Source organism: Agrobacterium sp. rho-8.1 (genome assembly GCF_033957725.1).
Lineage (GTDB): Bacteria > Pseudomonadota > Alphaproteobacteria > Rhizobiales > Rhizobiaceae > Agrobacterium.
Window position 1 is genome coordinate 1,446,829 of the sequence record NZ_CP192789.1, and the last position, 230,686, is coordinate 1,677,514.

216 protein-coding genes and 10 pseudogenes (1 of these 226 cut by a window edge) are annotated in these 230,686 nt (G+C 55.8%); 128 read left to right on the top strand and 98 right to left on the bottom strand.

All coding sequences use genetic code 11. The features are described from left to right. Positions 1-25 precede the first annotated feature (25 nt). From RMR21_RS21490 to uxuA, 3 genes are all read left to right on the top strand, one after another. Positions 26-1,042, top strand: a complete 1,017-nt coding sequence (locus RMR21_RS21490) for an aldo/keto reductase (protein ID WP_498671437.1) — start codon at positions 26-28, stop codon at positions 1,040-1,042. Beyond that, positions 1,039-1,884 (top strand): amidohydrolase family protein, encoded by an 846-nt coding sequence (locus RMR21_RS21495; RefSeq protein WP_498671438.1) that lies wholly within the window; start codon positions 1,039-1,041, stop codon positions 1,882-1,884. Before RMR21_RS21490 ends, RMR21_RS21495 begins: the two co-directional genes overlap by 4 nt. Positions 1,885-2,080: 196 nt before the next feature. Beyond that, entirely contained in the window at positions 2,081-3,277 is a 1,197-nt protein-coding gene (gene uxuA, locus RMR21_RS21500) for a mannonate dehydratase (protein WP_498671439.1), read from the top strand. Positions 3,278-3,398: 121 nt separating this feature from the next. Here the strand turns inward: uxuA and RMR21_RS21505 are convergent, their stop codons facing one another. The 3 genes from RMR21_RS21505 to RMR21_RS21515 are packed head-to-tail and all read right to left on the bottom strand — an operon-like array spanning position 3,399 to position 8,470. Then, a complete protein-coding gene (locus RMR21_RS21505; RefSeq protein ID WP_498671440.1) occupies positions 3,399-4,565 on the bottom strand; it encodes a DMT family transporter in 1,167 nt (388 codons plus the stop codon). A gap of 13 nt (positions 4,566-4,578) precedes the next feature. After that, positions 4,579-5,823, bottom strand: a complete 1,245-nt coding sequence (locus tag RMR21_RS21510; protein WP_498671441.1) for a type III PLP-dependent enzyme — start codon at positions 5,821-5,823, stop codon at positions 4,579-4,581. A 37-nt stretch (positions 5,824-5,860) separates the two neighbouring features. After that, positions 5,861-8,470, bottom strand: coding sequence for a bifunctional diguanylate cyclase/phosphodiesterase (locus RMR21_RS21515; protein WP_498671442.1), 2,610 nt, complete (start codon positions 8,468-8,470; stop codon positions 5,861-5,863). A 344-nt stretch (positions 8,471-8,814) separates the two neighbouring features. Between RMR21_RS21515 and RMR21_RS21520 the strand changes: the two genes are divergently transcribed. Next, positions 8,815-9,204 carry a RidA family protein gene (locus tag RMR21_RS21520; RefSeq protein ID WP_498671868.1) on the top strand — a complete coding sequence of 130 codons (390 nt, stop codon included), beginning with the start codon at positions 8,815-8,817 and terminating at the stop codon, positions 9,202-9,204. A 53-nt stretch (positions 9,205-9,257) separates the two neighbouring features. Here RMR21_RS21520 and RMR21_RS21525 read toward each other — a convergent pair whose 3' ends face one another. The 6 genes from RMR21_RS21525 to RMR21_RS21550 all read right to left on the bottom strand — a co-directional run bounded on the left by RMR21_RS21525 (position 9,258) and on the right by RMR21_RS21550 (position 15,313). Next, a complete protein-coding gene (locus RMR21_RS21525) occupies positions 9,258-9,848 on the bottom strand; it encodes an NAD(P)H-dependent oxidoreductase (protein WP_498671443.1) in 591 nt (196 codons plus the stop codon). After that, on the bottom strand, positions 9,848-11,254 hold the full coding sequence (locus tag RMR21_RS21530; protein WP_498671444.1) for an FAD-binding oxidoreductase: 1,407 nt from the start codon (positions 11,252-11,254) through the stop codon (positions 9,848-9,850). Before RMR21_RS21530 ends, RMR21_RS21525 begins: the two co-directional genes overlap by 1 nt. A gap of 3 nt (positions 11,255-11,257) precedes the next feature. Next, positions 11,258-12,574 (bottom strand): cytosine deaminase, encoded by a 1,317-nt coding sequence (locus RMR21_RS21535; RefSeq protein WP_498671445.1) that lies wholly within the window; start codon positions 12,572-12,574, stop codon positions 11,258-11,260. Then, positions 12,574-13,368, bottom strand: coding sequence for an ABC transporter permease (locus tag RMR21_RS21540; protein ID WP_498671446.1), 795 nt, complete (start codon positions 13,366-13,368; stop codon positions 12,574-12,576). The genes RMR21_RS21535 and RMR21_RS21540 overlap by 1 nt, the downstream gene beginning before the upstream one ends. Further along, a complete protein-coding gene (locus RMR21_RS21545) occupies positions 13,365-14,192 on the bottom strand; it encodes an ABC transporter ATP-binding protein (protein WP_498671447.1) in 828 nt (275 codons plus the stop codon). Before RMR21_RS21545 ends, RMR21_RS21540 begins: the two co-directional genes overlap by 4 nt. A 104-nt stretch (positions 14,193-14,296) precedes the next feature. Next, on the bottom strand, positions 14,297-15,313 hold the full coding sequence (locus RMR21_RS21550) for an ABC transporter substrate-binding protein (protein ID WP_498671448.1): 1,017 nt from the start codon (positions 15,311-15,313) through the stop codon (positions 14,297-14,299). Positions 15,314-15,490: 177 nt separating this feature from the next. On the opposite strand from RMR21_RS21550, the gene RMR21_RS21555 reads away from it, so the two are divergent. Further along, entirely contained in the window at positions 15,491-16,462 is a 972-nt protein-coding gene (locus RMR21_RS21555; protein ID WP_498671449.1) for a LysR family transcriptional regulator, read from the top strand. Here RMR21_RS21555 and RMR21_RS21560 read toward each other — a convergent pair. Continuing rightward, on the bottom strand, positions 16,450-17,247 hold the full coding sequence (locus RMR21_RS21560; RefSeq protein ID WP_498671450.1) for a creatininase family protein: 798 nt from the start codon (positions 17,245-17,247) through the stop codon (positions 16,450-16,452). The two genes, RMR21_RS21555 and RMR21_RS21560, sit on opposite strands and share 13 nt — an antisense overlap. Positions 17,248-17,516: 269 nt before the next feature. Here RMR21_RS21560 and RMR21_RS21565 point away from each other — a divergent pair, with 269 nt between their 5' ends. From RMR21_RS21565 to RMR21_RS21605, 9 genes are all read left to right on the top strand, one after another. Beyond that, complete coding sequence (locus RMR21_RS21565) at positions 17,517-18,332, top strand: FadR/GntR family transcriptional regulator (RefSeq protein ID WP_498671870.1); 816 nt, start codon at positions 17,517-17,519, stop codon at positions 18,330-18,332. Further along, on the top strand, positions 18,329-19,840 hold the full coding sequence (locus tag RMR21_RS21570) for an ABC transporter substrate-binding protein (protein WP_498671451.1): 1,512 nt from the start codon (positions 18,329-18,331) through the stop codon (positions 19,838-19,840). The genes RMR21_RS21565 and RMR21_RS21570 overlap by 4 nt, the downstream gene beginning before the upstream one ends. Before the next feature lie 89 nt (positions 19,841-19,929). Beyond that, positions 19,930-20,877 carry an ABC transporter permease gene (locus tag RMR21_RS21575; protein ID WP_174154714.1) on the top strand — a complete coding sequence of 316 codons (948 nt, stop codon included), beginning with the start codon at positions 19,930-19,932 and terminating at the stop codon, positions 20,875-20,877. Further along, on the top strand, positions 20,874-21,749 hold the full coding sequence (locus tag RMR21_RS21580) for an ABC transporter permease (RefSeq protein ID WP_498671452.1): 876 nt from the start codon (positions 20,874-20,876) through the stop codon (positions 21,747-21,749). The genes RMR21_RS21575 and RMR21_RS21580 overlap by 4 nt, the downstream gene beginning before the upstream one ends. Before the next feature lie 21 nt (positions 21,750-21,770). Next, the gene (locus RMR21_RS21585) at positions 21,771-23,555 is read left to right on the top strand and encodes a gamma-glutamyltransferase family protein (RefSeq protein WP_498671453.1); all 1,785 of its coding nucleotides are present in this window, start codon (positions 21,771-21,773) and stop codon (positions 23,553-23,555) included. A 4-nt stretch (positions 23,556-23,559) separates the two neighbouring features. Beyond that, positions 23,560-25,398 (top strand): ABC transporter ATP-binding protein, encoded by a 1,839-nt coding sequence (locus RMR21_RS21590; protein WP_498671454.1) that lies wholly within the window; start codon positions 23,560-23,562, stop codon positions 25,396-25,398. Further along, positions 25,395-25,580: a hypothetical protein gene (locus RMR21_RS21595; RefSeq protein WP_498671455.1), complete on the top strand. Its 186-nt coding sequence runs from the start codon at positions 25,395-25,397 to the stop codon at positions 25,578-25,580. Before RMR21_RS21590 ends, RMR21_RS21595 begins: the two co-directional genes overlap by 4 nt. Continuing rightward, entirely contained in the window at positions 25,552-27,294 is a 1,743-nt protein-coding gene (locus tag RMR21_RS21600) for a M14 family metallopeptidase (protein WP_498671456.1), read from the top strand. Before RMR21_RS21595 ends, RMR21_RS21600 begins: the two co-directional genes overlap by 29 nt. 161 nt (positions 27,295-27,455) lie before the next feature. Next, on the top strand, positions 27,456-28,436 hold the full coding sequence (locus tag RMR21_RS21605; protein WP_498671457.1) for a YihY/virulence factor BrkB family protein: 981 nt from the start codon (positions 27,456-27,458) through the stop codon (positions 28,434-28,436). A 38-nt stretch (positions 28,437-28,474) separates the two neighbouring features. Here RMR21_RS21605 and RMR21_RS21610 read toward each other — a convergent pair whose 3' ends face one another. Further along, positions 28,475-29,362, bottom strand: coding sequence for a LysR substrate-binding domain-containing protein (locus RMR21_RS21610; RefSeq protein ID WP_498671458.1), 888 nt, complete (start codon positions 29,360-29,362; stop codon positions 28,475-28,477). 106 nt (positions 29,363-29,468) lie between these two features. Here RMR21_RS21610 and RMR21_RS21615 point away from each other — a divergent pair, with 106 nt between their 5' ends. Then, entirely contained in the window at positions 29,469-30,488 is a 1,020-nt protein-coding gene (locus RMR21_RS21615) for a YeiH family protein (RefSeq protein ID WP_498671459.1), read from the top strand. Positions 30,489-30,502: 14 nt separating this feature from the next. On the opposite strand, the gene RMR21_RS21620 is transcribed toward RMR21_RS21615, so the two are convergent. Genes RMR21_RS21620 through RMR21_RS21630 form a run of 3 tightly spaced genes read right to left on the bottom strand, consistent with a single transcriptional unit; the run spans position 30,503 to position 33,077 of the window. Continuing rightward, positions 30,503-31,030, bottom strand: coding sequence for a flavin reductase family protein (locus RMR21_RS21620; RefSeq protein WP_498671460.1), 528 nt, complete (start codon positions 31,028-31,030; stop codon positions 30,503-30,505). Then, complete coding sequence (locus RMR21_RS21625; RefSeq protein WP_498671461.1) at positions 31,030-31,920, bottom strand: aldo/keto reductase; 891 nt, start codon at positions 31,918-31,920, stop codon at positions 31,030-31,032. Before RMR21_RS21625 ends, RMR21_RS21620 begins: the two co-directional genes overlap by 1 nt. Beyond that, on the bottom strand, positions 31,920-33,077 hold the full coding sequence (locus tag RMR21_RS21630) for an LLM class flavin-dependent oxidoreductase (protein WP_498671462.1): 1,158 nt from the start codon (positions 33,075-33,077) through the stop codon (positions 31,920-31,922). Before RMR21_RS21630 ends, RMR21_RS21625 begins: the two co-directional genes overlap by 1 nt. A 101-nt stretch (positions 33,078-33,178) precedes the next feature. Here RMR21_RS21630 and RMR21_RS21635 point away from each other — a divergent pair, with 101 nt between their 5' ends. The 6 genes from RMR21_RS21635 (at position 33,179) to RMR21_RS21660 (ending at position 40,428) form a co-directional block, all read left to right on the top strand. After that, a complete protein-coding gene (locus RMR21_RS21635; protein ID WP_498671463.1) occupies positions 33,179-33,883 on the top strand; it encodes a GntR family transcriptional regulator in 705 nt (234 codons plus the stop codon). A 210-nt stretch (positions 33,884-34,093) separates the two neighbouring features. After that, entirely contained in the window at positions 34,094-35,167 is a 1,074-nt protein-coding gene (locus RMR21_RS21640) for an ABC transporter ATP-binding protein (RefSeq protein ID WP_498671464.1), read from the top strand. 60 nt (positions 35,168-35,227) lie between these two features. Beyond that, on the top strand, positions 35,228-36,463 hold the full coding sequence (locus RMR21_RS21645; RefSeq protein ID WP_498671465.1) for an ABC transporter substrate-binding protein: 1,236 nt from the start codon (positions 35,228-35,230) through the stop codon (positions 36,461-36,463). Positions 36,464-36,589: 126 nt separating this feature from the next. Further along, positions 36,590-37,534: a carbohydrate ABC transporter permease gene (locus RMR21_RS21650; RefSeq protein ID WP_498671466.1), complete on the top strand. Its 945-nt coding sequence runs from the start codon at positions 36,590-36,592 to the stop codon at positions 37,532-37,534. After that, the gene (locus tag RMR21_RS21655; RefSeq protein ID WP_498671467.1) at positions 37,531-38,385 is read left to right on the top strand and encodes a carbohydrate ABC transporter permease; all 855 of its coding nucleotides are present in this window, start codon (positions 37,531-37,533) and stop codon (positions 38,383-38,385) included. The genes RMR21_RS21650 and RMR21_RS21655 overlap by 4 nt, the downstream gene beginning before the upstream one ends. Before the next feature lie 36 nt (positions 38,386-38,421). Next, positions 38,422-40,428 carry an alpha-glucosidase gene (locus tag RMR21_RS21660; RefSeq protein ID WP_498671468.1) on the top strand — a complete coding sequence of 669 codons (2,007 nt, stop codon included), beginning with the start codon at positions 38,422-38,424 and terminating at the stop codon, positions 40,426-40,428. A 205-nt stretch (positions 40,429-40,633) separates the two neighbouring features. Here RMR21_RS21660 and RMR21_RS21665 read toward each other — a convergent pair whose 3' ends face one another. Both RMR21_RS21665 and RMR21_RS21670 read right to left on the bottom strand, forming a co-directional pair. After that, positions 40,634-41,164 carry a cysteine dioxygenase gene (locus tag RMR21_RS21665; protein ID WP_498671469.1) on the bottom strand — a complete coding sequence of 177 codons (531 nt, stop codon included), beginning with the start codon at positions 41,162-41,164 and terminating at the stop codon, positions 40,634-40,636. Between the two features lie 71 nt (positions 41,165-41,235). Then, positions 41,236-41,454 carry a hypothetical protein gene (locus RMR21_RS21670; protein WP_498671470.1) on the bottom strand — a complete coding sequence of 73 codons (219 nt, stop codon included), beginning with the start codon at positions 41,452-41,454 and terminating at the stop codon, positions 41,236-41,238. Positions 41,455-41,487: 33 nt separating this feature from the next. Between RMR21_RS21670 and RMR21_RS21675 the strand changes: the two genes are divergently transcribed. The 7 genes from RMR21_RS21675 (at position 41,488) to RMR21_RS21705 (ending at position 47,962) form a co-directional block, all read left to right on the top strand. Then, a complete protein-coding gene (locus RMR21_RS21675; protein ID WP_498671471.1) occupies positions 41,488-42,462 on the top strand; it encodes a LysR family transcriptional regulator in 975 nt (324 codons plus the stop codon). Next, positions 42,455-43,924 carry an NAD(P)-binding domain-containing protein gene (locus RMR21_RS21680; protein ID WP_498671472.1) on the top strand — a complete coding sequence of 490 codons (1,470 nt, stop codon included), beginning with the start codon at positions 42,455-42,457 and terminating at the stop codon, positions 43,922-43,924. The genes RMR21_RS21675 and RMR21_RS21680 overlap by 8 nt, the downstream gene beginning before the upstream one ends. Then, entirely contained in the window at positions 43,921-44,403 is a 483-nt protein-coding gene (locus RMR21_RS21685; protein ID WP_498671473.1) for a CMD domain-containing protein, read from the top strand. The genes RMR21_RS21680 and RMR21_RS21685 overlap by 4 nt, the downstream gene beginning before the upstream one ends. Then, positions 44,400-44,966: a peroxidase-related enzyme gene (locus RMR21_RS21690; protein WP_498671474.1), complete on the top strand. Its 567-nt coding sequence runs from the start codon at positions 44,400-44,402 to the stop codon at positions 44,964-44,966. Before RMR21_RS21685 ends, RMR21_RS21690 begins: the two co-directional genes overlap by 4 nt. 85 nt (positions 44,967-45,051) lie before the next feature. Next, positions 45,052-46,011, top strand: coding sequence for a tripartite tricarboxylate transporter substrate binding protein (locus RMR21_RS21695; protein ID WP_498671475.1), 960 nt, complete (start codon positions 45,052-45,054; stop codon positions 46,009-46,011). Further along, positions 46,002-46,475, top strand: a complete 474-nt coding sequence (locus RMR21_RS21700; protein ID WP_498671476.1) for a tripartite tricarboxylate transporter TctB family protein — start codon at positions 46,002-46,004, stop codon at positions 46,473-46,475. The genes RMR21_RS21695 and RMR21_RS21700 overlap by 10 nt, the downstream gene beginning before the upstream one ends. Continuing rightward, on the top strand, positions 46,472-47,962 hold the full coding sequence (locus RMR21_RS21705) for a tripartite tricarboxylate transporter permease (RefSeq protein ID WP_498671477.1): 1,491 nt from the start codon (positions 46,472-46,474) through the stop codon (positions 47,960-47,962). Before RMR21_RS21700 ends, RMR21_RS21705 begins: the two co-directional genes overlap by 4 nt. Positions 47,963-48,188: 226 nt before the next feature. On the opposite strand, the pseudogene RMR21_RS21710 reads toward RMR21_RS21705, so the two are convergent. Both RMR21_RS21710 and RMR21_RS21715 read right to left on the bottom strand, forming a co-directional pair. After that, positions 48,189-48,685 (bottom strand): annotated as a pseudogene (locus RMR21_RS21710) (IS6 family transposase). A gap of 57 nt (positions 48,686-48,742) precedes the next feature. Then, a complete protein-coding gene (locus tag RMR21_RS21715) occupies positions 48,743-49,003 on the bottom strand; it encodes a hypothetical protein (protein WP_498671478.1) in 261 nt (86 codons plus the stop codon). Between the two features lie 397 nt (positions 49,004-49,400). On the opposite strand from RMR21_RS21715, the gene RMR21_RS21720 reads away from it, so the two are divergent. After that, positions 49,401-50,411 (top strand): sensor histidine kinase, encoded by a 1,011-nt coding sequence (locus RMR21_RS21720; RefSeq protein ID WP_498671479.1) that lies wholly within the window; start codon positions 49,401-49,403, stop codon positions 50,409-50,411. Between the two features lie 37 nt (positions 50,412-50,448). Here the strand turns inward: RMR21_RS21720 and RMR21_RS21725 are convergent, their stop codons facing one another. The 3 genes from RMR21_RS21725 to RMR21_RS21735 form a co-directional block, all read right to left on the bottom strand. Continuing rightward, a complete protein-coding gene (locus RMR21_RS21725; protein ID WP_498671480.1) occupies positions 50,449-50,775 on the bottom strand; it encodes a hypothetical protein in 327 nt (108 codons plus the stop codon). A gap of 99 nt (positions 50,776-50,874) precedes the next feature. After that, positions 50,875-51,261 (bottom strand): response regulator, encoded by a 387-nt coding sequence (locus tag RMR21_RS21730; RefSeq protein WP_498671481.1) that lies wholly within the window; start codon positions 51,259-51,261, stop codon positions 50,875-50,877. Beyond that, entirely contained in the window at positions 51,258-52,049 is a 792-nt protein-coding gene (locus tag RMR21_RS21735) for a PRC-barrel domain-containing protein (protein ID WP_498671482.1), read from the bottom strand. Before RMR21_RS21735 ends, RMR21_RS21730 begins: the two co-directional genes overlap by 4 nt. A 567-nt stretch (positions 52,050-52,616) precedes the next feature. On the opposite strand from RMR21_RS21735, the gene bcsN reads away from it, so the two are divergent. From bcsN to RMR21_RS21760, 5 genes are all read left to right on the top strand, one after another. Then, entirely contained in the window at positions 52,617-53,495 is an 879-nt protein-coding gene (gene bcsN, locus RMR21_RS21740; protein WP_498671483.1) for a cellulose biosynthesis protein BcsN, read from the top strand. Between the two features lie 111 nt (positions 53,496-53,606). Next, positions 53,607-55,802, top strand: a complete 2,196-nt coding sequence (gene bcsA / locus RMR21_RS21745; protein ID WP_498671484.1) for a UDP-forming cellulose synthase catalytic subunit — start codon at positions 53,607-53,609, stop codon at positions 55,800-55,802. Next, positions 55,799-58,189 carry a cellulose biosynthesis cyclic di-GMP-binding regulatory protein BcsB gene (locus RMR21_RS21750; RefSeq protein WP_498671485.1) on the top strand — a complete coding sequence of 797 codons (2,391 nt, stop codon included), beginning with the start codon at positions 55,799-55,801 and terminating at the stop codon, positions 58,187-58,189. Before bcsA ends, RMR21_RS21750 begins: the two co-directional genes overlap by 4 nt. Continuing rightward, positions 58,186-59,235, top strand: coding sequence for a family 8 glycosyl hydrolase (locus tag RMR21_RS21755; RefSeq protein ID WP_498671486.1), 1,050 nt, complete (start codon positions 58,186-58,188; stop codon positions 59,233-59,235). Before RMR21_RS21750 ends, RMR21_RS21755 begins: the two co-directional genes overlap by 4 nt. Continuing rightward, positions 59,235-61,466: a tetratricopeptide repeat protein gene (locus RMR21_RS21760; RefSeq protein ID WP_498671873.1), complete on the top strand. Its 2,232-nt coding sequence runs from the start codon at positions 59,235-59,237 to the stop codon at positions 61,464-61,466. The genes RMR21_RS21755 and RMR21_RS21760 overlap by 1 nt, the downstream gene beginning before the upstream one ends. 39 nt (positions 61,467-61,505) lie before the next feature. Here RMR21_RS21760 and RMR21_RS21765 read toward each other — a convergent pair whose 3' ends face one another. From RMR21_RS21765 to RMR21_RS21790, 6 genes are all read right to left on the bottom strand, one after another. Then, entirely contained in the window at positions 61,506-62,261 is a 756-nt protein-coding gene (locus tag RMR21_RS21765; RefSeq protein WP_498671487.1) for an SDR family NAD(P)-dependent oxidoreductase, read from the bottom strand. Next, entirely contained in the window at positions 62,254-63,138 is an 885-nt protein-coding gene (locus RMR21_RS21770; RefSeq protein ID WP_498671488.1) for a polysaccharide deacetylase family protein, read from the bottom strand. Before RMR21_RS21770 ends, RMR21_RS21765 begins: the two co-directional genes overlap by 8 nt. Positions 63,139-63,158: 20 nt before the next feature. Continuing rightward, the gene (locus RMR21_RS21775) at positions 63,159-64,886 is read right to left on the bottom strand and encodes a dipeptide ABC transporter ATP-binding protein (protein ID WP_498671489.1); all 1,728 of its coding nucleotides are present in this window, start codon (positions 64,884-64,886) and stop codon (positions 63,159-63,161) included. Then, the gene (locus tag RMR21_RS21780) at positions 64,883-65,758 is read right to left on the bottom strand and encodes an ABC transporter permease (RefSeq protein ID WP_498671490.1); all 876 of its coding nucleotides are present in this window, start codon (positions 65,756-65,758) and stop codon (positions 64,883-64,885) included. The genes RMR21_RS21775 and RMR21_RS21780 overlap by 4 nt, the downstream gene beginning before the upstream one ends. Next, positions 65,758-66,729: an ABC transporter permease gene (locus RMR21_RS21785; protein WP_498671491.1), complete on the bottom strand. Its 972-nt coding sequence runs from the start codon at positions 66,727-66,729 to the stop codon at positions 65,758-65,760. Before RMR21_RS21785 ends, RMR21_RS21780 begins: the two co-directional genes overlap by 1 nt. A 61-nt stretch (positions 66,730-66,790) precedes the next feature. Further along, the gene (locus RMR21_RS21790) at positions 66,791-67,492 is read right to left on the bottom strand and encodes a creatininase family protein (RefSeq protein WP_498671492.1); all 702 of its coding nucleotides are present in this window, start codon (positions 67,490-67,492) and stop codon (positions 66,791-66,793) included. A 205-nt stretch (positions 67,493-67,697) separates the two neighbouring features. On the opposite strand from RMR21_RS21790, the gene RMR21_RS21795 reads away from it, so the two are divergent. The 3 genes from RMR21_RS21795 to RMR21_RS21805 all read left to right on the top strand — a co-directional run bounded on the left by RMR21_RS21795 (position 67,698) and on the right by RMR21_RS21805 (position 70,870). Further along, positions 67,698-68,261, top strand: a complete 564-nt coding sequence (locus RMR21_RS21795) for a MarR family winged helix-turn-helix transcriptional regulator (protein WP_498671493.1) — start codon at positions 67,698-67,700, stop codon at positions 68,259-68,261. Beyond that, entirely contained in the window at positions 68,258-69,850 is a 1,593-nt protein-coding gene (locus tag RMR21_RS21800) for an ABC transporter substrate-binding protein (protein WP_498671494.1), read from the top strand. The genes RMR21_RS21795 and RMR21_RS21800 overlap by 4 nt, the downstream gene beginning before the upstream one ends. A 72-nt stretch (positions 69,851-69,922) precedes the next feature. Then, positions 69,923-70,870, top strand: a complete 948-nt coding sequence (locus RMR21_RS21805) for an isoaspartyl peptidase/L-asparaginase family protein (RefSeq protein WP_498671874.1) — start codon at positions 69,923-69,925, stop codon at positions 70,868-70,870. Positions 70,871-70,968: 98 nt separating this feature from the next. Here the strand turns inward: RMR21_RS21805 and RMR21_RS21810 are convergent, their stop codons facing one another. The 3 genes from RMR21_RS21810 to RMR21_RS21820 form a co-directional block, all read right to left on the bottom strand. Beyond that, positions 70,969-71,889, bottom strand: coding sequence for an ABC transporter permease (locus RMR21_RS21810; protein ID WP_498671495.1), 921 nt, complete (start codon positions 71,887-71,889; stop codon positions 70,969-70,971). Then, on the bottom strand, positions 71,882-72,892 hold the full coding sequence (locus tag RMR21_RS21815; RefSeq protein ID WP_498671496.1) for an ABC transporter permease: 1,011 nt from the start codon (positions 72,890-72,892) through the stop codon (positions 71,882-71,884). The genes RMR21_RS21810 and RMR21_RS21815 overlap by 8 nt, the downstream gene beginning before the upstream one ends. A 78-nt stretch (positions 72,893-72,970) precedes the next feature. Further along, the gene (locus tag RMR21_RS21820) at positions 72,971-74,677 is read right to left on the bottom strand and encodes a peptide ABC transporter substrate-binding protein (RefSeq protein ID WP_498671497.1); all 1,707 of its coding nucleotides are present in this window, start codon (positions 74,675-74,677) and stop codon (positions 72,971-72,973) included. 302 nt (positions 74,678-74,979) lie between these two features. On the opposite strand from RMR21_RS21820, the gene RMR21_RS21825 reads away from it, so the two are divergent. The 20 genes from RMR21_RS21825 (at position 74,980) to RMR21_RS21920 (ending at position 99,678) form a co-directional block, all read left to right on the top strand. Beyond that, a complete protein-coding gene (locus RMR21_RS21825; protein WP_498671498.1) occupies positions 74,980-76,143 on the top strand; it encodes a M20 aminoacylase family protein in 1,164 nt (387 codons plus the stop codon). A 32-nt stretch (positions 76,144-76,175) separates the two neighbouring features. Further along, entirely contained in the window at positions 76,176-78,026 is a 1,851-nt protein-coding gene (locus RMR21_RS21830) for an ABC transporter ATP-binding protein (protein ID WP_498671499.1), read from the top strand. A 296-nt stretch (positions 78,027-78,322) separates the two neighbouring features. Then, entirely contained in the window at positions 78,323-79,096 is a 774-nt protein-coding gene (locus RMR21_RS21835) for an aspartate/glutamate racemase family protein (RefSeq protein ID WP_498671500.1), read from the top strand. Positions 79,097-79,108: 12 nt separating this feature from the next. Continuing rightward, complete coding sequence (locus RMR21_RS21840) at positions 79,109-80,047, top strand: ABC transporter permease (RefSeq protein ID WP_498671501.1); 939 nt, start codon at positions 79,109-79,111, stop codon at positions 80,045-80,047. Then, positions 80,047-80,850 carry an ABC transporter permease gene (locus RMR21_RS21845; RefSeq protein WP_498671502.1) on the top strand — a complete coding sequence of 268 codons (804 nt, stop codon included), beginning with the start codon at positions 80,047-80,049 and terminating at the stop codon, positions 80,848-80,850. The genes RMR21_RS21840 and RMR21_RS21845 overlap by 1 nt, the downstream gene beginning before the upstream one ends. Positions 80,851-80,913: 63 nt before the next feature. Beyond that, positions 80,914-82,017: an ABC transporter substrate-binding protein gene (locus RMR21_RS21850; RefSeq protein WP_498671503.1), complete on the top strand. Its 1,104-nt coding sequence runs from the start codon at positions 80,914-80,916 to the stop codon at positions 82,015-82,017. 73 nt (positions 82,018-82,090) lie between these two features. Continuing rightward, positions 82,091-83,149 carry an ABC transporter ATP-binding protein gene (locus RMR21_RS21855; protein ID WP_498671504.1) on the top strand — a complete coding sequence of 353 codons (1,059 nt, stop codon included), beginning with the start codon at positions 82,091-82,093 and terminating at the stop codon, positions 83,147-83,149. Between the two features lie 103 nt (positions 83,150-83,252). Further along, positions 83,253-84,794 (top strand): hydantoinase/oxoprolinase N-terminal domain-containing protein, encoded by a 1,542-nt coding sequence (locus tag RMR21_RS21860; RefSeq protein WP_498671505.1) that lies wholly within the window; start codon positions 83,253-83,255, stop codon positions 84,792-84,794. Between the two features lie 11 nt (positions 84,795-84,805). Beyond that, entirely contained in the window at positions 84,806-85,894 is a 1,089-nt protein-coding gene (locus RMR21_RS21865) for an S-methyl thiohydantoin desulfurase family protein (protein WP_498671506.1), read from the top strand. 1 nt (position 85,895) lies between these two features. Beyond that, positions 85,896-86,990, top strand: coding sequence for an S-methyl thiohydantoin desulfurase family protein (locus RMR21_RS21870; protein WP_498671507.1), 1,095 nt, complete (start codon positions 85,896-85,898; stop codon positions 86,988-86,990). A gap of 63 nt (positions 86,991-87,053) precedes the next feature. Continuing rightward, positions 87,054-89,780: a LuxR C-terminal-related transcriptional regulator gene (locus RMR21_RS21875; protein WP_498671508.1), complete on the top strand. Its 2,727-nt coding sequence runs from the start codon at positions 87,054-87,056 to the stop codon at positions 89,778-89,780. Between the two features lie 321 nt (positions 89,781-90,101). Further along, on the top strand, positions 90,102-90,857 hold the full coding sequence (locus RMR21_RS21880; protein WP_498671509.1) for a glycosyltransferase family 25 protein: 756 nt from the start codon (positions 90,102-90,104) through the stop codon (positions 90,855-90,857). 32 nt (positions 90,858-90,889) lie between these two features. Further along, entirely contained in the window at positions 90,890-92,227 is a 1,338-nt protein-coding gene (locus tag RMR21_RS21885) for an O-antigen ligase family protein (protein WP_498671510.1), read from the top strand. Continuing rightward, entirely contained in the window at positions 92,224-94,164 is a 1,941-nt protein-coding gene (locus tag RMR21_RS21890; RefSeq protein ID WP_498671511.1) for a polysaccharide biosynthesis protein, read from the top strand. The genes RMR21_RS21885 and RMR21_RS21890 overlap by 4 nt, the downstream gene beginning before the upstream one ends. 21 nt (positions 94,165-94,185) lie before the next feature. Next, on the top strand, positions 94,186-95,097 hold the full coding sequence (locus RMR21_RS21895; RefSeq protein ID WP_498671512.1) for an NAD-dependent epimerase/dehydratase family protein: 912 nt from the start codon (positions 94,186-94,188) through the stop codon (positions 95,095-95,097). Between the two features lie 52 nt (positions 95,098-95,149). Beyond that, complete coding sequence (locus RMR21_RS21900; RefSeq protein ID WP_498671513.1) at positions 95,150-95,728, top strand: sugar transferase; 579 nt, start codon at positions 95,150-95,152, stop codon at positions 95,726-95,728. Between the two features lie 336 nt (positions 95,729-96,064). After that, positions 96,065-97,138, top strand: a complete 1,074-nt coding sequence (gene rfbB / locus RMR21_RS21905; protein WP_498671514.1) for a dTDP-glucose 4,6-dehydratase — start codon at positions 96,065-96,067, stop codon at positions 97,136-97,138. Then, complete coding sequence (gene rfbA / locus RMR21_RS21910; protein ID WP_498671515.1) at positions 97,135-98,019, top strand: glucose-1-phosphate thymidylyltransferase RfbA; 885 nt, start codon at positions 97,135-97,137, stop codon at positions 98,017-98,019. The genes rfbB and rfbA overlap by 4 nt, the downstream gene beginning before the upstream one ends. A 17-nt stretch (positions 98,020-98,036) precedes the next feature. Then, positions 98,037-98,720, top strand: coding sequence for an NAD-dependent epimerase/dehydratase family protein (locus RMR21_RS21915; RefSeq protein ID WP_498671516.1), 684 nt, complete (start codon positions 98,037-98,039; stop codon positions 98,718-98,720). Further along, the gene (locus RMR21_RS21920) at positions 98,710-99,678 is read left to right on the top strand and encodes a glycosyltransferase family 2 protein (protein WP_498671517.1); all 969 of its coding nucleotides are present in this window, start codon (positions 98,710-98,712) and stop codon (positions 99,676-99,678) included. Before RMR21_RS21915 ends, RMR21_RS21920 begins: the two co-directional genes overlap by 11 nt. 37 nt (positions 99,679-99,715) lie before the next feature. On the opposite strand, the gene RMR21_RS21925 is transcribed toward RMR21_RS21920, so the two are convergent. The 12 genes from RMR21_RS21925 to RMR21_RS21980 all read right to left on the bottom strand — a co-directional run bounded on the left by RMR21_RS21925 (position 99,716) and on the right by RMR21_RS21980 (position 114,372). Beyond that, positions 99,716-100,084 carry a GtrA family protein gene (locus tag RMR21_RS21925; protein WP_498671518.1) on the bottom strand — a complete coding sequence of 123 codons (369 nt, stop codon included), beginning with the start codon at positions 100,082-100,084 and terminating at the stop codon, positions 99,716-99,718. A 4-nt stretch (positions 100,085-100,088) separates the two neighbouring features. After that, on the bottom strand, positions 100,089-100,781 hold the full coding sequence (locus RMR21_RS21930; RefSeq protein WP_498671519.1) for a class I SAM-dependent methyltransferase: 693 nt from the start codon (positions 100,779-100,781) through the stop codon (positions 100,089-100,091). Positions 100,782-100,786: 5 nt separating this feature from the next. Beyond that, positions 100,787-102,859: a hypothetical protein gene (locus RMR21_RS21935; protein ID WP_498671520.1), complete on the bottom strand. Its 2,073-nt coding sequence runs from the start codon at positions 102,857-102,859 to the stop codon at positions 100,787-100,789. A 56-nt stretch (positions 102,860-102,915) separates the two neighbouring features. After that, the gene (locus RMR21_RS21940; RefSeq protein ID WP_498671521.1) at positions 102,916-103,695 is read right to left on the bottom strand and encodes a glycosyltransferase family 2 protein; all 780 of its coding nucleotides are present in this window, start codon (positions 103,693-103,695) and stop codon (positions 102,916-102,918) included. After that, positions 103,661-104,599, bottom strand: a complete 939-nt coding sequence (locus tag RMR21_RS21945) for a GDP-L-fucose synthase family protein (RefSeq protein WP_498671522.1) — start codon at positions 104,597-104,599, stop codon at positions 103,661-103,663. The genes RMR21_RS21940 and RMR21_RS21945 overlap by 35 nt, the downstream gene beginning before the upstream one ends. A 3-nt stretch (positions 104,600-104,602) precedes the next feature. Then, positions 104,603-105,685: a GDP-mannose 4,6-dehydratase gene (gmd, locus tag RMR21_RS21950; protein WP_498671523.1), complete on the bottom strand. Its 1,083-nt coding sequence runs from the start codon at positions 105,683-105,685 to the stop codon at positions 104,603-104,605. Between the two features lie 12 nt (positions 105,686-105,697). After that, a complete protein-coding gene (locus tag RMR21_RS21955) occupies positions 105,698-106,708 on the bottom strand; it encodes a GDP-mannose 4,6-dehydratase (RefSeq protein ID WP_498671524.1) in 1,011 nt (336 codons plus the stop codon). 34 nt (positions 106,709-106,742) lie between these two features. Continuing rightward, entirely contained in the window at positions 106,743-109,736 is a 2,994-nt protein-coding gene (locus RMR21_RS21960) for a glycosyltransferase (RefSeq protein ID WP_498671525.1), read from the bottom strand. Between the two features lie 9 nt (positions 109,737-109,745). Further along, positions 109,746-110,612, bottom strand: coding sequence for a class I SAM-dependent methyltransferase (locus RMR21_RS21965; RefSeq protein ID WP_498671526.1), 867 nt, complete (start codon positions 110,610-110,612; stop codon positions 109,746-109,748). Between the two features lie 217 nt (positions 110,613-110,829). After that, on the bottom strand, positions 110,830-112,236 hold the full coding sequence (locus RMR21_RS21970) for an ABC transporter ATP-binding protein (RefSeq protein WP_498671527.1): 1,407 nt from the start codon (positions 112,234-112,236) through the stop codon (positions 110,830-110,832). Continuing rightward, on the bottom strand, positions 112,226-113,044 hold the full coding sequence (locus tag RMR21_RS21975; protein ID WP_498671528.1) for an ABC transporter permease: 819 nt from the start codon (positions 113,042-113,044) through the stop codon (positions 112,226-112,228). Before RMR21_RS21975 ends, RMR21_RS21970 begins: the two co-directional genes overlap by 11 nt. Positions 113,045-113,250: 206 nt before the next feature. After that, positions 113,251-114,372 (bottom strand): glycosyltransferase, encoded by a 1,122-nt coding sequence (locus RMR21_RS21980; RefSeq protein WP_498671529.1) that lies wholly within the window; start codon positions 114,370-114,372, stop codon positions 113,251-113,253. Between the two features lie 445 nt (positions 114,373-114,817). Here RMR21_RS21980 and RMR21_RS21985 point away from each other — a divergent pair, with 445 nt between their 5' ends. The 6 genes and pseudogenes from RMR21_RS21985 to RMR21_RS22010 all read left to right on the top strand — a co-directional run bounded on the left by RMR21_RS21985 (position 114,818) and on the right by RMR21_RS22010 (position 121,555). After that, complete coding sequence (locus RMR21_RS21985) at positions 114,818-115,933, top strand: glycosyltransferase family 2 protein (protein WP_498671530.1); 1,116 nt, start codon at positions 114,818-114,820, stop codon at positions 115,931-115,933. A gap of 1,079 nt (positions 115,934-117,012) precedes the next feature. Further along, positions 117,013-117,768, top strand: a complete 756-nt coding sequence (locus tag RMR21_RS21990; RefSeq protein ID WP_498671531.1) for a hypothetical protein — start codon at positions 117,013-117,015, stop codon at positions 117,766-117,768. A 727-nt stretch (positions 117,769-118,495) separates the two neighbouring features. Continuing rightward, entirely contained in the window at positions 118,496-118,795 is a 300-nt protein-coding gene (locus RMR21_RS21995; protein ID WP_498671532.1) for a mobilization protein, read from the top strand. After that, positions 118,792-120,375, top strand: a complete 1,584-nt coding sequence (locus RMR21_RS22000; protein ID WP_498671533.1) for a type IV secretory system conjugative DNA transfer family protein — start codon at positions 118,792-118,794, stop codon at positions 120,373-120,375. Before RMR21_RS21995 ends, RMR21_RS22000 begins: the two co-directional genes overlap by 4 nt. A gap of 562 nt (positions 120,376-120,937) precedes the next feature. Continuing rightward, a pseudogene (locus RMR21_RS22005) lies at positions 120,938-121,309 on the top strand (HipA domain-containing protein). Between the two features lie 66 nt (positions 121,310-121,375). Beyond that, positions 121,376-121,555 (top strand): hypothetical protein, encoded by a 180-nt coding sequence (locus RMR21_RS22010; RefSeq protein WP_498671534.1) that lies wholly within the window; start codon positions 121,376-121,378, stop codon positions 121,553-121,555. Positions 121,556-121,642: 87 nt separating this feature from the next. On the opposite strand, the gene RMR21_RS22015 is transcribed toward RMR21_RS22010, so the two are convergent. Continuing rightward, complete coding sequence (locus tag RMR21_RS22015) at positions 121,643-122,326, bottom strand: hypothetical protein (RefSeq protein ID WP_498671535.1); 684 nt, start codon at positions 122,324-122,326, stop codon at positions 121,643-121,645. Between the two features lie 168 nt (positions 122,327-122,494). Here RMR21_RS22015 and RMR21_RS22020 point away from each other — a divergent pair, with 168 nt between their 5' ends. Next, positions 122,495-122,713, top strand: a complete 219-nt coding sequence (locus tag RMR21_RS22020) for a helix-turn-helix domain-containing protein (protein WP_498671536.1) — start codon at positions 122,495-122,497, stop codon at positions 122,711-122,713. A gap of 78 nt (positions 122,714-122,791) precedes the next feature. On the opposite strand, the gene RMR21_RS22025 is transcribed toward RMR21_RS22020, so the two are convergent. The 3 genes and pseudogenes from RMR21_RS22025 to RMR21_RS22035 all read right to left on the bottom strand — a co-directional run bounded on the left by RMR21_RS22025 (position 122,792) and on the right by RMR21_RS22035 (position 125,922). Continuing rightward, a protein-coding gene (locus tag RMR21_RS22025) for an IS5 family transposase (RefSeq protein WP_498671537.1) occupies positions 122,792-123,546 on the bottom strand; the annotation gives its coding sequence in 2 pieces (ribosomal slippage) (positions 122,792-123,216 and positions 123,216-123,546; 756 coding nt in all). A 240-nt stretch (positions 123,547-123,786) separates the two neighbouring features. After that, positions 123,787-123,969, bottom strand: a pseudogene (locus RMR21_RS22030) (IS701 family transposase); the annotation flags it as partial. A 45-nt stretch (positions 123,970-124,014) separates the two neighbouring features. Next, entirely contained in the window at positions 124,015-125,922 is a 1,908-nt protein-coding gene (locus RMR21_RS22035; RefSeq protein ID WP_498671538.1) for a HAMP domain-containing methyl-accepting chemotaxis protein, read from the bottom strand. 423 nt (positions 125,923-126,345) lie between these two features. Between RMR21_RS22035 and RMR21_RS22040 the strand changes: the two genes are divergently transcribed. Further along, positions 126,346-126,660, top strand: coding sequence for a hypothetical protein (locus RMR21_RS22040; RefSeq protein ID WP_498671539.1), 315 nt, complete (start codon positions 126,346-126,348; stop codon positions 126,658-126,660). A gap of 24 nt (positions 126,661-126,684) precedes the next feature. Here RMR21_RS22040 and RMR21_RS22045 read toward each other — a convergent pair whose 3' ends face one another. From RMR21_RS22045 to RMR21_RS22055, 3 genes and pseudogenes are all read right to left on the bottom strand, one after another. Further along, positions 126,685-126,924 (bottom strand): BrnA antitoxin family protein, encoded by a 240-nt coding sequence (locus RMR21_RS22045; protein WP_498671540.1) that lies wholly within the window; start codon positions 126,922-126,924, stop codon positions 126,685-126,687. 144 nt (positions 126,925-127,068) lie between these two features. After that, positions 127,069-127,595, bottom strand: a pseudogene (locus RMR21_RS22050) (integrase core domain-containing protein); the annotation flags it as partial. Between the two features lie 212 nt (positions 127,596-127,807). Continuing rightward, complete coding sequence (locus tag RMR21_RS22055) at positions 127,808-128,320, bottom strand: PAS domain-containing protein (RefSeq protein ID WP_498671541.1); 513 nt, start codon at positions 128,318-128,320, stop codon at positions 127,808-127,810. A 248-nt stretch (positions 128,321-128,568) separates the two neighbouring features. Between RMR21_RS22055 and RMR21_RS22060 the strand changes: the two genes are divergently transcribed. Continuing rightward, positions 128,569-128,778, top strand: coding sequence for a cold-shock protein (locus RMR21_RS22060; protein ID WP_077104650.1), 210 nt, complete (start codon positions 128,569-128,571; stop codon positions 128,776-128,778). Positions 128,779-129,230: 452 nt separating this feature from the next. On the opposite strand, the gene RMR21_RS22065 is transcribed toward RMR21_RS22060, so the two are convergent. The 5 genes from RMR21_RS22065 to RMR21_RS22085 form a co-directional block, all read right to left on the bottom strand. Next, the gene (locus tag RMR21_RS22065) at positions 129,231-129,587 is read right to left on the bottom strand and encodes an MmcQ/YjbR family DNA-binding protein (protein WP_498671542.1); all 357 of its coding nucleotides are present in this window, start codon (positions 129,585-129,587) and stop codon (positions 129,231-129,233) included. Positions 129,588-129,641: 54 nt separating this feature from the next. Beyond that, on the bottom strand, positions 129,642-130,427 hold the full coding sequence (locus tag RMR21_RS22070; protein WP_498671543.1) for an NADP-dependent oxidoreductase: 786 nt from the start codon (positions 130,425-130,427) through the stop codon (positions 129,642-129,644). Then, a complete protein-coding gene (locus RMR21_RS22075; protein WP_498671544.1) occupies positions 130,408-130,620 on the bottom strand; it encodes a hypothetical protein in 213 nt (70 codons plus the stop codon). The genes RMR21_RS22070 and RMR21_RS22075 overlap by 20 nt, the downstream gene beginning before the upstream one ends. A gap of 111 nt (positions 130,621-130,731) precedes the next feature. After that, complete coding sequence (locus RMR21_RS22080) at positions 130,732-131,691, bottom strand: SDR family oxidoreductase (RefSeq protein WP_498671545.1); 960 nt, start codon at positions 131,689-131,691, stop codon at positions 130,732-130,734. Between the two features lies 1 nt (position 131,692). Then, on the bottom strand, positions 131,693-132,784 hold the full coding sequence (locus tag RMR21_RS22085) for an alkene reductase (protein ID WP_498671546.1): 1,092 nt from the start codon (positions 132,782-132,784) through the stop codon (positions 131,693-131,695). Positions 132,785-132,882: 98 nt separating this feature from the next. Between RMR21_RS22085 and RMR21_RS22090 the strand changes: the two genes are divergently transcribed. The 16 genes and pseudogenes from RMR21_RS22090 to tnpC all read left to right on the top strand — a co-directional run. Continuing rightward, the gene (locus RMR21_RS22090; RefSeq protein ID WP_498671547.1) at positions 132,883-133,752 is read left to right on the top strand and encodes a LysR family transcriptional regulator; all 870 of its coding nucleotides are present in this window, start codon (positions 132,883-132,885) and stop codon (positions 133,750-133,752) included. Positions 133,753-133,917: 165 nt separating this feature from the next. Then, the gene (locus tag RMR21_RS22095; RefSeq protein WP_498671548.1) at positions 133,918-134,259 is read left to right on the top strand and encodes a hypothetical protein; all 342 of its coding nucleotides are present in this window, start codon (positions 133,918-133,920) and stop codon (positions 134,257-134,259) included. Positions 134,260-134,304: 45 nt separating this feature from the next. Further along, entirely contained in the window at positions 134,305-135,441 is a 1,137-nt protein-coding gene (locus RMR21_RS22100) for a hypothetical protein (RefSeq protein ID WP_498671549.1), read from the top strand. Between the two features lie 216 nt (positions 135,442-135,657). Further along, positions 135,658-136,599: an autotransporter outer membrane beta-barrel domain-containing protein gene (locus RMR21_RS22105; RefSeq protein ID WP_498671550.1), complete on the top strand. Its 942-nt coding sequence runs from the start codon at positions 135,658-135,660 to the stop codon at positions 136,597-136,599. 469 nt (positions 136,600-137,068) lie between these two features. Next, positions 137,069-137,668: a cupin domain-containing protein gene (locus RMR21_RS22110; RefSeq protein WP_498671551.1), complete on the top strand. Its 600-nt coding sequence runs from the start codon at positions 137,069-137,071 to the stop codon at positions 137,666-137,668. A gap of 126 nt (positions 137,669-137,794) precedes the next feature. Further along, positions 137,795-138,736: an ABC transporter substrate-binding protein gene (locus RMR21_RS22115; protein ID WP_498671552.1), complete on the top strand. Its 942-nt coding sequence runs from the start codon at positions 137,795-137,797 to the stop codon at positions 138,734-138,736. Between the two features lie 186 nt (positions 138,737-138,922). Then, positions 138,923-139,720 carry an ATP-binding cassette domain-containing protein gene (locus RMR21_RS22120; protein WP_498671553.1) on the top strand — a complete coding sequence of 266 codons (798 nt, stop codon included), beginning with the start codon at positions 138,923-138,925 and terminating at the stop codon, positions 139,718-139,720. After that, positions 139,717-140,742: an ABC transporter permease gene (locus tag RMR21_RS22125; RefSeq protein WP_498671554.1), complete on the top strand. Its 1,026-nt coding sequence runs from the start codon at positions 139,717-139,719 to the stop codon at positions 140,740-140,742. The genes RMR21_RS22120 and RMR21_RS22125 overlap by 4 nt, the downstream gene beginning before the upstream one ends. Before the next feature lie 2 nt (positions 140,743-140,744). After that, entirely contained in the window at positions 140,745-141,833 is a 1,089-nt protein-coding gene (locus tag RMR21_RS22130) for a phosphotriesterase family protein (RefSeq protein WP_498671555.1), read from the top strand. A gap of 30 nt (positions 141,834-141,863) precedes the next feature. Then, positions 141,864-142,634 carry a glutamine amidotransferase gene (locus RMR21_RS22135; RefSeq protein ID WP_498671556.1) on the top strand — a complete coding sequence of 257 codons (771 nt, stop codon included), beginning with the start codon at positions 141,864-141,866 and terminating at the stop codon, positions 142,632-142,634. 3 nt (positions 142,635-142,637) lie between these two features. Continuing rightward, the gene (locus RMR21_RS22140) at positions 142,638-143,552 is read left to right on the top strand and encodes a ribokinase (protein ID WP_498671557.1); all 915 of its coding nucleotides are present in this window, start codon (positions 142,638-142,640) and stop codon (positions 143,550-143,552) included. Continuing rightward, positions 143,549-144,391 carry a BtpA/SgcQ family protein gene (locus tag RMR21_RS22145; protein WP_498671558.1) on the top strand — a complete coding sequence of 281 codons (843 nt, stop codon included), beginning with the start codon at positions 143,549-143,551 and terminating at the stop codon, positions 144,389-144,391. The genes RMR21_RS22140 and RMR21_RS22145 overlap by 4 nt, the downstream gene beginning before the upstream one ends. Next, positions 144,388-145,659: a Zn-dependent hydrolase gene (locus tag RMR21_RS22150; RefSeq protein ID WP_498671559.1), complete on the top strand. Its 1,272-nt coding sequence runs from the start codon at positions 144,388-144,390 to the stop codon at positions 145,657-145,659. The genes RMR21_RS22145 and RMR21_RS22150 overlap by 4 nt, the downstream gene beginning before the upstream one ends. A gap of 779 nt (positions 145,660-146,438) precedes the next feature. Further along, on the top strand, positions 146,439-147,302 hold the full coding sequence (locus RMR21_RS22155) for a TIGR02587 family membrane protein (protein WP_498671560.1): 864 nt from the start codon (positions 146,439-146,441) through the stop codon (positions 147,300-147,302). Positions 147,303-147,309: 7 nt separating this feature from the next. Next, the gene (locus tag RMR21_RS22160) at positions 147,310-147,717 is read left to right on the top strand and encodes a TIGR02588 family protein (protein WP_498671561.1); all 408 of its coding nucleotides are present in this window, start codon (positions 147,310-147,312) and stop codon (positions 147,715-147,717) included. 355 nt (positions 147,718-148,072) lie between these two features. Then, positions 148,073-148,930: pseudogene (gene tnpC, locus RMR21_RS22165) on the top strand (IS66 family transposase); the annotation flags it as partial. Positions 148,931-148,948: 18 nt separating this feature from the next. On the opposite strand, the gene RMR21_RS22170 reads toward tnpC, so the two are convergent. Then, positions 148,949-149,419 (bottom strand): group II intron maturase-specific domain-containing protein, encoded by a 471-nt coding sequence (locus RMR21_RS22170; protein WP_498671877.1) that lies wholly within the window; start codon positions 149,417-149,419, stop codon positions 148,949-148,951. Here RMR21_RS22170 and RMR21_RS22175 point away from each other — a divergent pair. After that, on the top strand, positions 149,337-149,699 hold the full coding sequence (locus RMR21_RS22175; protein WP_498671562.1) for a hypothetical protein: 363 nt from the start codon (positions 149,337-149,339) through the stop codon (positions 149,697-149,699). The genes RMR21_RS22170 and RMR21_RS22175 overlap by 83 nt on opposite strands. Positions 149,700-149,718: 19 nt before the next feature. Here the strand turns inward: RMR21_RS22175 and RMR21_RS22180 are convergent, their stop codons facing one another. Both RMR21_RS22180 and RMR21_RS22185 read right to left on the bottom strand, forming a co-directional pair. Continuing rightward, positions 149,719-150,018, bottom strand: a complete 300-nt coding sequence (locus RMR21_RS22180; protein WP_498671563.1) for a HigA family addiction module antitoxin — start codon at positions 150,016-150,018, stop codon at positions 149,719-149,721. A gap of 54 nt (positions 150,019-150,072) precedes the next feature. Beyond that, positions 150,073-150,354, bottom strand: coding sequence for a type II toxin-antitoxin system RelE/ParE family toxin (locus RMR21_RS22185; protein ID WP_498671564.1), 282 nt, complete (start codon positions 150,352-150,354; stop codon positions 150,073-150,075). A 111-nt stretch (positions 150,355-150,465) separates the two neighbouring features. Between RMR21_RS22185 and RMR21_RS22190 the strand changes: the two genes are divergently transcribed. The 5 genes from RMR21_RS22190 (at position 150,466) to RMR21_RS22210 (ending at position 153,816) form a co-directional block, all read left to right on the top strand. Continuing rightward, the gene (locus RMR21_RS22190) at positions 150,466-150,687 is read left to right on the top strand and encodes a DUF7940 domain-containing protein (protein ID WP_498671565.1); all 222 of its coding nucleotides are present in this window, start codon (positions 150,466-150,468) and stop codon (positions 150,685-150,687) included. Positions 150,688-150,743: 56 nt separating this feature from the next. Further along, on the top strand, positions 150,744-151,127 hold the full coding sequence (locus RMR21_RS22195; RefSeq protein WP_498671566.1) for a hypothetical protein: 384 nt from the start codon (positions 150,744-150,746) through the stop codon (positions 151,125-151,127). Between the two features lie 237 nt (positions 151,128-151,364). Beyond that, positions 151,365-151,991, top strand: a complete 627-nt coding sequence (locus RMR21_RS22200) for a hypothetical protein (protein WP_498671570.1) — start codon at positions 151,365-151,367, stop codon at positions 151,989-151,991. A gap of 26 nt (positions 151,992-152,017) precedes the next feature. After that, positions 152,018-153,207 (top strand): IS3 family transposase gene (locus RMR21_RS22205; protein ID WP_498671572.1). Its coding sequence is split into 2 segments (ribosomal slippage): positions 152,018-152,270 and positions 152,270-153,207, totalling 1,191 coding nucleotides; the frame shifts between segments, so codons are not numbered across the junction. Between the two features lie 240 nt (positions 153,208-153,447). Further along, a complete protein-coding gene (locus tag RMR21_RS22210; protein ID WP_498671574.1) occupies positions 153,448-153,816 on the top strand; it encodes a YbhB/YbcL family Raf kinase inhibitor-like protein in 369 nt (122 codons plus the stop codon). A 97-nt stretch (positions 153,817-153,913) separates the two neighbouring features. On the opposite strand, the gene RMR21_RS22215 is transcribed toward RMR21_RS22210, so the two are convergent. From RMR21_RS22215 to RMR21_RS22230, 4 genes are all read right to left on the bottom strand, one after another. Beyond that, positions 153,914-154,102, bottom strand: a complete 189-nt coding sequence (locus tag RMR21_RS22215; RefSeq protein ID WP_498671577.1) for a hypothetical protein — start codon at positions 154,100-154,102, stop codon at positions 153,914-153,916. 65 nt (positions 154,103-154,167) lie between these two features. Then, positions 154,168-154,407 carry a hypothetical protein gene (locus RMR21_RS22220; RefSeq protein WP_498671578.1) on the bottom strand — a complete coding sequence of 80 codons (240 nt, stop codon included), beginning with the start codon at positions 154,405-154,407 and terminating at the stop codon, positions 154,168-154,170. 36 nt (positions 154,408-154,443) lie between these two features. After that, a complete protein-coding gene (locus RMR21_RS22225; RefSeq protein WP_498671579.1) occupies positions 154,444-154,608 on the bottom strand; it encodes a hypothetical protein in 165 nt (54 codons plus the stop codon). Positions 154,609-154,685: 77 nt separating this feature from the next. Beyond that, a complete protein-coding gene (locus tag RMR21_RS22230; RefSeq protein ID WP_498671582.1) occupies positions 154,686-154,901 on the bottom strand; it encodes a hypothetical protein in 216 nt (71 codons plus the stop codon). A gap of 505 nt (positions 154,902-155,406) precedes the next feature. Here RMR21_RS22230 and RMR21_RS22235 point away from each other — a divergent pair. The 4 genes from RMR21_RS22235 (at position 155,407) to RMR21_RS22250 (ending at position 160,088) form a co-directional block, all read left to right on the top strand. Continuing rightward, positions 155,407-155,727 carry a hypothetical protein gene (locus tag RMR21_RS22235; protein WP_498671584.1) on the top strand — a complete coding sequence of 107 codons (321 nt, stop codon included), beginning with the start codon at positions 155,407-155,409 and terminating at the stop codon, positions 155,725-155,727. 226 nt (positions 155,728-155,953) lie between these two features. Further along, complete coding sequence (locus RMR21_RS22240) at positions 155,954-157,285, top strand: nSTAND3 domain-containing NTPase (RefSeq protein ID WP_498671587.1); 1,332 nt, start codon at positions 155,954-155,956, stop codon at positions 157,283-157,285. After that, positions 157,251-157,979 (top strand): formylglycine-generating enzyme family protein, encoded by a 729-nt coding sequence (locus tag RMR21_RS22245; protein WP_498671879.1) that lies wholly within the window; start codon positions 157,251-157,253, stop codon positions 157,977-157,979. Before RMR21_RS22240 ends, RMR21_RS22245 begins: the two co-directional genes overlap by 35 nt. Before the next feature lie 525 nt (positions 157,980-158,504). Further along, entirely contained in the window at positions 158,505-160,088 is a 1,584-nt protein-coding gene (locus tag RMR21_RS22250; RefSeq protein WP_498671588.1) for a Na+/H+ antiporter, read from the top strand. A 53-nt stretch (positions 160,089-160,141) separates the two neighbouring features. Here RMR21_RS22250 and ligD read toward each other — a convergent pair whose 3' ends face one another. Further along, a complete protein-coding gene (gene ligD / locus RMR21_RS22255; RefSeq protein WP_498671590.1) occupies positions 160,142-161,194 on the bottom strand; it encodes a non-homologous end-joining DNA ligase in 1,053 nt (350 codons plus the stop codon). A 280-nt stretch (positions 161,195-161,474) separates the two neighbouring features. On the opposite strand from ligD, the gene RMR21_RS22260 reads away from it, so the two are divergent. Further along, the gene (locus RMR21_RS22260; RefSeq protein ID WP_498671592.1) at positions 161,475-161,720 is read left to right on the top strand and encodes a hypothetical protein; all 246 of its coding nucleotides are present in this window, start codon (positions 161,475-161,477) and stop codon (positions 161,718-161,720) included. Continuing rightward, positions 161,693-161,983 (top strand): hypothetical protein, encoded by a 291-nt coding sequence (locus tag RMR21_RS22265; RefSeq protein WP_498671904.1) that lies wholly within the window; start codon positions 161,693-161,695, stop codon positions 161,981-161,983. The genes RMR21_RS22260 and RMR21_RS22265 overlap by 28 nt, the downstream gene beginning before the upstream one ends. A gap of 103 nt (positions 161,984-162,086) precedes the next feature. Here the strand turns inward: RMR21_RS22265 and RMR21_RS22270 are convergent, their stop codons facing one another. Next, positions 162,087-162,473 (bottom strand): hypothetical protein, encoded by a 387-nt coding sequence (locus RMR21_RS22270; RefSeq protein ID WP_498671593.1) that lies wholly within the window; start codon positions 162,471-162,473, stop codon positions 162,087-162,089. A gap of 152 nt (positions 162,474-162,625) precedes the next feature. Further along, entirely contained in the window at positions 162,626-162,952 is a 327-nt protein-coding gene (locus RMR21_RS22275; protein WP_498671595.1) for an aspartate/glutamate racemase family protein, read from the bottom strand. A gap of 193 nt (positions 162,953-163,145) precedes the next feature. Between RMR21_RS22275 and RMR21_RS22280 the strand changes: the two genes are divergently transcribed. The 6 genes from RMR21_RS22280 (at position 163,146) to RMR21_RS22305 (ending at position 166,791) form a co-directional block, all read left to right on the top strand. Continuing rightward, positions 163,146-163,520, top strand: coding sequence for a VOC family protein (locus RMR21_RS22280; protein WP_498671597.1), 375 nt, complete (start codon positions 163,146-163,148; stop codon positions 163,518-163,520). 55 nt (positions 163,521-163,575) lie between these two features. Further along, positions 163,576-163,725 (top strand): DUF2256 domain-containing protein, encoded by a 150-nt coding sequence (locus RMR21_RS22285; protein ID WP_498671598.1) that lies wholly within the window; start codon positions 163,576-163,578, stop codon positions 163,723-163,725. A 305-nt stretch (positions 163,726-164,030) separates the two neighbouring features. After that, a complete protein-coding gene (locus RMR21_RS22290; protein WP_498671600.1) occupies positions 164,031-164,465 on the top strand; it encodes a MarR family winged helix-turn-helix transcriptional regulator in 435 nt (144 codons plus the stop codon). Between the two features lie 55 nt (positions 164,466-164,520). Further along, complete coding sequence (locus RMR21_RS22295) at positions 164,521-165,267, top strand: SDR family oxidoreductase (RefSeq protein WP_498671603.1); 747 nt, start codon at positions 164,521-164,523, stop codon at positions 165,265-165,267. Between the two features lie 192 nt (positions 165,268-165,459). Next, positions 165,460-165,804: an HNH endonuclease gene (locus RMR21_RS22300; protein WP_498671605.1), complete on the top strand. Its 345-nt coding sequence runs from the start codon at positions 165,460-165,462 to the stop codon at positions 165,802-165,804. A gap of 240 nt (positions 165,805-166,044) precedes the next feature. Further along, positions 166,045-166,791, top strand: coding sequence for a histidine phosphatase family protein (locus RMR21_RS22305; RefSeq protein ID WP_498671607.1), 747 nt, complete (start codon positions 166,045-166,047; stop codon positions 166,789-166,791). A 560-nt stretch (positions 166,792-167,351) separates the two neighbouring features. On the opposite strand, the gene RMR21_RS22310 is transcribed toward RMR21_RS22305, so the two are convergent. The 7 genes and pseudogenes from RMR21_RS22310 to RMR21_RS22340 form a co-directional block, all read right to left on the bottom strand. Next, positions 167,352-168,662: an LLM class flavin-dependent oxidoreductase gene (locus RMR21_RS22310; RefSeq protein WP_498671609.1), complete on the bottom strand. Its 1,311-nt coding sequence runs from the start codon at positions 168,660-168,662 to the stop codon at positions 167,352-167,354. 15 nt (positions 168,663-168,677) lie between these two features. Beyond that, the gene (locus tag RMR21_RS22315) at positions 168,678-170,018 is read right to left on the bottom strand and encodes an MmgE/PrpD family protein (RefSeq protein WP_498671611.1); all 1,341 of its coding nucleotides are present in this window, start codon (positions 170,016-170,018) and stop codon (positions 168,678-168,680) included. A 2-nt stretch (positions 170,019-170,020) separates the two neighbouring features. Continuing rightward, positions 170,021-170,809 (bottom strand): amino acid ABC transporter ATP-binding protein, encoded by a 789-nt coding sequence (locus tag RMR21_RS22320; protein WP_498671613.1) that lies wholly within the window; start codon positions 170,807-170,809, stop codon positions 170,021-170,023. 12 nt (positions 170,810-170,821) lie between these two features. Then, positions 170,822-171,535 carry an amino acid ABC transporter permease gene (locus RMR21_RS22325; RefSeq protein WP_498671882.1) on the bottom strand — a complete coding sequence of 238 codons (714 nt, stop codon included), beginning with the start codon at positions 171,533-171,535 and terminating at the stop codon, positions 170,822-170,824. 83 nt (positions 171,536-171,618) lie between these two features. After that, the gene (locus RMR21_RS22330; RefSeq protein ID WP_498671615.1) at positions 171,619-172,365 is read right to left on the bottom strand and encodes an amino acid ABC transporter permease; all 747 of its coding nucleotides are present in this window, start codon (positions 172,363-172,365) and stop codon (positions 171,619-171,621) included. Between the two features lie 22 nt (positions 172,366-172,387). Beyond that, a complete protein-coding gene (locus RMR21_RS22335) occupies positions 172,388-173,221 on the bottom strand; it encodes a transporter substrate-binding domain-containing protein (RefSeq protein WP_498671616.1) in 834 nt (277 codons plus the stop codon). 667 nt (positions 173,222-173,888) lie between these two features. Beyond that, positions 173,889-174,919: pseudogene (locus tag RMR21_RS22340) on the bottom strand (IS110 family RNA-guided transposase). Positions 174,920-175,405: 486 nt separating this feature from the next. Here RMR21_RS22340 and RMR21_RS22345 point away from each other — a divergent pair. The 7 genes from RMR21_RS22345 (at position 175,406) to RMR21_RS22375 (ending at position 183,036) form a co-directional block, all read left to right on the top strand. Beyond that, on the top strand, positions 175,406-176,827 hold the full coding sequence (locus tag RMR21_RS22345) for an LLM class flavin-dependent oxidoreductase (RefSeq protein WP_498671618.1): 1,422 nt from the start codon (positions 175,406-175,408) through the stop codon (positions 176,825-176,827). Beyond that, positions 176,827-177,594: an ABC transporter ATP-binding protein gene (locus tag RMR21_RS22350; protein ID WP_498671620.1), complete on the top strand. Its 768-nt coding sequence runs from the start codon at positions 176,827-176,829 to the stop codon at positions 177,592-177,594. Before RMR21_RS22345 ends, RMR21_RS22350 begins: the two co-directional genes overlap by 1 nt. Before the next feature lie 25 nt (positions 177,595-177,619). Continuing rightward, on the top strand, positions 177,620-178,501 hold the full coding sequence (locus RMR21_RS22355) for a branched-chain amino acid ABC transporter permease (RefSeq protein ID WP_498671622.1): 882 nt from the start codon (positions 177,620-177,622) through the stop codon (positions 178,499-178,501). 26 nt (positions 178,502-178,527) lie between these two features. Next, positions 178,528-179,556 (top strand): branched-chain amino acid ABC transporter permease, encoded by a 1,029-nt coding sequence (locus RMR21_RS22360; RefSeq protein WP_498671883.1) that lies wholly within the window; start codon positions 178,528-178,530, stop codon positions 179,554-179,556. Positions 179,557-179,641: 85 nt separating this feature from the next. Next, positions 179,642-180,976, top strand: a complete 1,335-nt coding sequence (locus RMR21_RS22365) for an ABC transporter substrate-binding protein (RefSeq protein ID WP_498671624.1) — start codon at positions 179,642-179,644, stop codon at positions 180,974-180,976. A 39-nt stretch (positions 180,977-181,015) separates the two neighbouring features. Next, a complete protein-coding gene (locus tag RMR21_RS22370) occupies positions 181,016-181,786 on the top strand; it encodes an ABC transporter ATP-binding protein (protein WP_498671626.1) in 771 nt (256 codons plus the stop codon). 20 nt (positions 181,787-181,806) lie between these two features. Further along, the gene (locus RMR21_RS22375; RefSeq protein WP_498671627.1) at positions 181,807-183,036 is read left to right on the top strand and encodes an acyl-CoA dehydrogenase family protein; all 1,230 of its coding nucleotides are present in this window, start codon (positions 181,807-181,809) and stop codon (positions 183,034-183,036) included. A 187-nt stretch (positions 183,037-183,223) separates the two neighbouring features. On the opposite strand, the gene RMR21_RS22380 is transcribed toward RMR21_RS22375, so the two are convergent. From RMR21_RS22380 to RMR21_RS22395, 4 genes are all read right to left on the bottom strand, one after another. Further along, complete coding sequence (locus RMR21_RS22380; RefSeq protein ID WP_498671628.1) at positions 183,224-183,523, bottom strand: M20/M25/M40 family metallo-hydrolase; 300 nt, start codon at positions 183,521-183,523, stop codon at positions 183,224-183,226. Then, a complete protein-coding gene (locus RMR21_RS22385) occupies positions 183,520-184,620 on the bottom strand; it encodes an amidohydrolase (protein ID WP_498671629.1) in 1,101 nt (366 codons plus the stop codon). The genes RMR21_RS22380 and RMR21_RS22385 overlap by 4 nt, the downstream gene beginning before the upstream one ends. 31 nt (positions 184,621-184,651) lie before the next feature. Beyond that, positions 184,652-186,010 carry a branched-chain amino acid transport system II carrier protein gene (brnQ, locus tag RMR21_RS22390; protein ID WP_498671631.1) on the bottom strand — a complete coding sequence of 453 codons (1,359 nt, stop codon included), beginning with the start codon at positions 186,008-186,010 and terminating at the stop codon, positions 184,652-184,654. Positions 186,011-186,091: 81 nt separating this feature from the next. Next, positions 186,092-186,787, bottom strand: coding sequence for a GntR family transcriptional regulator (locus RMR21_RS22395; RefSeq protein ID WP_498671633.1), 696 nt, complete (start codon positions 186,785-186,787; stop codon positions 186,092-186,094). Between the two features lie 206 nt (positions 186,788-186,993). On the opposite strand from RMR21_RS22395, the gene ocd reads away from it, so the two are divergent. The 4 genes from ocd (at position 186,994) to msrA (ending at position 191,307) form a co-directional block, all read left to right on the top strand. Continuing rightward, positions 186,994-188,061 carry an ornithine cyclodeaminase gene (gene ocd / locus RMR21_RS22400; protein WP_498671885.1) on the top strand — a complete coding sequence of 356 codons (1,068 nt, stop codon included), beginning with the start codon at positions 186,994-186,996 and terminating at the stop codon, positions 188,059-188,061. 5 nt (positions 188,062-188,066) lie between these two features. Continuing rightward, positions 188,067-189,254, top strand: a complete 1,188-nt coding sequence (locus tag RMR21_RS22405) for an amidohydrolase (RefSeq protein ID WP_498671635.1) — start codon at positions 188,067-188,069, stop codon at positions 189,252-189,254. Between the two features lie 783 nt (positions 189,255-190,037). Then, positions 190,038-190,526 carry a peptide-methionine (R)-S-oxide reductase MsrB gene (msrB, locus tag RMR21_RS22410; protein WP_498671637.1) on the top strand — a complete coding sequence of 163 codons (489 nt, stop codon included), beginning with the start codon at positions 190,038-190,040 and terminating at the stop codon, positions 190,524-190,526. Positions 190,527-190,596: 70 nt separating this feature from the next. Further along, positions 190,597-191,307 carry a peptide-methionine (S)-S-oxide reductase MsrA gene (gene msrA, locus RMR21_RS22415; protein ID WP_498671639.1) on the top strand — a complete coding sequence of 237 codons (711 nt, stop codon included), beginning with the start codon at positions 190,597-190,599 and terminating at the stop codon, positions 191,305-191,307. 65 nt (positions 191,308-191,372) lie between these two features. On the opposite strand, the gene RMR21_RS22420 is transcribed toward msrA, so the two are convergent. After that, complete coding sequence (locus tag RMR21_RS22420; RefSeq protein WP_498671640.1) at positions 191,373-191,669, bottom strand: DUF982 domain-containing protein; 297 nt, start codon at positions 191,667-191,669, stop codon at positions 191,373-191,375. Positions 191,670-191,855: 186 nt separating this feature from the next. Here RMR21_RS22420 and RMR21_RS22425 point away from each other — a divergent pair, with 186 nt between their 5' ends. After that, a complete protein-coding gene (locus tag RMR21_RS22425; RefSeq protein WP_498671642.1) occupies positions 191,856-192,848 on the top strand; it encodes a 3'-5' exonuclease in 993 nt (330 codons plus the stop codon). 153 nt (positions 192,849-193,001) lie between these two features. After that, positions 193,002-193,148, top strand: coding sequence for a DUF1127 domain-containing protein (locus RMR21_RS22430; RefSeq protein WP_498671644.1), 147 nt, complete (start codon positions 193,002-193,004; stop codon positions 193,146-193,148). Positions 193,149-193,680: 532 nt separating this feature from the next. On the opposite strand, the pseudogene RMR21_RS22435 reads toward RMR21_RS22430, so the two are convergent. The 3 genes and pseudogenes from RMR21_RS22435 to RMR21_RS22445 form a co-directional block, all read right to left on the bottom strand. Beyond that, positions 193,681-194,721, bottom strand: a pseudogene (locus RMR21_RS22435) (nucleotidyl transferase AbiEii/AbiGii toxin family protein). A gap of 61 nt (positions 194,722-194,782) precedes the next feature. Beyond that, positions 194,783-195,496, bottom strand: a pseudogene (locus RMR21_RS22440) (DUF6088 family protein). Positions 195,497-196,074: 578 nt separating this feature from the next. After that, complete coding sequence (locus RMR21_RS22445) at positions 196,075-196,629, bottom strand: ABC transporter permease (protein WP_498671646.1); 555 nt, start codon at positions 196,627-196,629, stop codon at positions 196,075-196,077. Between RMR21_RS22445 and RMR21_RS22450 the strand changes: the two genes are divergently transcribed. Beyond that, positions 196,615-196,842 carry a glycosyltransferase family 2 protein gene (locus RMR21_RS22450; protein WP_498671648.1) on the top strand — a complete coding sequence of 76 codons (228 nt, stop codon included), beginning with the start codon at positions 196,615-196,617 and terminating at the stop codon, positions 196,840-196,842. The two genes, RMR21_RS22445 and RMR21_RS22450, sit on opposite strands and share 15 nt — an antisense overlap. Positions 196,843-196,851: 9 nt before the next feature. Next, the gene (locus RMR21_RS22455) at positions 196,852-197,286 is read left to right on the top strand and encodes a hypothetical protein (RefSeq protein WP_498671650.1); all 435 of its coding nucleotides are present in this window, start codon (positions 196,852-196,854) and stop codon (positions 197,284-197,286) included. 138 nt (positions 197,287-197,424) lie between these two features. On the opposite strand, the gene RMR21_RS22460 is transcribed toward RMR21_RS22455, so the two are convergent. The 3 genes from RMR21_RS22460 to RMR21_RS22470 are packed head-to-tail and all read right to left on the bottom strand — an operon-like array spanning position 197,425 to position 200,508. Beyond that, positions 197,425-198,969 carry a DHA2 family efflux MFS transporter permease subunit gene (locus tag RMR21_RS22460; RefSeq protein ID WP_498671652.1) on the bottom strand — a complete coding sequence of 515 codons (1,545 nt, stop codon included), beginning with the start codon at positions 198,967-198,969 and terminating at the stop codon, positions 197,425-197,427. Next, positions 198,953-199,459 carry an isoprenylcysteine carboxyl methyltransferase family protein gene (locus RMR21_RS22465; protein ID WP_498671654.1) on the bottom strand — a complete coding sequence of 169 codons (507 nt, stop codon included), beginning with the start codon at positions 199,457-199,459 and terminating at the stop codon, positions 198,953-198,955. Before RMR21_RS22465 ends, RMR21_RS22460 begins: the two co-directional genes overlap by 17 nt. Next, complete coding sequence (locus RMR21_RS22470; protein WP_498671656.1) at positions 199,456-200,508, bottom strand: type III polyketide synthase; 1,053 nt, start codon at positions 200,506-200,508, stop codon at positions 199,456-199,458. Before RMR21_RS22470 ends, RMR21_RS22465 begins: the two co-directional genes overlap by 4 nt. A gap of 305 nt (positions 200,509-200,813) precedes the next feature. On the opposite strand from RMR21_RS22470, the gene RMR21_RS22475 reads away from it, so the two are divergent. From RMR21_RS22475 to RMR21_RS22490, 4 genes are all read left to right on the top strand, one after another. Further along, the gene (locus RMR21_RS22475) at positions 200,814-201,377 is read left to right on the top strand and encodes a hypothetical protein (protein WP_498671658.1); all 564 of its coding nucleotides are present in this window, start codon (positions 200,814-200,816) and stop codon (positions 201,375-201,377) included. A 1,042-nt stretch (positions 201,378-202,419) separates the two neighbouring features. Then, complete coding sequence (locus tag RMR21_RS22480; RefSeq protein WP_498671888.1) at positions 202,420-203,256, top strand: alpha/beta fold hydrolase; 837 nt, start codon at positions 202,420-202,422, stop codon at positions 203,254-203,256. Between the two features lie 103 nt (positions 203,257-203,359). Further along, positions 203,360-203,818, top strand: a complete 459-nt coding sequence (locus RMR21_RS22485; RefSeq protein ID WP_498671660.1) for a Rid family hydrolase — start codon at positions 203,360-203,362, stop codon at positions 203,816-203,818. A gap of 74 nt (positions 203,819-203,892) precedes the next feature. Beyond that, positions 203,893-204,612, top strand: coding sequence for a gamma-glutamylcyclotransferase (locus RMR21_RS22490; protein WP_498671662.1), 720 nt, complete (start codon positions 203,893-203,895; stop codon positions 204,610-204,612). A gap of 20 nt (positions 204,613-204,632) precedes the next feature. Here RMR21_RS22490 and RMR21_RS22495 read toward each other — a convergent pair whose 3' ends face one another. Further along, positions 204,633-205,532 (bottom strand): LysR family transcriptional regulator, encoded by a 900-nt coding sequence (locus RMR21_RS22495; protein ID WP_498671664.1) that lies wholly within the window; start codon positions 205,530-205,532, stop codon positions 204,633-204,635. Positions 205,533-205,679: 147 nt separating this feature from the next. On the opposite strand from RMR21_RS22495, the gene RMR21_RS22500 reads away from it, so the two are divergent. Both RMR21_RS22500 and RMR21_RS22505 read left to right on the top strand, forming a co-directional pair. Next, positions 205,680-205,901 carry a transposase gene (locus tag RMR21_RS22500; RefSeq protein WP_498671665.1) on the top strand — a complete coding sequence of 74 codons (222 nt, stop codon included), beginning with the start codon at positions 205,680-205,682 and terminating at the stop codon, positions 205,899-205,901. A gap of 96 nt (positions 205,902-205,997) precedes the next feature. Further along, positions 205,998-206,273 carry a transposase gene (locus RMR21_RS22505; protein WP_498671890.1) on the top strand — a complete coding sequence of 92 codons (276 nt, stop codon included), beginning with the start codon at positions 205,998-206,000 and terminating at the stop codon, positions 206,271-206,273. A 114-nt stretch (positions 206,274-206,387) separates the two neighbouring features. Here RMR21_RS22505 and RMR21_RS22510 read toward each other — a convergent pair. Beyond that, a pseudogene (locus RMR21_RS22510) lies at positions 206,388-206,741 on the bottom strand (ABC transporter ATP-binding protein); the annotation flags it as partial. Between the two features lie 102 nt (positions 206,742-206,843). Here RMR21_RS22510 and RMR21_RS22515 point away from each other — a divergent pair. Both RMR21_RS22515 and RMR21_RS22520 read left to right on the top strand, forming a co-directional pair. Further along, positions 206,844-209,033: a putative bifunctional diguanylate cyclase/phosphodiesterase gene (locus RMR21_RS22515; protein ID WP_498671667.1), complete on the top strand. Its 2,190-nt coding sequence runs from the start codon at positions 206,844-206,846 to the stop codon at positions 209,031-209,033. A gap of 58 nt (positions 209,034-209,091) precedes the next feature. Continuing rightward, complete coding sequence (locus RMR21_RS22520) at positions 209,092-209,253, top strand: hypothetical protein (RefSeq protein WP_498671669.1); 162 nt, start codon at positions 209,092-209,094, stop codon at positions 209,251-209,253. Positions 209,254-209,672: 419 nt separating this feature from the next. Here RMR21_RS22520 and RMR21_RS22525 read toward each other — a convergent pair whose 3' ends face one another. After that, complete coding sequence (locus tag RMR21_RS22525) at positions 209,673-210,404, bottom strand: SDR family oxidoreductase (RefSeq protein WP_498671671.1); 732 nt, start codon at positions 210,402-210,404, stop codon at positions 209,673-209,675. Positions 210,405-210,567: 163 nt separating this feature from the next. On the opposite strand from RMR21_RS22525, the gene RMR21_RS22530 reads away from it, so the two are divergent. Next, positions 210,568-211,437 carry an AraC family transcriptional regulator gene (locus tag RMR21_RS22530; protein WP_498671673.1) on the top strand — a complete coding sequence of 290 codons (870 nt, stop codon included), beginning with the start codon at positions 210,568-210,570 and terminating at the stop codon, positions 211,435-211,437. Positions 211,438-211,543: 106 nt separating this feature from the next. Here the strand turns inward: RMR21_RS22530 and RMR21_RS22535 are convergent. The 10 genes and pseudogenes from RMR21_RS22535 to RMR21_RS22580 all read right to left on the bottom strand — a co-directional run. Next, a pseudogene (locus RMR21_RS22535) lies at positions 211,544-211,723 on the bottom strand (tyrosine-type recombinase/integrase); the annotation flags it as partial. Between the two features lie 234 nt (positions 211,724-211,957). Continuing rightward, the gene (locus RMR21_RS22540; protein ID WP_498671675.1) at positions 211,958-212,506 is read right to left on the bottom strand and encodes an AAA family ATPase; all 549 of its coding nucleotides are present in this window, start codon (positions 212,504-212,506) and stop codon (positions 211,958-211,960) included. A 266-nt stretch (positions 212,507-212,772) separates the two neighbouring features. Continuing rightward, positions 212,773-213,315: a CbrC family protein gene (locus RMR21_RS22545; protein WP_498671677.1), complete on the bottom strand. Its 543-nt coding sequence runs from the start codon at positions 213,313-213,315 to the stop codon at positions 212,773-212,775. Between the two features lie 507 nt (positions 213,316-213,822). Further along, positions 213,823-214,938, bottom strand: coding sequence for an IS110 family RNA-guided transposase (locus tag RMR21_RS22550; RefSeq protein WP_498671681.1), 1,116 nt, complete (start codon positions 214,936-214,938; stop codon positions 213,823-213,825). Positions 214,939-215,531: 593 nt separating this feature from the next. After that, positions 215,532-217,187 carry a glycoside hydrolase family 43 protein gene (locus RMR21_RS22555; protein ID WP_498671683.1) on the bottom strand — a complete coding sequence of 552 codons (1,656 nt, stop codon included), beginning with the start codon at positions 217,185-217,187 and terminating at the stop codon, positions 215,532-215,534. 59 nt (positions 217,188-217,246) lie between these two features. Beyond that, positions 217,247-218,065, bottom strand: a complete 819-nt coding sequence (locus tag RMR21_RS22560; protein WP_498671685.1) for an ABC transporter ATP-binding protein — start codon at positions 218,063-218,065, stop codon at positions 217,247-217,249. Between the two features lies 1 nt (position 218,066). Next, a complete protein-coding gene (locus RMR21_RS22565) occupies positions 218,067-218,915 on the bottom strand; it encodes an ABC transporter ATP-binding protein (RefSeq protein ID WP_498671687.1) in 849 nt (282 codons plus the stop codon). Next, positions 218,908-219,822 carry an ABC transporter permease gene (locus RMR21_RS22570; RefSeq protein WP_498671690.1) on the bottom strand — a complete coding sequence of 305 codons (915 nt, stop codon included), beginning with the start codon at positions 219,820-219,822 and terminating at the stop codon, positions 218,908-218,910. The genes RMR21_RS22565 and RMR21_RS22570 overlap by 8 nt, the downstream gene beginning before the upstream one ends. Before the next feature lie 4 nt (positions 219,823-219,826). Beyond that, entirely contained in the window at positions 219,827-220,885 is a 1,059-nt protein-coding gene (locus RMR21_RS22575; RefSeq protein WP_498671692.1) for an ABC transporter permease, read from the bottom strand. 22 nt (positions 220,886-220,907) lie between these two features. Beyond that, positions 220,908-222,500, bottom strand: a complete 1,593-nt coding sequence (locus tag RMR21_RS22580; RefSeq protein ID WP_498671694.1) for an ABC transporter substrate-binding protein — start codon at positions 222,498-222,500, stop codon at positions 220,908-220,910. A gap of 114 nt (positions 222,501-222,614) precedes the next feature. Here RMR21_RS22580 and RMR21_RS22585 point away from each other — a divergent pair, with 114 nt between their 5' ends. The 3 genes from RMR21_RS22585 to RMR21_RS22595 are packed head-to-tail and all read left to right on the top strand — an operon-like array spanning position 222,615 to position 225,400. Then, positions 222,615-223,334 (top strand): GntR family transcriptional regulator, encoded by a 720-nt coding sequence (locus RMR21_RS22585; RefSeq protein WP_498671696.1) that lies wholly within the window; start codon positions 222,615-222,617, stop codon positions 223,332-223,334. Continuing rightward, positions 223,318-224,247 carry a dihydrodipicolinate synthase family protein gene (locus RMR21_RS22590; RefSeq protein ID WP_498671892.1) on the top strand — a complete coding sequence of 310 codons (930 nt, stop codon included), beginning with the start codon at positions 223,318-223,320 and terminating at the stop codon, positions 224,245-224,247. The genes RMR21_RS22585 and RMR21_RS22590 overlap by 17 nt, the downstream gene beginning before the upstream one ends. 13 nt (positions 224,248-224,260) lie before the next feature. After that, positions 224,261-225,400, top strand: a complete 1,140-nt coding sequence (locus RMR21_RS22595; RefSeq protein ID WP_498671698.1) for a mandelate racemase/muconate lactonizing enzyme family protein — start codon at positions 224,261-224,263, stop codon at positions 225,398-225,400. Between the two features lie 267 nt (positions 225,401-225,667). On the opposite strand, the gene RMR21_RS22600 is transcribed toward RMR21_RS22595, so the two are convergent. Both RMR21_RS22600 and RMR21_RS22605 read right to left on the bottom strand, forming a co-directional pair. Continuing rightward, entirely contained in the window at positions 225,668-225,802 is a 135-nt protein-coding gene (locus RMR21_RS22600) for a hypothetical protein (protein WP_498671894.1), read from the bottom strand. Further along, positions 225,738-226,139, bottom strand: coding sequence for a hypothetical protein (locus RMR21_RS22605; RefSeq protein WP_498671906.1), 402 nt, complete (start codon positions 226,137-226,139; stop codon positions 225,738-225,740). The genes RMR21_RS22600 and RMR21_RS22605 overlap by 65 nt, the downstream gene beginning before the upstream one ends. A gap of 591 nt (positions 226,140-226,730) precedes the next feature. Here RMR21_RS22605 and RMR21_RS22610 point away from each other — a divergent pair. Beyond that, positions 226,731-227,699, top strand: coding sequence for an ATP-binding protein (locus tag RMR21_RS22610; protein ID WP_498671897.1), 969 nt, complete (start codon positions 226,731-226,733; stop codon positions 227,697-227,699). 1,230 nt (positions 227,700-228,929) lie between these two features. Here RMR21_RS22610 and traA read toward each other — a convergent pair. After that, positions 228,930-230,686 carry the 3' portion of a Ti-type conjugative transfer relaxase TraA gene (gene traA, locus RMR21_RS22615; protein WP_498671901.1) on the bottom strand. Its footprint extends 1,603 nt past the window's final position, so only the last 1,757 of its 3,360 coding nucleotides appear in the window; its start codon lies off the right edge, out of view — the gene reads right to left on this strand; the stop codon is at positions 228,930-228,932.

The window sequence follows — 230,686 nt, forward strand, 5'->3', positions numbered from 1 at the left end:
TCTTCTGGCGTAAAAGAGGCAGGACATGAAGGTATCGGACAGACGTAGACTTCCACGGGTGGAGCTTGATATCCCCGTGTTCGGCCTTGGCTGCGCGCAGATGGGCAACCTATATCGGGTCACACCTTATGATGAAGCAAAAGCCACGTTTGATGCCGCCTGGAATGCCGATGTCCGCTATTTTGACACGGCGCCCTATTACGGATTTACACGGTCAGAACTCCGCCTTGGCACCATGCTCGGCGAGCATGCGAGAGAAGACTATGTAATCAGTACGAAGGTCGGGAGGGTGATGACGCCGGATGCATCCGTTGGCGACCATGAGAACGATTTTGTCGATCCTCTACCATTCAGACCTGTGTTCGACTACACCTATGATGGCATCATGCGGTCATTCGAAGCGAGCCAGTCACGACTGGGAATTTTGTCGCCGGATATTCTCTACGTGCATGATATCGGCGCTGCACAGCATGGCGACGAACACGCCCACTACTGGAACCAGATCACAACGGGTGGCGGTTTTCGTGCGCTCGAATACCTTCGTCGCGAGGGATCTGCCAAAGCCGTGGGGCTGGGTGTCAACGACGCTGAGATCATCAAACAGACCATGGACGTCTTCGATCTGGATATCGCGATGCTTGCCGGTCGTTATACCGCGTTGGAGCAGGAGAGCCTCGTTGTGCTCGACCGTTGCGTTGAACGCGGTGTGGGTGTCGTCATAGCGGGGGTTTTCAATTCCGGTCTTTTGGCCGGAAACCGCAAGTTTAATTACGCGGACGCGCCTGTGCATCTGCTGGAGCGGGTGGATGTGCTTGACGGGATCTGCCGGGACGCCGGTGTATCGCTGCCAGCCGTGGCTCTGCAGTTCGCGGCAGCACACCCTGCGGTCGTCAGTGTTGTTTCGGGAGCGCGCAATGCTGGCCAGATCAAAAGTAATATCGCCTGGTTTGAGGAGGACATTCCGGTTTCCATCTGGAGCGATTTGCAAAGTCGCGGGATTTTCGTAGATCGCACGCCACTCCCCACGGGTGACAGGCCATGATCATCGACGCTCATCAGCACTATTGGTTGATGAGTTCAAGGGAAGGGGCTTGGCCTCCTGCCGAGCTCACTGCGATTTATCGTGATTTCGAGCCGAAGGATTTGCAGCCCTGCCTTGAAGCGAACGGCGTTGACGGAACCGTTGTCGTGCAGTCGCTTGATCGCGCCGAGGATACGGATTTTCTCCTTGAGCTTGCGCAATCGACACCATCCATCCTTGGTGTCGTCGGGTGGGTCGACCTGATCGATCCCGCAGCCGTTGGGCGTCTTGATCACTACGCAACGCATCTAAAGTTCAAGGGCGTTCGCCCGATGCTTCAGGACATTGATGACACCAACTGGATTCTTGATCCGAGGGCTATTCCGGCAATCGAAGCATTGGTGAGACATGATTTGTCATTCGACGCACTGGTCACACCTCGACATTTTGGTCCTCTTCTCGAGTTTGCGCAGCGCCACGCTGATTTGCGTATCGTCATTGACCACGGCGCGAAACCTCTCATAGCGCAAGGCCATTTCGTGGCGTGGCGACGGGCGATGTTGGAATTGGCTATGTTGCCGAATGTCCATTGCAAACTCTCCGGCCTTTTGACGGAGGCGGATGGCGATCGTCGGCTCGCTGCCGTCAGGCCCTACGCCGAAACCATATTCGAGCTTTTCGGGGCCCAAAAAACGATCTGGGGTAGCGATTGGCCAGTTCTGACTCTCGCGTCCGATTACCGATGCTGGTTTGACCAATGCCGAGATATCGTCCCCGATGCCGACAAGGCGGCAGTCTTCGGCAAGAACGCCCAATCCTTTTATCGGCTGTCCGGCATCCAGCCATCTACTTTTGAGCATTAGGCGATGTTCAGCTAGACGTCGCCGGCCATCATACGGCCGGCGCGCTTATTACGACGCTTTTTTCTTTCGATGAGAATGAAACGGCGCTGCCATATTGGAACGAGCACCCGGGTGCGCTGAAAATCATCGTTGAGCGAGAGGCGTGAGGGCCGTCTGTCGCGTTCCATGCAAGGTTTACAGAGGAGGATTTTGACACATGAAACATACATGGCGCTGGTTCGGTCCGGTGGACAAGGTAACGGTGCGCGACGCCGCGCAGGCCGGTGCTGAAGGGATCGTCAGTGCGCTTCATCACATCGAGACCGGTGCCGCCTGGCCTGTCGATGACATCAACAAGCGCCACGAGGCCATCAAGGCTGGTGGTCTTTACTGGGATGTGGTGGAAAGCGTGCCGGTTTCAGAAGACATCAAAACACAGACCGGTAACTGGAAAGCTCACATCGCGAATTGGCAAGAGACCCTGCGGCGCCTGTCTGCCAGCGGTATCCGTACTGTTTGCTACAATTTCATGCCAATTCTGGATTGGACGCGGACCGATTTGCGCTGGGAAACACGTCATGGCGCGAAGGCCATGCGGTTCGACCTGACAGACTTCGCAGCGTTCGACATTCACATCCTGAAGCGTCCCGACGCGAATCACGATTATCCCGCGTGGTTGGTAGAAGAGGCGGCGAAACGCTTTTCCTCCATGCCGGATACGAAGATTGTTGCGCTCGGACAGAACATCGGCGCAGGGTTGCCCGGTTCGGCGGATGGCTACACGCTGGACCAGCTTCTGGAAAAACTGCGGACCTATCAGGGTGTCGATCGGTTGCGGCTGCAATCCAACCTGGTAGATTTTCTGTCTGAGGTCGTGCCGGTCGCACAGGAGGTTGGCATCAACATCTGTGCCCATGGCGATGATCCGCCTTGGCCGCTCCTCGGTCTGCCACGCATTCTTTCTACGCAGGCCGATTATGCGCATATGCTGGACCAGGTGGATAGTCGTTTCAATGGCGTCACGCTGTGCACCGGTTCGCTCGGAGCGCGCGTCGATAATGATCTGCCACTCATCGCAAAAACCTTCGCTGATCGTATCCATTTCGTGCATCTGCGCAATGTCACACGCGAGACCGACGCCATGCCCTGCTCATTTTTCGAGGACGAGCATCTCGAAGGGGCAACTGATATGGTGGCGGTCATTGCAGCGCTGCTAGAGGAGGAAAAGCGCAGGCGCGCGGTGGGTCGTGAAGACCATCGTATCGCCATGCGTCCTGACCACGGACAGGAGATTCTCGATGATGCGACCCGTGGCGCACAACCCGGTTACCCCGCTATTGGTCGCCTGAAAGGTTTGGCCGAACTGCGTGGCATCGAGCGCACGCTTCTTCATCCGCGATTCGGCCGTGTATAGGCCATGATCAGGCTATACTCTGTGCTCATCCACCCTCTGTGTCATATTTGGAGAGTGGAGAGATGAACGACTGCCTCTGGCGCCAAGATGGCCGTGATGAGGACGCGTGCCGCAATTTCCGTCATGCAACCAGTGTGCAGGAGGGGCTTGGCTCTACATTGTCTTTCGTCTCACATTCCAACTCATCCCAGATTTGGACAAGGCAGCCGAGTGCAAGAAGCAGTTCCTTCATTTCGCGATCATGGGCGCGTGGATTACCGTAATCCCGCCCGATCACCACCATTCTGTTCACAACAAGGTTCGTCACATGATGAAGATCGGTTTGCGACGTGATGTTGCTGACAGAGGTGAGCCAGTCCTGGGGTAGGGATGATGGAGGGATCACTGGGGATGTCGCCTGCGATTTTTTCCACAGACCCGCGCTGGCAATCACTGCACCCGTCACAACAAGAAGACCTGACCAGAACAGAGACAAGCTCAGCGCTGCGCCGGTAAACAAGGCCACGAGGACAGCCCCGATAAAGGGTTCGACGTAGGAGAATGCACCGAGCGCCTGAATATCTCCCCGTTTGAGGCCAAAATCCCAAAAGTAGATGGCAAGACCCATCGGGAAAATACCGAGGGCCGCGACCGCAAACCATTCGATTGGCTGCGGCGGAACCCAGGTTTCAAGTAGGAGGTGCGCCGCAAATGTGATCACAGCGGAAGCAGCGTAAAACACACCAAGCGTGGATGACGGCACATTGGGCAAGGTGCGCGCAATCACAGAATAAAGGCCCCACAGGCCCGCCGCGATGCCAATCAACGCGAGATAGAAAAACGATGAACCCGCTGAGGCTCCTTCGCCGCCGGTCTCCACCAGCATCGTGACGCCGACGAAACCCAACAACGCCCCGACGACATGCCACCATCGCAGCCGCTCGCCGGGGAGGAAAGCAGAGCCCAACACAATCATCAAAGGTGTGGTGGATTGCAGCAAGGCGGCGGCGGCGGGTGGCGCCTGCTGTGTGGCATAGTAGATGCAGCTATGATAGCCGACCAGGGAAACCACGGTAAACACCCACACGCGCAAGGGCTGCCGAAACGCTTCGAGAGGATGGCTTCCGGTCAGGAACCACACGGCAGGCGACATCGCCGCCGAAAACATGAACGCCAGGGCGACCGTTTGAAGAGGCGGGATCGATGTCGTCAACGTGACAAGCATCGTTTCGGTCGCCCAGAGAATAACCCCGACGGCGCCGATCAACGAAGCGGTTACACGACCGACGCGCTTTGGGGTGGAGGTCATGAGATGCCTGAGCCTATTCGCCCAGCACGACGATTTTGTCGGTGTGGAATCCGTTAAAGTGGGTTCGCATCGACAGGCTATAGGCACCCATCATGCCGATTTCGATCCAGTCACCTTCCTGAACATCATCCGGTAGCGTCAAGGGCGCGCCGAGCACGTCATTGGAATCGCAGGTCGGACCATACACCTTGAAACTCGCCATGGGAGCAGCGGGGCGGGCATGATGACGGATCAGCCGAATGGGGCGTGTTTCCTTGGGATGGGTCAGTTCCTGCAAAGTCCCGAAGACACCATCATTGATGTAGATCGCCCGGTCGCGGCGAACCACGACCTGAACGATGGTCGTTCCAGCTTCCGCAACAAGAGAGCGTCCCGGCTCGCACAACACGATGCAGCCGTGCGGAAGATCGATGCCGCGACGGGCGTGCACGATTTGTGCAAAATAATGTTCCAGACCCTGAACGCGGTCTCCCGGATAGGCCGCAGGAAAGCCACCACCAACATTGAGCACGCTCAATGGGACACCCGCGGCACGGGATACTTTCGACGCAAGGGTGATGGCCGCGGAAAAGGCCTCCGGAGCAAGGCATTGCGAGCCGACATGGAAGGAAATGCCTGCCTTTGCTCCGCGCTTCTGGATGATCTTGAGCATCCGCGCCGCATCATCGGGCTGTGCGCCGAATTTCGTCGACAGGACATAGCGCGCATCGGCTGGCTTGGTGGCCAAGCGAACGGCAACCATGAGGTCGCTGTCGAAATCTGCCTCCTGGAAGATTTTCTCGATTTCTTCCTCGCAGTCTGCTGTGTAGAAACGGATGCCGTGATTGAAAGAGGCGGTACGGATCGCCGGGCGTGATTTGGCCGGATTATTGAAGAACTGACCAGCAGAGCTGCCGAACAGGCGGTCTATAAGGCGGACTTCCTCGAGCGACGCGACATCGAAATCCGTGATTCCCGATTGGAAGAGGGTCTCCAGAACAAACGGATGAGGGTTGCATTTGACGGCATAAAGCGGACGGCCCGGAAAGACACTGAAGCGCTTGGCCGCCTGTCTGATTTTGGAAGGTTGCAGGCAAAAGACCGGCTCCGTCGGGCGAAGGTCGGAGATAATCGTATCGACGCTTTCGAAAACCTCCAGAGGTGGGCTTGAACGATACGCAGTCTCCGTCTGCGACAGAGCGGTTTCGATGCTTCGTGGGAGCATGTCTGTAGAAATGGCCGGCTCGAGATCGAGGAGGCGTAAGCTCTGCGCGTTCATAGTCTGTCCCTGTTAAAGTGTTGTTTTGTTATTGTTTTTAAGCAGCGACGCTCACGTCGAGGTCCTGGGTGCTTTCGCGTTCGTTCCAGTCGATCATGAAACTCGTCAGTTCGGTCGCTGTGATCGGTCGGCTGAAGAAGTATCCCTGCAATTGATCGCAGCCCTCTTGCGTCAAGAAGGTGGCCTGCTCGGCGGTCTCCACACCCTCTGCCGTCGTCACCATGTTGAGGCTTTGACCCAGGCTGATGACTGACTTCACGATCGCCCCAGATTTATCCTTGTCGCTCATGTCGCCGATGAAGGATTTATCGATCTTGATCTTGTCGAACGGGAACGAGTTCAGGTAGCCGAGTGATGAGTAACCCGTTCCAAAGTCGTCCATGGCGATCTTCACGCCCAAATCCTTAAGGGCATTCAACGTGGCGAGCGCTGAGCTGACATCGTTAATGAGGACACTTTCGGTAATTTCCAGCTCGAGGCGCGATGGGTCGAGACCTGTGCGTCTAAGGACATCTTTCACAACCTCTACCAGTTCGCGATTTCGGAACTGAACAGGCGAAAGGTTTACCGCAACCCGCAGTTCGGGCCAGCTCAATGCCTGTTTACAAGCCGTTTCAAGAACCCATTCCCCGATCGCAACGATCAGGTTTGTCTCTTCCGCCAAGGGAATGAAGTCGATTGGCGGAACGATACCGCGAACGGGGTGGCGCCAGCGAATGAGCGCTTCGACGGTGACGACTTTTTTCGTGCCGATGTCGATCAGCGGCTGATAGTGAAGCTCCAGTTGGTCCTTGAGCATGGCCTGGCGCAAGTCATGCTCCAAGGATTTGCGTTCCTGCAATTCCACATCCATGTGGGCTTCGAAGATGCGATAGGTCGCACGCCCTGCCTGTTTTGCGCGATAAAGCGCAATGTCTGCATTCTTGAGGATGCGTTCAGGATCGTTACCCGATTCCCTGCACAATGCGATCCCAAGGCTCACGCCGACGTGTATCTCGTTTCCGTCGATTTCGAAGGGTGCTTTGACCACCTCAATCAGCCTACGGCAGAGCTGTTCCGATTTTGCAGGTTGGCTGACGCCCGTCTGGATGATGGCAAACTCATCGCCGCCAAGTCGGGCAACGGTGTCAGTAGACCTGACGCATCCCAAAAGGCGCTGGGATAGCTGTCGGAGCAGGATGTCACCCGCGCCGTGGCCCAGCGTATCGTTGACTTCCTTGAAGTGATCGAGATCCAGGCAAATTACCGAAACACGTGAGGATTTGGTGCCGCTGCTGGCCAGTGCAGAGTTGAGACGCTCCCGGAACAGGACGCGGTTGGGAAGACCGGTCAAGGCATCATGGAGGGCCAGGTGACTTGCGCGCGCCTGTGCCTCGACTTCTTCGGTAATATCGGTTGCTGTGCCTCGGAATCCGACAAAATTTCCCGCTGCATTATGGCTGGGCCGACCAGCGAGTCTGCAAACGCGTGTTGTTCCCGAAGCATCCTTGTACAGGCAGCGCAAATCCCGGAAAGCATGCCTTTCGGATGTTTCCTGTAACAGCTTAGTCCATCCGTCGTTGTCGCTGTCGCTCTGGAAGAATTGTGGCAGGGTCTTGCCCAGAACGCTGGCCGCGGCGATGCCGGTGACCTCTGAGAAACGGCTTGACAGAAACATCATCTGAAGTTGCGGATCGCACTCCCAGATCCAGTCAGACGATGCTTCTGCGACGTCCTTAAAGCGGGCCTCGCTTTCCTGTATCGTCTGAGCATAGGCTTCGACTGTTCTGGCAGATTCTTCAAGTGCTGTCGTCGATCTGCGGATATTTCGGACGACGAGGAGAGAGAAGGCGCCAAGAATGATTACGGAAATTGCCAGCGGGGGTGCAAGAACTGGCAACAGCTTATAACCCGGCTTGGCCGGAACCCATGTGATAGCACCCAATGACTTCCCGTCATATGATGTCAGGTGGAGCGCGGCTTCCGCGCCAGCCGGGGCAACGTCGTCATGGCTCAGGCCCGAAAGGAGATAGTCCTGGCCCATTTTTTCAAGGAAAGAATGGTTCAGTTTTTTCGCAAAAACGATGGAGGTTAGGTTTGCCGTATCAACAGATGCGCGATCGACTGATGGCGGGAGGATAGAGGTGGCGGCGACGATTAGGACGTCTTTTCCGGATTGCAGCAAGCCCGTTACGGGCTCGACCTGAGTATGGGAGCTTTTCACCAGATCACGCAGTCCGTCTGGGACGAGCGTAAATGCGTCTATTTTTTCAGGAACGCCCTCGATCACGGCATAGACCGTGTCGCCAGCCGAGTTGATAGCGAATGCTGCCTCGTATCCCAGACCCTCGAAAATGTTTGCGCCGATATTTCCGTCGGTTGCTGCCCATTGAGTGTCTGTTTTGAGATACAGATTGTTATAGACATCCTCCCATACGGCGTAATCCTTGAGGTTGCGCGCGACTTCGCGCGTCTTCACCGCAAGTGCCGTCTGGGCAAGCTTGGTCGAAGATTCGACCTCAAGATTGTTCTGCCGGTCTGCGGCGACAAAAAGAAACCCAATGACAACAACAATAGCGATGATCAGAATACCAGCCATCGGAACAACGATCCGCTGGGTAAATTTCTCACCACTAAAAGAGGGGCTCTTGCCTTGCTGATAAAACATGACTTGCCTTTCGGAGACGACTTGGCGGCAAGTTGATCGTTATTAGGCAATATTGTGTTAACTCGTCATATTTCTGTGATTTTCAGTTAAGACTTCGTAAGTGCTTGTGCGTTGAAATTAAATTAGTTTTTGATGTTGGAAGATTGGTTTTGGAGATATGCGGAGCCGAGTTTTGATGATTGTCCGGACTGGAAATTGCAAATAAAAACTCAGTCCGAACTAACATCTCCAGAAGTGCATTGCCTGTTTATCAGTCAGATTTTTCGTGCCATTCTATCTGTGCCGTGCGTAAAGCAAGGATGATGGAGCGGGCTGATTTTGATGATCAACGAGAGAAGTGCAAGATGAAACGTGTTTTCAACCCACCCTCAGTACGTCAGCCATTCGGCGCCTATAATCACGGAATGCTTGTTGAGCCAGGCGCGAGTTTGCTTGTGACCTCCGGGCAACTGGGGGTTACTCCAGATGATATCATCCCGCCTGATATTTCTGCGCAGGCCGAATTATGTTTCAAGGCGATTGGTGCTGTTTTGGAGGAGGCGGGTATGACCTATGCGGATGTCATTCGCATTTGCGGTTTCGTGACCAGGCGTGAAGACTTCCCAGCCTATATGGCGGTTCGCGATCGTTTCACGCTCGATCCCAAGCCCGTTTCGACCTTGCTTGTCGTCGGCGGATTCACCCGTGCGGAGTTCCTGGTGGAGGTGGAAGTCACCGCGGCCAGGGTTTTTTAGGTTTTTAGATGTCTGTTTAAATCTCTTGGATACCGTGTTTTTCAGCGGCATCTTTAGAGGCGCAGCATCTCTGCGCGGACTTTTTCCAGAAATTTCGTGCGTGTCTCTACTGTGCAGTTGTTCATATCGTAGTGGGCGAGATAGGTGACGCCCCTTTTTGGATTGATCACCGCGCGCAACACCCGCGTCGCCATCTTTCTTGGTGGATCACCGGCAAGGAACGCGCGCCAGCGATTGCCGCCATAGGTCGTCACAACGACAAGCTTCTTGATGCTCGTCAACTTGCGGGTCAGCTTGCCCCTGTCGCCTTCATCCATGTCAAAGGTTACGCCGGGCAACCAGACGCGGTCGAAATATCCTTTCAGGATTGCTGGCCATCCAAAATTCCACACGGGTGTCACGATGACCAGCGCATCCGCTGCCCGCAACCTCTCCACATAGGACCGCACCGGCTCGATATTGGCCGGCACGGCGTGGTAGCCGAGGCGTTCTTCGCGGGTCAGGACAGGGTTGAAGTTTTCTGCGTAGAGATCGCAGTCATCCACCTCGTGTCCAGCCCTGCGAAGCGTTTCGGCTGCCTCCATATGCAAGGCGGAGCCGAAACTGGATTCAACAGGATGGGCGTGAAGGAGCAAAATCTTCATCAGCCACCCGCTGCCGCCAGACCAGGGAAAAGGTAGTTCTCACCGCTTTTGAAATCGAAGTCAGGGTTCTCCCAGGCGATCATCTTGCCAGGATTGAGCAATCCCTGAGGATCGGTCTCTTTTTTGAAGGCGAGTTGAACGGTATCCGTCTGCTTCATGCCGCCTTCCTCCAGAGTGTAGCGATGAGGATTGAAAATCGGGCACCCATTGTCCTGGTGGATTTTTATGATCTCCTCCAGCCGTTCCTCGGTCGTGAAACGCACCAGGGGCAGACCCGAGCACTGGATGTGGCCATCGAATTTGAGAAACTCCAGATGCCCCGGGACCTCGTCACCGAAAATCTCAGTCATTTTTTGGACTTTTGCGACATGATCAGGACCGGGATATTGAACCTGCAGATAGGTGAAGCTTGGATCGACCTTCAGCGCGCGCAGCGTCGTGTGGTTCCAGGCAAGTTCATAGGCGTGCGGTATGCCCTTCATGCTTTCCACTTTGTCGGAGCGAAACAGAATCTCTCCTTTTTGACGTTCGGTGAAAGCTGTAAAGGCATCCATGGATTGGGGTGCCACCATGAAAACGCAGATCGATTGGCCTCTGTGGCGGATGAATGGTTTGTGGCGCGGGAAATAGTCGTATGGGATCGGTGCGGCAATCGGAGCAATTTCCTTGACCAGAATACCGTTCTTGTGGGCGACGGCATCGCCGAGACGAACCGCATCCATGTAGTCGTCGTAACCAACAAGAACATCCACCCACTCATAGGCCGGTGCCAGCGGCATCTCGACCTCGACGATGATGCCGTTGGTACCATAGGCGTGGGTGACTTTTTGCAGGTCCCATGCCGTCAGATCGAGCAACCTTGGTTCTGCTTCCATCGTAACGACCTTCAGGCGCAAGATATTGCCCAGATCCCGCAACCCACCCCAATGGATCGAGCCAACGCCGCCAGAGCCTCCCGCGATGAAGCCACCGATGGTCGCTGACTGAGCGGTCGAGGGGTGGAAGCGTAGTTCCTGGTTGGAATGCGCCTTCGTCTGGCGGTCGAGTTCCGCGATGACAATGCCGGGCTCGGCGATCACGCGACCGGGATGGATTTCCTTGACCTTGTTCATGTTGATGAGGTTCAAGACAATCCCGCCCGATAGGGGCATGGCTTGGCCATAGTTGCCGGTACCGGCGCCGCGTGGCGTGACCGGCACGGAATGGGCATGTGCGACCTTGAGAGTTTGGATAACCTCTTCAACCGATTTCGGAGAAACGATGAGGTCGGCTGTGACGTTATCCAACTGACGTTTCAAAACGGGGGAGTACCAATAGAAGTCGCGGCTTTTCTGGCGCACAAGGGCAGGATTGTCTTCCGTTGCAATGCCTTCGAGCTCTTTCTTGATCTGCGCATAGTCGGCCATGTTTCACTCTTTCATCAGTATGGGATCAAGGTCTCGGTAGTCCGGCAAGCAACGGTCGATGGCCTTGCCATTGCGCACCACGACGCGGTCTGCTTGCGGCCGGGAAAGAAGTTCGCTCCACCGGCGCGCATTGAACAGCACCAGATCGGCTGGAAGACCTGGCCCGATGCGGCCAACATCCGGACGGCCCAGGATGTTTGCAGGCGTCGTTGTGACAATACGCGCAACGTCATCAATCGGGTGGTCCAGATGCAAAATCCGCACAGCTTCTCGCAGCACCTCGACGGCATCGAGATCGCCATAAGCGTAGAATGGATCGCGGGTATTATCGGAGGCAACGGCTGTCGATACACCGGCGGCCGTAAGTTCTTTGAACAGCGTCGTCCCGCGCCAGCGTGGCGTGCGACCCGCATGGCGGTCCTGCAGATACATATTGCACATCGGTAGTGACACGACTGAAATACCAGCTTCCGCTACTTTTTCTATGACCCGTTTTATTGTGTCGTCGTCCTGAAGTGCCAGCGAGCAGCAGTGACCGACGGTAACGGAGCCTTGGAAACCGGAGAGGCGTTTGGCATCGGCGATAGCCTCTAGCGTCAGCACTTCCCGGTCCTCCGTCTCATCGACGTGCAAGTCGATATCGAGGCCGTTGTCGGCAGCGCTGCGAAACAAGGTTTCGAGAATTCTAGCCAAATCCGGCAAAATGCGGGTCGCACCGCCCAAGAGGCCACCATGTCGCTTGGTTGTGGCGACGATGGCGTCGAAAACGGGTCTGTCGAGCACACTCTCAAGCGGGAGAAGGGCGACTGCCTGCAATACGATGCGATCCTTCCACTCTTGCTGGATCTCTGCAAACAGCGGAAAGGAGATATCCGTCTGCGGTGGGACGCTGTCCAGATGCGTCCGGATGAGTTTTGTGCCATGCGCAAAGGCGGCCTTCAGTGAAAACTCCATACGTGCACGAATGTCTTGAGATGACCAGTGAGCGACGCGGTCTGCGCGTACATTGTCCAGAGCGCCCGTAAATGTACCGTCCGGGTTTGCTCTCCGATCCCAAACATGGCCTTTGTCCAGATGGGTGTGCATATCGACAAAACACGGGAAAATCATGCCGTTGCGCAGGTCTGTTCGTGGCACATCTAAAGGAGCGGAACCCGCCGGTAAGATTGCCTCGATCTTGTTCCCTGCGATCACGACGTCCGCAGAAACCAGACCATCCTTTGCCGGTGCTTCAAACCCTTCCACTGTGACCGAGGGCAAAGTGGCATTGGTCAGCGCAAAACGTTCCCATTGCGGCAGTATCGTGAATCCATTTGTCATCAATTTTCTCTCTTCAGGCTGCTCTCATGCCAACGATGCAGGAAGAGCCAGGAAATAAACGAGGTGATGCAGAAGATAACAACCCCGAGCAGCGACAACAGCACCAATGCTGCAAAAAGCCGCGGAATGTTCAGCCGGTACTGTGATTCCAGTAGTCGGAATGCGAGGCCGGAACCGGCCCCGGCCGAGCCAGCCGCGAACTCCGCGACGACTGCTGCGATGAGTGCAAGCCCGCCGCCAATCCGCAGACCGGTCATAAAATAGGGCAGCGCTGATGGAAGTTTGAGATAGATCAGCGTTTGCCAACGGGAAGCGCCATAGAGGTCGAACAGGTTAAGCAGATTGTGGTCGACGCTTTTCAGTCCCTGCGCCATGTTCGACAGGATCGGGAAAAATGCGACGAGGAAGGCGCAGATCAGCAGGGCAATCTGGGTCGTCGGTGTGTAAATGAGGATCAGTGGTGCAATCGCCACGATCGGTGTCACCTGAAGAATGACGGTGATTGGATAGAGCGCAATCTCCAACCATCTGGATTGCACGAGAATGATGGCGATCCCCACGCCCCCCATCAAAGCCAATGCCAGTGCCTGAAGCGTGATCTTTGTGGTCACAAGTAGTGCCGGCGACAGCGTGCCCCAGTCATTATAGAGCGACTTTCCAACCGCGACCGGGCCGGGCAGGATATATTGCGGGATCGCATAGGCGCTGATGATGGCCTGCCACATCAGGATCATACAGATAACCACGGCGATCGGTATCGTGATGCGCAAAGCCATGTCGCGGTTGAAGGTCATTGGTGTTCTCCGCCATCCATGGCTTCGATCAGTACGTTGGATACCCTTTCGCAGGCCCGACGATATTCCTCCGATGTGCGATAGCGTGCATCCCGCTCCAGACTGGTAACAAGAGGAAAATCCGCATGCACGCGGCCCGGTCTTGGCCGCATGATCACGATGCGGTTGGACAGATAGGCGCTTTCGAAAACCGAATGCGTAACGAAGACGACAGCGATGCCGGTCTGTTTCCACAATGTCAGCACGTCGTCATTCAGCTTTTGCCGCGTGATCTCGTCCAACGCCGCGAATGGCTCGTCCATCAACAGCAATTTGGGCTTTGTCACGAGTGCGCGTGCGATTGAGACGCGCATCTTCATGCCACCGGACAATTCTCGCGGATATGCCTTTGCGAAATCGCTGAGGCCAACGGTTTCTAGCGCGCGCGCTACATCATCCCTGGCAGCTGATTTGGACACGCCCCGCAGCTTGAGTGGCAGATAGACGTTTCCAAAGACCGTCTGCCAGGGCATCAGCGTCGGTTCCTGAAAGACGAACGAGATATCGCCTTCCGGCAAGCCTTTCGCGTTGATACGCGAGCTTGGCCAGTCGATCGTGCCCGATGTGGCGTCTCCCAGCCCTGCGATAATCCTTAGCGCCGTCGATTTTCCGCAGCCGGAAGGCCCGAGCAGGCTCACGAACTCACCATTATCGATGCTCAACGATACATCGGAGAGCGCCAGCGTCCCATTTGAAAACTGCTTTGAAACGCCGCTCATGCTGACCAGCGGTCGTTTTCGACCTTCTTTGCCTGCGGGCAATTTCGAAACTGGCGATAGGGTCATTGAATGGCCTTGGCAAACGTCGTGGCGTGGAAAATCTTGATCCGTTGCGCGGTGTGATCATGCGTGACCCGCCAGAGCGAGGCGCATGATCCCGTCCTTTTTTCTTATTTTTTGAGGGCCATGCCCACGCCCTTGCAGACAAACTTCGTCGTGTACGCCTGCTTGTAATCCAGGTCAGCGGGTTCAACCCCAATCGCCACCATATCGTCGAAAAACTTCTTGTATCTCTCGTCGGTCATGCAGCCGATGCCCTTTGTCAGCGCCTCACCCGACTCAAGAATCCCGTATTCTTTCATCTTCGCGATCGAAAAGGCGATTTGACCATCCGTCATTTCCGGATTGTCTTTCTTGATGAGGTCGTTGCCTGCTTTGTTGTCACCGTAAAGATACGTGTACCACCCCTCCAGCGTGGCATCGACAAAGCGCTGAACCATGTCAGGCTTTTCATCCACAGTCTTTTGCATTGCGGTAATCATCGTCGAGTAGGGGGCGTATCCCGCATCGGCCAGCAGGAAGACCTTCGGCTTCCAGCCCGTCTGCTTCTCGATTTCATAGGGTTCCGAGGTCAGATAGCCTTGCTGTGCGGATTGCTTGTCGGCGATGAAGGGTGCGGGGTTGAACGTATAGGGCTTGTATTGCTCTTCCTTGAACCCGGGATAGTTCTTCTTCATCCACTCGAAGTAGGTTGCGAAGCCCTCCTTGCCCATGAATACGGTCGTCAGCTTGCTCATGTCTCCGAACGTCTCGATGCCAGCGTCAGGGTGCGCCATCAGCATCTGCGGATCTTTCTGGAACAGTGAGGCAACGCCGACCACCGGAATTCCCTCCTTGCGCGCATCCATGTCGCCCAACTGACCGCTCATGTAGAAATCGACTTTTCCGGCGAACAAAAGAGACCGGTTGGCAGCATTGGGGCCGCCCTGGACGATGGTCACTTTCAGACCATGGCGCTCATATGTGCCATCGGCCACGGCCTGATAAAAACCGCCATGTTCAGCCTGTGCCAGCCAGTTCGTTCCATAGCTGACCTCATCAAGTGCGGATGCTGGCTGGGCGGATAACGTAGCGGCGCATAAACCCAACGCGGCCACGTAACTCTTTGTCTTGGAATCTCTGAACATTTTGAATCGTTCCCTTTACAAGCATCATAGGCGTGCTCGTTCTCTTTCATTTGAGCGGTTGCATTGATCTTTGAAAAGCATCAAAATTCGTCCACATTGATGCCTTTCAGGCATCGCTTCTCAAACGAACTGCTGAAAATGGCGGCGCGTCTTAAAATTGAGCAAAGGACTTTGCCGGTGCTGCACTCAAGGAAACTTCGATACATCGACGAGATTGCCAGATGCGGCTCGATCCGCAAGGCTGCTGCCAGACTGAACGTGGCATCCTCAGCTATCAACCGTCAAATTCTGGCGCTGGAGGAAGAGTTGGGTGCGCCAATATTCGAGCGCATGCCGCGTGGACTAAGGTTAACCGCAGCAGGGGAGTTGTGCATTGAGCATATCCGCGAAGTTCTCAAAACCTATGAGAGAATGGAAGAGCGCATTCGCGGTTTGAAAATGCCCCAAGCAGGCAAGGTTTCGATGGTCGCGACCGTGGGCCTTGCCGCAGGACCGTTGCCAGAGATTGTCGCCAGCTTTATCGCCAAGTATCACAGAATACACGTCCACCTGCGCAATGATGGTCCGTCGACGACGATTTCACCGGTGCTGGCCGGCGAAGTGGATATCGGCCTTGGATTCAATATTCCAGCCACCCCCGGCATTCGTACGCTCGCCAATTTCGACATACCGATTGGCGTCGTGATGCCTCCCGGGCACCGATTGGCGGGTGATGGGCCAATCGACCTCGCCGATGTTGCGCAGGAACCTTTGGTTCTGGCGCAGTCCGGGACCAGTCTTCGCAACGTCATCAATCTGGCGTTCGCGCCGCTTTCTGTCGCTGTGCAGCCCGTGGTGGAGAGCAACGCGTCCGACATGCTCAAGCAACTGGTCAAGCTTGGAACGGGACTGACACTGCTCAATCCCCTTGACGTTCTAGCGGAATGCCGTCGAGGGGAGCTCGTTTTTCGCCCATTGGCTGGCCCACATCCCCGGCATCAGCCGATGAAGCTCTTTGCGCGTTCCCGTTCTTCACTCGACACGGTGACAAGTCTGTTTGTTGAGTTTCTGCTATCCCGATTGGCAGAGCTTGTGACGGAGTTGGAGACAAACGGCCATGTGCCGTCGCAGCGACAACTGGACAGAGCGGACAGCATTCATTTCACATAGAGATTGTCCAGCGAATAGTCTGACAGGTCGCGCAACAGGTCAATGAAGCCCGCGACCTGATGGCGACATATGGCAGAGCCCTTGGTTGCTGTTGCGGCGGCCGCATTTCCGACGACGCCGTGCGGATTGAGATCATGGGCAATCCAAGCAAGGGAGTGCGGTGGAAGTGGTTGTAAAAACCTGGACTGTTCTTTCATCCATTCGGCCTTGGACGTGAAGTTTTGGGCGTGCTCCATCCGCACGAGGTCGGGACGGAAGTGCAGCATCAGCGATGTCTCGACATCACCGCCATGTATTCCGAATTTCTGCTCATGCTCGGAGATCAAGCCCTCCGGGTTGCCGAAGCGGCCCCATTGCGTGCTGACAACGGCCATATGGTGTTTGACGCGCAACTCGCGGGCAACGATGCTCATGATATCGACATTTCCGCCATGGGAATTGACGATCACCATTTTGCGAACGCCCGCTTCGACAACCTTTGCGCCAATCGCGGTCCAGGCCGGAATGAGGATTTCGGCGCCGAACGACAGCGTCCCCGGTCCGTAGACATGCTCGTTGGCTTTGCCGATTTCCTGTGTCGGCAGGACAAGAAAGTCGAGGTCATCCGGTCGCTGAACTTTGAGTTCCTCCAACATTCCGTTTGCAATTGCAACGTCGGTTGCCACTGGCAGATGCGGGCCATGCTGTTCCGTCGAGGCGATCGGCAAGACAGCGATGGTCCGATCGACGGACAAGCCTGCAAAATCGAGGGTGTTCAGTTCATTCCAGTAAAACGGCTTTCCCATTCGCGTCCCTGCCTTCATCTTTTCGAAGACAGGCGTAAGAGATCGACAGACGCTCGAAAAGCATCAATTTTCGTCTGGCGCGATGCCTTTTTGTGCTCGCGCCCCGTTTGGTCATGATCGCCGGTTGGAATGATTTCCGCGACCGTCGAATATTGAGTGCCTTCTTTTTCCGCGATTTTCATTGTGCATCATAAATAGGCTTGACGGCTGTGGAATTAACGGTTTCATTGGAACCAATTCAAAATTGGTACGAACCATTGGATCAAAAAATACCTCTTAGAGCACCAGAGAACTCCAATTATGCGCTGGAGAGGTTGCGTGAACTGTTGCGGGTGACAACACTGTCCCCTGACGGAAAATTACCGACTGAGAGACTGCTCTCCGAGCGTTTTGGTCTGGGCCGACGGGAGATACGGCGAGCGCTGGAGGTTTTGGAAGCCGAGGGGCTCATCTGGAGAAAGCAGGGCGCGGGTACGTTTCTAGGACAGAAACCAGACAGCTGGAGCGAGCACGCCGCTAGTCTGGTATCCGGAACCAATTTCATGGAAATCATGGAAGTGCGCCTGCGGATAGAACCGCAACTTGCGCAACTGGCCGCCATGCGAGCCAAAGACGCTGACGTCGACCGTATGCGTGAGCTTCGCGACAAAATCTACGAACGCACAGATGCCGACTGGCGCGAGCTTTGGGATGGCTCGTTACACCGACTGATTGCGCAAACGGCTGCCAATCAGCTTTTCCTGTCTCTTTTCGATGTCATCAACCGCGTTCGCCAAGACCCCGTCTGGCAGTCGGTACGCGAGCGTGCGCGAAAGCAGGACAGGACCCTGAAAGAATCCCGTGATCAACACACCGAAATCATCGAGGCGATAGCGTCGCGAGATCCGGCGCGCGCCGGTGAGGCCATGCGCAACCACCTGCTGACGCTTCAGGAGCGCTTGATCCGCCAGACATCGATGGCGACACAGGATGGCCCCGCAGCCGAGCGGGAAACGGTGCAACACAGAGCGTCGACAGAGCAACCCAATCAGAGACCGGAAAACCGGCCGATTTCACCCAAACCACCAAGGGAACAGACAAAATGAAACGATTTGCTAGACTTTCCGGAATGCTTCTCATCGGTACGTTGCTGGCAACACCGGCGCTGTCGGCGGATCTGCGGATCGGCCTCATGGACGATGCCGATGTGCTGGACCCCGCTCAGTCCCGCACGTTCGTGGGTCGCATCGTCTACACGAGCCTTTGCGACAAACTGGTTGATCTCGACAACAATCTCGCTGTCATTCCGCAGCTCGCGACCAAATGGGCGTGGGGCGACAATGGCGGAACGTTGACGATGGATTTGCGTGAAGGCGTGGTCTTCCACGATGGCACGCCATTCAATGCCGAAGCGGTCGTCTACAACATCGATCGCAACATGACGTTGCCGGAATCGCGCCGCAAGAGCGAACTGGCCTCCGTCGCCAAGGTCGAAGCGACGGGGCCGTACCAGGTCAAGTTTACGCTGAAGAGCCCGGATGCCAGCCTGCTTGCACAGCTTTCCGACCGCGCTGGCATGATGATTTCGCCAACGGCTGGTAAAGAACTGGGTGCCAACTTCTCCAAGAAGCCGGTTTGCTCGGGTGCCTTCAAATTCGTCGAGCGCATTCAGCAGGATCGCATCGTTCTGGAGAAGTTTGCCGATTACTGGAACAAGGACAACATCTTCATCGACAAGGTCACGTTCCTGCCCATCCCGGATACGACCGTGCGTCTCGCCAACCTGCAATCGGGCGATCTTGATCTTGCAGAGCGCATTTCGGCGTCCGACGTCGCTGCCGTCAAGGCAGACGACAAGTTGAATTACGGAGAGGTTGTCGGTCCCGGCTACATGGCTCTGTATGTCAACATCGGCAACGGCGCCAAGGCTGACAATCCGTTCGGCAAGGACAAGCGCCTGCGTCAGGCATTCTCACTCTCCATCGACCGCGAAGCCATCAATCAGGTGGTGTTCGAAGGTACCGCGATGGCGGGTAACCAGCCATGGCCGCCAACGAGCCCGTGGTACAACAAGGACATTCCCGTTCCGGCCCGTGACGTCGAAAAGGCGAAAGCGTTGATGAAGGAAGCCGGTTTCGACAAGTACGAAATCGAGCTACAACACGCGAACAACACCACACAGACGCAGGCGATGCAGGTTATCCAGTCCATGGCAGCCGAAGCCGGATTCGATGTGAAGCTGAAGGCCACGGAATTCGCGACGCTTCTGTCCGAGCAGACGGCGGGCAATTACGTGCTGTCGCGCTCCGACTGGTCAGGTCGATCCGACCCTGATGGCAATATCCATCAGTTCGTGACCTGCAAGGGCGGCATCAACGACACCAAATATTGCAATCCGGAAGTCGACAAACTGCTGAACGATGCGCGTGCATCGACGGACAATGCCGTGCGCAAGACAAAATACGATGCGGCGACGAAAATTCTGGATGAGGATTTGCCGCTGATCTATCTCGGCCATCAGGCGTATCTCTATGCCTATTCCAAAAAGATCACCGGTTTTACACCATCCGGTGACGGTATGATCCGTCTGACAGGCGTCAAGAAAGCCGACTAAGTCTGCCTCGTGCACATGGCGAGACGCACCCATTGGCTGCGTCTCGCACTCCCGGTCCAAAAGCCTTGCCCGTATAAGGACTTGCTTTTATGCACATCTACATCGCCAAGCGGTTGCTGGTAGCGATCCCGACGCTGCTGATCATTTCCGTCTTTGTTTTTTCGCTGCAAAAGCTTTTGCCGGGCGACCCCATTCTCGCCATGGCCGGAGAAGAGCGTGATCCCGCGGTCATCGAACTGTTACGAGAGAAATACCGGATGAATGATCCGGTCGTTTACCAGTATTTTTACTGGATCGGGTCGGTCGTCCAGGGCGATTTCGGCGTATCGCTTCGCACCAACCAGCCCGTTCTGGAACTGGTGGCTGAAAAGCTGCCGGTAACGATCCAGCTCGCGCTGATGTCGATGTTCTTCGCCTTTGCCATCGGCGTTCCCATGGGCATCCTGGCCGCCGTCAAGCAGAACACCTGGATCGATTACGTCGCCAATATCGTCGCCCTGTCGGGGCTATCCATCCCGAATTTCTGGCTAGGGATCATGCTTATCCTTTTCGTATCCGTACAGCTTGGCTGGCTTCCGGCCTCCGGTTACGAGTCCATCTTTGTCGACCCCGTCAGGTCGCTGCAAACAATGATCATGCCCTCCTTCGTCTTGGGAACCGGGCTTGCGGCAACACTTATGCGGCACACGCGTTCGTCCATGCTGTCGGTGATGAAGTCGGATTATATTCGCACTGCGCGCGCCAAGGGCCTCTCCACGCGTGAAGTCGTGCTCAGCCATTCCTTCCGCAACGCGCTTCTGCCGGTCATTACGCTGACGGCGCTGTTGTTCGGGGAGCTTCTCGCCGGTGCGGTTCTGACCGAGCAGATTTTCACCATTCCCGGCTTCGGTAAGCTGATCGTCGATGCCGTGTTCAACCGTGATTATGCGGTGGTGCAAGGCGTGGTCCTGTGCACGGCGGTCGGTTTTATTTTCATGAACCTCCTGGCCGATGTCGTGACCGTTCTTCTCAACCCACGCATGAGGGCAACCCTATGAGCCTGACCGTAGAGGCAATGCCTGCCCAAAAGCCCAAGGCTGCGCAAAGCAGGGCCTGGAAAAAGATGAAACGCAATCGCAGCGCGATTGCCGGTCTCATCATCATTGCCTTCTTCACGCTGCTTGCCATTGCCGCACCCGTTTTGCCGCTGGCCGACCCGATCGCAACGAGCTGGGGAGCCATTCGCAAGGCGCCATCGGCCGCGCACTGGCTTGGTACCGATGATATTGGTCGTGACGTTCTGTCGAGAATGATCTGGGGTGCGCAGGCTTCGTTGATGGCCGGTGTGATCTCCGTCGCGATTGCCGTTTTGCTAGGCGTTCCGTTCGGGCTCGTGTCGGGGTATTTCGGCGGCTGGGTCGATCAGGTGATCTCGCGCATTACCGAAGCTTTTCTGGCCATGCCATTTCTGATCATGGCCATTGCGCTTGCCGCGTTCCTCGGACCGAGCCTGACCAATGCCATGATCGCCATCGGTCTGTCAGCGATGCCGATCTTCGTGCGGCTGACACGGTCGCAAGTCATGGCCGTCAAGACCGAAGACTATATCGAAGGCGCGCGCTCGATCGGTCTTGGCCATGGCGATATCATGCTGCGCTACATCCTGCCCAACATCGTGCCGCCCATCATCGTGCAGGCGACGCTGACGGTGGCGACAGCCATCATTGCCGAGGCCAGCCTGTCATTCCTGGGGTTGGGCCAACAGGCACCGGCGCCCAGCTGGGGCTCGATGCTCAACGTCGCCAAGAACTTTCTGACGCAAGCGCCATGGATGGCGATGTGGCCTGGGGCTGCGATCTTCTGTGTCGTGATCGGCTTCAATCTGCTGGGCGACGGTCTGCGTGATGCGCTCGACCCACGCGAAAACTAAGAATTTCTAGAGGAAACTGTCATGAATGCATTCACCACACGGCCTGAAATTCTCGGTACCTTCGGCGTCGTTACCTCAACCCATTGGATCGCCTCTGCTGTCGGTATGAGCATTTTGGAAAAAGGTGGCAACGCGTTTGATGCAGCCGTTGCGACGGGTTTCGTGCTGCAGGTTCTCGAACCGCATCTGAATGGGCCCGGCGGCGATATGCCGGCCATCATCTACTCGAAGAAGAAGGACAAGGTCGAGGTCATCTGTGCGCAGGGCACGGCGCCTGCGGCGGCGACCATAGAGCACTACACTGCCGAGGGCATCGACCTCATTCCCGGTGACGGCTTGCTTGCCACCGTCATTCCCGGTGCGTTCGATGGTTGGATGCTGATGCTGCGCGATTACGGCACCATGACCGTTCGCGATGTACTGGAACCGTCGATCTATTATCTCGAAAACGGCCATCCTGTCTTGCCGCGCGTTGCCGCGACCATTGAAGGACTGGCGGATTTCTTCGAGAAGGAGTGGCCGACATCTTACGAAACCTGGCTACCGGGCGGCGCCGCACCGCAACCATGGTCCAGCTTCAAGAACCCGGTTTTGGCGCAGACATGGAAGCGCATCATCTCAGAATCCGAGGCCAAGCCGGGTCGTGAGGCAGGCATCGATGCAGCCCGTGACGCGTTCTACCGCGGTTTCGTCGCCGAGGCGATCAGCGACTATCTGAAGACGGCAGAGGTCATGGATGCCAGCGGTCACAGGCACAAGGGCGTGCTCACCGCTGACGACATGGCCAACTGGACGGCCACCATAGAAGAGCCGACCACATATGATTATCACGGCTGGACGATTGCCAAGACAGGCCCTTGGGGGCAGGGGCCTGTGCTTCTGCAATCCCTGGCCTTGCTGAAGGGCATCGATATCGCCGCAATGGACCCGGCAGGCGTCGATTTCGTCCACACCGTGGTGGAGGCGATGAAGCTCTCCTACGCTGACCGTGAAGTCTATTACGGCGACCCCGAATTTTCGCAAATCCCGATCCAGACCCTGCTCTCGGATGGCTACAATGACGAGCGCCGCAAGCTCATGACTGGCAAAGCTTCGATGGATCTGCGCCCCGGACGCATTCCCGGCTTCGACGCTCAGCATGATCTCACCATGGGCATGCTGAACACGATGGCCGGTGTCGGTGCCGTCTATGAGCCGACCATGTCGCACCTGACCGAAAAGCGTGGCGATACCGTGCATATCGATGTCATCGACCGGGAAGGCAACATGGTATCGGTCACGCCATCGGGCGGCTGGTTGCAGTCTTCGCCGATCATTCCGGGTCTGGGCTTCTGCCTCAATTCGCGTGCGCAGATGTTCTGGATCAAACCCGGTCTGCCCACGTCGCTTGCGCCGGGAAAGCGTCCACGCACGACGCTGACGCCATCGCTCGGCCTGTTCGAGGGCAAGCCGACACTGGCCTTCGGCACGCCGGGTGGCGACCAGCAGGACCAGTGGCAACTGGCCTTCTTCCTGCGTTACGCGCATTTCGGCATGAATTTGCAGCAGGCAATCGATCTACCGTTATTCCACACCACGCATTTTCCCGGCTCTTTCTACCCACGCACGCGTCAGCCCGGCAATGTCATGATCGAAAGCAGCATTGGCGAGCAAGCTCTGGCCGATCTCAAATCCCGTGGACACGATGTTACCGTAGCCGATCCCTGGACGGTTGGTCGCCTGACGGCAGCAAGGCGGGATGCAGATGGACTGCTCAGAGCCGCCGCAACCCCGCGTCTCATGCAAGCCTACGCAGTGGGGAGGTGAAGTCATGGCCGAAACCGCGAGATTATCTTCGGGTGAAACCGTTCTTTCGGTTCAAAACCTGAGCACCGCCTTTCTGGTCGATGGTGAATGGAAAACCGTCGTTCGCAATCTCTCCTTTGAGGTGAAAGCGGGTGAAACGGTCGCCATCGTCGGGGAAAGCGGCTCCGGCAAAAGCGTTACCTCCCTCTCGGTCATGCGTCTTCTGGAGCCACGAGCCAGCCGCATCGAAGGAAAGGTGTTGCTGGGCGGTCGGGACATTCTTGCCATTTCCGAAAAAGACATGCGGGCCGTGCGCGGCAACGACATGGCGATGATCTTTCAGGAGCCGATGACCTCGCTCAACCCGGTCTTCACCATCGGGCGGCAGATTTCAGAAGTTCTGACCCGTCACAAGGGCATGACCAAGACGCAAGCCCGGGCAGAAACCATCCGGCTTCTGGAAAAGGTGCGTATCCCCAATGCCCAAGGCCGCTTCGACGAGTATCCACACCAGTTTTCAGGCGGGATGCGCCAGCGTGTGATGATCGCCATGGCGCTGGCCTCCAAGCCGAAGCTGCTGATTGCAGACGAACCGACAACCGCGCTCGATGTGACGATACAGGGCCAGATCCTCGACCTTATCAAGCAGTTGCAGGAAGAGGAGGGCATGGCCGTTCTTTTCATCACGCACGATATGGGGGTCGTCGCGGAAATTGCTGACCGCACCATCGTGATGTTTCGGGGCGATCAGGTGGAAACGGGCGAGACAGCCGATATTTTCCATCGCGGGCAGCATCCTTACACGCGCGCCTTGCTCGCGGCCGTTCCGAGGCTCGGCTCCATGGAGGGGCATGACTGGCCTTTGCGCTTCCCGCGCGTTGATACGGCGAGCGGTGTGATCTCCGAGGCCAAAGAGGTGCCAAATACCGTCGAAGGCGGTTTGACACCCGTTCTTTCGGTCAAGAACCTCGTAACGCGTTTCGATATCGGATCGGGCCTCTTCGGTCGAAAGACGGGTGCCGTGCATGCCGTTGAAAATGTGTCTTTCGACCTATTTCAGGGCGAGACGTTATCTCTGGTCGGCGAGTCCGGCTGTGGAAAGTCCACGACGGGGCGCTCGATTGCCCGTCTGGTGGAGCCGCGCAGTGGGAATGTGACGCTGGATGGTTTCGATGTCCTCAAGCTCGATCAGGTCGCACTCCGCAACATGCGCCGCAGCGTTCAGATGATCTTTCAGGATCCGTTTTCCAGCCTCAATCCGCGCATGACGGTGGGTTATGCGGTCGCAGAACCGATGATCAAGCACAAGATCGCAGTGGCTTCGCAGGCAAGACAGATGGCGGCCGATCTTTTGGAGCGCGTCGGCCTGTCGGCATCGATGATGGACCGGTATCCGCATGAGTTTTCCGGTGGCCAGCGTCAGCGCATCGCCATCGCCCGCGCACTGGCACTCAACCCCAAGGTCATCATCGCGGATGAAAGCGTGTCTGCACTGGATGTGTCGATCAAGGCGCAGGTGTGCAACCTGCTGCTCGATTTACAGGAACAGTTCAAGATCGCATTTCTGTTCATCAGTCATGATATGGCCGTGGTGGAAAGGGTCAGCCACAGGGTTGCGGTCATGTATCTCGGTGAGATTGTCGAAATTGGTCCGCGTGCTTCGATTTTCGCCAACCCACAGCACCCCTATACCAAGAAGCTCATGGCCGCCGTGCCGGTGCCGGATCCCGCAAGAAGAGGCCTTCGCCGCAACGCACCGATCGATGAGCTTAAAAGCCCCATCCGTCCGATCGGTTATGTGTCTCCGCAGCGAACCTATCGATCTGTTTCGCCGGGACACCAGGTTTTGCTGGAGAGCAGTTGAGCGCACACAGCGCGGCCTTCGCAAGGCGTGAGCGCCCAGTTGTCCAGTCTGCACGCGCTGTTGGCGTCAAGGACTGGCACATAACTTTTCAGCACCCGTGGCCAAACCCCATCGGCTCGGTCATTCTGGTGGAACCGCAGGGGGCAAAGAACGATGACCGTGATCTTCAGCCAGCGCTTTGAGCGCACGCTCGATGAATTGGTAGAGGTTGCTGTTTCCGGGCAATTCCTGGAGGCCTGGACTTTCGATGATGCGAGCAGCAGGCGGGATACCGAGCGACGGCTGCTGAAAAAAGGCGTCAAGTCTCGCATCCGCTGCGCTTACAAGCCCTTGCTCCATGCCTTTCTCGAAGAGATCGATCTGACAGGTGTGGAAACCATTCAGATCCGATATCCCGTCCACACGCAGGCGCCCCTAAACCGCTTCCGGCTCGAAGCCTACCCTTTGGCGGCGTTGGTCGGAAATGCCAAAATCAAGTTCGTCCCGCGTGAGGATGCGGTATTTTTCTATGATGTGGTTCTGACGCGCGCGGACGGATCCGAAACACTGAAGATAATGGCTCCCAATCGCGTCCATGTCGATATTGTCGGGCAAACCAACGTATCGCCCACAGGCTGGTTGCGGCGTGGCGACGATGAGGTCGGAGAGCGTCTGGAAACGGATTACGAGCGGCTGTTCGGAAGCGCGATCGATGCCGTTATGAAGCATGATTGGGGCAATGAGGAGCCGTATTTCGAAGAGCTGAATCTTCGTGTTCGCTACCCCTCGTATGATGTGCCGCTATCGGTTGGCGATGAGACGGTCAGCGTGCGCGAAGCGCTGCATGAGGATCTCTACTTCTCGCTTCTCGAATTCTTCCAGAAAAAATCGGGACGACCGCTTGGTGATCGTGGCCTCAGGCCCGGCCAGATTGTTCCTGAAGTCATCAAAAGTGACGCGGAGATTTCGGGCCATATCGAAACACGTCCACTCGAAAAAGAGTTTTTGCATGGCGCACATCAGCCCATTGCGACAGCCACCGCGCCACTCGCTGCCGACCAGATTTCAATCTTGCTGAGCGAGTTAGGCGGCGAGGAATTTGTTGCTATGGCAATATCAGGTCGACGGGTTACGGCAGGTTATCGCAGGGGCAGCGACGCCGCGGTGATGATCAGTGGCGGGCAGCACGCCAATGAGACGACAGGCATCGTCGGTGCTCTTCGCGCAGCGCACGTGCTGAATAGCAAAGCTGAGGCCCACTTCACGATATCACCGCTGGAGAATCCTGATGGATATGCCATTCATCAGCGGCTGCGTGTCGATAATCCCCGACATATGCATCACGCTGCGCGTTATACCGCGTTGGGCGATGACCTCGAATATAGGACACGCAAGACCTCAGGAACCCATCTCTACGAGACGGAAATCCGGCCCAAGGCGCAAGAACTGAGTGGTGCGGCATTGCATATCAACCTGCACGGCTACCCTTCGCACGAATGGACCAGGCCACTTTCCGGTTACGTACCCCGTAATTTCGCGATGTGGACGTTGCCGAAGGGATTTTTCCTTATCGTCCGGCATCACGCAGACTGGGCTGAGCAGGCGGAAGCTTTGCTCGCTAAAGTCACGCGGCATCTTGCTGTTATTCCTGGTCTTCTTGATTATAACAATCGCCAGATTGGGCTCTATGAGATCCACGCAGGAGAAACCGGTTTTCAGATCATCAACGGCATCCCGTGCCTGACGTCAATCGATGACCAAAACGCCGTTCCGATGACGTTGATCACCGAATATCCTGACGAAACGATCTACGGAGACCGCTTTATCGCAGGGCATACCGTGCAGATGCAGACAGTGATATCGGCTTACGAGGCGTGGCAAGTAATTGTGACGTCGAAACTGTCGGTCGGCGTCTAAGTCATTCGATCCGACCGAGACCCCCGATGGTAGTGGCTTAGAAGTGCCCCCACCATCGTGGAAGTGAAAAGTCCGTCACATCCACTGGTCGAAGCCATTAAACCTTGAGTCTTCCTGCGGGTTTGATGTACTTGGCTTTTCGGGTGCGACAGGTGGGCTAGGTGAGCGGTGACAACAGCGATCTGAAAGGATCAAATGAAGAACGCGGTCGGTTTGCTGAAAAGCCGAGCCAAATCCCGTTACGTGGCTATCGTGATGTTTTCTGGCGGGTCTTTTTCGAGTTCTTCGAGGACCGCGTTACGCTGATCGCCGCTGGCGCGACCTATTATTTGCTTCTGGCGCTGTTCCCGGCGTTGGCAGCCCTGGTTTCCCTCTATGGGGTCTTCTCCGATCCTGTCACCATCGCAAAACACATCGCGTTTTTGTCCACGGTGCTGCCTCCAGGCGCATTCGATCTCATCGTCGGTCAATTGGACGGTTTGTCTCAACAGAAGAATTCGACCCTGAGCATCGGGGTCATCACCGGCTTTCTCGTCGCGCTCTGGAGTGCAAACAACGGCATCAAGGCGCTTTTCGAAGCCATGAATATTGCCTATGGCGAAAAAGAGAAGCGCGGGATCATCAAGCTCAATCTGAACTCACTGGTGTTTACCTTCGGTGCATTGATCATTGCGATAGCCTTGATCACAGCTGTTGGTATCGTTCCTGCGTTGCTCGCCTATCTGTGGCTTGACCAATGGACCGAATTTCTGGCCAAATTCGCTCGTTGGCCGCTTCTTCTCCTTCTCGTCGGTTGCGGTATCACCATGTTGTATCGGTATGGCCCGAGCCGCGCGCAGGCCAAGTTCCGGTGGTTGACCTGGGGTGCAATCTTTTCGACCACCCTGTGGCTGGCTGCATCTGTTCTTTTTTCCTTCTACCTGGAAAAGTTTGCGGACTACAATGCGACTTACGGGACGCTGGGTGCCGTGATCGGTCTGATGGTGTGGACATGGATATCGGTGATTATTCTGATCCTGGGTGCTGAGATCAACGCCGAGTTGGAACATCAGACAACGGTCGATTCGACGACAGGCCACCCGCTACCGATGGGCAGCCGCGGCGCCCATGTTGCCGATACGGTAGGTGAAGTCAAAGATTAGGTTGGGGCTGACCGGCATTCCGGTTGATGGTCCGACCCTCATTGCGGCGCCGGATGACAAATATCGAGAAGTGTCATGGCAGCCTTGCTGGCATGACGTTCCTTGTGCCTGAGCAGACGGAATTCGCGGGCGCGTGTCTGGAAGCCGACTTCGCATAACTTGCCGCTTTCAATGTATTGCTGCGCGGCGAGGCGCGACACGGCTGCAGCACCGGTGCCTGCGAGCAAGGCGCAGAGGATGGATTCGTTGGATGGCAAGACCAGCACGATGTTCAATGCGGCCGCTTTAATGCCCATGCCGTTCAAGGTTTCCTCGAAGGCGGAACGGGTGCCGGACCCGACTTCGCGCATAACCCACTGACCGCCTCTGATCTCGTCGGCAGCGAGCGCTTTTATGCGCGCCCAGGGATGGGAGGGGCCGACCACGACGACCAGTTCATCATGCGCCATGATCGAAGCCGCGAGCGCGGGTTCATCGAGTTCACCCTCGACAAAGCCGATATCGGCTTCGCCGCTGATGACGGCATCCGCGACAGTGCGCGTATTGCCGATCGTCAACTGCAAAGCGATACCGGGAAACTTTTTGTGAAATTCCATCAGACGCGGAGGCAACCAGTAGCTGGCAATGGTCTGGCTGGCAAAGACGCTGAGAGAACCCCGTTGCATGCCGCCAAGTTCGTTGAGGATGAGTTCGACGGACCGAGACCGTGCGAGGAGCTTACGGGCTTCTTCAAGGAAAATAAGCCCGGTACTCGTCAACTCGATCCGCCGGCCAATCCGGTGAAAGAGCTCGACACCATAATGTTGTTCGAGACTGCGGATCGAGGCGCTCACCGCCGAGGGCGTCAAATGGATGGCGGCCGCCGCCTTGGTCAGATGTTCGCGTTCCGCGACTGCGACAAAAATTGCGAGTTGTTCGAAGGTCATAGGAAATCATTCTGTTTTTCCGAATGAAACGTAGAATATTATTCGATGGAAGTAAATTAAATTAGCTGAAAAAACTGTATCACCGTATCAGTTGAGATTGCCTGCCATGAACTTTTCCAAAGTGCGCCAAATCGTTCCGGGCCTTGTCGTCTGCACCTTGGTGGCGGTCGCAGCCTATGTTCTGGCGTGGGTGCAGCACGCGCTTTTGGGGGCGGGGTTCCTTGAAGCGCTCGTCTTTGCGATCCTCCTCGGTATCGTGACCCGTACCCTCTGTTCGGATCAGAAAACATGGCGCCCCGGCATCAATTTCAGTTCAAAGTTATTGCTGGAAATTGCGATCGTCCTCCTCGGAGCGTCGATCAGTTTTGCGACCATCAGAAGCGCGGGCCTTACTTTGATTATCTCGGTGGTGGCTATTGTGACGCTGTCGATCTACGTGAGTTTTGCTGTCGCCCGGGTTTTCGGTCTGTCGCCCCGGCTTGCAATGCTGATTGCCTGCGGGAACTCAATCTGCGGTAATTCTGCAATCGTCGCGGTTGCGCCTGTCATCGAGGCCACGTCTGATGAGGTCGCCTCGGCGCTCGCCTTTACGGCAGTCCTCGGTGTCGCCTCGGTTCTTCTTTTGCCTCTGCTCTATACGTATGCGGGCATGGGTGCTGCGCAATACGGCGCCCTTGCTGGCCTGACCGTCTACGCCGTTCCGCAAGTTCTCGCCGCCGCGACACCTGCGGGTCTGGTTGCGGTCCAGACGGGCACAGTCATCAAGCTTCTGCGCGTTCTCATGCTTGGCCCGGTGATTTTCACGCTGGGTATTTTCGAAGGTAAAGCTGCCCGGCGTGAGGGACGCACAACCTCCCGCCATCATCTCGTGCCGTGGTTCATCATCGGTTTCATGATTGTCGTTGTCATCAGGTCTCTGGGGCTTATCCCGCCTGATGCCGTGACCCTGCTTCTGACCATCTCAAGTGGGCTGACCGTTGTCGCGATGGCGGGGCTAGGGCTTTCTGTCGATATCCGCACGGTGGCAAGCGCGGGAGGGCGCGTGATCCTTGCCTCATCGATCTCGCTGCTGCTGCTTGTGGCCGTCAGTTATTTCGTCGTGATCTCCGCGCTTCAAACCTCGTGAAGTCGCGTAACGTCTCAAGACGCGACTTCAAACCGCCCAAATGCTCCGCGTGCAAAGCACAATGGTTCCCCGTTGCGGTAGGCCGCGCGAAGAACGCGGCCCAGCAGGATCGAGTGATCGCCGCCATCGAAGATCGATGAACGCTCGCACTCGAAACGACTGAGTGTGCCGGGGATGATCGGGACACCTTCCGGGTTGCCGTCCCATGGCAGATTTTCGAAGCCAAGTCCGCCTCGGGTAAAGCGACTGCTGAGATCATTCTGATCTGCTGCGAGCACGTGAATCGCAAAATGTGTGGCACCAGCGAAGACATCGTGCCGGGAAGAGCTCTTGGCTGGTGACCATAATATCAGCGGCGGATCGAGTGAAACAGACGAAAAACTGTTCACGGTCATCCCGATTGGCCCCGCCGGCGTAAGGACGGTGACGACCGTCACACCGGTCGGGAAATTTCCAAGCGCAGTGCGCAGGCTACGCGTGTTTGCAGCATCCGGCACAAAGCTGTGCTCATCAGTGACAGGTGTGCTGCTAGGAGATGTCATCAGGGCACCTCATGACCTTTGGCCAAAGTGTAGAGCTCAAACCACATCTGCCTGTCCATAACAACTTGGTTGGCTTGCGAGATGGCGGCGATGCGCGTCAGGTTGTTGGTTCCTAGTACCGGGAGGATTTTGGCCGGATGCCGAAGCAGCCAGGCAATCGCGACAGCTGCGCTTTCAACGCCCTGATCGTTGGCAATTTCTGCCATGGCATCGGCAAGGGCTCCGCCTGCGGTCATCAGGGAGCCGCCGCCAAGAGGTGACCAGGCCATCACGGCAAGGTTCCGTTCCTGAAGATAAGCCAGATCGCCGTTGGTCAGGGCCGATGTTTCGCCAAGGCTGAGCTCGATCTGGTTGGTTACCAGTTCGCTTTCCATGTGTGTCTGCAGCAGCGAAAAATCCCAAGGGCGGAAGTTTGACACACCAACGCTGCGGACTTTTCCGGACGCTACCAGTTGATCAAGGGCCGCACCCGTTTCGTCCGGGTCCATCATCGGGTCGGGTCGATGGATCAACAGCAGGTCGATATGGTCGGTTGCCATGTCGCGTAGCGACGCTTCTACCGACGCATTGATGTGGTCTGCCGATGTATCGTAATGCTTGACGCGGGCCGCAGAGTGACGACCTGCCGGTGCGACAATGCCGCATTTCGTTACGAGTTCGACCTTATCGCGCAGCGATGGTGATGTCTTGAACGCTTCCCCCAAAATCGCCTCGGCCGTATATCCGCCGTAGATATCCGCCTGATCGAGCGTGGTGATGCCCTGCGCAAGACATGCCTCGATCTTGGCCTGGACATGCGCAGCGGAGGTGTCATCGTCGTCGCCTACGCGCCACATGCCATAGACGATGCGGCTGAGCGAAATGTCGGGTGTGAGTTCGATGCGATCCATCAGTGACGGTCTCCGTTTCCAAGAGGTGTTGCGGGTGTTGTGGCTGGCACGCGCCCGTGCACATGCGGCAGGGAGCAGGTCTTCAGTTGCGGCAAGACCTTGCGACCGAAATGCTCTGCTTCTTCCAGATGGGGGTAGCCGGAGAAGATGAAGGCTCGAATACCCATCTTCTGGTAGTCTTCAATCGCGCTCATGACCTGGTCTGTCGATCCCACGAGTGCAGCACCACAGCCGGAACGCGCACGTCCGATCCCCGTCCAAAGGTTGGGCTCGATATAACCGAACTTGTCCGCCAGTTCACGTGCCTTTGCCTGATGCGCTACACCAAGTGAAATGCTGTCATGAGCACGGTTGCGGATCAGCTGGCCATATTCATCGTCAAGTCTGGACACCAGATGTTCGGCATATTCCTGTGCCTCTTTTTCGGTGTCGCGAACGATCATGTGAACGCGCAGGCCATAATCGAGTGTTCGTCCGTGGGCTTGTGCACGGGCGTGAACCGCACGCATGCGCTCGGCAAGCTGCTCCTTCGTTTCCGGCCACATGAGATAGACGTCGCATTGCGCACCACAGAGCTCCAGGGCGTCTGGCGAATATCCGCCGAAATAGAGCAGGGGTCCACCGTTTTGCTGATAGGGGCGGGCCGGCTCGGTCGAAACGCCCTTGAACTGATAGATTTCTCCGTCGTGGTCGATCGTCTCGCGTGTCCATGCCTGACGCAGAATTTGCACGACTTCGTGGCTGCGCCTGTAACGGTAGGCGCTGTCGGCGACTTCGCCGGGAAAATCAGAGCTGATGATATTCAGCGTCAGGCGGCCCTTGAGCATGTGATCGAGCGTGGCCACGGTGCGGGCCAGCATGATGGGCTGCATTTCGCCACAGCGTATCGCTGCCAGAAAATTGATCTTGTCGGTCATGGGTGCGCAGCCAGCAACAAAGCTGAGGGTATCCTGCCCCACCTGATAGGAGGATGGGCAGAGGACGTTGCAGAAACCCAGATCTTCGGCTTTCTTGACGATTGAGGAGCAATGATCCCAACTTGAGCGTAACGATCCGTCGGGAATGCCGAGATAGGCATAATCGTCGGAGCAAAGCGCGGAAAACCACGACACTTCTGTTGCGTCAAGATCAGCAGATGTTACAGGTACAATCGTCATGAAATCCTCCTCACAGGACATTGCCCAATTCAGTAACATTCGCTATTTAGTAAATCAATAATGCATCAATTTTTTCTGTCGATGACCGGGAGGGGTTGAGAATGAGGAGTTCCAGAGGAAGTTTGCCGGTATATCTCCAGATCGCCGAGACATTGGTTCGGGACATAACGGCCGGCCGACTGATTGATGGCGAGAAGCTTCCCCCGGAGCGGGAGATGGCGAGCACTCTTGGGATTGCTGTTGGAACGTTGCGAAAGACGCTTGCCGAGTTGCATACGCGTGGATTGCTTGAGCGCATCCAAGGGTCAGGTAATTACATTCGTGCAGTCACGGACCCCAAAAGCGTTTACGCCATGTTTCGGTTGGAGCTGGTCAACGGCGGCGGCTTTCCGACCGCAGAAATCCTCAGTGTCAGCCGCCAGATCAAACCAGCCGAGCTGCCCCCCTTTGGTTCATCTCATGAGGGACATCGCATCCGCCGGTTAAGGCGAATAGCAGGCCAGGCTGCCGCAATCGAGGAAATATGGCTCGATGGTTCCTACATCGACAGCATCGCCGTTTCTGACCTGTCTGAATCCCTCTACCTCTATTACAGAACACGGCTTGGATTGTTGATCGCAAAAGCGGAAGACCACATTGGTCTGGGACACGTGCCGGACTGGTGTCCCGATGCGTTCGGTCCCAAGAGCGGAGAATCCATGCCTCATGTCCTGCGGATCAGCCATTCACATGAAGGCGCGACGGCAGAGGTTTCTCACACCTGGTTCGACCCGCGCATTGCGCGATATGTCAACCGGTTGAAATAGAATTCTATGGCGGGTTCCATTTGGATAAAAATCGAGTTGTCTCATTTGGAAATTTAAAAATATTCTGAATTGTTATTGCAAATCAATGAAGAGATTTTAAATTCAAACGAAATAAATTAAATTGATACAGTATTGATTTCATTAGATCATTGCGTATGCTGATTTTAAGAGGAGCCCGAAGCATTGCCGCCGAGGGTTGGGTGATTAGGAATGGCATCAGTTACGCTTACCAAGCTCGAAAAGAGCTACGGCGCGCACCCCATCGTCAAGGGTCTCGACCTCGAGATCAGTGACGGCGAGTTCGTTGTTTTCGTTGGTCCGTCCGGCTGCGGAAAATCAACGACTTTGCGGATGGTTGCCGGTTTGGAGTCCATAACGGGCGGCGAAGTGAAAATTGGTGATCGTGTCGTCAACAAGCTGGCGCCGCGCGAGCGTGATATCGCCATGGTCTTTCAGGATTACGCGCTTTATCCGCACAAGACAGTTCGGGAAAATATGGGTTTCAGCCTGAAGGTGAGGGGTGTCGCTGCGGGCGAGGCTGCAACGCGGGTCGATGATGCCGCCAACATGCTAGGCATTTCCCATCTGCTGGATCGGCGACCCGGCCAACTCTCAGGTGGCCAACGCCAGCGCGTGGCCATGGGACGTGCTATCGTGCGCCGCCCGCAGGTGTTTTTGTTCGATGAGCCCTTATCAAATCTGGACGCAAAATTACGCGGTCAGGTCCGCACCGAGATCAAGAAACTGCACCAGTCGCTCGGCACGACGATCATCTACGTCACGCACGATCAGGTCGAGGCGATGACGCTTGCGGATCGTATCGTTATCCTCAAGAGTGGCGAAATCGAGCAGGTCGGAACGCCGGATGAGGTCTATAATCGCCCAGCCAGTGTTTTTGTCGGCGGTTTTGTCGGCTCCCCTGCGATGAATTTTGCAAAAGCCAAAGCCGATTCCGGCAATCTTGTTTTTGCGAACGGGGACAGCCTACCAATCTCTGCGTTGCGCTCAGCTGGTCATGCTGCTGCTGTCGATGGACGAACGTTCATTGTCGGTATTCGTCCGGAACATTTCAGCGCGGACGCGTCCCAGGTATCATTGACGTGCCATGTTCAGGTTGTCGAACCCTTGGGATCCGACACGCTGGTTCATTTCGCGTTGGGCACAGAGACGCTCACGGCGCGTATGCCGCCGGACACGCGAATAAAGGCGGGTGAGACGTTGAAAATCGGTGTGGACCCCGCGAAGGTCCATCTCTTTGACGCAGAGACGGAACGCACAGTTTAAAAACAAAATGTCGGTCGGCGAAGACAGTTGATCGGTTGAGAGACCAAACGGGAGGAAATCATGACTTTGACGAAACTAACCGGCGCCCTTTTCTGCGGCACGATGCTGGCTTTTGCCATGCCGGCCGCAGCAGAGACGACATTGAGCATTTATATCTCCAGCCAGCACCAACCACAGGTTTGGCGTCAGGCGCTCGATAAGTATGAAGCCGCCAATCCTGACATTAAGGTCAAGATCGAAACCGGAGGCAATACATCCGAAGCGCAGGCCCAGTACCTCAATACGGTGATGTCTGCGAAGGATACATCTCTGGATGTACTGATCCTCGACGTCATTCGTCCTGCGCAATTTGCATCTGCTGGCTGGACCAGCGATTTTGCCAGTAAGGACATGTCGGCCTATCTGCCAGCCTACGCTGGCGCCAACACTGTCGATGGTAAAGTCATTGCACTGCCAGCCTTCGCGGACTCGCAGTTTCTCTACTATCGCAAGGACCTTCTTGAGAAATACGGTATTCAACCACCCAAGACGTGGGACGAGTTGAAGGCTGCAGCCAAGAAGATTTCTGAAGGTGAGGGCAATGCCAATCTCCAGGGACTGTCCTTCCAGGGCAAGGCGATCGAAGGCGCGGTCTGTACCTTCCTGCTGCCCTATTGGAGCCAAGGCAAGAATCTCACGGATACCGGTCGTCTGACGTTTGATCGCGACGCTGCAGTCAAGTCGCTGAGCCTCTGGAAAAGCTTTGTTGACGAGGGTGTTTCCAAGAAAAACATAGCTGAAGTCGGCACCGACGATACCCGCAAGGAATTCCAGGCCGGGAATGCCATTTTCGCGGTCAACTGGTCCTATGCCTGGGCGCAGGCTCAAGGAAAAGAATCCGCTGTGGTCGATAAGGTCGGCGTGGCGCGGCTGCCAGCCGTGACGGGTGGAGAACAGGCAACCTGCCTCGGCGGCTGGGAATGGGGCGTATCGGCCTACTCCAAGCATCAGGATGAAGCCAAGAAGCTGGTCGAGTATCTGTCTTCTCAGGACGTGTCCAAGTTTATGGCGGTCAACGGTTCGCTGCTTCCGACCTATGCCGGTCTCTATAAGGATGCAGATGTTCTGAAGAGCGCGCCATGGTTTGCAGATGCTCTTCAGGTCGTGGAAACAGCCAAACCGCGCCCGGTCACACCGCGATATAACGAGGTCAGCGAGGTCATCCGTACGACCGTCAACTCGGTTCTCGCGGGGGTGTCCACGCCGGAGCAGGGTGCAGACCAGATTGAGGCACGCTTGAAGCGCATATTGCGCTAGGACGCGACGTGTTCATCATCTCTCCCTCCTGTTGTCAGGTGGGAGAGACACTCTCTAAAATGGTCCTACCGCCGGAGGCGACGCTGTGAAGCGTTGCCAGACCTTTCAATGTCTCGGAACGAAACCATGGCGAATACGATACCATCAGACGCTGATGATAACCAGTTGGCATCCTCGCAAAACTGGGCAAGATGGCTCGACCTCAGTGATCGTTCGCTGGCGGTTTTGCTTTTGGCTCCGGCTGCACTGCTTCTGTCGCTGATTATTGTCTATCCGGTGGGCCGGTTGATTTATACCAGCTTTTTCAACCTGTCTCTGACCTCGGGTTTACCAGCTGAATTCGTCGGTTTCGAGAATTACCAACTCATGATCGAAGATCCGGTATTTTGGGAAACGACCTGGAATACCGTTTTGATCACGCTCATCACCGTTCCCGGCGCTCTGGTGGTCGGCTTGTGTCTCGCAATGATGGCAAACCTTCCCTTTGCCACGCGATGGCCCGTTCGTCTGTCGCTTCTGATCCCCTGGGCACTGCCGCTTTCGTTTGCCGGGTTGATCTTTGCGTGGTTCTTCCACTCCGAATATGGTGTCGTCAACGATCTGCTCAATCGCCTCGGGTTTGAGGGCATCATCTGGTTCAATTCACCGAACTGGGCCTTCGCGGCCATTTGCCTGACCATCGTCTGGAAGACATCATCCTTCATGGCGCTTATCCTGCTGGCAGGTCTGCAAACCATTCCGCGTTCTCTATATGAAGCTGCGGATGTCGACGGTGCCGGTCGGCTGCGCCAGTTCTTTGAAATCACGCTGCCACTTCTTAAACCCGCAATCGTCGTTGCGTTGATTTTCCGAACCATAACGGCGCTTCAGACCTTCGATATTCCTTACATGATGACGGGCGGCGGGCCAGGCACATCGACTGCAACACTTGCCATGTATATCCACCAGAATACAGTTTCGTTCCTCGATCTTGGTTACGGCTCGGCACTCGCCGTCGTGATGTTCGTGATGTCCATGTGTGTCACAGCCGTCTATCTGCGGATGATCCGGACGAAGGAATCACTCGCATGAGCACCCAAACCACCTCCGGCTCCGTGTCCTTTCTCTCGGGCAAGCCGTTGCGTTTCATCGCCGCGGGCATTCTGCTGATCAATGGTATGTTTCCTGCACTGTGGATCCTGTTTACCTCACTGAAGTCGGAAGCGGAGCTGACCGCAAAACCGATCACTTGGATACCGCATGTGCCGACGCTTCAAAATTACATGCAGGCGTTCTCAGACCAGCCGCTGCATATCTTCCTGTTCAACAGCTTCATGGTGGCGCTTTTATCGACAGCGCTGACGTTGCTTATTTCCGTCCTCGCAGCCTATGCCTTGGCGCGGCTCAATCTCGCCTATCGTGGACTGATCCTGTCGCTCATCATCGCCGTTTCCACCTTTCCCTTGGTCACGCTTCTGGTGCCGCTTTTCGAAATCATGCGCGCACTCAATCTCCTCAACAGCTGGACGGCTCTGGTCCTGCCGTACACGGTTCTGAGCCTGCCGGTCTGCACGTTGATGCTCGTCTCGTTCTTCGAGGGCATCCCTCGGGATCTGGAAAACGCTGCGATGATTGATGGCTGCACACGAATGGGGGCGTTGTTCAAGATAGTGGTGCCGCTCTGCGCTCCCGGTGTCTTTACCGCTGGCATCCTTGCCTTCGTCAATGCCTGGGATGAGTTCCTGCTGGCATTGTCCTTCAACTCCAATCCAGCCCTGCGCACGCTTCCGGTCGGCATCCAGCTTTATCAGGGCGAATTTGCTTTCCCTTGGCCCGTGATTTCCGCAGCTCTCGTTGTCGGTATCGTACCCGTGGCTATTCTGATCGTCATCTTTCAGGAACGCGTGGTTTCCGGTCTGACGGCAGGCGGCATCAAGGGGTGAGTGAGTTTACGTCGCGAACAAACGGATATCGAGACTTTGAAAGACGATGAAATGAAACTCGAGAAGACCGAGACCGGCTTCAGGCTGTCCCTCAAGGGGCGCACCATCCTCGATCACTACGCCGCTTCGCCTGCAATCTTTGTCGGCGCCGGCCAAGAGCGCATGGATATGTACCGGGGCAATTTCGACATCGAAGACTACGTCATCGAGCGTCGTGCACTGTCCTATACCGAAATTGACGGTAACAGAATTTCGCTTTCCGACGCAGCAGGGCAACCGCCTCGTCTCGTCCTGACGGTCGTTGAAGGCGCGATCAGGTTTGAAGCGACCGATCTCACGCTCAATCGTCTCTGGATCCGCATCGAAGCTGAGGACGACGAGCACGTCTGGGGCGGTGGCGAGCAAATGTCCTATTTCGATATGCGTGGGCGCCGTTTTCCGCTGTGGACGTCCGAGCCCGGTGTTGGCCGCGACCCGACGACGGAGATCACCTTCAAAGCCAATGTCAAAGACAAGGCCGGTGGAGATTACTACACCACCAACTATCCGCAACCGACCTACGTATCGTCGGCGCTTTACGCCCTCCATGTCGATACAACGGCTTATTCGATCTTCGACTTTCGCAGAAGTGGCTTTCACGAAATCGAGGTATGGGCCATTCCCGACCGCATCGAGATTTTTGCGAGCACCACTTTCGTTGAACTGGTCGAGACGCTTTCCACGCGCTTCGGTCGCCAGCCACCACTTCCAGAGTGGGTTTATAACGGTGCGATCATCGGTCTAAAGGACGGCGCTAATTCCTTTGCCCGCCTCGATACCATGCGCCAAGCGGGTGTGGAGGTCTCCGCCCTTTGGTGCGAGGACTGGGTTGGTCTCAGACAAACATCCTTCGGGTCCAGATTGTTCTGGGACTGGCAAGCCAACGAGACGCGGTATCCCGGGCTACGAGAGAAAATTGCAGAGTTGCACGAAAGCGACATTCGCTTTCTAGGCTACGTAAACCCCTATCTCTGCGTTGATGGACCACTCTTTGCGGTCGCAGACACGGCTGGTTATTTCGCCACCGACGGGTCGGGGAAGACCGCCCTCGTTGATTTCGGAGAGTTCGATTGCGGTGTCGTGGATTTTACCAATGAGGCAGCAGCCGAATGGTTCGCAGAAGAGATCATCGGCAAGAATATGCTGGACTTCGGACTTTCAGGCTGGATGGCTGATTTTGGTGAATATCTGCCCATCGACGTCCACCTGTCGAATGGGATCGATGCCAAGCTGATGCACAATGCCTGGCCGACGCTATGGGCCGAGGTCAACGCCAAGGCGGTCGCTTCGCGCGACAGGACTGGTGATGCCCTGTTCTTCATGCGCGCGGGGTTCACAGGCATTCAGAAACACTGTCCGCTTATTTGGGGCGGTGACCAGTCGGTTGACTTTTCACGTCACGATGGACTGGTCACCGTCATCTGCGGAGCGCTGTCCTCAGGCCTTCTCGGCAATGCTTACCACCATTCCGATATCGGCGGTTATACCAGCCTGTTCGGCAATGTCCGCACGCCGGAACTCTTGATGCGCTGGGCTGAAATGGCGGCGTTCACGCCCGTGATGCGCAGTCATGAAGGAAACCGCCCTCGTGAGAATATGCAAATCGATCAGAACCAGGAAGTCCTGTCTCATTTTGCGCGCATGACACGCGTTTATCGCTCCCTCGCACCCTATCTCAGGTCTCTGTCGGCAGAGGCTGTGGAACGCGGGTTACCTGTGCAACGACCGCTCTTCCTGCATCATCAGGATGATCACCAGACCTACACGATTCAGGATAGCTACCTCTACGGTGCGGACATGCTGATCGCGCCGGTATGGCAGGCGGCGCAGGAAACGCGCACCGTCTATCTTCCCCAAGGTGAGCGCTGGGTCCACGTGTGGACTGGTGAGACGTTCGCGGGTGGTTCGGAGGTCGAGATCGCCGCGCCGCTCGGCTACCCACCGGCTTTCTACCGGTCCGGTTGCAAGTATGAGGCGTTATTTGCCGAGCTCCGGAAAATTTGAACGTAAATGATAGTTGCGAAGCGCTCTCGCGCTGTGCGGCGAACACCTCTTGCGATAGTTGGTGTTAATTTTCGCATGAGTTTGAGCCATTTTTCGTTTTCGCGGTGATCCACTCACGCCGAAGAAAATTGTTGTCGCACAATTCATTGCAGCGAATCTGGTGAGCTACCGCGAAATGGAAAAACGGGTTAAATCGTGCTGAAACTCAACAAGCCACGACCTCATACTCCTGACGAACCGATGTCTTGTGCAGCATATGGTCGTAACCATAAATATGGATCGAGATCACGTCTTCACTGCTTTCATTTGCCATCATGTGGATGTTGGGGCCACTGGGAAGCAGGCAATCGATGAAACCTGCGTTGCGAGCAACGCGTTCACGCTCGACAACTTTGTTGCCCTCGAGTGATTGGTAGCGAATTTCCGTCAGCGCGCCTTGGAGGACGCCAAAACAGCACGAGCAATGATGATCATGAATGGATGTTTGCGCGCCAGGCGCCCATGTCATCGCCCAGACACTCATGTCGCCTTCTCCCAGAAGAAGATTTCGACTGTAGGTCCCTGGTTCAGATTTCAACGGAATTCCATTCAGCAAGTCGGGTTTTGCGAGCATCAACTCGAGCGTTTCCCGTGTCGATCTCAAATATTCGCGCACCAAAAAGCTGGACCTGTTTGCAAGCTCGCTGAGGACCGCATTCATTTTGACGTCTTGGTGAGAGGAAGGAGAAAGGTGCATGAGAAATCCCTGATAATCAACTGTCAACGTTTATATTACTAATTTTAGGCAGTAACTTGGTAAATCATACCTCATAAATTTGATTCTTCAATCGTATTATTCTTTTTTTCAAAATTGAAATGAGGTGGGGCTTCCTGTTCGGTGCCGTCGTCGCTCAGTCCTGGCAGCTCTTTGTCCCTACTTTGGTCCCGCACATCTGTTTCGCGCCTTGCCTGCATTTTATGCGGTTGTGAAAAGAGCCTCAAATTCAAACCGACCGCTTGACATATGCTGTATGTGAATGATTTCATCCAATTCATTCCTAATCTGCATATAGAGGTATAATGGAAACGCGTGATTTACAGACTTTTCTAGCCGTTGCGGCCAGTGGAAGTATTACAAAGGCGGCTGGTGCGCTTGCGAGATCACAGTCGTCGGTCACACGGACCATTCAGGATCTTGAAGCCGAACTCGGCTTTGCGTTGCTGCATCGCGTTGGCAGACGCATCCAGCTTTCAGAAGAGGGGATCGCATTTGAAGGAGAGGCACAGCGCCTGCTGATGTCCTTCACCGAACTCGCCGCCCGCGCAAAAGCGATTGCCGCGGGTAAGGGCAGGATCTTTCAGATTGTGACCACGTCCGCCATCGGCACCGGATTGATCCCGACCGCGATGGCTGAACTGAAGGGGATCGAATTTCCTCAGGAAACACATCTCGGACAGTTTCTTCCTTCCATCGTCGCGCAGGAAGTACGCAGTGGACGGGCCGATATCGGTTTCTCAAGCCTTCCTCTGGATATTCCGGGCGTTGATGTCCTGCGTCTGTATTCCGCGCCTGATGTCTGTGCCGTACGCGAGGACGACGTGTTGGCGAAGCTGGATGTCGTGCCGCTGTCCGCCCTTGCTGGTCGCCGCCTTGCCACAATGCTCAATCCACTTCGGTTTCAGCTGCACATAGCGCGCGAACTTGCCGCCCGTGGCATCGAAACCGGACCGGTTATCCGCACCAATATATCGTATGGTGCATTGCAACTTGTTCGGCAAACGGGCGTAGCGGCGATCATAGACCCGGTCACCGCATATGGTTTGAGCCTGCCCGGCATCGTCATTCGACCTATCGATGTGGCGGTGCCGTTCTATTGGGGTGTCCTCGCCCCAGGAAGACAGCCGATCCGCTCGATTGCTCAAGCTTTGATAGACGCCGTCGAGGTGGTCGCCGAACGATCGATCGCCGGTTACAAACGGTTGGATCCGATGTGTGCGGGCCAGTTAGTCACCGGTCACGTATCGCAAAAAATCACGGAAATTCACCATGAATAATGCCGCAATATCAATCAGGCGCGCAGGCCTTCAGGCTCTTGAGGCGCAGCTTCGGCAGGATATGGATGTTCTGGAGCTTCCCGCCAAACCCTGGGTTCCGGAACGGACACAGGACGGGAACCACGTGCGTGATGTCGTCGTGATCGGAGCTGGCATGTGCGGTCTTGCCGCGACCGCGAAGTTGATCCTGACAGGTGTGAACAACATCGTCACCTACGATGCGGCGCCCGCTGGCTTCGAAGGGCCATGGGTAACGTTTGCGCGCATGCAGACACTTCGGTCGCCGAAGACGTTGCACGGCCCGGCGCTGGGTTTGCCTCAATTGACATTCCGCGCGTGGTTCACTGCGCAATGGGGTGCCGAGGCATGGCATGCTCTGGATAAAATTCCAAAGGGGCAGTGGATGGATTATCTGGTCTGGTATCGGAAGGTTCTTGATCTGCCCGTTCACAACGATGTCCGTATGACCAGCATCGAGCCTGCTGGCGATCTCATTGCCATTGAGATCGACGGTGCGGAAAGAGGAAGAGTTCTAACCCGTCGACTGGTACTGGCGACAGGTCGTTCGGGGCTTGGCGGCTTTGCAGTTCCGGATTTCCTTAGAGGTGTGAACCGTGCCTATTGGGCGCATTCTGCCGACAATATCGATTTTTCTGCATTGAAAGGAAAACGCGTCGCCGTTATCGGCGCAGGTGCGTCGTCGATGGACAATGCGGCAACCGCTCTGGAAGCAGGTGCCGGTAGCGTTGATCTGCTGATCCGCCGCAAGGAGATGCCGCGTATCAACAAGATGACAGGGATTGGCAGCCAGGGCGTGGTGCATGGCATGCACATGCTGCCAGATGCCTGGAAGTGGAAATTCGTCGAGTACACGGCATCCACACAGACGCCTCCTCCACGGTCTTCCACATTGCGTGTTTCGAGGCACAAGAATGCCCGGTTTTTTCTGGATTGCGGCCTTGTGTCGGCAAAGGTGGAACAAGGCGATCTGCTGATCGAAACGACGCAGGGACCAATGCGTTACGATTTCTTGATCGCGGCGACAGGGTTCTCCAACGACTTCAACGACCGCCCTGAATTTGCACGGATTTCGCAACATATCCGAAATTGGTCGGACGGCCGTCACACGCCGGAAATGGGACCTTGTCGTGGCGGCCTGTCGGATGCCCCGGATCTCGGACCTGCATTCGAATTTCGTGAACGTATCCCTGGGTCCTGCCCGATGTTGTCACATATCCACTGCTTCAACGATGCAGCGATGCTGACGCATGGAAAGGTTTCCGGTGACATTCCTGCCGTTAGCGCTGGTGCAGATCGCCTGGTGCGTGGAATTGCAGCCTCGCTGTTTGCCGACGATGTCGACACCCATTTCAACAACCTCATTGCTTACGAAACGCCCGAACTTCAGGGCGACGAGTGGGTCGATTCAACGCCGCTGCTGCATAAGGAGACTGTCCTATGATCGACGCGATGGATGAGGCCGCTGGCCTGTCACCTGAAGATACCCTTTTCACGGCACGGCGGTTTCGCCCGGAATTTGTTCAAGGCGCTGAACTATGTCGTCGGTCGGTTTTGGTGCCAGCCAACGATCTCGGCCTGTCACCCGTGCTGCGCGTTGCCTTGGCCTGCCGCATTGCGTTGCTGAATTCGGATCAGGCTCTGACCTCCCAGTACACTTTGCAACTGGCAGCGCTTTCGCCACCGGCGAATGTCTTTGCTCTTTCGCAAGGAGCCACCGATCTTGGAGAACCATTAGCGACCATCACCCGACATGTCGATCTGATCACGCTGACGCCCGGTCGAGCCGAAGCTGGCGATATATCGCGTCTGGCAAGTGCTGGGCTTAACAATCCGCAGATCGTCGCGCTTTCCGAACTGATCGCTTTCGTGAATTTCCAGACGCGGGTTGCCACCGGCCTGCGGTTAATGAGGTCGCAATGATATCCTCAGTCCGTCTGAAGCCATTGACGTGGCACCCGCATATTGCACCGGTGGAGCTTTCCGAAGCCACTGCCGAACAGCTGGATGCGATGAAGGTCACGCCATCTGCCAAAAAAGTTTCGGAATATGTGCGCACGCTCGCGCATGATCCTGAGAGTTATGTTGCCCGCACGGTGTTGTTTAACGCGATTATGTATGTGGAAGGCGGACTTCCCCGTCCGGATCGGGAATTAGGAGCGCTTGGGGCATCTGTGGTGAACGGGTGCAAATATTGCGCCGTGGTTCATGCGCGTCAGCATGCGCATCTCACCAAAAGCAACGACGTTGTGACCGCGCTCTACATGGACCGGTCGGATATGCTCGCGCCAAGGGATGCTGCGATCCACAATTTTGCACGCCGGCTCTCCGAAACGCCATCGGAGGCGACACCGGATGATATTGCCGCGCTTCGGGCAGTGGGAATGGACGACATCGAGATCATCGATCTCATTCACGCCATATCGATTTTCGGCTGGGCAAACCGGTTGATGCACGTTCTCGGCCACGCCGAGAGTGGAAACTGAGGTGACACTTATCGCGTCCGCGAATGGATGTTTTCAGTAAGAGCTGATCGGAACTGACGGCTCATAACAATAAAAGGGGTCTGAAATGCGCATGAAATCCTGGCTGCTGGGCAGTCTTATCGCCGGTATGGCTGCTTTGCCTGCTGCCGCCGAATATCCTGAAAAGCCAATCGAAATGGTCGTCGCCTTTGCGCCGGGTGGCGGAACGGATATTGCCGCTCGCTCCATCGCGTTGTTCATGGAAAAGCATTTGGGTGACGGCGCCAAGATAGCCGTCATCAACAAGCCGGGTGCTGGTGGCGAGATCGGCTGGACGACGCTAGCCCGTTCGAAACCCGATGGTTATACGATTGGAATGATCAATCCCCCCGCCTTCAATGCACTCATCGTCGAGGGCAAGGCCAAATACACCATTCAGGATTTTCAACCTATCGGCAATCTTGTGTACGATCCCGGGATTCTGGTTGTCGGCAAGGATAGCCCCTATAAGACTCTGAAAGACCTTGTCGACGCATCGAAGGCAGCTCCCGGCGCCATCGTTGTCGGAACCTCTGGTGCTGCGGGTTCTTCGGAACATATCGGCATGCTCAACCTTAATCGTCTGGCGGGCACAACTTTTACGCCAGCGTTTTTTGGCTCCACCGCTCCGGTGCGTCAAGCTATCCTCGGTGGTCACGTCCCTGCCGCTACGATGAACCTTTCTGAGGCTCTGCAGCTTGCCCGTTCAGGCGATATCCGCATCTTGGGAGTCATGTCAGACGCACGTCAGCCATCCATGCCCGAAGCGATGACATTCAAGGAGCAGGGCATCGATCTGATCGTCACGACATCGCGTGGCATCGCCGCGCCAAAGGGTGTTCCGCCGGAAATGGTGGCTAAGCTTGAGGTTGCGCTCGATGCGGCGCTCAAGGATCCCGAGTATCTCGCCTCCGCTCAGAAAGCAGAAATACCCTTGCACTATCTGAACGCCACAGATTATAGCGCCCTGATCACCAAAATCACCGCAGACCTCACCGAAACCTGGAAGGTGACACCGTGGCGCTAAGCTTCAATCCAACCTATCGGCAGGCCGAAATAGGCTTTGCCGCGGCATTGGCTTGCGCTGCTGCCTGGACCTTTATGGAAGCTGGCAACTATCCGTCGCAAAGCGCCGGGTACCCCCGTTTTCTCTCCGTCGTGCTGGGATGTGTTTCCCTGCTGGTTATCCTCCGCGCTCTATTGGCGCGGAGCACTGCTCCTGAAAAACGGTTCCTGGATCATGGGGCCCGTTTCCTGCTCGGGTTCGCGGCACTGTTCATCTATGTCGTTGCGGTGGACCTTCTGGGTTATGTGGTGCCAAGCCTCGTGTTCGGTATGGGCCTTCCGATGCTGCTTGGCTACACCAATCTTCGCCTGGTCGTGCCTGTTGTCGTCGGTACGATTTTGATGATTTTGATTGTCTTTGCCCATATCCTCGAGCGTCCGCTGCCTCCAGACGTGCTCGATCCTTTTCTGGAGGTGGTGCTGTGATTGATGCTCTCATAAGTGCACTTCCTCACGTTCTCAATCCGACCAACATCTTCGCAGTTCTTCTTGGGACGGTCGCAGGCATGGTCGTCGGCGCCCTTCCAGGATTAACGGTTACGACCGGTATTGCGGTTCTTATTCCGCTCACCTTCGGGATGGATCCTTTGTTTGCGCTGGGAATGATGGCGGGCATGTACAATGGCGGCAGTTATGGCGGAGCCATTCCCGCCATCCTGCTCAGGGTTCCAGGCACGCCCGCTTCCGTTGCAACCATTCTCGATGGCTACGAAATGACCAAGCAGGGCAAGGCGGCCTATGCCTTGCAAGTAGCCGTTGTTTCAGGCGTTATCGGTTCTGTCTTGTCGGCCATCGCGCTCATTCTGTTTGCACCGGGCCTTGTGAAACTCAGTCTCTTATTTGGTCCATCCGAGTATTTCTGGGTGGCAATTCTGGGTCTTGCAACGGTCGCATCCTTGCTGGGCGACGATTTCCTCAAGGGCATCATCGCAACGATGATCGGCCTTTTGATTGGAACAATGGGCACGGACATTTCCACCGGAGTGGAGCGCTACACGTTCGGTCTGCTGGAATTTGCCGATGGGCTGGATATCGTTGTACTGTTGACCGCTCTTTTCGCCATCCCACCTATGATCCTGATGATCGAAGAAGCGCTCAAGGTTGGTATGGCAGGAGATCTCCTAAGGCTGAAGCGTCAGGGTTCAGTTCTGAAGGAATGGCGCCGTTTCATGCCGATCTGGATGCGCAGTTCCATAATCGGAATCATCATTGGCATCCTTCCCGGCGCTGGCGGTTCCATGTCGTGTTACCTCGCCTATAATGATGCCAAACGCGCCTCAAAAGCGCCGGAGACATTCGGAAAGGGTAATCCCGAAGGTGTTGCTGCTTCGGAATGCGGTAACGGGGCCGATAACGCTGCGTCTCTCATTCCCGCACTGACTTTGGGCATTCCCGGTTCGGGTGTGGCTGCGGTGATTCTGGGCGGTCTTCTTGTTCATGGCTTTCGCCCCGGTCCACAGCTGTTTAGCGAAACACCGGACATCGTCTACGGCTTCATGCTGCAAATGTTGATGTCTGCATGTTTTCTTGCCGTTGTCGGCGGATTGACTGCAACACGGATATTCGGTCAGGCGCTTCGTCTTCCTCGCGTGGTGCTCGCCCCGATTATCATGCTGTTCGTGACGATAGGTGTTTATGCGGTGAACAACTCCATGTTCGACCTCTACATGCTTCTCGGCATCGGAGTTATGGCCTATGTCCTGGACAAGCTCGATTATCCAAGTGCGCCTATCATCCTTGGCGTCATTCTCGGTCCAATCGCCGAAAGCCAGCTTTCCCTGGCACTGACAATCTCCGGCGGAAATCCTGTCGCGCTGGTGTCTTCACCGATGTCCATGATCATGATCGCTCTGACACTTCTGATCTTGGCCACACCCATCGTGGGAATGTGGAAAAAGCATCGAAACACGTAAGCGTCGGATGTTTGGGGCCGCACGTAGCGGCCCTTTTTATTAAGGGCTGCTCAAGAAGGCGGGTATCTGGCGAACCGCTTTATCATAAGTTTGATCATTGCGGTTTGGATGAAGGCGATGCTTGTTGCGGAAAACCGCTCGAAGAGCATCGTAAAGTCAAAGGACTCGGGTGAAAGGTTTCGGCCACCGCTCTCGCTTATGCTGCCTGCAGGCGTGCGATCTTATTTCACATTTGCATGGCCGCGGCTCTCAGTTCGCGGTGATGGTGGGACGGGACATCGTGGCGTGGAATTTGGAAGAGATTAGCGACCGGGTCATGAATGGAGACGAAACGCTGGAGATGTCGGGCTGACTTAAAGCCCTTCATGATCCGCTCTCGCCGTCGTTTCGGTTGATGGGAATTCTCCGCCCGGTTATTAAGCCCTTTGTGTGAGCGATGATCGACGCCGGGCATGATGTCTTGCTTGGCCGCTCCGTAGAATCGAAGTTTGTCGCCTAGCTGACCGGTGGATCGCCTGCGGATTTCGCCTGCAAAGCGCCGACAAATTTTTCCGCCCACAGTCGAACGCTCTGGTGCGAGACAATGATCCCACGCGCCGCCAGCAGATCTTCGACCATCCGCAAGCTGAGCGGGAAACGAAGACAGAGCCAGACGGCATGAGCAATCACTTCAGCTGGGAATCGGTGGCGGCGATAAAGGGGATCACGAACGGCTTGGGTCATGCCGCAAAGTCGCATACGCCAATCGCAGCGCGGTTAACGTTACGATGCCCGTCGGCTTTATGTTCGTCCGAGACGCTCAAGCAAAGTGTCGATTTGTTGCGAACTCGGCACTTCCGGCGGGTGGTCCAGCTTTGCGCTCTGTCTGTAGGCCGGACTTGTGGAATACCAGTCGATCAGTGCCGCCGCCACTTCGATGGCGCGTGGGTCGCTTTTCTCGACATTATTTTCTTCGCACCAGGCTGTGTGAAATCGATTGATCTCTTCAAGATCGACGGATGACAGTATGGATGGAGGGTGGTTCGAATGATGAGTATCCATTTGACACCGGATTTGAGCAGCTTCTGGTAGTGGAGACACAACAACTTTGTGAGCACTTTGTTCCCACGTGGGAACATTGCGTCTAATGCCTTTCAATTAAATCATATTGCATGAATTAAATGGCCTCGCTCAAAGATCACTCGGCTGTCATGCAGCGTGACGTCGTGCCAGTGTATTTCAGGTAAGCATTCCACCAACATTGAGCTTTCACGGTGTAAACAAGCAAAGCCTTTTTTGAAATTTCCAAAGACTAAATTACGTTTTTTGCAGGAATGACAAAAACTTACCATCGAAACTATTCCAACATTCAAGCCGCATTTTCGGTATAGAGCGCAAATTCAAATGTACACTGGCGGCGCTCCATGTCGCCGGAAACATGATAGATTACGGAGTTTCCATGACAACAACGCCCGAGACCCTTAAGCCGCTTCTTTGGGAACCTAAAAACCTGGTGCGTGCCATTGAAGCGGCAGGCGTCACTTTGTGGTCGTGGAACGTCAACACCGATGCTTTTGCAATGGATGACAATTCCTACGAGCTTTGGGGCGTTCCGAAAGGCCGTGACGTATCCTTCGAAGATATGTCCGCTCATATCCATCCAGCCGATCGCGATCGGGTTCGCGCAGCCTTCACAGCCACACGTTCCATCATTGGTGCCTATGAGATCGATTTCCGGATCATGATCGGAGATGAACTCAAATGGATTTCCGCCCGTGGTCAGGGGGATGACGTCGGCATGGTCAAGGGGATCATGTTCGGCATTTTTATCGATGTGACGGGGCGCAAGCAGGCTGAGGAAGGCCGCGAGTTGCTTGCGGGGGAAATGAGCCACCGCGTGAAAAACCTGTTGGCGATCGCTTCTGGTTTGACAGCCATCACTTCGCGATCAACGACGACGGTCGAGGATATGGCCCGTGAACTGACGCTCAGACTGACGGCCCTGGGACGCGCGCATGATCTCGTCCGCCCCTTGCCTGGTCAGACGGAAGCGCCATCGACGCTGCTCGGCGATCTGCTGACAGTCCTTCTTGCACCCTATGATGATCTGGGCGCTTTCAGCGGTCGCATCCGGGTATCCGTGCCAAGGATGAGCGTGGGAGAGGGGGCAACGACCGTTGTCGCGTTGATTGTCCACGAACTGGCCACCAATTCCCTGAAGTATGGCGCACTCTCTTCCGATAAGGGAACACTCGACGTGTCTTGCTCGGCGCAAAACGAGGCCGTTACGATCGTCTGGACTGAAAACGGCGGCCCGAAAGTCTCGCCTCCGCAATTCAAGGCAGGCTACGGAAGCAAATTGGTGGAGCGCAGCGTCAGGGGCCATCTGCGCGGGTCTATCGGTTACAACTGGGCCCAGGACGGCCTCGTCGTTACTCTCGTTGTCGATCCGGAACGCTTGGCAAGTTAGGATATCTCTTTCGCGCTGAACGGAGCGTTAACGGCAATCAGTTGAAGAGTAGCAATTCGGCTGCGGCGGCATTCGCCTCGTCCATGGAAGCATCCAGCGTTGCTTTGAGAATTCGCAGCTCTGCCAACAGGCGAGGGCTTAGATCCAACTGTTGCCAATCCGTCAGTTTCTGCTGCCATTCGGCCACTTCCACGATCAGCTGACGTGATCGGTCTGCCGTGGCCGGATTGACGGCCCGCGCCGCCCGCTCGGCGTTTTCCGCAAGCTCAACCAGCTCGACTGTGCTGACGATCCAGGTCGGAAGCGCTTCCCGCAGCGTTGCGATTTCAGCAAGAACCGATTCGTCGGCGGCATATTGGGTCATGTTGGTCCCGATCTTCGCAAGAATAAAAAGTGAGCGCATGGTGTTAAAACCGTCCGCCCCCACTTAACCCCGCGCAGAGCCAGGTGTTCCATCTCCGTATCACGCCTCGGCAATATTGCCGTTTGATGAGACCAAAAGGCTTTGCAATGCCATTTTCAAACCGTCGCCGCTGTAGGGCTTGGCTATGAAGGGCACGTCTTCTGGCAGCGTAGCCGGTTTGACCCTTCCCGAGGTAACGACGGTGCGAACCGTTGGAAATTCTTGTTTGACCCTGATCGCCAGGTCGACGCCGGAAGAGCCGTCGGCAAGATCGACATCGGTAAACAGGATCAGAATGCCATCGGTCTCGGTCAACAAAACCATAGCGTCCTTGGCCGTCCGAGCTTCAAAGACGATGTAACCCAGGTCTGCGAGGAGGTCACAGGCAAGCATGGAGATCAGCGGTTCATCTTCGACCACGAGGGCTATCTGGGTCTTGACGATCATTTTTTGTCCACCGTCGGTGTGAGGGTCTGGCTCGTGCTGGCAGTCTTTGAAACGAGGCTCTGGAAGATCGCGTCGTTGTTGGCGCGCCATTCCTTGTCATCCAGCCACAGATAATCCTGATCAGGCATCAAGGGCACGGATTTTACCTGGGCGTTGGTGATGGGCAGAAAGAAGCTCGTTCTCGCTCTGTCGATCACGAGCGACAGAAGTGGCACGACCAGGCTGTCCTTTCCGGGTACGAAGAAGCCACCGGATGCAACGATCACATAGTCTTTCTGATCCTTGGTTCCGATAACGACGTTGCGGACTTCGCCGACGATTTTGTCGTCGGAGGTTCTGACTTCTGCGCCGACGATTTCGTTGACCAGAAGGCCTGGATCAAGTGCGCTGATTGGCACAAGAGGACCTTCGTTCACAGTGCCTCTGCTGCCTTTGACCTTGCCGAGACGCTGCTGCAACGGTTCGCCGGCAGCCTGTTGCTGATCCACGGCGTCTTCGTCACTCGTACCGCGCTCACCCATCGAAGGGGATGCGATCAGTTCCTTGATATTGCCAACGAGGCGTTCGCAATCATCTTCCAAACCGTAGGTCCACAACAGGAAAGCGGCATCGCGCAGGGTTCTAAGATCAAGCACGAGGTAGCGGTTCTCAGGATCACGCAATTCGGGCTTCTGTAAAATCGCTTCTTCCAGCTTGGCGTCGGAAATGTTGCATGCTGCCAGCACCGGCGTTGCCGAAAAGGCGAGGCAGAGCCCAACGGCGACAGCCGCTGTTTTAAGGATCGTCATGAGATGGGGTCCAATCGGCGGATTATGCTTCGACCTCGTGGTGTAGAGCACGTAATCCGGAAAGAGCGTACCGCGTGACGCTTCGATCGTGCTATTATAACGGGCTATGTCTTATTTTGTTCCACTTTCCGGCGTGGTTCGGTCAGCAGGCAGCCCCTGTTCCGTAATGAATTTTGGTTATCTATCTGTAATATATAAATAATATTTATCAATTTAAGATTGATTTCCGGATTGATGCAGCTTTTAAGCTAAGTCTTTTTTAATATCGCAAAGCAAAAACCTCGTCTGAAATGACCGTTGATAGAGACTGGGAAATTATGACGATTTTATAATTGATATACTTCATAATTTCAGTGAAATATTCATTGCTAAATCACTGTTCTCAAGTATTGCATAATCATGGTCTCGGCACATTTGATTCTTCATGCTCACAGCTTTACGACTATGCGTAACGTGGCGGGTCGAGCGGCGAAAAACAGCGCTGCTCTTGTTCTATTGTCTGGTCTTGCGGTGGTTCTTTCCGGGTGTAACAATCCTGGAGGCATCAGGCCTTCTGGTGCGCCTAAGATGCTGCCGCCGGAAGAGGCACTCATTTTTCCTCCTCCCGGTGGCCCCGAAGTCATCAGTGTGATCAGCCGAACGTTTTCCAACGCTGTTCAGCAGGAGGTTTTCTTGCGCGCCGATGCCCGGACACCTGGTCAGAATTTCCTCAAGATCGAACTCTTCGGGCCGCAGCGCGCCGAGGATACGGGCAAGGACGGATTGTCCAGCGGCAGCTTGAGAGCGTCGACCATTTCGCGCCAGATCCGGTCCGCTTTCCCCGGTGCCAGTCTGGCAACCTCCGCCGAATATTTGCAGAACGCCTATGGCGCGTTTTCCTATGCATCCGGCAAGGGCTCGGGCGATGATATGTGTCTCTATGCGTGGCAACATATTCGTTCACCGGATAATATGCGACAAGGTTTCAAAAACCTTGGGCGCATCAATGTCACGCTGCGACTTTGCCAGTCGGGTGTCACCACGCGCGATTTGCTGACTGTCATGTACAATTACACGATTACAGGCAGCTATGATGCAGAGGGCTGGAACCCTTACGGTACGGCGCAGAAGCCACCTGACGGTATGGGGCGCTCAGGCAATCCGAGCTATCCGGTCGCGGCAAATGACGGTCCCATGCAGCCGGGACTACAAACACCGCCTCGGCAGCCTGTTCCAGAGAGGCGACCGGTAGCACGTACAGTCTTGGCGCAGCCGCAAACGATACTGCAGCCGATCTCCAATCCTGCGCCGTCGCGCGTGGTCATCCCGTCGCCATCTGCCGTGTCTCCTACAGCGGCACGCCCTGATGATGTGCCGAGACCGAGCGAGCGTACGCAAACGAAACCTGTCGTCATCCCGTCACCCGATTGTGCATCTTCAGGGCGGGGTGCCCAGGGGTGCACGTAACCAGTTTCAGGTCATGCTTCCGTAAAGCGTGTCAACGCGTGACGGCGACACTTCGATAACTCTGATTTTGAGGCGTGTGGCCTCTCTTCGAATTGAAAGCAAGGTTTGCAGATGAGCAAGGCCATCTCCGTTATCGTCTGGGTGCTCGTCTCGGTCTGCGTTCTGGTCATCGTGACTTTGCCGGTTAGTTTGCAGGCCCACCTCATCGCCACCGCGATTTCGTTGGTTCTGCTGGCCACGATCAAATCGCTGAACGGAAAAGGCGCGTGGCGACTGATTGGCCTTGGTTTCGGAACGGCGATCGTGTTGCGCTACGTTTACTGGCGCACCACCAGCACCCTGCCGCCGATCAACCAGCTTGAAAATTTCATTCCCGGCTTTCTGCTTTATCTGGCGGAGATGTACAGCGTGTTGATGCTGGCTTTAAGCCTTGTGATCGTGTCAATGCCGCTGCCATCGCGAAAGACGCGACCCGGCTCACCCGGCTATGTGCCAACAGTCGATATATTCGTACCGACCTACAACGAGGATGCCGTCCTGCTTGCCAACACGCTTGCGGCTGCCAAAAATATCGACTACCCCGCAGACAAGTTCACCGTCTGGCTTTTGGATGATGGTGGCACTGTCCAGAAACGAAATGCATCCAACGTGTTGGAAGCGCAGGCAGCCGCACGCCGCCACGAAGAGCTGAAGCAGCTCTGTGCCGATCTCGGTGTCAATTACCTGACCCGCGAGCGAAATGCGCATGCAAAAGCCGGAAATCTGAACAACGGTCTCGATCATTCTACCGGTGAACTCATCACCGTGTTCGATGCGGATCATGCGCCTGCGCGCGATTTCCTTCTGGAGACCGTGGGGTATTTTGAAGAGGACGATAGGCTTTTCCTCGTCCAGACACCACACTTCTTCCTGAACCCAGATCCGATCGAGCGAAATCTGCGCACATTCGAGACAATGCCGAGTGAGAATGAGATGTTTTACGGCATCATTCAGCGTGGTCTCGACAAGTGGAATGGCGCGTTCTTTTGCGGATCTGCTGCTGTCTTGCGCCGGACTGCGCTGAAAGAAACGGACGGCTTCAGCGGCGTCAGCATTACGGAAGATTGCGAAACGGCGCTCGCCCTCCATTCACGTGGTTGGCATAGCCTCTATGTCGACAAGCCGTTGATCGCAGGGCTTCAGCCTGCAACCTTCGCCAGCTTCATAGGCCAGCGCAGCCGATGGGCGCAGGGAATGATGCAGATTCTGATCTTTCGCCAGCCGCTGTTTCGTCGGGGGCTCTCGTTCACGCAGCGTCTTTGCTACATGTCATCGACGCTGTTCTGGCTGTTCCCTTTCCCGCGCACCATCTTTCTGTTTGCGCCGCTGTTCTATCTGTTTTTCGATCTCCAGATTTTCGTCGCGTCCGGCGGCGAGTTCCTGGCCTACACGGCGGCCTACATGCTCGTGAACCTCATGATGCAGAATTTTCTCTACGGCAGTTTCCGATGGCCTTGGATATCTGAGCTGTATGAATATGTGCAGACCGTGCATCTCCTGCCAGCCGTCGTTTCGGTGATCTTCAATCCTTCGAAACCAACCTTCAAGGTGACGGCCAAAGACGAGTCCATCAGCGAGGCACGTCTTTCCGAAATCAGCCGGCCCTTTTTCGTGATCTTTGGTGTGCTTGTGATTGCTATGATTTTCGCGATCTACCGCATTTACGCGGAGCCCTATAAAGCCGATGTGACGCTGGTGGTGGGTGGCTGGAACCTGCTCAACATCATCTTCGCGGGCTGTGCACTGGGCGTCGTGTCGGAGCGTAGTGAAAAATCTGCGTCACGTCGCATCACCGTGAAGCGGCGCTGCGAACTGCAAGTTGGCGACAGCGACGCGTGGTTGCCTGCGACCGTAGAAAACGTCTCTGTACACGGCATGCTCATTCATATTTTCGATTCCGGTCTGGTCCCCGTCGAAAAGGGAACGACCGCCACCATTCGCGTCAAGCCACACAGCGAAGGCGTGCCGGAAACGATGGGTATCAACATCGTTCGCTCCGTCAAGCAGGACGGTTTTATCTCGGTGGGCAGCACATTTTCGCCCCAGAAGGCGGTGGACCACCGACTGATCGCGGATCTGATTTTTGCCAACTCAGACCAGTGGAGCGAAATTCAACGCGTTCGCAGAAAAAATCCGGGCCTCATCAAGGGCACGGTGACATTCATGGTCATCGCGATCTTCCAGACGCAACGCGGCCTCTATTATTTCTTCCGTTCCCTCAAACCGGAACGGCAGACGAAACCGGAATTGGGAGCGCCGAAACCATGATAAAGTCGCTCCTTTCCGCCATATGTCTCGTGTCGATTTCAACCACCGCACTTGCGCAGTCAACGCCCTTCGACATGTCGCCGGAAAAGCCAGCGGTGCTGCCGGTCCCTGCGCGTCCAGCGCCCGTTGCGCCAGCCCTGCCGGTCCAGAAACCAGCGACAGAAGCGCCCGAGGTGCCAAGTCCGGCCCCAAGTGCTGCTGCACCGACGACAGCTGTATCCCCGGCCATCTCGGACAACTCCGATGATCGTCGCCGTTACATCCTGCCCTTTCCAGATCTCAGCCTCACCGGTGAAATGGACCAGCGTCAATGGACGCTCTATCTGACGCCGGAGCAGGCCAAGTCCGCGGCATCGCTGACGATTGGCTACCAGAACGCGATTGTCGTTGCGCCGGAAAGTTCCAACCTCGAAGTTTCCATCAACAACATACCTCTGGAGCGAAAAACCGTTTCTTCCCCGGACGCGCAGAGCAACGTCACTATGGCCATTCCGCCCGATGCGCTTCAGGCGGGTGCCAACGTCATTTCATTGGGCGTACAGCAGCGCCATCGTACCGACTGCACGGTCCAGTCAACCTACGATCTCTGGACCGATGTCAGCCCCGCCAGCACCTACATTACGTTCAACGGCGATGTCGGCAACCGGTTCAGTACGATTGACGACATCCAGGCGACGGGCGCCGATCTTGCTGGCCTGACGGCGATCAATATCGTTGCGCCAGGCCTCACAAACCCCGTCTCTGCCCCGCCACTCCTCAAGCTTGCCCAGGCTCTTGCCCTTCGGACGCAGATGCCGAACCAGCAGGTGACGTTCAGTACGAGTTTGCCCAGGGAGCCTAAGGCAGGAACCTTGACTGTTCTTGCTGGCACGGCACGCGAAATTGCTGCTGCCACGCGGGCGGTGCCGCCGGAGGCGCTGTCAGGTCCCTATGCGGGGTTTGAAAGTAACATTATCAACGGTGTATCTGCGCTCATCGTCGGAGGTCCGACGCCGCAGGCAATGCAGCTTGCCATCGACCAACTGACCGCATCCGTCGAGCGCCCGAGAGGCGCAGCCCGCGCAACGCTTTCGACAAAGGCATGGCATACGCCCGACGCGCCGCTGGTCATGTCCGACCGTCGTATCTCGCTCTCTGCGCTCGGCGTGAAAAGTAGCGAATTCTCCGGCCGACGCTTCCGCACTGATTTCACCATTGGCACGCCAGCAGATTTTTACGCTTCCGCCTATGGTGAAGCGACCTTGCTTCTGGATGCCGCCTACTCGAACGAGGTTTTGCCTGGTAGCCACATCGATGTTTACGTCAACGGCAATATCGCCTCCACAGTGCCGGTCTCGAACCGTGGTGGCGGTATTTTCAGGCATCTCCCGATCAACGTCACCTTGCGCCATTTCGTGCCGGGTGTGAATACGGTTGCCATCGAAGCCGTGTTGATGACGCAGGCGGACGCGGCCTGCCTGCCGGGTGCACCTGCAAACCAGACACCGCGTTTCGCGCTGTTCGATACGACTGAACTTCATATGCCCAATTACGCGATGATCGGTCGGGCGCCCGATCTCGCCGCAACCAACGGTGTTGGTCAGCCCTATCGCGAGGGCGGGCAACCTGTCGCCATATGGCTGGAGCGGGTGGACACCGATACCATGTCGGCTGCAGCCACATTTCTAAGTCGTCTTGCCCTTGCGGGCGGACAACCTATTCCTGTGGAACTCGTCGCAACACCGGCCGCCGTTGGTGAGAGAAACGCCCTGTTCTTCGGAACGCTTACGCAGATGCCGCAGGCCTTGATCAGTCAGCTCAATCTAGCGCCTGCAAGTCAGGTTGCTTGGCGCGAGAGCGACAGCGCCGTTCAACCGGCACAGACGGATCAGCTTTTCAATGACTGGCGGGAACGTGTCGATGGCGGTGTCTGGCAGGGGCAGATTTCGTCCTTTGAGGAATGGATGAAGCGCAACTTCGACATCAGTTCCGAGACGCTGCGGTTTCTTCCCGGTGCGGAGCAGATTTATACACCGCCAGGTAATGTCTCGTTCATGCTGGCACAGGGTTTGAGCCCTGGCGGCGAGGGTGTCTGGACCATGGCCACGGCACCGACGTCGGCGGATTTGCGGACAGGCATGGCTGCCATGGTCGAACAGAAACGCTGGAACGCACTCGGTGGACGCGTCGCGACCTATGATGCTGCTGCCGACAAGGTGGAGACCATCGCTGCCGAACAGCCCAGCTTCATCGTCACCCGCCCGTTCTCCTTTTCGAACTGGCGGTTGATCGCGGCGAACTGGCTATCGACCAATACGCTTTCCTATTCTCTGGTTTTTGTTGGGTTTCTAACGCTGTTGGGGTGTGTGACATTCCTGATGCTGCGCGGCATGGGGCGGCAAAAATGAGATATACGTTCCGCCTCCTGTCCAAAACCCTGGTGATGCTGGTGATGATCTTGTCTCCAATCGGTGCAAAGGCTGCCTCGATAACGCAAGCCGACTGGACGGCCTACAAGTCCGCGTTTCTCGATCCTGCGGGACGTATTGTTGATACTGCAAACAACAATATCAGCCACAGCGAGGGGCAGGGATACGGCATGTGGCTTGCCGTTCTTGCCGATCAACCGGCCGATTTCGAGTTGATATGGTCGTTCACCAAAACCGAGTTAATGGTTCGAGATGATGGGCTGGCGGCGTGGAAATGGGACCCGCAGGCGACCCCGCATATTTCCGATATAAACAACGCCACCGACGGGGACATTCTGATCGCCTATGCTTTGGCACTGGCATCCAAGCAGTGGGGCAAGACTGATTATGCCGATGCTGCCCGCTCCATTGCCGAGACGGTGCTTGCCAAAGCGGTTGTTAAAAGGGGAGGGCGGACACTTCTCTTGCCCGGCACGACCGGTTTCGGAGAAGATGATCGGCCGGACGGTCCGGTCGTCAATCCTTCCTACTTCATTTTCGAAGCCTTTCCCGTCCTGAACGAACTCGCACCGTCGCCGCTATGGGCTGCCTTGAGCAAGGATGGCGTTGCACAGATCACGGCCTATGCCTTTGGCCCGAGAAAACTTCCCGCCGACTGGGTTTCGGTAAAAACAAAGCCACGGCCTGCTGACGGATTTCCGCAGGAATTCGGGTACAATTCGGTTAGAATACCGCTTTATCTGTCGAGAGCAGGGCTGGGAGACCCGAAACTTCTGGAGCGTTTGCGGACTGGAACCGTGATCGACGCCGGCAATATGGCCACATTCGATCTGCGCACGGGGGAACCCAAAGACGTTCTGTCGGACGCCGGATATCGCATCATTCCAGCACTTTCAGCCTGCGTTAGCGACAAAACACCCATACCGGATGATCTCCGTCGCTTCACGTCAACACTTTATTATCCATCTTCGTTGCATCTCTTGGCTCTGTCATTTGCGACTGAAATGCATCGGGAGTGCTTGTGATCGGAAAGCCGCTTTACATATCAGCCGCAGTATTGGCTCTGTTTGGTGTCACAGCATATCAGTGGCGCGATGAACTGTTGGGAAGAGTTTCACGTGTTCACACGACCGGTTCAATCCTGTCCGATGGGCCTGATGGTGTTTCCTCTGCCGCAAACGTGCCGCTTAAGAACAATGCCAACCCGCCCGTAACAACAGCTGCTCAGGGCAGTCCCTCGGCCATCACTGTGGCGCAGGCTCCCCGTCAGCCGACGGCTTCTCAGCTCACGCCAAAGCCTGCGTCACCGCCACCTCTCGTGGTGGACGAAAGTGCGCTTCGATATTTTGCTGCGCAGGGAGATACTGCACGGCTTCAAGCAGAAATCGCCAGGTTGAAAGCGCTTTACCCCGATTGGACGCCACCAAGCAATCCGCTCGCCGTTTCAGAACAGGGCGATCCGCAACTGGAGACCATGTGGCAGCTTTATGCCAATGGCCGGTATGCGGAGGTACGAAAGGCGATCGCTGATCGGCAGGCGGCAGACACGACCTGGCAGCCGCCCTCAAACCTGACCGAGATGGTGGGGCTTGCCGAGGCACGGCAAAAACTGATCAACGCTTCCGATCTCAAGCAATACAATGCAGTGCTTGATACGGCGTCAGCAAGTCCCGGACTGCTGACATGCGGCGAGGTCGATGTGATGTGGCGTGTGGCGGAAGCTTTCGCACGCACCGATAAGCCTGAGCGCGCGCGGGATGCCTATAACTACGTTTTGAGCAATTGCGAAGGCGCCAGCGATCGGCTCGCAACCGTCCAGAAGGCTTCGGCACTTCTCCCGGTTGCAATGGTGGATGATCTTCTGTCAAAGGAAAAGCCCGGGGCAGACGGACTTCTGGAATTCGAGCCCATCAAGGACGATCTCGCCCGTCAGTTCGTCGCCAGTGGTGGTGAGAACAAGGACATCATCGTTCCACCTTCCTATCTGATGCGAATGGAGCGCCTTGCCGAAAGCAACAAACTGGCCAGCGACGCACTGTTGCTAGGCTGGTACAATCTGCGCCGCGAAAAAACTCAGGATGCGGAGAAATGGTTCCGGCAAGCAAAAGCCGCAGACGATTCAGCATCTGCCTCGCAGGGGCTCGCGCTGGCCCTGATCGCCCGGAACGAACCGCGCGATGCAGAAGACGTGATATACAAATGGCGCGACGCATCCGACGATGCGCGCAAGACCTATCTTGCCGCAACCGCAAATCTACTGGCGCTCGATCCGCCTATTGCTCTGGAACCTGACGTTTTGAGGCGCATTGCGGAAGAAACCGTTGCGCAGAAAGACGCCGCAACAGCGCAGGAATTCGGTTGGTATTCCCGTGCTTTCCTACAGCCTCAAATGGCGGCGCAGTGGTTCGCCACGGCCTTGGGCTGGAAGACCGATGACGAGCCATCCGCCTATGGATTGGCACTGTCCTATCAGGATTTGAACAATGTTGCCGGCGTGCGCCAACTTCAGCAGCAATGGGGCGCGCAGTCTGAACGCATTCTCGCCGTTGGCAGGCCTGTTTCTGCGCCGTCGCAGCGTATCGTCGGCGGTCAACCGGGTGGGCGCATCTCCGGTCAACACGTCGTTGCCGTTCAGCCCACCGATGTTGTCTATCAGGAGGGAGCGACCACGTCTGTGCCGAGGCAAAGAAGAACGGTTGTTGCCCAAAATCAGCCATCGCGGAAAACAAGCCGGTGCGACGCAACGTTCAATCCGGATGGTCTTCCGCCCCAGCAAGCCCTGCAGCAGGGCTGGTGCCTGATGGATGCCAACAGGCCCGCAGAAGCACTCAAGGCTTTCGGAGCGGCGCTGAAGGGTGACCAACCAACGATCAGAAGCGACGCGGCCTACGGTCAGAGCCTTGCCTATCTGCGCATGGGTCTCACCGACAATGCTGCCGTTTCCGCCACCAAATCCGGCATGGACAAGAGCAAGGCGACAGAACTTCAGATCGCTATTCTCACGGATCGGGCATTGGCGGCCTACAATAACGGTCAGTACGAAAAAGCGCTGATCCTGCTCGATCAACGCGCCCGTTTTGCCACTGAACGGAATGATCTGATGGTGATCAGAGGCTATGCGTATCTCAATTTAAATCGCTATGCCGAAGCCATTCAGGTGTTTGAAGGCCCGGCCTCTACCGGTCACAGAGATGCTGTCAGAGGGCTCGCCGCAGCACGGGAAGCTCGCCCAAGCAATGGCCCCAGAGGCGGTTGATAGCGACAAGCGCCTGTTGGTTCCGGCATCAGATCGCTTTCAACGTACCCACTGCATGCCGTCGATCTGGATATCCTGACCTGTCAGAAAATTCGGCTCAGACGTCGCAAGAAACGTGACCACGCTGGCGACATCCTGCGGCGTTCCCACCCGTTTCATTGCGATCCCTGCGGCAAGCTGCACTTCGCGCGCGTCGATCATCGCATTCGAGCGCTCCGTCTTGATCACGCCTGGACAAATGGCATTAACGACGATCTCTGGTGCAAGTTCTTTTGCAAGTGCCTTTGTCATTCCCAGAATGCCAGCTTTCGCCGCGGTATAGGAAAATTTGCTGACGGCACTGGTGACGCCGCCCGTATGGGCGTTCATCGATGACATATTGATGATGCGTCCGCCGCCATTGCGGCGCATGACAGGGATTGTTGGCTGGATGTAGTTGAAGGCACCCTTGAGGTTGATGTCGATGGTGGTATCGAATTCCTCCTCGGAAATCTCTTCAACGCCCTTGGCCATAGGGCGGCCTGCATTGTTGAAAAGCACGTCAATTCTTCCCAGCCTCGCATCGACGTCCCCCACGATCTCGGCGGCACGTTTGTAGTCACGCACATCCGCTAGATAGGTTAGAGCTTCCCGCGAAAGTTCACGAATTTCTGCTGCCGTGCGCGCCAGATCGTCTTCGATAAGATCCACAAGAACGATATCGAACCCGTGTTTTGCGAGATCGAGCGCACAGGCGCGCCCGATACCACGACCGCCGCCGGTGACAATCGCCACTTTACGGATCACCTCAGACATCGGCATGCTCCTTGGCGTAGAGCGCGATCTCGGCATGCGTGCCGAACCACACATCGTCGTGTCTTTGGATATGCTGGATCAGTTCTTCGAGGATGAAGATGCGTGAGCGGTAACCGGACACATGCGGGTGCATGGTCAGAAGGAACAGGCCGCCTTCCTGATAGGCCCGGTCGAATTCCCGCTTGAAGATGTCGAGCACTGCGGGTGGGGGCGTGTAGGGGCGGTGGGCTGTGAAACGGTTCATGTTGAAATAGACAGCATCGTCTCTGATCCATTCCACGGGTAGTTCGACAATGCCGGTGGGCTCACCGCCTTCGAGCAACTCATAGGGATCGTCGTCCGCCATGAGCGAGCTATCGTAGAGAAGCCCGAGTTCGCGCTCTATTTCCAGTGTTACAGCGGAAAAATCCCAAGACGGCGTGCGCATGCCGACAGCGCGCACGCCGGTGATCTTTTCAATCGTGTCGGCGGCGCGCAGGTGCAGTTCGCGTTCTTTTTCCGGCGGCACTTTCGTGTTCACTTCGTGGATCCAGCCATGCAGACCGATCTCATGGCCTTCGGCAATCACGCGTTTCTGCTCGTCGGGATAAAGGAGGGCGGCAACAGCTGGTACGAAAAAGGTAGCGGGAACGTCGGCCTTCTTCAGAACGTCCAGAATGCGTGGCACACCCCGGCGATTTCCATATTGCCCTTGTGACAGGCGGCCGATGGATTCCCCGCCGTCGCGCAACTCATTGGTCTCATGGTCGCTGTCGAAGGAAAGAGCCACGGCGCAGCGTGCACCATTCTTCCAGACCTTCGGTTTCAGTGAGCGGCCAGCACGCACTTTCTCGACTTTACCGCGCCATGTGGCCTCGTCCCATTCCCACGGTTCCATATCTCGCTCTCCCTCGTATTCTATTCAGCAGCTTGCGGCAGGACCGGTACGGCTGCGAGCAATCGTTTCGTGTAGTCGTGCTTCGGATCAGCGTAGATCGCGCTCGTCTCGCCCTCTTCAACGATGCGGCCCCGATACATGATGGCGACGCGGTCACAGAGGTGTCGAACCACCGACAGATCGTGGCTGATGAACAGAAGTGACAGATCAAGTTCAGACCGCAAGCGTATCAGAAGGTTGATGATTTGCGCCTGTATAGAGACATCGAGCGAAGCCACGGGTTCATCGCAGACGACGACGTCGGGCTGCATGGCGAGTGCTCTGGCAATGGCGATGCGCTGCCGCTGGCCACCGGAGAACTGATGCGGAAAACGGTTGGCGAAAGTCGGCTCCAGCCCCACGGCCGCCAGCCATCTTTTCACGTAATCGGTTGCCTCAGCACGGCTCACCAACCGGTGCGCCAACGGTCCTTCGGCGACGATATCGCCAATGCGCATACGGCCATTGAGAGAAGCGAACGGGTCCTGAAAGATGGTCTGGACACGTGTCGTGATCTTGGACGGGCTGCGTCCGGCACTCATCACCGGCTGACCATTGAGCCGGATGGCGCCAGCCGTCGGCACGGTAATGCCAGCAGCCATGCGCCCTAGCGTCGACTTGCCGGAGCCGGATTCGCCCACCAGACCCAGCACTTCACCACGCTTGACGGTAATCGACACACCATCGACAGCTTTCACGACAGACACGGGTTGCGACATGCCGGACCGTATGGCCAGTCCATGCAGAAACCCGACCGGCTTTTCGAAGCGCTTTACCGCATTGTCGATGACGAGATAGGGGCTGCCGAGCGGCGGCAGATTGGCGGTCGCTGCTTTTCGCGGCGGTGGTGCCGCATCCCCAATTCCACTACCCCGCAACAACAGTTCACCGGGTTTGGCGCGCGAGGGCAGCGCCTCAAGCAGGGCCTTGGTGTAATCGTGCTGCGGCTTCGTCAACACAGCCAGCGCCGGGCCGATCTCGACGATCTTGCCGGATTTCATGACGGCGACACGGTCGGCAATAGAGGAGACGACCGCGAGGTCGTGGCTGATCCAGATCAGTGCGGTGCCGAGGTCAGCAACCAATTCCTTCATCTCTGACAGAATTTCGGCCTGGATCGACACGTCGAGCGCCGTTGTCGGCTCATCGCAGATGATCAGTTTGGGCCGATGCAGAAGCGCAATGGCGATTGCCACGCGCTGACGCATGCCGCCGGAAAACTGGTGTGGGAAGAAATCGACCTTTCGTTCGGGATCGCTGATCCGTACCTGAGCCAAGGCCTTGATGGCTCGTTCGCGCGCGTCCGATCCGCTGATATTCTCGTGAGCCTCGAGCGCCAGCTTGATCTGCGTGCCGATGCTCAGCACCGGATTGAGCGTCATCATCGGGTCCTGAAAGACCATGGAAATGAGTTTGCCACGGATTGCGCGGAGTTGGTGGCTGGGGAGCCCCACAAGCTCTCGGCCTTCCAGCTTGATTGAACCTTCAACGATGCGGCCGGGTTCGTCTATGAGGCCGATGATCGAAAAGCCGGTGATCGACTTGCCAGAACCGGACTCACCGACCAGCCCCAGCACTTCGCCAGGTGCGACGGAAAAGGAGATCCCATCGACAGCCTTCACTTCGCCTCGTCCACTTGGGAACCAGGTTTTCAGATTGGTGACGTCGAGAAGCGGTGTCGCAATTTCGGGTGTGATGCTTGATGTCATCTGCGAAGCCTCGGATTCAACTGGTCACGTATCTGGTCGCCGACGATGTTGAGTGAGACGATAAAGAGGATCAGCGCTACACCGGGGTAGATCGATATCCAGTAGCGACCCGATAGGAGATACTGGAAACCGTTGGCGATCAACATGCCGAGCGATGGTTCCGTTGGAGGTAGACCGACGCCCAGGAAGGATAACGTCGCCTCCAGCGAAATGGCGCTCGCCACCTGTACGGTCGCGACCACGATGAGCGGCGGTAGCGAGTTCGGCAGGATGTGTTTCAGCACCACACGCCATGGTGACAGCGGAATGGACAGCGCCGCCTCGACATAATCCTTCTGCCGTTCGGCAGCTGCAGCACCATGCGCGGTTCGAGCGAAATAGGCGTATTGGGCAAAGATCAGCGCCAGAATGAGCTGATAACGACCTTGTCCCAGCACCGCAGCGATGACGAACGCTAGCAGAATAGCCGGGAACGACAGCTGCAAGTCCACGATGCGCATGACGAGGCTTTCAAAACGCCCTCCAATATAGGCGGCTGCGCAGCCGACCACAGCCCCAATGACGAAAGCAACGCCACCGGCGATGATGCCCATTTGCAGCGAAATACGCAGGCCATAGATGATCGCGGACAGGAGATCGCGGCCCTGCGAATCCGTGCCCAGCCAGTGGGTGTAACCACCGGTGCCGACATAACCGGGGGGGCGACGGGCATCACGCAGCACCAGATGCGCAAGATCATAAGGGTCCTGCGGCGTGACGAGTGGTGCAATAAGGGCGACCAGCACAATGACGAAGACCATGACCGCAGCGCCAAGAGCGACCTTGTTGCCGCGAAATTCCTCCAGAAACCTGTAGAACGGAGTGTCGCGCATCAGGCACGGCCCTTTCTCAAGCGCGGGTCGAGCAGCGCATATACGAGATCGACCACGAGATTGATGACGATGAACAGAAGGGCGACGAACATCAGATAAGCGACCATGACGGGCCGGTCGAGCGAGGTGATGCTGTCGATGATGAGTTTGCCAAGCCCGGGCCATGAAAAGATCGTTTCGGTGACGACTGCAAATGCAAGCGTCGAACCCAGTTCCAGTCCGAAGACAGTCACAAGCGGGATCGAGATCAGCCGCAGAACGTGACGGCTCAAAACCGTGAATTCCGAGAGACCAGCGGCACGGGCAAATTTTACCGTGTCGCTCAGCATCAGCTCACGGGTTCCGGCGCGTGCGAGGCGGATCATCAACGAGAACTTGAAGAGCGCCAGGTTCAGCGCGGGTAATATCAGATGGGCAAGCCCATCGCCGGTCAGAAAGCTGAAATCGACACCCAAAAGACTGACCGTTTCCCCGCGTCCACCGGCGGGCATGCAGCCGCATTGAACTGCAAAGACCATGATCAGCATCAGCCCGAACCAGAAGGTCGGGACGGAAAAGCCGAGGATCGAAAGGGTCATGATGGCGCGCGAGACAGGGCTATGGGGACGGTAACCGGCATACATGCCGATGGGTATGCCGACGAGACTTGCAAACAGCACTGCTGCCAGTGTCAGTTCCAGAGTGGCCGGAAGGCGGGTCAGGATCAATTCGCTGACGGGCATGTTGTAGACAAACGAGCGGCCGAAATCGCCGTGCAGAATGCGGCCGACGAAGGTTAGATATTGCTGCCACAGAGGCTGGTCGAGACCATATTGCGCAATCACCGCGGCGCGGATGTCCTGCGTCGCATCGGGAGAGATCAAAACGTCAATCGGATTGCCGACAGCATAGACGCCGCAAAAGACAAGCGCCGACATGGCGATCACTACGATGAGTGCTTGCCACAGTCTTTGCAGGATGAAACCAAACATGCGTTCCCAGTTCTCCCGTCTTGTGCGGGTTTGCCCGTTTTTTACGATATCCGTGTGGTTATCAGTGCCAGTTGGCTTCCAGAAGTGCGCGCGTTTCCTTCACCGCCACATCCCATATTGCCAGCATGTCTTCATCCGGTCGCTGGTAAAGCCCATGATAATTTCCATCACCCAGCAGTTCGCGTTTGCGGGATGCGCCGACGCGTGCCAGTGCTGCGTAGTCGATCTGTGGTTTGGACGTGTCAGGCTGGCGTTGGTCTGTCGTGCGCGTCCATGGAAAATTCTCCATCCATGAGGCGTGCGAAGCGGCAGGATCGATCTCCTGAACCTTGGCCAGCGTCTTTGGTGCCCGCCACCAGTCGTGGAATTTGATGGACGCGTCAGGATGCGTGTTCAACCATTCGGAAATAACCGTAGTCGCTGGTACGTTGCCACCGTGGCCGTTAACGACAAGGATACGGCGGAAGCCGGAACGGTACATGCTGTCGAGCAGATCTCTGATGACGCCGATATAGGTGGACAGCGACAGGGTAAGGGTTCCCGGGAACGTCGTAAAGGAGGATGCCAGGCCATAAGGCACGACGGGGAAAACCGGAATGGCCAGTGGCTCGGCCGCATCAACCGCGATCTTCTCGGCGAGGATCATGTCTGTTGCGAGACTGAGATAGGCGTGCTGTTCGACGCTGCCGATGGGTAAAATGCAGCAATCGTTTTCCGCGACGCGCTCTTCAACCTGCATCCAGTTCATGTCTGCTATCTTCAACTCGCTATCCTCATTCTCATTTGCGGCGCAAACGCGCAAAGAACGTCTACCGTTTGGCATTTCAGCACAATATTTGTGCTATTTGCCTATCTGCGCCTCATCAAACAAAGTTCTAAATGGAACTAAAAAAAGAAATTGACAGCCATTTAATCGCACGTCAAGTTCCATACGGGACTAAAATAAAATGCAGCGAAGCGAGGATTGATTGCGACAATCACGGGAACCCACACTGGATGCTCTGCTGCGGGAAGGCGGTAAAGTCGCCGCCGGAAGCCACGGCGTGGAGGACCTTGTCTCCGTCAAGCTCTGGCAAAATCCGTGTTGGCTGTCGTTTCGCTTCAACTTTCTGGCACTGCAATTTAATGAGCCTATTTATCGTTTGATTGAGAAGGAACACGGCATTCCGCGGCCGGAATTCGTCGTTCTCTATTCGCTCGGCCTATCCGATGGGCTGACCGCCAGCGCCATTTGCAGCTCCTCCGGCTTTCCCAAGAATACGATCAGCCGGGCAATCCAGAAGCTCATCGACAAGAATATTATCCGCCGTGAAATCGACCAGACGGATCTGAGGAGTTTTGTCCTCACCATCACAGACGAAGGCAGACGTATCGTCGATCAAGCCATGCAGCCGATGGTCGAGCGCGAGAAGGCGATGGTCTCGTCGCTGACGCCTGCCGAACAGCTGATGCTGTCGGAGCTGCTTGCCAAGGTTGTCGTGGATTCACCGAACTGGCCCCCTATGACATCGACAGAGGAGAACGAAGAATGATAATCTCGAAAACAGTCCAAACAGCCATGCTTGCAACGGCATTGCTTGGCGGCGTCTCAAGTGCCGCGCTTGCTGCCGATCTGACAATCGGCGTGCGCGCCGGACCGCTGTCGATCGACCCCGACTTCACCGCCGCTGGCACCCATGCCGAGGCGATGAAGCATATTTACGATTCGCTGATCAAATCCGGCAACAACCTCGAACTCGAACCGGGCCTTGCCACCAGCTGGACGGCGATTGACGACAGCACCTGGGAATTCAAGCTGCGTCCCGGCGTGAAATTTCATGATGGATCTGACTTCACCGCAGAAGACGTCAAATTCTCCATCGAGCGCATTCCGCGTGTTGCCGGGCCAAACCCGACCACGATCTATGTGCGCCGCGTCAAGGCCGTCGAGATCGTTGATCCGCTGACGATCCGTGTCAAAACGGACGGCCCGGCACCAAATCTGCCAAATGATTTCATTCGACTGTTCGTCGTCTCGCACATTGCCGCCAAGGATTATTCCGACAGCGCCGAAAAGGCATCCGAAGGCTTCAACTCCGGCAAGGCCGCCATCGGCACCGGCCCTTACAAGTTCGTCTCTTGGACACCGAAGGAGCAGCTCGTTCTGGAACGTTTCGACGGCTACTGGGGCGGCAAGGAGCCATGGGACAAGGTCATTCGCAAGGAGTTGCCGAATGATGCGGCCCGCGTGGCACAGCTGAAGGCCGGTCAGGTCGATCTCATCGCTCGCATTCCGGCGTCCGACGTGCCGACGCTAGAGCAGGACAGCAAACTCACGATCGTTCGCCAGGACAGCGTCTATCTGTTCAATATCGCCTTCGATTTCCGTGAAAAATCGCCGCAGGTCAGCGCCAAGGATGGCTCGCCACTGCCGAAGAACCCTTTTACCGATCCGAAGGTGCGTGAAGCCTTCGATCTTGCCATTGACAGGGAAACCATCACCGAAATCGCCATGGAAGGCATGGGCACGGTCCAGTCGCAGCTCGTGACACCGAACATCTTTGGCTACAACCCGGATGTGAAGCCGACGAAGTCTGACGTGGAAAAGGCAAAGGCTCTGCTTGCTGAGGCGGGTTACCCCGACGGCTTCAAGGTGACCTTCTCCTTCACCAATGACCGTCTTCCCGGAGACAAGGATGCCGGTACGACGATTGCGCAGATGCTCACAGCGATTGGCATCCAGGTCGAAGCCAATGCCCAGCCTGGCGCGGTTTATTTCCCCGCCAACACACGCGGCGATTATTCGCTGACGATGTCGGGCTGGGGGACGCTGACGGGTGAAGCGAACTACACGCTGTCGTCGCTGGTTCACACCAATGAACCGGCCAAGAAGCTGGGTGCCTTCAACATCCGCGGCTACTCGAACCCAGCATTGGATAAGCTGATTGAGCAGGCTGGTGTCGAGATGGATGCTGGAAAACGCGAGCAGTATCTGAAAGATGCCAATGCGATCGTGGCTTCTGATCGCCCCAACCTGTCGATTGCTTCGATCATCTCCGCATGGGGCATGAAAAAGACCATCACCATTGTGCCGCGTTCGGACGAGGACACATTGGCGATGAATATTCGTCCTGCAAAATAAGCTGCGCGGACTTCAATGACCTGGCCGGGCAAGATGTTGCCCGGCTCATGTCGTTCAAGAGAAGGAAAAATGATGGGAAAGATCGCATTGGCAATTCATGGCGGCTGCGGCGTCATGGCAAAGCTCGGCCTCACGGATGCGGAATGGGAGGCGGCACGCGTCGATCTCGCTCATGCTTTGCGAGCAGGCTGGGCCGTGCTCACATCCAACGGTTCAGCACTCGATGCGGTCCAGGCAGCGGTCGTGGTGATGGAAGACAGTCCTCATTTCAACGCCGGTTATGGTGCGGCACTCAATGCCGATAGCGATCATGAGCTTGAAGCATCGATCATGGACGGCGCGACACTGGAGGCTGGCGGCGTGACATTGGCACGACGGATTCGCAATCCGATCAAGGCTGCACGGCGCATCATGGAAAAGGGTGAGGCCGTTATGATGGGGGGCAGCGCCGCTGACGACTTTGCCAGAGATGAAGGCCTCGACATCGTCGAGAACAGCCACTTCACCACCGAAAAGCGCGTCAAAGCGCTGGCTGCGATGAAAGCCCATGCGGAAGCTGGCACGGCAGCGGTGGCGAGCGAATCCGAGAAACACGGTACCGTTGGTGCGGTCGCGCTTGACGCTGCCGGACACCTGGCTGCGGCGACCTCGACAGGTGGCTACAACAACAAGCCGGTCGGTCGGATCGGCGACACACCCATTGTCGGTGCCGGCACCTACGCCCGTGATGGGCTCTGCGCTGTCTCCGGTACCGGCAAGGGCGAGTTCTTCATTCGGTACGCAGTCGGTCACGAAGTGGCAAGCCGCATCGGATACCTTGGCGAGACTGTGGAGCAGGCAGCCTCCAAGGTCATTCAGCAGGATTTGAAACCGCACGGCATTGGGGCCGGGCTCGTTGCAGTCGGCGCCGACGGTTCGATTGCCGCGCCCTATAACACCGATGGCATGTTCCGCGGATGGGTTACATCGGACGGAACATTCTACGTCGCCACACATGATCAGGTTTTCGCGGTCGCATAAGGGGAGCCCGGTCCACCTTGCAGGGTGGGCCGCTCCTTACCTGAAGTGTGACAGAGTGGGAAAAAGCAGTCGTTGTGTCCCCACTGCCGCCATGTGGCTCAGGTCTTCAAGCTCCTGGGGTCAAGCGCGTCCCTTATCGCGTCACCCATATAGTTGACGCTGAGAACGGTCAGCGAGATTGCAAGCCCCGGCCATAAGACGCGCGAGGGTGTCAATTGCAGGAAATTGGCACCATCAAACAACAGGCGGCCCCATGTCGGAAAGTCGGAGGGGAAGCCGAGGCCGAGGAAGCTGAGCGCGGACTCGGTGATGATGGCGGCAGCAATCCCCAGCGTCGCCGACACCATGATCGAGCTGAGAACATTGGGCAGTATATGCTTGATGATGATGCGGTATTCACGCATGCCGCTCGATTTTGCTGCCAGAATGAACTCCTGGTTTTTGATCGAGAGGACGTCGCCGCGAACGATGCGCGCCGTGTGCATCCAACTGGTGATGCCGATGACGGTTACGATGAGGATGAAGATCCCCGTCTCCGGACCGAACGCGGCGCGCAATGTATCGCGAAACAAAAGCAGGATGACCAACAAAAGAGGCAACAGGGGCAGGGCGAGGAAAAGATCTGTCAGCCGCATCAGCGGCCCGTCTAACCTGCGAAAATAGCCAGACAGGACACCCACAAGTGTTCCAAGGAAGAGGGCCAGCAACATGGCCGTGATGCCGACGGCAAGCGAGATGCGTCCGCCTGCCAAGACCTGCGCCAGCATATCCTTCCCAAGATTGTCAGTGCCAAAAGGGTGCGCCAGAGATGGCCACTGGTTGCGGGCTTTCACATTGATGGCGTTGGGAGCCACCCGATGGATGTAGGGGCCAACGTAAACGGCGAGAACAATGAATGTAAAAACAATCAGTCCGACCACCCCGCCCTTGTGGGCGCTGAATTGTTTCCAGATATCGATCAGGGCAGATTTCATCGGGCTGGAGGTGACGCTTGATGGCGCGACCGTGACATCAGTCATAGCGAATCCTCGGGTCGAGAATGCCATAGAGAACGTCGGCAATCAGGTTGAAGAGAACGATCAGGACGGCAAATATGAAGGTTAGCGTCTGAACCAGCGGAATGTCGGCGCCCTGCACTGCGGTGATCAGCAATTGCCCAAGGCCGTTCACTCGGAAGATCTGCTCGGTGATGATAGCGCCGGAAAAGATCGTTGGAACTCCCAGCGCGATGACGGTGACCACCGGGATAAGGCTGTTGCGCAGCACATGCACCAAGAGAACGGTCTTTTCTTTCACCCCCTTGGCGCGGGCGGTACGCACATAATCCTGATGGAGATTATCCAGCATGGACGCGCGCACAAAGCGGCTGATCTGCGAGACGTTGTAGAGCGTCAGAACCAACACCGGCAGGAACATCTGCTTGATCTGCAGGAGAAAACTGGACCAGCTGTTGACCTGCAGATTGGTATCGTAGACCGACGGGAACCATTGCAGCCAGGAACTGAACACCACGACCAGCAGAACGCCGGTGAAGAAAGTGGGTACCGAATAGCCCAACATCGAGATGAAGGTGCCGATCTGGTCGAAGATGGAATATTGCTTATAGGCAGAAATGACGCCGATCGGGATCGCCAGAAGTGTTCCGAAGAGATAGGCGAGGCCCACGACCCAAAGCGTCTGTGGCATGCGCTGTACGACGAGATCGACAACCGGACTGCGCGTTGCCCAGGATAGCACACGCATTCGCTGGCCGTCGCCAAACTGCCAGCCGGTCAGCTTTTCAATGAGGTTAAGCGGTTCGTTGATGAAGAATTGCTGGAGCCAGTAGAGATAGCGCATCAAGAAAGGTTGATCCAGGCCAAGCGAGGCACGGATTTGTTCTCGAACCTCCGGCGGGATTGTCAGCGGCAGATCGCCGGTGGGGTCGTTGGGTGCGAGATCAAGCAGCGCGAAGATGACAAAGCTGATGACAAGCAATGTCGGGACGGCGAAGAAAAGTCGCCGCATCGTAAAAGCAAACATGGGTGCGTCTCCGGACCTTCGAGAAATGCAAAGTCACCGGCTTCGTCGTTCAAGACAAAGCCGGCGTGGCCTGCATTCTTATTTCTTGCGGGACCAGTCGGCGACGTTCCAGAGTTCGGAATCCCAACCCGTTATCTTGACGCCCTCCAATGTCAGGGATCGCGATGAAACCTGTCCACGGTAGATGAGTGGAATGTGCGCGCCTTCCTCTGTCAGCATGTCGTTGAGCTTTTTGGAAAGCTCGATGCGCTTCTCCAATTGGGCCGTTTTGGAAAGTTCACCAAGAAGCTTGTCATATTCGGGGTTGCAATACCGTGGAATATTCTGGCCCTGCCAACCGTTGGAGGGAGCGGGAACTTTATCGCACAGCCATTCCGCCAAATATTTTTCCGGGTCCGTGCCGTCGAAGTTGTTGGTGTACATTTCCACATCGGCGTAGAACTTCTGGAAGGTATCAGGGCTTGCCGGGTCCCCGCCGAAGAACACCGAAGCGCTCGTATTGCGCAATTCCGCGTCAACGCCGATCTGCGACCACATGTCTTTGACCAGTTCCTGTGTGGCTTGACGAACGGAGTTGGTGGAGGTGGCGTAGAGGAACGACAGGCGCACACCATTCTTGGCACGGATGCCGTCAGCGCCCTTGGCCCAGCCCGCATCGTCGAGAAGTTTGTTTGCACCGTCTACGTCTGCCGTAAGGCACCAGTCATTGGCAGTCGAGGCAAATGCTTCTGGGCCTGGCACGATGTTGCAGGTCGGTCTGCCCGCTTCGCCATAGGCTGCTTCATCGATGATATTGCGATCAATCGCCATGGACAGGGCGCGACGAACGGCAGGGTCGGACAGCGATGGATGCGGACCTGCTTCTTTGGTAGAGCGCTTGTCGCCCAAAGCGGGATCAGCGTTGTAATGATTGAGGTTGATACGCTCGACCTGTGTACCGAAAGCTGTGACCAGTTCGCCCTTGCCAGCGGCCACCATGGTTGCCAGAATTTCCGGCTCGACCTGCATGTTCCATGCATAGTCGAATTCGCCTGTTTCCAACACCGCGCGGGCCGCTGATGCGGCGTCACCACCACCCTTCAACGTGGCCGTTGCAAAGGCAGGCTTTGCAGGATCGCGGTAATTGGGGTTGGCGATAAAGCTGATGACATCGTTGGGTTTGAAATCCTTGACCACGAAGGGGCCGGTTCCGATGGGTCCGAAATTTGCCGAGGTGCAGCCGGGGGCTTTCGCACCGACGCAATTTTCAAATTGTTTTTTCTGAATGATCGGGGACTGGCCACCGACAAAGGCGCTGTAGGGATAAGGCTTGGGTTCGTTGAAGGTAATTTTGACAGTGTGTGGATCTGGCGCTTCGACCGTTTTGACACCTTCATACTGTGCCGCCTGTGCGCAACCGCCATCCGGTGCCGTACAATATTTCCACGTGAAAATCACGTCTTCGGCCGTCAGCGGTGTGCCATCCGACCATTTTACGTCGGGCTTGAGCTTCCATGTCATGCTGAGCAAGTCTTGCGACAGGCCGCCATTTTCCAGCGTCGGGATTTCGGTGACCAGCGTGGGGACCAGTTCGCCTTTTTCGTCGTAACGCGCCAGTGGCTCGATGACCATCGAGGAGCTATAAATCTCTTTCGTGCCGCCTGAGAGATAGGGATTAAGGGTCGATACAGCCTGCCAGAACAGTATCTTCAGATCACCGTCCGTACCACGCTGCGCATGCGCTGCAGGTGCGGCAAATGCCAAGGCCGCGACGCTGCCTGCTAACAAGATATTGGATTTTCTCATTTTATTCCCCGTTTTGGATTGTTGTGCGTTTGCGCGGCGCGTGCGCTTTTCGACGCTTCCTTGCAGCTGTGGCTTTTCCTAACCACTTGACGTCACAAGGATTTTTTCAATGTCTCCCTCGTTTTGAAATTCTGGAAGTGTGTTCGCGTCATTGGCCTTATCCGTATTTGACCAAATTTTGTGCCATCTAAACACGAGCCTATTTTTCATTCAAGATACAAATTTCGCACTTGCAAAAAGAGATTTTACGAACGCAGTATGGGGGTAGACCCACGGGGAACCATAAAAAAAGGGGTGCAGAAATGCCGATTTTGAATCGTGTCGCCGAGATGCAGGAAGATGTAGCCGGGTGGAGACGCCACCTGCACGAAACGCCGGAATTGCTTTATGACGTTTTCGAAACATCGAAATTCGTTGCGGAGAAATTGCGGTCGTTCGGCTGCGACATCGTGGAAACCGGCATCGGCAAGACCGGTGTCGTTGGCATCATCAGGGGGCGTCACGGAGATGGCCCGACGATCGGCTTCCGCGCCGATATGGACGCGTTGCCGATCATGGAAACCAGCGGCAAGCCATGGGCATCCAAGGTCCCCGGCAAAGCCCATTCCTGCGGACATGACGGTCATACGGCCATGCTGTTGGGCGCTGCGCAATATCTTTCGGAAACCCGCAATTTCAAGGGTTCCGTCGCCGTGATCTTCCAGCCTGCGGAGGAGGGTGGAGCCGGCGCGCTTGCCATGCTGAATGACGGCATGATGGACAAATTCGGTATCACAGAAGTTTACGGGATGCACAACGAACCCGGTATTCCCGTAGGTAATTTTGCCATCCGCAAAGGCTCCGTCATGGCGGCGGCTGACAGTTTCGAAATCAAGATTACCGGTCGCGGAAGCCACGCGGCGGCACCGCATCTGTCGATTGATCCTGTGCTGACATCGGCGCATGTCATCATTGCTCTACAGTCGATTGTTTCTCGCCAGATGGATCCGTTGAAATCGCTTGTGGTCACTGTTGCGACCACCCATGGCGGCACGGCGGTGAACGTCATACCGGGCGATGTGACGTTGACCGGTACTGTTCGAACATTGCTGCCGGAAACCCGAGATTTTGCCCAGAAGCGCCTGACCGAAGTTGCCCAGGCAACCGCGCAAGTTCATGGTGCCACCGCAGAAGTGACCTATCGCCGGGGTTATCCCGTGACTTTCAATCATGAAAACGAGACCGATTTCGCAGTCGGTGTGGCCAGCGCTGTCGTGGGATCCAATGCGGTCAATTCCAATGCGGCCCCACACATGGGTGCGGAAGACTTTTCCTACATGCTGGAAGCGCGTCCCGGAGCCTTTATCTTCCTCGGCAATGGCGATACGGCCGGTCTGCATAACGCGGCATATGACTTCAATGATGAGGCGCTTCCCTATGGCATCAGCTATTGGGTCGGGCTCGCAGAAAAGGCACTCGCCGCTTGATGCGCCTGCGCCTTCATTTTTAGGAGATGTCCATGCTGCTTTCAGCCACTGCAATGGAACATGTCGGCGGTTCGGTCAGCCCCGTCATTTCCGTTCAGAACCTCACGACCTCCTTCCGTCTGGAGGGAGCGTGGAAATCGGTGGTGCGCGATATGAGTTTCGATATCGCACCGAAAGAAACCTTGGCCATCGTTGGCGAAAGTGGCTCCGGCAAAAGCGTCACGTCGCTTTCCATCATGCGTCTGCTGGACAAGAAGACCAGTCGCATCGAAGGCAAAGTTGTGCTCGGTGGTCGTGATCTCCTGTCTTTGCCGGAAGAAGAGATGCGCAAGGTGCGCGGCAAGGATATCTCCATGATATTCCAGGAGCCGATGACCAGTCTCAATCCGATTTTCCCAATCGGCAAGCAGATTTCTGAAGCGCTGACAGTGCATCAGAACATGTCGTCATCGTCTGCCAAGGCCGAGGTTATCCGGTTGCTGGACAAGGTGCGCATCCCCAACGCCAAAAACCGCTATGACGAATATCCCCATCAGTTTTCCGGCGGCATGCGCCAGCGGGTCATGATCGCAATGGCGCTGTCTTCCAAGCCAAAGCTTCTGATCGCCGATGAGCCGACAACGGCCCTCGATGTAACGATCCAGGGCCAGATATTGGATCTCATCAAGACCCTGCAGGAGGAGGAGGGCATGTCCGTTCTCTTCATCACCCATGATATGGGCGTGGTTGCCGAGGTGGCAGACCGCACGATCGTGATGTTCCGTGGAGATATGGCCGAAACCGGCACGACCGACGACATCTTCCATCGCGGCAAACATCCTTATACCCGCGCCTTGTTGTCCGCCGTTCCCAGGCTCGGCTCTATGGCCAGCCGCGACCTGCCCATGCGCTTTCCGATCATCGACATCAGGACCGGCGAAAATCAGCCATTGATGGAGGTGACGGACACGGTCAAGAAGTCGATGACGCCGATCTTGTCGGTGAAGGATCTCACCACACGTTTCGATATTCGGTCTGGCTTTCTCGCCCGCAAATCCGGTGCTGTTCATGCCGTCGAAAAGGTGTCGTTCGACTTACATGAAGGCGAGACCCTGTCGCTGGTCGGTGAATCCGGTTGTGGCAAGTCCACGACAGGGCGCTCCATTACCCGGCTAATCGAGCCGACCGCGGGTCGTGTGACACTGGACGGATACGATGTGATGCGGCTCGATAAACCCAGTTTGCGGGCGATGCGTCGTAGCGTCCAGATGATTTTCCAGGACCCGTTCGCCAGTCTCGATCCACGCATGACGGTCGGATCGGCCATTATGGAGCCGTTTCTTGAACACAGGCTCGGAACGAAGGCCCAAGCGCGGGAGAAAACTGCCGGGCTTCTTCAGAAAGTCGGGCTTTCGCCCGATATGATGCGGCGGTTTCCACACGAATTTTCAGGCGGACAACGCCAACGCGTCGCTATCGCGCGCTCGCTCATGCTCGACCCGAAGATCATTGTTGCAGATGAAGCGGTCTCTGCACTCGATGTCTCCATCAAGGCGCAGGTTTGCAATCTGCTGCTCGATCTGCAGCAGAGCCTCAATCTGGCCTTCCTGTTCATCAGCCATGATATGGCGGTGGTGGAACGGGTCAGTCATCGCGTGGCCGTGATGTACCTCGGAGAGATCGTCGAAATCGGGCCGCGCTCCGCTGTCTTTGATAATCCCCAACACGAATATACACGCAAGCTCATGTCGGCTGTTCCGGTGCCCGACCCGACCCGACGCGCCATCAAGCGCAATATGGCGACAGATGAGATCAAAAGTCCGATCCGGCCCGTGGATTATGTTCCACCGGTTCGGCGGTACCGCGAGGTGTCTGCCGGACATCTGGTCCAGGATATCGCCTGAACGGCGGGTCGCCCGGATTCGAATGTCCTTTCAACTCCTTTGTAACCACCAATCCGGTGTCAGAGCGACTCGCTATGATGCCGCTAAAATTTACGTCTGCCTGATCATAATTTAATCAACACAGCGGATTGCTTTTAAATTATACGACAAAGACTACCCGTTCGGGTAGGTAGTTGTGTTTTGATCATAAAAACTACCCATCCGAAACAACACCCTACCTATTCCTTAATGCCCTTCCACTCTGCGGCTGAGCGATGCACGGTAGCGTCGTCACGAAACAAGAGGGGGAGTTCCAGATGCGAGACAACACGGTCCATATCCGCGTCATCTCACCGCTCGTTACACGGGGCTTTCGCAAGCTTGCCGATCTCGAGGCGCTCGAATATCCGGGAATTGCAGTGTCCCATGCCGAAATCGCGGTGGGGCCAGCTTCGATCGAAAGCGAATTCGAGGCAGCGATGTCAGTGCCCGGCACCCTTCTCGAAGTCAAGAAAGCCGATCGCGACGGCGTCGATGCTGTGATCATAGATTGCATGGGCGACCCAGGCCTGCGGCCTGCAAGGGAAATCACGGACATGGTCGTGGTCGGGCCGGCGCAGACCGGCATGCACATCGCCGCTATGCTCGGCCATACATTTTCGGTCATAACCGTCATGCGCCGCTTGAGGCCATCCTTTGAGAACACGGCCGCGCTCTGCGGTCTGTCCAGCAAGTTGGCATCGGTGCGCAGTGTGGATATTCCGGTTCTCCATCTGGAAGCCGACAGGACAGAAACCTTGCGTCGGCTAATCGAAGAAGGTCGAAGAGCTGTCGAGGAGGATGGTGCAGAGGCGCTCATCTTCGGCTGTACGGGATTGATGGGTTGTGCTGCCGGTTTACGGGCGGGCCTGCTTGACGAAGGCATCGACGTTCCTGTGATAGACCCTATACCGACAGCGATCTCGATCGCTGCGGGCTTGGTCCGTGCCGGGCTCTCGCAAAGCAGAACAACCTACCCACCACCACCGGAAAAAGCCTTGATCGGCTACGATGCGCTGCATGCATCCATGCTGCCGCTTGCCGCCGAATAATCAGGAGAGCGGATGAGGGATATGGCAACAGGCACGGTGACCGATACAGCAGAAAGAAACACGGGGACGGTCGGTCTCCGCATAGGACAGCGCGTCTTTTCCAACGGGCTTTTCTGGCTGCTGGTTGTGCCAGCGTTCCTGTTCTTCCTCGTCTTCTTTGTCGTGCCCACCGCATCGCTTTTTGCCCTGGCTTTCAACAAGTCGACGGCCGGCGTCATCAGCCTGTCCAGTGTGATCACCTTCGACAATTTCGTGCGCATCTTCACGCGTTCGATTTATTACGAGTCCATCCTGCGTTCGGTTGGTATCGCCACCGTCGTCTCGCTCATATGCCTGCTTTTCGGCTATCCGCTGGCCTATGTCATTGCCAAGACCGTAAGTCCGGGCCGCAACGCGCTGCTGATGATTCTTGTCTTGTCGTCCATGCAGCTCGACATGGTCATTCGGCTGTATGGCCTGATGGTTCTGCTGGGCGACAACGGTCTCATCAACGGCGCATTGATCAGGATGGGGCTCATTTCCGCGCCGCTGCCGTTGATGTACAACACGTTCGGCGTGGTGGTCGGGCTTGTGCAGATTACGCTGCCCTTCATGGTTCTGTCGCTGATCGGCATCATCAAATCCATTCATCCATCGCTGGAAGAAGCGGCGCGGTCTCTGGGCGCGTCTCGCGCGAAAGCGTTTTGGTCGATCGTGCTGCCGCTCTCCATGCCGGGGATTCTGGCTGGAACACTGCTGGTCTTCGCTCTCGCCATTTCATCTTATGTGGTGCCGGCACTGATGGGCGGATGGAAGGTCATGGTCATGCCCATCCATATCTACCAGCAGGTGGCTGAAACCGGTCGCTGGCAGTTTGGCGCCGCCATTGCCGTCGTTCTTTTCGTCACGAGCCTCATGGCCATCGCCGTTTATCAGCGGGTCGCCATGCGCACGACAGGAGGACGTAGCTAATGCGCGACGAATCTCCCATTCCTTTTGTTTTCAAGGCCATTTCGCTTTTGACGCTGACCATCCTGCTCGTGCCAGTCGTCATCGTGGTGCTGGCGGGCCTGAATTCCGGGGATTATCTCACCTTTCCCCCGCAGGGTTTCTCTTTGCGGTGGGTCTACGCCTTCCTCACGTCACCCGCCTTCCTGTCGGCCTATGGTGTGTCGTTTCTGGTTGCTGCGATCTCGACGGCGATCTCGACGGTGCTCGGCACCATGGCAGCCCTTTTCCTGTCGCGCGCCTCTGGCCCGTTGATTGGAGTGTTGCGCGCCTTCTTCATGATGCCGATCGTGCTTCCCGGCGTCGTTCTGGGTCTTGCGCTTTACGTCTTCTATGTCACAAGCGGAATAGGGCTGGCGCGCAGCCTGACCGGCCTCGTCATCGGTCATGTCATCGTCACGTGCCCGTTCGTGATCGCGACGGTAACGGCTTCGCTCGTCGGTTTCGACCGCAGCCTTGAAGAGGCGGCACGGTCGCTCGGCGCTTCACCCTTTACGGCCTTCCGGCTGATCACGCTCAGGATCATCGCGCCCGCCATTTCGGCAGGCACAATCTTTGCCTTCATCATTTCCTTTGGACAGTTCGAAGTGACGCTGTTTCTCTCGACACCGAACCTCCAGACCCTGCCGATGGCGATGTATGTGGCGCTGCGTTACGCGTTCGAGCCGACGGCCGCGGCGGCCGGTATCTTTGCCATCCTGCTCGTCGTCATTTCGATGATCGCGACGTCTAAACTCGTCAATCTCAAACGTATCTTCGGCGGCTGAACAACCGCCAAAGACTGAACGACCTATCCCGCATCCATAAGTTCAAAAAAGGGGAACATGGACATGACTGGAAAGACATTCGATCCCAATCGCCGCAAGCTTCTCAAACTGAGTGCCGCAGCAGCCACCCTGCCGCTTTTCAACATCAACCACGCGTTTTCCCAGGACGTGACTTATGATGGATCGGTTTTCGATGCCGGTGGCGCTGTCTTGCGGATCGGCGAATGGGGCGGCCCCTGGGGTGAGCTCGTTCACAAATATCTGCTCACGGATTTCGCCAAGGATTACAACTGTAAGATCGAATATGACTCGACGTGGCCGTGGTTCCCGAAATTCGTCGCCAACGGCCCGCAAAAGCCACCGCTCGACGTGACCAATTGGAACCTGCCGGAAATGTTCAAGACGGCAGCGGCGGGCGACTTCTTCCATACCATCGAGGAAATTCTTCCCAACCTTCCGAACGGCAAGAACCTATGGCCATTCGCCACATCGAACGGTGTCGGGGTGACCTGGGCTTTCAATCAGTATGTTCACGCATACCGCACCGATCTCGTCACCCCGCCACCGACGAGCTTCAAGGATATGTGGAAGCCGGAATTTGCTGGCAAGCGCGGCACCTACATCACCTCCAACACCTTGCAGATGGACTTCTTCCTCGTTGCTTGCAGCCTGTTCGGTAAGGATCAGTACGATCTTAAGGCCGGTTACGAAGCGATGCGCGCCTTGATGCCCGCCAAGATTTCCGATTTTACCGGCAACATGCAGACATTGATGGATCGCGGCGAAGTCGTCATCGCGGTTCAGAGCGATGCCGAACCGATGCAGGCCCATGACAAAGGTGCACCTTTCGCCGTCATGTACTGGAAAGAATTGCAGCCGATCCTGACGCAGACCTACACGATCAGCCGCTACTCCGAGCCAACCCAGAAAAAGCTGGCCTACGCACTGCTGAACCGCGCGCTGGAACCATCCTTCATGACCAATATGGGTAAGGAATTCTATCTGCGGCCGACGGTTTCCAATGCCGTTCTGCCGGACAATCTGGTGAAGTCCGGCATCATCAACAGCGCCGACGCCATCAAGGATTTCTGGCTTCCGGACTGGAAGGCCTATCTGGAAAACGAAGACGAGATCGTTGAGACGGTGAACGAAATCTTCGCGGGCTGATCGAGACAGACGATGGAAGCGGTGGCCGCGTTGCGCGGCCACCAGCCAACGGACACATGGGAAATACAGGACGATGTCGGATATCCAGTTAAAAAACCTCGTCAAGTCGTATGGCAACACGGTGGCGGTTGCGGGCATAGACCTGCATATCAAGCAGGGAGAGTTCTTTTCCCTGCTCGGGCCTTCCGGCTGTGGCAAGTCCACGACACTGCGCATGATCGCGGGCTTCATCCGCCCCAGTGCGGGTCAGATCCTGATCGGCTCGGACGACGTGACAGGACTGCCGCCAGAAAAGCGGGACATTGGCATCGTGTTCCAGAACTACGCGATCTTCCCGCATATGAATGTTGCCGAAAACATCGGCTTCGGTCTGAAACTAAGGAAAAAATCGCCCGCAGAGATCGATAAGGCGGTGGCCCTCGCACTCAGCCAGGTCGGCCTTGTGGGTTACGAGAACCGCTATCAGCGCCAGCTTTCCGGTGGTGAACAGCAGCGCGTGGCATTGGCGCGCGTGCTCGTGACCGAACCGCGCATTCTGCTTCTGGACGAGCCACTGTCCGCACTCGACAAGGCGCTGCGCGAGGAAATGAAATACTGGATCAAGGATCTGCAGAAAAAACTCGGCATCACCACCGTCTATGTCACCCATGACCAGGATGAGGCCCTGACCATGTCCGACCGTATCGGCGTGATGCAGAAAGCCCGCGTCGAACAGGTTGGGACACCGCAGGAAATCTACGAGCGTCCCAAAACACTCTTCGTCACAACCTTCATCGGACAGTCAAACGTGATCGATGTCACAGTGAAAGGCCGGGACGGTGACAGACTAAGTGTCGGCTTTGCAGATTTAACGGCGCTGACCCGTGCGCCAGCGACCGATATCGCTCCCGGAACCGCGGTCAAACTCGTCGTGCGGCCTGAAAACGTGATTGTTGGTCAGGCCGGAACCGGCCTGCCGGCAACTGTGGTCTCGGAGACCTATCAAGGCGCTCTGGTGCGTTATCGGCTTTCCCTCGGCACCAAGGAGATCATCGCCGAACGACAGAACCAGTCCCATGTCGAAAGGCTCTCCCCAGGACAGGCGGTGGGTGTGAGCTGGGACCCGGAAAGATCGGAGGCATTGATGGCCTGAGGGCCGCAATCGCTGAAAACAACCATCGATGAGGCGAACCGGCTTGCGGGCGATGTCCGCAGCAAAGGATGCACATTGTCTGAAGACAAGTCAGGAGAATGACATGCGTATAGGGATTGATGTGGGTGGCACCAACACGGACGCCGCTCTGATGGACGGAGCCGCTGTCATCGGCGCATGCAAGAGCCCGACAACGGCAGACGTTGGGTCGGGTATTGTTGCCGTGATGAAAAAGCTGCTGGATATGACCGGCGTGTCTGTCACGCAGATCCAGGCGGTCATGATCGGCACAACGCACTTCACCAATGCCGTGGTCGAGCGCAAACGCCTCCTTGAGGTGGCCGCCATCCGTCTCGGCCTGCCCGCCACCAAGGGGTTGCCGCCGCTTACAGACTGGCCGAAAGACCTTGCCGACACGCTTGGCCGTCATACCTTCATGCTGCATGGCGGGCATGAGTTCGATGGCCGCAAGATTGCGCCACTCGATGAAAAAGGTCTGCTGGAGGTGGCGCAAACCATCCGCCAGCGTGGTTTGCGGTCCGCAGCCGTGACGTCCGTATTCTCGCCGGTCACACCGGAAATGGAGCTTCGCGCCGCCGAAATCCTGCGCGAAGAAGTGCCCGGCATCGCCCTGTCTCTCAGTCACGAAATCGGCCGCGTCGGTTTTCTCGAGCGTGAAAATGCCTCGATCATGAATGCGTCGCTGGCAGACCTTTCGAAGAAAGTCGTGTCGTCGTTCCGCAATGCCCTGAAGGAAATGTCCATCACGGCACCATTCTACGTCAGCCAGAATGATGGAACGCTGATGGCACCCGATTATGTCGAGCGCTACCCGGTGCTGACATTCGCCTCGGGACCAACAAATTCCATGCGCGGCGCGGCTCTTCTTGCGGGCGAAAAAGAGGCCATGGTGGTCGATATCGGCGGAACGACGTCCGATGTCGGCATGTTGATGCAGGGGTTCCCCCGCGAGTCTGCCGTTGCCGTCGATATTGGCGGCGTGCGGACCAATTTCCGTATGCCGGACGTGCTGGCCATCGGCCTTGGTGGCGGATCGCTGGTGCGCGATGACGGCACCCGTATCGGTCCCGATTCCGTCGGCTATGAAATCACCTCGAAGGCAATGGTCTTTGGCGGCGATGTCCTGACCACGACGGATATCGTCGTCGCTGCAGGATTGGAAGACATCGGCGACAGGTCGCGCGTTGCCCATATACCGGCCAGCACCATCGAAGCCGCTCTGGCCACCATGCACCGGATGGTGGACGAAGCCGTCGACCGCATGAAGACCAGCGCCGAACCGCTTCCCGTCATCCTCGTTGGCGGCGGTTCCATTCTCGTCTCGCGTGATCTCCCATCGGCCTCAAAGGTTATCAGACCGGAAAATGCGTCTGTCGCGAATGCCATCGGCGCGGCCATCGCTCAGGTCGGCGGGGAGGTTGATCGCATCTTCTCGCTGGAAGGCACATCGCGCGACATCGTGCTGGCAGGTGCCAAAGCCGAAGCCTCGGAGCGGGCCATCAAGGCGGGCGCCGATCCGGCATCGGTCAAGATCATGGATATCGAGGAGGTGCCACTGGCCTATCTGCCGGGCAGTGCCACACGCATCCGCGTCAAGGCAGTTGGCGATCTGGTGATTGGCTGAGGAGCCCTGACATGAAACTCACACGCGAACATCTTGCCGATCTTGCCGTCGGCGCGGCCTTCCTCGGCACCGGCGGCGGCGGCGATCCCTATGTCGGACGCCTGATGGTGCAGCAATGCCTGGATGAAGGTTGCGAGGTCGAACTGATCGATCCGCAGGACGTGCCCGACGATAGTCTTGTTATTCCAACCGCCATGATGGGGGCCCCCACCGTGCTGGTGGAAAAGATACCATCAGGTGACGAAGCTATCGCCTCGCTGCACCGGCTGGAGAAACGGCTCGGTCGGAAGGCGGGCTACACCATGCCCATCGAAATCGGTGGCATCAATTCAACGATCCCCCTTGTCGTCGGCGCACGACTGGGCCTGCCCATTGTCGATGCCGATGGCATGGGCCGTGCCTTTCCTTATCTGGAAATGGAGACCTTCGGCGTCTATGGCATTTCAGGCTCGCCGATGGCTGTCAGCAATGAATGGGGGGATTGCGCCTTGATCGAGGCCGTCGACAACCGCCAGATGGAATGGCTGTCGCGCGCCGTCGCCATGCGCATGGGTGGCTGCGCCTACATCGCCGAATATGCGATGACCGGTGCGGAGGTGAAACGCACGGCCATACCCAACACGCTGACGCTTGCCGTTCGGATCGGCGAGGTGATGCGCAAGGCGCGCGACGAGCACCGCAACCCCATCGAAGCGCTCTTGGGTTTCCTGCCATCGACGCTCTATCGCTATGGGCGCATCATCTTTTCAGGCAAGATCACGGATGTCATGCGCGAAACGCGGGCGGGCTTCACCATGGGGCGGGCGCGGATCGATGGCATCGCTCCCTTTTCCTCGCAGATGGACATCGAAATCCAGAACGAGAACCTGATCGCCCGTGTCGGTGGCCAGGTCAAGGCCATCGTGCCGGACCTGATCTGCATCATGAACACCGAAACGGCAGAGCCGATCACCAACGAGAACCTTCGGTATGGACAGCGTGTTACCGTTGTTGCCGTCTCCGTGCCGGAAATCATGCGCACGCCCGAAGCGCTCGCCGTGTTCGGACCCGCCTGCTTCGGGCTCAAAGAACCCTTTACCTCGATAGAGGAGATCGATTGATATGAATATCATCACGGATCAGGATCTCGACGACCTCGCAGTCGGAGCTGCCGTTCTTGGAACGGGTGGCGGCGGCGATCCCTATATTGGCAAATTGCTGGCCAAGGCCGCTATTGAAAAATACGGTCCTGTCTATCTCATGCATCTGCAAGACGTTCCCGATGAGATCGCTGTCGTCGCTTGCGGTGCGATGGGTGCGCCGACCATTCTTATCGAAAAGATTCCCTCGGGCGATGAAGGTGATCTGGCACTCGATTGCTATGAAGACCACACCGGTATGGATATCGACGCGCTCATTCCCTTCGAGGCGGGCGGCATCAATTCGATGGTTCCGATCATCATGGCTGCTAGAAAGCGCATACCGGTCATCGACGCCGACGGCATGGGGCGTGCTTTCCCACAGCTCGAAATGGAAACCTTTAATGTCTATGGCGTTTCAGCCAGTCCCGTTGCCATCGCCGACGAGCGGGGCAATTGCGTGTTGATTGAAACCCGTGACGCTGCAAAGGCTGAATGGCTGGCGAGAGGCGTGACCATCCGCATGGGCGGACAGGCCTATATCGTCAATTACGGGATGGACGGAAAAACGGCAAAGCGCGTTTCTGTTCCTGCCACCATGTCACTTGCCATCGGCATCGGGCGCACGCTCCGGGAGGCCATCGGCAGTCACGACGATCCGGTGGCCGCGCTGATCGCGTTCTTCGCTGGCACGCATTACGGACACGCCGAGATCATCGCCTCCGGAAAAGTCATCGATGTTGCCCGCAAGGAGGAAAACGGTTGGTCGGTGGGCATTGCGACAATCGAACCCTTCGATGTGTCGCAACCGAATATCAAAATCCGCATACAAAATGAGAATCTCGTAGCGGAAGATGAAAATGGCAAGGTTCTGGCTATCGTTCCCGACCTCATAACGGTGCTGGATGTGGACACGGCCGAAGCCATCACCACGGAACGACTTCGATATGGTCAGCGTGTCAATGTGCTCGCGGTCAGGGTCCCACCGATCATGCGGACGCCGGAAGCGCTGGCGGTCTTCGGACCTTCAGCTTTCGGCCTACCCCAAACCTATAGACCGTTAGGGCTTGACGAATGACCGACTTGGGGACCTGATGGAGGCCGGAGCAGGGCAGTCCTGCGATCGAAATAGAGCATACCGATGCAGAACTCCGGTTTGAGCGAAAAGACAAAGCAGGTCAAAACGGCTGTTGAGCGCACCAATGTCGGATCGCGCTTTCGCCCGCCACGCATGTTGTTCAACGCGATAGAGCGACCCTACCTGCTGTCGAAGCTTGTGGAAGGACTCGCACGGCAGATCGTCGTTTTGCGCGCCCCGCCGGGTTTCGGTAAGACGGCGCTGATGAAGGCTGCCTACGATCGTATCCTGGCAAGAACGCTTCTTCTTCCGGGCGGATACGAAACGCCTATCTCGCACTGCGCATGGTTGACCCTGTCTTTGCCGCAATCACCGGAGGATTTCGTCGCAGATCTGCGGCGAGCGCTCGATCTTCCCCAGGCGGAGACCCGCAACGGCTTGGCGGACACAATGGAGGCGGTCGGGCACCGCAGCGGTGTTACCATCTTGTTTCTCGATAATGTCGATGAAGTCGGAGGTCAAAACCGTTCTCTGGAAGAGATGGTGCTGTCGGCGCCGGATAATCTTCGTATCGCTCTCGCATCCTCACGCCCCGTGCCGATCCCAATCGCTCGCTTGAAGGCAGGTGGCACCCTGAGCGAGATTAGCGCAGGCGATATGCTCTTTGGGCGCTCGGAGCTTCAACGGTTGCTGGCTCGTTCGCAGCCAACAGCGTCGATTGATCACCTGATGGAGGTGACAAGGGGGTGGCCAGCCCTGGCGCAACTTGGCACCCTTCCTCCGGAAGCAGGGCAAGGGGCAGCGTGTGCTGGGCAGACCGCGGACATGGTCGGGTTCGTTCGTGAAACGATCAGCAGTCAGCTATCGCCTACACTTGGCAATCTTCTTCGGAAAATGGCTAGCTTTGATGAATTTCGACTGGACCTTGCTGCTGATCTCGGCGCCGAACAGGTGCTGCCCGACGACCTCGCAATGATCGAGGCCCTTAACCCGGTTATCGAAAAAAATGCTGGCGGATGGCTCACGCTTCATCCGGTGTTACGTTCCTGTCTCGCTGAAGATATGGTGAGCGCGCCCGCAGACAACGGTCGGGCGCTTCACCGACAGGCCGCAATCTGGTTTGCGACACGGGGCCTTCTGGAGCAGGCGGTCTCTCATGCAGCGCGTAGCGGTGACTTTCGAATGGCAGAGGAAATCATCGATCAAGCTGGCGGTGTCGACATCTTCCTTCGGGCCGGACACAAGGTGTTGGAGCATCTGATCGATAATTTTCCGCCAGAGGTTCTGCATGCTTCTCCGGGACTTGCGGTGTGTTATGCAGTCGTCCTTTCCAAGCGTGGGAACGCCATGGCCGGAAGGGAGCGGTTGGACCTCTTGAAAGAAAAAGACGACTGGTCGGCCGTTGCGCTCGCGGCCGTCAATCGCAACGTCCTGGATCACATCGACAGCCTGATTGATGTGTATGTCGACCGCCGGATGAATGTGGCCCAGGCAAACGGTCTGGAACAGGTTGCGGCAGGGCTGCCACCGCATGCGACGTGGGAACTGGCTTGGATTCATAACCATCTGTGCATCGTCTACACGCGCCTGGGCGACCTTGAGTCTGCACGGCGCACCGCGCTCAAGGCACTTGGCTATTATCGCGAGGAGAAAGCGACCTACGCACAGGTCTTCATGCTGGTCCATCTCGGTCTGGTTGGATCGCTTGCGGGCGAATTTTCTTCCGCACTTCAATTTTGCAGAGAGGCCGAGGCCCTTGTCGAAAGCAAACATTGGAGTGATCGCAATCTTTTGGCCATCACCCGGCTTGCCTGCGCCGATGTGCTTTACCATCAAGGCGAAGTCCAGCTTGTCGAGGCCATGCTCACCGAATGCATGGAACCCTTGGTGCGTGGAGAAAGCTGGGTAGACCTGTATACGCGTCTTTTCTCGCTCCTTGCACGTAGCCGCTTGCACTCCAATGGCTTCGACAGCGCTGTTGCAGCTATCGATAAAGCAGAAGAGATCGCCGTTGAGCGGGCCATGCCCCGTTTGAAGATCGCAGCCGGGATCATGCGGATCGATCTTCTGGTCAGGGCCGGCATGATTGAGTCGGCGAGGCAGGCCAGTGAAAAAGTGGTGGCGATGCGAGCGAAAACCGATTCCAACAACTGGACGTGGAGAGAGGAATATGACTACGAGATCGCTTCATCCAGACTAGCCATCGTCCTTGGGCACAGCCAGACAGCGATGGAGGCGATCGAGACATTGATTGCGAAAAGTTCAAGTCATGGGCAGGGTTATCATCGACTGATTGCCGAAATCATCGCTGTGAGAGCGGCATGGAAAGCCGGGCAACAGGACAAGGCCCTGTCCTATATGCAATCGGCGATCGCTCTTGCCCGTGCCCATCAGGCAACACAGTTCTTCATTGACGAAGGGCAGGACTTTGCCGTTACATTAAGGGCAATTGTGCGTCGTTTCGGGCTGAAAGCGTTCAGTGTCGATGCCGTGGAGTTTATGAGCCGCATCGTCGGTCATGACTTTCAGCGTCAACCCAAAACGATGACCGTCGTTCGGGAAAGGAAGGATAAGGTCCCACCTTCTGCGGGCCTGTTGAGCAACAGGGAAACAAGTGTATTGAAGCTTCTGGTGGATGGTCGCAGCAACAAGGAGATGGCGCGCGCGCTTGATATTTCCGAGGCAACGGTCAAATTTCACTTGAAGAATATCTACACAAAGCTGGGGGTAAGCCGCCGGGGTATGGCCGTGTCACTGAGCAATCAGCTCAATCTTACGAGACAACAATAGCTCAATAGCTCTCGCATCGTCGCTGACGCGCGCGCTCACCGAACTGCAAGGCCATATGAAATCTCATCCCTTACGATCAAAAATCAGAGGATAGGCCCAAAAATGAACTATATTCATGGCTTATCCGTTGAAAGGCTTAGGGGGTGACGGCTACGACTTTTGATAAAATTCATTGTCAACCTCAACCTGGAATTTGTTCGTGTTTTTGGTCTAGATATGGGCGTCATACTGTTCTAGATAAGCGGATATAATGTCGCTTTTTTAGACTTTTGTGTTGGAGCTATTGCTTCTATATGGATATTCTATCCTTTGGATACTGTGATGAGTAGGGATTTCTTGGAGACATTCGGCTTATATGTTATCAACTTGGACCGATCTGCGGACCGGTGGGAGGCGATACGTGTTCAGGCCGAAAAATTGGGTTTGAATGTCCAGCGTGTGAGTGGGATCGACGGCAATAAAATCTGTGCGGATTCAAAAGTGCACGCGGACGAGAGCAAATTTATCGTCAGGAACGGACGCAATATGCTTCCGGGCGAATATGGATGCTACAAAGCTCACCTCTCCGTGCTCGAGACGTTCGTCTTAAGCGCCTATACAAATGCCATCGTGATCGAAGACGATATCGAGCTGACGGAGGATTTTCTGCCTCGGGTGGCTGCCATCCGCAGTGAACTGCCGTCTGCCGAACTCGTAAAACTGCTGAATCATCGGACAAAAGGGTTTCGGGAAGCGGCCGTGACCACTTTCGGCGATAGGGTCGGTCGCTGCCTTCATGGTCCGCAAGGATCAGCGGCTTGTTATCTTGTGACACGCGAGGGCGCCAGAAAGATGCTCAGCGAAGCACAGATGATACGCTATCCTTATGACATTACGCTTGAGCGCGGCTGGAAAACCGGCGTCGAAGTGTATACCGTCAAAAGCAATATTGTGAAATTATCGACACATTCCATCGATAGTCAAATTGCCAATCGCGATCAGTATCGTGCGGTGAAAATACGAGGACTTCGTAAGATGTCGACCCATCTCATCAGAGCGATCGAGTACCTGCGTCGGATCCGGTACGCACTATCGTGATGATTGCCTCCACTTCACCGAGATATCTTGTCGTGACCGCTTTGGTAAGCGCTCTCTGGCTGGTGATGATGTCGGTCACCTTGATCGAGAGCGATGCATACAGATATGCGGCGCTCTGCCTCATCATCGCCTTCGCTTTTTTCGTTCCCGGGCCCAAAAATCTCCTGTTGCGCGATTGGCTTGCAATCTTGTGCATTGTCGCTGGCATCGCTGCCTTGTCGCGGTTTCTTCTGTTGCTGATCGTCACGGGTGAAAAAGGCGCGTCGGAATGGCTGTATGCCTTCCCCCTTCTTTTCCCCATTTTAGGTGTCGCATTCGCCGGAAGCTGGAAAATGGTGAGGGGTATTCTCGCGATTTTCTTTTCTCTCGCACTCGTATTGCTGTTGATATCGACCAAATTTACCGATGCCTTGACGGGCGAGCGTATTTTTCCGCTTTTTCACCACAACCCGATCCATGGTGCCGTTGGTTGTGGATTTCTTGTGATCGGTGCTTTCTACTGGATGTCGCATCAGTACGAAGTGGGTAGCTCCAAGGCTGTGAGATCGTTTGCGACGGTTGTCGGAACCGCTGTTATCGCGCTGGCGCTTTTCAATATCTGGGGATCGAAATCCAAAGGCGTATGGCTTGCTCTGATACCGGTCGTTCTCATGTTGGTGCCAACGACCCTCATGTTTTTGCGAAAAAAAGAAGTCATCGTCACCATGGTCGCTGGCGTTCTCCTTCTGGGCGTAAGCGTTTACAGTGTCCGTGAAAATATTGCGGAGGTTGCCGGTCCTACAGTCGAGTCCGTTGCCACAGTCGCTGCAGAGCTTGATAGCGGCCGGTCGTTCTCAAGTATTTTTAAGGAGGCGATTGAGTCGCCTTCGACGCCGGTTACCTTCGACGAGCGCCTTCAACTCTGGTCGAACGCCTCGGAAGTGATTGCCGTCGCACCGTTTTTTGGAAGTGGCAACCACTGGCTCACTATCTGGCACACGACGCGTTACGCGAGTATACCCTATACGCTGATGCACAATGGATATCTTGAAATACTCATCCGGCACGGGTTTGCAGGACTGGCAATTTACGGATTAATATTCGTGGCAAGCCTATACCGTGTTTTCCGGGCATCACGGTCGGGCGTCATCAGCAAATGCGCGTTTTCCTGTTATCTCGTTTGCGCTGTCTATTTCGCCTTCACGATCCTCAGCAATTCCAACAATCGTTTGGCTATGGGGGAATCCTACGCGCTGCTTTTCAGCGCCGTGTGTTTCGCATGCACGATTCGGATGACATCGACCCCTCAAACAGCTGACGAGGCGTTGCAAGACTGCGCCGCCGCTTCGGCCGCTGACCGTGTTGACCTCAGAAAGCAGACACTGGCGTGATCGAAGACAAATACGTCCAACAGATACTGAATTTGCCGCGCTCAACCAAGCGCGCTCTGGCCGTTATCGTCGATGCATCCTTTTGTGTGCTGACGATTTGGCTTGCCTTCTGCTTTCGCCTCAACGACTGGGTTGCGCTCGAAGGAATTCAGCTGCTGACGATACCCGTGTCGCTCGCGATTGCGCTGCCCATTTTTATCACGATGGGCCTCTACCGCGCCATATTCCGTTTTATGGGATGGGCCGCTTTCATCGCGGTGATAAAGGCCGTGACGATTTATGGTCTGGCGTTCATGGCCATCTTCACCGCAGTCAGCTTTCCGGGAATACCGCGCACCGTCGGCATCTTGCAGCCCCTGTTGCTGCTGATCGCGATCGGGCTTTCGCGCTTTACCACGCGGTATTTCCTCTACGAGGCCTATAATCGTATCCTTCGGCAGAGCACTCGGCGCAACGTCTTGATCTATGGTGCCGGCATAGAAGGTCGGCAGTTCGCAAGCGTCCTCAGTCGCAGTGTCGAGTTCCATCTGTGTGGCTATCTCGATGACGACCGTAACCTTCAGGGCAGCCTGATCGGTGGTGTCAAGGTTTTCAAGCCGGAGCAGATCGTCGACATCTGTGCGCGATTGAATATCCGCACGGTCTTGCTCGCTCTGCCTAAAATCGATCGGACGCGTCGCAACGACATCATCGAAGAACTGCGCGGTGCCCGCGTCGCCGTTCGCACCGTTCCCGATCTCGGTGCGCTTGCCATCGGCAAAGCACAGACTGCAGATATGCAGGAGCTTGATGTCGAGGACCTGTTGGGGCGCGAACCGGTCTTGCCAAACCCGGATTTGCTGGAAAGAAATGTCAAAGGCAAAGTGGTGCTGGTGACGGGAGCGGCAGGCTCCATCGGTAGCGAGCTGTGTCGCGGCCTCATCAAATCCAATCCGTCGATGTTGATCCTTCTCGATCAGAGCGAGTTTGGTCTTTACGCCCTCGAGGCCGAATTGGTGAAGGACGGGGAGGCCAATCCGCAAATTATTCCTCTTCTGGCCGATGTCTGTGATGAGACGCGTATCTCGAAGATTATGCAGACGTGGCAACCTGCGACAGTCTATCATGCTGCCGCCTACAAGCATGTCCCGCTGGTTGAGCAAAACCCGGTCGAAGGCGTCAAAACGAACGTGTTCGGCACGCTGGTCGTAGCAAAAGCCGCCATTGATGCCGGCGCCGAGAACGTCATCCTGGTCAGTACGGACAAGGCGGTGCGGCCAACGAATGTCATGGGTGCGACCAAACGGCTGGCTGAGATGTGTCTCCAGGCTTTGGCGGCTGACGGTTCAAAAACGGTTCTGTCGATGGTTCGTTTCGGCAATGTTTTAGGGTCGTCCGGCTCCGTCGTTCCGCTGTTCAGACAACAGATCCGGGAGGGTGGCCCGATTACTCTCACGCACCCCGAGATCACGCGTTTCTTCATGACCATTTCCGAAGCAACGCAGCTGGTTGTCCAGGCAGGTGCCATGGGCAAGGGCGGAGACGTTTTCGTGCTGGATATGGGCGAGCCGATCAAGATCATTGATCTGGCGCGCCGCATGGTGGAACTGTCTGGCCACACCATTCAGGATGAGCGGTATCCGGGGGGTGACATCAGCATCACCATGACCGGTTTGCGTCCTGGCGAAAAGCTGTTCGAAGAGATGCTCATTGGCGACAATCCGGAACCCACGGAGCATCCGAAAGTCATGCGCGCCCGCGAAAAATTCATTGCCTGGAGCGAGTTCGAGCCGAGGCTCGAGACCCTCCTCACCATCGCTGCAGGTGGTGATGCGGCGGCGATAAAGCTGTGCCTGTCCGAACTTGTCGAGGACTACAAACCTCTGGACCGCATTGTTGATCACGTCTTTGTCCGGGACGGACAAAGAGTTGACTGCGTCACCCAGCCCTTCAAATAATCGAACCCTGAGGAGATCACGATGTTTCTCGTGACCGGCGCGACAGGTTTTGTCGGGACATCTGTGGTAAATACACTTCGTCAACGTGACCTTCCATTTCGTGCTGCGTCCCGATCGGCCCGTGAGGATTTTATCGGGGTTGGAGATATAGACTCGTCTACGGATTGGCAGGCCGCACTTTCAGGCGTTGATACGGTCATCCACCTGGCGGCTCACAATCAGGACATCATGGCCGGTGATCAGGGTTCTGACGAAAAAATGCGCTCAGTCAATGTTGACGGCACAGCCCGGCTCGCCCAGCAATCGGTGGCTTGCGGTGTGAGGCGATTTGTCTTCGTCAGCACGATCAAGGTGAACGGCGAACGCTCTGAGCTGAGACGTCCCTTCACCGCGCATGATGTTCCAGCGCCTGAAACCGATTACGGCATATCGAAACGGGACGCGGAAAACCGCCTCAAAGCAATCGCTGATGCCTCCGGCATGGAGCTTGTCATCATTCGCCCCCCTCTGGTTTATGGTCGCGGTGCCAAGGGAAGCTTCAACGCGCTGGTTAAGCTCGTCAAAAGCGGCCTTCCGCTTCCGTTACGATCCGTGCACAATCGCCGGTCCGTTATCCACGTAGACAATTTGGCCGACCTGATTATCACGGCAGCGATGAGTCCGTCAGCGCGCGGGCACATTCTGATGGCAGCAGATGGCGCGGCACTGTCCACCGCAGATTTCATCCGCAAAATCGCTGCGGCAAGCGGACGCCGTGCAGTATTGGTGCCGGTACCTGCTTCGTTATTGCAGACCATCGGGCGTGTAGCAGGCAAGGCAGATATGGTAGCACGGCTCATTGATAGCCTGGAGGCCGACATCGCTGAAACCGAAAACAGTCTTGGTTGGAAGCCACCATTTTCAACCGATGAGGGGCTACGGCGGTCGGTGTGATGTGCTAGATCGACTGAAGTATTAGAGTGTTTCCATACCAAAGGCGGGCGAATTGGCCGATCGCGTGAACAGTGTCACAAAACGAGTCTTCGATATCATCGCCTCGGCAGGGGGGCTGATCGTCTTTTCGCCGCTGTTTCTCGTTCTCGTCATTCTCATTCGCCGCGATTCTCCCGGCGGTGCATTGTTTCTGCAGCAGCGCGTCGGGCGCCATGAGCGCATCTTCACATGCATAAAATTCCGCACGATGGCAGCGGGAACCCCGAATGTCGGCTCTCATAATGCGCAACAATCCTGGATAACACCACTCGGCAAAAAAATACGCTCCGTAAAACTGGACGAATTGCCACAACTGATCAACGTCCTGAAAGGCGACATGAGCCTCGTGGGGCCGAGGCCGTGTCTTCCGAACCAGTCTGAAGTTATTGCTGCACGCAGAGAACGTAACATCTTTTCGGTGAGGCCAGGTGTGACGGGGCTCGCTCAGGTGCAAGGAGTGGACATGTCGACTCCAGAGCTGTTAGCTGCAATCGATGCATCTTATATCAACAGTACAAGTTTTTCTCGAGACTTGAGGCTCATCGTCGCCACTGCATTCAGTGGAGGAAGGGGTGACGCTGCGGCCAAATAACAAAGACATAAGAAAGACCCTGGAAAAGGAGAGTAACCGGATTTTTTGAAAATCAGACCGCCCGGGTTTCCATCCATGGAAAAAATTCCTAACTACGCACTTTCCATTGGACATTAAAACAAGGAGTGTCCGCATACCTGTATTCAGCGCTGATCAGTTGCGGGTCCGGATATCTCTTCTGTCGTAGTCAATCGCGGAGTGTCCAACGGTTGTATTGAGATCTGATGGACCGATTAGATTGACGGTAATATCGCGCTCGTGTAAGAGCGATCTTAAGTAAATATGAGGCGAGTTTGGCTTGCTTTTCTTCAAATTATTCTGCGGGAAGAGTAGCCGATGACAATAGTCGTGACTGGCGGGGCGGGTTTCATTGGCAGCAATTTCGTGCTGGAGTGGCTGCGGAATTGCGATGAGACAGTCATAAATATCGATAAACTTACCTACGCGGGGAACCTTGAGAATCTAGTTTCCTTGAAAGGCGACCCCAGGCATATTTTTGCCAGGGTGGATATCGCAGATAACGCGCAAGTTTCTCAGTTACTTTCTGAACATAACCCAAGAGCGATCTTTAACTTCGCTGCTGAATCCCACGTGGATCGGTCCATTCATGGACCCGAGGATTTCATTGATACGAACGTGGTTGGCACCTTTCGGTTACTGGAAGCGATCCGTGCGTATTGGGGCGCTTTGCTAGAGCCGCAAAAAAGCTCTTTTCGGTTTCTTCATGTATCGACTGATGAGGTGTATGGTTCATTGGATCGAGAAGCTCCTCCGTTTCATGAGATGAGCCGCTACGAACCCAATAGTCCATACTCCGCGAGCAAGGCCGCTTCAGACCACCTCGTCAGGGCATATCATCACACCTACGGGCTGCCCGTACTGACGACAAACTGCTCCAACAACTATGGACCCTATCACTTCCCGGAGAAGCTTATTCCGCTGTGCATTCACAATGCGTTGGCGGGCAAACCCTTGCCGATTTATGGTGATGGTCAGCAGATCAGGGACTGGTTATACGTAGAGGACCATTGCTCAGCCATCCGGCGAGTTGTTGAGGGAGGCGTGGTCGGCAACACCTACAATATTGGCGGCTGGAATGAGAAGGCAAACCTCGCTGTGGTCAAAACATTATGCGAAGTGTTGGATGAGCTAAGGCCGCGTGATGATGGATTATCTTACGCCGAACAAATTATTTTCGTCAAGGATCGTCCAGGTCATGACCGGCGCTATGCAATTGATGCAGGCAAGATAGAAAGTGAGCTGGGCTGGCGGCCAGCGGAAACGTTCGAGACCGGACTACGCAAAACTGTCAGATGGTTCTTGGATAATCAGGTTTGGGTCGAGAATGTGACCAGTGGGGCTTACCTCTCTTGGGTCGAAAAGCAATACGATGACGGGGTGAGTGAGTGACGCGTAAGGGAATTATTCTCGCTGGAGGCTCTGGAACGAGGCTATACCCCATTACCGAGGGGATTTCGAAGCAGTTGCTTCCAGTCTACGACAAGCCGATGATTTACTATCCTTTGTCGGTTTTGATGTTGGCGGGCATTCGGGATATCCTGATCATCACAACGCCTGATGACCAACCCGCATTCCAGCGATTGTTGAAGGACGGTAGCCAGTTTGGCATAAATTTAAATTACGCTGTGCAACCAAGCCCGGACGGACTAGCGCAGGCATTTCTCATAGGCGAGTCCTTCATCGGCGGTAACGACGTTTGCCTCGCACTCGGTGATAACATTTTTTATGGTCAGGGCTTTAGTCCCCTTTTGCAAAGTGCCGCTGCAGTCACGCGTGGTGCGACCGTCTTTGGTTATCCTGTCAAAGATCCTGAGCGTTTTGGAGTGGTCGAGTTCGACGCCGACATGCGTGCAATCTCAATTGAAGAAAAACCGGTAAATCCAAAAAGTCACTATGCTGTGACCGGACTTTACTTCTACGACAATGACGTCGTGGAAATTGCAAAGTCAGTAAAGCCTTCTCCACGCGGTGAGTTGGAGATTACGAGCGTCAATCAACATTACATGACGAACGGCTCTCTCAACGTTCAGGTGCTCGGTCGAGGCTTTGCATGGCTGGACACGGGTACATTTGAAAGCCTTCTAGAAGCGTCTCAGTTTGTAGAAATCATTGAAAAGCGGCAAGGGTATAAGATTGCCTGTTTGGAAGAAATCTCGCTCAGAAATGGTTGGATGAGTGTCGATGCTCTGGCGGCCCGTGCTCATGCTTTGCGCAAGAACAGCTATGGTCAATACCTTGGTGAAATAGCACGACAGGTTGCGGGCGAGTAATTGATGCAGGATTTCTTATGATTATCGGGCGCGGGCTTGTCGCCTCGGCGTTCGTTCCATACTTCGACTCTGATCAAGACGTGATTGTGTTCGCCGCCGGTGTTTCAAATTCGGGTGAGACGCGAGGAGAGGAGTTTCTCAGAGAAGAGAAGATGCTGAGAGGTTACCTTGAAGCAGCAGGGCAGCTTCTATACTTTGGTAGCTGCAGCGTTTTTGATCCAGAAATGGCGAATACGCAATACGTTCGCCACAAGCTCGAGATGGAAGCTTTGGTTGGAAGTTACACAGGCAATGCCATATTTCGCTTACCTCAGGTGGTGGGCACGTCGTCTAACTCTAACCTTCTCACGAATTTTTTGTGCCAAAAAATTGAGAATGGTGAGCGTTTCAATGTATGGAAAAATGCACGCCGTAACTTGATCGATGTCGATGATATTGCTGCTATCGTTACGCACATGATCCGCAAGGGTGACCCAAAAGAGGGCGTTTATAACATCGCCAGTCCGTTTTCTGTTTCGATACTGAATATAGTCGAGGTATTCGAGAAGGTTTTAGGCAAAAAGGCGGTGTACTCGTTGATCGATGCAGGAAGTGGGTATGACATTGACGTTCCCGATGTTAAGCGTGCGGCGTCTGACCTAAACATTTCGTTTGACGAAGACTATATCGAGAGGACGGTAAGGAAATATTATGGAAGGTGAATCCGCCCTGAAACTTTCAGTTGTTATCCCTGCCTATGGCAGCGAGCTCACTCTTCCTGAGCTGGTGCGGCAATTAGAAGTGGTGTTGAGCGATGCGCCGAATGTGTTGGGTAGCTACGAGATCATTTTGGTCTGCGATCACTCCCCTGATGGTACCTGGGAGGTAATCAAGCAACTGGCAGCGACCCGTTCAAAAGTCTCAGGTGTCTTGCTTCGAATGAATGCTGGTCAGCATAACGCTCTGATGGCCGGTTTCACGCGTGCATCCGGAGCAGTCGTGGTCACGATGGACGATGATCTCCAGCACTCGCCAGACGATATACCGAGGCTGGTTGAGAAAGTGGATGAAGGGTATGACGTAGTTTATGGTCGATTTACGAACCGTAGCCATGCTGCCTGGAAAGTTATTGGAAGCAAGTTCAACAACACGATCGCGGCCTATCTTATGAAAAAGCCTATGGATTTGTATCTTTCGCCATTTCGCGCTTTTAGCTCGGTAATTTGCAAAGATATTCTAAGCTATTCGGGGCCTTACGTGTATGTCGATGGCCTGATTTTGACGTTCACTAGGAATATCGCCTCGGTCGAGGTCAATCATTTTCAAAGGTTCGCAGGCGATAGCCGATATGGCCTGAAGAAGTCTATTTCTTTGTGGCTGAAAATGGCAACCAGCTTCTCACTTGTGCCCTTAAGGCTGACTTCTTTGCTAGGGATCATTGTCTCCGGCTTCGGTTTTCTCTGTGCGTTTTTACTCATCGTGCAGAAGTTGACGATCGACGTGATGCCTGTTGGCTGGGCGTCCTTGATTGTTGCGGTTCTTGTGATTGGCGGTGTGCAGTTGCTTGCCCTCGGCGTCATTGGCGAATATCTGGGCCGAGTGCTTCTCACAATCAACTCCCGGCCGCAGTATGTGATAAAAGAAATATGTGGCTCATCAATCAGAAAAAATAGCGGTTAACTGTCGGCCGGGTCAACTTATAATAGTCCTTTCTTCATTACGACTTGTTAAAGACGTAAAAGCGAGCACCTAAGTATCCACAAATTGTATATGCAACAACACCAATTAACTGGGCTATATAACTGTTTACTGAGATTGCGTCGCGAGAAAATGTCATCACGCTAATGTTTACTCCATAGGAAATAACCACTACCCCAAAATACCTTAGGCCAGTCTTTCTGGAAGGTCTTTCACTAAACGTCCATATACTGTTTGCTATATAACTTATTATAAAACCCACAGAATACCCAATGAAATTGGCTAAAATGTCTCCCACGCCAAGATACATGAAGAAATATATCAACGAGAGGCCAACTGAAGTATTTAGCAACCCGACCGATAAATAACGAAATAATTCTTTACGCAACTGACTAAACCTTTTGAGCTACAACGGAATATTGAGCTCCTAACGGTAACCATTCCATATATTTCTCCGCGGAACGAAAAGATGCAAATCCGCGTGGAAAAAAGATTCTATAGTTATGCTTTATTGCGCTGAAGCAAACGTTCTTGAAAATTTTACGAAGGTGATAAGGAGTCATTAATCGGGCGTTCTCATCGAACTCACAATTATTTACAGCCCTCACGGTTAAGGGGTTCCAAGGGTTGTGTTCAAATATTGCAACGATACCACCCGGCCTCAGTATTCGAAAAATTTCACTCAACCAGTGGCTATGCTCTTCCCATGGTATATGATGGAAAACACATGCTGCGAACGCGAGGTCGAAAGTGTTGTCCGGAAAGTCAATAACTTTGTCCAGGAGGGAGTATCTCACATTTTCGCCATATAGAGAACGTGCGATTTCCAAACTTTTTGTTGAAACGTCAGCACCGACAATCTCTGCGCCAGGGAAATAGTGTAAAAAATATGGACTTGATGTACCAACCCCGCAGCCAAAGTCAAGGACGCGGTTTACCGACACTGAGCGTCTCTGTGCATGGTCAACAAGGTCCGCAATTTTATATTCTGCGAAAAATTCAGGTGTCTCTCCCGAGGCTGTTATCACACCGGCGTGTAGTTTGCGGTACTCGTCCGCGAAGCGATCAAATTCACTCTGTTCCAACGGTATCACTCCCTGGTCTTGGTTATTTTGAGATGTGAAAAAAGAAGGTAGTTTTGTTCTCCTGATGGAGGAACACTCGCATCATACTCTATGACAATGCACGGATCCTCAGGTGAAATATCGTGACGAATCGAAACGGTTTGAAATTGGTCAGGACGGAACTTCGTTTCCATAAGTCGGATACCCGTTGATGTAGAAAGCAACACATTTGCCTCTAGGGGGCTCTTGGCCTCCATCTCTAACAGATAGTTGCCGGACTTATAGAGGCACACCTGCGCCTTCCGCGTCGACATCCAAGCTACTCGAGGTAACTGCCACTGTGGGTACGGCCCTTCCTCTTGAGCAAAACCGTGCATTGTACCAGGGAAATTGATATTGAACACAGAGTCTTGTTTTTCGTAAGTTCTTTCTAGGACGATATAGCGACTACCAGGGGTGGGAGGCGCTAGGGGACGAAACTCTGTGTCTTGCATAAGAATTTGCGCCAGACTGGCTTGGATTTGGCCGCTAGGAAAGTTTTTATTGTATTCGGCTTCTATTCTATAGGGTAGGACAACAAAGTCAGCTTGTCGTGCCAAATCCAAATATTCGGAAATATCATTGGACAAGTAGACATCTCTTCCATTGATGAAGAATCCAGCCTTACGCGCCTCCCATTTGATTGTCGGGAGGCTGACCGGGCCGGCGACTGGGACGAAAACGCTCGCTGGCTTCTTATGAATGTCGGATGCACGACCGGCCTGTGCAAGCGTTCGAATAATCTGGTCAACAATTACTTTGTTCTCGCTAACCGTTTTCAGGCTGTCCTGTCCCGTATCAATAAAAAGGTACCTATGGTTTTGGGCGGTGGTAAAGAAAATTATGAAAGCAAAAGTAGATAAGAGCCCGAATCTACCGATCCGAGATGTTTTCTCACTGACAGAGGCAATGGCGTATATCGATGATAACATAATGAGCATATGGAATGTAGCGAAGAAAAACTGGCTTTTATGTCTCCCAAATACCATTACGCCGAACGAACTTAGCGCTACGATCAAAAGCAAGGATACTATTATAAGTTCGCGGTATTTTTTATAATAGTAAAGCACTGGCAGAAGCATAAGACTTATTAAACCAGCGGCCGGTACCTGCATGCCGCCATTATTCAAATATCCGCCAAATACATATGACGAAATAACTTCCGTCATTGATGTCCCGTCTGAAAATGACCAAATGGCGGAGTTTTCTCCCTGAGTATTTGTCCAAAAATACTCAAAAACTTCGCGACCAGCCAAAACATAATATGGGCTAGCGATTATTATCCCAATGGAAATATACTTCACTGCGAGGAGAGGGTTTTTTTCCGGTTCAGTATGTCCTTTTTTCTGAATTATTTTTGAAATTATTGCGAGAATTAAGAGGCCTGTGGCGACTGCTATGGTGTGAGCGAAGAATGTAGGTTTTATCAAAAGAGCAAGGGCTAGAGCTAAGCCCCCCCAGAGGAAGTCTCGCTCGCGTCCAAAAAAAATGCCCTTCAGTGTCCACCAAACCAAACCTGTTGTGGCTAAACCGAGAACAAAGTCGGGACGAAAATTATCGACTATCGAGTAAGAGATTGTGGAGAACATTATAAAAATAAAAATCAATGAGAATGTTAAGTTGTCACTATTTCTAAAGTTGTAATGCAAAAATATGAATATTGCTAATATAATTGAAAAATTAAATACATAAAAACCAAAATCGTTTATTCCAAACAGAAGTAAGGAAACCATAGCTGCTAACTCTGAATATACGCTGTGCGGATAAGGATTGGTCCAACTCATTAGAAAATCGTATAGGCCAGATCTGATAAGTGTATCCAAGCGTTCTACAGCGCTCAAAGCATAAGATATATCATCCCAAGTCATATCGTGGCTTAGATGGCCAATACTATAGCTGATATTTAAATAGAAAAGACAGATTATTATTGTTGCCACAAATCCAAAATAAAAGCGTGTTCTCAGCGGCATTTGTAGACCTTTTCGGGCGGTGTCGGAATCCTTAAATTCTTGGCTTCCGTCGTCTCCACGGCCATTATATTGATTTGGGTGGCGTTCCAAGCTTTTTCTGTATTAAACCTGGCTTGTCTACCGACGGGAGCATTTCAAAAGCAGAGTCATAGCCTCAACGACTTCCACCAAACCGCATAAGGTTGTGCGATCCACCATTTGATCGGCACACTTCCGTTGTGGCGGCGCACTAGGTCTATCGCTTCGCGGTAGTGTAGGCGGCGCTGGGTCTTTGTCTTCGTGTCATCATGATCACGATTGACTGCAACGAAATCATCGATAAATCGCGGAGCGCCTATCGTCTTGTAGAGGCGCCACCAGAGGTCGTAGTCCATGGTCATTTGGAGGGTGGGATCCACGCCACCGACGCTTTCCCATGCGACTCGGCGGACTAGCGTCGCCGGCTGGGAAATGATGCAGCGCAAGGCGAGTCTGTGCTCCGTAAAAGGCTCAACCCAAACGGGTCGGCGGACGCCTGTGTTTTCGTGGTGGTTCCAGCAGCGGCCATAGACCATGGGCGCGTCCGGGTAGGTCTCGGCGGCCTTAATCAGACGCCTCAAGGCGCCAGGTAGAAACCAATCGTCACTGTTTAGCCAGCAGACATATCTTGCTCGACCCTTAGCGATCCCCTCGTTAATCGCAGCGGCCTGTCCGTCGTCCTTCTGGCTCCGATAGCCGGCGAGGCGATCCCGCCAGCGCTCGATTACATCAAGCGAATTGTCACTAGAGCCGCCGTCCAGAACGAATACCTCGACCGGGATATCTTGCTCGAAAACGGATGTAAGAGCCTGATCAAGGAAGCGCCCCTGATTGAAGGATGGGACTACGACGGTAACAACCGGATCTGCCAGATCAGCCTCCGGCATGTTTTGACAGGAAGTCAGCATAGGCTAGAGCGATACCTTCGCGCAGGCCGATCTTTGCCTTCCAGCCCAGTTGCTGCAAGCGGCCCACATCAAGCAGCTTGCGTGGCGTGCCATCAGGTTTGGAGGCGTCAAAGACGATCTCTCCTCCGAAGCCGACGACGTCCATGACCGTTTCCGCAAGCTCACGGATGGTGACGTCCGTTCCTGTCCCGACGTTGAAAAGCCCATCTGTGATCGCATTCTGCTCCATCAGGAACAGACAGCCGTTCGCCATGTCGTCCACATAGAGAAACTCGCGCATCGGTCGACCGGAGCCCCATACCGTATAGGTACTATCGTTGCGAAGTTTGGCCTCGTGGGCTTTGCGGATCAGCGCAGGGAGGACGTGGCTGTTGGCGAGGTCGTAGTTGTCGTTCGGCCCATACAGGTTGGTCGGCATCGCCGAGACATACTGCGTCCCATACTGGCGGTTAAAGCTCTCACAAAGTTTCACACCGGCAATCTTCGCGATCGCATAGGGCTCGTTGGTCTGTTCCAGGGTGCCCGTCAACAAATAGTCCTCGCGGATCGGCTGTGGGCAATCGCGGGGGTAGATACAACTGGAGCCGAGGAACAACATGCGCTTGACACCAGCCTGCCAAGCACCATGCACCACATTGGCTTCAATCATCAAATTTTGGTAGATGAAATCCGCGCGATACGTGTTGTTGGCATAGATACCACCCACTTTCGCGGCTGCCATGAAGATGTAGTCCGGCTTCTCTTGAATCAGGAACTCGTTGACCTGCTGTTGTTGAGTCAAATCGAGTTCGCTACTGGTGCGAGTCACCAGATTGTCATAGCCGGCAGCATCGAGCTGCCGGACAATAGCCGAACCTACCATCCCACGATGACCGGCAATGTAGATCTTGGCGTCCTTGCGCATGGCTTACTCGTTGTAGTTGAATGTGTTGTAGCCGTGCTTTTTGACGACTTCATCTCGTTGAGCCGACTTCAGGTCTTCACGCATCATTTCAGACACGAGTTCATTGAAGGTGATTTTTGGCGTCCAGCCAAGCTTCTCGCGCGCCTTGCTGGCGTCGCCCAAGAGGGTCTCGACTTCGGCCGGGCGGAAATAGCGCGGGTCCACCGAAACGATGCAGCGGCCATTTGCGTCGTACCCCTTCTCATCTACGCCGGTCCCGCGCCAGTCGATCTTCATGTCGATTTCGCCGGCCGCAGTGTTGACGAAATCACGCACGCTGTATTGCACGCCGGTTGCAATCACGAAATCTTCTGGCACTTCCTGTTGCAGCATCATCCACTGCATCTCAACGTAATCCTTGGCGTGACCCCAGTCACGTAGGGAATCCATATTGCCAAGGTAGAGGCAATCCTGCAGGCCGAGCTTGATGCGCGCCAGCGCCCGGGTGATCTTGCGGGTCACGAACGTCTCGCCGCGCACCGGGCTCTCGTGGTTGAAGAGAATACCGTTGCATGCATATATGCCATACGCTTCTCGGTAGTTGACGGTGATCCAGTAGGCGTAGAGCTTGGCTACAGCATAGGGAGAGCGCGGATAAAAAGGCGTCGTCTCGCGCTGCGGGGTCTCCTGAACGAGGCCGTAAAGCTCGGAGGTGCTCGCTTGGTAGAACTTCGACTTCTTCTCCAGCCCGAGGATACGGATTGCCTCAAGAATGCGAAGCGCGCCTATGCCATCTGAGTTCGCCGTGTATTCAGGCTCTTCGAATGAAACGGCAACATGCGATTGGGCAGCCAGATTGTAGATTTCGTCTGGTTGAACTTGCTGAATGATACGAATCAGGCTGGACGAATCTGTCAGATCCCCGTGGTGAAGAATGAACTTGCGCTCGCCATCATGCGGATCCACGTAGAGATGATCGATACGGTCGGTGTTAAACAGCGATGTGCGGCGCTTGATGCCATGTACCTCATATCCTTTCGCAAGCAGAAGCTCTGCCAAATATGAGCCATCCTGGCCGGTCACACCGGTAATAAGAGCTTTTTTCACGTTCCCTCGCAGCTATAATAGTTTTTCTAAACGGGTCAGTTGGGCTTGAACCATCCGCCTAACCATTTCTTTGAAGCTCACCGTCGGTGACCATCCGAGTAATTCTTTCGCCTTGGCGGGGTTCGCCAAAATTTGGCCTGGCTCCAGCGGCCGTACCAAGGCAGGATCGCTGAATACACATTTTTTCCAATCGCATCCAACCGTTTGATAGGCAATTTCACATAATTCCGTCAGCGTGTGCAGCTTTCCAGTGCCAATGACGAAATCTGTCGGCTCTTGCTGCTGTAGGATCATCCACATGGCGTGAACGAAGTCCGGCGCATATCCCCAATCTCTGGCGGTGTCTAAGTTGCCAAGGGCGAGCCGCCCGCCCTCAACGATGGGTCGCCCCCTCTCGTTCATGTCGGGTGAGTCGACTATTCCGAGTGCCGCACAGGCTGCACCATAGGCGACTTTCTGCGTCAAAAAATGCAGTGCCCGTCGCTCGCTCTCGTGATTGAAGAGGATGCCGCTTGTGATGTATAGACTATAGCTGTCTCTGTAAATCGCAGCCATGTGGTGTGCATATACTTTGGCGGCGGCATAGGGATTAACGGGATGAAAAGATGTCTCCTCATCCTGTCTTGTCGAACGTGATTGGCCAAACATCTCCGATGAAGACGCGTGGTAGACACGAGTATCCGGCCGATGATTGCGCACCGCCTCAAACAGCTTTATGGCCGCAAGGCCATTTACCTCCAATGTCTCAGGCGCCCGGGCCCAGGATTCACCCGGGCGAGACTGCGAGGCAAGATTATAGATCTCGTCTGGCTTCGCTTCGTTGAGAACACTGGCCAGTTCAATATCCTGGATCAGGTCCCCGAAAAGAATGTTTACTCGGCCAGCCAAATGGCTTGCGCAATTCGGTTGAGACCAACTCGCAGCCCGCGCCAACCCAAAGACTTCATAACCCTTATCAAGAAGGAGTTCTGCAAGGTAGGAGCCGTCTTGTCCCGTTATGCCGGTGATCAGCGCTCGTTTCATAGGCCCTCTCGCATGATGATTTTGCTGACCTTACTCATCGAAAATGTCGGCGCAGGCTCGCTGAGCGAAACCAAATCTTGCGTATCAAACTACCTGCCCAAGGCAATCGCCGATCTACGACGCGAAACATCCCCCGCGCAACGTATTTCAACCTTGCCCTGTCTCTTCCGATTGATCCTGCCTGACCTAGGAAACCCAACGTTGCGGGAATTCTATGAATATTGGGCAGCGTACGTCGCAGTCGGCTACCCCCAGGCCATGTTTCATATAACCGGTAAGCCCAAAAACCGAAATAATAGCTGAGGCTGACATATCCACCGTGTCTAGCACATATCTCGAACACTTCCCGGTAGATGACCCCGCGCATCGCCAGCGTCTTGGCGTCTTCGTGGAGGCGAGACTGCGCGAATTTGTGATCGGAGTGAAGAATAATTGCGCCGGATGTGGCCATGCGAAGCCAGTATTCGTAATCCATGGCTGTCTGCATCGAGACATCAAAGGGGCCTATCCTGTCGACAATCCGTTTACGCCAAAACGATGCGGGCTGGCACACGCAGCAGTCATGCATCAAGCGCTCGAAAGAATAGGGGGCACTGTTATATATGCCGATGACCGCACCTTGGGCGTCGATATAGTCGGCATTGCCATACACCATGTCGCATTCCGGGTGTTCATTGAAGAATTGCACCGCAGCTTCCAAAGCACCGGGCAACAGGATGTCGTCGGAATTTAAGTAGGCAAGAATTTCTCCATCCACGCGCTCCATGCCTTTATTGATGGCATCGGCCTGTCCTTTGTCTCGTTCCGACACCCATTTTATCCGGCCGCCGTAGCTCCTGAGGACTTCCACGGTATCATCCGTCGAGGCGCCATCCATGACCAGGAGCTCGACATTTTTGTAGCTTTGGTTCAGCACGCTATCGATCGACTCGCGGATGAAATGGCCATGATTTCTCGTCGGCATTACGATGCTGACTAGCGGCTCTTTCCGAGCGTATTCAATAGGGTTCTTTGAAACACGCAGCAAGGCGCCCCGCAGCGACTGAGCCGGTTTGACCCAGTCATAGGCTGCGACGCGGAGCTTCGCTTTGTCAGAGAGGCTGGCCCTCAAGCCTTCCTCCGTCGTGATACGTCGCATCAGGTTTGCCATTGCTGCGATGTCTGTGGGATCACACGCAAGGACTGCATCGCCTCCGACTTCAGGCAGTGATGTGGTATTGCTGCAAAGAACGGGTGTTCCGTGATGGAAAGCCTCCAGCAGCGGCATGCCAAAGCCTTCGAAGAGAGAGAAGTAGACCAGCGCTGTCGCTTTGGCAAAAAGTGCTGCCACCTGTCTGTGGGGTAGAAAACCCAGATGGACGATTGGAAGGTCTTCGAACCCCTTCAGACTCTCCTGAAGACCGTCAGGATTACCAGTTAGGACAAGGCCTGTCTTCGGCGGCAGGTCGGGCAACGCAAGTTTGAACGCCTCGAAAAGGCGCCCGTGGTTCTTGTGTGGCCATAGGTTCGCCGGCATGTAGAAGAAGCGTTCGAAGGCTTTGGCTTCTGACGGTAAATCGTCTTCGGTCGGTGTTTCCTGGAGTTCCTCGGGAAGGGCCGCAGGCATAAGGAACACGTCATCTGTCATGGTCCAGGCGTTGCTGACCATCGTATGGCGGGAGTGATCCGTCATCGTTGCGATGGCGCCACCCCGGGACAAAGCGTCAGCAAACGCACGACGACGACTAGCCAGTACATCCTTCGGGAAAAAATCTGGGAAATATTCGTGCTGAATGTCTGGGATCACGAAGACCTGCCGTTGAAGCGGGAATTCAGGATGAGCCTCCTGCGGATATGTCCGTAGGATTGCATCGACACCCAGGTTCGCGCATTGCTCCGACATCTCCGCATAGAATAGCGCTGGATGCTCATCTAGGCGGATATAATCAACATTTGCACCCTTGATTGCCAAAGGAGGCAATCCTGGCCGATGAAAGAAGACGATCTTGTCGTTGGGAAAAAGACGAACCATCTCGCGAAGCACGCCATGAACCCATGGTACGATTCCGCCAGAAACACCAGCAATGAGAGGATATAGATCGACCCCGATAACAATCCTTTGCTTGATTGTAACTTTAGCGTTGTCGGGCGTCTTTTCCTCATCGGTAGAAGGAGCAGATGGCACAGGACTTCCGGCGGCATTCACGCCAAGACGCTGCATGTCGGCCTGGACTTCGTTCCAAAAGTTGAGAAGCGCACCTTGGGTTTGATCGCTGAATAACTCGCTCGACTTCGTCGCACGATGCATATTGTCTAGCCAGTAGCAGAGCGCGCCTGGTGTCATGGGGCGCCCGGTATGACATTCTGCCAACAGACGAAGCTCTTCTACCCTTCGGAACCCACCGGTTGCCGTCAACGTATCGCCCCACTCGCGCGACGCCGCAAGGGATGCCTCAACTGGATGCGGTTTTGAGAGTTTCGCCAGTCGGATCCAGAGGTCCCAGTCAAAGCTCCAGCGCAAACTCTGGTTTAGCCGACCTAGTCGGCGTAGGGATGTCGCGTTCATGAATGTCGACGGCTGGAGTATGTAGTCCAGCCCGCCCAGGAGAGCGTCCTCGTTGTAAAGGACTGGTCCGTCGATGAAGTTGGCGGTCTTGTTACCTCCCTCATCCGTTCTGATCCCATTGCCGAACCAGAAGCTTGCCTGAGGTGAAACGCGGTAGGCTTCCACAATGTGTTCAAAAGCGCTGGGCAGATAGAAATCGTCCGCATTCAGCCACGCAATAATGTCACCTGAGCATCTTGAAAGGCCCTTGTTGATTGCGTTGGCGGCGCCTTCATCGGGTTCGCTGACATATCCTGTCAGCCAATCCTCGTTTTTACGAATGACCTCGAGTGTGTTGTCGCTAGAACCACCATCTATGATGAAATGCTCGACATTGGGCCAGTTCTGGGACCGGACGGAATCGATGCACTCCTGAAGGAAGCGTCCCTGATTCAGAGACGGCGTCACGATAGAAATTCTCGGTGTCGGATTACTGAAGGTCATCTCGGTTTTTTATTTTCCTGCTGCAGTTTGCAGTTCGTGAATCATTTTCGTCAAAGCGTGGATCTGATCAAGCCTAGCCGCGCGATCCGCATCTATGATTTTCACGTGCTCATCAAGGGCCTTGATCCGATTGTCCTGATCGAGAAGTGCCTGAACGAAGCGGCCCTTGGGCGTCTCGATCGACTTTTCGGCGTCTTCTTCCGAGATCATCTCAATTGGTTGCCTGCTGACGACGAAGAACATGTCGTACTGATGGAAGATGGGCGGTTCGAAATGTATAACGCTTGCTCCAAGCCTTTCAAAAAGTGCCGTCGCTGAGCTTTGGGTGAAAAGATACAGATGCTCATCAGATTTGAACTGTTCCATGAACGCGGCATTGGTCTCAACTAAATTAGAGTAGACCATCTCATCTTTAGCTTGAGGGGTCTGAATAAGAAGTATGCCATGAGGTTTGAGCAACCTGAGAGCATGAGACATAGTGCCCACCGGATCAGGCAGATGTTCCAGAACGTCCATCAATGCGACGACATCAAAAGTTCCTACTTCGAGTTCAATGTTCTCTACAGGACCAACTAACATAGGAATATCGAAAGTTTCCTGTGCAAACTCGACAACCCATGGACTCATCTCCATTCCGGAGGCTTCGTAGCCGGCTTGGCGGAGAAGCGCGACAAAGCTCCCATGGGAACAACCAAGTTCCAGAACTTTAGAAGGTGGAGCTTTGTATTTTAGAAGAGTCTTGAGCCAATGCAGATTTCGATCAGTCAGATCGAGCTTTGCTCTCTGAAATATGTTCGGAAATCCGAGATCCTTGTTCTGGTGTTCTAGCCAGTATTTCTTTCCGTAAAAATCTGCTTCATCGTCTGCAACTTTCAACTCGTCATCCGACAAGCCGACAGAGGATATGAGGGTGCCGCAGGCTCCGCACCGAACATACTCTCCACTAAAATCCCGGTGGTCTACGCTGCCGCACCAACACTTCCTGTTATTCATTGCTTTAAGCTCCCTTCTTAATTTGCGTTTCTAATCCTACAACGAGTTTAATCTTGTACTCAGCATTCTTCCTACCAATCGTAGAAGTCTCACAGCCATGTTAACTAAAGTCGGGAAAAGAAAACTCGATACTACCAGGCAAATCAGCAATCCCGTGATGGCTGAGTGCCGAACCTTTGCGGTCTGAAGCCCAGCCTATTGATAGCGATCCCGCTTTGGGCAAGACACACAGATGGATCACACTCGCATCTATTGCTTCATGGGTTAGTTCCGACATCCGGCTGAATGTATCGGGTTCTATTGCTCCCAAACCAATTTCGAACGTGTACTCGCCCAACTGCAAATTTAACGAAATTTCTTGCTTACAGCGCACCACTGTTCCTGCTTTTATCCGGCTTTTTGTTCCAACTCCGTGTTCAACCGAGCTCTTCCCGTGAACAGTTATTCCACGTTCATTATGTAGGACGACACCGCAGGTAGCCATGCCGATATCTTTCAAGATGCGGAATTCTGAAACAAAAACAGCCACCTGTCCCTGTGAAAAGTGATGACAAGGTTCGCCTTGGGTGTCGTACACTGAAAAGCCCAAACATTCCGCCCAGCCATTGCCTACTTGCGTAATGTTAATTGCTGGAGGGAGAGGTGCAGATTCTGACACAGTTATGTCGCTGGCATTCGAAAGATTGGATTGAATACCTTCTGGATTATTAGCGAAAGGTATTGTTGAAAATGATTGCCCTGTTTGATGCAACTGATAATAGCGCTTTGCCGCTTCCGCAGCACCACCGATAAAGTTCATCCTGCCATGGTCGAGCAGGATCGCCCGGTCACAGAACTGCTCGATGTCAGTCATTGCATGTGAGACGAGGAGGACGGCAGCGCCGGACGCCCGGATTTCCTCAAGGCGCGCATAGCACTTCTGACGAAAGAAAACGTCGCCCACCGCCAGAGCCTCATCGATGATGACGATGGAAGCGTTGATGTGAGCCTGCACCGCAAATGCGAGGCGGACAAACATCCCACTGGAATAGGTTTTCACTGGCTGGTCGATAAAATCGCCGATATCGGCAAAAGCCACGATTTCGTCGTAGCTTGCGTCGATCTGCTCGCGGCTGAGGCCCAAGATGCGGGCGTTCAGGAGAACGTTTTCGCGTCCGGTAAAATCGGGATTGAAGCCGCTTCCTAGTTCGAGAAGGGCGGCGACGCGTCCCCTGACCGTAAGATCGCCGGCCGTAGGGGCCAACGTGCCGGCCAAGATTTGCAGCAGCGTGCTTTTACCGCCACCGTTACGCCCGATGATCCCCAAAGTTTCTCCAGGGCGAACCTGGAACGAGATATCGTGTAGCGCCCAGAACTCCCGGTGGTAGGTAGGCGACGGGCCCGAGCGACCAAAAAGGCTGGTCAGTTTTGGCATGACCAGTTGCTTCAGTCGGTCGCGTGGGTTGTCGTATATGTCGTAGCGCTTCCCGACGCCGCGTACATCAATAACGGGCTCGTTAGAGGACATCGGCAAATCCCCGTCTTGTCTTCTGGAACCAAGCGAAGCCTAGATAAAACACGGCGAGGCTTACGACAAGGCTAATGGTCCAGGCGACCCAGTTCAGAGGCGTTCCCCACAGCAACGCGTCCCTAATTTGAAGCACCGGAAGAGTGATCGGGTTTAATGTCAGCAACGACTGATAGGCAGGTGGAAGCGCGCTGATAGGGTAGAAAATCGGTGCTAGAAACAGCGCAACCGTGGTGAGCATGCCGATGACCTGCGCAAAATCGCGGAGATATACGCCAAGCGAAGCGAGAAACCAGCTCAAGCCTAGGGTCATGAGAAGCAATGGCAGCAGGATGATGGGTAAAAGAAGACCTGCGGGATGGACGAACGTCCCGGAAATGATACAAAAGAATATTAAAACGATAAGACTGACCACAAAATTCCCTAGCGCAGATCCCATGGTCATAAGCGGCAGTATTTCCAATGGGAATACGACTTTTTTGACGTAGTTTGCGTTTGCGGCGATTATGGTTGGAGCCCGCATCAGGCATTCTGCGAAAAGCGCGTGTACGATCAGGCCGGAGAAAAGAACGATGGCAAAGTTTACTTGGTTCTCACTACCTGCGCCCCATCTTGCCTTGAAAGCGACACTAAAAACAAAGGTGTAGATTGCAAGCATTAGCAATGGGTTGAAGAGGGACCATGCGAGCCCGAAGACGGATCCCTTATAGCGCGACACGAAATCACGTTTCGTCAGTTCCCAAAGCAGACCTCTGTTGTGGATGAGTGTTTTAACAACAGCGGTCGGGTCGACCGAATGATTTTTCATATAGCACGAAATTCCATCGCTGTGGTTAAACGCCTGGGTGCCCAGGTAGCCGGTTTACACCTGACTATTTTAGCCGTGCACCCCTCTAATATGCGGCTAATAGCTGTTCAGCCTGGCAAAGACAAGCCCTTGCCAAACGCTCATGACTGGACCAGCCCACTCATCCCCGACGCTCATCTGCCGGTATTTGCGAGATTCCAGATCGATCAAGCACGGTTCCCCGTGTCGGCGATCCTCCGATAAAGATCAGCATAAGCGGCTGCCATTTTTTTTGCCGTGAAGTTGTCCAAATAGCGTTGACGAGCGTTTCGCCCAAACCGTTGTGCCAAGTCGTCGTCATCGAACAAACGCGTCATGGCCAGAGCCAAAGAGTCGCTGTTTTCTGGAGGAACGACAAGGCCCGTGCATCCATCGAGATTGACGTAGCTGGTTCCCGTGCCGATTTCGCAGGATATCATCGGCTTACCGCTCATGGCTGCCTCAACCAGAGACAGACCGAACGCTTCCGAGCGGAGATGAGATGGAAAAACGAGACCAATGCTCAGATCCAGGACCGCCATCTTGTCCTCGTCCGTCAGGTTTGCGAGAAAATGCATGTTTTGGAGACCACGCCGCTTCGCTTCCTCGTGTAAATCATCAGTCTGGCCGCCGCCGATGAGCACGACAGGAATGCCGGTCTTTTCCGCAGCGTCCATCAGCACGTGAAGTCCCTTGTAATAACGGAAGACGCCAATGAAGACTAGAAAGCGGGGAGGGAGCTTGGATCTCCATCTTTCTTGACGTTGCTGGTCAATTGTCGGGTAGCTGGCTTCGTCAAGCCCGAGTGGAATGATCTCGACTTTGGAACGGAATTTTTGGAGTGTAGCACTCGAATTCACATAATTCGGCGATGTGGCGACGATGCTGTTCGTGCTGGCGAGGAACCGACACATGAGGGGTTCGTAGAGACGTAATAATGTCTTCTGCTTAACCACGTCCGAGTGGTAGGTGACGACAGAGGGCATTCGATGAAAACTTGAAAGATGTATGACGTCCATCAAGGGCCAAGGAAAGTGAAAGTGAACCACATCGACTTCGCGGCTGAGTTCTCGAAATCGGCTAAATGCGGAGCGAGAAAAACCTGTCGAAGCAAACTCGAAATCAAGCTTGGCCTTGTGCGCGTAATGTCCACCAAAAGGGCGCGAGTTTTCTTTTGGCTGCGCGCTAAGAGAGAGCACCTCGGACTTGATTCCATGGCTCTCTACTCCCTGACAGATTGCGGCGATAGTCCGCTCGACACCACCGAACGTGTCAGGCCAATATGTTTTAAAAAAATGCAAAATTTTCATGCAGTAAAGCCGTAGTAGGAGAGGATTCAAAGCCGAAGTGCAACAAAACGACCAATTCGTTAGGCGATATGACCAACGCTTTTATCCGCCGCATTCGATAACACAACTATTTCTTCGTGTTTTGTATCGCGAATTCGGCTTTGCAAAAACGTTGATTAAAAAGCTTTACTGTCTTCGAGAAGGCAGCAAAAAGTAGGACTCAGAAATTTGCGCAAATTATGATTTTGATTCATCTGTGAGTGGAGCATCTTTTCGTCCGCTGCCCGCGCCTAATACGGCATTGAGCAGGCCATCACACTTGGACCTCAAAAGGAAATGGCCGATGCGTTGAGCCGGGTAATCGGCTAATTAATTCACGAATAGTCTTGTCAGCTTTCGCATGGTGTCGGTTGCGTGATGCCATCTGGTTTTGCCAGGCTTAAATTTTTGTCAGCCGGTTTCAAACATGCTTTATAATCGTAATCCGTCACAGCATTCGAGAATACCATTTGTGCGGGCGCAGAGCGCATTTCAATTTTTACTCGTTCTTAAGATATTAAACCAACGCTCGACATCCGGCGGGTGTGACTCCTATCTGAGCAAAAAAGAGGATGATGACGTGTCGCCCAAGTTTTCGATTATCACACCGTCTCTTAATCAGGGGCGATTTCTGAAGAAGTGCCTCGCGTCTGTACAGCTCCAAAATTGGCCGGATTTGGAACACTTCGTCATTGATGGTGGCTCTCAGGATGAGACCATTCAGATATTAACAGAAAGCAGGTCCCAGCTGACGGCTTATGTTAGCGAACCTGATAGCGGAGCGGCAGACGCAATCAACAAAGGCCTCGCCATGGCTACTGGTGATATCGTTGCTTGGATAAATGCCGACGACTACTACTCAGCCGGAGCCTTTGAGAAAATTGCAGAAGCGTGGCGCTCTGAACCCGACGCTCCATTCTGGTTTGGCAACGGCGAGCGTGTGGACGAAGCTGGAAACTTCAAGTCACCCTTCAATGATCATCCTATTCTCTATGACCGCCGAGCACTCATCGAGGGCACCGATTATATCCTTCAGCCCTCTACGTTCATGAGTGGTAAGGTGTTGCGACAGATCGGTGGGCTAAATACGGCGTTACGCTGGTCTTTCGACTGGGAACTCTTTATCCGCCTAGCTGAGCAGGGGCAGCCCGTGGCCCTGAACGATTCTCTGTCTTCCACTCGGGAGTGGGGCGAGACCCTCACTGCGACGGGCAGCCTGAAAAGGATTGAAGAGATCCGGGTGATGATCGAACGATGGAGCGGTAAGCCCCTCACTTATGGAACTCTCTGCTACCACTTCGACGCGACACTCAAAGAGATGCAAAATCGTCCGGAAGACTTCTCCGCGCGCGCGGTTCAGTCTGTTGAAAATGCCTGGAGAGCCATACAGCAAGACATGATGGATAACCTGCCGGTCGACGCCGGAGGCATGCCAAAGCATCAGGAGAAGGAGAAGACAGACGAGGGGACGCCTACTCCAGGTATTTTCACTCGGGCTGCTCGGCAAGGGTTGCGTCTAGCTAATCGTCTCCGCGAAAGGTGACAGTATTAATAATAACATTCATAGACGTTGATTTGAGCCCTTCAAACTGGTCCGCCTCAGCCACTGCCCGTTCTTTGAATTCATCGGACCAATGACGCCGACACCGCCTCGGCGCGCCTTCAAGCCGTTCGGCAACGACCTCGATCATATGGAAGTTTATGGTTCCAGAACTAGGCGCAGACATAGAAGCCCACAGCTTGTAAATCATCTGTCCGCAATACCACGGGACACGATGATCCTGCTTTGCCAAGGTTTCCGTCCAGCACGGTCGAGTAAGCTGCGCTATTACGCCGATCGAGAGTTCACATGAGACCTTGACGCGCCTTGAACGATGAAAACGTCGATCTGTCACATTCCCCAATCAGGATCGGTAACACCATCCTGCACAGCAGCGCCGATGGCAGGCGGCGTATCGCAAAAGCCTATCAAAAAAGCCCGCTTGCGGCTTGCTACCATTCTCCTTTATCACGTCGATGCCCGTCCGCAGATCATCGCCTGCCTTGGGTAATCCGATCTTCACCGGGATACCGTGGCATTGCTTTTGTCTGCTGGATATTGACGGCAATGGAAATTCGGGTGAACGAGCACAATCTGCGGGACTGGTAGAGGTTGAGCGACGTAGTCCGCCAGATTATCTGCTTGCTGCCGGTCCTGCTGTTGACGGTCCATTAACGGCCCGGACCGACTCCTCGCCTATGTTGCCATGTCAGAAAACTACTCGCTCGTGTCCTGTGGCCTTGAGAACCGGACGCCGACGCCACCACCGTTTTCTGGGATGAACTCGAGGCCCGCCTGTTCGAATGCAAGGCGGATTGCGTTGAGTGTAGTTGCGTGACTACCCTTCCCAGATTCAATACGGGTCACTGTAGCTGCGGTCACTTCTGCGCGAGAGGCAAGGTCACGCACTCCCCATTTTAATGCCGCACGCGCCATCCGAACTTGGTTTCCTGTTATCAATTTATAACCTTGACATAAAATATTAACGAAGTCAGACTTGAGATCGTTACCTTGTGGTCGAAGCGGTGCTTGCAACACCTGCTTCGACCTGACCACAACCCTAGCTGTCTGGAGCTTAGATCATGGCTGATTCTGAGAATAGCAGAACTTTGTCTACAAATTCGCGCGGAAAAAAAAGATCAACGAGCGGCGCATCCAAAAAAATACCGGATGTGATCAATCGCCGAAACCTTCTGCCCGTTGCGGCACGCGTTTTGGAAGAACGCCTTGCGGAGATTCCCCGGCGCACAGTAAGCGGTCCAACCCGCGTGTGCGAACTTTGGCCTGACTGGTGGGACCTTTATCAACAGCGCCTTAGCGCCACTACGCTTCGTAAAAATCTCGAACAGAAATTGCTTGATGAGGTTGGTGGGCGTCCTGAGGCCAAGATCGATGTTTCCGGGGAACTTGAGCCTCGGATCGTGTCTTCGTTGAAGCAAGTTAGTGCGTTGACAAGCCTTGTCGGAAAAGAGCCGGTCACACAGGCAAGGGCTCTATTGCGTCAACGTCAACGGGAATGGAAAAAGGCCGATGAGCGGATCGGCTACAGCGCAGCGCTCTTTGCAGAACAGGAAACCAAAAGACTAGAAGGAATTGCGGGCCGCGTCCTTCTTGTCATGCAACCGTACCATCTCATCGAGATCGCCGCCAAGCTCCATTGCCTGTTCGTCATGAAAAACCCGGATCTGAAACTGGAGCAAGATCCATGGCCGCATCTGCGCATGATGCTGAAGGAAATCATTCAGCCACGTTTCATGCCCTCCGAACCGCCTTCCGTGCTGTCCCGTTATCCCGGGAGCAAGGCGCCGTTTCAGCAGCTTGAAGCACTGATGTCTTGAATATCTGTGATCGAGCGACCCGCTTTGAATGTTTGTCCTCTTCAGTCCGCAAGGTCTATAATCATTCATTTTGCCCATGGTGAAGCGGTCGTCAGGCATGAAGCGAACGCTCTCATCACCAAGGGCTGTAGAGGGTATAGGCATGGGTGCGTAGCGCAGCAATCACAGTGTCCAACATGGCGTCTCCCTAGGCTCAAATGTTATGGAGACTGCTGCGTGTGATTAAGCGTACAGAAATGACCGCATCAAAGTGATAATTAACAAGGCGTTATCATGCGTCTTGGCGTCGGGACCTCCTGCCGATTTACAATCCTGGAAACCGTTTGAGCGAGAATGCTGCAATTCTTAAGTGGGCCTTTGTACCGCTGCTTTTACCTCGGATCGGCAGCGCTCTCCACGTGCAGGACAGGTCAAACGCCCAGATTTTTACTGCAGATCTGCACATTGCAACCGCCGGCCCCGTGCCTAGTCTTGTGCCATCTATGGACGGCACGAATGACACAGCATGACTGCAACCGTTGTCGCTTTTGAACGATGACGACAACGTGTCGACAGAGATCGTAGATGGTTTCATTGCGGGCATGTTGAAGATTGAGCCTCAACGCAATGGCCAGGACTCCGGCGATCGCGAGTGTGAGTGCATTGGCGTGCACCACATCGCTGTGCCCTTGAGGTCAACATCTCCCAAAAGCAACCAACCGGAAAGGCAACGAGGATGCGCAAACCCATGGCACAGCGGATCGCTGAGCTTGAAGAGCAGAAGAAGTCACTGATGGCGCGTCTTAACAGACAGGAAAGGGCGCGCGACACACGCCGTAAAATTCTGATGGGCTCATTCATCCTGGACCATCTAGCGCATTCCGACGACACAGACTTCATGCGGCACCTGAACGCATGGCTGCGCCAAAACCTGCCCGATTTTTTGACGCGCGATAACGACAAGGATCTGTTCAACGATATTCTTCGATGGAACGCGCCACCCGCCTCACCATTGCCCGACGGTTTCGACACGGGGCGTCAGGAATGACAAGCTCAAGATTGTTTAAAGCGCTTATCAGCGCTCCCGTAATCGCCGTGCTATCGATCCTTTTTGGTCTGGCACTCTCGACGCTCCTGATTATGACCAATGGTCTCATCCATCTGATTGGCGGATTCGAGCACGGGCAGATCAGTTGTCTTGTGACGTTCATCGCAAAGTATGTTCCAGTCGTGTTCAGCGCATTTGGTTTCCTGTCGGCCTTCACCACGCGAGAGCAGTTCGGTACGGTGTTTGGTTCCGCCCGTTGGGCGAATGGCAAAGATCTGCAAAAGCTTTCGGCGCCAGAGACGGGGCTTTTGATCGGCCGCGATCCCATGACCAACACCCTGTTGCGCTACGCCGGACCGGCACATCTCTTGACCATGGCGCCGACGCGAACCGGCAAGGGTGTGGGCACGATCATTCCCAATCTTTTAACCGCACAACGATCCGTCATTTGCATCGATCCGAAGGGCGAGAATGCGAAGATCACTCTACGTGCACGTCAACGTTTTGGGCCTGTGCATATCCTCGATCCCTTCGCTGTGACGGGCAGGCGGTCTAGCGCCCTCAATCCACTCGACATGCTTGATCCTGCAGGATCTGATCTTTCCGAGGATGCCAACACGCTGGCCGATGCTCTCGTCTTTGACGAGCCTGGCATGTCAGGCGATGCGCACTGGAACGAGGAGGCCAAGGCGCTGATCGCCGGCCTGATCCTCAACATCGTCGTCGTTGAAGCACCTGACCGCAGACATCTTGGCACCTTGCGCGACCATCTCACTTTGGCACCTGAACGCTTTGTCACTCTTTTAAAAAAGATGCAGGACACCGACGGTGCAGATGGCCTGATCGCGCGCGCGGCCAATCGTCATCTGGGCAAATCTGATCGCGAGGCGACGGGCGTTCTATCGGCTGCGCAACGCCACACGCATTTCCTCGACAGCGCGCGCATGTCTGCCGTTTTGAAGAGATCGGATTTCCGGTTTGGCGATCTGAAGAACCACATCGCAACGGTGTTTCTGGTGCTGCCGCCAGATCGTCTTTCCACCTATTCGCGGTGGCTGCGTTTGCTGATCACGCAAAGCCTGACCGATATGGCGAGGTCCTCATCTGAACTTTCCCAATCTTCTCAGCCGGTGCTTTATCTCCTCGACGAATTCGCCGCTCTCGGACATCTGGATCCGGTGGCGCGAGCCATGGGCCTGATGGCTGGCTACGGCGTGCAGCTCTGGCCGATCCTCCAGGATGTCCATCAACTGCGCGCGCTCTACGGCAAACGTGCCGGCACGTTTTTCTCCAACGCCGCTGTGTTGCAGCTGTTCGGTGTCAACGATATTGAGACGGCAGAACTGATCGCACGCACCATCGGCAAAACAGATACGCGCTACACCACGCAGTCGTGGAGTGAAGGCAAGACCTCGTCGTCGGAGCATGTTTCGGGGCGCGATCTCATCAACGCAGACGAGATCATGCGGCTACCACCGGACACGATGATCCTGCTACGGCAGGGCCAGCGCCCAGCATGTGTCAGGAAGCTTCGGTACTATGTCGATCCAGAGTTTAGAGGAGACTTTGACGCGCCATGACCGATGAAACCGTCGGTCTGTCGCGAACCTTACTGCAAACCGGTGATATGATCCTGCAAACGAGCCCTGATGACACGAGGCGTATTGCGGAGTCCTACAGGATGCGCAGTTGCTGGTTGCCGCGATTCCCCTGGATGACGGTGACGCGCGGCCACGGATCGAGGCATGCTTTGAATGGTCCGACATTCATAAGGCTGCAGATGACATTGCCTGTTTAGGTCGGATGCTGACGGCAATCCAGCGTAGGTTACTCCACTCGACGGTTGTCATCTGTCGGGCAAACTGGAGAGCTCTCCGACATTCCCGTACCAGCCGACGAGACGGGGCATACGGGAGATTTGGACTGGTTCGTTGAACAAGTGACGATGGTACAGAACCATGTGGAAGCCGCCGATCTCGCCGCCTTGCAGGGCGCGCAGGGTGGTTCGGCTGACGCCCGACCAAAATCATGATTGGCTTCAAACGCGACACAGACAGCGTCGTGATAGAGTATGGAAAGGGGATGCTCGCGGATTTCGAGTGATGGATCGTCAAATCGAGAAGTAGCGACGATCCGCTCGACATTGGTCCAGAGGAACAGGCTTATGCGCTGATGGCGCGTTCAGCCGGCGTGCGAATGGCAGATACCCATCTTTTTAGAACTCGGAAGGGAAATCCCCTTTTTGCAACCCGACGCGTCGACCGTACATCAGATGGCCGCCTGCATATGTAGACTGCCAGCGGCCTTCTCAACGCCAGCCATCGTACAGCTTCGGTGAATTATGAGACGTGGCACAAGCTGGTCTTCTTGATGACGCGTGACAGCGAGGACGTGCTGCAAATGTTCCGGCGAATGGTTTTCAACATCTATGCCCGCAACCGCGACGACCATGCAAAAAAATCACGCCCTGCTGATGGACGCCGCCGGCGCTTGGCGGTTGTCGCCCGCCTATGATCTGACCTTCTCTTTGGGCCCAGGTGGCGAACATAGTGCGGATATGGCGGGGGAGGGGAGGGGAGGGTGCCGAACATATCGCACATGCTGAAGGTCGCAGCGTTCGCATCGATCAAGCCGAGCGTCGCAAAGATTATCATTGATGAGGTCCGCAGTGCGATCGCCAGTTGGCCGACATTTGCTGACGAAGCTGGTCTGTCGGCGTTGCGCCGATCTGAACTGGATCGTCTTCTTAACAGCCGCTAACGTCGTCAGCGGCCACGGAGCATCACGTAGGAATGTTTACAGCAAATGGGCTGGATCTTCCGAACCCCTATCGGGCGATAGGGTTCTTCAAAATGGCGTTGTTCGCGGGTGTATAAGCTCCTTGAGCATTGTTCGCAATTGGCGCCATGGTTCATCTTCACGTTTAAGATCAGGATCCTGCATGACAAGAAGGCAATGAAGCTTGGCCGCGACCTCGACCAGATAGAAGGTTGGCATCACCAGAAGGACACGTCCGGCGATCCCCTCCAACTTCTTGACGTCCTGCTCTTCGGTCAGCGCCGCACTGTACCCGATCCTTTCATCGGCTTTTTTCCACTCGCGCCGACGCTGACGGAGCAAAATCCTCAACCGTGCAGTTTGCTCGGGTCCAATCCGGAATGCCAGCGATCTTATCTCTTCGAATGAAGTGACTACGGTGGGTTCAACGTGTCCGGTGATTTCAATTTCGACTGCGGGACGGCTGCCTACCTCTGTCAGTAATTTGTGCTCGAGCATCTTCCGGTGGCGGCTAGCGTGCAAACGATTTTGGTAAAGATCCCACCAGTCGGGCCATATCTCGCAAACACGCGCTGGACCACTCGCTGTGCGAGGAGGAATGTCTGGTATCCGCTCCTGTAAAACACGCGCTGCTACGGGAATAAGGTTTCGGCGATTGATCACATACGGGATTTTTTTAGGTTTTCTGCCCAACGCACTATTTTTTCTGCGCGAAATTTTGGGCAAAGTTCTGCTATTCTCAGAATCAGCCATGATCCAAGCTCCAGATAGCTAGGTTTTGGTTAGGCCGAGCAGGGCGGTTGCACGCTTTGCTTGGCCGTCTGCAATGATGCAAGACATGTACATTCTAACGAGAAAACACGGCGGATCAATAAAATTCGCCTACGATAGGCGATTTTAATGTTACCAGTTCAGTGCCGAATGGCGCGTGCCGCCCTTGGCTTAAAGATCGCCGAACTCGCTGAACTGGCAAAAATGTCCACCAACACGATCGTCCGTTTTGAAACGGGCAAAGATCTCAAGCAGTCAACAATCGACGAACTCCGCTTGGTGTTGGAGGATGCCGGAATTATATTCATTTCCGAAAACGGCAATGGTCCTGGTATCCGTTTGAAAAAACCTGCGATACGAAATGAATGACGCTTGGCGGGCATCACGCAACGCAGTCGCTCCCGGTCTGAACGAACGTGGTCCCACGTCGTGCTTTAGGCTCCAGACTCAATTAATCCACCATGTAATGATAGCGGCGATGTAGCATGTTGCCGCGAAGTTGATCATGAGCTTGTCGTATCGTGTTGCAACACGCCTCCAATCCTTGAGACGGCAGAATGTGCGCTCGATGATGTTTCGTCGTCTGTAGGCGATCGGGTCGAAGGGCTTGATCCGCTTTCGGGTTGGATTGTTTGGAATGACAGGTTCAGTACCGCGCGTTGTCAGGAAGTCGCGCAAAGCGTCGCTGTCGTAAGCCGTATCTGCGGCGCAGAGCCGCGTCGGTGGCAAAGGTTCGAGCAGCGGAACGGCAACGGGTGCGTCCCCGCGTTGCCCAGGCGTTATTCGCAACGCGACTGGACGGCCGCAACCATCGACAACAGCATGGATTTTTATCGATCTGCCGCCTCGCGAGCGACCGATGGCTTCGGCATCTGCCCCCCTTTTCCGCCAGCGGCTGAACGGTGTGCTTTTGCGGTGGTGCTGTCGATCATGTGGATATCCCGATCGGTGGTTTGCACCAAGGCTTCAAACAGTCTCCGCCATATCCCTTTTGCAGACCAGCGATGGAAGCGATTGTAGACGGTTGTTGAGGGGCCGTAGCAGGCCGGACAATCCTGCCATCGGCAGCCGGATCGCAAGACGTGAATGATCCCGCTTATGATCCGGCGATCATCGGTGCGATGAGCGCCAGGCTGGTTGGTGGGAAGCATTGGCGCAATCACTGCCCATTGGTGGTCATCAAGCCAAAATTCTCCGGCCATGGTCAAGCACTCCCGCTTTTGCGGCAAGTGAATCATGTAGAGATAATATAATCAATAGATTGATTGGGTTTCGACCCTAGAGCGCCGGAGGGCCCCCAGTGGTATTGTCCCGGCGCGCTACAGCGCCGGAACCGCTTTTATTCTGGCTCAGGGAATCGTGGGCTTTGGTGGGGTCAGCATTTTCAAGATACTTTTTAAAATCTTGCGCAGTTTTCGCCAATCGGGAAGGTCGCCTTAGTTCATCCAACCTGTCTTACGGCGCTCATTACCTAACAAGCCGTCGAGGAAAAATTTCGCAGATGCAGTAGCGCGCTCCTGCGTAACCACTCCGCGCCTACGCGCCATAACGTCACGCACCGACGAAGCCCAAAGTCGCAACGTTGTATCGATCAATGGATCCATCATCCATAACCTCTGAAGCAAGAAGACCTATAGATTCAAAACCTGTAAAAATACGCAACCGTAATGTTAGAACTCGTCCCACTGCTCCGGCTTCATGGCCAGATTGCCGCGGCTGACAGGCATCGACGCTGCTTTCGCCTGACGCTGCGGTGCGGGCGCTGGTCGTCTCTGGCTGGCAGTCGGAGACGCGCTTTCCGAACCCGTCCGGAACCGTGCAATCAGTTGGGCCAACTGCTGGCTTTCGTCGGCAAGACCTACGCTGGCTGCGTTCATCTCTTCAACCATGGCCGCATTCTGCTGGGTTGCCTGGTCCATGTGGTTCACGGCTGTGTTGACTTCAGAGAGACCGGTTGCCTGCTCCTGCGCAGCAACGGTGATGGCATCCATGTGCTGGTTGATGTCTTCAACGATGCGAGCAATCTGCTGCAAGCCTTCACCCGTATCGCCAACAAGCTTCACGCCTTCGGTCACCGCCACACCTGAATTGCTGATCAGGCCCTTGATTTCCTTGGCCGCTTTTGCAGAGCGTTGCGCAAGCTCGCGCACTTCCTGCGCAACGACAGCAAAGCCCTTGCCCGCCTCGCCAGCACGTGCGGCTTCAACGCCTGCATTGAGCGCGAGAAGGTTGGTCTGAAACGCGATTTCATCGATAACGCTGATGATCTGCGTGATCTGCTGTGCTGAGTGCTCGATGCGCTCCATGGCTGCTACGGCATTGTTGACAACGATGCTGGAGCTTTCAGCATGCTGACGCGCCGTCCGCACCAGCGTTCTCGCTTCTGTGGAACGCTTGGACGTGGCCTGCACGTTGGAAGTAATCTCTTCCAGCGCTGCCGCCGTTTCTTCGAGAGATGCAGCCTGCTGTTCCGTGCGCTTGGAGAGATCGTCCGAGGCCTGAGATATCTCACCGCTGCCATTGGCAACCCCCAGACCAACGGTGCCGACTGATACCAGCACGCTACGAAGCTGTTGAACGGAGCTGTTGAAATCGTGGCGCAGAGGCTCGAACTGGCGATCGAACGCCTCGTTAATTTCGCAGGTCAGGTCGCAGGTTGCCAGGCGGCGCAGAGCTGCAGCCAGAGAACCGGTCGCAGCGCCCAAACGTTGTTCGGCTTCCTGCTCGGCGCGCTGCTGAACGTCCGCCTCGTTGTTGCGCGCCGCAATGCGGGCTTCTTCCGCACTCTTTTCGATCTCTATCTTGGAAATCGCCGATTGACGCATGATTTCAACGGCACCGGCCATCTCGCCAATCTCATCCTTGCGGTTGGCATCGGGAACCGCAACGTCAAGCTTGCCGCCAGCAATGGAAAGCATGACGCGCGACAGATGCGTGATAGGCCGCGAAACGCCCAGAATAATCCAGACGGCCAGACTGCCCAGGATCACGATGCTGATGGCGATGAAACCTCCAGCAATGAGAGATGAGCGCGAATAGGCCGCGTCTGCCGCCGTGGCAGATGCCGCGGCACCGGCATCATTCAGCTTGATCACTTCGCCAAGCGCGCCAAAGGCATCCACCAGAGGCTGTCTTGCGGGCGCTATGGCGGCAACGGCGCCTGCCTTGTCTCCGGCCTGCACGGCGTCGGCAATCTTCTGGCGCGCTTGCAGGTAAGCGGCCCATTTCTGCTCGAATGTCGCCCAGCTTTTGCGCTCGGCATCGGATGTCAAAGTCTCGCGCAGGTCGGCATAAGCCTTGGGAATACTTGCATTCATCTCGGCGAATTCGTCGTTGAGACCTTTAATCTCCGCCGGATCCACCGCAATAGCCGTCCGAATGGTTGTGGTGTGGTAACGAAGTAGAGTAAACTGCACATTGTCCAGCTTAACAACCCTTGGCATCCAGACTTGTTTGGTGTCTGAAGCAGCCGTGTAAACTTTAGACATCTGGCTGTAGCTCATCACGCCAAGACCAATAATAAGAATGAGAGCTGAAGCCGCCATGATCATCAGGCGAGCTGGAATGCGAAGGGACATGTTTGAGGCCTTTGGCTGGTCGGCAAATGTTAAACTTCAAGAATCCTAGCGATCATTATTTAATATTTGGTAATGTAGTTTTACATTATTACGAAGCACTGTTCCCGCGATGTCGTTGCGATGGGAATTCGAGAATAGGCGGTCTATAGAGCGGACTGGTTCAGCAACCGCATCCTTTGGCGCGAGGCTATGCTATCGGGCATAGACAGCGCACTTGCACTGTTTTCTGAAAACCTTGTTTCGGTCTTGCAAAGGTGCGTATTTCGATCGCGACGACGAAGAAAGCGCCCCGCGCTCGCATTTCGGGCTGGGCGATGTTTCCTTCCTTTGCTGAGCGGTTCGGTCACACGCAAAATAAAATGAAAGCCATTGCGAATTTCCGCCGCTACCAGGGTTAACGTAATAGGTGCGACGGGCATTTTCATGAGCATGAGCCTGACGACAGATATCATTGGTAAGCTTGTTCGAGATGCCAACCGCGCGCAGCGCCTCGATGCGTCCCATCAGCGCCACATGCTGCAGTGCGCCGTGGCAACGATAGAGGATTTGCGCGAAGCCGCAGGCATACCCAAAGGCCCTGGCCACGATACCGATGGAGATATCAAGACAACCGCATCACCGGCAGGACAGGGCTTGGCTGGTGATGCACAGCTACGGGAAACGTTTTTGCTTGCCGCCGGAATGATCAGAGACCTGCACATCGTCCTGGACAGCGGCACAAAGGTGTCCCTCGTCTAAAACCAGAAACGACACGCCGCCGCCTCAAGCATCCTTCTCGTCTTCCGCCAACATAGTAGCCCGCAGCGCATCGTTCATTCGCTCCTGCCAGCCGGAGCCATTTTCCTGAAAGTGCGCGAGAACATCGCTGTCTATCTTCAAGCTCACCAGCTCTTTTGTCCCGGGAATAGCCCGTTTCTCCACGGCAGGTGTCGCGACCTTCTTTGGAGCAGAAAACAACGCTTCAGCTGCGTCTCGTGGGTTTCGCGGTCTGCGGGGTGCCATGGTGTGCTTTCTAACTTAGTGAGTACGTAAACCGGCGAGTCGCAGGCGTTTGCGTTCTGGTTAGTATTGTCTGGCGGATGCTTCTCGGCAAGGCGGTTCTTTTTACGATAGTTGGGGGCGGGCGAAGGGGGTAGATCGGAGGTCCTAGGTGTCTAGGCCCGGCATTTGATGGATTGGATTGAAGACGAAACGATTGGGCTCGATTATCGACTGTTTGCAGATGAACTCGGATCGCATGAGGCCCTTCAGGGTCTTGAGACGGCGGCCGACATTATATGCGGCGACGAATGTTTCGAGATGGGTTCGGAGGCGCTGGTGGTCGTCGTGGTGGAAGCGCTTGACCGTTGCCGCATCCGCTCGACCTGACCATTGGTCCAAGGGTGCCTGGGCTTTATCAGCCGATTTTCGATGCCGTGAACCTGACAAGCCCGGTCGAAGGGATGACCGCGCCACATAGCGGTTAGGCCTGTTTGGTTTTTCGGAACGTGGACGAACTGGATGCCATTATCGGTCAGGACGATCTCAATCTTGTATGGAACAGTGGCTACCAGCGCATCGAGGAAGGCTCGCGCCGTGGCCGTGGTGGCCTTGTCGGCGAGTTGGATGGAGGTGAACGTCGACGTGCGGTCGATCCCACCGTACAGATACAGCTTGCCTTCCGCCGTCTGGACAGAAAGCGGCGGGCCGGAGATAGGCGAGCCGATGAGGCGGAGTTTCGGCTCGAGACTGATCTGCATGGGGATCGCGGGGGCTGGTCACGTCGATAAGTCCTATCTCCCGTTGGGATTCACGGCGACGTTCAGAGCCCCGATGGCAGCCGTGCAGGATGTTGGATCGTAGGATCGCTAGTGGCCAAGGGCACACCTCGACGCTGTCTTCCGTGTCACGTTTTTACGACAGATTGCAGTGCGGACTTCAGATAACGCTCCGTAAGCGCATTGCCGCTCTGCTGGGCGAGGGTGATCGCTGCGGAAATATGGCCTTCGATCCCAGCCTTTGTCTCTTGGATTTGTAGGTCGTCGGCAGGCATCACTATCCCGGAGTAGGTGACTGGCAATCCGTTTTCATCGCGTGAACAGGAACCGATGCTGACGAGGGACTTGTACTGTCCGCTGGGACACCGGATGCGATAAGGCGAAACCGCAGTCGGTCCCCCCAGCAAAACATTATGGATGCGCTCGGCCAGACGCGCGCGATCTTCTTCAACGATAAGCGAAAGGATGTATTCCACCGCGACCCCTTTGATAAGGTCGTCGTCGTTTATCTCGTAAAACTCCGCGAAGTTCTTGTCGGCGGTAATGATATTCTCAGGGATCGACCACGTGTAAAACGCCACTTTGCGCATAAGACGGTTTAATAGGTTGGCTTCTCCAATGTCTACTGCATACAGCCTCACGTCGTGGCGCGTGTCCCAATTCACACGGACAAAAGCTAGAACCTGCGAATCCAGAAAACAAGGCAAGAGAGCAAAAGTTGACGCTTTTATTCGAATTCTCTAATAAGGGCTTATCGATTTTTTGCTTGTTGCACTTCGGTTGCCGCGATTTCACGATGTCTTGACGAACTTTTCTTTCAAACTATCGTTACACTCCTCGCGTGGCTGAGGCCCCGCGCTCATATAACGACGCATTGAAAGGGTCCATCATGACCACAGGCACAGTAAAATGGTTTAACGCCACCAAGGGCTTCGGCTTCATCCAGCCGGACAACGGCGGCGAAGACGCCTTCGTCCATATCTCGGCAGTCGAGCGCGCCGGAATGCGCGAAATCGTCGAAGGACAGAAGCTGAGCTACGAGCTTGAGCGTGACAAGAAGTCGGGCAAGATGTCGGCGACGAACCTTCAGTCGGCTTGATTTTTAACTGCTCCCGCCTTGACCACGGATGTACTGGCATCGCAGGGAGAGAGTTTTTGGAAGGCCGGACAAGCGTCCGGCCTTTTTCAGTTTACATGCATCGATAGAGGTCTTGATGTCCCAAAGCTAATCCCGCGAAGATGCAGAACTCGCGTTCATCGATGTGCAATCCCAGTTTTTCGGCCGTGGGAATGCAGTTGAAGAGATCGACCACGTGAGCAGATCGCGTGAGGAAAAAACCTCACGCCCGCGTGAAGCGAGGCTCGCGAAAGAGGAAGAAAACCGTTTGATAGCGGTAACCAACCCCTCAGTCAAAAATCGCAAAAAGGCCTGAGTTATGACGATAGACGGCGGCTTCGATCATTGAGAATGGTGGCCCGACGAGATTTGTGCGGTGCTCAAAACGGGTAGGCGGCGCTGTGGATATCGTGGCAATGTTTGCCGCTTGCGTCCTATTTGGTCATATCAAAGCTCTCTCTTAACAGCGCCATGACCATTTCCGTTGGTACGGACCCATCCAGTCGCGCGGTGAGCCAATGCTCCTTGTTCATATGATACGCCGGGCGAAATCCGTCTTCGTTGGTGAGGTCAGCCACTTTCGCCACGTGACATTTCACGTCGAGAATGTCGATCTCATCGTCACCCTCAATACCGATCTTGTTCAACGGGACGTTCATGACAAGGCCAAACCACTTGCCATCATTCGAATGCCGAAGGACTGCGTAGGCGGGGAATTTAGCAAAAGGATAATCGGGCTTAACGCCGAACTCGTTTTCTGCGAAATCGAAAATCTCCTGACGACTGACCAATTTCAATTTCCTTTTTGGTGGTGGGCTCTCGTGCTTTTGTTCTACCAATCAGAACTATCGTGTGAAGTCCGCCACGATCTTGCCCGGCCTATGGCCTGTACGATTTCGCTCGATCGCCGAGGCGAGGTCCTCGAAACCGACGATTTCGGCAACGGTGGATTTCAGTCTGCCATCAGCCACCTGTTGGGCAATAGCGGCAAGGCGGGCAGTATCCGGCTTATTTGATAGAAAGACACCTCTGCGCGCTTCCGGCGCGCGAGAAACCACGTCCGGTGCGGCGATACTTACCAGCAGGCCACCCGGAGAAAGAAGCGCCCAGCTCTGGTCGAGGGCCTTGCCGCCAACCGTATCGACAACGAAGTCGATTTGACCCGCGAGGTGCTCGAGGGTTTGAGTGCGGTAATCGATGACCTCGTCTGCCCCCAGACTCAGCACATGCTGAAGGCTGTTGGTGGAAGCCGTGCCATAGACGAACGCTCCCGCTGTCTTGGCAAACTGGACGGCGAAGCCGCCGACGCCGCCCGCGGCACCCTGGATCAGTACCCGCCGTCCAGACAGGTCGAAGTCCACTGCCTGAATGACGTGCCAAGCCGTCATGGCGGCTACGGGGATGGCGGCAGCCTCGATGTCGGATAGTCTTTCCGGTGTCAAAACGAGTTTTTGGGCATCGACTACCAGAAAGTCGGTGTAGGCTCCGACCCCACCAAGGGCTGCCAAGACCCGATCTCCAGTCTTGACCTCTGTGACCCCATGGCCCGTCCGCAATACCACCCCGGCGATCTCGATGCCGAGCGTCGCGGGAAGGGTCAGGTTGAAACGCTCACGCAAAATTGCCTTCACGAATCTTCCAGTCGATGCCATTCACCGCTGCGGCCTTCACCGCCACCAGCACCTCGCCTGGACCTGGCTCGGACACGGCGACATTGTCAACGGTCAGGGTCTCGGGTCCGCCATAGGCTTGCAGCCGCAAAGCACGGGAAATGTTCGTCTGTTCACTGTAATTGCTTTTTTCGGACGTTGCAGTTTGGTCCATGGGCGTATCTCCTGGCGAGGCACCGCCGCAGTAGGCGGCCCCGCAATTGCGTCTGTTTTTCTCAAAAAATGGCGCAGTCTTATGCGATTATTGAATGATCATCGCCCAATCTCAGGGAATGAGCTGCTGGTCGCGTGCCCATCGCGTAATCGCGTCGCGGGCTGTCGGAGCCTCTCCGAAGAAGCGCTCCTGCTTGGCCGTGTTCGAGACATACAGCCCCGTCTTGAAGAACAGGAACATCTGGATCAAATCAAAGCCAAGCTCAGAGAACAGCTTGACTGGGCGCGACGCTGCCCGAAGAATCCACCAGGGGATGATCTTGATCTTCAGACGCTTGTTGATCACGCCTGAGATAATGTCTGCCAGTTCCTGCTGATTTCTCGGTCCATCGCTCCAGCCGACATCGATCGTCTCGTTGACGATATCAGAACCCCGGTATGTTGCCGCCTTGGCAAGATAGACGGCAAGGTCATCCGTCAGCACATACGACCATCGAGTGGTCTTGTCCCCCATACCCTGGAACTTGCCGCCTTTGACGGCCTTCGCGATGTAGTCCGATGTCTGGTCGAGAAAAGACGGTGCACGAATAAACACAAAGGGAAGACCTGACTTCTTGATCAAATCTTCCGCGACCTTCTTGGCATGGAAGTGAGGAACCTTCGAAGCGGCTTCGCTGCCCACGATGCTGAGAAAGACAAATCTTCCGACCTTCGCCCGGGCCGCTGCCTTGATGAGGTTCCTGTTCCCCTGGAAGTCGGTATCGAGGCTTCCCTTCATGTAACCGTTCGCCGAGCTGACGACGACATCGACACCCTGCAGAGCACGATCCAGCGACGCTGGGTCCATCATGTCGCCGCGTACCCATTCGATGCTGCCGGAGCCGTCGGAAGGAGCGCCCTGACGCGACATGGCGACGACGGTGGCGTTCTCGTCTCCTGCGAGATTGCGCAGAATTTTAGCTCCAAGAAATCCGGTCGCGCCAACGACCAGGACTTTGAGTTTGGCCTCTGCGTCAGAGCTGTCCGACGCGATTGCAGAGCCGAGGCTTATCGGTGTCTGTGATTGGGTCATGTCAAATCTCCCCACGCAAGTCGGCATTGGTCGAGGTGTCGAGGGCAGGGTAGTCCGTGTAGCCCGCGGTTCCGCCACCGTAATAGGTTTTGGGGTCTGCCTCGTTCATCTCGGCATTCGCCTTCAACCGCTCGACAAAGTCCGGATTGGCAAGCACCATCTGACCGTAGGCTTCCAGGTCGGCGAGCCCCGACGCGACATCCATGCCGATCTGGTCACGCGGACGACCGGGGCGATTGATGATCAGGGACTGATGCCAGAGCTTGCGGATATCGGCGGCCAGAGCCTCGTTGCCAAGATGCATGATGTGCAGGTAGGCAAGGCCGAGTTTGTCGAGTTCAGCAACAAGGTAGCGGTAGAGATCGGGTCCTTCCGCACCTTCGTCGATCCCCCATATCGTTGCGCCGGGGGACAGGCGGATCGCTGTGCGGTCTGCACCGATTTCCGCGGCAATCGCCGAAGCCACTTCCATGGCAAAGCGAGCACGGTTTTGGAGGGAGCCGCCATACTCGTCCGTGCGGGCGTTAGCGCTTGGCGCTATGAATTGCTGAACGAGGTAGGCGTTCGCTCCGTGGATTTCGACACCGTCGGCGCCTGCTTCAATGGCGGCGCGGGCGGCCTTGCGGAAATCATCCACGGTTTGGTTCACTTCGTCCGTAGAGAGCGCCCGTGGTGTCGGAATGTCCTGCATACCAGTCATGGTGAACATGCCTGTTCCCGGAGCAATCGCCGACGGTGCCACCCCCTGACGATGATGCGGCGTGTTGTCCGGATGGTTCATACGTCCCGCATGCATGAGCTGAATAAAGACTTTCCCACCTTTTTCGTGGACGGCGGACGTGATCTTCCGCCAGCCAGCGATATGAGCGGGCGTGTAGATACCAGGTGTCATCAGATATCCCTGGCCGTCACCAGATAGCTGAGTGCCTTCCGTGACGATGAGACCGACGCTGGCACGCTGCTCGTAATACTCTACGGCCAGTTCGCTCGGTGTGCCGTCGTATGTGGCACGGCTTCGGGTCATCGGGGCCATGACAAGGCGGTTAGACACTGCATTGCGACCGACATGGGCGGGCGTGAATAGTGGGTTCATGTGAAAATCTCCTTTTGTTGAAGCCACTATCCACCATTCCGAATTCGGGATAAATCCGGTATAGTTGAAATCAGTATTCCATTAATGGGGCAATTCGGATGAATCATCTGAATGACATGGCACTGTTCGTTGAGGTCGCGAGAGCCAAGAGTTTCCGTAAGGCGGCGGAAGCCGCAGGCATCCCCAACTCCACGCTGTCACGCCGTATCAGCGAGCTGGAGAAAGCCATCGGTCTAAGGCTTTTGCATCGCACGACACGCAAGATCGAGCTCACCGAAGCGGGTCAGCTTTACTACGCCCGATGCAAACGCGTCGTCGATGAAGCACGACTTGCGCATGAGCAACTTACTGAGATGTTGGAACAACCAACCGGGGTATTGCGGGTATCGTTGCCAGTCGACCTTGGCACGCTGTACCTTACGCCGATCATCGCGGATTTCGCACGCCAGTATCCCGGCATCACGTTCGAGTTCGACTTGACCCCACGCCGTGTCGACCTCGTTACCGAACCATTCGACGTCGCCATCCGGATCGGCAAACTCGAGGATTCCGGCCTGATAGCACGTCTCATTGGACGGCATTCACGCTATCTATATGCTTCCCCCGAATATATCGGTGCATCCGGCGCACCCACGACACCTGCGGAACTGGCAGGGCACGAGTGCATCTGCATGCCGAGGAGCCCCAAGTGGACCCTTCAGAGGGACACCGAGAAGGTTGACGTCGAAATCAGCGGACGCTTTACGCTCAACAGCGTAGGCATGATCAGCGCGCTTGCGGTGAGCCATCAGGGAATTGCACTGCTACCCGAGAAGATTGCGGCAGATGATTTGGCTTCTGGACGGCTTCAGCGCGTCATGCCCGATTGGGAGGGACCAGCAGTCAGCATCTACGCTGTCACTGAAACCCGCCTTATCCCAGCCAAGACCCAACGCTTTATCGATTTTCTCACGTCCAAACTTATGTGAATGCTTTGGGCTGAGTGGCCGAAGCGCATTTGTTGGGACCTGTCTCATGCCATCCCCTAGTCCGGTACTTCGAGATCGCAGACAGAACTGCGTCTCGCCGACGGAGGCTTCACGTCGGCTAGACGACATGCTTATGTAGCCAACGCTAAAAAGCGGGAGAGCAAGATGTGCAACTTGTACACCGTCCGAACGTCAGCCGCCGAGGTTGCCGCTCATTTCGGCGCACCGAACACTCTGCAAACCAACGCGCCTGAGGATGTCTATCCCGGAACACCTGGGATGGTGGTCACTGAGAAAGATGGCTTGCGAGAGCTTCGCTCGATGACATGGGGTTTTCCTTTGCGTCTCAAAACTATGAAGCCAGAGGCACATATCGAGGCGGTGGCTGCGGCGACCCTCCCAAGGCGACAGCCGACACTTGACCGATACCTTCGCGAGCGGGTGTTCGAGGACGGCGGAGCCAGCTTCCTGGACACGCTAGACGTTCACGTGGCTGCCAAGTTCTAACGCTACCTGGGTGATTTCCTGGTTCTTCACGATATCCGGGATCAAATGCCTGAAGGCAGAAGCGTAAGTGAATGGGGGTTCCTGCTCGCTTCCAGGGGAGAGCCCGCGATCCGTGCGTTGATTTCTGATGTGATCAAGCAAAACCCACCTAACAAACGGCGGGTCGAGACTGTGCTTGGACCCATGACACGATGGCTCCGCCGCAACCTCTCGAAGGCGGTTTACGAACCGATTGCCGACTTGATCCAAGATATTCTCGAGCGAAATATGCCGTATGGCCCAAGTGAGACAATCTTTAAACCTGTAGAGGTTCGCCATCTATATTGTGTGAATACTGCGCATGCGGACTTCGGGATGCACAAGGATCGGATCAAGGCGTTGATCCAAGAAAACATTCCAGGGTTCCAGCATTACCTTCCGACGTCTCAAGCGTATTTCGATGCAACTTTGGGTGCCCAGATTCTAAGAGCGGCATCGGAAACCCTTACAAGCAAGGAGGCGGCAGTCGTCCTTGGCTTGACCGAGGCCAGGATGGATGATGTCTTGAAACTGAATATCATCGAATGTGTTGAAAAACGCTCAGACGATACTCGCCCCTACACGCGAATCCGCGAGGCGGACCTGAGAGGTTTTGAGCGCAAGTTCGGCGCAAACATGACCGCGGTGCAGACCCACGACGGAACGATTTCCATCGTTGAAGCCTGTCAGGCTTGGCACCTTCCTTTCCAACACGTAGCGTCCATGATCTTCAGCGGAACCGTCAGGTCTTACCTGCAGCAGGGAGATGGGCCGTTCTTCACCCGGATTCGCGTTGACCATGATGGTTTTAAACCTGATGTAAGTCCCATAGCCGGTGGTGATGAACACTGGATGCGAACGAAAGAGGTCGAGCGTGTTCTCGGGACAACTACCGCTACGGTTAGCCTGCTGATTGAACTTGGCTACCTGCACGTCAGAAGCTCCCGTCGTGAAACAGGTAAAACAGTCAAACTGGTTGAACGCCAGTCTGTTCTAGACTTCGAAAGAGATTATGTCTCTCTGTCCCAAATTGCCAAGTCGAGGCAAGGCTACAGAGCAACGATCAAAAATGAACTCGACTTAGCTGGGATCGCGCCGATTTTTGAGCCGACGGGTTTTATTGCGCGCTTTTACCGCAAATCGGACGTCTCCCAAATCGGGTAACGTCGACCCCAAAACCGAGTATGATTTCCCAGCTCGAGACCCGCTCCGGCGGGTTTTTTTTATGTCCCAATCCTGAATGTGCCCAATTCAAACGCAGCGGAATGGCCCGATGTTTTCAGGAGCACTCAAAATTCGTCAATCTTTTCAGTGCAGATTACGCGAAGATGGACAAACCAAAACCGCGTAATCAATATCGACAATCTGGTGCATGGATTCGTGCAGACACGGCAGAACATGATAGCCTCGACCATCAAGGTTCCCGGCCTAATGGAACGCCGCCGTATGGCAACAGCGACCGATCCGGTTACGGCCCGCATGATGCCATCTGAAGAGGGAATGTTGCTCGGCTTCTCTACTAGCCTTGCACAACTGGAGTCTGCAAGAGATGCCGCTGATGGCGGGGCAGGGGGATACTTCTCTCCGTTCAACATCTGGATCGATGGGACCTTCCTTGCCCATAACCGCGAGGAAAACGGAAACAAGTGGGGCAACTTTGCAATGGTTTCCGCCGGGGCGGACTACCTGCTTTCGGATAAGGCATTGATCGGGGTCTCTTTCCACTACTACCGGATGACAGACCCAACCAATGAGGACGCGACGCTGACTGGCAATGGCTGGCTCGCCGGCTCCTACGCTTCGTTCGAGATTGGCAAGAATGTCTTCTGGGATACAAGCCTGCTTTACGGCGGCTCTGCCAACGACATCGATACCCTATTTTGGGACGGCACATTCGATACCAGTCGCTGGCTGTTCGACACCTCCATCAAGGGGCAGTTGAACCTTGATGAGGTCACGGTGCTCACGCCAAAGCTTCGTGCAGTCTACACGTCGGAAACGGTCGATGATTACGAGGTTACGAATGGCGCTGGAGATATCCTTGATCTGTACGGGTTCACCAGCGAACAGTTGCGCGCCAGCCTCGGTGCAGAAATATCGCGGCAGATCACCCTTGACAACGGTCTCATTCTGACGCCGAAGATCGGCGCAACAGGCGGTTTTTCGGGTCTTGATGGCTCTGGTGCCTTCGCACAGGTGTCCGCTGGATTATCGATGCAAACAAGCCAGGAGTTCGACATCGACTTCGGCCTGCTCTTCAACATAGAAGGTGATGGTGAGCAATCGGCTGGTGCACGAGTGGGAATTAGTGGGCGGTTTTAGCAGGGCATCAAGAGCCCGAGCGACGACCGCTGCTCATGGTGCGGCGAGCTTTGCTTATCGTACGGTGGGTGCGGCACCTAAATTCAGAGGGCAATTCTTCTCAATAATCATCGTGCTGCGTCAATTTCTTTGCAGAGATTGCCCAATGATCTTGAGGAGGACACTTCGTTCGTGACCGAGGGAGCAAAGCATTGCCCTGCCTACATTCTTTACCTCGCAAATGAACAGGTCATCGGTTCCGACCCCCTTCAAGGCGAGCGCATAACTCTTTTTCTAGCGTCGGACGAAGCTAAGGAGGCTATCCTATTCTGCTTTCTAAAACCTGGATGGAAAGGTCATTCAAGTAGCTTGATATAGGTGAAAGTTAGGTGGTAGATCACACCAATCATACTCATCGATCCGCTATGGTAGGTCACCAGATAGCTGGCTCGAAATCCAACTATAAAAGAATGAAGGCGGTCTAGCATTCATGGCAGAAATTCTCAATGCCCCTGGAGCGCAGGCTGTCAATCCAGCCCGGTTAGGGATGCGGTTGCGGTTGGCTCGCCAGACGCGGGGTATGACGTTGAGGGCACTTGCTTATGCCGCTAACTGCTCTGAAAGCCTGCTGTCGAAAATCGAAAATGGCAAAGCGTCACCTTCATTGCCCATGCTGCATCGTTTGGTGGGCGCGCTCGATACGAATATTGGTTGGATGTTTGAAGCGTCGGACGGCGAGGAGGGTATTGTCTTCCGTGCTGGTACACGGCCGCTGATTGCGCTTGATCCCTTGCGACGCGGCGAGGGGATTTCGCTGGAACGGATCATACCCTATTCAGCTGGCCATTTGCTTCAGTGCAATATCCATCACATCGAGGAGGGTGGCGAAAGTGCTGGCCCAATCCAGCATGCGGGCGAGGAAGTCGGGTATCTTCTGGTGGGGGCGATTGAGCTGATTGTTGATGGAAAAAGCTATATGCTGACGGCTGGTGATGCCTTTGTCTTCAATTCCGAACTGCCGCATCATTATCGTAATGCGGGCCAGGATCGAGCCAGCATTTTTTGGGTTAACACGCCGGCCACATTCTAAAAACCTGCTTCTGGAAAATTCAATTCAAGAGACTTGACAAAAATTCAAGTCTCTTGAATTATGCCCCTGTGCTTAAGCGCCTGATAGCCCGGCGACGGGATATTTTGAAAAACAAGGGGAATCCGAATGCGCCTTTCCAAATTCTTGATACACAGCACCGCAGCCGTCGCCATGACGTGGGCTTTCGGCACAGCATCCGCCAGCGCAGACACTTTTGCTCTGGTTACAATCAACCAGCAGGCTTTGTTCTTTAATCAGATCAATGACGGTGCGCAGAAGGCCGCAGATGCTGCCGGTGCGAAACTGGTGATCTTCAACGCCAACAACGTGCCTGCCGCGCAGAACGATGCGATCGAAAACTACATCACCCAGAAGGTTGATGGAATCATTCTCGTCGCCATTGATGTCAATGGTGTGAAGCCGGCCATCACAGCCGCTAAGGCAGCGGGCATTCCAGTCGTCGCTATCGATGCGCAAATCCCTGGCGGAGACAATGTCGCCTTCATCGGTGTCGACAACGCCAAAGCGGGCGAGGACATTGGCAAGTTCTTTTCCGATTATGTGAAGTCCGACATGGGGGGCGCTGCCAAAACCGGCATTGTCGGTGCACTCAATTCCTTCATCCAGAATCAGCGTCTCGATGGCTTCAAGAAGGCGGTGACGGACGGCGGCCAGAAAGTAACCTTCCTTGATACGGTTGATGGTCAGAACCAGCAGGACATTGCACTGGGTGCCGCCGAAAATCTCATGACCGCCAATCCTGACATGACGACGATCTACGCCACAGGCGAGCCACAGTTGATCGGCGCCGTCTCGGCTGTCGAAAGCCAGGGACGGCAGAAAGACGTCAAGATATTTGGTTGGGACCTGACCGCGCAGGCTGTCAAGGGCATCGAAGAAGGCTGGGTCACCGCCGTCGTTCAGCAGGATCCGGCTGGCGAGGGCAAGGCTGCCGTCGAAGCGCTGACCAAGTTGAAAAAGGGTGAACCTATCGAACCGATCATCAACGTTCCGGTTACGATCGTCACCAAGGCTAACGTTGCCAAGTTCAAGGACATGTTCAAGTAAGCGCGCGTCTTTCGGCCAAAGCCCAGCCCCATCTGGCTAGTGGCCATCGTCTCCCCGCTCGCGGGGAGACAGAATTCGCGGCACTCCCCGTCATTAACCCTCTGCGTTTGCGTGTGTCGGGTGAGGTGCGGTTGAGCTGCAAAAGATGCGGTGCTTATTGAAGCCCTTATGAACAGGAACGCCACTATGACAGACGGCGAAACATACCGTGTCCGGATGACCGGTATTTCGAAACGCTACAATCCCATCCAGACGCTGGACAATGTCTCGCTGACCCTCAAGCCCGGCGAAGTTCTGGGGTTGGTCGGTGACAATGGCGCCGGAAAATCGACACTGAGCAAAGTGCTGTCGGGTGCCGTCATTCCGGATAGCGGCACCATCGAGATCGACGGCAAAGTCGTTTCCTTCTCCTCGCCGGCCGATGCACGTGCCTCCCATGTCGAGATGGTCTATCAGGACCTTTCGCTTTGTGACACGGTGGATGTCGCTGGTAATCTGTTTCTCGGCCGTGAACCGCGTCGTCATGTCTTGGGCATGTCTTTTCTCGATAAGAAGAAAATGCACAGTTTGACGCGCGAGATGCTCGACCGGCTGGGCATCGTTATTGCTGATACAAGGCTCAAGGTCGAGAACCTGTCGGGTGGTCAGCGCCAGTCGATCGCCATCGGCCGCGCAGCATCGTTCGAACCCAAGGTTCTTATCATGGACGAACCGACGGCGGCTCTTGCGGTGGCCGAAGTTGAGGCCGTGCTCGAACTGATCCGCACGGTCAGTGCGCGCGGTGTCAGCGTCATTCTCATTACACATCGCCTGCAGGATCTGTTCCTCGTCTGCGATCGCATTCAAGTCATGTATGAAGGGCGCAATGTCGCCGAGCGGCTGATTGGCGAGACCAGTATCGAGGAAGTCGTCAATCTGATCGTCGGGCGCAAGTTCTCTGCCCGCTCCGCCCGGCACGGCAATGAAAATGGAGTTTCAGCATGAGCACGCCGTCATCTCAAGCCGGGCATGCCGGATCGCAAGTTTCTCCATCGCGGCTGCGCAAGGCGACGTTCTGGGAAAAGTTGCTGGCCAATGGCAGTGTCGTCTCCATCGCGCTTTTTTTTGTCGTCGTATGCGTTGTCTTTTCGTTCATAACCGATGCCTTCCTGACCGCGCCAAATCTGCTGAATATCATCCGCCAGTCGGCACCGCTCCTGATCGTTGCTGCCGCCATGACCTTCGTCATCACCACCGGCGGTATCGATCTGTCTGTCGGCTCTGTTCTGGCACTCGTTGCCACTTTGTCGGCCACGGCTCTTCAGGCAGGGCTCGCATGGCCACTGGTCATTCTCTTGATGCTGTCGTTGGGCGCTATCATCGGCGCGATCCATGGCTTCTTCATCGCCTATGAGCGTATCCCGGCCTTCATCGTCACCTTGGCGGGCCTCTCCGTCATTCGAGGACTGGCACTGCTGATTACTGGCGGTTACTCGATCCCCGTCGATCCGGCCAGTTTCTTCAACGTCATTGGCCGCTCCTGGTTTCTGGGCGTCCCGGTGCCAGCCTGGATTGCACTATCTATATTGCTAATCGCCCATATCACCTTCAATGAGACGCCCTTCGGACGCTACGTCACCGGTATCGGCGCCAATGCCGAAGCCGTGCGTCGTGCTGGCATCGACACGCGCTTCACGACGATGTTCGTTTATATCCTGTCCAGCACGGCCGCAGCACTCGCCGGTATCATCGTCACTGCACGTCTCGGCTCAGGGTCTTCAAATGCAGGTCAGGGCTTCGAACTCGAGGTCATCGCCGCTGTCGTTCTGGGGGGAACCAGCCTGTTTGGTGGGCGCGGCACACTTGTCGGGACAGTGCTCGGTGCGCTCACCGTCGCGGTTATCGCCAATGGCCTGATCCTCGCGCACATGTCGCCGTTCCTGACGCCGATCGTCACCGGCACTATCATCCTGATTGCCGTCTGGCTCAATTTCCGCCTGTTTCGTGGCGCAGTCAGGGGTAAATAGACATGGATCATCTGTTCGATACGACACCCAAACGGCGAGCGGAGATAGGCGTTAAATCCGGAACGGTGATGACGGTTCTCGGACCTGTTCCCGTCGCCGACATGGGCGTCACCCTCATGCACGAACATATTCTGCTCGATGGTGCCAAATCCTGGCGCTGCCCTTGCCATCCCGAGGCGCAGGCTATCGGCGAGCAGAAGGTCAGCATGGAGATCATCGGCGAGCTGCGGATGAACCCTTATATGAATCGCGATAACGTCTCGCTGGATGACAGCGATCTGGCGTTATCGGAACTGACGCGGTTTCAGGCATTGGGCGGACACACGGTTGTTGATACGACCAATGTCGGCATCGGCCGCGAACCCGCAAAGCTTGCCCGCATTGCGAAGATGTCCGGTCTGAAGATCGTCATGGGAACCGGCTTTTATCTCGAATTCAGCCATCCCGAGTGGTTGAAATCCATGGGCATCGATGAGGTCACCGCGTTCATCGTCAACGATATCGGCGGTGGAGAAACACAGCCGGAGGTCATGGCCGGTATCATCGGAGAAATCGGCGTCAGTAAGGATTTCACAGCCGAAGAACGCAAATCGTTGCGGGGCGCTGCGCGGGCATCGAAGATCACCGGAGTACCGCTTTCCATCCATCTTCCCGGCTGGGAACGCCTGGCTCACGATGTTCTGGATGTGGTGGAGGAGGAGGGTGCCAACCTGCGCCATACTATCCTGTGCCACATGAACCCCAGTCATGATGATCTGCCGTATCAGAAGGCGCTGGCGGCGCGCGGTGCTTTCCTAGAATACGACATGATCGGCATGGACTTCTATTATGCCGATCAGGATGCGCAATCGCCATCCGACGAACAGAATGCCCGCGCCATCCGTTCACTGATCGACATGGGATACGGCGACCGTATTCTGTTGTCGCAGGACGTGTTTATGAAAATCATGCTCACCCGCTACGGCGGCTTCGGTTACGGCTTTATCCTCAAGCACTTTCTGCCTCGCCTCATGCGACACGGCGTCGATCAAACGACCATCGACCAGATGCTCATCGACAATCCGAAATCTGTTTTTTCCAGCGTGATCTGAAACGCTGAGCGACATATCCAAGGAGTTTTCATGTCCAAGTCCAAAGTTCTTCTCGCAGGCGAATCCTGGGTGTCCACGGCCACCCACATCAAAGGCTTCGACCAGTTTCCGACCGTTACCTATCACACCGGTGCAGACGAGCTGTTGGCCGCGCTCAAGGACAGTCCTTTCGACGTCCAGTTCATGCCAGCACACGAAGCACAGCGCGACTTCCCGCAATCGCTGGAAGCGCTGTCGGCTTATGATGCAATCATCCTGTCGGATATCGGTGCCAACACGCTGCTTTTGCATCCTGACACATGGATCCACTCCAAAACCACTCCAAACCGTCTACGCCTGTTGCGGGAGTATGTTCAGAACGGGGGCGCGCTCCTGATGTTCGGCGGTTACTACAGCTTCCAGGGCATCAATGGTGGTGCGCGCTATCGCAAAACGCCAGTCGAAGACGTCCTACCGGTTTCCTGCCTTGCCTATGATGATCGTGTCGAAGTGCCCGAAGGTTTTGCGCCTGTCGTCACCGGCGATGCAAGCCACCCGATTCTTAAGGGTCTTGGGACCGATTGGCCGATTCTGCTCGGTTACAACGAAGTGACGGTCAAAGACGATGCCGAGGTTTTGGCAACGGTCTCGACGGACTATGGTTCTCAGCCGCTGCTGGTAACGGGAACCTATGGTAAGGGCCGCACGGTCGCCTGGACCTCCGATGTCGGTCCACACTGGCTGCCATCGAGCTTCATCGCCTGGTCAGGTTACAAGACATTGTTCGAACAGATGCTCGCCTGGGCGACAGTGAAGGCCTGAGCCATGCGCGTGCATGTCGTCGGCAATGTCTGCATAGACACCACATTCAGTCTCGACCGTTTGCCGGAAGCGGGCGAAACGCGCAATGCGGCGAGCCATACGGATGGTCTCGGCGGCAAGGGTGCCAATCAGGCTGTTTCCGCTGCACGTACCGGAGCGTTGGTCACACTTTGGGCCGCCATCGGCAGGGATGCGAATGGCGACTGGATTCGAAATGGACTGGCGGGCGAGATCGACAGGGCCTGTTTAACCGAGTTCGATCTGCCGACGGACCGCTCGACGGTGGCTGTTGACGCGAGGGGCGAAAACATCATCATCAGTAGCGTCTCTTGCGCCTTGGCATTTAACCCACTGGTGCAAACTGACTTTGGAGACACCATAGAACCGGGTGACGTGCTGGTGGTGCAGGGTAACCTTAACCCCGCGATAACCGATGCGTGCCTGCTCGCCGCGCGTAGAAAAGGCCTTACAACAATTTTCAATGCGAGTCCGCTGGTACCGGACGGGCAACCCCGTTTCGAGGCTGTGGACTTCGTCATTGTCAATGAGGGTGAGGCGCAGTCTATCTCGGGTTCGCGGCAGCCGGAAGACGCGGCTACCATAATCAGGGGTCTTGGCGCAGGCTACGTAATCGTCACGCTTGGATCGCGTGGTTGTCTTCTTCTCGGCAGCGGCAGCCTAGAACCTGTTTATATCGTTGCCCCAAAAGTTGCCGTTGTCGATACCAGCGGAGCCGGCGATGTGTTGTGCGGTGTCTTTGCCGGATGCCTTATTCGAGGAATGCGGCAGGAGGCTGCGCTTGGCGTCGCTGTGGCGGCATCCGCGCTGGCGGTAACGCGGATTGGTACGCTTGCCTCTTGTCCCTCGGCCGATGAAATATCAGTCCTTATCAAACAATCAGAAACGGAAAGCGCATGACACAGTCTTCAAAATCGGTTGGACCCGGTGCCAGTGATGCGATCACTTCTCTCTTTGGACGCAGCAAGGCCGTCATAGGCGTCGTGCATTTGGCTCCCTTGCCTGGCGCGCCGCGCTACAGAGGGGAAGCTGTCGAGGATGTCTATCAACAGGGGCTAAACGATGCCCGTGCCTATCTCGAAGGTGGTTGCGATGGCGTGATCATCGAGAACCATGGTGATATTCCGTTTTCCAAGCCCGACGACATCGGTCCTGAAACCGCCGCCCATATGTCCGTCGTCTCCGACCGCATTCGCCGCGAACTCGGTCGACCGATAGGCATCAACGTTCTTGCCAATGCGGCCATTCCGGCACTTGCCATTGCGAGTGCTGCGGGCGCTGGTTTCGTGCGCGTCAACCAGTGGGCCAATGCCTATGTCGCCAATGAAGGTTTCATCGAGGGCGAGGCTGCCCGCGCGATGCGCTACCGAGCGACGCTCCGCGCCTATGGGATCAGGATATTCGCAGATGCCCACGTAAAGCACGGAGCGCATGCAATTGTTGCCGACCGTCCGGTGGAGGAACAGGTCAAAGATCTCGTCTTTTTCGACGCCGACGCGATTATCGCTACCGGCCAGCGTACGGGACACGCGGCGGATCTTGGCTATATCCGTATGATTAAGGAGGCCGCTGGATTACCGACACTGGTTGGTAGTGGCGTCACGCCGGACAACGCCCGTGATATCCTCGACATCGTCGATGGCGTCATCGTTGCAAGTTCCTTGAAGTATGACGGTGTCTGGTGGAACAAGGTTGAGAAGGCCCGGGTAACCGCCTTCATCAAGGGTCTGCGACCATGAAACCACACACACATGTCAACGGTGAGCGACTGTTGAAACGTCTTGATGATTTCGCCGCGATCGGGGCAACGCCTGCGGGGGGTGTCAATCGGCAGGCTCTTTCGCCCGAGGACCGGGAGGCGCGCGCTCTTCTTGCCAGTCTCGCAATCGAACGGGGCTTTACAGTGTTTCAAGACGACATGGCCAACCTGTTCCTCCGCCGCGAAGGGAAAAACAAAACGAGCCCACCCTTTCTGATTGGCAGTCATCTTGATAGCCAGCCAACTGGGGGTCGTTACGACGGTGCTCTGGGAACGCTTGCTGCATTCGAAGTTTTGGAGACGCTTGAAGATCACGGCATCGCGACGGATGCCCCGATCGAAGTCGTTGCCTGGACCAATGAAGAAGGTAGTCGGTTTGCCCCGGGAACGATGGGCTCTATGGCATTTTCGCTTGGACAAATTCCGCAAGAATGGCACGGGCTTCGCGGCACGGACGGGGTTTCCTTTCAAGATGCGCTGATTGGTACGCTCGCCGCGCTGCCCGCTGCGGAACGACGGGCTATCGGTTTTCCGATATTGGGCTATCTCGAACTACACATTGAGCAAGGGCCAATGCTCGAAAAGGAAAAAATTCCGGTCGGAGTCGTCACCGGCATACAAGGGACGCGCTGGCTTGAAGTCACTGTAACGGGGCAAGCGGCGCACGCCGGAACCACCCAGTTGGCTTTTCGTCGCGACCCTATGGTGGCTGTCGCTTCTGCACTGCACATGCTCCACAACACGATCATGCCGATGGACGAAAACGCACGCCTGACGGTTGGACGGATCGCAGCTCATCCCGGTTCGATCAATGCTATTCCAGGGTCCATCGTCCTGACGATCGATTTGCGCCATCCAGAAATCGACAGACTGGACGTCATTGAAGCCCAAGTTCTGCAAGCTTTTAAGGCTGCAGCTGCCGCGCAGTCCTGCCTGGCTGATCTTCGCAAGACATTCGACATGAGCCCAGCCTCGTTTTCCAGCATCAGCATCAACAGCATCGAAGCCGCCGCTCGTGACCTTGGACTGGCTTTGAAGCCTATGGTTTCCGGTGCATTCCACGACGCTCTCTACGTATCGCGCCTGGCACCGACCGCCATGATTTTCGTACCATGCAGGGATGGGCTTAGCCACAATGAAGCGGAATATGTCGAGCCACAACATAGCGTCGCAGGCGCACAGATATTGTTTCAGTCGACTTTGAAAGTCTTGGACGCTTTAGCCAGAAACTCGCAGCGCTGGTCTTGATGCCAGTGATGTGAAATTCTCGAGAACCCATGTTGCTCGTTCGGTTTTGGTTCAAGGCGTCCATCCCCTTGGTCCGGCCGTTCATATTTTTTCAAAGCGCCGCGCTGGCTACGCCCAATCGACCTTTCCGTTGAAGTTATTGCGACCTTCAGACACGAGTTCAATGGCAGCATGACGAGGCAAGGGACTCGATAAAAGAAAACCTTTGCCGTTTTCTATGGGAAAGCTGGTCACCAGCTTGGTCCTTCGATGACGCCACGTGTGAGCAAACCGTCGCCTCTTTCGACAATCCGATTTTGTTGATGGGGTGATCAATTCCTACCGCTATCGTTACGGCGTTGATCCCTCCTTATTCGAAGATAAAGATGCGAGAAGGTTCACCGGACGTTATGTCAGGCGTCCTGTCGGGCTTCGGCCATAACGTGCCGCAGGAAGCTCCCGCAGACCTTTGCGGATACAATATGGGAACTTGGCGCTTGATAATTCCATAAACTCCTTGGGACACGTCAAATTGTCTCGTGAACAAAGTGGGACCTCTCAGGTGTCATGGATATTAAAAGGGCTTCATGAGCACGCCGTGATTGTCGTCGCGTTCACTGTCCAAGCTGTTAGGTTTCGGCATTGCCACCGTCCCTTCGTCGCGCTAATCCCTTCAAAGGAAGCTGATATCCTGTGATATGCCCAAATCATGGATAGCCTTGTGAACCATGGCATTATTTCAAAAGCCAGCACGCTGATGACTTTGCGCGTTACCAGAGTGTTCATTCTGCGGAGGAAAAATGGGTTCGGAAAACAGCGAGATTAGTGGCTTCGATACAAACACATTTTTCGCTGGAATAGCACGCGGCGTTGGGGGCGGTCTTTTGTTCGCTCTGCCGATGTTTATGACGATGGAAATGTGGGAACTCGGCTTCTACATGGATCGCACCCGGCTGTTGCTCCTTCTTTTGATCAATTTGCCGCTGTTAATTGTCTTGTCTCGCCGCATAGGGTTTGAGCAGACCTCAGGTTGGCGGCAAAGTGTCCGAGATGCTATTATCGCATACGCATTGGGTATCGCAGCAAGCGCTTTGATTCTCTCCTCTATAGGCGTGTTACATGCTGGTCAGACGTCCCATGAGATGGTGGGTATGATCGCCCTGCTGGCGGTGCCGGCGAGCATTGGTGCCATGTTGGGCCGGAGCCAACTTGGTGGCGAGGCTGACGATGAAGAAACCGAGGATGACGACGATCCAGTTCCAAATCGCGGGACGAGTTATGGCGGCGAGCTTTTTTTGATGGCAGTTGGTGCACTATTTTTAAATCTGAACGTGGCGCCAACCGAGGAGATGATCTTGCTCTCGTTCAAGATGACGCCTTGGCACGGCCTTGTCATTATCGCAGCGTCGCTGATCATCATGCATGGGTTCGTTTACGCGCTGTCATTTCATGGAAGCCACGATCTCGAGGAGGGTACGCCAAGGTGGCATGCTTTTGTACGCTTCACCTTACCGGGCTACGTGATAGCGGGGCTCATCAGCGCCTACTGTCTCTGGACGTTCCACCGAACTGACGACCTGGGTTCCACACAGGTGCTTATGGCGGTCGTCATCCTGAGTTTTCCCGGTGCCATCGGAGCGGCCGCAGCTCGACTTATCCTTTGAGGGCTTTATGACCAAAACAATCGGCGACAAAAGTCTTGAGGCTAACAATCCGCACTGGATCGAGTGGGTCACCGGACTGGTATCCGCATTAGTCGTACTTGTGGTGATTTTCTGGATCGCAAACGACGCGTTTAAAGATCATGATACATCACCCGACCTCACCGCCACCGTGGTCATCACTGAACAGCGCAGCAACGGGTTTCAGGTATCTTTTGAAGTGTCGAACGTTGCAAGCGCAACGGCTGCGCAGGTCGCTGTCCACGGCGAAATCCGTGATGGTTCCGATGTCATTGAGAGAGCGAGCACCGTACTCGACTATGTCCCTGGAAAATCAAAGGCGCGAGGAGGTCTGATTTTCAGTAATGATCCCACAGGCAGGATCACTCTCCATGTGTCAGCCTTCAACGAGCCCTGAGCGCCGTTTTACGAAAGGGCGCGAACGCCAGACGGCTGGTCAAAAGGCGGCAGCAATAGTTGTTTATGACCAAGCCCACGCGTCTTTTATGACCGTAGTTCCACAAACCCTGAAATTTTGCCCAGTTAATCCAAAATATGGATCACGACTTTCTGCTCAACCAGATCGTGTCGAACGCTCCTGTAGTCTGCACTTAACGAAAAAGGGGTCGGGTGCCACCCAAGGGCCGCACGCCGGCAAGCTTGTCAGCCCCCATGGGCTGCGGGCTGGCGGGGAAACTTTACAATAAGGAGTTTTGTAGACGACACTCATCAAGCTTCGCTTATCGCTGGTCCGACGGAAGCGATGGCCGTCCTTCGGCAAGTCTTCCGAAAAGATCGAGCGTGAAATCGAGCAGTTGGAACTGGCTCTTGAGGACCTTTTGATCGCCGCCTCTGAGGGCAATACGGCCCCGGTCGATGAAGCCGATGAGACGGCGTCTGTTGTGCCCCTGGCGGATGCGTCGGAAAAGATCATGCGCCGACGCCCACGCGTGTCCGACAAGGCGGTTCGCGAGCGCCGAGAACTCGATCCTGGCTCCTGCTGCCCGGAATGCGGAGGTGAGTTGCGCCTTGTCGGTGAGGACGCCAGCGAAATCCTCGACATGATTGCGGCGCAGATGAAGGTGATCCAGGTCGCTCGATTGAAGAAGTCCTGCCGCTGCTGCGAGAAGATTGTGCAGGTCCCTGCGCCCAGCCGCCCGATCCCTGGCAGCATGGCGGGCGCTGGCCTCCTGGCGTACATTCTGGTCTCGAAGTTCGATGATCATCTGCCGCTATACCGTCTGAACGAAATCTTCGCCCGCATGGGCGTCGACATTCCCGACAGCACGATGGTCGATTGGTGTGGTCGCGCCATGCGAGTGCTTCAGCCTCTTATCGAACGGATCGAAGCTGCAATCATTGCAAGTGATCTCCTTCATGCGGACGATACCGCGATCCGGGTGTTGGATCGCTCGCTGCGAGACAAAGGGCTGGGCAAAGGCGTGAAGAAGGGCAGGATATGGACGTATGTTCGCGATCAACGTCCCTGGGCTGGAGCCTCCCCGCCGGGTGCAGTCTACTATTTTGCGCCTGACTGGAAAGAAGAGCACGTTCATCGTCACCTCGGGCAATCAAGCGGTATCCTTCAGGCTGACGGCTACAAAGGATATGGCAAGCTGTACTCACCTGGAGCGGATGGGGCTCTCTATTCAAGCTTGGCCCATGGCCATAGCAACTTCATGATAGTTCGATGTGACGGTACTGCGGTTCTCGATCCGGAAGATGTATGGATTCTCCTCCGGATTACGCCACCGGAACTGCGCCTTGGGGCTTGAGACAAGCCGTTTCAACGCTTTTCCGACGGGGTTGCCGCGTTCATTCCGACCAAACAGGAGACAGGTTTTCGCCTTGCCCAGTTCCGGGGCCCTGAACCATTTCCGCATCAAGGGTTTGATGCTGGATCGGTATTTGTGTCCCAGCCAATGCGCCATTTTCCAGAACACGAAATGGTCGATGCGCCGGAAGACGTACGCCGTGAAGTCGGTGAACTTGTAGAACGCCGCCCATCCCATCAATTGGCGGTTCAGGCCAGCGATCATGTCGACCGTACTGACACTATGGTTGCCGGAAAGGGTTTCGGTAAGTCTGCGAACAAACCCCTTTGCCTTTTCCTTGGGTATCCGTCCCGGCCTCGATGGCGTTCCCTATGTGATCGACACGGCAACCCACCGCTATACTGCGAAAAGCACCTTCACCACGGACATTTCAGCCACGCTCTATGATGGCAAGTCTTCGTCGGAAGATGGCGGCGACGGCGAAGGCGGCGGCGGTGATGGCGGTTCAAGTTCCGGTAGTGGAACGAACGGCGGTGGCAAAGTCGCGCCGAACAGCGCCCCCGGCATCCCGGCCACGCCTGCGCATTTCCTGACGCCACGACGAGGCCGGACGGATGAAAACTAGCGCTGGTTCAACTTGGGCTTCAGGCCTCCTCCAGTTCTTTGATGTTCGCAAGATCATCCTCCAATGCGAAGGCCGCACTCTTGATGTCGAAAGAATTTTGCAGGTTCAGCCAATATTCGGGTGTCGTCTTGAAGAACTTGGCTAACCGCAACGCGGTGTCAGCGGTAATGCCAAGTTTCTCCGATGTGATCCGTTCTATCCGGGTACGAGGAACGTTCAAATGCTTGGCAAGAGCGTAAGGCGTCATTTCCAGCGGCTCCAAATAAAGTTCCCGCAGAATTTCGCCTGGATGGATCGGCGGTGATTTGGTGATTGTCATAATCGCTGGCCCTCCTTGGCCTCATTGTCATGAGCGTTACAGATGGATTACCGACTAATGATAGTCGGTAATCTCCACATTTTCCGGCCCTGCTTCTGTCCACGTGAAGCAAATTCTCCACTGCTTATTGATGCGTATCGAATGCTGGCCATGCCGGTCGCCAGACAGTTTCTCAAGGCGATTGCCGGGCGGTGAGCGAAGGTCTTCGACGGTCGTTGCTGCGTCCAGAACCGTGAGCAGTTGCTGTGCACGGCGTACCAGATCAGACGGGAAGCCTTTCTTTACCGATCCGTCATCAATCGATGCGGTGAGCTTGTCTTTGAATGAGCGGATCATTGTTGGCCTCCTGATATTGGTATCTTAAACAGATACGTTCAGATGTCAACCGATAGTATCGCTAAGAGATACGTTTTTATTCGTCTAACTTCCCAATCAAAAGGAAACTCCATGCTCGTCCAAAATTGGCGGCAAGTGCTGAAACGCGCTTGGTCTGTCCGCCTTATGATCCTTGCTGCCGTCTTGTCAGGTCTGGAAGTTGCGCTTCCGCTGATCGACGGCGTTGTCGAAATCCCCCCCGGCGTGTTCGCTGCATTCTCTGGCCTGACGGTGGCCGGAGCGTTCATGGCGCGCCTTCTCGTCCAGAAAGGTGTCACCAGTGCCGATAAATAAGATCGTGCCAACCAAGCGGGGTAAGGCGGCGAAGCCGAACTTTGCGTGAGCGGACTATGATTGCCTTCTTCACCGGCACAGCGATAGGCCGGCTGATTTCCGGCTGCGTGATCATCCTCTTGGCCTACGCAGGTTTTCGCGTCTGGCTTGCCTCGCACGATAAGGCGGTGCTGCAAGGTTACGTCCTGCTTTCTGAAAAGACCGCCGCTGAATCGTTGGCGACGGAAATGATCCGGCAACGCAACGCTGCGGCTCAATCGCTTGAAGAGCATCGCAGGCGAGCCATAGCCGACGCTTTGACACAGCAAAAACTCGAAGCCCAACTTGAACAGGCAATCAAAGATGACAATCAAAACATGGATGACGGTGACTACCGTTGGGGTGATGCTGATCGCCTCTGGCTGTGCAAGCAAAGAGGCGCGGCTGATTGCGGCCGCTGATACACGGGGCCGGACGCAGGCAGGTGTAAGCCTTCCTGATCTCCCCGAAGAATGTCGTCAGAAGATGGCACGGGTTATCCCGCAATACGGAACAGAGAAGCCCAGGAACACGCAACTGCGGTGGGAATTTGCGGCGGATTTCGTGGATCGGCGCACAGGTCGGTGTGCGGGATTTTATGACGGGGTGAAGACGCGCTTCGGCGCGAAGGGTTAGCGGGCATGGGTAAGGTTAAGGTAATGGCGCAAGGAAACGACGACATGGGGAATGGCAGTCAAGTGGATCGGAGTTATGCCGACGCGGTCACCGCGCAATTGGGTGAGCGCGTCACAAATCTCAATCGTCGCCAGACTGACTTGGAAACCGAGATGCGCGCCGGTTTTAAGCAGGTCGAAAACGGTATGGCGTCCATCGCTAACGAAATGCGATCTTCCATTGCCTCGTTGTCTTCCAGCCTTGCCGAACGGAGCCGAACACAGTGGCCCGTTGTTTGGTCTGCTGCGGGTGTGTCCTTCACCATCCTGGCGGCGCTTGGCGCTTTCGTCTACGGAACGCTTAGCAAAGATCAGTCACGTTTGGATGTTGCCATTCTGAAGAATGGCGAGCTTATGCAAGCCTCAATATCGAAGCTCGCAGATACCACGCAACAGAGTCTTGTTGCTATGACCGAACGCATGGTGACCCGCCAAGAGATGGAATATCGACAGGCGCGCGGCGCTGAAGATCAGACGCGGATAGAAGCGACGATCAAGGAAATCCGAGACGCGCAAGTGCCTCGCGCGGAACTGGATAGGGTGTTCGCAAACTACGACCAGCGCTTTATCGATCATGACCTGCCACTGCGAATTTCCTCCAGAATTGATTAGAGTCCGGCCCATGAGAGGACGGACGAATGAAGAAGCAGAGATTTACGGAAGAACAGATTATCGGTGTGCTGCGTGAGCAAGAGGCTGGCGCAAAGGCCGCCGACCTGTGCCGCAGGCACGGAATTTCAGAAGCAACGTTCTACAACTGGAAGGCCAAATACGGCGGCATGGAGGTGTCTGAGGCCAAGCGTCTGAAGGCGCTTGAGGACGAGAATGCAAAGCTGAAGAAGTTGTTGGCCGAGCAGATGCTGGATGTTGCCGCTCTTCGTGAGCTTCTTGGGAAAAAATGGTAGGGCCTGCCGCCAAGCGTGAAGCCGTCACGCATCTGAAGGTCACAATGGGGCTTTCGGAGCGGCGGGCCTGCCAGATCATATCTGCCGACCGCAAGACGGTCCGTTATCGATCCAGTCGACCACCTGAGTTAGAGCTGCGAGCGAAGTTGCGCGATCTGGCCAATGAGCGCCGCCGGTTCGGCTATCGTCGATTGTTCGTTTTGCTTCGACGAGACGGAGAGCCGTCTGGTATCAATCGCATCTACCGGCTCTATCGCGAGGAAGGTCTTTCCGTGCGCAAGCGGAAAGCGAGGCGTCGTGCTGTCGGTACGCGTGCGCCGATCCTCGTCGAAGCCAAGGCAAATGCCCGCTGGTCGCTGGATTTCGTCCACGACCAGTTCGCCTGCGGCAGACGCTTCCGTGTCCTCAATGTGGTCGACGATGTCACGCGCGAATGCCTGGCGGCGATCCCGGACACATCGATCTCCGGCCGCCGTGTCGCGCGAGAACTGACGACCCTTATCGAGCGACGGGGCAAGCCCGGCATGATTGTCTCAGACAATGGGACCGAACTAACCTCGAATGCCATCCTTGCCTGGTCGAAGGATCACAAGGTTGAGTGGCACTACATTGCGCCGGGAAGACCGATGCAAAACGGCTATGTCGAGAGTTTTAACGGCCGCATGCGCGACGAACTGCTCAATGAAAGTTTGTTCTTTGGTCTCGATCATGCCCACAGCACCATTGCGGAATGGGCCGACGACTACAACAACTTCCGGCCCCACTCATCGCTCGGATACCAGACCCCGGCGAACTATGCCGGGATCATCGCCGCAACCGGCTTCAACGCTAAGCAAAGTGGAAGCTTCGCGTTTCCGCCGGTTGCTCCCACCGCGCCATTTGGCGTATCAAAAACCGCTGAGGCTCTAATCGCAGCCGGATGAAACTTCAGTGGCAGGTCAATCAGTAACGTCAGACTGATGAACAAAAGCGACAGTCCGGTGAGGTTTACGGCGCACGCGATGTGATCTTGGACATGCGCCAAAGGCTGGATAGGGTCGAAAGGGATCGTGACGCGCCAAACCCGTGACCTGGCATTCTGGGCCTCCCATCATGGAAGCATCTAGCAACTTATAAGATTGGTTGTAGGCTCTTCTATGCAACTTGATTCGAAGGGGGATAATATGCGTTTTGTTCTGGCGTGTGCCGCAACGCTCGTTTTAGCGGGTCCGGCTCTGGCCGACATGAAAGTGTCATTTGAATGGGGACCGACATCAAAATGCTTTGACAGCAAATCGCCGCCGTTCAAGGTCACTGGCGTTCCTGCTGGGACGGTCAAACTTGGGTTTGATATGAAAGACCTTGATGCGCCGGACTACTATCATGGCGGTGGAAAAGTCGATTATTCCGGGCAATCAGATATTCCGTATGGTGCCTTCAGATACAAAGGACCATGCCCTCCTACAAAGCACCGCTACAGGTTCACGGTGAAAGCTCTCGATGCTAAGGGCAAAGAACTAAACAAGGCGGTCGCAGCCAAATCTTTCCCTTAAGCGAGATCTTGGACTTTTAGTAAAAACTAATAACAGAAGCCGCGCGGAGTGATCCAGGCGGCTTTTTTTGTTTCTCGGCAGATGAAGCGGGTAAGCTTCAAGGCGTTGTGTCCGGCCCGTCAACCCGAATATGATTTGCTTCCAGAAGAACAATCAGCTCATCTGCCTCGTCTTCAGTCAGGGTATCCAAAGGCACGCCATCAATCGTGGCCGGTCTATCCATGAAAGAGTCGATGACCGTCCAAAATTCATTGGCAATATTTCTTCGTTTTTCGAACCGAAGCATAGCGTAATTTCATCACATGGGCCTCGCCCGTCAATTCAAGTTTCTTGCGACTGATAGTTTCTAGGTTACCCCATGTCCGGGGTTTCGCCGTGCTTGAAGATGATCGTCGGAGGGCCGTATTCTCCGATATCTGGATCGGCATCACGCGACCAGGCGACAACGCCGTCATATTGGCTAGCCAGTGATTTTCCCTCACGCACGGCGCGGTCTTCAGTTGGCATTTGCCTCGGTTCAAAGGCTTCGACCATATTGCCCTCATCGTCGGCAACATAAGCGGCAAGAACAATCAATTTGATTTTAGCCATTATTCGTATCCTTGTGCCGATCGGCTTCGGGCGAGGCTAACCATTTTGGACTTTCTGTAGCCTTGCTGCCTTGAGAATTTTGGTTTTTTCTCTATTCCCGCTCATTCGTTTCTCTTCCATCTCCGTCACAACCAGCTTCACGGTGTCGAAATCTTTTGCTGATGGGGTACGCTTTGCTTTTGGGGTCTCTTGATCGGTCATTGTCAGCCTGTATTCTAGAGGAAAGTAGCTCTGATAACGTCTATATGGGGATGTGTAAGCGTGACTGCCATGCAGAGTTATTCGGAACGGCGCTCCCCACCTGGGACCCAACCACGGGTGTAGCCACGCCCCATTGCGACGACAGCTAAATTAAGCTGGTGTTGCAGGTGCTCGATCTCTTCCTGCATCGCCTCTATCGCAGCTTTAGCGTCGCCATCGTGGCACAGCAGGATGTATTCAGCCACGTTGGTGGGGGTTGCTACTATCTCAGGACGCACGTTCTCAATCTCCATTTTTCAGAGTCCACTGCGCAATGTGTTTTCGGAAAGCACGCGCCCCCGTGCCAGCGATGTTCTATTTATGTTCTTATCGCAAATAGAGTCAAGACTTGCGCGAGATGAAGCGGTATCTGACGCCGATCATGAAGGTGGTCTAAGACGCAATGTGCCATGCAGCGTGATACAGAAAGTGCGACTACTAATAGGAGAACCCATCAAAAACGCAGGTTTTCCGCGTTTTCTGGGATTGCTCCAAATCCCGCCGTCCGCATCGCAAGCATAAATTTCTTGAAGGTTAAATCGTTAGCTTAAGCGCCCACGGTACAGCCAGTTCGCATGATGACGCGGGAATTAGCAAAGGCCGTCTTCCCCTGAGATGTTGTAGAATAGTCCGAGTACTGGACGCTCGGCATGCGATTAAGTCGGTGCAGAGCAGTCCGCTGTTGCAAGAGCTGTAGGTTCACAACTGGTTCATCCTGCTAGGTGTAAGTTCAGCCATCACCACTGGAAAGGCGTGAATATGAATAGAATTCTCTCTGGCTTCGGTACTGCTGTAATTGCGGCCGTTATGACGGCAACGAGCTTTGGTATGGCATCTGCAGCCCCCATCGTGGCTCAGCCAATGCAAATTAGTTCTGGCGTTGAGCTCGTGCAGTACCGTGACGATCGTCGGCCTATGGTTCGTCGCGACAGGGACCGCAGGGACCGTGCTGAACACAGGCGGGAACGTCGCGGCTACTGGAACGGTCACCGCGGTTATCGCGAACACCGCAAGGGCTATCGTAGACACAGTGACGGTTACTACTATGCACCGTCTGTTTTTAGGCTGATGATCCGCTAGGCGGATACCGAGCCCAGCAGCCCCGTCAGAAATGGCGGGGTTATTGTTCGTCGATCATCAACTCAAGCTAAGGGCCCGCCAGTTATCGCGTCGTCTCTGGCATCCAGAACAATCTTGAGCGTGCGCAAAACAGTTGCTGCTTCCAACATCGTGTCCTTCACGTTTTCATCAGATATGCCATCGAGTTTAAGAGATTTCATAATCCAGATGTAGCAAAGCTCTTCACATGACCAATGACGATATAGACGTAGTGGACAGCCTGATTTCGCAAGCAGGCGAGTTCGGTAAGGCGCAGCTTTTTGCCCTGCCAGATGCCTCGATTGTTGATCTGGAGACGGGTTATATTCCGCTGCTCGTCAACTTCACATTCGAGGACAAGGCAGCTGAGGGGCTGCGTAAGCTGAGCGATCAGACAGAGCCGGAACCCGCCGTCTATTTCTCGGCGCTCGAAATGGTGCGCGATCATCCGGCGGTCGTGCTGACCGGAGAGACCGGAAGCGGCAAGACTACGTTTGCGAAGCATCTGGCGTTCTCACTGGCGCGAGGTGGCTTTGCGCCGCGCGCCATTCCGCGCAACGATCTCGGCGCAATGCATGATGAGCACTGGACGCTGGAAGGCGTTGTGCCACTCTATCTTGCCGCTGAACCCTCAAAAACTTTCGATGCGTTGCTTGCATCTTCCCGGGATGTTTTGCGCCATGCGGACAGTGGGCTTTTACTGATACTGGATGGCATAGAGGTGGCTGGCGACGCAGGGCTCCAACTGCTTGTCGAGGGGTTGGCGTTCCAAAGCCGCCATCCGGCCGTGAAGCTCCTGGCACTCGGGGAGGTTTCGGTCGTCAAGAGCTGGGCGCTGCCAGTGGGCTACGCCCGTTATGATCTTCTGCCGCTTTTGAAAAGCCAACGGCGGGAAATGGCTGCGCGACTGGCTGGCCTCGATCTGGGCGCGACAGGAATTGCTCTTGGCGCTGCCGCTGCCAATCCCGCGCAGTTCGTCATGGCCATGCATGGCGGCGATGCGGGCGATAGCGCCGAGGTCATCACCGACAGCTGGCTTGCAAAGATTTCCGGTGATGCCCAGACGAGCGAACTCTTTTGCGGTCTGGCGTTCGATGCGCTGACAGCCGAGGTGGATGATCCTACCATCATGCCCATCACCCGCGTGCGGCAATTGCTGGCGGCGGTGCATCTAGCCTCCAAGCCCGCTGATCTGGCCGTTTCGCACTTTCGCAAGAAACCGGGCCTTTGGGCACCGGTTATGACAAGCCTCGCTGCACGCCTTTCCGGCACGGATGCAACCAGCGCCTTGATTACAACGCTGATCGAGGGCGAGGGTGACGCGGTTCTAAGGGGTGCGCTGCTCGCGGCAGATATGGTAACGGACGCAGGGCCGTTGCGTGATCGCATTGCTGCGCATTTGCTGACGATTGTGAGCGAAGGAGCGCTTTCTGCACCGGAGCGCGAGATGGCGGGCCGCAGGCTATCCCTCTGGGGTGATCCGCGCGAACTCGATGCATTGGCAGATGTTGCAGGCGGACGATTCCACCTTCGGCTCTGACCGTAATTCCTATTCAGCACCGCCTCATCCAGTCACCGTTGACGCCTTTCGCATAGGCTTTTATCCGGTGACCAATAGCGCCTACGTCGCATTCGTGCGCGACACGGACCGGCTGTGGCGTAGTCCGGACGGATTTTCGGATGACCGGCGCAATGCTCCTGCGACCGACCTGACATGGCACGACGCACGAGCCTATTGTGACTGGTTGACGCATCGCTGGCGTGCGCAAGGGCGTATTTCGGCAGGCGAGTTCGTGCGACTGCCCACGGAGCCGGAGTGGGAGCGGGCTGCGCGAGGCGACCAGCCGGATATGGGGGCGGATGTCCTCAGCTATCCCTGGGGACATGCGTGGATGGACGATGCGGCGAATTCGGAGGAAGCGGGGTTCAACACCACCTGCACGGTTGGCCTGTTTCCAAAGGGACGTTCTCCCTCCGGCTGCTACGATATGGTCGGGCAGGTGTGGGAGTGGTGCACGACACTATGGGGCGACGACATGGCAGGGCCCGACTTCAAATATCCCTATTCGAACGATGGGCGTGAAGCGGTGGATGCCGCACCGTCGATCCGGCGCGTTCTACGCGGAGGCTGTTTTTCAAGTGGTAAACTGAAAGCGTGCTGCACATACCGAGGAAGCCTCGAACCGGGTGGTTTCTGGCGCGGCAACGGATTTCGGATCGTGGTCTCGGGGTAGCGTTGTTTCATTTTCAAAGTTCATCTGTCGGTTCAGCCGCAAAACGGCCAGCAAGAGATAATCCACGCACGTTTGATAGAAGCTCATTGGCACGGTGTCATCAACCGACAAGGAGACCAAGTTTCTGTTCAAGATGCCCATCGAGGCGGTACTACTCTGAACAAAACGACGTTGCCACAGGCAGAAACCTGACCCTGCGCCCGGACGATGAACGCGCGGCTGTAGCTCAGCTTCGGATGGGCCACCTGCAGTTTGGTACGTCCACTGCCGATGATTGCCCAGTCTTGCGACCAGTCGAAATAAAAGGCTTTTTGCAGCGACAGGTGCCGTAAAGTTTGTAGGCTCCTCCATTGGAAAGGATCTTGCGAGGGACTGGCGTCAGCCTAAATTGCTTTCAGCCTCAGATTACACAGCGCTCTGTTATTGGTGACATCGTCATCGCTCGAGTGTTGATTGGAAACAAGCGTTGCGTTTTCTTCGGAACTCGTCATTTGATGCGGTTCCAGTCTGCAGATGGGGGAGCATATGGACGGGACGCATCTCTTTGAACTGGTGATCGCGATGCTGCTGGCGATCATTGTTCTGCACTATCTTGCGCAACGTATGGGTCTGCCGCCATCGGTCGCACTTCTGGCAGGCGGCGCGATGTTGGCTTTCATACCAGGGCTGCCCACAATTTCGGTCAATCCCGAACTGGTTCTGGTGATCTTCCTGCCGCCGCTTCTGCTGGATGGAGCATGGTCGATTGCGGTGGACCGGTTGAAGCGGCACGTCTTCGGGATAGCGTCGCTCGCCATTGGCGCGGTTTTGTTTACGACCGTGATTGTGGCGATTGTCGTCCATCTCTTGATGCCATCACTGCCATGGGCTGCCTGTGCGGCGCTTGGGGCCATAGTTTCGCCTCCCGACGCGGTTTCGGCGCGGGCAGTGCTGGAGCGTGTCAATCTGCCAAGGCGACTTCAGATACTCCTTGAGGGCGAAAGCCTGCTGAATGACGCCAGTGGTTTGGTGCTGTTTCGATTTGCCGTCGCAGCTGCGGCGGGCGGTACGTTTAGCACGACAGACGCTCTCGGTGCTTTCTTCGTTCTGGCTATCGGCGGCGCTGCGGTGGGTGGGGTCGTTGCTTTTGCATGGGTGAAGCTCGTCCGCCGATTGGGTGACGAGTACCTCATGATCTCGGCAACGGCCATCATGTCCTGGGTCTCCTATCTTGTGGCTGAGCAGGTACATGTTTCGGGCGTCATCGCCACCGTGACTGCGGGGCTGATAGCATCCTGGCACCAACACACAGTATTGTCGGCTGCAACGCGAATGCGCGGCACTTCATTTTGGAATGTTCTCGTCTTCTTAATGGAGGCTGCAGTCTTCATCCTCATCGGGCTCTCGCTTCGCGATGTGGTGGAACGAGGAGGCGGATTCGGCGCGCTTGTCGAATCCATGGCTCTTCCGGCCGCCGTGATCCTCGTGACGCTAGTTGCGGCAAGGTTTGCCTGGATATTGGGAGCCGACATCGTCATCAGGCTATTCCACTCCACCGGACGAGCACGCACGGTCCCGATAGGGGCGGGTGGAGTAACGGTCTTGGGTTGGGCAGGCATGCGAGGTGTCGTGACGCTGGCGCTCGCTTTGAGCTTACCGGGCGACTTTCCGGGCCGCGACTTCATCCTCGTAATGGCATTCGCCGTTATCGTAGGAACGGTTCTTTTACAGGGAACAACCCTTGGGCGGGTTGTCGCTTGGGCGGGCCTGGGCGACATCGAACCAGAGAGCGCGCCGCTGACGATGAGTCAGGCAGAAGCTGCGATGGCTGAGGTGCAACTCAGGACTGTGCAAAATCTTGCTTATGATGGCGATGGCGAACTCATCCATCCGCAACTGTTGGAGAGATATGAGCATCGATTGGCGGCGAGCGTCAGATACGCCAAGCGCACGGAACAATATTCGCCACTGCTTCACGCCCATTTCGACGTCGTTTTGGAAGCGGTTGCTGCGGGCAGGCGAGAGCTCATCAGGCTTCATCGTGCCGGACAGATCGATGATGAATCGCTCCGAGAACTCGAACACGATCTCGATCTTGAAGAACTGAGCGCGATATCGGCGAAGTCTTGAACGGCTCCAATCTCTTGGAAGTACAGCCCGAGCCGGGCGGGTGGGTTCAGGCTTTAAGCAAGATTGAATACGTCAGCATTGTCCTGCCGCTCGCGCAGCCCCTTATATGCTGCATGACGCAGTTTGCCGTCGGCGGTCCACGCCCTGAACTCAATTTCTGCAATCAAGGTCGGGTGAACCCAGACGATATCGCTCTTTCCAACACCATCCACTGGCAGCTGTTTCTGTTTCCACCGAAGCTTTTCGAGTATCTTTCGAAGCCGGATGGCCTCAGCTTCTTTGAAACCCGTGCCGACGTTGCCAACATAGACAAGCCGGTCTCCGCTATATGCGGCGAGCGCCAGAGACGAGATACCACCAATTGATGCCGTTGAAGTCTCATAGCCCGCGATGAAAAATGCTTCACTCTGGACGCATTTGAGTTTCACCCAATCCCCGGTTCGTCCCGATCGGTAGGGCTGATCGAGATGCTTGCCGACGATACCTTCCAGACCAAGGCTGCGTGCGTGCTCGAGCAGGGCGACGGGATCAGCCTCGATCGTTTCCGAAAGTCGGATAGCGCGGTCTTGATCCTTCAGTGTGTCATCGAGCAGATGCCGGCGCGATCGGTATTCGACGCCGCGCAGATCATGGCCATCGAGGTAGAGCAGATCGAACGCGTAGAGGATGGCGTTGGAGGCACGATTGCCTGCGGCTGTGCCAGAGGCACCAAGCGATTGCTGCAGCAACCCGAAATCCGAGCGACCTTCCTCGTCGAGAATAACGGCCTCACCATCGATGATCATCGTCGCTGGCCCGAGCGCACGTGCCGCCTGCTCGATGACTGGAAACCGGTGTGTCCAGTCATGCCCACCACGTGTTAGAATTCTCACGCCCTGCGGTTCGATATGGACGGCAAGGCGGTATCCATCCCATTTCACCTCCCAGGACCATTCAGACCCTCGTGGCGGTTTGGCCTTCAACTGCGCAAGTGTCGGCTCAACGCGGTAGGGCATGGGATCGAAGAGCAACTGCGGCTGAGCCGGGTTACGCTTGCGGCGGGGCTTTGAGCGGATCGGGGCTTCGGTCTCTCGAAGGAGCGGCTTTGATCTGGGAGGCTTCGTCATTCGCGTAGTTCATCACAAAAACTTTAATAACGTTGTGACAATGCGGATGTTGTCCCCGCTATCCACCGATCAAAGTCCGAGTTGGCAAAAGCCGACGAAATTACTTTACCGTCGCTACACATCTGATTCTGATCAAGATTTTCGAGCCTCTAATGTTCGCAATCCTTTTCGACCGTTTTCGCCGCCTTGACTCTACCTCACTATACGAACAAAAAAAGAACGTAGACATTTGCACGACATGACGTCGACCCGCCACCACGACCTTGAAAGGGAGCCGTGAGTGATGACCGCTGCCCGACAAAGCGTGATTTCTGATCTGCGCGAGCGTATCGCTTTGCTCGAAACCAGCGCAGTGAAAAAAGCCGGGTGGCTGCCTTTTAGCGTTCCCGAGATGGATGCTGCTCTACCGGGAGGCGGCGGCGCGGCAAGCGTTTTAAGGTCAAACGAGCCGACGGCCCTGAGAGAATCTTTGGCGAATGGTGGCAGCGCAACAGCGAAATGGAAGCGGTGCACGATTACTTCGTGATCGAGAATGTGCATCTCGTTGCGCAGCAACTGTTCGATCTGACTGGAGACCTGTCAGGGCTGGCTGATCGCGATGAGCAATTCAGGCTAGCAGCGGGCAGGGGGATGAATTTGCCCATAGTGGTGGCGGACCGGATTCTCGTGAGCGGCAGAAGTCCGGGGGGCAAGGTTATTGCCAGTATGCAGCTCTCCTCGAATTTCTTTCCAGTATTGTCCCTCGAACTCTTTAAGCTTATCGAGCGTGATCTTACATATGCTGAGTAAGCGTTCGTCATCTGTCATCAGCAGACCTCCTATTTCGGCGCCGGTTGGCTTGGCGGATCTTGGGATGAAAGCTTGTCGACATCATCGCTAGCTTTTGGGCATCTCAGTTCAACGACCATTTCTCCATTGGATATTCTGCATCGAATACTGATTGTGTTCGCTGATTAACGAATGGCTCGTCGTAGAGATAATTGATAGCGTCAGGCATAAAGAAATCATCCCCTTTAAACATCCCAAAGCTATACTGTTTGTCGCCCTCACACGACACGAACGAGACTGTCACATCATCTTCGTCACTCTGCAGGTGCTTAAGCTTCTCCTGAAGAAAACGGATTGCGGTTTCAATTTGACCCCTGTTTTCAACCAGAACCCAGAAGGGCACCTCTTGATGTTGCGGATGATATTGGGCCAGAATTCTTACCCACTTTTCACCGTCACGCCGTTTTAGATCGCTTAGGATATTTTCTATTGTGTGGGTTTTCGTCGTCATTTCTCTTCCTACTGATAATGATGCGGCCTGATCCGATGGGTCTCGGCTCGGTCGGACGCATCGGGGACGAGATGAGAAAGACCCTTCGATTTCAGCCGGTCTACATAGAATGATTGCGCCATTGTGAATGCAGTGGCCATGAGACCAGGCGTTCACAAATTCTGATGCTTGATGCGCGCCGCAGTGGCGTCTGCAATATGCAGCAAGGGAATAGAGACGCCCTTCATCATTGCATCAGCAAGCTTGTGCATCGTGTTTGTCGCAAGGATGATGAAATCTGCACTGCCACGCTCCAAGGCTTTCGCCTCGCGGTTCAGAATATCGCCCGCATCGTCCCATATTCCCGACGCCTGGAGGGTCTCTATCATCGCGAAATCAAGCGAACGGATGAGCAATTCGGGCGAATGAAGCCCTGCAAGACGTTCTCTCGTGAGCCGGCAAAGCTCGCGATAGTAGATCTGCGTTGAGGCGGCGGACATGCCGCCCAACATCCCGATCGTCTTTATGCTGATCCTGTCACACCCAATGTCGCCAACGAATTCCATTATGTCTGCACCCGAACTCTCATGTAGTCGATTCGGCTTCTTTCGGCATTGTAGCTCCGAGACTTGTAGCCCTTTTGCTGCTAATTTTCGGCCATATAAGGAAGCAATCGGTGACAGGAGACGACCAATGTTTACCCACGTGATGATCGGCAGCAACCACCTCGACCAGTCGAAAGCCTTTTACGATGCTACCTTCACTGCTTTGGGAGGTAAGCCCGGCACGATCGATGATAGTGGCAGACTTGTCTACATCCATAAGGGCAGCCGTCTTATGGTCACGACGCCGATCGACGGTAAACCGGCGACGGTTGCAAATGGTGGCACGATCGGCTTACTTGCTACCAGCTCGGATCAAGTGCAATCGTGGCACGACGCAGGGGTCGCAAATGGAGGCGCGTCCATTGAGACGCCGCCGTCGAAACGTCCCAACGGCTCGTTTGTTGCCTATCTTCGTGACCCTGATGGAAACAAGTTGACCGCACGAACGCTACCGTCAGCTTGAGTTGGCTAGAACAAGCATGTTTTTGGCCATCAGCGGAAACTCTCTGGAATAACGGATGCCGAAGCGTCGCGATAAATCGAACCTGCCTTCAAAGATTTGCCCGGTATGCGGAAGGCCATTTTCATGGCGAAAAAAGTGGGAGAAGAACTGGGAAAGCGTCAAGTTCTGTTCACAACGTTGTCGAGAGACGAAAGAAAGATCGTGATGCTACCGTTACGACGGCGAGAAGGAGGGCAACCATCCGACTGGCAATGCTAAGCCAGCCTAATCCTGCGCGGTCGGAGGAACCACAATGATGCCAATTTCGACGTCGTCAGGCTCCCTGATCGCGATGCCAGATGCAAAAACAAGCGCTGTTTTCGTCGCACATTGAACAAGTGCCACAGTCCGCTCCGTAACTAAAACGTTCACGGCGGATTGCCCCACTAACGGTCAATGCATAAATTCAAGCAAGGGCTATTCCAGGGTATGTGGCTTACCTCTACCAAGCAGAAATGCTTAATACCAGAAATGACAGAACCTACGCCCGAACAAATCGAAAAACTCGCTACCGCCTTTGAGCGCTTTACTCGTCGTTTCAAGGTCGCGGAGGCGACGGCCGCCATGCAAAACTCGCTCAACCCCCTCGACATTCAGGCGCTTCTTTTTATCGATGAGCATCCCGAGTGTAACCTGGGGGATGTTGCCCGGCATCTTCAGGTCGCTCTGACGACTATGTCGTCGTCGGCTGACCGGCTGGTCCGTCGGGACATGATTGAACGGCAGCGGCCAGAGGCTAATCGTAGATCGGTGGCTCTGACGATCACGAACAACGGGCACCAAGCGGTTGCAGGCTATATCGATGGATATCGAGCCTCCTGCAAAGCGATGCTTCAGGCCCTCGATCCCGTCGACCAAACCGAATTTCTGAGGCTTACCGAACAGATTGAAAAATACGAAGGTTGAATAGTACGAATATCGTAGTATGTCTCTGACATCGAAAATGATCAGGGACGTCATCATGACCAACACATCGCCCATCGCGCTCGTCACGGGAGCAAACAAGGGTATTGGCCTCGCCATCGCGCGGCAGCTTGGCGCAGCCGGACACACAGTCTGGCTGGGATGCCGAGATATCGCACGGGGTGAGACGGCAGCTTGCGAACTGCGAGGAAACGGGGTCGACGCCCACGCACTGCAACTCGATGTCACTGATGATGCGAGCGTTTCCAATGCTGTCAAAACCGTCAAGAGTGAAGTGGGGCATCTCGACGTTTTGGTCAACAATGCCGGGCTCATGTTTGGTCCGCCTCCCTCGCTTGCCGAGGAGTCAATCGACGAAATGCAGCGGATGTTCAACACCAACGTATTCGGGGTGATGCGCGTCACTCAAGCCTTCTTGCCGTTGTTGCGCAAATCGAAGGCGGCGCGGATCGTCATGATGAGCAGCGGCCTAAGTTCGTTGACGGATGCCTTGGACATGCGGAGCGAAACATGGACGGTCGGTTTCGGCGGATACTGCGCCTCCAAGACTGCGCTGAACATGTTGACCGTCAAGCTCGCAAAGGAGCTGGATCGGGAGGGGATCAAAGTGAATGCGGTGGACCCCGGCCTCACATCGACCGATATGACAGGCAACGGACCGGGGCATTCGCCTGAAGAAGGCGCTCGCCCTGCATTCGCTCTAGCGACGTCGCACGCATATGGACCTACGGCAGGGCTCTACGCTTGCGCCCCATCAGGCGAACTTGTCCAAAAGAGTTGGTGATACGCATTTGGCGATTATGGGATGCGGGCCGACCGGGTCCGCATCTCGATGTCTTCATCGGATCGCACGCTGTCTTCCGTATCGCACCAAAAGAAGCCATACTGTTCTGAAGGTTTCGTGTTACTGGCGTGCACGTGTTGGAACTAGCATCTCGGGAACAGCATCCGGGATTACAGCAGGAAAGATCGAGCGTTGGCCCGCAAGAACAGAGATGAACTAGCTTCATGGGATGAGCCTACGCCAGAGGCGGTGTTCTGTCCGATATGCGAACGCGTCATCCCTGAGGATCAGAGAGACGAGCATCATCTCGTTCCCAAGAGCAAGGGTGGAAAAAAAACCGTCTGCCTGCACCGTATCTGCCACGAACAGATACATTCGATCTTTACCGATGCCCAACTCGCCAAGAAGTTCTCCTCGATTGAAACCATCGTGGAAGACCCTGCGGTGCGGACATTCGTCGCTTGGGTGAGAAACAAGCCTCCGGGGTTTTCGGATTCTGCAAAGGAATCACGGCAGTCATTCCGTCGAGGCAGCTAACCATAACAGGCGAAAGTGCCGGCTGGAAGCGAATGCTGCAGCGGCGGGAATGCACTGACAATGGTAATCGGCTGCAGTCAACGAACGAATATGATTTATATTTGAACGTGGATTTGTGTGGCGCTATTTCCGTAAGATGTTCTTTTGAGATATTGCCTTGGCAATGCCGACAGGATTTCCGGTCGTTCGACAAGCGTCCATGGTAGCGGTCATGTCCAAACCTTTGCAGCGGGATAGCTGATGCGCATCTTTCTTGTTCGCCACGGCGAATCCCTCGGCAACCTCGATGAACGTGCTTATAGCCAGTTTGGCGATCACAATGTACCGTTGACGCAATGGGGACATCGCCAGGCCGCCGAAGCCGGGGCTGTGATCGCGGCCTATATTTCCGGCCTGACCGGGCGGGGGGCGCAGAAGCTGCGCGTATGGTACTCACCGTTCCTGCGGACACGGCAAAGCAAGGACGCGCTCCTTGAAGCCTTGCCTATCGAACGCATTGGCAAGGTGCGCGAGGACTATCTGTTGCGGGAGCAGGATTTCGGCCTCTTTACTGAAATCTATAACCACGCCGAGCGGAGGCAAAAGTTTCCCGACGAATTCGAGAAGTGGGCGAGACTGCGTAGCAACAGCGGTAAATTCTACGCCCGGCCGCCAGATGGTGAAAGCCGCGCCGATGTTGCACAGCGCATGCGGTTGTTCCTGCAGACGATCATGCACGAGGCCCGACACGGCCACGACAACGTGGTGATAGTTGGCCACGGTGTCACCAACCGTGCCTTCGAGATGAATTTTCTGCAGCATCCTGTCGACTGGTTCGAACGTTCGGACAATCCGGGGAATGCTGACATCACTCTAATCGAGGGAACGCGCGAAATGGGATACAACTCGACGCTGTTGCACCAGGCGACCGACCGTCAGCCTGGTCAGAACGATCTGCGACAGGCGTATGGCGCAGAGCTAACGATCAGGCCAGAGCCGGAGGCCTGAATACGCGACAACCGCAGTGGGGACCGCGGTCCAAAGTTGATTTAACTTGTAGGTCTGCGGCGGCACGATAGATTAATATAAAGGCCAGCGAGCCGGAGGCGTTGCGAGATTGGCGCTCTGTGTTACCGGCCGGCGATGCGAGCTGCATCTAGGACCAGATGTCGTCAATAGGATGGACTAACAGCCATGAAAATTCACGCAACGGCTGTTCGAGTGATCGTGGATCAGGTTTCGATTCCGAGAAATCTAGCGCCGACGATGAGTCCAGTGTCGATCATCAGCGGCTCTTTTCTGCCCTGAGAAGGCGGTTCAACAAGCGTTGAAAACTCTCGTCTGTTTCCGGAGCGCGATTGTGCTGAAGTGCTTGCGTAGCACGACGTACCATCTCGCTTCTGGCGACCTTCCCGAATTGGTCTATTTCACTGGTCAACATAGGATCCTCCTTGTCAATTGACCACAGCCGCCATCCCTCCAAAACGTTCTCAGATTCATTGGATATGGCTGGAGCCGTCGTGGGTCAACGGACAGTCAAAGTGGCGACCTTTATTGCAGCGATGTCACTACATCGATCGACGAGAAACCGGCGGACGTGTCAGGCCGAGATGATCGCGGAGCGTCGAGCCGGTGTATTCTGTGCGGAACAGGCCGCGTTCCTGCAGGATCGGCACGACGAGATCGTTGAAGTCTTCCAGTCCTTCCGGGAAGAACGGCGGCATGATGTTAAAACCGTCGGCGGCGCGGCCGTCGAACCATTCCTGCATGCGGTCGGCAACCTCCTCGGGCGTGCCGAGCACGATATGGTGGCCGCGGCCGGCGGCCACGCGAAGGGCCAGCTGGCGGATCGTCAGGTTCTCGCGGCGAGCAAGTGCAGTGAGCAGCTCGGCCCGGCTGCGCAACTGATCTGAAATCGGCAGATCCGGCAGCGGACCGTCCGGATCGTAGTCTCCAAGGCTGTGGCCAATGCGCTCTTCCAGCAGCGGCATGGCGCTTTTGAGCTCCGTCCACTGGTCGAGTTCGGCCAGCTTCTCGGCTGCTTCCTTCGATGTTCGGCCGATCACCGGCAGGAAGCCCGGCATGACGGCAACGTCATCGGCGGCGCGGCCGGCCTTTTCGACGCGGCCCTTCAGACTCTTGTAGAAGGCCTGTGCCTCGGCAAGGCTCTGCTGGGCGGTGAAGACGACATCTGCCCTGCGGGCGGCAAGATCCTGACCGGGGCCGGAAGAGCCAGCCTGAATGAGGATCGGGTGTCCCTGTGGCGAACGCGGAATATTGAGCGGGCCTTTGACGGAGTAGTATTTGCCCTTGTGATCGAGCAGATGAAGCTTGGAGGGGTCGGCATAGACGCCGTTCTCCTTGTCTTTGACGAATGCATCGTCTTCCCAGCTGTCCCACAGGCCGCGAACCACATCGACGAACTCCGAAGCGACCGCATACCGCTCGTCATGTTCGGGATGCGACTTGGAAAAGTTGTTGGCTGTTCGGGCATAGGATGTGGTGACGATGTTCCAGGCGGCACGGCCATGGCTTAGGTGGTCTATCGAGGAAAAGGCCCGCGCCGTGTGATAGGGCTCGCCATAGGTGGTGGACGAGGTGGCCGCGAGACCGATCTTGTCGGTCACCAGGGTGAGGGCTGCAAGCAGCGTCAGAGGTTCGAACCGGGCGATGGTGGAGGGGTGCGCGTCGACGCCGCTTGTCAGGCCATCGGCCAGAAACACCATGTCGAATTTCGCCTTTTCGGCCATCTGGGTAACGCGGCGTAGAAGGTCGAAATTTTCGCTGCCGGCTTCGGCTTTCGGGTGACGCCATCCGGAAACGTGGTGGCCGGCGCCCTGCAGAAACAGGCCGAGATGGATTTGTCTCTTGGCACTCATTTGAAAATTCTTTCGTTAGACTGGGTTCTGGTTGAGCAGGGAAAGGAGCCGGGTAAGGTCGGCCTCGCTTCTCATGCTGCGGACAAGGTCGGGAATGTCGGCGAAGGCCGGATTGTCCGCCGTCGCGTCACGGAATTTCTCAGCTGGATCGGACACGCCGGGCAGGCCGTCGAAACGGCGGCGGATCACATTGCCGTCTTCAAGCGTGACATCGAGAACGACAAAGCGGGTGGCCGGATCGCTCGACATGCGCGGCGCCGCGTCATCATGGCGGCGGCTCGCGCGGCTGGCGAGCGCCATGATCCGGTCTTCCACAGGCCGATCGTCGAAATGATCAAGGCGGAGCGCGCCATCGATCAGGGCAGCCGAGAAGACGTATTCCGGGCTGAACCGGGCTTCGATGCCGTTGGTAGGCTTCGTCACCACCAGCGCGGCATCTGCTCCCGGCGGATAGGTGAAGGTGATGCTTTCGATCCGCTCGGCGCTCAAACCTTCTTTATGCAGGTCGATACCCAGCGAGGCGACCGGGTGGCTGGCGGTGCAGCAGGGATAGGCTTTGAGTGTCAGGCCGGGCGTTACGATCTGCCACGGAGAGCCCCAGTTTTCGACGCCAAGTTCCGGTCGTTCGGCGCCGAATGCATAAGCCGAATAAAAGCCGACTGGATTGTCGAGGAAATCAGGCGCACCGCTGAACCCCGCTGCGGCAAGCCGTGCCGCCAGCAGGCCGGATCGGGCTGCCATGCCGGCATGGTAGGGTTTTGTGTCGTAGCCGAATTGCAATCGCAGCCCTGATGACTGGGTGGCGGCAATACCAAGCGCGACGGCTGTTTCTTCGACCGAAGCTTCGGTCAGGTGGCAGATGGCGGCAGCGATGCCGATCGGTCCAAGCGTTGCTGTCGCGTGGAAGCCGTTTTCATAGTGCTTCGAGCCGAGCGAGAGGCCAAGACGCGCCATCGCCTCCAGCCCCACTACGAAGGAGGCAACGAGCGCCTCGGCGGAAAACCGACGCTCGGCGGCAAGTGACAGCAGCGCTGGAACGATCACGGTGGTGGGATGCCCCCGCACGCTCGCATGAACGTCGTCGTAGTCAAGCACGTGGCCGGCATAAGCATTGACGATGGCGGCCACCAGCGGATCGGTCTTCCTGTTGCTTCCGACAAGGATCGCGTCACCCGGCAGGCCTGCGCCGACTGCATTGGCAAGAACGCCGGTCGTGCGGTCGGCTGCACCGGCGATCGTGCAGGCGAGAAAGTCGATGATCGCGGTGCGGCCCGCATCCATAGCGGCAGTGTCTCGGCGCGGATCGGAGCGGCGGATCGCGCTGGCGAATGCAGTAGTGAGGGGTGCCTTGGCCATGATCAGAGGCTCTCGTTGTCGCGAACAGAGCCGCGTCCGCCGGACAGGCCGCCGACGAACTGGCGGATGCGCGGGTTATCCGATCCATGAAAGATCTCCTGCGGCGAGCCTTGGGCGACGATGCGGCCGTTTTCGGTAAACACCACCGTGTCGCTGATTTCCTCGGCAAAGCGCATTTCGTGGGTGACGAGAATGCTGGTCATGCCGTCGCGGATCAGGTCGCGGATCACCCACAAAACCTCGCCCACGGTTTCCGGGTCAAGTGCCGAGGTGACCTCGTCGAACAACACGAGTTCCGGCTTCATGGCAAGCGCACGGGCGATCGCCACACGCTGCTGCTGGCCGCCGGAAAGCTGTCCGGGAAAGGCATCCGCTTTCTCCGACAGCCGCACCTTTTCAAGCAGCTCGCGGGCAAGCTTGACCGTCGCGGATCTGTCAGCGCCGAGAATGCGGGTTGGCGCCAGCACGATATTGTCGAGTACGCTCAGATGCGGAAACAGATTGTATTGCTGGAACACGATGCCGACGCGCTTGCGCAGGTCGATCCGTTCGCTTTCCTTCGTCAGCTGATCGACGCGGGTGCAGGCGACGGTGATCCTGCCGCTCTGCGGTGTCACCAGCGCGTTGATGCAGCGAAGGATGGTCGATTTGCCCGAGCCGGACGGGCCGATGATCGAAACGGCATCACCCTTGTTGATGGTGAGGTCGATACCCTTCAGCACTTCCGTCTGCCCGAAAGACAGGTGAACATCTTCCAGCTTTACGATCGCGGTGTCTGATGATGCAGTCATGTCAAAAATCCTTCAGCCCGCGTTGAAGCGCTGTTCGAGGCGACGGGTCAGGCGGGCAATCGGGTAGCAGAGCGTCAAAAAGGCGGCCATGACAACGACATAGGCGATGATGGTGAAATCGAGCCGGCGCACGGCGGTGCTGGCATCGGTCGCGGCATGCATCAGTTCATGCACACCCACCAGCGAGGCAAGCGAAGTACCCATCGCGATCGAGGACGCGACATTCATCCATGGCGGCAGGGACCGGCGCACGCATTGCGGCAGAATGACGAAGCGCAGCGCCTGCAAACGCGAAAAACCAAGGCCCCTAGTGGCTTCCCACTGGGTGGTCGGGATGGACATCACGGCACCGCGGGTGATTTCGGCGATATAGGCACTCGAAAGGATGGCAAGGCCGATCACCGCCTTCACCCAGTCCGGAAACGGCAGATAGTTGCCGAACAGCACGATCTCGAACGGGAAGATGTAGGTCGTGGCGAAAATCAGCACGAGGGCGGGCGCATTGCGGAAGATCTGGACATAGACCTGCGCCGGCAAGCGGATGAACCAATAGGGCGCCATCTGCAGCAGTCCCAGAAGCACCCCGGCCGTGGTGCCGAGCGCGACCGCGCAGACGGTGATGAGGATGTTCATCGAAAAGCCCGATGCGAGATAGGGGATCCACGCCACCAGTTCGCGACCGAGCGAGAGGTCGAGCAGCGACCAGACCACGACCAGTAGCGGCATGGCTACAAAACCGACGTACCGCAGAACATGGCCGCTCGCGGCTGTTGCTTTCAGTGCCTTGGGTCGCTGAGTTGCCGTCATGCTCATAGCCCGAACCCCGGTATGGCAAGCCTGCGTTCGACCCATTGACCGATGCGGGCGATCACGAAATTGATCATGCTGAAGAAGGCGAGTAGCACGATCATCATCTCCACCACATTGTCGCGCTGCGTCCACACCATGATCGAGGCATAGGTGATTTCGCTGACCGCAATGGCATTGCCGACCGTGGTCGATTTGACGAGGCTGATCAGCCCGTTGACGATGGCCGGCAGCGACGACCGGAATGCGAGCGGGATCTGCACGTAGCGCAAGATCTCGAACTGGCTGAATCCCATGCCACGAGCCGCTTCGATCATCGAGGAAGGCACGGCTTCGATACCACCGCGGATCGCCTCGGCATGGAGTGCCGCGACATGCAGGCCGACCACAGCCACGACCCAGAAGAACGGAGAGAGCGGATTGTTCTGCGCGCCGCCCAGCATGTCGGAAACGCCCGTATTGAGAACCAGGAAGCTGAACATGAGCTGCACCAGCGTCGGGGTGTTGCGGGTCAGTTCGACGAAGGCCCTGACTGGCGCAGACAGAAAGAGCCTGCCCGAGGTGAGGCAGGCCGCAAAGATGAGGCCGATGATCAGGCTGACGGGAATGGTTACGGCGATCAGATAAAGCGTGGTGATGAAACCATCACGCCAGATCTGCGCTTCGTAACCCGTCGCCAGAAACTCGTAATTGAGGCCAAGCCTGCCCGTCAGATCGACGAACAGGCTGGTCAGGTTCACGTCCTGCATGTCATTTACCGCCGCTTCACGCTTACTGCGCGGACAGCTTCTTCTTTTCTTCTTCGAGATAAGCGGTGTTGAGCAGGCGGTTGGCCTTCGCAAGCTCGAGCATCTTGCCGGACGCATGAAGCTTCTTCACGGTTCCGTCGAGTGCTGCCCGCGTATCGGTCTCGCCCTTGCGCAGCCAGATCACGCTATCGGACGGGATGAGCTCGGACGGGAAGGGGATGGCGTAATCCTTCCATTCGTCCGCACGGTCCTGCAGAAGCAGACCGACGGTCGCGCCGACATGGACGGCAGCCACGCAATTGCCGCCCTGAAGGGCCAGAAGCGATTCCGGCTGGCTTGGCAGACCCTTGACGATTGCGCCATACTCTTCGGCAAGCGGCTGTGCGTAGTTCGAGCCTTGCGAAATGCAGACTGGCTTGCCCTTGAGATCGGCCCAATCCTTGAGACCGCTGTCTTTCCGCACCACGGCGGCACCGCCAGCACGATCATACGGCGTTGGAACATAGTCCATCACCTTGGCGCGTTCTTCGGTGTACTGCATGTTAGCGATCAGGATATCGACCTTGCCCTGCTGCAGGAACTGCACGCGGTTGGGCGGTGTGACGGTCACGGATTCCAGTTCGACGCCGAGGTCTGCCGCCAGTGCCTTGGCAATGTCGATATTAAATCCCGTCTGCACCTGGGTTTTCGGGTCGATAGCACCGAACGGAGCACCGGAAAGAATCACGCCGACAGTCAGTTTGCCGCGACCCTTGATGCGGTCGAGCGTCGAATCCGCCGACGCCCCCGTCGCAGCCAGCGTTGCAACGGCTAGGGCAGTTGCGAAAACGGTATTGGTAATAGTTTTGACTAACATCAAGTGGTTCCTAGTTTGGACGTGAAACTAGGCTCGCCGCGAAAAACTCACGAGCAAGGACATACCTAATTCCAGGTCTTTACCAGAGCGGCATTCCAATTAGGGCGTATTAATGAGAATGGTGTACTAGTGGTGCCTCCAGACGGTCTCTTCGCCCGTTCAGGAGCTGCTTCGCGAGAGCCAAATCCACCAGCTCGAAGTGGTTCGGGGGGAATCGTGAGCTCGACGATGAAAGTGCCCGTTTCCTTGCGGCGTTCCATAAATTTGCTTTCGGCGCACGAGTATTCGGCGGCTTATGAATCATAGGCTTAGCCAATCACCTGAGAATCAGCGGTTCGATTCCGTTGTCTAATCGCCTGCCTCGGGTCAAGTGGAATTTAAACGACGTACTTCGTTGCCGTGTTGGGAGCGCGACATCTTTTTCACTTCTTCGTTAAACATCTCACTATTCTTGCAAACTCGTCCGTTGCTGGGAGCACTGTTGTCTCCGCGGTCGGCATGCAATCGCCGCATGATGGGTTTTCGCAGGGCCGGTCTTCCTATGTTCAAGACGCAGTCTCAACGAGCTGCGACGGAATCGACGGAATGACCCAACCCACGTCCACAGCGGGGACGCCCAGCATCTCAGTCAGATTGAGACGCCGAGGCAGGTAGGCCGGCGTTTTGCCTATGCAGCAGCGCCAGCCAATGGATCGAATGCTTGCCCGGTCTTGAGCATGCTATGCATGATGACCGCAAGTTTTCGCGCAACAGCAACCGCGGCACGTTTGAAGCCCAGCCGCTCACGCAACTTCAGCCCCCAGGTCTTGAGACTGCATCGGTCCTGACAATGGTCCTTGTTAAGAGGACGGTTGCCGCCTCGTAGAGTAATCCCCGTAGCCGACCGTCACCGCGTCGCGAGATATGGCCATCGTAATCGATTTCGCCGGACTGATAGCGCCGCGTCGTCAGCCCGAGCCAAGCACCAACCGAGCGCGAGGTGGGGAAGTTATCAGGATCTTCGATCGCTGCAATGTACGAGACGGCCGTGACGGCACCAGCACCTGGAATCGTCATCAGAAGCTTCGTAGCCCGGCTCTGTCTTGAAGCTGCGAGCAACTGGTGATCAAGATTGGCTGCCCGCTTACGTATGTCGTGCCATGCCTCGAGCAGGGGCAATATCACAACTGTCAGGCCACTATTCCCATTTAGCAGTTCTCTCACATTGGCATCAAATACCCTTCCTTCTCCTTTGCGAACGATAAGACCAAAGGTTTTCAGGAGGCCGCGTATTTGGTTGCTGAGCTGCTTGGAAATGCTTACGAGCTGGCTACGTGCCGCTATCAATGTGCGCGTCAGCATGTTGTCAAAAGCTTTCACTCGCACGACCTTGTAAAATCCGGCTTCGGCCAACTGCGCTAGACCATCCGCATCATTGGCATCAGTCTTGTTGAGTGTCTCATTCAGAACTTTTTGCGCATGACGAGCTTCGATGCAAATCGCGGGAATTCCTTCGGCTGTCAGCGCGTGATAAAACCACGTCGAAAGGGGGCCTGTCTCGAAGACGACCACCTTTGCGTACGGAGCATGCTTGCGGATAATCCGAGCCAGTGCTTTCGGATCAGAAGGGCATTTGCCTCGCCAGATCCGCTTCCGATCCTCCCGGATCGAAACGGCCGTATCTTTCAACGAAACATCAAGCCCGATATATTGGTCCATGGTTGCCTCCCATTTGATGCTGGGCCCGGTTCCAATCGTGAGCCCGTATTTCATCTTACCGGGCGCAACCGACCATGTCAGACATTGCTTAGGCGATGTCTTCGGGGAAGGCGTCCGCGATTACCCCATGTTCAAGGCGGAGGTTTTACGCGACGCATCTGAGGTTGGGTATGAACGGTGACCGATTCCATCTTCGCGTACTGGTTTCCGACCGCGCCGTCGATGCCGAGAATTGTTCGATACAGGTCTGGGTGCCCTATGATGCGCCAGGGCTTTGGATCGTCGACGAATGTTTGTCATCCGGCCAGCGGACGACGCCCAGCAGTTCGATCTGATTCGAAAATGTGCTGAACCGCGCCTCTAAAACGACCATAATTTAGGAAAATTGTTCTAAACAAAATCTATAGACAATAGCCAGTTTCTCGCGTTGGCCGGTTCCTGATGATAATTTGTCGGCCAACACCCACGTGCATCCGGAGCGGATCGATGACCAGGCAGATACGGTTTAACGCCTTTGACATGAATTGCGTAGGGCACCAGTCGCCGGGTCTCTGGAAACATCCGCGGGATCGGTCCTGGAAGTACAAGGACCTCGATTACTGGCAGGATCTTGCGAGAACCCTGGAACGCGGCATCTTCGACGGGATCTTCATCGCGGATGTCATCGGCTATTACGATGTCTACAAAGGCTCGAATTACCATGCGATCGAGCAGGCAGCGCAGATCCCCGTCAACGATCCGATCCAGCTCGCCGCTCCGATCGCCCTTGCGACCGAGCATCTCGGCATCGGCATCACCGCTTCGACCTCCTTCGAGCATCCCTACACATTCGCCCGTCGGCTGGCGACGGCCGACCACCATACGAAGGGTCGGGTCGGCTGGAATATCGTGACGTCCTATCTGGAAAGCGGCGCGAAGAATGTCGGTCAGGGCGGCCTGCGCGCCCATGACAACCGCTACGAGGTCGCCGCCGAATATGTCGAGGTGCTCTACAAGCTGTTCGAGGGGAGCTGGGAGGAGGGCGCCGTGCAGCGCGATCCCGTCCGCGGAATCTTTACCGATCCGACCAAGGTTCACGAGATCGGCCACAAAGGCACGTTCTTCGACGTGCCCGGCTACCATCTGTCCGAGCCTTCGCCACAGCGCACGCCGGTTCTCTATCAGGCCGGGGCCTCCGGTCCGGGCAAGGCCTTTGCCGCAGCACATGCCGAATGCGTCTTCGTCGGCGCGCCCACCAAGGCGCTGCTGAAAGCCTATGTCTCCGAAATCCGGCAAAAGGCGGCCGCAAGCGGGCGTGATCCGAAGAAAGTGCTGATCTACAATCTGACGACGCTCATCATCGACGAGACGGACGAAAAGGCCCAGAAGCGGTTCGAGGAGTACCAAAGCTACACATCCTATGACGGCTCTCTCGTCTTCATGTCGGGATGGAGCGGAATTGACTTCGGGCAGTACGCGCCGACGGACGCACTCAAGAAAGTCGAGACCAACGCCATCGTCTCGATGGTCGAGCACTTTGCCGGCAAGGATAAGACCTGGACGGTGGAGGAGCTCGCCAAATGGGGCGGTATCGGCGGCGTCGGCCCGGTCTTCGTCGGTTCGCCCGACACGATCGCCGATATCCTTCAGGATTGGGCGGAGGAAACGGATGTCGACGGGTTCAACCTTGCCTATGCCGTGACACCGGAAAGCTTTGAGGCGGCGGTCGATCTGCTCGTCCCGGAACTGCAGAAGCGCGGCGTCTATCCCACGGCCTACAAGCCCGGCACCCTGCGGGAAAAACTTTTCGGCGACGGACCCTACCTGCCGACGACCCACCCTGCCGACGCCTATCGCGACATCGAAGCCGTCAAGCGCCGGGATGCCGAACGCGCATCGGCCTCTGCATTGCGGTCGGTCGTCGCCTGATGAGCGATCTCCTCCAGCTTCGCGACGTTTCGCTGTCCTTCAAGGGCGTGAAGGCGGTGAATGCCTTGAGCTTCAGCGTCGCCACCGGCGAGATCTGCGCCCTGATCGGCCCCAATGGGGCCGGCAAGAGCTCGGTCCTGAACGTCATCAACGGCGTTTACCGGGCCGACACCGGCGAGATCGTTTTCGACGGCGCACGCTTCGGGGCGATCCATCCGCAGAAGGCTGCCTTGCTGGGCATCGGGCGAACCTTCCAGCACAATGCGCTCTTCCACCGCCTGACCGTGCGGGAAAACGTGCTAGCCGGCCTCTCGCGGCGGGGCACCGCGATGTTCCTCGAAAACATCTTCCGCTTCGGCCGGGATGGCGCCGAACGTCGCCGGTTCATCGACCGGGTGGACGAGATCATCGCCTTTCTTCATCTCGAGCGGCAAGCCGAGACGGTCGTGTCGAAACTCTCCTACGGCATGCAGAAGCGCGTCGATCTCGCCCGCGCGCTGGCGGCTGCGCCGAAACTCCTGCTTTTGGACGAGCCGATGGCCGGCATGAACCAGGAGGAAAAGCAGGAGATGAGCCGCGTCATCGCCGAGGTCAACCGCTCCTTCGACACGACGATCGTGCTGATCGAGCACGACGTCGGCATCGTGCTGAACCTCGCCTCGCATGTCGTCGTCCTCGATTATGGCCGCAAGGTTGCGGACGGTACGCCGGACGAGGTGCGCAATAATCCCGATGTCATCGCCGCCTATCTCGGCACCGTTCATTAGAAATCCCTCCTTTTAGAGATCCTCCATGTCCTTTTTTCTGGAAACCCTCATCACCGGCCTTTTCGCCGGGCTGATGTATGCGCTCGTCGCCATCGGGTTCGTGCTGATCTACAAGGCGTCGGGCGTCTTCAACTTTGCCCAGGGCGCAATGGTCTTTCTGGCTGCGCTCGCCTTCGTCACCCTCGTGGAGCGCGGATTTCCGTTCTGGATCGCGTTCCTCGCGACGGCGGCACTGATGGTCGTGGTGGCGATCCTGGTCGAGGCCCTCGTTCTCCGACCCTTGCGAAACCGGGATTCGCTGACGCTTTTTATGGCCACGCTGGGCCTCAGTTTCGTCATCGACGGCAGCGCACAGTTCTTTCTCGGCACCGACGTGCACATGCTCGATCTCGGCATCGACGATATCGCCCAGGATTACGCCGGGATCCTGATCAGCCATTTCGACATCGTTGCCTCCCTGATCGTCGTCACCCTGGTCGCGGTCCTGGCCATCGTCTTCAGCAAGACCCGGATGGGCGTCTCGCTGAGGGCCGTGGCGGACGACACGCTCGCCGCCCAGTCCATCGGCATCCGGCTGCCCGTGATCTGGCGCATCGTCTGGAGCGTCGCGGGCCTCGTCGCGCTGGTCGCCGGGCTTCTCTGGGGCGCGCGACAGGGCGTGCAGTTTTCTCTCTCGCTGATCACGCTCAAGGCTCTCCCGGTGCTGATCATCGGCGGCTTCTCCTCGATCCCCGGGGCGATTGCCGGCGGGCTGATCGTCGGCGCAAGCGAGGCGCTTGCCGATATCTATCTCGGGCCGCTGGTCAACGGCAGCGTTTCCACCTGGTTTGCCTATATCCTCGCCGTCGCCTTCCTCCTCATTCGGCCCGCCGGCCTGTTCGGCGACCGTGAAATCGAAAGGGTCTGACCGTGACCGTGCTTCAGGATCGAACGCTGCCGTCCGGCCTCCTCTCGCGCCTCGACGCGCCCCTGTTGCCAATCGTCGCCGGCCTACTCATCGTGTTCGCCGTCATCCCGGCCATGGCGGACGACTATTGGCTCAGCTCCATCATCATTCCGACACTGGTCATGGGGCTTGCTGGCATCGGACTCAACCTGCTGCAGGGCTATGCCGGTCTCGTGTCCCTGGGCTCGGCGGCCTTCATGCTGATCGGCGCGTTCTCGGCCTATAATGTTATTCTGCGCGTACCCGGGCTGCCGCTACCCCTCGTGCTTTTGATCTCCGGGCTGATCGCTGCGGCGGCCGGCGTCGTCTTCGGCTTGCCGTCGCTGCGGATCAGGGGCTTCTACCTTGGCGCCTCGACGCTGGGCGCGCAGTTCTTCTTCGAGTGGCTGTTCAGCAATTTCACCTGGTTCTCCAATGATAGCCAGTCACTGACCATATCGGCGCCGCGGCTCGAAATCCTGGATTACAGCCTGCAGTCGCCGCTTGGCCGGTATTTCCTTGCCGCCAGCGTCACGGTCCTGCTCATCGGCCTTGCCTTGCTCATCGTCCGCAGCCGGCTCGGGCGCGAATGGATGGCCATCCGGGATATGGAAACGGCGGCCTCCGTTCTCGGCATTCGGGTCGCCCGCCGCAAGCTGCAGGCTTACGCGATCAGCTCGTTCTTCCTCGGCGTCACGGGTGCTCTCTGGGCCTTTGGCTATCTCGGCACGTCGGATGCGCACACCTTCAACCTCGACAAGTCCTTCCAGGTTCTCTTCATCGTGCTCATCGGCGGCGTGGCGACGATCTTCGGCAATTTCCTTGGCGCAGCGTTCATCGTGCTGACGCCGATCTTGCTCGACCGCGTCGTGCTAGCGGCCGATCTCTCCTTCCTCGGCGATCAGGGCGCGCTGACCAACCTGCAGCGCATCATCTTCGGCGCCATCATCGTCCTGCTCCTGATCAAGGAACCGGATGGCCTCTCTGCGCTGCTGCGGCGTGCGCGACAGGCCATCCGGAACAGATACGCCGGATAACGACCACGAGCGGCCGAGGCGACGTGGCCTGCTCCATACTCCCGAATTTCTCCCAACGCTCCATCAACGAACCCAAAGGACCGCCATGTCTCTTCTCTCGAAAATGCTCGCGCTCGCCACTAGTGCCCTTATCGCCGCTTCCACGCTCACGAGCGTCGCAAAGGCAGACGAGGCGACGGGCCAGCAGCTCTTCCCGCTCTTCTCCTATCGCACCGGCCCCTACGCCCCTTCGGGCATTCCGCAATGGGCGGGGTATCGCGACTATTTCAACTACATTAACGAAAAGGGCGGCGTGAACGGCGTCAAGATCTTCGTCCAGGAGTGCGAGACGGCCTATACGCTCGAGCGCGCCTTCGAATGCTACGAGCGCTACAAGAACGGTTATGCCGGAGCACCGGTCGCGGTCCTCTTCACGACCTCCAGCGGTTTCGACGCCGCCATTTCCGACAAGGCGCGGCTCGACAAGCTGCCGATCATCTCGGTTGCCGGCGGACGGGGCGATGCGGTGGACGGGAGCGTCTTTCCCTACCAGTTTCCGCTTCTCTTCGATTACTGGACGGAAGCCTCGATCGTCATCGAGCACATCGCCAATCAGGTCGGTGGCTATGACAAGCTCAAGGGCCTGAAGATCGCCACCCTCTACCACGATTCCGGCTATGGTCGCGAAACGATCCAGCCGATGGCCATCCTTTCGGAGAAGTACGGGTTCGAGAACATCCAGATCGCGGTTCCGCATCCCGGCGAGCAGCAACAGGCGCAATGGCAGCAGATCAAGCGTGCTGGCGTGGACTGGGTGTTCTTCCGCGCCTGGGGTGTGATGTCGCCGGTCGGCCTGAAGACCGCGGCGCGTGTCGGCTTCCCGGCCGATCGCATCATCGGCGACATCTGGACGGGATCCGAAGAAGATGCGCGGCCTGCGGGTGCCGCCGCCAAGAACTATCTCGCCGTGTCGGTTTTCCCCTCGGGCACGGACTTCGAGATCACGAAGACCTTGAAGGCCAACATCATCGATGCCGGCAAGGGCGACCTCAAGGACGTCTCGAAATTCGGCTCGGTCTACTACAATGCCGGTCTCGTACAGGCGATCATCTACACCGAGATCCTGCGCACCGGCCAGAAGAAGTTCGGAAACCGTCCCCTGACCAAGGAAGAGGGCCAGTGGGCCGCCGAGCATCTTGACATCACCGCCGAACGCATCGCCGAGCTTGGCGCTACAGGCTTGCTCAGCCCCCTGAAGATCACGCCGCAGGATCATGAAGGCGATCCGGCCGCCAAGATCGTGCAGTGGGACGGGCAGAAGTGGAGCGCGGTGACCGACTGGCTGAAGGGCGATCGCCCCCTGTTCCGTGACGCAATCTACGCGCGCGCCGCAGCCTACGCCAAGGAAAAGGGCATCTATCCGCGGCAAGCGCAGAACTGATCCCAATACACGGACGGGCCAATACACGGAGATGACCACATGACCCTTCAGGACACCGGCTTTCTCGAGATCAGGAACATCGAGGCCCTCTACTGTTCTGCGATCCTCGCCGTTCGTGACGTTTCTCTCACCGTCGGGGAGGGCAAGATCGTCGCCCTCCTCGGCGCGAACGGCGCGGGAAAGACCACGACGTTGAAAGCCGTTTCCAACCTGCTCGGGCCGGAACGCGGCCACGTCAGCAAGGGCACGATCCTTTGGCGCGGCACCCCCGTAGGCGCGCTCTCGGCCTCCAAGCTGGTCGCGCAGGGCGTCGTGCAGGTTCTTGAGGGCCGCCACTGCTTTGCACAACTGACCGTCGAGGAGAACATTCTCTCCGGCGGCTACGTCTGCAAGCCTGGTCGGGCCGAACTCGCACGCGGCCTCGATCAGGTCTATGCGTGGTTTCCGCGGCTAAAGGAGAAGCGCAAGGTCAAAGCCGGGCTGACGTCCGGCGGCGAGCAGCAGATGGTGGCGATCGGCCGGGCTCTGATGACCAGGCCGCGTCTCGTCCTTCTCGATGAGCCGTCCATGGGGCTGGCCCCGATCATCGTGCAGGAGATCTTCGAGATCATCCGGACGCTCAACACTCAGGCCGGCGTGAGCTTTCTCCTCGCCGAACAGAACGCCAACCTAGCGCTTCGCTACGCCGACCACGCCTATATTCTGGAAAACGGTCGTGTGGCCCTGTCGGGAACGGCCGAAGAACTGCGTCGCCGCGAGGACGTTCACGACTTCTATCTCGGAGGCGCCCCGGCCTCCAGACCGAACTGACCCTTTCAAGGAATACACCGATGTCACAGATTGATCTGGCCTGGGGCGCAGGCCCGAGCCCGCGTTACGAAGAGCTTGCCGCCCGGTTCCGTCCGCTGTTTTCCGAGATCGCCAAGGGCGCGATCGCACGGGAGCTTGTCCGCACCCTGCCGGTCGATGAGATCCGGACGCTGAAGCAAGCGGGCTTCGGCGCGCTCCGGCTGCCGGAGGCCGAAGGCGGCTTCGGTGCCTCGATACCGGAACTCGCCAACCTCCTGATCGAGCTTTCGGAAGCGGATTCCAACATCACGCAGGCCCTGCGCGGTCATTTCGGATTTGTCGAGGACGTCGTCGGCAAGCCGCAGGGTGACAGCCGCAAGCGCTGGGCGCAACGCATCGCGGCCGGCGAGATCGCCGGTAATGCCTGGACAGAGATCGGCGATGCCCAGCAGGATGCCTTCTCGACGCGCGTGTCGAGGAAGGACGACGGACTGGTCATCAACGGCACGAAATACTACACGACCGGCTCGCTCTTTGCCGACTGGATCGACGTTGGTGCCACCGGCCTAGAGGGGGAGGGCGTCGTGCTTCAGGTGCGCCGCGATGACCCCGGGGTCAATGTCGTCGATGACTGGGACGGCTTTGGGCAGACCTTGACCGCCAGCGGCACCACGACCTTCACCGATGTTGCCGTGGATCTCAAGGACATCGTGGCCGATCAGGAGAAATTCCGATACGGCGCCGCGTTCTACCAGATCGTGCACCTAGCAACGCTTGCCGGTATCGGGAGAGGGATCGCAACCGAGACAGCCGCCGCCGTCGGCGCGCGCAAACGTCACTACTCGAACGCGGCCGGCCCGAGTTCGCGCGAGGACCCGCAGGTGCTGCAGGTGGTCGGTCGTATTCGCAGCAATGCCTATTGCGCGGGCGCCATCGTGTTACAGGTCGCAACTGCGATCCAACGCGCATACCAGACCCACTTTACGGGTGACGCGGACGCCGAAGAACGCGCCAACGCGATTGCGGAACTGGAAACGTCGCAAGCCCTGAACGTCGTCACCAATCTCGTTCTCGAGGCATCGACGCTCCTCTTCGACACGCTCGGTGCCTCCGCGATCAAGAAGCCGGCCGGTCTCGACCGCCACTGGCGCAACGCCCGCACCCTGTCCTCGCACAACCCCCGCATCTACAAGGACCGCATTATCGGCGACTATGCCGTCAACGGCACGCCGCCGCCTTACCAGTGGCGGATTGGGAAGGCGCCCAGCTAAAGACTAAACAGTCGTCGGTTCAAATCCTTTCAAGGCGCTGGAACGGGACAGGCCTTCACGCCAAAAACCTTAGAGCAGGGGAGTGGCCGCATTGTACGAGGAGCGTGCCGTCTCCACGGGCTCCACGGCGGTGCGTAGTGGCAAGGCAACCTGCCACCAGGCCTTTGCGAGGGACGGGCGACATGCGTTAATTGCCATTCGTCCACGCGGCATAGCCCAACACAAATTCGACGTGGCTGCGCACGCCAGTCAACAGGGTGCTGTCATCGACAAAAAAGCCGGGGTTATGGTTTGAGGCGGCTTTGGCGGGATTCTGATCCAGGGGCGTGGCTCCGAGGAACACGTAGAGCCCCGGAACTTTCTCTGCGAAATAAGAGAAATCCTCAGAGGCAGATTGGTTCTGGGTGCTCTCGCCCGCCTGCCCATAGCTAGCTCTTTGCAGCGCAGGCACCATGGCCTTTGTGAGTTCTGGATCGTTTACGGTCACTGGCATGATATCGGCGAAACGTCGGCCTCAACGTGATGCGAATGCGCAGTATTCTCGACCATGACCGGTAGAGCAGCCAACATAGTGTCTCGTATGCCGGGATTGTTGGAACGAATGGTGCCCTGCATCGTCAATTCGCCCGGAATGATGTTGCCGGCTGTGCCAGCATGAATGCTACCAACACTGATCACGCCCATGCCTTGCGACAAATTGGCCTGCCGACTGACAATGGTTTGCATTCCCATGATGACGTCAGCACCAGCAACAATCGGATCCGCTCCTGTCCATGGCATCGATCCGTGTGCCTGCTTGCCCGTGAGTGTGATCTTGAAGCCGTCGGCACTATTGAGTGCGGCGCCGGATTTGTACTCGATATGCCCTGAATGCAAGTTCGACATCACGTGAACCCCGAATACGGCTTCAATGCCGAATCTTTCGATGACGCCCTCTTCTACCATTCTGCGAGCGCCCCAAGTTTCAGTCTTACCAGCGAACACGTCAATATCCGCCGCGCCCTCTTCAGCGGGCTGAAATATGAACACGACCTTGCCAGGAATTTTGTCAATATTGGAAGCCATCACCGTGGCAGCCGACATCAACATAGCTGTATGAGCATCATGTCCACAGGCATGCATGACATCGACTTGTTTGCTGAAGTAAATACCCTTTGCCTGGCTGGCGAACGGCAGGCCTGAGGTCTCTTTGACAGGCAATGCGTCCATATCCGCACGCAGTCCCACGATCGGGCCAGGGAGTTTACCCGTCAGGACGGCCACCACACCGGGTCCCGCGATGCCCGTATGGACCTCCAGACCCAGTTTTTTTAGGTGTTCAGCAACAAAGGCAGCCGTCTTGATCTCCTGATTGCCCAACTCCGGATTCTGGTGGATATGGTGGCGAAAACTCACGACCTCTTCTGTCACCGCATCGTCGGCAACGTCCAGCCAGGGCGTCGGCTTCCACTGCGCATTCTCCTGCGTCTGAGTACCGGCGAGCGGACCTTGAGCCGATGCAATGCCCGCTGCGGAAAATACGCACAGGGCGGTGAAAGCCAATGCACGAGCACTGGGTAAGGTCGTAAACCTAAGCAGTTTCATTGCCGTATCCTTTTAAAAATCTGTGTAAAAATCAGGCGTTGGCCTCTGCCAGAGAGATCTTGTCAACACTGGGTATGCCAAGAAACTTCCAGGCGATCCCACCAGCTATTCCCCCGACAATAGCCGGGATGACCCAGGCAAAACCCGACGAAGCGAGCGGGATCGCCTGGTAGAGCTGCGCGATGCCTTCAGGCATCACGAAACCGAGCATTCCTGACAGCAGGCTTGCGCAATCATAGGCGCCGATCAAAAGAGCCATCAAAGCCGTACCCTTCCAGACGCCATCATTGTTGAACCACGGGCCGAACAGTCCCAGGACAACGATGCAGATACCAACCGGGTAGAACAACATGAAGATCGGACCAGCGATGCTGATAATATATTGCACGCCGCCAAAGGCCTGCAGGCCAGCCATCACCGTGGTAATGATGACCGCAGTGCGATAGCTTAGACGGCCACGGCTCCATTTGGTCATGTACTCCGCCATGACAGCGGTCGCGCCGACAGCGGTGGTCAGGCAAGCCAGAAGAACGGCGACAGCAAGGGCCGCGGCACCCATTCGTCCTGCGAGAGTGCTGACCAGTTCGGTCAGCAATGCGGCATGGGAAGTGTTCTGGTCGAGAAGTCCGCTGCCGGTCGCGCCCAGATATTCCAGGCCGCCATAGACGATAAACAGACCCAGGAAGGTGATAGCCGACATGCCGAACATCACGTTTCTAAAGCCGCTGCCATCCTGATAACCTCTGGCCTTGATCGCCTGAAGGAATATGCCTCCAAACAAAAGCCCCGTGAACACATCGCCCGTCTGATAACCCGTCGTGAAGCCAAGGTAGAATGGCGTCAGTTCCGGGGTCTTGACCGGCGTACCCAATGGTTCGACGATCGCCCAGACGACGATCGCGCACAACAGAAGCAACAGGATCGGGGTCAGTATACGGCCGACCTTGTCGATCATCTGGTTCTTGTCGATGGCGAAATAAAGTGAGACGAGGAAATACAACGGCACAAAAATGGCGATGCCAATTGTCGGGTCGATAGACGGGATGAGCGTTCGGACCCCGGTTTCGAAAGCAACACCTGCAGTTCGGGGAATGGTGATCAGCCATGCAATTGCGATCATCGTGGTGAAGACGAGCAACGTACCGAACCAGTGTGCTATAGGCCGGGTCAACCGCTCGAAGCTGCCGCCTCCAAGCCCGACTGCGACCACGCCTAGAACGGGAAGCAACATGCCGGTGAGGCTCAAGCCCGCCAGTGCCATTGCCCAGTTATCGCCGGCGGCAAAGCCGATCTGTGGCGGGAAAATCAGGTTTCCTGCACCGAAAAACACAGCAAACATCGCAAAACCGATGATCAACGAGTCGCGGATTTGAGATTTACGTTCCTTCATGTATGTCTTCCTCCACATAAGACACCCGACCCCGGTCGCGGGAGCGCCTTGGGGTTCTCCGAACAGGTTAGATTGTTGCTTTCAGCCGTCTTTGCCGACAGGCTTCTTTTTTGCCTTCAACGCTGAAAAGCGCGGCGGTATGTCTTCCAACCAGTATTGGCTGTCGGCACGCATCAGTTCGGCGGCTGCCTCCTGATCGCGATCGACAAGCGCCGACCAGAAACGCCGTTGCGTCTCCATAATCCGTTCCATCCGATCCGTAACGTCGTCGGCGCGCACAAGCGCGGCGACGATGTAAAAGCGCCGATACAGCGACAGGGCATGTTCCGCCAGATATCGATTGTGAACATGCCGCAACATCCGCTGACGGAACTGCAACAGGGATTCAGAGAACGTCTCTACGCAATCCGTCCGGATCGATCCGACGTCGCTTAGGATGGCGCTGCACGTTTCGGCGTCGGAATAGGTCATGAAGTCAACCACAAGGGCCTGATTGATCCAGGGGCTCACTTCATAAATCTCGATAATTTCGGCATCGCTGTACTCAGCGACAAAAAAGCCAAGCCGGGGGCGGCTGATCGTCAGGCCGAGTCCCTCAAGCTCGCGCGCGGCTTCGCGCACCGGACCGCGGCTCACGCCCAGCCGTTCCGCCAGATATACTTCGTTCAGACGCGCACCAGGCTTCAATGTGCCACTGGTGATCAGACGGATAAGCTCTTCCTTGACGGACTCGGAAAGACTTTTCGACCTGACCAGTCCGATGATGTCGTCAGCCATCTCGTTTCCCTTTTAATGACGCCGTGCAGCGGTGTCTGAAGTCTTACTGTCACGTTTCTGATTAGTCTGTCAACTGTTGACAGTTTACAGATAGCAGCAGCCATGTTAGATTTTCCTCAGCGATACTGTCGTGAAGGCGGCAAAATATCCGCCGGGCCTGGGAAAGGGTCGATGGCGCCTATTTCCAATCTTAAAAGGAGAACATGATGTCACTTCCGAAGCCGGGTCCTATGAGCCTGGTCCCGTTTGTCAGCGTGGAAAACATGATGCAGATTGTCCTCGAGCGGGGCATCGAAAATGTTCTTGTCGAGCTTGCTCAATATGTCGAAGACGACTTCCGCCGCTGGCCGCAGTTCGACAAGACGCCGAGGATTGCCGCCCATTCGCCTGAAGGCGTGATTGAGCTGATGCCAACTTCGGACGGGCGCAGCTACGGTTTCAAATATGTGAACGGCCATCCGAAGAACGGCCGCACCGGCCGCCAGACTGTAACGGCATTCGGTGTTCTATCCGACGTCGACACCGGCTATCCCGTCCTGCTGACCGAAATGACCATTCTCACGGCACTCAGGACTGCGGCAACGTCGGCCGTTGTCGCGAAGTATCTGATGCCGAAAGGGGCGAAGGTCATGGCGATGATCGGCAACGGCGCCCAGTCGGAATTCCAGTGCCTAGCATTCAAGACCATCTGCGGCATTGATACCGTACGCCTTTACGACATTGATGCCGATGCGACTAGAAAGGCTGTTCGCAATCTGAAGGGTAAGGGCTTGACGGTTATCGGATGCAAGACCGGTGAAGAGGCGATCCAAGGTGCGCAGATCATCACCACCTGCACCGCGGACAAGCAACTGGCCACAATCCTGAGCGACAACATGGTTGGTGCCGGCGTCCATATCAATGCCATCGGCGGCGACTGCCCGGGCAAGACAGAACTGCACAGGGATATCCTGCTCCGCTCGGACATTTTCGTCGAATACCCGCCGCAGACCCGCATCGAGGGCGAAATCCAGCAACTGCCCGAAGACCACCCCGTCACCGAAATATGGCAAGTCATAACCGGCGATGCCAAGGGCCGGGTCGGCGACAAGCAGATCACCCTGTTCGATTCGGTTGGATTTGCCACCGAGGATTTCAGCGCGCTACGCTATCTGAACGACGTGCTGAAGGATCGTACGGGTCACCAAATGCTTGACCTGCTGGCCGATCCCGACAATCCCCGGGACCTGTTTGGCATGATCGAACGCTATGGAAAGGCATTGGAGGCTGCTTGATGGACTTGAAGCTGGAACTTTCGCAGTTGAGCCGTTCCGACATTGCTGAGTTGACCGCGTTTCGCCGCGAGCTTCACCGGTTTCCTGAATTGTCGGGTGAGGAGGAGCGCACGGCGGCAACGGTCGCTGCCATGCTGGAAAAAACCGGGCCTGACACCCTCGTCACGAACATTGGTGGTCACGGTGTGGCTGCCATCTACGATAGCAGTAAACCCGGCCCGCGCGTGCTCCTGCGCTGTGAACTTGATGGTCTGCCGATCGAGGACCTGGCCAATTTGCCGCACCGTTCGACCGTGCCGGGTAAGGGGCATCAATGTGGCCATGATGGCCATATGGCCATGATTGCCGGGATGGCGCGTCTGCTGGGCCGGGATCGCCCTCAAAAAGGCACGGTGATCCTGATGTACCAACCTGCTGAGGAAGACGGCTCCGGTGCGCGCAAGGTCGTAGAGGACGCGGCCTTCAGTACTTTGAATCCAGACTATTCCTTCGCTATCCATAACATGCCGGGTATCCCTTTTGGTCATGTCCATATCGTCGATGGACCGGTCTGCTGTGCCTCGCGCGGGATCATGCTGCGTCTGACGGGCCGGACCGCTCATGCGTCGCAGCCGGAAGCCGGCATTTCGCCAATGCAGGCGATCTCGCGGCTGATGCCGGAATTGACGGCGATGAGTAGCCCCGTGGGCACATCGACGAATGATCCGGCCTTTACGCTGCTGACCGTGACCCATGTCGATATGGGCGCGGCAGCATTTGGCGTAGCGCCGGGCCAGGCCAATCTCTTCGCGACCTTGAGAACGCTCACCGACAAGGCAATGAACCAGTTGGTGCAAAAGACCGAAGCACTCGTCAAAAACGTCGCGGAAGAGCACGGCCTGACCCTCGATATCGACTATACCGACATTTTCGTCACCAGTGAAAACGATGTCGAGGCTGCTGATATCGTTCGCGCCGCACTGGAGGGGATCAAGATCCCGCACGGCGAGGGGTCGCTGCCACTGCGCGGCTCGGAGGATTTCGGCTATTTCGGCCGTAGTTCAAAGATGGCACTGATGATGCTTGGTTCAGGCGAGAATCTGCCCTCCCTGCACAATCCGGATTTTGATTTTCCGGACGACCTCATTCCGGTCGGAGTAGGGATATACGTAAACATTTTGGAGCAGATTTACAAAAGGCAGTCTGAGGTCTGACGACGGTGATATGCTTGAACGCAACACGATCTCATGCCAATTGCGTCGTCCACAACAGGAAAATTTTCATTGCCCACAGTCCTAAAGGGCAAGGCATTCGCCCTGGTAAACTTCTGACTGCTACGTCAGACACTTGAACGCCATCGGATTAAAGGGTCTTTGATCCATCACCAACTTGACTTCGACGCGCGTTGTCAATGACGGTACCGAGCAGGCCCAGTACGAAAGGCTTACCGCAAAGACATGAATATTAGGATTTTAGGCTAGGCGGTAACGGGTTCAAAGACCAGACCCTTTCAAGGCGGTACAGTTAAACACCACACCGTAACGCAATCACCGGAACCGAATACACGATCGATGGAGGAAGGTGCCAACAGCGTATGCACCACCACACACTTGCGGATCATGCGCGCGCCTCCCACCCGCTGATTTGCGAAGGGATGGCGTTGCGAAGATGATGCACGTCACATTTGCATTAAAGCAGCGCTGTCGCTTTGCGAATGTCGTAACAGCCTCGACCTTAAATTATGAAGCAGTCCAACTGTTTATTCGCGCCCCCAATAGGTCAAACTCACACGAAAATTGATAGTCACACATGCCTTTGCATTCTGCGGATCTCGGCCGCTTCGTTGCTGCTGTTCGGCGAGGGGTACATGCAGATACGGGGTGATACCATGAACATTCCTAGTATCGGCCAAGATCACGGATATGTGCGTTTGGGACTGAAACTTCGCTGCTTTGCGACCGTATGAGCGGAAGAAGGGTTCATTGGAGGATGTTGATATGATGAACAGACGCGGGCTTTTTAAGACAGCTGCCTTTGGCGCGATTGCGCTGAATTTCGCATCTATTGCCAAGGCCGCTTACCCATCTGGCAATTTTGCGGTGGCACATACCGAAGCAGAATGGCGCAAACTGCTGACCCGGGACCAGTTTTCGGTTTTGCGGGAAGAAGGCACGGAATACCCCAACAGCAGCCCGCTTTTGCATGAAGCGCGTAAAGGAAACTTTGCCTGCGCTGGCTGCGATCAGGAGGCTTTCTCTTCGACTACGAAATTTGAGAGCGGTACCGGCTGGCCAAGTTTCTGGGCTCCTCTCGACGATGCTGTTGGCACAACATCGGACAAGACCTTCGGAATGGCGCGCACGGCTGTTCATTGCGGGCGCTGCGGCAGTCATCTCGGCCATGTGTTCAATGACGGACCGAAACCCACGGGTCTACGTTATTGCCTGAACGGCGTTGCTCTCAAATTTCATCCGGCGTCGGCGTAACCGGCAAGAATCTAATAAACTTGCTTTTCCTTCTCGCTTATCTTGGCGACGTTCTGACGAGGATTTTATCATGAAGACCAGATTGACGTTTAGACTGTTGACGGGCTCCGCACTTTTGCTGTCGGGCTTAACGGTGGGTATTGCAAGCGCATCGGCGCAAGAAGGCATAGCCATCCCGGGACCCGTCGTGGATGTCACCAAGAATTCGGGTGCAACCGAAACTGCGGTGTTCGCAGGAGGGTGCTTTTGGGGTGTGCAGGGCGTGTTTCAGCATGTCAACGGCGTTACCAATGCCGTGTCCGGCTATGCGGGTGGTGCGAACGAAACCGCGCAGTATGAAACGGTGAGCGGTGGCCGGACGGGGCATGCGGAAGCCGTGAAGGTGACGTTTGACCCTAAGAAGATCACTTACGGTCATCTGTTACAGATATACTTTTCCGTGGCGCATGCTCCAACGGAGTTGAACCGTCAGGGACCGGATACAGGCACACAGTACCGCTCGACGATCTTCCCGGTTAATGACGAGCAGGCAAGCGTCGCCAAGGCTTACATCGCCCAGCTCAACAAGGCGCGTCTGTTCAACGCTGCCATCGTCACGACCATCGAGCCGGGTCACGCCTTTTACAATGCCGAGGCTTATCATCAGGACTTTTTGACGCAGAACCCGACCTATCCCTATATCGTCTATAACGATCTGCCAAAGATTGAGAATTTGAAGAAACTGTTTGCCTCTGATTACCGCGCCGATCCGGCACTGGTGGCTTCCGCGGGTTCAAATTGATCAAAATGACACGCAACAATTGGTGTCGTTGGTCGAGCCCATGATCAGACTGAGCCCCGCGTCGATTATCGGACCCGCGGATCACTTTTTCGCCCGCTGCGTTTGGCTATAAGGTTCCCAATTTCCGGTGCCAGCAGATCGTGCTTTTTCGCGAACGCGACGAACACTGCCTTGGTCGTTTGTGCGTCGATACCACCTTTCAACGCTGCCCGGCAGGCCTTCAACGCCAGCTCACGCGATGGGTCATCTTGATCTCGCCAGTCCGCAAGAATCTGACATGCGTGCATGACAGAGTTTACCTCGATCGCAATCCCTAGGCCTAGAAGAATATTGACGGGTTTATCAAACACATCGGGTTTCATAGGCTACTCCCTCCTTTGCCCCGAATATGGTTGGGACCAGTGGGGAGCGCTGAGAAGGCTCACCGCTTATGATGAAGTCTTTGTAGTCAGAGGTGGCCGCGGCCGTAGGTCTGCACAGGCAGGCTTGATCTGCGCAGGCTCGCATGTTTTGAAGTTGCCAACGTATGACAGGGATACAAGCACCGAATGGCAGAGCAGTTCGATATGTTTTCGCAAGCGGCCGGTGGAAGCCGGCCAACCGCCCGTGACCGCGCAAAACCTGCCATGTCCGAGCAGGCCACCATGAGTGCCACCGTCGCCCTGAGTGAAGACGACATGGTCCGGCATCTGTCGCAGACCGGCCGCTACCGTGTTCTCAGGAAACTCGAGCAACGCGCGATCGCGGCAGTTGTCCGTCCAGAATACCCGCTCAGGGGCACCATCCTCGATACCGAGACGACAGGCCTCAGCGCCCGCAAGGACGAGATCATCGAGATCGGTGCGATTGCCTTCACCTTCGATGATACCGGCCGCATCGGTGATGTCACCGGCATCTATGGTGGGCTTCGGGAGCCGAGCGTTTCCATCCCGCCTGAGATCACCAAACTCACCGGCATCACCGATGAGATGGCGGTTGGACGGTCGATCGACTTGGCAGAATTGCAGGCGTTGATCGAGCCGGCCGATCTGGTGATTGCTCACAATGCTGGCTTCGACCGGCCGTTCTGCGAGGCGTTTTCCCCTATGTTTGCTGGCAAGGCCTGGGCCTGCTCGAATTCGGAGGTCGACTGGTCGGCTCGTGGATACGAGGGCACCAAGCTTGGTTATCTGATCGGGCAGGCGGGGTATTTTCACGAGGGGCATCGCGCGGTCGATGATTGTTTTGCTCTTATGGAGGTCCTGGATCGCAAAGTTGATGGCTTGGCCTCCAGCGCCTTCGCCGAGCTCTACCAGGCCAGCCAAAGGTCCCGGGTAAGGATTTTCGCCGAAAACAGCCCCTTCGACATGAAAGACCATCTGAAGGCGCGCGGCTACCGCTGGTCCGACGGAAGTGAAGGCCGCCCCAAATCATGGTGGATCGAAGTTGGTGAAGAGGCGCTCGTCGATGAACTCCACTATCTCCGTACAGAAATCTACCGCTATCCTGACGCCGATCCACCGATCAAACGTCTGACCGCCTTTGATCGCTTCCGGGCGTGAGCATCTGATCCTGCCCATGCATCTTGCGCATGGCCGACCTGAGACCTTGTGTCTTATCGCAGGGTATCGAAGGGCCTATGTTTCAATCATCGAAACGACGTTGGAACTGAACAGGTTGCAGGCGTCAAAGAGACCTCACGAAAGGGGATAATCATGAACGTAGCACGCTCTTTCAACAACTGGCGCCAGTATCGTCAGACCGTAACCGAACTCGGTCGCATGTCCTCGCGCGAACTGCAGGACCTCGGCATCAACCGCGCAGACATCCACAGCGTAGCTCGCCAGTCGGTTGCTCGCTAAGCTGATACCTTCGAGCCCATTTCAAATGACACGACGCCCGCTGATGACGCGGGCGTTTCTGTATCTGAGCGTTCGCGAAGGTTTTGACGGAGGAAATTCCGTCTCTCGATATTGCTTTGGGCAATTCGCATAGCTGCACCGCAGCAGAGCGTCTTTTTTGTGCGCTGATTTTGGCTATCTTCCTTCTTATCGAAGCGATGCACCTCCTCCCGCAGAGCTTCGGTATCAGATGACCCACTGCTCCTCCCAAGGGGCGTCTGTCGAAACAGCGGCACTCCTCCTCCTAGTCGCTGTTTTAGTTCTTTTTGCAAAGCCTGCCGCACCTCCTTCCGCGGCAGGCTTTTTCGTTTTCGGGCGGCAGCGCGGGTGCCCACGTCAGATAGTGTCCCTGGAGGTGGCGAAGGTCGCGGCTGATGGCCGTGCTTTCCGACAAACGGCTCGATACGCTGAAGGTAAAATCCGGAATTTTCACTGATGGGAATATATTTGGCCGTGCGACCGCGGTCTTGTCTAGATCTGCATCCTCACCCGGCTATTGCTCCTTGTTGAGGAAATGCTCCAGATCCTCGATGCTTGTCATAACCGCCTCGAAATCAGGCGGCGTCGCAAAGATCATGGCCGACATTCTCTAGTAGTCGGTCGCCAGTTTCTTGCGCATATCGGCCGTCGGCACCAGCCGGAAACTGCCAGGTACGGCCCGATCATAGCGATGGTCCGGCGCGCGAAACATCAGTTCCTTGTGCTTCCGGCACGCTTCGGCAAAATCGAGCATGGATGCGGTCGTCTTCCCGTAGTCGGAGTGGTTCCAGATCTGGTGAACATCGTAATAGTGGCGCGAATATCGGTTGAGGTCGGGGACCTTTCTTTCCGTATTCTGGTCCGTGTTTCGCTTCTCGGTCATTTCCGTCATGGCATGAAGAATAAGGATCTTTTCCCAGAAGGTCCGCCCCGGTTTGACGGTCATCACATTGGAGATCGCGAGATCCGAACCAGCTGGCATTTCGGAAGCAATGTAGGGTATTATCTGCCGCGTCTCGGCTGGCACCGGATCCGGGCGGGCCCCGCCTTCGATGCGCACCGCCGCCTCGACGTAGCCGCCGCTCGTATCAAAGACGCTTCTGTATCCCAGCACCAGAATGTCGAGCGCTTCCTTCTTCCGGTAGGAATCGTACCCGAGGCCGAGCGAGAAATGTCCCGTTTGGCCGATCTTGGCTTCGACCGCGGCGATTTCCTCGTTGAGCAAACGCTTGAGTGGCCCGGACATGTAATGCCGTGCTGCCTCGTCCACCTGCTCGGCAAGAGCCTTCTGTTGCTGATTGACGGAGGGGAGCGCGGCGATATCGGCCTCGAGCGGAACTTTCAGGTCCGCCTTGTAGATGCCAATGTCGATGTCCTCGGAGAACCGCTGGATGAGGCCATAGGCCTTGCTGAGGCTGGTGCCGCCCTTGAAGTAGAGGCCGATGGAACCGTCCTTCCGTCGATTGAACAGGAAGTCGAGCACCCAGCAGACGTAGAGATCCTTCTCGATATTCTCGGCCCGCGTCTCCAGATCGGACGCAGCGGCGGAGAACAGTGCTCTTTACTCGTCAGCGCTCGAGCGAAGGACGTCAATGAAGCTCTGGCACATGTTCAGCCTACCCATCCTGGCCCAACGGAGTGTCTTCATCCACCGGGGGTCGCGGGTCGCATGTTATCGTTCCTATCGCCTGGTACATCCAGGCAGGGATGGCGTGGATGTTTTCGCGCAGATCCTCGACAATCGACTGCCTGTGCGGGCTTCGTGCCAGGTAACGGACGATACCATCGACAACCGTCTCCAGATTGGATCGCTCATCGCGAAACCAGTGGAGGGCCTGAATCACCCGCATTGCGGGTCGGCCTGCCCAGAAAGCGGTCTTTGCCGAAATGCGTTTGAAGTCCAGGATATAGATGACCGGTTTCGTGGCCTGCGTGTCACGGGCATTGGCCTCGATCTCGATGGTTCGGGGGTATGTGTCCGCATAGATCGTGGAGCGGGCCGGCACGGCCGTCGTCAGGCCAAGATCATTTGCAGCCGTCATGCCGTCGACGCACACACGGAGCTTGTCACGCCGTGCGATCGCATCGATGAATGAGGCGCGTGGCGGAAACACCATCTTGCCGGTTAGCTGGCTGATACCCGGTTTGTCATAGAGGCCTCAATGAGGGCGTCGGATGGCGCCGCGGCCAGACAGCCTCTGCAGCGCCTTTTCGACCGCGTTCGGTGTGGCGATATCCAGGAAATCGGCGCGCGACCAGACGCCTGAAGGTGCCGCGCCGGCAATCCTTTGGTGAATGCGTTCGAGAGTGTCCGATGTGGGATCCGGCATAGCTGTCCTACCTTATGACCGAAGATTATATACAAACTTTGGTCACTAGCAACTGGCATTGCCATACTGACCAAATTTTATATCTAAATATTGGTCAGTAGAGCAGCATGCAGAATTCGACGTAACTGTGATGTTACTAATCGTTGCACACCGGAGAGAACGAGGCCTCCACAGTCGGCGGTGACGTCGCCCTGTCGGGCCGGCCTGTTGGCTACTCAGAAGCCTCGGGACGCGCGTCTTCTCTCTTTCATCCCTGACGCGTTCAATGACTACGTGGTCTGGCACATCGAGCGTTGCTGCACAGTTCACCTTTTTCGGAAACCCACAAGCAGGAACTGCCCTGACACTGGACGCTCAATCAGTTGCCGAGTATCTTGGACGGGTCGGCCGGTGAACAGCGGCTATTTGCTCATCCGGAGAGCAAGTAGCTGTCTCTACATGTAAATTTGGCGCGAACGTATTGGCCTGACGACGGGGTCGGCCGTTCAAGTCCCTTCAGGGCGTAAATATATTCGCGCCCATCGACGAGATCGACACTTCAAATAGATTCTGGAGCTTTTGGATAGACACTTTTCCGTCTATCCAAAACGGTCGAGACGTAGGCGATGCCGTTCATCGGTGCGCCTATAGAGGCCCAGAAACACTGCAATCAGGATGCTTGCGACCGACGGGGCACACAGAAGAAACATCATAAAGATCTGTGACCGGGCGGCGGACATGGGATCCTGACCAGTCAGTATCTGGCCACTCATGATACCGGGCAGGGTGATGATGCCGGCACCAGCCATTTGGTTGATGATGGGTATCGCGCCAGCGTGGATGGCACTGCGCATGATGGGTGTGACGGCCTTCCTTCTGCTATATCCCAGCGCTAACTGCGCCTCGATTGCTGCCCGTTGGCTAGCGATCGTGCTGAACAGCGTATTTGGTGCAACGCTTGCCGAATTCATGGATGCGCCGAGAATGATGCCCGTGATCGGAATCATGATGCGAGGCGCAGTCCAGTCATGGGTTGTGGCAAGGGTTCCCAAGGCAAACACTGCGATCAGGATGGTCGATATGCTGACGGCTGCGCCGCTGATCAGGACGTGCCAGATACCGCGAATCCGTCGCTTCTGGTGGCGGCTTTGCATGGTCTGGACTTCGAGATTATCGCTGTCGATGACGGCTCTCGCGATAGCACGGGATCTGTTCTTACGGCCCTGGAGGCCGCAGACCCGAGAATACGGGTGGTCCGCCACGCGCGCACCGTTGGACAATCGTCCGCTATCAGGACAGGTGTGCGTGCGGCATCCCATCATTGGGTGGAAACGCTTGACGGAGATGGCCAAAACCCACCCGACTAGTTGGTCAAGATGTTGGCAGTGCTGAGTGGGAATGGCCTCGAGAAAATCGGCCTGATCCAGGGACCGCGGACGGTAAGACACGATACGCTTTCCAAGAAATTGGCATCACGTATTGCTAACGGCGTAAGGGCATCATTTTTGCAAGATGGAGTCCGTGATTCCGGGTGCGGGCTGAAATTGTTTCGCCGCGAAGCCTTTCTCGATTTGCCTTTCTTCGATCACATACATCGTTTCATGCCAGCGATGATGTTACGAGAAGGTTGGCAGATCGAGGTGGTGGACGTGGCCTACAGGCCGCGTAAGTCAGGACGATCAAAGTACAACAATTTTAACCGCGCCTTGGTCGGAATAATCGATCTGGTTGGCGTTGTGTGGCTAATAAACAGACGTTCGAACTCACGAGCCGTGTTGAGCCGGAACAAGATCAAAGCCATCGACTGGTGAACGATCTCGGCCAGTTTCGATGAAGTGAAATGGGCCATATCCGGAAAAGTAGATCAGTTTAGGCATATTCATCTGGCGCGCTTGTTCACAAGTTGTATTGGTAGACAAATGTCTTGCGGCGAATAACGGTCGGGTAAATCACTCAGCAGGTGCTACTCGCTTTGCAAAAGGCAAACATAAAATTGCGCAGGCGGTGAGAACCGCAATGACCATCCATGCTTCGTTGAGGGCTTGAACGGATGCGGCTGTCTGGATGAGCGGATCGAGGATCGCCATCGTCGCGTTGTCCAGACCACCTTTATGCTCGGCCAGGGTCTGCAAGGGAACGCCAATAAAAGCTGCAGCATCGGCGTCATTGGCCTTTAGGCGTTCCAGAAGCCCTGCACCAAGCGGCTCCGAACGGGTATAGATGATCGTGTCGATCAGGGCGATACCGATTGCTCCGCCCAGATTGCGCATCAGGTTGAACAGTCCGCTCGCATCCGGGACCTTGTCAGGAGAAAGTGTTCCAAGTGCCAGCCGTGTCGGCGGCAGGAGGCAAAACATGATGGCGATACCACGCACGATCTGCGGCCAGAACATCGCGTCAAAGTCGGACTGTGTGTCCTGAAACGCACTCATCCCTATCCCGACGGCGAAAAGCGCAAAGCCCACGCCAGAGAGCAGGCGGGCATCCATCCTTTTTTCCAGCGCAACAGCGATTGGGGCAGTCACAAGCTGGGCCACGCCTGTCACCAGCATGGTCATGCCGATCTCGAAGGCATTGTGCCCTCTGACAAAGGCGAGAAAGACCGGCATGAGATAGACCGAACCGAACAGACCAATCCCCAGAATAAAGCTCAGGATCGATCCCGCCAAAAAATTGCGATCCCGAAAATTGTTGAGATCTACGAGCGGGTGGGTTCGGCGCAGCGAGCGCCGTATGAAAACACAGCCTGTCACGATTGAGAGGAGGAGCAGGCCTCCGATATAGAGCGATGTCCAGCCGTTTGTTGGGGCGTCTTTCAACGCAAGTTCCAATGAGGCGAGACTGACTGCCATCAAGCCCAGCGAAAGGACATCGAGAGATCGAAGTTCCCTCGTATTGATCCTGTCGCGTGGCAGAGATCGTATGGCCACCAGAGCAGCGATGAGGCCTGGAGCGGCGTTGATCAGAAATAGCCAATGCCACGAATATGTTTCCGTCAGCCAACCGCCGACCACTGGCCCGACGGTCGGTGCCAGCACGGCCAGCACACCTGCGATGGTCGTAGCGATGGCCTGACGCTGTTTTGGAAACAAGATGAAGACGGCGGAAAAGACAGATGGAATGAGTGTGCCGCCAAAAAAGCCTTGAACAACACGAAAGGCAACAAGCTCCTCGAAACTACCGCTGATCGCGCATCCAACTGATGCAACGACGAAGATGCTCAGCGAGATAACGAACAGCCAGCGCATCGTCAGGAAACGGGTCAGGAACCCGGTCAGCGGTATCGCCACCACCTCTGCAATCAGATAGGCGGTTTGTATCCAGCTCATCTGATCGGGATTGATGGCAAGCGCCGACTGGATCGTGGGTAGGGAGGTTGCCACGACCTGAACATCCAGGATCGCCATAAACATGCCGACGCACATCGCGATGAAGCCTGTCCATACGAGGACAGGATGAGGAGCGGAATACCGCCGATCAGCGCTGACTGACATTGGACGCTCCCGACAAAGCCCGGTTCTCGGCCCTGATACGTACTGCGAGGATCAGCGCATTGGCGGCCGAGAAGATGACTGCAAAGAGCCCCAAGCCGAAGCACAATGGCAGCACTGCAATCTCGCCGATAACGACAACATAGTTCGGATGTCGCAGGAAACGGTAAGGGCCCGTTCTGACCAGCTCCTCGCCAGGCACGACGATAATCCGCGTCGTCCATCGACGACCAAGTGTTGACAGAGTCCAGATGCGCAGGAATTGAAGGCCGACGAAGACTGCAAACCATCCCATGTGCAATTGTTCACTCCATCCGAGCAGCCACAATCCGACCAGCCATGCCGCGTGCAAGATGACGATTACCAGATAGTGGGACGATGCGACTTCCACTGCACCCCTGGCCAACAGCGCCTCTGTATTCCGTTTGGCGAGCCAGAGTTCCCCCAAGCGCTCAAGGGTCACTGCTGCCAGCAGCGCGATTGACCAGATCATGCTGCTGCCCTCAATGACACACAACTGAGCGTAAAGCCTGGCCCCATGGCCGTGAGCAGCGTCCGGCGCGGTAGGCCTCCAGCAATAACCTTCTGCAACACAAACAATGCGGTGGGCGATGACATGTTTCCATAGTCTGAAAGAACGTCACGCTCATAGTTCAGGCTGCCATGATCCAAGGAAAGCGCGGTTTCCAACGCATCGACGACCTTCGCTCCGCCAGGATGACAGGCGAACCGATCGATATCGCCAGGTTCCAGGCTGGCGCGCGCCAGAATGGACGAGATCGCCGGTTGGACTTTTTCCGTCGCGAAGGGTGGTATAGCACGGTCAAAAATGACACCGAGCCCCTCCGGATCGACGCTCCAGCCCATGATATCCAAAGTGTCTGGCCAGGTATGTTGGCCGCACATTTCGACTTCGGCGATGCCGCCGTCTGTCGCGCAGAGAACGCAGGCGGCTGCACCATCTCCGAACAAGGCCGTCGCCACGATATTGGCCTTGGTCAATTTGTCGATGCGGAATGCAAGCGTGCAGGTTTCCACCGCGACAAGAAGAACGACAGAGCCCGGTCTGGATGCGGCAAGCCTTGATGCGATGGCAAAGCCGGACACGCCGCCGGCACAGCCGAGGCCAAACACAGGAACGCGCTCTACATCGGCACGAAATCCCATTTCTGTGCTGACCCGCGCATCAAGGCTGGGGGTGGCGATGCCAGTCGATGACACCGTCACAATCGTATCGACATCGGAGGCTGAGAGATTGGCTTGTTGTAGTGCATTTGCTGCCGCGGCAACAAATAACGCGCAACCGCCCTCGATATAAGCCTGGTTCCTGTCCGCCCATCCCGGTGTTCGAAAATACCAGTCGAGGGGCCGAACGCCGTAGCGTTTCTTGATGCCCGAGCTTTCGAAGACCTTTGCCAGCCGTTCGAAATCCGGGAAGCGTGACGCAAACGACGAATGAGATGCGTGTGCTGCGTCCCGTTGATCAATGACATGGGGAGGGACGGCTGTCCCGAGGGAAATGAGCTTGACGGAATTCGGCATGAATGTCCTGCAGAGGCGCCTTGCAAATGCGGGCCGGCTGCGCCCTGGCAGGTCCAGCAGTATAAACGTGCCGTTGACATGAACAGTTGCAAGGTTGCACAAGTATTTTAGAATTACTCTAAAAATTTGCCCATGAGAGTGGACCCCATCCCTCTGGCGGGCGGCACCTGAAGTTCCGGTGTGGTACGAAAAAAGTACTCGTGCTGACTGCGCTACCCACCAAGCATCGTAGCCTCTTGCGGAAAACAGACCGCCTTGGAGTCAAAGTGTAACATTGGCAGGACGCAGTGAGGGCAGTCGGTTTCATGCGAGCAGTAGGCAAATCCCGCCGCATCCAAACCGAAAAAGCCTCAATCCTATTTTATGACTGCCTGAACAATCTGGAGGAGCGTGGCACCGTGAAATATCCTATCCCAGCTCTGCTTGTGCTTGTCGTTTCACTCGTCACTTCAGCCGCGCCTGGTTTCGCAAATTGCTTCTCTCTGGTTGGGCGGCCTGAATGGCCGCCTATAGCGAGGGCGTTGTCGTCAGCTCAGGTTTGCGAGCAGCTTCCAGCCGGACCCAACCACACACGCAGTTTCCGCGTGCAGTCCGCAGAATTGTGTCGAGGCGTCGATGAAAACTCGACAATGCGAGCTACGGCTGTCGTTACCTGCGAAAGCCCGCCTGACGCACTTTTCGAGATGCCTCCGATGCAGTCCGAGATTGCAGTGATCGTTTCAGTCAACGAAAGAGCTTGCACGATCACCAATGCGCAAATTCAGATCGGTGGTGAGCTGGGAAGTCTTTTGCCAGGCATGGTGGATGCCAGCGAACTCGCGAGGCACTGGACGCGGTCACAACTGTTGCAACTGTGCCAGACGCGCTAGTTCGATAAGGTAGTTTTTAAAGCGGAAGACGCACTCCAGATGTGCTTGGGACTGTCGGTGAGATACCCTTACATTCAGGGAATACCATAGCCTTCACAGACATGCGACTTGAACGTGGAGCCAATACCCTTTCAAAGATCCAATCAATCACGCCTCGATGCGTCGAAAGAGCTTCCCCACCTGTTTTGTATGGCTGTTGAACGACAGCTTCAGTTCAAGAACGCGGCGCCGACGGCACCCTCCTACACGATTGGTTACCAATTCCGATCGCATTGATTTCCACAATCTGTGATTCTTGCTCGGAACAGGTGAACCTTCAATAGCGGCACTTTAAATTGGTAATTCAACATGCAAATCTCTGTCGCGCTTGTGTCCATTATTTTGGGTCTGGGAGAGGATTATGAGAAAGGCATCGACCACAGGAGTTTCAGTTGTTTCGTTCCCGCAGAGTCTGGGATTTTACACGTGGCATGTTGCGGAGAATAAAGTTTACGGTGATCCTCACTTGGCTGAACTCTATGGCATTTAGAGCTGGCTCGGGAAATCTGGACAGCAAGGATAAGTGGAATTTGTACCTGACTTGGGCTTAGATGCCGGGACCAGGAGATGCCATGACGAGACGACCGCGCCGGAACCATAGCCCGGCTCATGGGCATACTCCGTCACGGGTTAATATCCTTTCAAGGCGAAGACGCTCAGTTTGTTGGTGAGCGGCCCGATCACCTCAAGCGGCATGATCCTATCTGGATCTAAATGCGGCTCACGAAGGCGCTGACTATTTCAAATTCGACAATAAACTCGAAATTATTCCCGCAATTGTGAGCAGATGCATCTGACGGCAATATGAGCATGTCAGACGAACTCAGCGTTGCCTGAAGTTTTCCAGCACGAAATCGCAGGACGCGAGCCCCAAAGAATTTCTTCCATGACACGTAGAGGCGCGCTGCTTTCCGCAGCCGTAGCGGCTGTCGCAATTTCATCCACTTTCAGCATCGCAGCCAAGGCTGCTTCTACTGCAAATTCAATCGAAGGAAACAAGACGATGGCTTATGTAACCACCAAGGACGGCGTCGAAATCTTCTACAAAGACTGGGGTCCGAAGGATGCACATCCGATCGTGTTTCACCACGGCTGGCCGCTCTCGTCTGACGATTGGGATGCGCAGATGCTGTTTTTCCTCTCCAAGGATTACCGCGTTGTCGCGCATGATCGCCGTGGCCATGGTCGTTCGGCACAGGTGGCGGACGGTCACGACATGGACCACTATGCGGCCGATGCCTTCGCTGTCGTTGAAGCGCTGGACCTGAAGAATGCGGTCCATATCGGCCATTCGACGGGCGGTGGCGAGGTGGCCCGTTATGTCGCCAAATATGGTCAGCCCTCCGGTCGCGTCGCCAAGACCGTGCTGGTCTCCGCCGTGCCGCCGCTGATGCTAAAGACCGACGCGAACCCGGAAGGTCTGCCGATGGAAGTGTTCGATGGTTTCCGTTCAGCGCTTGCCGCCAACCGTGCGCAATTCTTCCGCGACGTGCCCGCTGGTCCTTTCTACGGATTCAATCGCGACAGCGCCACTTTCCAGGAAGGTGTGATCCAGAACTGGTGGCGGCAGGGCATGATGGGCGGCGCTAAAGCCCATTACGATGGCATCAAGGCCTTCTCCGAAACCGATCTGACGGATGACCTGAAGGCGATCACTGTTCCCACGCTGGTGTTGCATGGCGAGGACGACCAGATCGTACCGATTGCGGATTCGGCGCTGAAGTCAGCGAAGCTTTTGCAAAACGGCACGCTCAAGACCTATCCGGGCTTCTCGCACGGCATGCTCACCGTCAATGCTGATGTCCTCAACGCCGATCTGCTGGCCTTCGTAACGGCTTGATCGGCACTGGCGACGGGTACGGCCTCCCACGCACCCGTCGTCTATCGGACCACAAAATTCATATGCGCTTGAAGCGCGGCTGTCTGACGCGAAGGAAAATGTTATGACAAACACTCAATCTGCCAGGAAGGTCGCCAATCTCGGTATGGCCTGGGAACGTGCATTCGGATATGTGCAGGCCGTGCAGGTCAAGGACACAATCTATATATCGGGACAGTTGAGCCACGATGGCGACGGCAAGCTCATTGCCCCGGCCGCTCTCAATGCGGACGGTCGACCAGCCGATTTCTCGCAGATGGAAGCCCAGATCCGTCAAGCCTATGGAAACGCCAAGACACTGCTTGCCGAATACGGAGCGACGCTCGACGATGTGGTCGAAGAAACTCTTTTCGTTCTTGATGTCCCGAGCGCGTTTGTCGCTGGCTCGAAGGTGCGCAAGGAAATGTACGGGACGGACATGCCGCAATGCGCCAGCAACCTGATCGGCGTCACAGCACTGGCATTTCCCGAACAGATCGTGGAGATCACGTTTCGTGCCGTGATCGACGGTTCCGCGAACTAATCCGATAGCAGTCAGATCATAACCCGCAGGACCCGACATGCTCCGGCGGTGTCCCCGTTGAAGCAGGTATCACGATGCTTAAGACACCCATAGCCAAGACACGTGCACCTGTTGCCATGCAGCTAACGATAGACCTTGTTGAGAGAACCATCAGGGTTGTCGAAGACGAAGGTCCGGAACCCAACTGGACCCCCATATCATCCCGCCAACTCGATGAACTCGTTAGCCTTGTGGAGAAGGGGGCTGGTGACGGGGAGATCTGGGTGTTCGCTTACGGATCCCTGATGTGGAATCCGGGGTTTGACGTGTCCGCCAGCGAGGAAGCGGTCGCTCACGGATGGCACCGTGCATTCTCGTTGAGGATAGAACGCCTTAGGGCCACTTCGGATGCGCCGGGCCTCATGTTGGCGCTTCGGCCCGGAGGGAGTTGTACAGGCCTCATCCTAAAGCTTCCGTGTGCGACCAAGAAGCAGGATCTGCGCACTCTTCTCGCGCGCGAGATTCGATATTCGGAAGTGTGCGACATGGTTCGGTGGGTCACGGTCAGGACCGCTACGGGCACACGCCGCGCACTGACTTTCTGGGCAAGCACGAAACAATCCCAGCTCACACAGAAAATCTCGCTCGATGATGCTGCGGTGCTGATCGCTCAGGCCTGCGGACCTGCCGGATCGTGTGCGGAATATCTGTACCGGACAGTGTCGGATCTGGTGGATCGCAACATCCATGATCGAAACTTGTGGCAGCTTCAGGAAATGGTTGCCAGCAAGCTTCGCGCGATGCCTGAAGACTGATCCCAGTCCTCAGAAACGCATCAATCCAGCATCACCATGTGGGCCGCAACCTGTTCCTCGAAGAATTTCGAGAATGATGCGATCCGGGGCGGCAGCGCCTGATAAGGCGGATAGAACAAGGTCAGCCAGAGATCCGGCGGTGACCAGCCTTTGAAAACGTGGACCAAGCGGCCGCTCCTGATGTGGTGGGTAATGTTGAACCCCGGCAGCAGTGCAACGCCTGCGCCATCGGCCGCCATGTCTGCCAGAACCTCGCCACTGTTGGCGCTGAATGCCCGGCCCGCAGTGATATTCATGCTCGAGCCACCATCGGAAAGTATCCAGTTCTCGCGACGGCTTTCACCACTATAGGCAAGGCAATCGTCCGGGGTCAGCTCATTCGGATGCTGCATGGCGGCAAAACGACTACCTGGTGCCGCGACAAGGATACGCGGTACGAGACGGATCTTGCGCCAGATCGTGAACTTGTCGGACGGTTGCGACGAGATGCGGATCGCAAGGTCATAGTCATCATCAACGATGTCCACCAGTCCGTCGGATAGCGAAATTTCGAAGCTCATCTTCGGATAACGTTCCTTGAACCCTGACAGAATCGGCGGCAGTACGGTCTTGCCGAACCATGTCGGCGCGCTAATCCGCAGCCGCCCCTCGTCACTTTTGTGCGCATTCATCACTTCGCGACGTGCGTCTTCCAAAGTCTTCACCGCGGGCTGGATCTGTGCGGCAAAGATTGCCCCATCTGTCGTGAGGGACACCTGCCGCGTGGTGCGCACGAAAAGCTGGACGCCGAGCTCTGCCTCGAGTGCCGCGATGGCACGGGTGACGGCTGCGGGTGTCATGTCCAGTTCGCGCGCCACTTGGGCAAAGTTTCGCTTCTCAGCAGCGAGGAGGAAGGTACGAAGGGCTTTGTAATCGTTCATGGCATTATTTCAAATATTGAAACTCATTCGGCATTAATATTGCAATTCCGGCGTATAATCAACAGGCGTAGATCGGATCGAAATTCAGGGTTCCCAACTGCATAATCGATGATTCAAAGGCCACGATGTCTTGTTGTGAGGTCTTTGATGACAGTGAAGCGATATGAGCTTAAGGAGGCGCAATGGTCGAGGATTGCAGCTCTTTTGCCCGGTAAAGTTGGTGATCCGGGTCGCACAGGCTCGGATAGCCGCGTGTTCGTAAACGGATGTTTGGGGGGGCTGCGGTCCGGTGCGCATTGGTGTGACCTGCCGGAACGCTATGCCGTTGGTGTCATGCCGGCGTCCGGGAGCGGGTATTTGATGGGCTGACGGCGGACCGGGACAACCAATATTTGATGCTCGACAGTACCATCGTGCGGGTCCATCAACAGGCGGCAAGCGGAAAAGGGGGCCAGGGATCAGGCGCTGGGGCGTTCCAGAGGTGGATTGACCACCAAGATCCACATGCTCGCCGATATCTTCGGACGCTCTTTGCGGTTTCATATCACGTCTGACCAAGCCAGCGACATCAGATCTGCGGCAGAACTTCTCGAAGGCCAACGCGCCGAGGCGGTGCTTGCTGATAAAGCTTCTGACAGCAATGATTTACGCGACACGATCACAGCGATGCAAGCTGATGCGGTGATCCCGTCGAAACGTAACAGCAAGGTCTTCATTCCCCGACGATATCGACTTCTATAGACACGGAAAAAGGATCGAAAGAATGTTTTCATCTTCTGGTGAAGCTCCACAGCGCAAGCAGACCATAGCGGGTAAGGCTTGCATATGCTGGCCGTCGATCAGGACCGCACCTTAGTTGATATCGTAGAAGCGCAGGAACAGGCTTGCGAGTGTTGTCTTGCCTGCGCCGGGGAGACCGAACTTTTCGCCAGTCCGGATTGTCAGTAAGAGGTTGTCGATGACGGGTTTGCCCACCTTGTAGGAAAAGCTGATACTGTCGAAACGGATTTCGCCGCTGGGCACCATCAGGCTCTGCTCACCCGGCTTGTCGATGATCGTGGGCGGTGTCGTCGTGATCGGCATGGCATCCTTGATCGTGCCGATCGCCTGGAAAATATGCTGACCCATCTGCAGCAAAGTGAAGGTGTGACCGGACAGCCGGTCGAGAACGTAAACGGCTGCCGTGAATTCACCGATCGTGATGAAGCCTGGTGATTTGTAGCGAAGGAAAAGAGGATCGTTAACTCTGTCCATTCCCTCAGGCTTAATCCAGATGCTGTAGGCTTTATCCAACGAAAAGGCAGATGGCGCATGATTAGGCAGTCACAATGGTTCGCGAAATGGGGCCTTCCGGCAAGCGTGTCCGCTTTGGTTGGAGCACTGCTACTTGGCACCCTTTACTGGTCTGCCGCCGAAATTGACGAGGTCGCCGCAGAACGGCAGAAGGGTCTAGCCACCCTCATCGTTTCAAAAATTCAATCTTCGGTCGCTCACGATCAAGAGAGTGCCACCGTGTGGGACGACGCCGTGATCAAAACGAAGGACGTTGATCAGGATTGGGTTGACGTGAACCTTGGGAAGTGGATGAACACCTACTTCAGCCATGATGCCGCCGTTGTGCTTTCGGCCAATGGCCTCCCTATTTATGAGTATATTTCAAAATCAGCCAGCGAGGCGTCACCAGAAGACCTCCGCCTGGCTTATAGTCCGCTGGCGAAACGGCTGCGCGAGCGACTGGCCGCTGGAGACCAAGAGGGCATTTCGGACAAGGTCCTGTCAATCGGGGAGAGTGATCTGACCTATGTAGGGGAGCGACCTGCTGTGGTCAGTGTCAAACCTATTCTGTCTGACACCGGCGCGATCGAGCAGCAGGCGGGCGAAGAAAGCCAACATGTCTCGGTACGATTTCTGGATCGAGACTTCCCGACTGAAATAGGAAACGAATACCAGTTCGCCGAGATGCAGTTCACAAAGGAGATGCCAGGTGACAAGCGCCATTCGCATATCGCTCTCACCTCGAAGTCCGGAAAAGTGATAGGGTACTTTAACTGGCATCCATTCGAACCTGGCAGGAGCGTTTTGCAGGCAACCTTCCCGGTCATCGGACTTTCCGTCATTGGCATATTCATCGCCGCCAGCCTAGCCGGACATGGAATCTGGCGACGTTCGGTGAAACTCAATTCCAATCGCCGGGAACTTCAACATTTGGCGCTTCGCGACACTTTGACGGGCCTCGCAAACAGGGCTCATTTTAATAGTGAGCTAGCGGGGCGGCTGAGGCAAGCATTGCCTGAGGACGTATTCAGCGTGCTTTTCATTGACCTCGACCGGTTCAAAGCGGTCAACGACACATATGGACATCCAACCGGTGACAGGCTGATTTCTCTCGTTGCTGCGAGAATGAGGGAAGTTCTTCCGGACGCTCTGATCGGACGGATCGGGGGCGACGAGTTCACCGTCTTGCTCGAGAGGACGAACGCCGCCGAGGTCGCCGCCGTTGCCGACAAAATTGTTGTGTGCCTGCGCGAGCCTTTTGAGATCGACGGGGTGAATGGCTCCATTGGTGCAAGCGTCGGTGCGGCGATCGCAACTGGTGCGAACGCGGATCCTGTCGAGCTGACGAGACAGGCGGATATCGCGCTCTATCATGCGAAAGCTGCGGGGCGGAATACATATGCGTTATTTGGTGATCACATGGACGAACTACTCCGCACCCGCCGAAAACTAGAGCATGATCTTCGCGAGGCGTTGTCAACGGGGACACAGATTGAGGTTGTTTACCAGCCGGTCTACTTTGCTGACAGCTCGCAACCTTGCTCGGTCGAGGCTCTGGCGCGGTGGAAACACCCAGAGCTAGGTTCTATCGCTCCGGATATGTTTATCCCGCTTGCCGAGGAGATCGGCGTGATCAATAAGATTGGCGCTCATGTCCTGGAGGACGCGTGCAGCCTGATCGGAGGGTTGCCTTCAATCAGTGTCGCTGTGAATGCATCCGCCTCCGAACTCGCTTCCGCCGGCTACCCACTGCGGGTTCTTTCTACCTTGGCCAAATGGGGAATCGAACCGGCTCGATTGGAAATCGAGATAACAGAGAGCTTGGCCATCAATGGTGAGGAGGAGACGGAGCGAAACATTGCGATGTTGAGAGCGGCAGGGATAAGGTTTGCAATCGACGATTTCGGCACCGGGTACTCTTCGTTCTCAAGGGTTCAGAGCGTGACCGTCGACAGGCTCAAGATCGACAAGTCGTTCGTCGCCGGGATGGGCGAGGGCCGGAACAGCGCGATTGTCGAAGCGATCATCGCGATGGCGCGTGCCAACGGGCTACAGACAACGGCTGAAGGGGTTGAAACCAACCAGCAGAGAGATGCATTGAAAACGTTGGGCTGCGATAACATCCAGGGGTTTCTGATGTCGCGCCCAATAGCCCGAGCAGAAGTTACGGCGCTTCTGCAGATGTCTGCCTTAACACCAAGCAGGGCTGATCCGTCGGTCGCTTAAGTTGCAGGAGACATGAATGGCGAGGTGCATTGTCGCTGGTTGCTTACGTGGAGGCAGCATGACCGGACCTTCCGGAAATGTAAGGGTCTATCTTGACCTGCGAAGTGACCGGCGTGCGGCGTGGCATGATGGTCTGTCGGCATTCGTTGAGACGACGATCAAGGAGGCACTTGGCTCTGGCGCGATCTTGGAATTCCGAAGGAAGCGCGCCGTTAGCTGAGCCAATTCGCAAGAGAGGCACGGGAAATGTAGAACTTCACGGTCGTTGCGTCGGGTTAGTTTGCATCACCAAGGTCTTTGAGCGCCCTGCAGGTGGATGGCTATGCCGGATATCCCATTCGCTGGTGCGATCCAGATTTCGGACATGCCGCTTAGACGAGCGCTTGCTCAGCTTGAGCTTTGATTTGGTTGTTTCTTAAACAATGGTCGTGATAGCTGCTTGTTGAGGCGCATTACCGCCAAAGGCTGAATTTGGCCATTAGCTGCCGGACCATAGAGCGGTTGGCTCGTCGGCCGACATGGGTGCCGGCTGAGTACCTCTTTGCCCGGCGGCTGGGGCGGTCAAGAACGCAGCGAGCCGATCATGGTCGACTTGTTTCTTGACCTGGCATTATGACAACGCTTGAGCCGCCCTTTCGCCTAGCCTTTGAAACTTCCGCCGTACTGTTCAGGGACGAGGTCTCGTTCGGCCTCGCCGCTGCGAACAATCGAAAGGATTGCGTCGGCTACGAGATCGGAAGAATGCGCCATCGACCGTGTGTTCGCCTCCTGCGCCTTCGCCATATCTCTTCCCGACCTGACCGAGCCGTAGAACTCGGTGTTTGTGATCGAGGGATGGATCGTGGAGACGACGATGCCGAAGTTAGCGAGTTCTAGGCGGGCGACACTTGAGAGCATGTTGAGCGCCGCTTTCGAACTCGTATACGCCGCGGAACCTGGATAGACTGCGAGCGTCGCACCTGAACTCACGTTGACGATGCTTCCGCGACCACGCTCACGCATCCCCGGAATGACCGCCTGCATCGTGACCAGCGGTGCAACCGTGTTCAGGTCGAGCACCGCCCGGAAGTCATCTGCAGCAATGTCGCCGATGTTCGCATGGAGACCTTGTCCAGCATTGTTGACGAGAACGTCGATCTGGCCGAACTCCTCGATCGCGGCGCGGACTGCCGCCTCCACCTGATCGGGCCTTGTGACATCACATTCGACTGCAAGAGCATTTCCCAGTTCTTCGGCGAGCGCGGCGAGACGTTCCTTTCGGCGGGCGAGCAGGACGATCTTCGCACAGGCCTTGGAAGCCGCGCGTGCCGTGGCCTCGCCGATACCGGACGACGCTCCCGTTATCATGACGACGGCATCTCTTAATTCCATTGAAAGCATCCTTGTTCGCTGCAAGGCACGGTCCCCGACATGGGCCTGGCAGTCGCAGGAATTAAACCAAGGCCGATTTATTCGCGTGTCCGATCCGACCTGTTATTTGCACGATTCTGCTTTCAGCATTGATCCGGTGATCTCGTTATGCGATTGGCCATGTATGAGTCAGATCATCGACAATCTCAAGAATTCCGCGCTGAAGAAGTCCACAGGCACACTTACCCGAACAGGCGTGCCGCGGGTGGACATCCTCAACGTTCCCGAGCCCACCGAACTCTTCCCGGAAATCTACCAGCCCCTGGTTAGCCTGATCCTGCAGGGCAGGAAACGATTATCGATTGGGAGCGAGGTTTTGGAATACGGGCCGGGAGACACCTTTATCGCTTCCGTGGAACTTCCTGTTGTCGGGGAAGTGGCTAACGCAAGTCCGTCTGCACCCTACCTAGCGCTCAGGCTGACTTTCGACAGTGTGGCGGTTGCGGACCTATTAAGGGACGTCGGCGGCCAGTCCGAGATGAGCGACACACGAACCTTCAGTGTCCATCAGGCGAGTGAGGACCTGCTTGATACCTGGACCCGATTGCTGCACCTGGCAGACAAGCCCCACGAGATCGGCGTGATGGCGCCCATGCTCGAACGCGAAATCCTGTTCAGACTGCTCCTCGGGCCGCAGGGTGCCATCCTTCGGCAGGTGGCAAGTATCGATAGCCGCTTCTCCCGGATCAGAGCCGCCGTGGCATGGATCAGGGTAAACTACGCCGCGCCGTTCCGGGCAGATGATCTTGCGCGGATTGCAGGAATGAGCGTATCCGCGTTTCATCGTGCCTTCAAAGCGAGCATCGGCCTCTCTCCGCTCGAGTACCAGAAGCACATCCGGCTCTACGAAGGTCGCAGAATGCTGTTTGCGTCACCTGGAAACGTAGGCGCTGTCGCTCTTACTGTCGGCTATCAGAGCCTTTCGCAGTTCACGCGCGAATACACCAGGACGTTCGGTACACCGCCAGCACGTGATGTGAAAAGCCTTCGGTAAAAGTAACGCTTTGCCGCAATTGCACGACTGCGCCATGTCCTAGTGGTCGGCTAATGTCGGCTTCTGGCGCGAGGGGGACCATCGGCGAACGCCGATGGTCAGAAGTCTACAGCTCAATCTGCTCAGCGACTCTCAGAGCATCATCCACCTCGACGCCAAGGTAGCGAACTGTGCTTTCGAGCTTCGTGTGACCGAGGAGAATTTGGACGGCTCGCAGGTTACCTGTCTTTTTGTAAATCTGCGCTGCCTTGGTTCGCCTCATGGAGTGGGTGCCATAAGCGAGGCTCTCCAGACCCTGATCCCATTCATGCGTGCAGCGGCTCCAAACGAAACTGAGCCACCAGACTGCGAAGAGAAGCATCACCCGCGTGGACGATCAGGCCATCTAGGATAAAAAGAAAGAGCTTGACCCCAATGCCCGATTAGAGAAGCGGTAATTGGAAGGTGGTATGTTTGTCGGAAATGGTGTGGCAAGGCGACAGCCCGCTTCTGGCATGCTCCGGGATAAACCACACTCCTTTCAAAGATTCGACTGGAGAACGCGGTAACGACTAGACCGTACAGCCGCCATAACAGCTCGAAGGTTTTCTTGCGGGTTTTGCCCGCTAACGGGGAGCACATGCGGTTCGTATGGCCCGAGATCGACAAACTGGGAGTGAAGGTCGGTTACTACTTTCGGATCGCTGAGGCTATCGCCGCCGCGAGCAGCACAGCGCTCCACAGCTTCGGTGACGGTGGTGCGCAGAATGATATAGTGGAGGGGCAGGTCGAGAACCTCGAAGGCAGGCAGCCAACTTGGCCGCACCACTCCATCAAGGACGACGAAGTAGCCGTGGCGGCCGTAGCGGCCTGCGACATCCGCAGCGATCTGCATAATCATACGGTTTTGATGGTCTGCCTCTTGAAGCCAAGGATTGATGTGACCGTGCTTGATGTAACCCCAGAAATCATCGGAATGGAGATGGACTTTCGGCACACCGGGCAGGTGCGCTAGCGAGTCGGCAGTTGTGGTCTTACCCGAACCCGGATGGCCGGAGAGAAGAAGGATATGGCCTGCAACATTGTTCATTGTAATCCTCTCGTGTCTCTCTTTAGCGAAGGATCAAACTCGCTGTCATCACAGAAATGCACTCGATTGCGGACATTTCTAAACACTTTGGAGAATGGCAGCAATTGGCGCTTCTGCGCCGTGGAGGCGGTTGGCCCATTGGGGACATTACCGAATAGACCGAGACGGGTTGACGAGAAGACTGGCAGCTTTGGAGATGGCGAGCGTCAATGGCGCAGAGCTACTGCTGGATGTACCACTCACAACGACGGCGCTCTTCGAGTGCGTCAGGTCATGTCAGCATATGCGCTGTACTCGCCGGATTGTCTGTCCCTGAAAAGATAGACAGCCGGCTGACCTCCTCGGGTGATTTCCGCAAAGTCGAATTCTTCGGAAAGGTGCCATTCATCCAGCGCCCTCCGGCAGGCAGCTATTTTTAGATCGTCCGCCTCGGCCAACAAGGTGACCCCATCGATCTCGCCAACGAACATCATGGCGTCCGTCTCCGAAAAAAGCCAGTGATTGGTCTGCCAGCCTTCAAATCCGGGCGTCCTGTTGCACACCGTGTCGATAATGTGTTTCGGGACGTTCTTCGGTATCGAATGGGCGTCGTTGAAAGAGGCATCCCACTTCCGCGTGGCCTCGCCGCTGTGGATACACCATGGGCATACGTGCAGAATGTTATCCTTGCAGTATATCGGGCCGCAGTACATGAATTCCCGGTCTTTTTCGCAGCATGGGCATTTCGCAAGCACAGGCACGACGCAGCCGTTTGCGATGGGATCGAGAAAATACTCGAAATTGGGCAGGTCTTCTCTAGGTACCGCCATACATAACTCCGTTGTCAATATTGCAAGGAAGACGGAACGAGCAAACCGTCGCTTGTCATATCTAACAAGAGCATAGACAGGTGGAAATTCATATTTTTGCTAGGGCGCTTCGACTTTTGTCCATCGTCCATGCGATGACAGCTATTGGCGCATTCTTGCCATCAATGCCGTAGCGGCATTTTTCGGAAAGCCCAATCGAGCTTGGTCAGTGTGCGAGGAAAACACCGCTCTGATGTCCGTTGTCAATGCTTTGGGCACGAGGAAACTACCGTCCCGGAGAAACGGTTGTGCATGATGATGATCGCGCATGGGTGGAGGCGGAACTCAAGGACGTCGGTGATCAAGCTCTGATGCGCGGGTTGGCTACCGCATTCCCGATTGTGCGTCCGGGGCTATTCCGATCTTACTGCGGGCGTCGGTCGAATGCCGGCCACAAAGCGTCTGACGGGTGTTCCCCTGCCGTTGTTCCGCCCCCGCCCATGCGCGAGGTCAAGTTCGATGCGCGATCTACGATCTGATCGACTGCGCCTCCCTTGCAACGGCCCACATGAAGCCACTCAGCTCGCGGGCAATGGCAGTACAAACCACCGTCGTTCGCTTTCCTCGTCCGGTCAACGTTCGATAACGAGACGTTAACCGGCACTGAGCCTTCCATGCGATCTCCCGCACTTTCGGCGGCGCTTGCTCCAGACGGTATAGCTTCCTCGCGCCAACCTTCGGCGGATGGCGATATGTCCATGCGCTCTCGACCAGCATGTGCCGAACACGCCCGTTACCTGCCTTGGTGATTGAGCCCCGTCTGACTGTCTCACCCGTTGATCGCTCACCAGGAACCAAGCCGAGATAGCCCATTAATTGGCGCGGACTTTCAAATCGGGTCACGTCGCCGACCTCCGTGGCGAAGGTGACGGCGACGATCAAATCGACCCCTCGTAACGTCTGCAGAGCTCGAACGACCGTGGCCAGCGACCAGGTCGGAATGAACTCCTCGATCACCTTCTCCAGTCGTTCGACGCGCTCCTTCGAAAGGCGCACCGCCTCGACCATTTCCTGCAAAGCGATCTGATGCGCGGGGTGATCGAACTGTTGCTCCTGCAGCCAGCATAGATATCGCATCGTCCAGCCCTTCTTGCGTGGATAGATGCGACTATGCTTGAGCATAAAGGCACTTACCTGTTGCCGATGAACCCGTAATGTCTCGACCGCAGCAGCTCGAGCCCGAACAAGATCGCGCATAGCCTCATGGCCCTCGTCGGGAACCCACACTGCCGTGAGCTCGCCGGCCCTCAATAGCCGAGCGAGCGCGAGTGCGTCTCGACGGTTCGTCTTCACCCTGTCGCCAGGCTTCCTCGGGATTAATGACGGGGCGACAACCATGCATTCATGGCCAAGGGATTGGATTAGCCGATAGAGGCCATAACCGGTCGGGCCGGCTTCATAGCAGAAATGCACGTGATCAAACTTTGCGGCTATTCGCTGAATTATGCGGCGCATGCTGGCATCGGATGCATCAACCTCGCCGAAAAAGCGTACCTCTCCGTCCCGGCCAGATTCGGCAACAGCAATCGCATTCTTCAGCTTGGCGACATCGATTCCGACAAAAGCTTCTCTATAATCTGCCACGGCTCGTCCTCCTGTGATGAGGATCGGCTCGGCCCATCCGAGCAACCCTCGGAAAACCAGTGTAGGACGAGCCACCCCACGCGAGAAGAAGGACATACGGTCTTACGAACAACGAACAGACATCCATGATGAATTCTGGACCGTAATCGACCCTATCTCGGATAGCTCGGCTAAGGTCCATCTTTAATCGAACAGGAAACGGACGACGACCATGAATGGCTTCCTGGGCCAAAGCAGAAGAGTGGTGTGCTCCCATCATTTGAGGTCACACCAGAGCGCATTCAGGCTTGGCTCGCCTTGTTGTCGCAGTTTGAAGCCGCTCTCGACGGTAAGACTCTCGTTCCGCATTGGCGTTTTGACAAGGGTATCAACCTTGCCAGGGTTTTCGACGATCCACGACCTTTCGATCTAATACTTTGGATAACCGGACCTGCCACAGTACCTTATCTTCAGGACGGACCCACTATGAGCAACGATCAATCGAGGCAGATCACTTCGATCTTTGAGGGAAACTTCGCTTCTTACGCCTTCTATTTCAACTAAGATTTGTCGACCGTTTCAATCGCCTGCGAAATAGCGGATTTGCTCCCGTTCTAAATTTCTTGGTCAATGTGCGGTGGCGAATAATTTCGCCACCGGTTCGTATCCCAACATGGCACGGAAGAGCCAGAATCATATATAAAATACGAGAAATCTGCGCACATAGCTTGTCCACTCGTGTCATTGGCCGCCATTCCGATAAATGCGCCGGTGAAATTGGCGTGTTCACCTTCTCCGCCTTCATCAGAAAGAGCGGAATGGTCCAACAGCGGCCCAATCCGTATCCAGGCATCGTCTTTCCAATAAAGGAAACGTGCGACGGCTCCCCGGACTTCTATCCGCATTTTCACGGGCCCCGGCGATACGGCAATCGCCTCGTCCAAGGCCAGTATGGTTTTGCCTACAGGCCAGGCACCATTACAATATAGGAGCTGAAGTGAACGACCGGCGTTTTCGTCATGAGTTAGGCAGAGATAATGGTACGCAAAGCTGTTGTAGTAGGCAATCAGACCTGCCATCTGGTGATAGCTCTGTGGATCGGCGTCAACTTCGGTTTCGGCATCGAAGTCAAAAAGCGTCTGGCGCCGTGCGACAAGTGACTGCTCGTACCAAGAGCCGACAGATTCACGCCCGAACATGCGCAAATAGCCTGGTCGCGCCGTGAGTGAAAACAGTCGGTCCGGATTGGGTGTCCGCAGCCATTGGAATGCGTCCGGAAGGCCGGTTTGCAGATCGAACGTATAACGTTCATTTTCGGACAAAGACTTCTGCTGTGTGTTGCTGGACATAGAAACCGTATCCTGCGGAACGAAGGGTTCGCCTTGCAGCCGTAACCAGCCATCGTCGCCCCAGACGCATTTTTGTATCGCGGTCTCCCGCCCCAGCACCGAACGGCCGATACCTGGAAGCGGTCGACTGCAAAGATGAACGAGATAGGTGTCGCCATTCGGCGTTTCCACCAGATCGCCATGACCCGCCCGCTGGAGGTTTGCATCGGGGTGGAACCGGCTGGTGACGACATGGGTGTCTGGGTGAAGCACGTATGGCCCCGCAATCTCACTTGAGCGCGCCATTGTCACGGCGTGTCGCATACCGGTGCCGCCTTCGGCGACCAGAAGATGATATCGCCCGTCGCGCCTATACAGGTGAGGGCCTTCTGCGAGACCATGTGATGAGCCGGCGAAAATATTGCTGATCGGACCGATCAATCGACCCTGCTCATGGTCGTACTCCTGCAGTAAAATGCCGCCGAACTTCGCGGGCCGGGCGCGGTAGTCCCAGGTGAGGTTCAATAGCCATTTGCGGCCATCTTCGTCATGGAACAGGGAGGGGTCGAAGCCGGAGGAATTCAGATAGGTGGGTGTCGACCAAGGACCGTCGATGGTTTCCGACGTCACCAGATAATTATGGCAGTCCTTGAATGAACCACTCTTGCGCTTGACGTCTGTGTAGATCAACCAGAAGCGACCATCTGCGTGGGTCAGGCACGGCGCCCAGACGCCGCAGGAATCCGGCGCCCCACGGAGATCCAGTTGCTCGGCTCGGTCGAGCGGTCTTTTCACAAGTCGCCAGTCACGAAGATCGGTTGAATGATAGATCTGGACGCCAGGATACCATTCAAATGTCGAGACAGCTATGTAGTAGTCGTTCCCAACCCGGCAGATCGAGGGATCCGGGTGGAAACCCGGCAGGATAGGGTTCTGAATCATAGTCTCACTCAAATTGTCACTGACGCATGTAGCGCCTGTTTAAAACCAGTTGACCAAGCTCAGGTCAGCCTTTCCATGTCCGCGGAGCCTGCGGTGAAACCGGCATCCGCCCCTTGCTTTCTGGATCGAGCTACATATCCGCGACTGCCATCCATCAGCGTGAGGGTGTAGGGATGCTTCACCGTATTTTCGAGCAACTGCTGCCTTGTGGCGATCTCGACGAAACCACCGCTTTGCATCACCGCAACCCGGTCGCACAGGTGGGCAACGACTGCGAGGTCGTGGCTGACGAGGATATAGGTGAGATTTTCACGCTCTCTCAGATCCTTGAGCAGGTTGAGGATCTCCGCCTGTATCGAGACGTCTAGCGCGGAAGTCGGCTCATCGAGAAGCAGGATACTTGGTTCGAGGATCAACGCGCGGGCAATCGCGACGCGTTGACGTTGTCCTCCCGACAACTGGTGCGGATATCGATAGCGGAAATTGAGCGGCAGGCCGACATCTGTCAGGACCTTTTCGATGCGATCTTGACGTCGGTCCTTGCCGTGGATTTCCAGTGGCTCGAGTAAGGTGCGACCAATCGTGTGTCGCGGGTGGATCGAGCCGAACGGATCCTGGAAAACCAGTTGTTGCTTGGCAAGCTGTCCGTGGGTGCGCTTTTGGGTGAGGGTCTCGCCATCGATCTCCATGATACCCGTCCACTGTTTGTTACGACCCGCGATCGCGCCGAGCACGGTGGATTTTCCGCAGCCGCTCTCGCCAACCAGTCCGAAAGTCTCACCTCTTGCGACCTCGAACGAAACGTCCTTCACCACTTTGATGAGGGTGTCGCCGCTGCCATATGATACGGCGAGATGGTCAATTTTGATCATGGGCATATCAGTTCTCCAGCCAGGCGGGATCGCGACGCAGCACTTCCAGCCTGTCACGTGGATGATCGAGGCTCGGCAGTGCGTTGAGAAGGCCACGGGTGTAAGGGTGCTTGGCCTGACCAAGATCGGCGGCGGCGATCGTTTCCACGATACGGCCCGCATACATGATGATTACCCTATCGCAGAAACTTCGAACAAGATTGAGGTCATGCGAGATGAAAATCAGACCGATATTTCTCTCCGTTACCAGATCATCGAGGATCGAAAGCACCTGCTGGCGAACCGTAACGTCCAGCGCTGAGGTCGGTTCATCGGCAATGATCAGGGAAGGGGAGGCGATCAGCATCATGGAGATCATGATGCGCTGTCCCATGCCGCCAGAGACTTCATGCGGATAGAGATCAAAGACACGCTGCGGATCACGGATTTGGACACGTTCCAGCATGGAAAGCGTCCGTTCGCGGGCTTCCTTTTTCGAGGCCCGTTCGTGCAGGATCACCGTTTCGGATATCTGCTCGCCGATGCTCATGACCGGATTGAGCGAATATTTAGGGTCCTGAAGGATCATCGCGATGCGGCGGCCTCGGATCGACAGCATCTCGTCTTCGGTGGCCCGAAGCAAGTCAATGCCTTCGAACTGAAGACCATCAGCCTTGACCACCGCATTCGACGGTTGCAGGCGCATGATGGCACGGCCCGTCGTACTCTTGCCTGATCCTGATTCTCCAATGATGCCGATCTTCTCGCGACCGACCGTGAAGGAGACATCCCGGACAGCTCTAACTGCACCTGACATCGACGGAAATTCGACCGACATGTTCTCGACGGTCAGGATGGTATCTGTGGATTTATGCATTGCGAGGATCCATGATGTCACGCAGCCCGTCGCCGAGCAGATTGAAAGCGAGGCTAACGACGAGGATGGCAATCCCCGGTACTGTCGTCAGCCACCAAGCATCCAGCAGATACTGGCGACCGGATGCGGCCATCGAGCCCCACTCTGGGAGCGGCGGCTGCGCCCCCAGCCCGAGGAAGCCGAGCCCTGCGGCAGTGAGGATGATGCTCGACATGTTGAGCGTCAGGCGCACAATGACGGACGGCGCGCAGAGTGGCACGATGTGACGCAAGAGGATGCGGCCCATGCCGGCACCCTGGAGTTCTGCCGCGACAACGAAGTCCGCATGGCGAAAAGTCAAGGTCTCTGCGCGGGCAAGGCGGGCAATCGGCGGCCAGACCGTCAGAGCGATCGCGATCACCGCATTCTCAATGCCAGGTCCAAGCGCTGCAGAGAATGCAAGTGCGAGAACGAGGCTTGGGAAAGAGAGGAAAATGTCGGTAATGCGCATCAGCACGACATCGACCCATCCGCCGAGATAGCCTGCGGTCGCACCGATCACGAAGCCGATCGGCCCGACGATGACGGTCACGAGAATGGCGATGTAAAGCGTGGTGCGGCCGCCATAGACGAGCCGAGCGAAAACATCGCGCCCGAATTCGTCGGTGCCGAACCAATGCGCGGACGACGGAGCTTGCAGTGCTTTCATGAAGTCCTGAGCGATCGGATCCTGAAGCGGCATGAAAGGTGCCAGAGATGCCATGAGGATCAGGAAGACGATAACGACGAACCCTGCCAGAGCAAGCGGATTGGCAACCAAGCTCAGCCACGCGATATAGATGTTGTGTAGGCGGGCCTGACGCGAGGAACTGAATTCCTCATTGATGAGCCAGGTGTGGAGGTTTGAGAACGTACCTGATTTTGTCATGGTCTCACCGGGTCCTTGGATCGATAAAGCGATAGGCGATGTCTGACAGGAAGTTGATGGCGATTGAAATCAGCCCGATCAAGAACACGCTTCCGAGGACAGCATTCATGTCAGCAAAAAACAGGGCGGAGGTCAGGTATTGTCCGAGCCCCGGCCATGCGAACACCGTCTCGATCAGCACTGTTCCGTCTAGCAAGCCGCAATACGCGAGTGCGACGACGGTCAGAAGCTGCACACGAATGTTGCGGAAGGCGTGCCGCCATATGATCGGTCGTTTGCCGAGACCCTTGGCGCGGGCTGTGAGGATATATTCCTGGTGGAGCTGTTCCAGCATGAAGCTGCGTGTCATGCGGCTGAGATAAGCCATCGCTGCATAACCGAGGATCAAGGCCGGAGCGATGAGGTGGTGCAGCGCGCTCCAGAAGACATCCCAATGCCCCCCCAGCAAGCTGTCAATCAGAACGGAATTCGTCCACGCCTCGACAATCCCCTCGTTATAGACATATATCCGGCCGCCTGGCGGGATGACGCCGAGTTGTGCGTAAAACAGCAGGATAACGATCGTGCCGAGCCAGAAGATCGGCGTCGAATATCCGAGCAGGCCCACGACGCGGGCAACATGGTCGACCCATGTGCCCTTGCGGACAGCGGCGAGTACGCCGAGCGGGACACCGAGACCCGCACCGATCAATGTCGCAAGGGTCGCCAGTTCCAGCGTGGCGGGAAACACTCGTGCGAGATCGTTAACCACGGGCTGTTTGGTGATATTCGACTGACCGAAATCCAACTGTACGGCATTGCCGAGATAGTTCGCGAACTGCACGTATATCGGTCGGTCAAGGCCCATCTCTTTGTAGACGCGGTCATATGTCGCCTGATCCGATTGATCGCCAATGGCAGCGATCACGGGATCGGCAGGCACCATGCGTCCGACGACGAAGGTGATGACGAGTAGACCGAGCAATGTCGTCAGGATCACAATCGCCGAGGTGGCGACTTTGCGTGCTGCCTTGAAAAGCGAATGGCTCGGAACTGGAGTAGATGGGGTCTGTGAAATACTCATGGCACTGTCCTTGGTTCGCAAATCATTCGCTTTTAGAAACGGTGTCCCAGCGTGTCAGCCATGTCGGATGTCCGATATAACCTTTCACTTCCATGCGAACGGCTTTGGGATCGGTACGTTGGAATGACGTGACAAGAGCTGGTGAAGCGCGCAGATAGGCGTCGTTAATCCGTACATACAATTCTCTGCGCTTTTCCGGATCAATCTCGTGGGCGGCCGCAATCACCATATCTTGTATGTCTTTTGGGACATCCCACGCGGTGCGCCAGGCGACGAGCCCGGCGAGTTTTGCTGCATCGGAATTGTCGGCATTCGTTGCATAAGATTGAAGAACCGCATGCGGGTCAGGAAGACGATCGCCGGTGCGTGATGAAAACAATTCGAATTGCCGAGACCTGAACTTTCCGATCTGGTCACCGATCTGCAAGTCGAGTTTAATCCCAGCCTTGGCGGCATTATTCTGAAGCGATATTCCTACTTCGGATTCCGGTGTTCCGGGTTGGGCGAAATAGACTTTTGAGAAGCCGTTGGGATAGCCCGCTTCGGTGAGCAGTTGTTTTGCCTTGTCGATGTCCAGTTTGTAAGGGTTGTCACTCCTAGCGCCCGGCAGGCCAGCCGGGATGATCGATTGCTGCTTGGTGCCGTAGTATTTCATGACGGTGCTGCTGAGGCCGTCATAATCTATGAGATAGCGAAAGGCCTCGCGAACCTTGGGGTTGGAAAGGATCACGTCCTTCTGGTTCAGTGCCAGATAGTAAAAGCCGAATCCTGGTACCTTCTGGACCGAAACCTTGCCGTCGGCTTCAAGCCCTGAAAGGTCCGTCGACGATAATCGCGTCGCAACGTCTACGTCACCCGCATCAATCTGAAGCCGCTGGGCAGAGGATTCAGGGATATGGCTCATGAACACCCGCCGCATGGCAGGCATGCCTTTCCAGTAGTCCTTGAATGCATCAGCGATCAGAAGTTGATTGGAACGCCAAGTGGTCAGGGAATACGGGCCCGAGCCAGCGTCCTGGGTCTGGAGGTAGTTGCGCGCCCAGTCGCCGTTTTTCTCCCTGCTTGCCAGAAAGGCGCTATCGACGATCGAGGTTGAGAAACTGGCCAAAGAATAGAGAATGAGGTTGGGGTTCCAGACTTCCGGTGTCTGCAGCACCAGCGTTTGGTCATCCGTCGCACGGATAAGAGCATCGACATTCTTTGCCGAAAAACCCCATTGGCGAAGGTCGGTCGACGGTGCGAGCCCCAGCTTCACAAGCCGGCGCAGAGACCACTCAACATCTTTCGCTGTCAGCGGATTGCCGGAGTGAAACCGCACTCCCTGCCGGATCTTGAAGGTGAATGTCTTCCCATCTTCAGCCACCGTCCAGCTCTCGGCGAGCGAGGGCTTTGGTACTGTAATGTTATCGGCCGGCAGCTCGATAAGCCGGTCATAGAGATTGGCCACGACCTCGGCAGCCTCGAGCTGGTTGATTTCATGCGGATCAAGACCGCGCATCGACGTCATCATGATGGCGATGACAAGTTGATCCGATGGCGTTTTTGCGAGAGCAGGAATGCCGCAGGATCCGATCATCGCAGAGCCTACGATAGCAAGAAATGTTCGCTTTAACATGGATATCTCCCAAGGCTCCTCAACCCCATTAGTCGAAATTTGTTGTCGACAAAGACATCAAATCTGATATACCAGATCTCATATTAATTTCGTCACGTCAACGGATTTTGGGAAATGATCAATCGCTCAGACACGCCCGCCGGTGGCGTGGGATTTCAAAAGATCGACGCCAGCTTCAATGTCACAGTCCGGGATCACGTCCATCGGATGATGCGTGCAGCCATAATTTCCGGGCGTTTTGCTACTGGTGAGAAAGTCAACGAGCGAAGCCTTGCTGAACAGTTCGGGGTCAGTACTACGCCCATCAAGGAGGCCCTTCGGCAGTTGGAAACCGAAGGGTTGGTTGAAGCCCTGCCGCGGCGCGGCGTGATCATACGGTTTGCAAGCAGTTGGGCAGAGGAAATGATCCTCGCGCGCGCTGCACTGGAATCGATGATTGCCCATCTGGCTGCAAAGCGGATCGACAAGAAAGCGGGTGTCGAACTCGTTGCGACCGCCAATCTGATGCGCAAGGCAACGACATCGGGCGATGCTGACGGTCTGATCGCGCTCAACGAGACCTTCCACGATCTCATCCACAGGAGTTCGCGGTGCAGCTATCTCTCCAAGCTGATCGAACGCCAGCAATTTTATGATGCGAGCATCCGTCGCGTCATTCACCTCGATCCGTCAGAGCGCCAGAAGGCGCTTGAGGAGCATGTCGCCATCGCCGACGCAATCGTCGCCGGAGATGCAGACAGGGCGGAGCGCTTAATGCGCGACCATGTCGTGCGTTCGGGCGAAACCTACCTGTCCATCGTATTTGGAAAGCAGAAGGATAGTGAGCGTGACTGAAAAACTACAGGCCGTAAGAACGGCTCTTTCCGGGATATCAGGCGTTCCCGTGACACCTTACGGGAGCGACGGCTCGATTGATATGCAGAAGCTTGACGGGCTGATCAAAGGACTTGCCGCGGCTAAGGTCCACAACCTGATGGCGGCGGGCAATACCGGTGAGTTTTTCACGCTCACGATGGACGAGATCCGCCTCGTGCACAATACGACCATCAAGGCTGCGGACGGCAAGGCTCTTGTCAGTGCGGCCGTTGGCCGGTCGCTGACCGATGCAAAGGCGCTGGCGAGCGACGCCATCGCCGCAGGTGCCGACGCGATCATGGGGCATCATCCGATGGATCCGTTTGCCGGACCAGCTTATCAGGCTGCCTATTTTCTTGAGCTGGCGGAATTTTGCACGATTCCAGTCATTGCCTATGTGCGCAGCGACGGCTTCTCCGTAGACGATTTCCGCAAACTGGCGCTACACCCCAATATAGCCGGTATCAAATTCGCCTCGCCTAATCTCATGCTACTGGCCGAAGTGATCCGCGCTACCCATGACGCACCGGCGATCTGGGTTTGCGGACTTGCAGAAGGTTGGGCACCGGCATTTTACGCAATGGGCGCACGCGGCTTCACCTCGGGTCTCGTCAACGTCTTTCCCGAGCGTTCACACGCTATCCATGCGGCGCTCGAATCCGGCGATTATGCTACGGCACGCGGCCTGATCGATGGAATTGCCCAGTTCGAGGCGTTACGCACGAAATACAATAATGGCGCTAACGTTACCGTCGTCAAGGAGGCGCTCGGCATGCTCGGGACGGATGTCGGCCCTGTGCGCGTGCCGGGCGTGGTCGAACTGACAGCAGTTGAGCGTGAGATCCTCCGCGAAGTCGTGGACCGTGTTCGCTCCGACGCAAAAGCTGCTTGAGGGAGAATTATAAGTGCATATCACTGGAATTAAGACCTACATGCAGCGCGTGGACGAACGCCCGCGACTGCTTCTCAAGATAGAGACGAGCGAGGGCATCAGCGGCTGGGGCGAATGTTACAATCACGGCCCCGACTGGTCGCTGCCGCCGCTTTTCGACTACCTGTTTCATCAGATCGAAGGCGAAGATCCGCGCCGGGTCGAATATCTCGTACTCAAGCTCAATCAGCAGTGCCGGTTTCCTCCCGGGGCTCTGGGCCTCGCCGCAATTTCCGCGATCGACCATGCGTTGTGGGATATCGCCGGCAAGGCTGCGGGTCTGCCGGTGTATATGTTGCTGGGTGGTAGTGTCCGTGACCGCGTACGCGTATATTGTGGCGTCTATACTGCACCGGATGCAGAACACGCGCTCGATCAGACGCTAAAGCTTAACGAAGACTACGGTTACACGGCGTTCAAGCTCAGCCCGTATCGCCGCGATCTGCACACAGGCCGATGGGGCGAACTGGTCAAGGAAACTGGTGATTGGTTCGGAAGAATACGCGAAATCACCCCGTCGCATTTCGAATTCGCCTTCGATGCCCATGCCAAAATCTTCGAACCATACAAGGCCGTTCAGCTGGCTGCGGCGATCGCCCCGAACGACCCGCTTTTCTATGAGGAGCCTATTCGACCCGAACACATTCCTGCATGGCGGGAACTGAAGTCGAAGGTCAACGTGCCACTCGCCACGGGTGAGTCTCTCTATAACCGCTTCGAATTCCTGTCCCTGCTATCGGCACAGGGTGCCGATATCATCCAACCTGACATCTGCGTTGTGGGAGGCGTCTGTGAAATGCGCCGCATCGCCACGCTTGCCGAAGCCCATTATGTGACCGTCGCACCGCATAATCCGATGGGTCCGTTGGCTACTGCAGTCAATATCCATTTCTGCGCCGCACAGCCGAACTTCCAGATCCTGGAGTTTAAGCCGCATGTCCACGCGCCGTGGGCGCTTGATCCATACATGCCGGTAGATGGACACATGGAGTTGCGGCCCGACCGTCCAGGCTGGGGGATTGAGATCGACGAAAAAGCTTTGCTGACGGACGACTACATCCATTGGCAACGCAAAATCACCAACAAACCGGATGGATCTACGGCCTATCCCTGACTGTGAAAGTTGCGATATGCCATCGCTGACACCAATGAAACAATCATGGGGTGCGAGCCCCATGATTGCTTGAAACATCGCAGCGCCCATGATGAAAGGCCGTCACGCAAGTCCCCATTTCGCGAGGTTTCGAAGGTACAATGCGAAGGCGTAGACATTATCGATCACGCACTAATTCTCCAGTTTAAGGGTGGCCCCTTCCTAGAGGTTCCTCGTTCGTATCAATTCAATAGCATATCTATTCAGATGGACCTGAGATCCAGTTCATCATGAAAGACCGTACCATGCACCGCGGCCTGCACCGTGCAGGACGAGGTGCCCTCGATCCACGAGTGCCTTAAGATGATCCTTGATTGTGTGACGGCTTGCTTGGGTGATACGGGCAGCCTCTGCGACCGTGATCCGCCCGTGCTCGCGCGCCAACTCGAGCAATGCGACGGATAACTCCGGCATGTCGGCGAGGATGATAGCCGGAAACCTCTTGCTCGTCGCGTGTCGTAAACGACCCCAAGCGAATGTTTGCCAGCAGCTTTTCGACCTCTCGGTCGGTGAGGCGTGCCCCTTCAATACGTGTGGAGGAACCGACGCTTTCGATCGTGGCGATACGCCTCAGGCTGGACAATCGCTCAAGCGCGATCCGGCCTATCGCACGCCAGGCTCCTTTGAATTCGTCGATCTCGGCAATCAGCGAAAGGATTTCGGGCGTGATTCGGACGCTCGTGGTGTTTAAAAATTCCATTTTAACCTCCATTTCCATCCAATTCCTGAAGCGCAGTTATGCATCATTTATTCATCCATTTTCCACGACACAGTTGTCAAACCTGCCGTATGATGGCGAGCCACCTCAAGCGAATCCAAACTTTTGCAGCGAGACGAGAGAAGATGGGCAAGGACTGCTCTCAAAAATTCGAGACGGTCATCCTACGTGGTTGGCAAGGCACTAGCGAACGAGCTCGGGGACTGGGATTTCTAAGTCTCTGACATCCCTAACGGTCTGGATGAGATCGACGCGAAACAAGAGCGCGGTCGTAGGTTCGACTCCGCTCAAGGCGTTGGATTCATCCATTGTAAAGTTCAGCATTGTGTTCAGCGTATACACGAATTTTCTCCCCCATCATTCATGACCATCCTCTCGGCGGGTTTCAGCTAAATCAGTTTGGGTGATTGATTAGCGAGAGGCGGTGCCTGCTTAACTCTCGCCTACCTCATGCCACCGAGTTCGGGCCTCGATTTTCAATCAGCCGCCAAGTTAATTTCAAATGGTCACATCTTAACTTTCAATTAGTCAATAATATACTTTCAAACGGTCATTGAGAGGAATACGGCCGTGATGCTCTATCCAAGACTCGTCGAGCAACGCGTTGCCGATGCCATGTTAGACACAAGGGTGATTATGATCGTCGGTCCCCGACAATCAGGAAAAAAGACGCTGGCAAAGAAGATCGCCAACGAGGCCACGGAGTATTACACTTTAGACAATGCGACCACCCTGGAGGCAGCGCGACAGGATCCGGTTGGCTTCGTAAGGCATATAGATCGCGCCGTGATCGATGAAATTCAACTCGCCCCCGAGCTGTTGCTCGCTATCAAAGAAAGTGTGGATACCGACCAGCGCCCGGGACGTTTCCTCCTGACCGGTTCAGCTAATATTATGACGTTACCACGCGTGGCGGACTCCCTCGCAGGACGCATGGAGGTCGTTCGACTGCTGCCGCTTGCGCAGAGCGAGATCAGAACCGCGGGCAGCAGCTTCCTGAACGACGCCTTTCAAAATGAAACAAAGGTCGGAGAACCCGTCATCGGAGACGACTTGATGGCTGCGGTCCTTGCCGGTGGATATCCCGAGGAGGCATTGGGCCGCAAAACGTTGGGCCGCAAACACGACTGGTATGCGGATTATATCCAAGCGATCGTTCAGCGCGACGTTCGTGATGTTGCTCAAATCGAGCAGATTGCGCAAATGCCGCGCTTGCTGCGCGTTCTAGCTGAGCATTCGGGACAACTCGTGAACTACTCCGGAATTGGCGCCCCCATCGGGATGAACCACGTCACAACCCAGAAATACGTCGGTATATTCGAGAGCCTGTTTCTCGCCCGAACCGTTCAACCTTGGTTTTCCAACAAACTGAAGCGCTTGACCAAAACCCCTAAAATACATTTCCTCGATTCCGGTCTTCTCGCATCTCTTCGTGACCTGTCTCTCGAGAGAATGCGGGACGACAGAGGGCAGTTCGGGGCGTTCCTGAAGACTTTCGTTTTTGGGGAGATAAATTGTAGCGGAATGGTCGATAGAAGTTAAGCGGAATGGTCGGTATATGGTCAGCGATATGGTCGACGGACAGGCAGCGATATGGGCGGAAGACCCGAAGCGGAATGCTATCGGGATTGCCACCCACCGGTAGGGCTACGGTCTATCCCGAGAGACTGTCCCGTCCATGTCGCCCTCGACCATCTGGGAGGAATGGCCTGAGGCATGCAGGGTGGGAATTGGACAGGCTGAACAGAAATATTGCTAGAAAGCCAATGCGACGCTACGTCATCGGGCCAAAAGTCCCGACCTCGAAGGCCGATAACTTCAACCTTCTATGACAAATACCGCAATTATAAGACGTAAATCTTATGGCATTTACTACCTAATTCCGGGTTATTCCGCGCGGAAAACTGAGCTGTGAAACACCATGATGGAAAACGATCTCGATCCGAGTGCTTCGTACGCTCTGTGGAACCAGGCGTTGCACAGGATCGATGCCAGGCTCCGGCGGCGAGTTCGTAACGAATTCGAACAGTGGGGCATCCGATTTCCATGCGACTCCGATTCCGTTTTGGGTGAGCTCGACGCTTGGCAACGAACTTGGCCCGATCTCGCGAACACGCCAATCGCCGAGGGGTTAACGTGACGATGCCTCTGGATCTTATCCGGTCTCTTGGTGGTCGAAATGCGGCTAGGGTTCTGCCAGAGGCAGAACCGCCAACGGCATGACCTGACGATGAATAATCATGGCCCCACGTAAAAGGGTGCCGCGGAAAGATTGGCTTTTTTGTTGATGATGGTTTGGTTCGGATAGTTCTGGGAGCGATGCCCTTTTTTCTTGTGACGCATACATCCCTTGTTTAAGCCGATAACGACACTGCCGGAGCCCAACACGCAAATGACGCACTCAGATCCGGTTGCGATGTCTCTGTGGCGGTCAGGTCCGATGGGGTGACCACAAGAGTTTTTGCCGTGCCGGCAATGCCGTCTGCCACCGTTCCGGACGCCACGACAGCAGAAACGAAAACCGATATCGTGTCCTCAGTGGTGAGCGCCGAGCGTTAGTTATCTGTTGGGGAGCGTGTCCCTTTCACCGCGTCATACTGGTTTGGACTTTCGCCGACAGCGCGGCGGGTCGCCACTCTTGGCATCGTTACCGTCATCGTGACATGGTTTCTGATCTAGCCCACCATCGCTAAGTAGATCCGATCTTGGGAGGCAGGAAGCGCTGTGGGCTGCGACCACTTTTAATGATCGATGCGGCTCAAGTTGCTGATGTCACATCCCCAAACCGAGGCTTTTCGTCAGTGACTGCTTGAGGTTGTATTGATAGGTGATCTCTGCGCGATGAGCGCGTTCGACGATGCGGGCGATGTTTGTGATGTGGTCGAGTTGTTTGGCAATGCCCGGCCCCAGCCGCAACGTGTCTGGTTTCAGGTTCCGCGGATCGGCGCTGCCAAAGCGTTGCTCAAGCGCATCTGTGATGGTGCGGGCCTCCATGATGGCCGTTTGTCCCTCTGGCGTTGTCAGGAGCTGTTTGAGGAATGTTGGCCTATCTTTAAGGGACAGGCTGTCGAACTGTTGCAGAAGGGCCTCGCTGCGGGGTGTGAGACCCGGGACTTCGATGACGTCCTGACGCTCACGTTTCCAGGTTTCTGACTGGCGTTCGGCGTTCAGACGGCGTTCCCAGGTTTTGGCGGCTGATATGACATGGCTGCCAAGCGCCAGGGTCAAGTGACGGGCAAGCTTGCGCTCCTTGTTGTCACCGAGAAGGCCAGCCTTGCCGCGCAAGGCTCCGAACTGCTCGGGTTTCTCAACGAGCGATTTGGCCAGAGCTTTTCCGTCGACCCCTGCCTCGGTGATGGCGCAGGTGAGGGTGTCGACAGCCCGGTCAGGATCGATATAGACGTCACGACCCACCGACCGCACGACCTCCATATCTCTGACCAGATTGGGCAGGGCCTTTTCGCAGGCGATGTCGTCGACGGTGCGATCATAATGTCGGATTGCGGGGATGAGCGGGGCGGGAGTTTCGTCTTCCCGCGGGTGATGGGGCGCAATGTCGTTCGTCTGTGTCAGAGGTTTTGCGGGCTCGGCGTGCAGCGCAGGGTCGACCGGATTGCTGGGACGCATCGCACCAGATTGTGCCTCGACAGCACGCCCTTGTTGCAAAAGTTGATCCTGCTTTTCTCGTACAACCGGGGCTGCATCAGAGGTGAACGTTTGAACAGGTACGAGAGCGTTGGCAAGCTCGATCGCTGGAGATGTCTGGGGTGTCAGCCCGCGCCGCGAAGCAAAGACATTGATGTAATCGAGCGTCGTTTCCTTGGCGCCGGAACGGCTCATGCTGGCAACCATATCTTTGATGCCGTCGAGGTCATCGCGACCGGCATAAAGGGTTGCCTGATGGCGATGGCGCGTCATGGCCACATAGGTGAGATGCCGGTCCATCGTTGAGGATGCCATGACGAAGGCACGGTCGACTGTGGCGCCTTGGGATTTGTGAATGGTGGTCGCATAGCCATGATCAAAACTTTGGTAATCTTTGACGGGTACAGAGAGAACACGGGCATTTGTTTGCCCGCTGGCAGCTCCGTCGAGCCGCATTTGTATTGCGTCCGGCTCGACGGCCTGCACCGTTCCCAACATGCCATTTTTGACGCCAAGATCGCGATTGTTTTCCAAAAGAAGAATGCGATCGCCGGGGGCGAAAGCACGATTGCCGTTGACGGTCTGATAGATGAGTTCGCTGTCACCTTTGATAGGAAGATCCGTCCGGAGTTTAACGGTTGACGCTCCATCGTTCCCGCTGCCCAGACCGCTCCGTTTCGCAAGCCGCCCTTCAGCCTGCAGCGCTTCTCGGATGCCGTCGTTAATGGCGCGAACATCGAGCCTGCGGTGGGCAAGGGCAATGCGGGATGCGGATGGGTTCTGTTTGAGATCAGCGAGATAGTCGGCCACGAGTTGTTCGCGCGCCTGACGACGGTCATCGGCAAACTGGACGCTGCCCTGTTCGGCGTAAGCTATCAGTCCAT

Coding starts and splice junctions, on each gene's coding strand:
- RMR21_RS22280 (WP_498671597.1), top strand. CDS start 163,146: ATGTTTACCCACGTGATGATCGGCAGCAACCACCTCGACCAGTCGAAA.
- RMR21_RS21820 (WP_498671497.1), bottom strand. CDS start 74,677: ATGAGAAAATCCAATATCTTGTTAGCAGGCAGCGTCGCGGCCTTGGCA.
- RMR21_RS21860 (WP_498671505.1), top strand. CDS start 83,253: ATGCGTATAGGGATTGATGTGGGTGGCACCAACACGGACGCCGCTCTG.
- bcsA (WP_498671484.1), top strand. CDS start 53,607: ATGAGCAAGGCCATCTCCGTTATCGTCTGGGTGCTCGTCTCGGTCTGC.
- RMR21_RS21635 (WP_498671463.1), top strand. CDS start 33,179: ATGAGGAGTTCCAGAGGAAGTTTGCCGGTATATCTCCAGATCGCCGAG.
- RMR21_RS22155 (WP_498671560.1), top strand. CDS start 146,439: ATGGGTTCGGAAAACAGCGAGATTAGTGGCTTCGATACAAACACATTT.
- RMR21_RS22575 (WP_498671692.1), bottom strand. CDS start 220,885: ATGAGTATTTCACAGACCCCATCTACTCCAGTTCCGAGCCATTCGCTT.
- RMR21_RS21735 (WP_498671482.1), bottom strand. CDS start 52,049: ATGACGATCCTTAAAACAGCGGCTGTCGCCGTTGGGCTCTGCCTCGCC.
- RMR21_RS21895 (WP_498671512.1), top strand. CDS start 94,186: ATGTTTCTCGTGACCGGCGCGACAGGTTTTGTCGGGACATCTGTGGTA.
- RMR21_RS21850 (WP_498671503.1), top strand. CDS start 80,914: ATGACTGGAAAGACATTCGATCCCAATCGCCGCAAGCTTCTCAAACTG.
- RMR21_RS22085 (WP_498671546.1), bottom strand. CDS start 132,784: ATGAACCCACTATTCACGCCCGCCCATGTCGGTCGCAATGCAGTGTCT.
- RMR21_RS22580 (WP_498671694.1), bottom strand. CDS start 222,500: ATGTTAAAGCGAACATTTCTTGCTATCGTAGGCTCTGCGATGATCGGA.
- RMR21_RS21805 (WP_498671874.1), top strand. CDS start 69,923: ATGGGAAAGATCGCATTGGCAATTCATGGCGGCTGCGGCGTCATGGCA.
- RMR21_RS21590 (WP_498671454.1), top strand. CDS start 23,560: ATGGCCGAAACCGCGAGATTATCTTCGGGTGAAACCGTTCTTTCGGTT.
- RMR21_RS22525 (WP_498671671.1), bottom strand. CDS start 210,404: ATGGAATTAAGAGATGCCGTCGTCATGATAACGGGAGCGTCGTCCGGT.
- RMR21_RS22475 (WP_498671658.1), top strand. CDS start 200,814: ATGCGAGCAGTAGGCAAATCCCGCCGCATCCAAACCGAAAAAGCCTCA.
- RMR21_RS21855 (WP_498671504.1), top strand. CDS start 82,091: ATGTCGGATATCCAGTTAAAAAACCTCGTCAAGTCGTATGGCAACACG.
- RMR21_RS22095 (WP_498671548.1), top strand. CDS start 133,918: ATGTGCAACTTGTACACCGTCCGAACGTCAGCCGCCGAGGTTGCCGCT.
- RMR21_RS21520 (WP_498671868.1), top strand. CDS start 8,815: ATGAAACGTGTTTTCAACCCACCCTCAGTACGTCAGCCATTCGGCGCC.
- RMR21_RS22175 (WP_498671562.1), top strand. CDS start 149,337: ATGTCGACCGTACTGACACTATGGTTGCCGGAAAGGGTTTCGGTAAGT.
- RMR21_RS22020 (WP_498671536.1), top strand. CDS start 122,495: ATGGCGCGTGCCGCCCTTGGCTTAAAGATCGCCGAACTCGCTGAACTG.
- RMR21_RS21645 (WP_498671465.1), top strand. CDS start 35,228: ATGACTTTGACGAAACTAACCGGCGCCCTTTTCTGCGGCACGATGCTG.
- RMR21_RS21915 (WP_498671516.1), top strand. CDS start 98,037: ATGATTATCGGGCGCGGGCTTGTCGCCTCGGCGTTCGTTCCATACTTC.
- RMR21_RS21530 (WP_498671444.1), bottom strand. CDS start 11,254: ATGGCCGACTATGCGCAGATCAAGAAAGAGCTCGAAGGCATTGCAACG.
- RMR21_RS22315 (WP_498671611.1), bottom strand. CDS start 170,018: ATGGCCAAGGCACCCCTCACTACTGCATTCGCCAGCGCGATCCGCCGC.
- RMR21_RS21580 (WP_498671452.1), top strand. CDS start 20,874: ATGAGCCTGACCGTAGAGGCAATGCCTGCCCAAAAGCCCAAGGCTGCG.
- RMR21_RS21730 (WP_498671481.1), bottom strand. CDS start 51,261: ATGATCGTCAAGACCCAGATAGCCCTCGTGGTCGAAGATGAACCGCTG.
- RMR21_RS21800 (WP_498671494.1), top strand. CDS start 68,258: ATGATAATCTCGAAAACAGTCCAAACAGCCATGCTTGCAACGGCATTG.
- RMR21_RS21490 (WP_498671437.1), top strand. CDS start 26: ATGAAGGTATCGGACAGACGTAGACTTCCACGGGTGGAGCTTGATATC.
- bcsN (WP_498671483.1), top strand. CDS start 52,617: ATGCTGCCGCCGGAAGAGGCACTCATTTTTCCTCCTCCCGGTGGCCCC.
- RMR21_RS22485 (WP_498671660.1), top strand. CDS start 203,360: ATGACAAACACTCAATCTGCCAGGAAGGTCGCCAATCTCGGTATGGCC.
- RMR21_RS21610 (WP_498671458.1), bottom strand. CDS start 29,362: ATGACCTTCGAACAACTCGCAATTTTTGTCGCAGTCGCGGAACGCGAA.
- RMR21_RS22125 (WP_498671554.1), top strand. CDS start 139,717: ATGAGCACGCCGTCATCTCAAGCCGGGCATGCCGGATCGCAAGTTTCT.
- RMR21_RS22000 (WP_498671533.1), top strand. CDS start 118,792: ATGACAAGCTCAAGATTGTTTAAAGCGCTTATCAGCGCTCCCGTAATC.
- RMR21_RS21960 (WP_498671525.1), bottom strand. CDS start 109,736: ATGACCTTCAGTAATCCGACACCGAGAATTTCTATCGTGACGCCGTCT.
- RMR21_RS22270 (WP_498671593.1), bottom strand. CDS start 162,473: ATGACGACGAAAACCCACACAATAGAAAATATCCTAAGCGATCTAAAA.
- RMR21_RS21510 (WP_498671441.1), bottom strand. CDS start 5,823: ATGAACGCGCAGAGCTTACGCCTCCTCGATCTCGAGCCGGCCATTTCT.
- RMR21_RS21955 (WP_498671524.1), bottom strand. CDS start 106,708: ATGAAACGAGCGCTGATCACCGGCATAACGGGACAAGACGGCTCCTAC.
- RMR21_RS22200 (WP_498671570.1), top strand. CDS start 151,365: ATGGCGCAAGGAAACGACGACATGGGGAATGGCAGTCAAGTGGATCGG.
- RMR21_RS21970 (WP_498671527.1), bottom strand. CDS start 112,236: ATGTCCTCTAACGAGCCCGTTATTGATGTACGCGGCGTCGGGAAGCGC.
- RMR21_RS22330 (WP_498671615.1), bottom strand. CDS start 172,365: ATGCAGGACGTGAACCTGACCAGCCTGTTCGTCGATCTGACGGGCAGG.
- RMR21_RS22180 (WP_498671563.1), bottom strand. CDS start 150,018: ATGACAATCACCAAATCACCGCCGATCCATCCAGGCGAAATTCTGCGG.
- RMR21_RS21990 (WP_498671531.1), top strand. CDS start 117,013: ATGGCTGATTCTGAGAATAGCAGAACTTTGTCTACAAATTCGCGCGGA.
- RMR21_RS21715 (WP_498671478.1), bottom strand. CDS start 49,003: ATGGATACTCATCATTCGAACCACCCTCCATCCATACTGTCATCCGTC.
- RMR21_RS22285 (WP_498671598.1), top strand. CDS start 163,576: ATGCCGAAGCGTCGCGATAAATCGAACCTGCCTTCAAAGATTTGCCCG.
- RMR21_RS21785 (WP_498671491.1), bottom strand. CDS start 66,729: ATGTTTGGTTTCATCCTGCAAAGACTGTGGCAAGCACTCATCGTAGTG.
- RMR21_RS22350 (WP_498671620.1), top strand. CDS start 176,827: ATGAGCGATCTCCTCCAGCTTCGCGACGTTTCGCTGTCCTTCAAGGGC.
- RMR21_RS22245 (WP_498671879.1), top strand. CDS start 157,251: ATGTTGCAGGCGGACGATTCCACCTTCGGCTCTGACCGTAATTCCTAT.
- RMR21_RS22220 (WP_498671578.1), bottom strand. CDS start 154,407: ATGGCTAAAATCAAATTGATTGTTCTTGCCGCTTATGTTGCCGACGAT.
- RMR21_RS22530 (WP_498671673.1), top strand. CDS start 210,568: ATGAGTCAGATCATCGACAATCTCAAGAATTCCGCGCTGAAGAAGTCC.
- RMR21_RS21665 (WP_498671469.1), bottom strand. CDS start 41,164: ATGCACCTTTCTCCTTCCTCTCACCAAGACGTCAAAATGAATGCGGTC.
- RMR21_RS22420 (WP_498671640.1), bottom strand. CDS start 191,669: ATGAAACCCGATGTGTTTGATAAACCCGTCAATATTCTTCTAGGCCTA.
- RMR21_RS21625 (WP_498671461.1), bottom strand. CDS start 31,920: ATGGATCGCATCGAACTCACACCCGACATTTCGCTCAGCCGCATCGTC.
- RMR21_RS21975 (WP_498671528.1), bottom strand. CDS start 113,044: ATGAAAAATCATTCGGTCGACCCGACCGCTGTTGTTAAAACACTCATC.
- RMR21_RS22375 (WP_498671627.1), top strand. CDS start 181,807: ATGTCACAGATTGATCTGGCCTGGGGCGCAGGCCCGAGCCCGCGTTAC.
- RMR21_RS22555 (WP_498671683.1), bottom strand. CDS start 217,187: ATGATTCAGAACCCTATCCTGCCGGGTTTCCACCCGGATCCCTCGATC.
- RMR21_RS21540 (WP_498671446.1), bottom strand. CDS start 13,368: ATGACCTTCAACCGCGACATGGCTTTGCGCATCACGATACCGATCGCC.
- RMR21_RS21495 (WP_498671438.1), top strand. CDS start 1,039: ATGATCATCGACGCTCATCAGCACTATTGGTTGATGAGTTCAAGGGAA.
- RMR21_RS21980 (WP_498671529.1), bottom strand. CDS start 114,372: ATGAAAATTTTGCATTTTTTTAAAACATATTGGCCTGACACGTTCGGT.
- RMR21_RS22610 (WP_498671897.1), top strand. CDS start 226,731: ATGCTCTATCCAAGACTCGTCGAGCAACGCGTTGCCGATGCCATGTTA.
- RMR21_RS22570 (WP_498671690.1), bottom strand. CDS start 219,822: ATGACAAAATCAGGTACGTTCTCAAACCTCCACACCTGGCTCATCAAT.
- RMR21_RS22515 (WP_498671667.1), top strand. CDS start 206,844: ATGATTAGGCAGTCACAATGGTTCGCGAAATGGGGCCTTCCGGCAAGC.
- RMR21_RS22495 (WP_498671664.1), bottom strand. CDS start 205,532: ATGAACGATTACAAAGCCCTTCGTACCTTCCTCCTCGCTGCTGAGAAG.
- RMR21_RS22445 (WP_498671646.1), bottom strand. CDS start 196,629: ATGCAAAGCCGCCACCAGAAGCGACGGATTCGCGGTATCTGGCACGTC.
- RMR21_RS22015 (WP_498671535.1), bottom strand. CDS start 122,326: ATGGCTGATTCTGAGAATAGCAGAACTTTGCCCAAAATTTCGCGCAGA.
- RMR21_RS22135 (WP_498671556.1), top strand. CDS start 141,864: ATGTCCAAGTCCAAAGTTCTTCTCGCAGGCGAATCCTGGGTGTCCACG.
- RMR21_RS21875 (WP_498671508.1), top strand. CDS start 87,054: ATGCAGAACTCCGGTTTGAGCGAAAAGACAAAGCAGGTCAAAACGGCT.
- RMR21_RS22275 (WP_498671595.1), bottom strand. CDS start 162,952: ATGTCCGCCGCCTCAACGCAGATCTACTATCGCGAGCTTTGCCGGCTC.
- RMR21_RS22520 (WP_498671669.1), top strand. CDS start 209,092: ATGACCGGACCTTCCGGAAATGTAAGGGTCTATCTTGACCTGCGAAGT.
- RMR21_RS22455 (WP_498671650.1), top strand. CDS start 196,852: ATGTTGGCAGTGCTGAGTGGGAATGGCCTCGAGAAAATCGGCCTGATC.
- RMR21_RS22465 (WP_498671654.1), bottom strand. CDS start 199,459: ATGATCTGGTCAATCGCGCTGCTGGCAGCAGTGACCCTTGAGCGCTTG.
- RMR21_RS21685 (WP_498671473.1), top strand. CDS start 43,921: ATGATCGACGCGATGGATGAGGCCGCTGGCCTGTCACCTGAAGATACC.
- RMR21_RS22325 (WP_498671882.1), bottom strand. CDS start 171,535: ATGCCGCTACTGGTCGTGGTCTGGTCGCTGCTCGACCTCTCGCTCGGT.
- RMR21_RS21845 (WP_498671502.1), top strand. CDS start 80,047: ATGCGCGACGAATCTCCCATTCCTTTTGTTTTCAAGGCCATTTCGCTT.
- RMR21_RS22480 (WP_498671888.1), top strand. CDS start 202,420: ATGGCTTATGTAACCACCAAGGACGGCGTCGAAATCTTCTACAAAGAC.
- RMR21_RS21505 (WP_498671440.1), bottom strand. CDS start 4,565: ATGACCTCCACCCCAAAGCGCGTCGGTCGTGTAACCGCTTCGTTGATC.
- RMR21_RS22215 (WP_498671577.1), bottom strand. CDS start 154,102: ATGCTTCGGTTCGAAAAACGAAGAAATATTGCCAATGAATTTTGGACG.
- RMR21_RS22290 (WP_498671600.1), top strand. CDS start 164,031: ATGACAGAACCTACGCCCGAACAAATCGAAAAACTCGCTACCGCCTTT.
- RMR21_RS22100 (WP_498671549.1), top strand. CDS start 134,305: ATGCCTGAAGGCAGAAGCGTAAGTGAATGGGGGTTCCTGCTCGCTTCC.
- RMR21_RS22035 (WP_498671538.1), bottom strand. CDS start 125,922: ATGTCCCTTCGCATTCCAGCTCGCCTGATGATCATGGCGGCTTCAGCT.
- RMR21_RS22365 (WP_498671624.1), top strand. CDS start 179,642: ATGTCTCTTCTCTCGAAAATGCTCGCGCTCGCCACTAGTGCCCTTATC.
- RMR21_RS22250 (WP_498671588.1), top strand. CDS start 158,505: ATGGACGGGACGCATCTCTTTGAACTGGTGATCGCGATGCTGCTGGCG.
- RMR21_RS22370 (WP_498671626.1), top strand. CDS start 181,016: ATGACCCTTCAGGACACCGGCTTTCTCGAGATCAGGAACATCGAGGCC.
- RMR21_RS21995 (WP_498671532.1), top strand. CDS start 118,496: ATGGCACAGCGGATCGCTGAGCTTGAAGAGCAGAAGAAGTCACTGATG.
- RMR21_RS21525 (WP_498671443.1), bottom strand. CDS start 9,848: ATGAAGATTTTGCTCCTTCACGCCCATCCTGTTGAATCCAGTTTCGGC.
- RMR21_RS21840 (WP_498671501.1), top strand. CDS start 79,109: ATGAGGGATATGGCAACAGGCACGGTGACCGATACAGCAGAAAGAAAC.
- RMR21_RS22605 (WP_498671906.1), bottom strand. CDS start 226,139: ATGGAATTTTTAAACACCACGAGCGTCCGAATCACGCCCGAAATCCTT.
- RMR21_RS21515 (WP_498671442.1), bottom strand. CDS start 8,470: ATGTTTTATCAGCAAGGCAAGAGCCCCTCTTTTAGTGGTGAGAAATTT.
- RMR21_RS22115 (WP_498671552.1), top strand. CDS start 137,795: ATGCGCCTTTCCAAATTCTTGATACACAGCACCGCAGCCGTCGCCATG.
- RMR21_RS22395 (WP_498671633.1), bottom strand. CDS start 186,787: ATGGCTGACGACATCATCGGACTGGTCAGGTCGAAAAGTCTTTCCGAG.
- RMR21_RS21775 (WP_498671489.1), bottom strand. CDS start 64,886: ATGACATCAAGCATCACACCCGAAATTGCGACACCGCTTCTCGACGTC.
- RMR21_RS22355 (WP_498671622.1), top strand. CDS start 177,620: ATGTCCTTTTTTCTGGAAACCCTCATCACCGGCCTTTTCGCCGGGCTG.
- RMR21_RS22040 (WP_498671539.1), top strand. CDS start 126,346: ATGAGCATGAGCCTGACGACAGATATCATTGGTAAGCTTGTTCGAGAT.
- RMR21_RS22110 (WP_498671551.1), top strand. CDS start 137,069: ATGGCAGAAATTCTCAATGCCCCTGGAGCGCAGGCTGTCAATCCAGCC.
- RMR21_RS22190 (WP_498671565.1), top strand. CDS start 150,466: ATGCTCGTCCAAAATTGGCGGCAAGTGCTGAAACGCGCTTGGTCTGTC.
- RMR21_RS22090 (WP_498671547.1), top strand. CDS start 132,883: ATGAATCATCTGAATGACATGGCACTGTTCGTTGAGGTCGCGAGAGCC.
- RMR21_RS21695 (WP_498671475.1), top strand. CDS start 45,052: ATGCGCATGAAATCCTGGCTGCTGGGCAGTCTTATCGCCGGTATGGCT.
- RMR21_RS22310 (WP_498671609.1), bottom strand. CDS start 168,662: ATGAGTGCCAAGAGACAAATCCATCTCGGCCTGTTTCTGCAGGGCGCC.
- brnQ (WP_498671631.1), bottom strand. CDS start 186,010: ATGAAGGAACGTAAATCTCAAATCCGCGACTCGTTGATCATCGGTTTT.
- RMR21_RS22160 (WP_498671561.1), top strand. CDS start 147,310: ATGACCAAAACAATCGGCGACAAAAGTCTTGAGGCTAACAATCCGCAC.
- RMR21_RS22335 (WP_498671616.1), bottom strand. CDS start 173,221: ATGTTAGTCAAAACTATTACCAATACCGTTTTCGCAACTGCCCTAGCC.
- RMR21_RS21755 (WP_498671486.1), top strand. CDS start 58,186: ATGAGATATACGTTCCGCCTCCTGTCCAAAACCCTGGTGATGCTGGTG.
- RMR21_RS22145 (WP_498671558.1), top strand. CDS start 143,549: ATGACACAGTCTTCAAAATCGGTTGGACCCGGTGCCAGTGATGCGATC.
- RMR21_RS21620 (WP_498671460.1), bottom strand. CDS start 31,030: ATGACATCTCCTAGCAGCACACCTGTCACTGATGAGCACAGCTTTGTG.
- RMR21_RS21880 (WP_498671509.1), top strand. CDS start 90,102: ATGAGTAGGGATTTCTTGGAGACATTCGGCTTATATGTTATCAACTTG.
- RMR21_RS21835 (WP_498671500.1), top strand. CDS start 78,323: ATGCGAGACAACACGGTCCATATCCGCGTCATCTCACCGCTCGTTACA.
- RMR21_RS22235 (WP_498671584.1), top strand. CDS start 155,407: ATGAATAGAATTCTCTCTGGCTTCGGTACTGCTGTAATTGCGGCCGTT.
- RMR21_RS21825 (WP_498671498.1), top strand. CDS start 74,980: ATGCCGATTTTGAATCGTGTCGCCGAGATGCAGGAAGATGTAGCCGGG.
- RMR21_RS21615 (WP_498671459.1), top strand. CDS start 29,469: ATGAACTTTTCCAAAGTGCGCCAAATCGTTCCGGGCCTTGTCGTCTGC.
- RMR21_RS22185 (WP_498671564.1), bottom strand. CDS start 150,354: ATGATCCGCTCATTCAAAGACAAGCTCACCGCATCGATTGATGACGGA.
- ligD (WP_498671590.1), bottom strand. CDS start 161,194: ATGACGAAGCCTCCCAGATCAAAGCCGCTCCTTCGAGAGACCGAAGCC.
- RMR21_RS21810 (WP_498671495.1), bottom strand. CDS start 71,889: ATGACTGATGTCACGGTCGCGCCATCAAGCGTCACCTCCAGCCCGATG.
- RMR21_RS22140 (WP_498671557.1), top strand. CDS start 142,638: ATGCGCGTGCATGTCGTCGGCAATGTCTGCATAGACACCACATTCAGT.
- ocd (WP_498671885.1), top strand. CDS start 186,994: ATGTCACTTCCGAAGCCGGGTCCTATGAGCCTGGTCCCGTTTGTCAGC.
- RMR21_RS21585 (WP_498671453.1), top strand. CDS start 21,771: ATGAATGCATTCACCACACGGCCTGAAATTCTCGGTACCTTCGGCGTC.
- RMR21_RS22130 (WP_498671555.1), top strand. CDS start 140,745: ATGGATCATCTGTTCGATACGACACCCAAACGGCGAGCGGAGATAGGC.
- RMR21_RS21945 (WP_498671522.1), bottom strand. CDS start 104,599: ATGCGCAAGGACGCCAAGATCTACATTGCCGGTCATCGTGGGATGGTA.
- RMR21_RS22265 (WP_498671904.1), top strand. CDS start 161,693: ATGGAAGCGGTGCACGATTACTTCGTGATCGAGAATGTGCATCTCGTT.
- RMR21_RS21640 (WP_498671464.1), top strand. CDS start 34,094: ATGGCATCAGTTACGCTTACCAAGCTCGAAAAGAGCTACGGCGCGCAC.
- RMR21_RS22150 (WP_498671559.1), top strand. CDS start 144,388: ATGAAACCACACACACATGTCAACGGTGAGCGACTGTTGAAACGTCTT.
- RMR21_RS22225 (WP_498671579.1), bottom strand. CDS start 154,608: ATGACCGATCAAGAGACCCCAAAAGCAAAGCGTACCCCATCAGCAAAA.
- RMR21_RS22120 (WP_498671553.1), top strand. CDS start 138,923: ATGACAGACGGCGAAACATACCGTGTCCGGATGACCGGTATTTCGAAA.
- RMR21_RS22385 (WP_498671629.1), bottom strand. CDS start 184,620: ATGAAACTGCTTAGGTTTACGACCTTACCCAGTGCTCGTGCATTGGCT.
- RMR21_RS21560 (WP_498671450.1), bottom strand. CDS start 17,247: ATGGGAAAGCCGTTTTACTGGAATGAACTGAACACCCTCGATTTTGCA.
- RMR21_RS21750 (WP_498671485.1), top strand. CDS start 55,799: ATGATAAAGTCGCTCCTTTCCGCCATATGTCTCGTGTCGATTTCAACC.
- RMR21_RS21920 (WP_498671517.1), top strand. CDS start 98,710: ATGGAAGGTGAATCCGCCCTGAAACTTTCAGTTGTTATCCCTGCCTAT.
- RMR21_RS22230 (WP_498671582.1), bottom strand. CDS start 154,901: ATGGAGATTGAGAACGTGCGTCCTGAGATAGTAGCAACCCCCACCAAC.
- uxuA (WP_498671439.1), top strand. CDS start 2,081: ATGAAACATACATGGCGCTGGTTCGGTCCGGTGGACAAGGTAACGGTG.
- RMR21_RS22565 (WP_498671687.1), bottom strand. CDS start 218,915: ATGCATAAATCCACAGATACCATCCTGACCGTCGAGAACATGTCGGTC.
- RMR21_RS22210 (WP_498671574.1), top strand. CDS start 153,448: ATGCGTTTTGTTCTGGCGTGTGCCGCAACGCTCGTTTTAGCGGGTCCG.
- RMR21_RS22320 (WP_498671613.1), bottom strand. CDS start 170,809: ATGACTGCATCATCAGACACCGCGATCGTAAAGCTGGAAGATGTTCAC.
- RMR21_RS21725 (WP_498671480.1), bottom strand. CDS start 50,775: ATGACCCAATATGCCGCCGACGAATCGGTTCTTGCTGAAATCGCAACG.
- rfbB (WP_498671514.1), top strand. CDS start 96,065: ATGACAATAGTCGTGACTGGCGGGGCGGGTTTCATTGGCAGCAATTTC.
- RMR21_RS21720 (WP_498671479.1), top strand. CDS start 49,401: ATGACAACAACGCCCGAGACCCTTAAGCCGCTTCTTTGGGAACCTAAA.
- RMR21_RS22460 (WP_498671652.1), bottom strand. CDS start 198,969: ATGTCAGTCAGCGCTGATCGGCGGTATTCCGCTCCTCATCCTGTCCTC.
- RMR21_RS21650 (WP_498671466.1), top strand. CDS start 36,590: ATGGCGAATACGATACCATCAGACGCTGATGATAACCAGTTGGCATCC.
- RMR21_RS21865 (WP_498671506.1), top strand. CDS start 84,806: ATGAAACTCACACGCGAACATCTTGCCGATCTTGCCGTCGGCGCGGCC.
- RMR21_RS22195 (WP_498671566.1), top strand. CDS start 150,744: ATGATTGCCTTCTTCACCGGCACAGCGATAGGCCGGCTGATTTCCGGC.
- RMR21_RS21765 (WP_498671487.1), bottom strand. CDS start 62,261: ATGTCTGAGGTGATCCGTAAAGTGGCGATTGTCACCGGCGGCGGTCGT.
- RMR21_RS21985 (WP_498671530.1), top strand. CDS start 114,818: ATGCTTTATAATCGTAATCCGTCACAGCATTCGAGAATACCATTTGTG.
- RMR21_RS22345 (WP_498671618.1), top strand. CDS start 175,406: ATGACCAGGCAGATACGGTTTAACGCCTTTGACATGAATTGCGTAGGG.
- RMR21_RS21940 (WP_498671521.1), bottom strand. CDS start 103,695: ATGCTGACTTCCTGTCAAAACATGCCGGAGGCTGATCTGGCAGATCCG.
- RMR21_RS22075 (WP_498671544.1), bottom strand. CDS start 130,620: ATGGACCAAACTGCAACGTCCGAAAAAAGCAATTACAGTGAACAGACG.
- RMR21_RS22240 (WP_498671587.1), top strand. CDS start 155,954: ATGACCAATGACGATATAGACGTAGTGGACAGCCTGATTTCGCAAGCA.
- RMR21_RS22295 (WP_498671603.1), top strand. CDS start 164,521: ATGACCAACACATCGCCCATCGCGCTCGTCACGGGAGCAAACAAGGGT.
- msrA (WP_498671639.1), top strand. CDS start 190,597: ATGAAGACCAGATTGACGTTTAGACTGTTGACGGGCTCCGCACTTTTG.
- RMR21_RS22500 (WP_498671665.1), top strand. CDS start 205,680: ATGACAGTGAAGCGATATGAGCTTAAGGAGGCGCAATGGTCGAGGATT.
- RMR21_RS21535 (WP_498671445.1), bottom strand. CDS start 12,574: ATGACAAATGGATTCACGATACTGCCGCAATGGGAACGTTTTGCGCTG.
- RMR21_RS22470 (WP_498671656.1), bottom strand. CDS start 200,508: ATGCCGAATTCCGTCAAGCTCATTTCCCTCGGGACAGCCGTCCCTCCC.
- RMR21_RS21630 (WP_498671462.1), bottom strand. CDS start 33,077: ATGACGATTGTACCTGTAACATCTGCTGATCTTGACGCAACAGAAGTG.
- RMR21_RS21550 (WP_498671448.1), bottom strand. CDS start 15,313: ATGTTCAGAGATTCCAAGACAAAGAGTTACGTGGCCGCGTTGGGTTTA.
- RMR21_RS21870 (WP_498671507.1), top strand. CDS start 85,896: ATGAATATCATCACGGATCAGGATCTCGACGACCTCGCAGTCGGAGCT.
- RMR21_RS22540 (WP_498671675.1), bottom strand. CDS start 212,506: ATGAACAATGTTGCAGGCCATATCCTTCTTCTCTCCGGCCATCCGGGT.
- RMR21_RS21600 (WP_498671456.1), top strand. CDS start 25,552: ATGACCGTGATCTTCAGCCAGCGCTTTGAGCGCACGCTCGATGAATTG.
- RMR21_RS22585 (WP_498671696.1), top strand. CDS start 222,615: ATGATCAATCGCTCAGACACGCCCGCCGGTGGCGTGGGATTTCAAAAG.
- RMR21_RS21575 (WP_174154714.1), top strand. CDS start 19,930: ATGCACATCTACATCGCCAAGCGGTTGCTGGTAGCGATCCCGACGCTG.
- RMR21_RS22430 (WP_498671644.1), top strand. CDS start 193,002: ATGAACGTAGCACGCTCTTTCAACAACTGGCGCCAGTATCGTCAGACC.
- RMR21_RS21670 (WP_498671470.1), bottom strand. CDS start 41,454: ATGAAATCATTCACATACAGCATATGTCAAGCGGTCGGTTTGAATTTG.
- RMR21_RS21780 (WP_498671490.1), bottom strand. CDS start 65,758: ATGCGCGACACTCCGTTCTACAGGTTTCTGGAGGAATTTCGCGGCAAC.
- RMR21_RS22080 (WP_498671545.1), bottom strand. CDS start 131,691: ATGACCCAATCACAGACACCGATAAGCCTCGGCTCTGCAATCGCGTCG.
- RMR21_RS22560 (WP_498671685.1), bottom strand. CDS start 218,065: ATGCCCATGATCAAAATTGACCATCTCGCCGTATCATATGGCAGCGGC.
- RMR21_RS22490 (WP_498671662.1), top strand. CDS start 203,893: ATGCTTAAGACACCCATAGCCAAGACACGTGCACCTGTTGCCATGCAG.
- RMR21_RS22545 (WP_498671677.1), bottom strand. CDS start 213,315: ATGGCGGTACCTAGAGAAGACCTGCCCAATTTCGAGTATTTTCTCGAT.
- RMR21_RS21830 (WP_498671499.1), top strand. CDS start 76,176: ATGCTGCTTTCAGCCACTGCAATGGAACATGTCGGCGGTTCGGTCAGC.
- RMR21_RS22060 (WP_077104650.1), top strand. CDS start 128,569: ATGACCACAGGCACAGTAAAATGGTTTAACGCCACCAAGGGCTTCGGC.
- RMR21_RS21675 (WP_498671471.1), top strand. CDS start 41,488: ATGGAAACGCGTGATTTACAGACTTTTCTAGCCGTTGCGGCCAGTGGA.
- RMR21_RS22305 (WP_498671607.1), top strand. CDS start 166,045: ATGCGCATCTTTCTTGTTCGCCACGGCGAATCCCTCGGCAACCTCGAT.
- RMR21_RS21770 (WP_498671488.1), bottom strand. CDS start 63,138: ATGGAACCGTGGGAATGGGACGAGGCCACATGGCGCGGTAAAGTCGAG.
- RMR21_RS21680 (WP_498671472.1), top strand. CDS start 42,455: ATGAATAATGCCGCAATATCAATCAGGCGCGCAGGCCTTCAGGCTCTT.
- msrB (WP_498671637.1), top strand. CDS start 190,038: ATGATGAACAGACGCGGGCTTTTTAAGACAGCTGCCTTTGGCGCGATT.
- RMR21_RS21815 (WP_498671496.1), bottom strand. CDS start 72,892: ATGTTTGCTTTTACGATGCGGCGACTTTTCTTCGCCGTCCCGACATTG.
- RMR21_RS22045 (WP_498671540.1), bottom strand. CDS start 126,924: ATGGCACCCCGCAGACCGCGAAACCCACGAGACGCAGCTGAAGCGTTG.
- RMR21_RS21690 (WP_498671474.1), top strand. CDS start 44,400: ATGATATCCTCAGTCCGTCTGAAGCCATTGACGTGGCACCCGCATATT.
- RMR21_RS21570 (WP_498671451.1), top strand. CDS start 18,329: ATGAAACGATTTGCTAGACTTTCCGGAATGCTTCTCATCGGTACGTTG.
- RMR21_RS22425 (WP_498671642.1), top strand. CDS start 191,856: ATGGCAGAGCAGTTCGATATGTTTTCGCAAGCGGCCGGTGGAAGCCGG.
- RMR21_RS21655 (WP_498671467.1), top strand. CDS start 37,531: ATGAGCACCCAAACCACCTCCGGCTCCGTGTCCTTTCTCTCGGGCAAG.
- RMR21_RS21545 (WP_498671447.1), bottom strand. CDS start 14,192: ATGACCCTATCGCCAGTTTCGAAATTGCCCGCAGGCAAAGAAGGTCGA.